The sequence below is a fragment of the Achromobacter sp. NFACC18-2 genome (assembly GCF_900108985.1).
Classification (GTDB): domain Bacteria; phylum Pseudomonadota; class Gammaproteobacteria; order Burkholderiales; family Burkholderiaceae_B; genus Achromobacter.
The window spans coordinates 1-203,520 of sequence record NZ_FNYM01000013.1; the positions used below are offsets into that span (position 1 = coordinate 1).

Below are 203,520 nucleotides of genomic sequence, written 5' to 3' on the forward strand. Positions count from 1 at the left end.
TGACCCTAACCCCGAATTAGTCCGGATCAGAAGTAGAGATTTCCGGCTCATTGAGGTTGGTACTATGGCCGCTGGCCAAGTGCTGGCGCGCGTATTCAGCAGGTGCCTGCCACTTCAGCGCGGAGTGGGGACGAACCTCGTTATAGTACGTCCGCCAGGCGTCGATTTTCTCCTTGGCGTCGGCAAATGACAAGAACCAGTGGCTGTTCAGGCATTCCTGACGGAAGCGGCCATTGAAGGATTCGCACTGCGCATTGTCCGTCGGCTTGCCGGGCCGGCTGAAGTCGATTTCCACCCCACTTTCGTATGCCCATTTGTCCATGGCTTTGGAGATAAACTCGCTGCCGTTATCGGTTTTGATGACGCGCGGCAGGCCGCGCAGTGCGCATACGCGACCGAGCGTCGCCACCACATCGTCACCCCGCAGGTTTTGCCCAATGTCGATGGCCAGACACTCTCTGGTGTAATTGTCGACCAGAGTCAAAGCACGCAGGCGGCGACCATCGAACAATTGGTCCATGACGAAGTCCATGCTCCAGATGTCATTGATGGCTTGCGCGACCGCTTTGGGTTGGCGACGTTGCGCCGACTTATTGCGCTTGGGGCGCTTGTGCCGCAACGACAAGCCTTGTTCTCGATACAAACGGTAGACCCGTTTGTGATTGTCTCGATAGCCTTCGCGGCGCAGCATCACGTGTACACGCCGGTATCCGTAGTGAACGCGCGTATGCGCTATCTCGTGGATTCGCATGACCAGCGCGCCACTGTCGCGTCGGCACGATTCGTAGCGATACAACGACCGGGAAATCATGACTGCGGCGCATGCCTTGGTCACGCCGACGCCGTAGCGCTTCATCAGATCATCCACGAGTACGCGGCGCAGCGAAGGCTTCAGAGCTTTTTTGCCAGAACGTCCTGCAACATTGCCTTGTCCAGCGACAGGTCCGCGACCAAGCGCTTAAGGCGATTGCACTCCTCTTCAAGCTGGCGCAGCCGTCGCAACTCCGAGGGACCAAGCCCGCCGAATTTCTTCTTCCAGTTGTAGAAGGTGGCTTCGCTCACGCCCATCTTGCGGCAGACCTCGGATACGGCCGTTCCCAGTTCGGCCTGCTTCAGCGCAAAGGCGATTTGCTCTTCGGTGTATTTCGATCTCTTCACGGCATGGCTCCTATTCCATATGGTGAAATAATGCCGGAATTCTCTAATTTAGATCGGTACTAAAAACTGGGTTAGGGTCACGTTACAGGGGGGTCTGACACCCACTTGGCGCCGGTTCAGGATGGCGTGTGGGTGTCAGACACCCGCACCAGGGGCGTCAAGCGGTCGCGATCGGCGTGACCGGCGATCCGATCGCGTGCGGCAGCCGCAGCGGCGGTGCGGTCAGCATGAAATGGTGGCGTCCGTTGGCGTGCAGGAACGCTGCCAGGTCCTTCAGATACCAGAGTTCGGCCAGCGGCAGACCCAGCTTGAAGAGGCAATGGTGGTGCAGCGGCAGCATGGGGCGCGCGCCGGCCTTTTCGCGGGCGGGATAGGCTTCCACCGCGTAGTTGTCGGCGCAGAGGGCGGCGATGCCGCTGTCCGTGATCCATTGCAGCAGCGCGTCGTCGGTGCCGTCCAGCGCGGCGCCATAGGTGTGCAGCACGTCAGGGTCCGGCGTGCCGTTCATGGCGACCACGGCTTCGGCGTAGCCGGTGCGCAGCACCAGCATGTCGCCGGGCTCGACGGTGATGCGGTCCGTTTCCAGGACGTGCATCAGTTCGGCGTGGCCGATCAGTGTGCGGCCCGGGCCGTAGTGGCGGAACAGGTCCACCAGCACGCCGCGGCCTTGCATGCCTTTCTGCGCCAGGTTCTCGATGCCGAGCTTGAGCGCGGCGGAGGGGCCGCCGCTGTTGCAGCCGCATCCGGTGTGGTCGCCATCGGCGGGGCCGACGACGTCCACGCCGGCCTGAAAGCCGTTGTAGTAGCGCAGCTCGGGCTTGCCGTCGCCATCGGCGTCGAACAGGGCGCCCACGTGCGCCAGCGCGTCCCACTGCGTCGAATACTGCATGGACAGCAGCACCTGGTCATCGCTCAGCACGTCCAGCGCGTCCGGGTTGACGTTCTTCAGCGGAAAGTTCAGGTACGGCGTGTCCTTGAGCGTCGTGGGGCTCAGGCGCGGGGGATGGCGGCGCGGGTTCAGGACGTTGCCGCCCGGCAGGTCCAGCGGCAGGGACAGGCAGAAGGTCTTGCCCGCGCGGATCTCGCGCGCGCCTTTCAGGACCTGTTCTTCGGTGATGAGATTCAGGCGGCCGAGTTGGTCGTCGGGCCCGAAGTCGCCCCAGTTGGAGCCTTCGGGCCGTTGCTTCCAGCGTTGCATGCGGCTCACTCCGACAGGAAGTCGACGACCGCGCGGGTGAAGGCTTCCGGCTGTTCCCAGTTCGAGATGTGGGAGGTGTCCAGTTCCACATAGCGCGCGCCGGGAATGGCGGCGGCCAGTTCGCGGCCTTGCGCGGGCGTGGCGGCCAGGTCGTGCGTGCTGGAGATGACCAGCGTGGGCGCGGTGATGGACGCCACCTGTTCGCGGAAGTCGGCATCGCGCAGCGCGGCGCAATTCGCGGAATAACCGGCGTCCGGCGTGCGGCGCAGCATGTCGATCAGGACTTGCGTGAGACCCGGTTGCGCGGCGCGGTAGCCATCGGTCAGCCAGCGCTCGACGAGCGTGGGCGCCATCTTTTCCAGCGTCTGCTCGGCGACCGCGGCGATGCGGGCGCTCCAGCCTTCGGCCGAGCCGATGCGCGCGGCGGTGTTGCACAGGATCAGCTTGCCGACGAGTTCGGGCCGCGCAAGCGCGAGCCACAGGCCGGTCGGGCCGCCCATGGACAGGCCGCAGAAATGCGCGCGCTTGATGTCCAGGTGGGCCAGCAGTTCCGCGACGTCGTTGCCCAGCTGTTCGAAGCTGTACTCGCCTTCGGGGATGGAGGACTTACCGTGGCCGCGGGTGTCGTAGCGCAGGACGCGGAAGTGCTTGGTGAGCTCGGGGATCTGGCGGGCCCACATGTCGGAGCAGGTGCCCAGCGAATTGGAGAGCACGAGCACCGGCGCGTCGGCGGGGCCATCGATGACGTAGAACAGCCGTGCCTGGCTGAGATCGGCATAAGACATGTGGGATTCCTCGGGGAAAGCCGCGGCCGCGCGTGGGGCGGCCGCGCGGGTATTACAGGTGGCAGACGCCGTCGACGTAGGCTTTGCGCCAGCGGGTGATGGTCACGCGGTCGAACAGGTTGGCTTGCGCGAACGGGTCGGCGTCGATGAACTGCTGCGCGGCGTCGCGCGTTTCCACGTCGACGATGTACAGGCCGCCGCCGGCATCCTTGCCGTCATCCTGCAGCTTGGCGCCGCACGCCAGCAGGAGCTGCTTGTTGGCGTCCAGGTATTCCAGGTGCTTGGCGCGGTGCTGCTGGCGCACTTCCTGGTGATTGGGCTTGTCGAAGGTTTCGATGATGTAGGGCATGCCAGGCTCCTGTCAGATCGCCGAGGGATGGCGCGCAAGCGCGGTGACTTCGATATCCATGTACGGAAAGAGCGGCAGCGACGACAGCAGCGTGTGCAGTTCGTCGTTGCTGTCGACGTCGAAGATGCTGACGTTGGCGTAGCGGCCGACGACGCGCCACAGGCTCTTCCATTTGCCGTCGCGCTGCAGTTGCTGCGCCAGGGCCTTTTCGTCGGCCTTGAGCTTGTCGGCGCGCTCGGCGGGCATGTCGACGGGCAGATTGACTTGCATTTGAACCATGAACAACATGATGGACTCTCCATGATGCCGCCCCGGCGCGCGGGGCGGTGTATCGGCAACATCGGCGGCTGGCGATCCAGCGCGCCGATTCAATCGGAAAACTTCAGCGGGAAAACGTCAGTTCGCAAATTTCAGCGGCAGGCCGGTCAGGCGCAGCAGGTCGTCGGCGGTGGTGTCGCCGAAGATGTCGGTGACCGTCACGCCATTGGCGTTGATGTCGAACACCGCCACGTCCGTGTAAACGCGCGACACGCAGCGCACGCCGGTCAGCGGGTAGGTGCAGGTCTCGACCAGCTTGCTCTGGCCTTCGCGGGTCTGCAGTTCCATCATCACGAAGACGTCCTTGGCGCCGATGGCCAGGTCCATCGCGCCGCCCACGGCGGGGATGGCGTCGGGCGCGCCGGTGTGCCAGTTGGCCAGGTCGCCGTGCTGCGACACCTGGAAGGCGCCCAGCACGCAGATGTCCAGGTGGCCGCCGCGCATCATCGCGAACGAATCGGCGTGATGGAAGAACGAGCAGCCGGGCAGCTCGGTGACGGGCTGCTTGCCGGCGTTGATGAGGTCATAGTCTTCCTCGCCCTTGGCGGGCGCGGGGCCCATGCCCAGCATGCCGTTCTCGGTGTGCAGGATGACTTCGCGGCCGGCCGGCAGGTGGTTGGCGACCAGGGTGGGCAGGCCGATGCCCAGGTTGACGTAGGCGCCTTCGGGGATGTCCTGCGCGACGCGGGCGGCGATCTGGTCGCGGGTCAGTTTGGTGCTCATTGCTGCTCCTTGGCGGCCGGCTGGCCTGCGATCTGCACGACGCGCTTGACGAAGATGCCGGGGGTGACGACGGTTTCGGGGTCCAGCTCGCCCAGTTCGACGATCTCACGCACCTGCGCCACGGCCACGCGCGCGGCGCTGGCCATGATGGGGCCGAAGTTGCGGGCGGTCTTGCGATAGACCAGGTTGCCCCAGCGGTCGCCGCGCTCGGCCTTGATCAGCGCGTAATCGGCGTGCAGCGGATATTCCAGCACGTACTGGCGGCCGTTGATCTCGCGGGTTTCCTTGCCGTCGGCCAGGGGCGTGCCGTAGCCGGTGGGCGTGAAGAACGCGCCGATGCCGGCGCCGGCGGCGCGGATGCGCTCGGCCAGGTTGCCTTGGGGCACCAGTTCCAGTTCCAGCTTGCCGCTGCGGTACAGGCCGTCGAAGATCTGCGAGTCCGCCTGGCGCGGGAACGAGCAGATGATCTTGCGTACCCGATTGGCGCCCAGCAGGGCGGCGAGGCCCGTGGTGCCGTTGCCGGCGTTGTTGTTGATGATGACCAGGTCCTTGGCGCCCTGTTCAAGCAGGGCGTCGATCAGTTCCATGGGCTGGCCGGCGGTGCCGAAGCCGCCGATCATGACGGTGGCGCCGTCAGGGACGTCCGCCAGGGCGGCGGCAGCGCTTGCAACAAGCTTAGAGATCATGATGTTCGCTCATAGGTGGCGTGTCATAATTTGTTCTTCATTAGAACTTTCGTTCTTCTGAAGAACATCGTTTCATGGGGAATGCGAAGGCGTCAAGGCATGCCGCACACCGCACTCTCCATCGTTCGGAGTCGTCCGCAAGGGGCGACGCAAGGCTCGCCGGGGCGGGCCTTTTACTCTTGGAACCAGACGGATGGCCGAGCAAGATCCCCAGCAACCCAGCGACAGCTACGTGCAATCCTTCGCGCGCGGGCTGTCGGTGATCCGCGCCTTCGGTCCGGAACGTTCGCAGATGACGCTGTCCGAGGTCGCCGCGGTGACGGGCCTGACCCGAGCCGGCGCGCGCCGCATCCTGCTGACGCTGGAGCACCTGGGCTACGTTACGGTCGATGACCGCAAGTTCGCGCTCACGCCGCGCATCCTGGAACTGGGCTACGCCTATCTGTCGGGCACGCCGCTGTGGAACCTGGCGCTGCCCTACATGGAAGAAGTTGCCGAGCTGACGCGCGAGTCCTGCTCCGTGTCGGTGCTGGAAGGCGCCGACATTGTCTACATCCTGCGCCTGTCCACGCATAAAGTCATGACGATCAACCTGGCCGTGGGCAGCCGCCTGCCGGCATGGGTGACGTCGATGGGCCGCGTGCTGCTGGCCGGCCTGCCGGAAGCGGAGCTGGACCGGGTGCTGGCGATGAGCCAGATCCGGGCCTACACCGAGCACACGGTGACCGACGTGGCCGAGCTCAAGCGCGTGCTGGCCGGCGTGCGCGCCGACGGCTACGCGTGCGTGGCGCAGGAACTGGAGCCGGGCCTGCAATCCGTGGCGGTGCCCATCCTGGATCGCAGCGGCCGCGTGATCGCGGCGATGAACGTCAGCGGCCACGCCAACCGGTTTTCGCGCGAGGCGATGCTGGAGGCCTTTCTGCCGCCGCTGCGCCGCGCGGCCGACCAGATCAACCACGCGCTGCTGCGCCGCTAGGCGGCGCCTGCGGGCGGCGGCGAGGTCGGGCCGGACGGACATGGCGGCCGCGCTCAGATGGGCGCGACGCCGAGCGTCGTGCCGCCGCAGACATACAGCATCTGGCCGGTGACGAAGCCGTTGTCGGGCGACAGGAAGAACATCGCGGCGCGCGCCACGTCTTCGGGCGTGCCCAGGCGCTTGACGACGATGCTGTTGATGATGCGCTCGGTCTGCGGCGCGCCGGCCGGGTTGCTCTTGGTGAAGAGGTCGGTGGCGATGGGGCCGGGGCCGATGGCGTTGACGGTGATGCCGTCGCCGCCCAGTTCCATGGCGAGCGTGCGCGTCATGCCGACGAGGCCGGCCTTGGTGGCCGAGTAGACGACGCGGTCCGGCTTGCCCAGCGCGGCGCGCGACGACATGTTGACGATGCGGCCAAAGCCGGCTTCGCGCATGGCGGGCAGCGCCGCCTGTACCAGGATGAGCGCGGTGCGCAGGTGCAGGTTCACCACATAGTCCAGGTCCGCCAGCGTGGCCGTGTCGGCCGTGCCGGGGCGGGTGGCGCCAGCGTTGTTGACCAGGCCCACGATGTTGTAGGCGCTGGTGACTTCGCGGGCGACTTCCTGGGTGCGCGCTTCATCGGTCAGATCGGCCTGATACGAGACCAGACCCGCCGGGGGATTCTCGGGCAGCTTGTAGTCGATGTTGACGACTTTGTGGCCGGCATCGAGCAGCATGCGGATGATGGCGGCGCCGATCCCGGCGCTGCCGCCGGTGACGAGATATGCGGTGGGTTTGGTCATATCGGTTTCCGTTCAGTGTTCAAGAATTCAATGGGTGAGGTAACCCCATGCCAGCACTGCGGTGATGTGGATCACGCCGACCCACAGCATCATGATGACGGTATAGCCCATGACGTCGCGCAGTTTCAGCTTGGACAGGGCCAGCGCCGGCAGGATCCAGAAGGGCTGCACCAGGTCGTTCCAGGCGTTGCCCAGCATGACGGCCATGGTGGTCTGGTTGAGCGCGCTGCCGATTTCCTTGGCGGCGTCGATCATGAACGGTCCCTGGATGACCCAGTGGCCGCCGGCGGACGGCGCGAAGAAGTTGATGACGAACGAGCTGATCAGGCCCCAGAACGGCAGGGTTTCGGGCGTGGCGACGTCGACGAAGACCTTGGAGATCGAGGTGACCAGGCCCGACGCGGCCATGATGGCCATGATGCCGGCGTAGAACGGATACTGCAGGATGATCCCGGAGATGGTCTTGATGCCCTCGGTCAGCTTGGCGACGTAGGCGGCCGGCGTGCCCAGCAGGATGATGCCCAGGAACAGGATGATGAAGTTGATGAGGTTCAGGTCCAGCGAGCCGCCGTCCATGAAGTGGAAGACGACATAGGCCACGCCCAGCGCGCCGATGAGCAGGCTGAGCAGGCGGCTGTTGTTGAGCTTGGAGGCGAGGGTGCCTTTTTCCAGCAGGTCGTCGGCGGCGCTGTTGGCGTTGGCGTCGCGGTCGATGTTGGGGTCGACCTCGACGATCTTTTCGCCCTTCTTGGGGTGCAGCCAGGCATTGAGCAGCGGCAGCGTGACGATGATGACCAGGCTGGTGATCAGCATGGGCACGGAGAAGATGGTTTCCGACAGCGGAATGGTGCCCATCTGCTTGGCGGTAGGATGGCCAGGCGTGGCGACGAGCACGGGGATGCTGGCCGACAGGCCCAGGCCGTACATGGTGAAGCCGCTATAGGCCGCGGCGATGATCAGGGGATAGTGCACGCCCTTGACCTTCAGGGCCAGTTTCTTGGCGACGATGCCGCCGATGACCAGGCCAAAGCCCCAGTTCAGGTAGCTGCCCACGCCGCCGACCAGGGTGGCGACGATGATGGCGGTGTGCGGCTTGTGGACGTGGCTGACGATGCGGTTGAGCAGGCGGTCGGTCAGCGGCGCGGTGGCCAGCACGTAGCCCATGGCGAGGATGACGGCCATTTGCGTGGTGAAGGCCAGCAGGCTCCAGAAGCCTTTGCCCCAGGCGCGGGTGACGTCGCCGATGCCCTGGCCTTCGATGCCCATGGCGAGCAGCACGGTGAGCAGGGTCAGCGCGATCGCAAAGACGAACGGATCGGGCAGATACTTGCGCATCAACTCGGTAAAGAATGAAGCCAATTTATTCATGGTGCCTCCAACAACTCCGTAAGGCGGTTCTCTGGTGTCCGGCGGCGCGCGTCATCGGGTGACGGTGCGGGCGCGCCGGACGATTGCTTTTCTTTGTGTGGCTGGGCTCGTGGCCCGGTGGCGCGGTCGGTCATGGCCGCCGCGCCTTGTATTTGGAATCGGGGCGTGCCGCTGCTCAGGAGTCGCCGGCCTTGCCGTTCAGCCAGGCGGCCAGTTCGCCCAGGGCGGCGCTTTTTTCGCGCAGGACGCGCTCGCGGCGTTCGGGGCTCCAGGTGTAGAAGCCCTGGCCGCTCTTGGCGCCGAGCTGGCCGCTGTCTACCTTGCTTTTGAGCAGGTCGGACGGTTCGGTACGGTTTTCGAGGTCTTTGTAGAGGTAGCTGGCGATGGCGTAGTGGACGTCGATGCCGTTCATGTCGCGCTGTTCGAGCGGGCCGGACAGGGCGAGGCGGATGCCGAGGCTCCACTTGACGACTTCGTCGATGTCCTCGGCGCTGGCGACCCCTTTTTCCAGCAGCGAGATCGCTTCGCGGGCGAGGGCGTGCTGGATGCGGTTGGCGATGAAGCCGGGGATGTCCTGGCGCACGAGGACCGGACGCTTGCCGGCAAAACGCAGGGTGGCCATGACTTTGGCGACGGTGTCTTCGGAGGTGTCGTCGTTGCGGACGACCTCGACGAGGGGGATGACGTCGGCGGGCGTGAAGAAGTGGGCGCCGACGAAGCGGTCGCGGCGCAGGACGGCGCTGGCGATGGCGTTGATGGACAGGCCGGAGGTGTTGGTGGCGAAGACGGTGTGCGCGGGGCACAGGGCGTCGAGCTTGGTGAAGATGCCGCGCTTGAGGTCCAGGTTTTCCGGGACGGCTTCGATGACGAGGTCGCTGGCGGCGGCGGCTTCAAGGCCGGGTTCCAGGCGGATGCGCTGGATGGCTTGCTGGACCTGGCCGGGGGCGTAGACGTTCAACTGGCGGTCGATGGTTTTCAAGGCCCGCTCGAGGGCGCCTTCCATCGGGTCGATGAGGACGACGTCGAGTCCCTTCGAGGCGAACAGCGCGGCGATGCCGCTGCCCATGGCGCCTGCGCCGATGATGGCGACGTTCTTGAGGGGAGTTTCCATGATGGCTCGCTGGATGCTTGCGGCGGGCGGCTTGCAGGCGGGCACGCGGGGGATCAGGGTGAACTCTGTCTCGTCCAGGGGTGCCTTTCTGTGCGCGCTCGGCCAGAAAAATCGTTTTGTTCTATATACGAACATTTGTGCGTATATAGAATTTCTGTCGGGGATAGTACTAAAAGTCGCCGGGGGTGGACAAATGGGGGATGGGGGGTGTTCGGTGGGTGGACGGTGAGGGAGGCGAGGTCGTTGCTGGCGTAGGGCGGGGTTCTTTTGATGCTGGGCTTTTGGCCGTTGTAGGGGAGCGTTCTTCTGACGCCCGGCGCGTCGGCGGCCTGGGGCGCGCGGGGCTACGATTGCGGTCCGGAGCCTTCGCTCCGGACTGCCCCTGCCTCATCCTCGTCATCGCCTTCGGCGATTCCTTCGGATTCCGTCGGGCGCATCTACACGCCCCGCGCACCCCAGGCCGCCGCCACGCCGGGCTCTGTGGTTTGAGCTTGCCGGCCGCTGGGGCGAGATGGGTTCTTTAGGTTCTTTGCTGCTGCGGCGTGGATTTGGAGCGTCTTGCGGGGCCCGCCCCACGGCGGCCGCGCGGGCGGCCTGGTGGGGCTTACGCGGTGTCTTGCGTCGGAGCGGGGACGCTGCGCGCTTGCGGCGGTGGGCGGAGGTTGTCGTGGGTTGCGCGGCGCTACGCTTCAGTGGCGCTATGACAGGCCACGCAAAGCTTGTTGCCATCCGGATCGCGGAAGTAGGCGCCGTAGTAATGCGCGTGATACTCGGGCCGAAGACCCGGCGGGCCCTCGCAGGTGCCGCCGTTTTCAAGGGCGGCTTGATGCGCCCGCCGCACCGCGTCCCGGGAATCGGCCATGAACGCGACCATCTGCCCATTGCCCGGTTCATGCGGCAAACCGTTGTGGGGCCTGCAAATCACGAAATACGGGCGCTGCTGGCCGCTGCTTTGCCACCCGGCCCACGGCCGGTCTCTATCGCAGAATCGCGATTCGACCCCAAGGGTTTCAAACATGGCGCTGTAGAAGCGCAGGGCGCGGTCGAAGTCGCTGACGCTGACGAAGATGTGCGAGAACATGGGTGGACACTTCCTGGAAGGGCGCTTCGATGCGCCGGGTGTCTGCTTCGTCCGTGATCCAGGTGGGACCCCGCGCGGATCAGGTGCAGCGCTTGACCAGCTGGTTGAGGAGTTCGGTCACTTCACCGGGCTGCTCCAGACCGGGCAGATGGGCGACGTCCCGCAGCGCGTGGGCTTGCGCATTCGGCAACAAGCGCGCCACCGTTTGAGCGCGCTGCTGGATGTGGGGAAAGTCCAGCTTTCCCCATATGACCGAGGCCGGGACGTCGATGTTTCCTAGCTGATCAAAGGGCTGGCCATCGTCGCGGTTCTTTCCCGAGGGGGCGGCGGCCAGCGCGATGGCGTTCATCTCCAGGAACAGGCGCCGTGTCTGGCCAGACACGCGCCCTTCGGGAGCCAATGGCCCGTCAAGGAACAACCGCGCCTTGATCTCGTTGAGCCGGGCGAGGTCCCGGCCGGATTCTGCCTGTTGTTGGTGCGCCATCATTTCCTGGATTTCGGAGGGATAGACCGGTGCGGGCGCGCCGTTCACGGTGGGCGATATCAGCATCAGGCCGCGTACCCGGGCGGAGTGCATCAGGGCTGCATTCAGGGCGATGTTGGCGCCTTGGGAGCAGCCGGCCAGGATCACCGGGACGGAGCCGGCTGTGGCGTCGATGACGGCAAGCAGGTCGGCGACGGCGGAGTGGTCTTCCGCCTTGGTCCGTGTCTGCCCGAAGCCGCGCCGGTCGTAGGCGATGGCCTGGTAGTTCGAGCCGCCGGCCTGCAACGGGGCGCGCCACATGCGCCGGTCGCAGACGTTGGCGTGGAGGAACACCACGGGCATGCCGCTGCCGGCCGTTTCGGCGGCGATCGTGGCGGCGCCGGAGACAACCTGCAAGGTGGTGTTCACGTGGCCGTCCCTTACCCCGAATTCCTCAACCCCGCCGCGATCCCGTTGATTGTCAGGTGGATGGCGCGTTGCACGCGCTTGTCGACCTCGGCGGCGGGGTTTTTCTGCGCGGCGCGGTGGCGGCGGATGAGGTCGATCTGCAGGTAGTTCAGCGGGTCGATGTAGGCGAAGCGTTCGCGCAGGGAGGCTTGCAGCGTGGGGTTGTCGGCCAGCAGTTCGCGCTGCGTCAGGAGCTTGAGCATGGCGAGCGTGCGGCCGTGTTCGGCGCTGATGGCGCCGAAGATGCGTTCGCGCAGGGCGCGTTGCGGCACGAGTTGGGCGTAGCGGGCGGCGATGGCGAGGTCGGATTTGGCCAGGACCATTTCCATGTTGGAGAGCAAGGTGCGGAACGCGGGCCAGTCGCGGGCCATTTCGCGCAGTTGCGCGAGGCGGCTGCGGCGGGAGCGGGGGGCGTCGGGCGCGCCGGTTTCCAGGTAGGCCTCGATGGCGGAACCCATGCCGTACCAGCCGGTGAGCATGAGGCGGCACTGGGCCCAGGAGAATCCCCAGGGAATGGCGCGCAGGTCTTCGATGCGCTGGCCTTTCTTGCGGGAGGCGGGGCGCGAGCCGATGTTCAGGCCGGCGATTTCGCTGATGGGCGTGGCGGCGAAGAAGTAGTCGGCGAAGCCGGGGGTGTCGTAGACGAGGCCACGGTAGGTGCGCTGCGCGGTGTCGGACATGAAGGACATGGCGGGGCCGTGGTGGGCCATGTGGGCGTCTTCGGCGCTGGTGGCTTCGGCGCGGGGCGCGAGGCTGGATTCCAGGGTGGCGGCGACCAGCAGTTCAAGGTGCCAGCGGCCGACTTCGGCGTCCTTGTATTTGCTCTGGATGACTTCGCCCTGTTCGGTCAGGCGGATCTGGCCGGCGACGGTGCCGGGGGGCTGGGCGAGGATGGCGTCGAAGCTGGAGCCGCCGCCGCGGCCGACGGAGCCGCCGCGTCCGTGGAAGAGGCGCAGGCGCACGTTGCGGCTGGAGAAGACGTCGACGAGCGCGCGTTCGGCCTGGTAGAGCGACCAGTTGGACGTGAGGAAGCCGCCGTCCTTGTTGCTGTCCGAGTAGCCCAGCATGACTTCCTGCGCGCCGTTCTGCGCGCGTTTCACGCGCTGGCGGATTTCGGGCAGGTCGAGCCAGGCGGCCATGATGTCGGCGCCGCGCTGAAGGTCGGGGATGGTTTCGAAGAGCGGCACGACCATGAGGCCGTCTTCGGGGAGGATGTCCTGGCCGGCGGGCGCGATGAGGCCGGCTTCTTTTTGCAGGACCATGACTTCGAGCAGGTCGCTCAGGGTCTCGGTGTGGGAGACGATGGTCTGACGCACGGCCTGCTTGCCGTAGCGCGCGCGGCCGGCCGCGGCGGCGCGCAGGACGGCGAGTTCGCGGGTGGTGTCTTCGCTGTAGGCGATCCAGGGCGAGGCGAGCGGGCGCGCCTGGGCGAGTTCGGCGCGCAGCAGCGCGACGCGTTCGTCTTCGGACAGCGCCAGGTAGTCCAGGGGCTTGCCGTCGTGCGTGACGCCGGCGCGGGAGAAGAGTTCGGCGAGGGCGTTTTCGTGGACGTCCGAGCTTTGGCGCAGGTCGACCGTGGCGAGGTGAAAGCCGAAGACTTCGACGGCCTGCTGCAGGCCGGACAGGCGCAGCTTGGCGACGGGGGCGCCGTGGTGGGCGGCAAGCGAGGCGGCGATGATGGCCAGGTCGGCCGCCAGCTCCTGGGGCGCGTCATAGGCGGGCGCGGCGACGGTGCTGCGGCGGGCGAGGTTCTGGCCGGTCAGGCGCTGCGCGGTGGCGGCAAGGCGGGCGTAGACGCCGACGAGGGCGCGGCGGTAGGGTTCGTCGCGGCGGTGCGGCGAGTCGTCGCCGCTGCGCTCGGCCAGCGCCAGCAGTTGCGGGTCGACGGCGATGAGCAGGGTGGTGATGGACAGTTCGGCGCCCAGCGCGTGGACTTCCTGCAGGTAGTGCTCGAAGAGGACGGTGGCTTGGCGCAGCAGGGCGCGTTCGAGGGTGGCGGCGTCGACGTTGGGGTTGCCGTCGCGGTCGCCGCCGATCCAGCTTCCCATGCGCAGGAAGGGCTCCAGGGGCGGGGCCGGCGCGGCGAAGGGCTTGGCGGATTCGCGGTTGAGCAGCTTGGACAGGTCGCCGTACAGGCGCGGGATGACCTGCAGGAAGGTGCTGCGGTAGTACGAGAGCGCGTTTTCGATTTCGTCGGCGACCGTCAGGCGCGTGTAGCGCAGCATGCGGGTCTGCCACAGGGTGGCGACGCGGCCGAGCAGGGCGGTGTCGAGCTCGGCCAGCTCGTCGGGCGTGAGCTGGGCTTCGCGCTGCGCGAGCGCGGTGGAGATCTCGCGGTGCACGTCCAGGGTGCTCTTGCGCTGCACTTCGGTGGGATGCGCGGTGAGCACGGGCATGACGCAGGCTTCGGCCAGCAGCCGGCGGATGCGCGCGACGCCGACGCCTTGTCCGCCCAGGATCTGGATGGCTTCGCGCAGGCTGCCGCGCGCGGGCGTGGCGTCGGTCAGGGCGCGTTCGCGCTGGCGGCGGTTCTGGTCGCGGTCTTCGGCAATGTTGGCCAGGTGCAGGAAGTAGCTGAAGGCGCGCGCGACGGAGTTGGGGTCGCTGCCCTGCAGCCGCTTGACGCGCTGTTCGAGCAGCTTGCTGTCGGCATCGTCGCCTTCGCGGCGGAACTTGACGGCGGTGCGGCGCAGGGTCTCGATGGTGTCGAAGACGCGCTTGCCTTCGCATTCTTCGATGACCTCTCCTAACAGTCGGCCTAACAGCCGGATATCGTGACGCAAGGGTGCTGCGGAATCGGACTGCGTGCGCTTGGCATTCATCGTGCGGAGATCCGTATGGAGGCCGTTGGAAAGGGAAAGGTCTAAGGGGACGTTGCGGGCAAACCTGGAAATCGATCGGTCGATTTTACGCAGCGTTCCTTACGGGCAAGCCCATTTGCTCGGTTAAAGTTCCAGTTGTCCCTTCGTCATTCCAGAAGCCCCCTTTATGCAAAATCATCAACGTCGCGCGCTCGTGCTGTTTTCGGGCGGCCAGGACTCCACCACTTGCCTGGCCTGGGCGCTGGATCGCTATGCCCATGTGGAAACGGTGGCGTTCGATTACGGCCAGCGCCATCACATCGAACTTTCCGCGCGCCTGAACGTGCTGCGCGAGATCCGCGCCAACTTCCCCGACTGGGCGCCGCGGCTGGGCGAGGACCATCTGCTGGACCTGAAGGTGCTGGGCCAGGTGGGCGATACCGCCATGACCAGCGACCGGGCAATCGAGATGCAGGCCAACGGACTGCCGAATACGTTCGTGCCGGGGCGCAACCTGCTGTTTTTGACGCTGGCGGCGGCGCTGGGCTATCGGCGTCAACTGGATGTGCTGGTGGGCGGCATGTGCGAGACGGACTTCTCCGGCTATCCGGATTGCCGCGACGACACGATCAAGGCGCAGCAAGTGGCGCTGGGTCTGGGGCTGGGATCGCGGGTGACGATCGAGACGCCGCTGATGTGGATCGACAAGTCCGAGACCTGGGCGCTGGCGCATGCGCTGGGCGGGGATGCGCTGGTCGAGACGATCGTCGAGGAAAGCCATACGTGCTACCTGGGCGAGCGCGGAGCCCGGCATGACTGGGGGTACGGCTGCGGGGAATGCCCAGCCTGCAAGCTGAGGAAGATCGGATGGGAGAAGTGGGTGGTGGCGTCTGCTGCCGAGGGGTGAGTCGCTGTCGGTTTGCGTTTCTTGGTTGTGAGCTATCTTGCGTCTGACGATGACGCTTCGCGTGTGGCTGCGGTGACGGTTCTTCAGGTGCCTGACTGCGTTGAGATTCGCCTGTTCATTTTGCGCCGGCGTGTCATGGGTGTCTGACACCGCGCCATGTGATCGTGCGCCTCACACTGTGTCTTGCGCAGCCGACGCGGCGCCGGGCGCTGCGGCTTCTGTTCTCGCTGCCTCATTCACCCGCCCAATGAACTTCCATCGCAACGCAATGGCCGCGGCCGCGATGAAGGCGGCGAGCGTGGCGGAAATCAGCAGGGCGGCGCGTGCGCCCTGCCATTCGATGATGAACGCGTAGGCGACGGGCGCGGCGGCCGTGAGCAGGAAGCTGGGGATCAGCAGGGAGCCGACCAGCGCCCCATAGCTGCGGAAGTCGAAGAGGGCCAAAGGCAGGGTGCCGCGCGTGATGGTCATGAGGCCGTTGCAGGCGCCGTAGAGCAGGGTGTAGGCGGCGGTGGCGTACAGGTGGCCGCCGGGAATCAAGGGCAGCAGAAAGCAGAGCGGCAGCGCAATGCCCACCGCCAGGTTGAGGGTCAAGGGGTGCAGGCGGGCGCCCACGAGGACATCCCCCAGGCGGGCGGCGAATTGGCCGATGCCCCACAGGGCGGCGACGCTCACGGCGGCCGCGGCGGCCAGCCCCAGGCCGGTGAGCAGGGAGAAAAGGTGGGCGGCGTTGCCGGCGGCCAGGAAGTTCGTCAGCATGGCCATGACGGCGTACAGGATGGCGGCGAGGCGGCGTTCGCGGGCGGTGCGCGTCAGGCCGGTGGCGGTTGTGCCGGGGACGGCGGTGGGGGCGGTGTAGCGGCGGCGCGGCAGGGCCAGGTAGAGGGGAAGGGTGGCGAGAGCGAGCGCGGCATAGCACAGGGCGGCGCCGCGCCAGCCCAGCCATTCGGCAAGGAAGTGGCCGACGGGCCACATGACGGTGGACGCCAGGCCGCCGAACAGGGTGATCTGCGACATGGGCCGGCGCGCGGCGGGGCCGGCCGCGCGGGCGAGGGCCGCGAAGGCGGCGTCGTACAGGCACAGGCGCATGCCGACGCCCAGCGCCGCCCAGGCCGCGAAGTAGAGGACGTGGGTGTGCGTGATGGCAAGCAGGGCGCAGCCCAAGGCGGACAGCACGGCGCCGGCGGGCATGACGCGGTGGCCGCCCCAACGGTCCACCGCAGCGCCCGCGGCGGGCGAGACCAGCGCCATCACGACGATGGCGGCCGAGAAGCCGCCGTAGACGGTGGCGGTGTTCCAGCCCAGGTCGGCGCTCATGGCCGGACCCAGGGCACCGATCAGGTAGAAGGTGACGCCCCAGCCGACGAGCTGGGTCAGGCCCAGGCAGACGACGGCGCGCGCTCGGATCATGGCCGCTGCGGCGGCGTGGTGTCGCCTTCGCCCAGGCTGCGCTGCATGAGGACGGTGTCGCGCCACTCGCCGTGCTTGTGACCCACGGACCGCAGCGTGCCAACCGGATGAAAGCCCTGGCTGGCGTGCAGGGCGAGCGAGGCGGCGTTGCGGCTGTCGCCGACCACGGCCAGCATCTGGCGCCACCCGGCGGCCGTGCAGCGCGCGATCAGCTCGGCGAGCAGCTTGCCGCCGATGCCCAGCCCGGCGCGGCCGGCCTTGACGTAGACGGAGTCTTCGACGGTGTGCCGGTAGGCCGGCCGAGGGCGGTAAGGCGTGACGTAGGCGTAGCCCACGACTTCGCCGTTGATTTCAGCGACAAGGTAGGGCATTTCCTTTTCCAGGACGCCGGCGCGGCGCTGGCGCATCTCGGCGATGGAGGGCGGCTCGAGTTCGAACGAGGCGGTGCCGTGCTCCACGTGGTGTGCGTAGATGGTCTTGATGGCGGGCAGATCGGCTTCCGCGCTGTCGCGGATGAGGACGGTGGGCGAATGGGGCGACATGGGCGGCCGGCGGGTCAGTGCGGATTGAGCGGTGAAAGGGGGTTCAGGATCGGTCCGTCTGGATTTCTTACGGACATGCGCCAGTGTGGGCCAAGCCGTTTCATTAATAAAGCTTTGGTCTATTATGATTTTCATAAGGAAAACTTTGGATTGAGTCATGCGTGGCCTGAACCTGGACCATTTGCGCACATTCGCGCAGGTCGTCGAACTGGGCAGTTTCTCCGCCGCCGCCGAGCGGGGCGGGGTGACGCAGCCGGCGGTCAGCCTGCAGATCCGGCAGCTTGAGCGGCGCTTCGGACTGAAGCTGGTGGAGCGGGTGGGAAGGCGCGCGGGACCGACGGCGGCGGGGCTGGAATTGCTGGCCCATATCCGCGTGATCGACGGCGCGCTGGCGCAGGCCGAACAGGCCATGACCGCGCATGCGTCGCAGGTGTCCGGGCGCATCCGGCTCGGCACGGGGGCCACGGCCTGCACCTATCTGCTGCCGCCGGTGCTGGCCGACCTGCGCCAGCGGTTTCCGGCGCTGGATATCGTGGCCAGCACGGGCAATACGGCGGACATGCTGCGCGGGCTGGAGGCCAACACGCTGGACATCGTCCTGATCACGCTGCCCGCGCCGGGCCGCATGTTCCAGGCGACGACCGTGATGGAAGACGAGTTCGTGGCGATCTTCCCGGCGCGCGACGCCGCCGCCATTCCCGAGGTCGTGACGCCGCAGTCGCTGGCGCGGCTGCCGCTCGTGCTGTTCGAGCCCGGCGCGCGCACGCGGCGGCTCGTGGATGACTGGTTCGAGGCCGCGGGCGTGGCGGCCAAGCCGATCATGGAGCTGGGCAGCACGGAAGCGATGAAGGAGATCGTCGGAGCGGGGCTGGGGTGCGCGGTGCTGCCTGGACTGGCCGTATCGGGCGCGGGCCGGCGCGAGGCGCTTGCGGTTCGGCCCCTGACGCCGCGCCTGTCGCGCGACCTGGCCATCGTCCTGCGCCGCGACAAGCCGCTCAGCCGCGGGTTGCGGCATCTGCAGGACGCGCTGCTGGCGCTGCGACTCCGCACCCCGTGATGCGGCAGCGCGCGGCGGCCAGCGCTTGCGCGGTGCGCGGCGTGGCGTCCGCCTGACGGCCAATCGTCCTTTTCAGGGCGGCCGCGAGGCGGCCGGCCCCGGATCCAGCGTATTATTTACCGTTTTGCCGCCCAAGCTAACAGCACCAGCCCGAGACAGATCATGCCGCACTACCGTTCCCGCACTTCGACCCACGGCCGCAACATGGCCGGCGCCCGCGCCCTCTGGCGCGCCACCGGCATGAAGGATGGCGACTTCGGCAAGCCGATCATCGCCGTGGTGAACTCGTTCACGCAGTTCGTCCCGGGCCACGTGCACCTGCGCGACCTGGGCGCGTTGGTGGCCAAGGAAATCGAGGCCGCCGGCGGCGTCGCCAAGGAATTCAACACCATCGCCGTGGACGACGGCATCGCCATGGGCCACGGCGGCATGCTGTATTCGCTGCCCTCGCGCGAACTGATCGCGGACTCGGTCGAGTACATGGTCAACGCGCACTGCGCCGACGCCATGGTCTGCATCTCCAACTGCGACAAGATCACCCCGGGGATGCTGATGGCCGCCATGCGCCTGAACATCCCGGTCGTCTTCGTGTCGGGCGGTCCGATGGAAGCGGGCAAGGTCAAGTCGCCCACCGACGGCAAGGTCATTGCCAAGATCGACCTCGTCGACGCCATGATCAAGGCCGCCGACCCCAACGTGTCGGACGCCGAGGTGGCCGAAGTCGAGCGCAGCGCGTGCCCGACCTGCGGCTCCTGTTCCGGCATGTTCACCGCGAACTCGATGAACTGCCTGACCGAAGCCATCGGCCTGGCGCTGCCGGGCAACGGCACCATCGTCGCCACGCACGCGTGGCGCAAGGGCCTGTTCGAGCAGGCCGGCCGCCTGGTCGTGGACCTGTGCCGCCGCTACTACGTCGAAGAAGACGAATCCGTCCTGCCGCGCAGCATCGCCACCAAGAGCGCGTTCCAGAACGCGATGGCGCTGGACGTGGCGATGGGCGGTTCCACCAACACCGTGCTGCATTTGTTGGCCGCCGCGCAGGAAGCCGGCGTGGACTTCACCATGGCCGACATCGACCGCATCTCGCGCAAGGTGCCGTGCCTGTGCAAGGCGGCGCCCGCCACCGACAAGTACCACATCGAAGACGTGCACCGCGCCGGCGGCATCCTGGGCATCCTGGGTGAACTGGCGCGCGCCGATCTGCTGGACCTGTCCTGCGGCAACGTGCACAGCGGCACGCTGGGCAACGCGATCCAGCAATGGGACGTGGCCGGCGGCGCCGGCGAAGCCGCGCAGAAGTTCTACCGCGCGGCCCCCGGCGGCATCCCGACCACGGTGGCGTTCAGCCAGGACGCCACGTTCCTGACGCTGGACACCGACCGCAAGACGGGTTGCATCCGCAGCAAGGAAAACGCCTATTCCAAGGACGGGGGCCTGGCCGTGCTGTACGGCAACCTGGCGGAAAAGGGTTGCATCGTGAAGACGGCCGGCGTGGACGAGTCGCAGTGGGTCTTCACGGGCCGCGCGCGCGTCTTCGAAAGCCAGGACGACGCCGTCGAAGGCATTCTGGGCGACAAGGTCGTCGCGGGCGACGTGGTGGTGATCCGCTATGAAGGCCCCAAGGGCGGCCCCGGCATGCAGGAAATGCTGTATCCCACGTCCTACCTGAAGTCCAAGGGCCTGGGCAAGACCTGCGCGCTCTTCACCGACGGCCGCTTCTCGGGCGGCTCGTCGGGCCTGGTGATCGGCCACGCCTCGCCGGAAGCGGCCGAAGGCGGCACGATCGGCCTGGTCGAAGAAGGCGACACGATCGAGATCGACATCCCCAACCGCAAGATCCACCTTGCCGTGTCTGATGACGAACTGGCCCGTCGCCGCGCCGCGATGGACGCGCGCGCCGACGGCTGGGAGCCGGTGGGCCGCGAACGCGTGGTGTCGCAGGCGCTGCAGGCCTATGCCGCGCTGGCCACGTCGGCGGATCGCGGCGCGGTGCGCGATCTGTCGCAGCTCAAGCTGAAGGGCAAGCGCTGATCGTTTGATGGCGGGTTGATGTGAAAGGCGGCGCACTTCGTGCGCCGCTTTTTTCTTTGGAAGGCATATTCCGCTTACAGGTTCCGGGCTGTAATGTAAAAATACAGCATATAGATTGTATTTATGAAATACAGCCTACGTTGCGTATCTCGGTTTTACAACCTAGAATCTGTAAATCCCCATCATCAAGGGTTGGCATGTCCGACTTCACCGTCCGCACGGCGGACCAGCTCCCCGCCTTGCTCCGAGCCTTCCGCAAACAGGCTGGCCTGACCCAGGCTGCGGCTGCCCTGCGTCTGGGCGTCACGCAGCAAACGCTTTCGGCGTTTGAGCGCAATGCCAGCAAGCTTGGCGCTGACAGGTTGCTGGAGATTCTCGGCATCCTGGGCGTGGAAGTCGTGTTGCGCCAACGTGCAAAGTCCTCCGCGTCCAAAGCATCGGCCACACCGGATTGGTAGCCATGGGCCGACGTTCGCTCCACCGCGCGCTGGATCTCTGGATGAACGGGGACTTCGTCGGCGTCTGGAGCGTCCAGCCCCAGATTGGCGAGAGCCTCCAATACGACCCGACATGGGTCGCCTCCGACCGGGGGCGGCCGCTCTCGCTGTCGCTCCCCTTCACGCCGGGCAACCCGCCGCATCGGGGGCAAGCCGTGCGCAGCTATTTCGAGAATCTGCTGCCCGACAGCCAGAACATCCGCGAACGTGTCGCGCGGCGGTTCCAGGTGGGTTCCACCGATGCGTTCTCGTTGTTGGCCGAAGTTGGCCGGGATTGTGTGGGCGCTGTTCAGGTCATGCCCGGCGGCGTCGCGCCTGGGCCCGTGACGCAGGTCGACGCCATTGCGCTCAGCGATGCGCAAGTGGCTCAGGCGCTGCGCGGCACCCTGACGCCCGGACCCTTGGCCGGCCGCAATGCGGACGACGATGACGGGTTCCGCATCTCGATCGCCGGGGCGCAGGAAAAGACGGCCATGCTGTGGCTCGACGGCCGCTGGTGCAGGCCTCACGGCGCCACGCCGACGACGCATATCTTCAAGATGCCGCTCGGCCTCGTCGGCAACTTGAAGTTCGACATGAGCCACTCGGTGGAGAACGAGTGGCTGTGTTCCGAGATCCTCCATGCTTATGGGCTGCCGGTGGCCCGCACCCAGCCTTTGATGTTCGAGGACATGAAGGTGCTGGCGGTTGAGCGGTTCGACCGGACGTGGTGGCGTGACGATGATGGCAAGCGCTGGCTGATCCGGTTGCCGCAGGAAGACATGTGCCAGGCCACGGGAACGCCGCCGCATCTGAAGTACGAATCCGACGGCGGGCCCGGCGTGCGCAGCATCATGAAACTGCTGGGCACCTCGCGCCAGCCCGATCGCGATCGGCGCATGTTTTTCCAGTCGCAGGTCCTGTTCTGGATGCTGCGCGCCACGGATGGCCACGCAAAAAACTTCAGCATTTTCCTGCGTCCCGGCGGCGCGTACGAGCTCACGCCGCTGTATGACGTACTGTCCGCCTATCCCGTCATCGGTACCGGCGCCAACCAGCTGTCGCCGTTCAAGGCACGCATGGCCATGGCCGTGCGAACCAAGAACGCCCACTGGGTCATGCGCGATATTCTCAGGCAGCACTGGCTGGCCGTGGGGGCCGAACACGGCGTCGTGACGCCCGACGGCCGCGGGGCGGAGGCGGTGGTCGACGATCTGGTGTCGCGCACGCCCGACGTCGTGCGCCGTGTCCGCGCGATATTGCCCCCGGAATTTCCCCAGCATGTGGCCGACAGTATCCTGGGCGGCTTGCAGACGGCGGCCGACAGCCTGGCGAATTAGCCGCAAGGAGCCCGAAACCATGTCCCTGAACTCCGAAGCCCTGCGCCTTTTCCTCGGCGTAGTCGACGCCGGTTCGCTGAGCGCCGCCGCCGAGATGCTGGGCCAGACCGCCTCCGGCGTCAGCCGTGGCCTGCATCGGCTGGAGGAAGACTTGGGCGTCACGCTGCTGAATCGGACCACGCGCCGCATGGAGCTGACCGAAGAGGGCCGGCATTTTCTGCCGAAGGCGCGCCAGATCGTGGCGGCGCTTGAAGAGGCCGAGGAGTGCATGCGCATGGTGCATCAACGCCCCGCCGGGAGGCTGCGCGTGGATGCGTCGGTGCCGGTGATGCTGCACTGCGTGGTGCCGCACGTTGCCGAGTTCCGGCAAGCCTATCCCGAGATCTCGCTGGAACTGACCAGCAACGACCGCATCGTGGATCTGATGGAGCATCGCACCGATGTCGCGTTGCGCATGGGGCCGTTGACGGATTCCACCCTGCATGCGCGTGTGTTTCGCCCATCTCCGCGCTGGCTGATGGCCAGTCCGGACTACCTGGCCCGGCGCGGCGTGCCCAGGACGGTGGAGGATCTGGCGAATCATGAGCTGCTGGGCTTCACCCAGCCGGAAAGCCTGAATGCGTGGCCGCTGCGCCATGCCGGCGGCACCAGCTACCAGGCGACGCCGACGCTCGCCACGTCCAGCGGCGAGACGCAGCGGCAGCTTGCGTTGCGCGGCGTGGGCATCGCCTGCCTGTCGGATTTCGTGGTGCGGGAGGACATCCAGGCTGGCCGCCTGGTGAAGGTGATGGAAAGCGAATACACCGATCAGCTGCAGCCCATGCACGCCGTCTATCACCGCAACACGCAGCTTTCGCGGCGCATTGCGTGCTTCCTGGATTTCTACGTGGAAAGGATTTGAGGCTTGCGCGAGGCGCGGCGGGGCAGCCGCCGCGCCGTCCCGCCACATCTTGGGCGCATCAATCCAGGCACATCCCAGGCGCATCACTCGTCGCGCGTGCAGCCTGCAAGATCCACGGGGAGTTCGCGGTGGTTGGGCAGGTAGCGCGTCGTCCAGTGATGGTGGGTCACGACGAACGGCCCGAAGTACGTCACGTTCCAGACCGGACACGTCCAGGATTGATGGGACGCGTGCTGCCAAGGGGTGTCTTCGGCTACCGGCATTCCGTGTGTGTCGACCGGAACCCTGCGCGTCTCCTGGGCGATGTAGTGTCCCCACACGAGCGCGCCCGCATGGTCCAGGTGCTGGCGGCGCGTGGCCCAACGCTTGATGGGCAGGTACTCGACGCTTTCGAGCACCCAGTAGTCGTAGACCTGGTCAGCGTCCGGCGTGGCGAATCGCTGCTGGAAGTACAGGGGCCAGCACAGCAGGGGCAACAGAAAGCCGACCCAGGCGGCTAGCCAGGGTCGGCGTCCCAGTCTGGAAAATGCCGCGTAACAGGCGGCGGGCGCGAACAGCAGCATGCCTGCCCACATGCCGACGTGCGCCCCGTGGAGGAAGTCTGCATACGGGTCGGCGGCCAGCGCCATTGCGCTGGCCGCCGTGATTGCCAGGCCCAGGTAGGCGGCCAGTCGGCCTGCCCATGCGCCCGGTCGGGAGGCGGGTCTTGCGGTGGCTTGATTCATTCAGGATCTCGGGGATCCTGAGAGAGGGACGTTCGCGTGCGCAGGATCGGAAACGCAGGAAAACCAGGTAATGGTGTCCCAGCGGTGGGTCCGATGGCATCGAAAAGTTTCGAATTCCGCCCTACGCGTGCAGCGCCCGCCCAAATGCCGACAGCACCGATTCGTGCAACGTTTCCGACAGCGTCGGATGCGCGAACACAGTGTGCATCAGGTCCTCCTCGGTGGCCTCCAGCGACGCCGCGACCCCGTAGCCCGTGATGAGTTCGGACGCTTCGGGATGGATGATGTGCGCGCCCAGCAGTTCGCCCGATGTCGCGTCGAACACCGTCTTGACCAGCCCCTGATCCTCGCCCATCGCGATGGCCTTGCCGTTGCCGGCGAAGGTGAACCTGCCCACGCGGATCTCGCCGCCCGTCTGCTTTGCGTGTTCGCGGGCGCGGCTTTCGGTCATGCCGATGCTGGCCACCTGCGGATAGGAATACGTGCAGGCCGGGATGCGCAGCGGGTCGATGGGATGCGCGGGCAGGCCGGCGATGGCGTCCACGCACACCACGGCCTCGTGGCTGGCCTTGTGGGCAAGCCAGGGCGCGCCGGCCACGTCGCCGATCGCATAGACGCCCGCCTCGCCCGTGCGGCACAGCCCATCGGTGACGATGTGCGTTTTCTCGACCTTGACGCGGGTCTGCTCCAGCCCCAGGTTCTCGACGTTGCCGACGATGCCGGCGGCGACGATGACGCGGTCGAACTCCAGGTCCGACGGTTTGCCGTCATGCTGCAGCGTCACCTTGACGCCCGTGGCGGTGTGCGACGACGCCGTGACCGCGCAGCGGGTCAGCACGCGGATGCCCTGTTTCTCGAAGGCCTTGCGCGCGAGCTGCGAGATTTCCGCGTCTTCCTGCGGCAGGATGTCGGCCGTCATGTCGATCAGCGTGACGTCGGCGCCGACCGCGCGGTAGAAGCTGGCGAACTCCGCGCCGATGGCGCCCGCGCCCACCACCAGCAGCGACGCCGGGATCTCGGCGGGCGCCAGCGCCTGCCGGTAGGCCCAGATGCGCTCGCCCACGGGCAGCGCCGGCAGCTCGCGGGCGCGCGCCCCGGTGGCCAGGATGATGTGGCGGGCCGACAGCGTGGCGCCGTTATCCAGCGCCAGTTTGCCGGACCCGGCAAGCCTGGCGCTGGCGGCGAACACGGTCACCCCGTTCTTCTTCATCAGGTGCGCCACGCCCTGGCCCAGGCGGCCGGCGACCTTGCGGGACCGGGCGACCATGGCGGCCAGATCGGGACGTGCCTCGCCCGCGCCCGCCACGCCATAGTGCGCGGCCTCGCGGCAGGCGCGCAGCACCGTGGCGCTGTGCAGCAGGGCCTTGGTGGGAATGCAGCCCCAGTTCAGGCAGATGCCGCCCAGTTCGGCGCGTTCCACCAGCGCCACCGACATGCCGAGCTGCGCGGCGCGGATGGCGGCGACGTAGCCGCCGGGGCCGCCGCCCACCACGGCCAGATCAAAATTCGTCTTCGTCATGGCCTGGCTCACAATAGGATGCGCACGGGGTTTTCGATCAGCGCGCGGAAGGCGGCCAGCCAGCGCGCGCCGACGGCGCCGTCCACCACGCGATGGTCGGCCGATAGCGTCACGGTCATCACGGTGGCGGCGGCGAGCTGCCCGTCCTCGTCCACGACCGGCCGGCGCTCGGCCGCACCGACGGCCAGGATCGCGGCCTGCGGCGGGTTGATGATGGCGGCGAACTGGCTGATGCCGTACATGCCCAGGTTGCTGACCGTCAGCGAGCCGCCGGTGAATTCCTCGGGTTTGAGGCGATTGACCTTGGCGCGCCCGGCCAGCTCGGCGATTTCGCCCGAGATGGCGGATAGCGGCTTGACGTCCGCGTCGCGCACGATGGGCGTGACCAGGCCGCCGTCGGTCGCCACCGCCACCGAGATGTCGGCGCCAGCGTGGAACTCGATGTCGTCGTCGTGCCAGGAGGCGTTCACTTCCGGCACCTCGCGCAAGGCCAGCGCGGCGGCGCGCACGATGAAGTCGTTGACCGACAGCTTGATGGCGCCGCCGTGATTGGCTTGCGCGCGCAGGGCTAGGAGCGCGTCCATGCGGCAATCGACCGTCAGGTAGAAGTGCGGCACGTGCTGCTTGCTTTCGGTGAGGCGGCGGGCGATGGCGCGGCGCATGCCGGTATGGGGCACGCGGCGCGCGGCGGGGCGGGCGGCGGTCGACGAGGCCGGCAGGGCCGCGGCGGGTGCGCGGTCGCGCGCGGCTTCCACGTCGCGGCGCACGATGCGGCCGTGCGGGCCGGTGCCGGTGACGCCCAGCAGGTCCACGTGCCATTGGGCGGCAAGGCGGCGGGCCAGGGGGCTGGCAAAGAGGCGGCCGCCGGGGATCGGCGCGCTGGCGGCCTTGGCCGGCGCCGCCGCAGACGATGGGGCTCCCGCCGGTTGCTGCGCCACGGCCGGCGCGGGGGCGCGGTCAGGCGATCTCCCGCCGGCCGGTGCCGCGACAGCCGGCGCTGCGGAAGCCGGTGCCCCGGCAGCCGAAGCCGCGACAGCCGCGCCGCCTTGCTCGGCCAGCGCGCGGTCAATGGCCGCCGCGTCCTCGCCGTCCGCGACCAGCACGCCGATCACGGTATTGATGGGCACCGTCGCCGGTCCGGCCTGGACCACGATGCGGCCCAGCACGCCCGCCTGCTCGGCGTTGATCTCGACGATGGCTTTTTCGGTTTCGATTTCCGCCAGCGCATCGCCCACGGCGACGCGGTCGCCTTCCTGCTTGAGCCACTGGTGCAGGACGCCGCCCGAGGCGTCGGCGGCAACGGAGGGGAGCTTGATGAGATATGCCACGATGTTCTTCCTATTCAGCGGCGCCGGCCAGGTCGGGCCGGTAGGCGGCGGGGTCGTCGTATTCGACCAGTTCGAGCACATTGCCTTCGGGGTCGCGGAAGAAGGCGAGCCAGGTTCCCGGCCGCACTTCCATCGGCGCGGGGGCGCTGTCGAAGACGACGCCCTTCGCTTGCAGGGCGCGCACCACGCCGGGCAGGTCGCGCACGATGAAGGTCAGGTAGGCGGCGCCCTGGCGGTCCAGGATGGCCGCGCCGCGCACGGCGGGCTCCGGAGGGACGGCCGGTTGCAGCAGCTTGATGCGCTCGCCATACGGCGTCTGCAGGCGCGCCACGTCGTAGCCATGCTGCGTGAGGCCCGTGGCGCGGGCCTTGTCGGCCGGCACGGTCACGCGGTTCACGAGCGCGAGGCCCATGACGCCGGTGTAGAACGCAAGCTGCGCGTCCAGGTCCGCGCAGCAGATGCCGACCTCCATCGGCACGGTCATCGAGAGGGCGCTCATGCCTGTTCTCCCAGGTCCGCCAGCACGTCGGCCAGGCCCGCGACCACTTCATCGGTGTCGGCGAATGCCGCGCGTTCCAGCACCTTGGAAATGCTGGGCGAGGCTTCGCCGCCCGTGACGCGCTTGACCGGCTGGTCCAGCCAGTCGAAGTAGCGGCGCTGGATCTCGTCGGCCAGCATGGCGCCGTAGGAGGTGCCGCGCGCGCCTTGCTCCACGATCAGCACGTTGTTGGTCTTCTGGATGCTGGCGCCGATGGTGTCCCAGTCCAGGCTGGCGCGGTCCAACGTGCGCAGGTCGATGACCTCCGCGTCCACGCCGGCCTGCTCCGCGGCCGCGAGCGCGCGGCTGACCATGGACAGGTAGGTCAGGATGGTGACCTTGCCGCCTTCGCGGCGCACGCGGGCCTTCCCGAACGGAATGGCGTAGTCCAGGTCGCCGTCGGGCACCTCGCCCGACGAGGCGTACAGGTCCACGTGCTCGATGACCAGCACCGGGTCCTTGGAGGCCAGCGCCGTGTTCATCAGGCCGACGTACTCGTAGGGCGTGGAGGGCGCGACGCTGCGCCAGCCGGGCGCGGTGGCGAAGATGCCGGCCGGGTCCATCGAATGCTGCGAGCCATAGCCCGTGCCCATCGCGACCTTGGTGCGCAGCACGAAGGGCACGTCGATGTCGCCGCCGAACATGTGGCGCGCCTTGCCGATCTGGTTGAAGATCTGGTCCGCCGCGACCCACATGAAGTCCGGGTACATGAATTCCACGACGGGCCGGTAGCGGCCGTCCATCGCCAGCCCGCCGCCCAGCCCGGCGAAGGCGTTCTCGGAAATCGGCGTGCCCAGCACGCGGTCGGGATACTTGTCTTTCAGGCCGCGCGTGGCGCCGTTGGTGCCGCCCTTCAGGCGGTGCACGTCCTCGCCCAGCACGACGACGCCCGGGTCCGTTTCCATGCGGCGGTCCAGCACGTCGGCGACCGCATCGACGAACTTGCGTTCGACCATTGCGCCGGTGTGGTCCGCGGCCTCCTGGTAGCGCAGGCCGTCCAGTTCCGCGCCGTCGCTGCGCAGGCCCACGTCGCGAAAGTCCGGGCTGGGCCACAGGTCGGCGCGCACGCGGCGCTTGCCGCCGTCCGCCGCTTCCGTCAGGCGGCCGGACACGTCTTTCATCACGTCCTTGCAACGCTGGCGCAGCGCGTCCACGTCGGCCTGCGTCACCAGTTTGCGGGCGATCATTTCCGAGGCGATGCGGTCCAGCGGGTCGCGCAGGCGCCACGCTGCCTCCTCGTCCTTGGTGCGATAGCCGAAGGCGCTGCCGGGGAAGGGGCCGTTCTGGTGAAAGAACCGGTAGACGTCCACTTCGACGATGGTCGGGCCCTTACCGGCGCGCATGTGCGCCACGGCTTCGGACATGGCCAGGTGCACGGCCAGCGGGTCCATGCCGTCGACCTTCCAGGACGGGATATTGAAGGCCAGGCCGCGCGCCGACAGGCGCGGTTCGGCGGTGGATTCCTCCACGGTGGTCGACACGGCGTAGCGGTTGTTCTCGATGAAAAAGCACAGCGGCGTCTTCCACGCGGCGGTGAGGTTCATGGTTTCGAGCACGGAGCCGATGTTCACCGCGCCGTCGCCGAAGTAGGTCACGGCCACGCGGTCGGTGCCGGCGTGCTTGTGCGCCCAGGCCGCGCCGGCGGCCAGCGGCACGCCGCCGCCGACGATGGCGTTGGTGCCCAGCGCGCCCGCTTCCAGCCAGCGCAGGTGCATGCTGCCGCCGCGGCCGCGGCAGTAGCCGTCCGCCAGGCCCATGATCTCGGCCAGGGTCTTGTGCAGGACCTCGTCGATGGCGGGCGTGAGCGGGTTGCGCGGGTCCAGGCCCTGCGGCGCGACATGCTGCAGCGCCTTGGCCAAAAACTGATGATGGCCGCGGTGCGAGCCGTTGATCTGGTCGCCGGCGCCCAGGGCCAGCACCGAACCGACGGCGCCGCCTTCCTGGCCCACCGACGAGTGCGCGGGGCCGTGCACCAGGCCTTCGGCGGCCAGTTCCAGCACGGCTTCTTCAAAAGCGCGGATCCAGTGCAGCTGCGTCAGCATCGTGCCGAGCAGCGCGGGGTCCGCCTGCTGCCAGTCCGAGGCCTCGGCCGTCAGTTGCCGCCAGGGCGCCTGGGGCTCGAGCGGTTGGTAGGTGGCCATGAGTGAATCTCCAGAGTGTTTTTGTGCGTCGGTGCGGTTAGCGTCAGAGGTAGCTGTAGCGGCTCCAGCCGCCGTCGGCCACCAGGGTGTGTCCGGTGATGTAGGCGGCCTGGCGCGAGGCCAGGAAAACCGCCAGGTCGGCCATTTCGGCCGGCTGCGCCAGACGGCGCAGGGGGGTGCGTTGCTTCAGGCGTTCGGGGTCCAGCCGGCCGCGCGCGGCCAGGTCGCGCACCAGGTCGGTTTCGACGTACCCGGGCGCCAGCGCGTTGACGCGCACGCCCATCGGGCCCCATTCCACGGCCAGTGTTTCGGTCAGCAGCACCACCGCGCCCTTGGTGGCGCAGTAGGCGGCGCGGTCGGGGGCCGCCACCACGCCGTACATGGAGGCCAGGTTGATGATGCAGCCCGCGCCCGCGGGCACCATGCGCCGGCCCGCGGCCTGCGCGCACAGGAAGACGCCGGTCAGGTTGATGTCCACGGCGCGGCGCCATTCGTCCACGGTGACGTCCAGCGTGGGCTTGTTGGCCGAGATGCCGGCGTTGTTGACCAGCACGTCGATGCCGCCCCAGGCCTGTTCGACCTGGGCGAAGGCGCGCTCGACGGCGTCGGCATCGGTGACGGACGCCTGCACGGCCATGGCCTGCGCGCCGGTGCCCGCGCCGTTGCCCGCGCTGCCCGCTGCAAGAAGACGCGCGACAGCCGCGTCCAGCGCGTCCGCGTCCGTGTCCAGCAGCGCGACGCGCGCGCCCTGGCGGGCAAACGCCTGCGCGGTGCTGTAGCCGATGCCTTTCGCGCCGCCGGTGATGACGACCGCCCGGCCGCGCAGCTCGGCATGGATGACTTCAGTGGTGTTGTCCACGATGTGTGCCTGTAGGGGATGAATACGGGGATGAGTACGTGACGCGGCTCACACCGCCAGCCATTCCTGGACGACGTCCTGGCGCTCATGCAGTTGCGCGGGCGGTCCTTCGAACACGATGCGGCCGTGGCCCATCACGCTGACGCGCGTGGACACCTTCAGCGCGATGGTGAGCTTCTGTTCCACCAGCACCACCGACACGCCCTGCTTGTGGATATCCCGGATGACATCGGCGATCACCTCGACGATCTTGGGCGCCAGCCCTTCGGTGGGTTCGTCGATCAGGATGACCTTGGGGTTGCCCAGCAGCGACCGGCACATGGTCAGCATCTGCTGCTCGCCGCCCGACAGGTTGCCGGCGCGGGTGTCGCGGCGTTCCTTCAGGCGCGGGAAGTAGTCGAACATCTGCGCCACCGTCCAGTACGGGGCGTCGTCGCGCCGGGGCTGTTCGCCCATGCGCAGGTTCTCGTCCACCGTCAGGTTGGCGAAGACCTCGCGTTCCTCGGGCACGAAGGCCAGTCCGGCGCGCGCGATCTCGAAGGGGCGCTTGTTGGTGATGTCGCGGCCTTCGATGGCGATGCGGCCGCCGGTCACGTCCACCAGGCCCATGACGCTCTTCATGGTGGTGGAGCGGCCCGCGCCGTTGCGGCCCAGCAGGCTGACGACTTCGCCGCGTCCGATCGACAGGTCGATGCCGTGCAGGATGTGGCTCTTGCCGTAATGGGCATGCACGCCTTGCAGCGACAAGAGGGGGGATTGCGTCGTCATACCGTTTCCTCTCCCAGGTAGGCTTCGCGCACGCGGGCGTCGCCGCGAATGGCGTCGGGCGTGCCGGTCGCCAGGATTTCGCCGTAGACCAGCACGCTGATGCGGTCCGCCAGCGAGAACACCACCTGCATGTCGTGCTCGACGATCAGCAGCGTGCAGTCGCGCGTCACGTCCTTGATGAGCTCGACCGTGTAGTCGACCTCGTGCTGCGACATGCCGGCCATGGGCTCGTCCAGCAGGATGACCTTGGGACGCGAGGCCAGCGTCATGCCGATTTCCAGCGAGCGCTGCTCGGAGTAGTTCAGGTCTCCGGCGGCAGTGTGTTGCCTGGCCGTCAGCCGCACCTTTTCCAGCAGGCGGTCCACGTCCTCGTTCACGGCGCGGTTGCGCGCGATGGGCCGCCAGAAGTTGTAGACCAGGCCATGCATGCGCTGCACCGCCAGCCGCAGGTTCTCGCGCACGGACAGGCGCGGGAACACGTTGGTGATCTGGAACGAGCGCGCCAGCCCCAGCCGGTTGATGGCTTCGGGGGCCAGGCCGCCGATGGAACGAGAGCGCAGATTGATGTCGCCCGACGTCGGCGCGAACGAGCCGGACATCAGGTGGAACAGCGTGGATTTGCCCGCGCCGTTGGGGCCGATGACGGCATGGCGTTCGCCGGCTTCGATGGCCAGGTTCACGCCGCGGATGATCTGCGCGTCGCCAAAGGACTTGCGCACGTCGGTCAGGGTCAGGATCTCGTGGCTCATTGGGCGGGCTCCAGCAGGGGGGCGGCTTCGCCGGCGTCGCGCCACAGGGCCAGCGCCCAGCGGCAGGCCGCAAGGCCGGCGGCGAACAGGGCCAGCGGCACCAGCCAGGTCGATACGGCAAGCGGCGCCCAGTCGTGGCCGAACAGCGGGATGGCGGGCCAGCCGGCCTCGGGGTTCATGGCGAGCAGGGCGCGGTAATCGCGCGCGAACATGCGTTGCAGCAGCTCCACGGTGAAGACCGTGGCGCCGGTCAGCAGCAGGCCGCCGGCCACCGACACCGCGGCGCGCGGCAGCCAGTTGGCCAGCCCGCGCTCGCGCAGCGACTTGGCGGCGCGCTGCACCAGCCCGACCAGGCCGTCCGGCACGAACAGCATCACCAGCACGAACAGGATGCCCTGGTACAGCAGCCAGGACCGCGTGATGTCGGCCAGCGTCTGCGACAGGAAGGTGAGGATCGAGGCGCCCAGCACGGGTCCGAGGAACGCGTTGACGCCGCCGATGTAGGCGAACAGCACCGCATCCGTGGACAGCTTGACCTCGAACAGCACGTAGTTGCCCGCTTCGATGTTCAGCGCCTGCAGGCCGCCCGCGATCCCGGCGAACATGGCCGACAGCGCGAACACCATGGTCTTGAGCGCATGCGGCCGGTAGCCCAGGTAACGCAGGCGGCTGGCGTTTTCGCGCAGCCCCAGCGTCAGCCGGCCCAGCGGCGTGCGCGTCAGCCCATACAGCGCTGCCAGCGACACCAGCACCCAGACCAGCACCAGGTAATACACCTCGATGTCGGACCCGAACGTGAAGCCCCAGGCCGGCATGCGCATGGCGGATACGCCGGCTTCGCCGCCGAACACGCTTTTCAGGTGCGGCGCAAGCGCGTGCAGCAGCTCGGCCAGCGCCAGCGTGATCATCGAAAAGTACACGCCCGACCGCATGGTGGCGAACCAGCCCGCGACCACGCCGAACAGCAGCCCGGCCACGCCGCCGACGAGCGGCATCAATGGCGTGGGCAGCAGGCCCGCGCCACCCAGCGCATTCATCGCATGGATGGTGGCGAAGGTGCCGACGCCAAAATACGCGGCATGGCCGAAGGACAGCATGCCGCCCTGGCCGGCCAGCAGGTTGAAGGCGCAGGCGAACAGCGCGGCGATCAGCATCTGCACGGCCGCCACAAGCTGGCCGGCAGGCAGCAGCCACGGCAGCGCACACAGCGCGGCCACGCACAGAATCAACAGCAGCGCGCCCGTGGCGCGGCGCGTGGAAGTCGCGGTATGGCTCATGCCTGCTCTCCCTTCAGGCCCGACGGCTTGACCAGCAGCACCACCAGCATCAAGAGGAACGGCAGCGTCGCGGCCAGGCTGGATACCTTCACGGTCATCAGGCCGCCCACGCTTTCGGCCCATTCCCCGGCGCCGAACAGGCCGAACAGGGTGGCCAGGCTGGCGTCGATGCCGACCGAGAACGAGCTGATCAGGCCGATCAGGAGCGATGCGATCATCGCGCCTTCCAGCGAACCCAGGCCGCCGACCACGACCACCACGAACACCAGCACGCCCAGCTCCAATGCCATGTTCGGGTTGGTGGTGTAGAACGCACCCGCCACCGCGCCGGCCAATCCGGCCATCGCGGCGCCCACGCCGAACACGCTCATGAAGACGAGCGGCACGTTATGGCCCAGCGCCTCGGCCATGCGCGGCCGGTAGATGGCCGATCGCACCACGATGCCCACGCGGGTGCGCGACAGCAGCAGGTAGATCACGGCGAACATCGCCAGCGACACGCCGCCCATCAAGAGGCGATAGAACGGATAGTCCGCATCGAACACGCGGAACGCCGCGAAGTTCAGGAACTGCGGCACCCGGTAGTCGACGGGAAAGTCGCCGTAGAACAGCTTGATGAGTTCGGCGACGATGAACGCCAGGCCGAAGGTCACCAGCAGTTCCTGCGCGTGGCCGAACTTGTGCACGCGGCGCAGGAAGAAGCGTTCGACGCCCATGCCCAGCACCCCGGCGATGACCGTGGCCAGCACCAGCGCCGTCCAGAAGCCCGTGACGGGTGTGAGGGTGTAGGCGGCATACGCGCCGATCATGTAGAACGAGGCGTGCGCGAAGTTCAGCACACCCATCATCCCGAAAATCAGTGTCAGGCCTGCCGACACCATGAATAGCAGCAGGCCGTAGATCACGCCGTTCAACAGCGAGACGGTAAAGTATTCCATGTCCGCTCCAGGATTCTTGCGCGGGACGCCGGGCGTCCCGCGATCTATTGCGCACGTTGTTTTTGCCCGGCCCGCGCCGGGAGTGCGCTTGTCATGTGCCGGCGGCGGTCCGCGCGCGGGTCAGCGCAGGGATCGCCGCGCGAGCATCACTTCGGGCGTTGCATCTTGCAGGTGGCCTGCACCGGCGAGGACACGTCCGCCGCGGCCAGCACCTTGACGGGCGCAAAGCCCATGTCGGTGCCGTCGGCCTTGTACTTGGCATCTTTGCTGACCTTGGACACCACCATCGGCAACTGCACCTGGTGGTCTTCGGCGCGCATGGTGTAGTCGCCCAGCGCCGACTTGTAGGTGACCTTCTCCAGCGCGGCGGCCAGTGCCGGCACCGGCAGCTTGCCGTCCTGCGGCTTGACCTGCTTCAACGCTTCGCCCAGGAAGCGCACGCCGATCACGGTCTGCGGTTCGGTGTAGCTGGGGTAGTGGCCGGTCTTGGACTTGTAGTCCTCGGCGAACGCCGCACCTTCCTCGCCGGCCGCCTCGATGTTGTACGGGTGCGCGATGTAGTGGCCCAGCGCGACCTCGCCGGCGTTGGCCAGGTTGCCCACCTGGTCCAGGAATACCGTGGCAAAGCGCACCTTCAGGCCGCCCGCCTGCGTGGCCTTCATGAGCAGCAGCAGGTCGTTGGACCAGTTGCCGGTGATCACCGTGTCGGGCGTGGCCGAGCGGATGCGCGCGACGTAGGGCGCGAAGTCCTGGATCTTGTTGACCTCGTGCAGCGTCTTGCCCACGACCTCATAGCCGTACTGCTTGGCAAAGCGCTCGGTCGCGCCTTCCATGTCCTGGCCCCAGGAGTAGTTCTGGTTGATGGCGTACACGCGCTTGCCCAGCGTGCCGTCGGCCGACATGACCGAGGCCAGCGACTTGACGCGCAGGTCGGCGTTCGTGGTGAAACGGAAATGGTAGAAGTGGCACTTCTGGCCGGTCAGCTCCAGCGCCTCGCCGCCCACGTTCAGGAACACGATCTCCTTGCCCGGGTTGCGCAGGTTGTGCTTGCGCACGTCTTCGGTGAGCTGGCCGGAAATCGCCGACGACGAGCCCTGCACCAGCACCTGCACGCCCTCGGCGGCCGCGGCGCGGAAGCGGTCCGAGGCGCCCACGGGGCCGCCCTGGTTGTCGAATTCCACCAGCTCCAGCGGCTGGCCATTCCAGCCGCCGGCCGCGTTGATGCGGTCCAGCTCGTATTTGACGGCGGCGCGGAACATCAGGCCGGTCGAGGCCTGCGGGCCCGACAGCGTTTCGATCAGGCCGATCTTGACGGGCGCGGCGTGGGCCGTTGCGGTAAGTCCTGCCAGGCACAGCAGGCCGGTGGTGAAAGCCAATTTCATGCGTGTCTCCTCCGTGGGACGGGAGTGTGTGATTGCGTTGATCAGGCAGGCGCGCAGGCCGCCACGCCCGCATGCCGCAGGGGCGTGGGGGTGTAGTTGCGCGTGGATGAGGGAACGGCGGGGACCGCGGGCGGCCGATGCGCCGGGCCGGCGTGCCGGCCGGACAGGGCATGGGGCCGCCGGAGCGTCTGGAGAGGCGCCGTCGGGCGTGCCGATGGCGCGGATGCGGTCGTGCTGCCGGTGAAGTTCACCTGGTTGTCCCCTGCCTGTTTATGCGGCGTGACGCCGTGTTTTTCTGACGGACTTGCCGGGAAGCGCGGGTTGATTTACGCTTTCCGAACAAGTTGTCAGGCAACTTTATAAAGTTGTCCGATAAATCATAGGTCAAGCGTTTTTCTCGTGTCAAGCAACGGATTCAGGCGTTCAATCTGATAACCGGGGCGGTGCGCGAAAAGCCCGCGGACCGCGTTTAGCGCAGACTCAAAACAGCTTCAGGAGACAGGATGATTTCGTTCGAAGGGCAGGTTGCCGCCATCACCGGCGCGGGCAATGGCATCGGGCTGGCCACGGCGCGCCTCATGGCCGCGCATGGCGCGCGGCTGGTGTTGACCGACATCGACAATGCGCGGCTGCAGGACGTTGCGGCGGAACTCGATCCCAGCGGGCAGCGCGTCTACACGCACGCGCTGGACGTGTCGGTCTCGCATGATTGCGAACGGGTCTTCGAGGCGGCGGCCCGGCATTTCGGCGGGCTGGACCACCTGGTCCACTGCGCGGGCATCTATCCCGAACAGCTCGTGAAGGACACCAGCGACGAGGCCTGGCGCACGCTGATGCGCATCAACCTGGACGGCACGTTCTACGCGTGCCGCGCGGCGCAGCGCCACCTGCGCCACGACGGCTCGATCGTCCTGCTGACGTCGCTGGCCGCGCAGCGCGGCAGCTATGCGCACGCCGCCTACGCTGCCTCCAAGGGCGCGGTGCAGAGCTTTACCCGCAGCCTGGCGCTGGAACTGGCGCCGCAGATCCGCGTGAACGCGGTCGCGCCCGGCATCATCGCCACGTCCATGACGCACGACCTGATCGGGCAAAAGGGCGCCCAATTGCTGGAAAGCACGCCGCTGCGCCGCTTTGGCACCGCCGAGGAAATCGCCGGGACGATCGCCTTCCTGTGTTCGCCGCTGGCGGCGTTCGTGACGGGCGAGGTCATGCAGGTCAATGGCGGGATCTACATCGCGTAAAGTGCCAAGACGCGACGCCCCGGGAAAACCGGCAAATCTATAATTTTCCGGGACGCCGCCGCGCACGAGCCTGTCGGGACCACCACGCGAGACATTCCTATAAACACGGCCGCCGCGTCCGCGCGCCGCCCTCACGCTCCAACGATTCCACATGCAGCCCAGTCAAGAACCCGATCCGACGCGCGCCGCGCCCCGCAGCTCGCTGTCCGCGGCGGTGGCGGAGGCCCTGGCCGAGCAGATACGCCAAGGCGTGCTGGCCCCCGGCGACCGCCTGCCGACCGAAAAGCAACTGACCGAAATGCACTCGGTCAGCCGCGCGGTCGTGCGCGAAGCCCTGGCCCGCCTCAAGTCCGAAGGGCTGATCACCTCGCAGCAGGGCAGCGGCGTGTTCGTCGACCCCAACTTCCAGAAAAACGCCTTTCGCATCGCCGCGCCCACGCCGGGCGACAACCAGGACCTGGAACACATCCTGGAGCTGATGCTGTCCATCGAGGTCACCGCCGCGCGCTATGCGGCGCAGCGGCGCACCGAGCCCGACTTGAAGAAGATGCGCCAGGCGCTGGTGGGCATGGAGTACGCGCTCATCAACGACAAGCTGGGCGACGAGGAAGACTACCAATTCCACCAGGCCATCGTGCAGGCCACGCACAACCCGCATCTGGTGGCGCTGAACGATTACCTGGAAGCCAACGTGCGCCGCGTCATCCGCAGCGCGCGCAACAACACGGCGCGGATGTATGCCGAGCGCATGGCCGCGGTGCAGAGCGAGCACCAGGCCATCTTCGCCGCCATCGAATCCGGCGATCCGGACGCGGCGGGCCGCGCGGCGGAACAACATCTGCGCAATGCGGCCGACCGGCTGCGGCTGTTCCAGGCGGAGCGGCCGGCGCCGGTCTGAGCAGGTCCGCCCGCGCCGTCGCCGCCTAGGCGAAGGTCTGTTCCATTTCGCGGCGGAACTGCACCGCGGTCGAGCGTTCGTCATATTCCACGTCGCGCCAGCGGATCGCCTGCGACTGGCGCACCGGATTCTTCAGCTTGACCTTGTGCGACAGCCCCAGCGGCAGATAGCCTTCCTCGACGGAATCGGGCGCGGGCATCAGGCGGCCGTACACCGTATAGCCGCCTTCTCCGTCCAGGATCTGGCCGGGCTGCAGGTCGCGTTTGGCGGTCGCCACGACGTCGCCGTGCCAGCCGGCCGGCGCGCCCGTGGGCTCGCGGCGCAGGCCCACGCTGGCCACGCTGATGCCCAGCTCCAGGCCGATCAGGTGGTAGGGCTTGTACATGGCGGTGAAGTTGCCGCTGGGATCGGTGACCAGGCCATATTCCTGGAAGCAGCGCCGCACGTAGTCGCTGTCGGCCGCCAGCGTGACATAGACGCCCCAGCGCAGGTCGCGGAACACCGGCCGGCCGTCGCGCTCCAGCGACGAGATCACTTCGACCTGTCCCCGATGATGCAGCATGCCGCCGTCCTCGCGCGGGCGCAGCACGCGCGCCAGATCGTCCACGCCGCAAGGGGGAAAATGCAGGCCGGACGGCGAGGGCAACAGGCCCGTGGCGTTGGAGACGGCCGCCATCTCGATGGCGCTCTTGGTGCCGTCCAGGAAGCTGTTGAACATCTGCGCGTTGAAGTCTCCCGCCGCCACCATTTCGGCGGTGAAGCCGTAGTAGGGCCAGACGGTGTCGGGCGTGGACGTATGGAATTCGGGCAGGTACTTGGTGCCCTTGCCGGCGGCCATGACTTCAAAGCCGCTGGCCCGCGCCCAGTCCACCATTTCGCAGATCAGGGCGGGTTGGTCGCCGTAGGCCAGCGAATAGACGATGCCTGCCTCGCGCGCGCGGCGCGCCAGCAGCGGGCCGGCCAGCGCGTCGGCTTCGACGTTGACCATGATGATGTGCTTGCCGTATTCGCAGCAGGTCAGCACATGGGTGATGCCGGCGGCGGCCTGGCCGGTGGCGTCGATGACGATGTCCACGTCGGGACTGGCGATGACGGCGCGCGCGTCGTCGCAGAAATAGACTTTGCCGTTCTTGTACGCCTCATTGATGCTGCCGGCGTTGAGCGCGCTGGCGGGCCAGCCTACGCGGGTCAGCGCGGCGCGGGCGCGGTCGGGCATCAGGTCCGCCACCGCCACCAGGCGTATTCCCGGCGTACGCGGGGCCTGGCTCATGAACATGGCGCCGAACTTTCCGGCGCCCAACAATGCAACTCGCAACGGCTTGTGGTCGGCCTCTCGCTGCTTGAGCAGACGGTACAGATTCATGGCGCGGGCTCCTCCTGGGTGGGGCGTACGACTCCACAGGATAGTCCCAAACGATGACGGTTGGACAGGACTCAGCCGGACTCAGGCATCTGCCGTATAGAGCTCGCCGGCCAGCACGTTGCGCCAGTTCTGCCAGTTGATGCGCGGGCGGTCCGTGACCCCGCGGTTGTAGGGCGCGTCGAACAGGATGTGCTTCCAGCGCGGGCGCGCCGCGCCTTCGATGTGGGGCTTGTCGTCGATCAGCAGGTGGCCCTGCACCAGGGTTTTGTCCTTGGTGAGGATCAGCCGGCTGGTGGCGTCGCGGCCCAGGTGTTTTTCCACCCACAGGTATTTTTCGGCGACGCAGTTCTCGAATTGCGACAGCGGCGACGAGCAGATGCGCACGTCCATGCCCAGCGCCAGCAGTTCCTTGACCGCGTCCAGCGCGCCCGGCACGGGCGGCAGGTTGCGGATGAAGCCCGGCGCCGTGTAGATGGCCTCGGCCATGCCGCGTAGTTCGGGGGCGTAATCCTCGCGGATGTAGAAGGATTTGCGGTCCTCGAAGGCCACGGGCGCGATGTCCGGATGGCGCTCGCGCCACGCATCGATGAAGGCGTGTTCGAAATCGGCCAGCACGCCGTCTTGATCCAGCAGGATGATCATGGTGAACCCAGGAGTTGGCAACCTTGGGATTGTGCCTTAGCCGTCCAGCGGGCGCGATTGCGCCACGATGCGGTAGCGGCTTCCTCCCGTCAGCGATTCGGACGCCACCAGCACCATGCGGTCATAGCGCCACGCCAGCGGCGCGGGGGGCTCCTCGGGCGGGTGGGCGTTAACGATGTTGCGCAGCAAGGTGACGTGCGGGCGGAACGGCTGCGGGGGCGGCGCCAGTCCGTAACCGGACAGCCATTGCCACAGTTCGTCATGCGCGGCCTGCAGGCCGGCAGGCGTTTGCGCCGGTCCCGCCCAGAGAATGCGCTGGCGGCCAAAGACGCCGTACCGTTCCAGCGGCGCCTCGCCCGGGGCGAGCCGATGTCCAGGCGTGGCGGCGGCCAGTTCGTCGGCCAGCGCGCTGTCGACCGGACCCAGGAAGGCCAGCGTCAGGTGCAGCGTCTCGGTGCGCATGGCGCGCCCGCCGCAGGTCAGGCGGGCCTGTTCCGCCCACCCGGCCAGCGACGCCGCCAGGGCGGGAGAGGGCCACAGCGCGAAAAAGAGGCGGATCGTGGACATGCGGTGATTGTAGGGGCCGGGCGGCGGGTCCGTCCGCCGTCGGCCAGAACCAGCCGCTGCGCGTTTACTTGCCCGCGGTTTCGGGCTTGGGCCGGCGGGTCAGGGCGGTATCGAAGCGCTCGACGCCAGGACGCGATACGGCGGGACGGGCCGGGGCGGCCTGGGCGGCGTCGGTCGCGGGCCGGTCGAAACGCTCCACGCCCGGGCGCGCCGACCGATCAAAGCGCTCGACGCCGGGACGGGCAGGGCGGTCGAAGCGTTCGACGCCCGGACGGTTCAGCCGTTCGACCCCCGGACGGCTGCTTTCCACACCCGGCCGGTTGAAGCGTTCCACGCCGGGCGCGGTGAAGCGTTCGACGCGCTGCGGCGTGGCCGTCTTGGCCGCCGCGCTCTGCGCCGCGGCCTGTTCGCGCTTGGCGATGATTTCTTCGGCGCGCTGGTGATGCGGCGCCATCTTGCGCACCATGACGCGCCCGTCGTGCGGGAAATAATTGATGCGGCGCGCATGCACGTCGCCCAGATCCTGCGCCTTGACGGGAATGCCTTCGAGCTTGAGATAGTTCAGGACGAACTCGCCGTTGCGTTCGCCGATGTTCATCTGCTGCATCGCCGCCAGCACCGCGCCGCCGCCGAACACCTTGGCTTCCAGGCGGTCGCGCGAGGCGCCCGCCTTGAGCAGTTCGTTGATCAGCACTTCCATCGCGAACGCGCCATAGCGCATGGTGGCCGAGGCGGGCGACTGCATGTCGCCCTCGGGCAGCATGAAGTGGTTCATGCCGCCCACGCGCGTCACCGGGTCGTGGATGCACGCCGCGACACAGGACCCGAGCACGGTCGAGATCATCAGGTTTTCATTCGTGACGTAGTACTCGTTGGGGAGCACCTTCACTGCCTGACATTGGAACGCGCTGTCGTAGTAGTGACGAGTTGCGCGGGCTTCAAGAGCGGCCATTGGACTGATATCTGGGCAAAAACGGCGATTGAGACACTGGAAATGCAGGAAGAAGCGGTGTTTGTATCAAAACATGTACAAAAATGTCGCTTTATTCTTGCATATCCCGGCAGTCCATGGGAGAAAACTATGTAAACAAGACCAAAGCGTCGTTTATTGGAACTTCCCTATGCCGCCCGCTCGCGCGACGCCTGCGAGAAGGGCTGGCAGCCATCCTACACAGGCTTTTTGCGGTCTTTCCCCGGATCACGGGGACGAAGGGGGTTCAAACGGAGCTTTAGACCCGCCGGTCCGTGGGCAAGCCCGGCGCAGGTCCGGGCAGGCCGCCCGGATTCCCGCGTCGGGCGGGGCCGGCCGGGCTAGAACCGCGTGCTGCGGGTGACCGACCAGCGCGCGGACAGGGCGCCCAGCGCGGCGGCGGCGATGACGGCGCCGATCAGGACCGGGGCGCCGGGCAGGTGCAGGGCGAACTCGGCGCCGTAACTGCGGGCCAGGCCCAGCAGGGCGTCATTCAGGGGGGACAGTGCGACCGCCGCCACCCCGATGGCCAGCACCGAGGCCAGGGCGCCGGACAGCGCGCCCAGGTAAAGGAAGGGGCGGCGCACGAACGATTCGGTGGCGCCGACCAGCCGCGCCACGCCGATTTCCTCGCGTTGCGACAGCGCCTGCATGCGCACGGTGTTGAACACCGTGGCCAGCACCACGACCGCCACGCAGGCCGCCAGAAAGCCCAGGCCGATACGGGCAAAGCGCAGGATGGCTTCCAGCCGCTGGACCCAGGCGCTGTCCAACTGCACCAGGTCGACGTGGTTCCATTGCTTCCAGGCCGAGGCCAGCGTGTCGGCCCGTCCGGCGAGGTTGTCGCCGTCGGCCAGGGTGACCACGACCGCGTCCGGCAGCGGATTGCCCGGCAGCACGGCCAGCGCCTCCTGCCAGGCCGGATTGGCGCGCAAATCGGCCAGGGCGCTGTCGCGGCCCACGACACGGACGGCGCGCACCTCCTGCGGGTAATCGTCCTTGATGCGCTTGGCCACGTCCGCGGCGGCGCCCGAGGGCGCGTCTACCCGCATGAAAACCGTGACCTCGGGGGTGACGGACATCTGCCGCGCCACCGGCTGCACGGAGACCAGGATGGCGCTGCCCAGCAATGGCAGCGCCAGCGCCAGGGCCATCACCAGCAGGTTGGCGAGCGAGGAGAAGGGCTGCTTGATCAGCCGGCGCAGGGTGACCAGCAGCGCGTAGCGGTGTTGCCGCAGCCAGGCGTTCATGCGGATTCTCCCGGATGGCCCAGGCCCGGCTCGGCGCGGCCGGGACGCGCGGGCGCCGCGTGGGGAGCGTGGGCGTCGGCAGGCGTGGCAGGACCGTGGGAATCGGCGAACCGGCCCGGATCGATGCGCAGGGTACGGGTGGCGTAGCGCGCCATGAGTTCCTGGTCGTGCGAAGCGATCAGCGTGGTGACGCCGACGCGGTTGAAGTCGCGGAACACGTTCATGATGCGCTGCGCGTTGTCGTGGTCGAGGTTGGCGGTGGGTTCGTCCGCGATCAGGATGGCGGGCCGGTTGACGATGGCCCGCGCGATTGCCAGGCGCTGCTGTTCGCCGCCCGAGAGTTCGATGGGGTTGAGGTCTTCCTTGCCCGACAGCCCGACCTTGTCCAGCGCCGCCCGCGCGCGCGACGCGGCGGATTCCCAGGGATGACCCTGGACGGCCAGCGGCAACATCACGTTTTCGAACGCGCTGCGATCGAACAGCAGGTGCGTGTCCTGCAGGATGACGCCCACCGCGCGGCGCAGGTAGGGCCGGGCGCGCGCGGGCAGCTTGTCCAGACGCTGGCCGTTCACCTGGATGGAGCCGCGGCTGGCGGGCTCAAGCCCGCCAATCAGCTTGAGCAGGGTGGACTTGCCGGCGCCGGACGGCCCCGATACGAAAACGAACTCTCCCGCGCTCACGCGGAAGTTGATGTCGGCCAGAATGTTGCGGCCGCGACCATATGATTTGAATACGTGCTGGAATTCGATCATGGCGGCTGTCAGATGAAGCCGCCATAGTAACTCGGGGACAGTAAGGTGGCCTACACCTCGTGGCGCGTCGTTCAGGCGATGGCCTCGTTCGACAGGCTGAATCGGATGCCCGCAAACCTGAAAACGCGTCCCTATTTTTCGTCAAAAACAGCGTTTCATTTCATCCAGTGTCCCTATATTTCAAGGGAATTCCCGGATGCGCCGCGTGCTTTACGGACGCTACCATCCGCCCAATGCGTGGGCCTAACCGGCCCTCGCTTTGGATTCGCTTCATCCCACACGGAGATCACGATGAAAGTACTGAAACTCGCTGCCATTGGCGCTGCGCTGCTCGCCGCATCCTCGGCTGCCAATGCGGGCGCAACCTTCGATAACGTCAAGAAGAAAGGGTTTGTCCAGTGTGGGGTTTCGACGGGTATCCCGGGGTTCTCCATCGCTGACAGCAAGGGTGAATACAAGGGCATCGACGTGGACATGTGCCGCGCCATCGCCTCGACCATGTTCGGCGACGCCACCAAGGTCAAGTTCACGCCCTTGAACACCCAGCAGCGCTTCACCGCGCTGCAATCCGGCGAAGTCGACGTGCTGACCCGCAACACCACCGTCACGCTGACCCGCGACACCACGCTGGGCCTGATCGGCGTGGGCGTGAACTACTACGACAGCCAGGGCGTCATGGTCTCCAAGGACCTGAACATCAAGAGCGCGAAGGAACTGAACGGCGCCACCGTCTGCGTGCAGCCGGGCACCACCACCGAACTGAACCTGGCCGACTGGTTCCGCAGCCAGAAGATCGAATTCAAGCCGGTCGTGATCGACAAGTACGACGAAATCATCCGCGCCTTCTCGGCCGGCCGCTGCGACGCCTTCACGACCGACAAGTCGCAACTGGCTTCGACCCGCACCACGCTCGAGAACCCGGACAAGTTCGTCATCCTGCCGGAAGACTTCTCCAAGGAGCCGCTGGGCCCCATGGTCCGCCAGGGCGATGAGCAGTGGTTCAACGTCGTGCGCTGGTCCCTGAACGCCATGCTGGAGGCCGAGGAATACGGCATCACCAAGGCCAACGTCGATGAGATGCTCAAGAGCTCCAATCCCAACATCCAGCGCATCCTGGGCGTGACCCCGGGCATGGGCAAGAACCTGGGCGTGGACGACAAGTGGGCCTACAACATCATCAAGAACGTGGGTAACTACGGCGAAAGCTTCGAAGCCACGCTGGGCAAGAACAGCGCGATGAAGTTGGAGCGCGGTTTGAACGCTTCGTACAAGCAAGGTGGCTTGATGTACGGCTGGCCGGTGCGCTGACGCGCGGCTGCCTGGCATGGCGGAGCACGGCTCTCCGTCATGCCTAGGGCCTGTCTGCACAGGACGTGTATTTCCTGACAGGCCCTAACCCGCCTTCGGGCGGGCGGCAGAAGTGGGTGGCGCGGCGATTGCGGCATGCCACCCGGTGTCCGACTTCTGTAGATTCATCATGACGACTCCCAACAAAAACGCCCCGATTTCGGCACCCCCACGGCGTCTGAACTGGAACGATCCCGGCGTGCGCTCCGTGGTCTACCAGGTGATTGCCCTGACCGCGGTAGCCTGGGCCGTGTGGTTCCTGGTATCGAACACGCTTCATAACCTGTCCGTGCGCAACATCGCCACGGGTTTCGGCTTCCTGGACCGCGAGGCCGGCTTCGCAATCGGCGAAACCGCCATTGCCTACTCTCCCTCAGACACCTATGGCCGCGCCATCGTGGTCGGCCTGCTCAACACGTTGCGCGTGGCTGTCCTCGGCATTGTGCTGGCGACCATCCTCGGCACGCTCATCGGCATCGGCCGCCTGTCCAAGAACTGGCTGGTGTCCAAGATCACCTCGGTCTACGTCGAGGTGATGCGCAACGTGCCGTTGCTGCTGCAGCTGTTCTTCTGGTACGCGATCATCACCGAGAACATGCCGGGTCCGCGCCAGGCGCACAATCCGCTGCCGGGCGTCTTCATCTCCAACCGCGGCCTGAAAGTGCCGGCGCTGGAAGGCAATTCGCTGGACTGGATGCTGGCCGGCCTGGGGCTGGCCATCGTGGCCATCATCCTGCTGGGCCACTGGGGCAAGAAGCGCCAGGAAGCCACCGGTCAGATTTTCCCGCTGGGCCGCGCAGCCATCGCCCTGCTGATCGCCTTTCCCGTCATCGGCTGGCTGGTGAGCGGCGCGTCGCTGAAGCTGGACATGCCGGAATTGAAGGGCTTCAACTTCGCGGGTGGCCTGACGCTGTCGCCGGAATTCGCCGCATTGCTGGCGGGCCTGGTGATCTACACGTCGGCGTTCATCGCTGAAGTCGTGCGCTCGGGCATCCAGGCGGTCAGCAGCGGCCAGTGGGAAGCCGCGGGCTCGCTGGGCCTGCCGCGCGCCAAGGTGCTGCGCCTGGTGATCCTGCCGCAGGCGCTGCGCGTGATCATTCCCCCGATGACCAGCCAGTACCTGAACCTGACCAAGAACAGCTCGCTGGCCGTTGCCATCGGTTATCCCGACATCGTGTCGGTGGTGAACACGACGCTGAACCAGACGGGCCAGGCCATCGAGGGGATTCTCATCATCATGGGCGCGTACCTCACGGTCAGCCTGTCGATCTCGATCTTCATGAACTGGTACAACAAGCGCATCGCGCTGGTGGAGCGTTGATATGAGCAGCACTACGCATACCCCCAGCGAGGCCCTGCCGCCGCCGAGCAACCAGACCGGGCCATGGGCCTGGCTCAAGACGCGGCTGTTTTCGTCGCCGCTGAACATCCTCATCACGGTGCTGCTGGCGTGGTTCCTTTTGATGTCGGTGCCGGCGCTGGTGGAGTGGGCCTTCATCAAGGCCAACTTCAGCGCGACCAACGCCCAGGAGTGCCGCGCCTCGGGCGGCGCCTGCTGGGCCTTCATCATCGAAAAGCACCGGCTGATCCTGTTCGGCACCTATCCGTATGACGAGCAATGGCGGCCGTTGATCGCCACCCTCATCCTGGTGGCGGTGATCGTCTGCAGCGGCATTCGCCGCTTCTGGAACTGGAAGCTCGCCGTCATCTGGACCGTGGGGCTGACGGCCGTGGCGGTCCTGATGTGGGGCGGCGTGTTCGGCCTGACCTACGTGGAAAACGCGCGCTGGGGCGGCCTGCCGCTCACGCTGATCCTGTCCACGTTCGGCATCGCCTTCGCGTTCCCGATCGGCGTGCTGCTGGCCCTGGGCCGGCGCTCGAAGATGCCCGCCATCAAGGCGTTGTGCGTCGTGTACATCGAGCTGATCCGCGGCGTGCCGCTGATCAGCCTGCTGTTCATGTCGTCGGTGATGCTGCCGCTCTTCCTGCCGGAAGGCTTTTCGATCGACAAGCTCTTGCGCGCGCAGATCGCGATCATCATGTTCGCCGCGGCCTATATCGCGGAAACGGTGCGCGGCGGCCTGCAGGCGATTCCCAAGGGGCAGTATGAGGGCGCGGATTCGCTGGGCCTGAATTACTGGCAGCAGATGCGCAAGATCATTCTGCCGCAGGCGCTCAAGATCGTGATTCCGCCGCTGGTCAGCATCTTCATCGCGCTGTTCAAGGACACGTCGCTGGTGGTGATCATCGGCATCTTCGACCTGACGCTGGCGGCCAAGGCAGCCTTGTCCGATGCGGCATGGCGCGGATTCGGGGTGGAGGCGTATCTGTTCATTTCGCTGATCTACTTCGTCTTCTGCTTCTCCATGTCCAAATACAGCCAGGCGCTGGAAAAACGCCTGGCCACGGGTCACGCACGCTAGCAATATGCCGCGCGTCCGCCGCCAGGCGGGCGCGCCCAGCGATACTTACGGGAGTACAGGCATGTCGGATGCCATTATTCGTTTGCAGGACGTGAACAAGTGGTACGGCCAGTTCCACGTGTTGCGCAACATCAACCTGGACGTCGCGCCAGGCGAGCGCATCGTGGTGTGCGGACCTTCGGGTTCGGGCAAGTCCACGATGATCCGCTGCATCAACCGGCTGGAAGAACACCAGAAGGGCCACATCATCGTGGACGGCACGGAGCTCACCAATGACCTGAAGCACATCGAGACGATCCGCAAGGACGTGGGCATGGTGTTCCAGCATTTCAATCTGTTCCCGCACCTGACGGTGTTGGAGAACCTGACGCTGGGCCCGATGTGGGTGCTGAAGAAGCCGCGCGCGGAAGCCGAGGCGACGGCGATGAAGTATCTGGAGCGCGTGCGGATTCCGGAGCAGGCCAAGAAGTTTCCCGGCCAGCTGTCGGGCGGGCAGCAGCAGCGCGTGGCGATCGCGCGGTCGCTGTGCATGAATCCCAAGATCATGCTGTTCGATGAGCCGACGTCGGCGCTGGATCCGGAAATGGTGAAGGAAGTGCTGGACGTGATGGTCAGCCTGGCCCAGGAAAGCGGCATGACGATGATCTGCGTGACGCACGAAATGGGCTTTGCGCGCAAGGTCGCGAACCGCGTGATCTTCATGGACCGCGGCGAGATCATCGAACAGAACACGCCGGACGAGTTCTTCGACAATCCGCAGAACGAACGGACGAAGCTTTTCTTGAGCCAGATTTTGCACTGAGCCGCCAAGCCGCTTTTGTGAACGGACCCCCGTGGGTGGACGTCAGTCCAACTACCGGGGGTCTGTTTCATTGGGGCGGTTTGGCGTCGGTGCGGCGGCCTGACCGGGCGTGCGCCGGTGCGGCCAATCCTTGGAAGTCCGGCCGATCTTCCCGGTATCCCTTTGTTACGGCGTTCACGTGCGTGGGGTATGCTACTGACCGCCAATGATCCAGAGTGAGGAGACCGAATCATGACGAATACCCCCCGCAGCGCCGCGCGCCGCGCCCTGTTGCAAGGCGCCGTGGCGCTGGCCGCGACCCTGCCGTTTGGCGCGCCCGCGCTGGCCCAGGCCACCGATTTCCCGACCAAGCCGATCCGCTTTGTCGTTCCCTACCCGCCCGGCGGTCCGCTGGACACGATGGCCCGCATGCTGGCCGAGAAGGTGCGCGGGTCGTTGGGCCAGCCGGTGATCGTGGAGAACCGTTCGGGCGCGGGCGGCAACATCGGCGCCGACCTGGTGGCCAAGGCGCAGCCGGACGGCTATACGCTGGTGATGGGCGCCGTGGCGACGCATGCGATCAATCCCTGGCTGTTCGCGAATCTGCCTTACGACCCGGTGAAGGATTTCGCGCCGGTGACGATCGTGGCGTCGGTGCCGAACGTGCTGGTCATCAACCTTGAGTTCGCCCAGAAGAACAAGATCGAGAAGCTGGCGGACCTGATCGACTATGCGAAGAAGAATCCGGGCAAGCTGAATTACGGCTCGGGCGGCAACGGCAGCGCGGGTCATCTGTCGGGCGAGTTGCTCAAGGCGCGGGCCGATATCAAGGTCGAGCACATTCCCTACCAGGGCGCGGCGCCGGCGCAGTTGGCGCTGCTGTCGGGCCAGTCGGATTTCATGTTCGACAATCTGGCGGCGTCGGCGCCGTTGATCAAGGACGGCAAGGTGAAGGCGCTGGCCGTGACGACGGCCAAGCGTTCGTCGCTGCTGGCGGATGTGCCTACCGTCGAGGAATCGGGCGTGAAGGGCTTTGACCTGGGCACGTGGTTCGGGGTGTTCACGACGGGCGGCACGCCGGCGCCGGTGGTGGCCAAGCTGAACAAGGCGTATGCCGAGGCGATGGCGCAGCCGGACATCAAGCAGCGTCTGCTGACCATGGGGTCCGAGGCGGGTCCGATGACGCCGGAGGCGTTTGCCGAATTCGTGAAGGCCGAGAAGGCGAAGTATCAGGAGATTGTGAAGATCTCGGGTGCTAGCTTGAATTGATGCTTTCTGGCGATGGGCGTCTTTGGTGGATGCCTGTTGCGATGTGGTTTTTGAACGCCTGTCGGAGTTGTTTCTGGCGGGCGTTTTGGTTTCTTCGGGCGGTTGCGGTGCGTTCTTCTGACGCCCGGCGCGTCGGCGGCCTGGGGCGCGCGGGGCTACGATTGCGGTCCGGAGCCTTCGCTCCGGACTGCCCCGTCGTCAACCTCGTCCGCCTTCGGCTCCCTACGGTTTCCCTCGGGCGCATCTACACGCCCCGCGCACCCCAGGCCGCCGCCACGCCGGGCTCTGTGGTTTGAGCTTGGCGGGCGCTGGGGCGGGTTGGGTTCTTTAGGTTCTATTGAGCAGCGGCGTGGGTTTGGAGCGTCTTGCGGGGCCCGCCCCACTGCGGCCGCGCGGGCGGCCTGGTGGGGCTTACGCAGTGACTTGCGGCGGGGTGGTTACGCTGCGCGGTTTTCGGGTGGTTGCCAAGGTGTCTGGCACCCACATGAGATGAACTTCAACTTGAACTGGTGGCTCATGGGTGCCAGACACCGCATTGCCCAGCGCCACAGCGGCCGTCGCGCGGGTATTCACGCTGGCGGTCCCTTGATCAGCCACTGCAGCATGGCTTGCAGCGATTTCCTGTCGTAGTCGCCGTCGGTGATCCGGTATTGCTCGGGATCGCGGTTCACCCAGGAATCCGTGACCGTCCAGTCGTCGCCGTCCTGTTCCAGCCGCAGCGCGTAGATCCAGTTGCCCGTCCAGCTCCGGTGCAGGCGCAGCCAGCCGTCATGCAGGTAGATGAACCATTTGTCCTCCATTTCCCGCGGGATGACGCCCTGTTGCAGGCGGGCGTATTCGGCGGCGGTGTAGCGTGCCTGGAAGTGCAGCGGTTCGCGTTGCACGGGGGCGGGCAGGTGTTTCCAGGAGTCGGGCGTGGCGATGGGCATGGATGGGCGAGTGGTCTATGCTGGATTTTCCGCATACTACCAAGGCACCGCCATGCACCTGCAAGCCGCCATACCGATCCTGCGCATTTTCTCGGTGGAGAAGGCGCGCGATTTCTATCTGGATTTTCTGGGCTTCACCTGGGACTGGGAGCATCGCTTCGAGGCCGGGTTTCCGCTCTATGCGCAGGTGCATCGCGATGACCTTGTGCTGCATTTGTCCGAGCACCACGGCGATGCGACGCCGGGCTCGGCGGTGTTTGTGCGGATGCAGGGCGTGGATGCGTATCACGCGGAGGTCAGCGCGAAGGGGTATGCCTACATGCGGCCCTGCGTGGAGGAGATGCCGTGGGGGCGCGTGATGGCGGTGATCGATCCGTTCGGGAATCGCTTGAGTTTCTGCGAATCGCAGGACCAGAGCTAGGACCAGGATCGGGCCGCATCCTCTACACCCCCAGATAGCGGTGCGCCAGTTCCGGCTGCGCGGCCAGTTCCGCGGGGCTGCCTTGCCAGACGACGCGGCCTTTTTCCAGGACGTGGTGGCGATCGACCAGGGTGGCCATTTCCTTGAGGTTCTTGTCGATCACGAGGATGGTCTGGCCTTCTTCCTTCAGGCGGCGCAGGCAGTTCCAGATTTCCTGGCGGATCAGGGGCGCGAGGCCTTCGGTGGCTTCGTCCAGGATGAGCAGGCGCGGGTTGATGAGGAGCGCGCGGCCGACGGCGAGCATCTGCTGTTCGCCGCCCGAAAGGGTGCGCGCCGATTGGGTGCGGCGCTCCTTCAGGCGGGGGAACAGGTCGAAGACCCGGCCGACGTGCCAGCCGGCTTGCGTGTTGCGGGCGGTGGCGACGAGGTTTTCTTCGACCGTCAGGGAGCCGAAGACGCGGCGCCCTTCGGGCACGAGGCCGATGCCCAGTTGCGCGATGCGATGCGGGGCCATGCCGGCAATCGGCTTGCCGTCCAGCAGGATGCTGCCGCCCTGCGCGGGCAGCATGCCCATGAGGGTCTTGACCGTGGTGGTCTTGCCCATGCCATTGCGGCCGATCAATGAGACGACCTGGCGCGGCGCGATGTCCAGGTCCACCCCGAAGAGCACTTTGCTGGCGCCATAGCCGCCCTGCAGTTGGTTGACTTGCAGCATCAGTCCTCCTCGCCCAGGTAGGCGGCGCGCACATCGGGATGGCGGCGCACCTCGTCGGGCGTGCCGGTGAAAATGGTTTTGCCGTAGACCAGCACGGTGACGCGGTCGGCCAGCGCGAAGACGGCGTCCATGTCGTGTTCGACGAGCAGGATGGCGTAGCGGCCCTTGAGCGTTTGCAGCAGGGCGGTCATGCGTTGCGATTCCTCGGCGCCCATGCCGGCCATGGGTTCGTCCAGCAGCAGTACCGAGGCGTCGAGCGACAGCGCCATGGCCAATTCGAGCTGGCGCTTTTCGCCATGCGCCAGGGCCGATACGCGCACGTCGGCGCGGCCCGCCAGGCCGACGCGATCCAGCGCCTGGCGCGCCGGCTCCCGCAGGCGCCCCAGGCGCCTGGCGTTCTTCCACAGGTTGAAGCCGCCGGGGCTGTGCGCCTGTACGGCCATGGCGACGTTGTCTTCGGCGGTGAAGTCGGGGTAGAGCTGGCTGATCTGGAAGGACCGCGCCAGCCCGGCGCCGGGCCGCTTGTGGGCGGGCATGCGCGTGATGTCGCCGCCGTCCAGCCAGATGCTGCCGGCGTCGGGCAGGATTTCGCCGCTGATCTGGGACAGCAGGGTGGTTTTGCCCGCGCCGTTGGGGCCGATGAGGGCGTGCAGTTCGCCGGGCCTGACTTCGAGGTTGACGCCTTGCGTGGCGTGCACCGCGCCGAACGATTTCCGCAGGTCGCGAATTTCCAGCTTGGGATGCGACGTCATGGTTTGCCTCCTGCCAGCCAGCCGTACACGCCGCGCTTGCCGAACAGCACCACCAGCACCAGCACCGGACCCAGGATCAGCATCCAGTGTTCGGTCCAGCCGGTGGCGACCTGTTCCAAGCCCAGGTACACGGCCACGCCCAGCACCGGGCCGAAGATCGTGCCCATGCCGCCCAGGATCACCATGGCCATGAGTTCGCCCGACTTTTGCCAGGCCGACATGTCGGGACTGACGAAGAGCGCGTAGTTGGCCCACAGCGCGCCCGCCAGTCCTGTGCCCGCGGCCGACAGGACGAAGGCGGTGAGGCGATAGCCCAGCGGCGCGAGGCCCAGCCCGACGCTGCGGCGCGGGTTCTGCTTGATGCTCTGCAGCGCCATGCCGAACGGCGAGTTCACGATGCGCCGGCAGACCACGATCCAGAGCGTCATCAGCGCCAGGCAGACGTAGTAGAAGGTGGCCGGATCGTTCAGGTTCAACCCCGGCAGGGTGTTGCGCGCGTCGATGGCCAGGCCGTCGTCGCCGCCATAGACCATCAGACCCACCAGGATGAAATAGAGCATCTGCCCGAAGGCCAGCGTGATCATGATGAACTGCACGCCAGAGGTGCGCAGCGACAGAAATCCAACCGCCAGTCCAGCCAGCGCCGCGACGGCGACGGCCAGCGGCCACATCACGAGCGCGGCGTTGCTGCCGCTCCAGCCGAACAGGGTGTCGCCCTGTCCGACGTGGAAGCCGACGATGCCGATCACGTAGCCGCCCAGGCCGAAGAATGCGGCGTGGCCGAAACTGACCATGGCGCCGTAGCCCAGGATCAGGTCCAGGCTCACGGCGGCGATGGAGTAGATGAGAAAGCGCGTCATGAGGTTGACGAGGAAGCTCTCGCCGGTGGCCGACGCGATGGCCGGCACCAGGACGAACAGCAGCAGGCCGATGGCGTTGACGAGGGCGCTTCGGGTGATGCGTGGGGGGCTGGCGAGGGCGGGGACGTAGGTGTCTGACACCGGAGACGATGGAATTTGTCTGGTCATGGATATCGTTCCTAGCGCTGGGCCGGCACCAGCCCGCGCGGCTTGAACAGCAGCACAATGGCCATCAGGATGTAGATGCTGGCGGACACGAGGCTGGAGCTGGCCGAGTCCGACAGTTCAGGGGGAAGCAGGCGCGACATCCAGAAGGGGATGTAGGCGCGCCCCAGCGCATCGGTCATGCCGATCATCAACGAGCCCGCCAGCGCGCCGCGCACCGAGCCCACGCCGCCCACCACGATGACGACGAAGGTGGTGATGAGGATGCGTTCGCCCATGCCGATCTCCACCGCCAGCAGGGGCGCGGCCATCACGCCCGCAAAACCGCAGAGCAGGGCGCCCAGCGTGAAGATCAGGGTGAAGAGGCGCTGGATGTTGACGCCCAGCGCATCGACCATCTCGCCGTCGTCGGCGCCGGCGCGCACCAGCATGCCCACACGGGTGCGCGAGATCAGCAGCCAGAGGCCCAGCGCGACCAGCGCGCCCGCGCCGATGAAGGCGAGCCGCATGACCGGGTAGTTCAGGCCGGGCAGCAGCGCCACGGACCCCGACAGGAACGGCGGGATGTCCATGAAGGGCGGACTGCGGCCGAACAGCACGGTCACCAGTTCATTGGTGAAGAGCGTCAGCCCCAGCGTGGCCAGCACCTGGTCCAGGTGGTCACGCCGGTACAGGTGGCGGATGACCAGCAGTTCGATCACCAGCCCGTAGAGCGCCGCGCCCGCCAGCGCCGCCAGCAAGGCGGCGGCGAAGGACCCGGTGGACGCGGCCGCGCTGGCGGCGCAGAACGCGCCCACCATGTAGAACGACCCGTGCGTCAGGTTGATGACGTTCATGATGCCGAACACCAGCGTCAATCCCGCCGACAACAGGAACAGCAGGGCGCTGTATTGCAGGCCATTGAGCACCTGCTCCAGGAACATCAGCATTGCGACTCCTTCTTGGGAGAGTCTGGGTGATGGCGGCCCCGCACGGCCGCCGATCGTGTGCTCACATCTTGCAGTCCACGGCGTGCACGTCGGTATGGTCGCGCGCAAGCACCTTCAGGTTCTTGTAGACCAGTTTGCCGTCGGGGCCCGCTTCGATGTGCAGCAGATACCAGTCCTGGACGGGATGCTGGTTGGGGCCGAACTTGAATTTGCCGCGCACGCTGGGGAAGTCCGCGCGGCGCAGCGCGTTGCGAAAGTCGTCCGGCTTGCCCGCGATGTCGCCGTCCACTGCTTTGAGCGCGGAGCCGATCAGGTTCGCGGTGTCGTAGGCCTGCGCCGCATAGGCCGTGGGCGCGCGGTTGTAGGCCTTGGTGAAGGCCTCGACGAAGTGCTTGCTTTGCGCGTTGTCCAGGTCGGCGCTCCAGAGCGAGCTCAGGTAAAAGCCCTTGCCCGCCGTGCCCGTGGCGGCCAGCATGCGGTCGTCCATCGAATAGATCGGCGTGATCATCTTTATCTTGTCCGCCAGCCCCGAGTTGGCGAACTGCTTGGTCAGGTTGATGCCCGCGCCGCCCGGATGGAACTGGAAGATGGCGTCGGGGTTGAGCGAACGGATGCGCGCCAGCTCCACCGAGAAGTCGGCCTGTTCGAGCTTGGTGTAGATCTCGTCGGCGATTTCGCCCTTGTACGTGCGCTTGAAGCCGGCGACGGCGTCGCGGCCCGCCTGGTAGTTCGGGGCCATGATGACGACGCGCTTGGCGCCCAGCTCGTTGGCCGCCATGCCCGCGGTGTCGGCGTACGAGTCGTTCTGGAACGCCACCGAGAAGTAGTTGGGATTGCAGGCCTTGCCGGCATAGTTGGAGGGGCCGGCGTTCAGGCTGACGTAGAAGGCGCCGGCGTTCAGCACCGTGGGGCCGACGGCGGCCATGACGTTCGAGAAATTGATGCCGGTGAACAGGCGCACGCCGCCCTGCACCATCTTGTCGGCGATCTGCTTGGCGTTGGCGGGCTTGAGCGCGTCGTCCTCGACGCGCACATTGACCGGCACGCCGCCCAGCTTGCCGCCGCCTTCCTTGACGGCCAGCATGAAGGCGTCGCGCTCGTCTTCGCCGATGTAGCCGGCGGGCGTGGACAGGGTGCCGATGAAGCCGATGTCCACGGGTTTCTGCTGCGCGCTGGCCGCGTACGAGGCCAATGACAGCAGGACGGCGGCGCCGCGGAGGGTGCTTTGGTGCATGGTTGTCTCCTCTTTTGCTTATGCTCTGTGCCGCATGGTCTTCGCCACGCGGCCTGTTCCCTGCAACGTCGATCACTGCATCACTGCATCACTGCATCACTGCATCACTGCGGCATGCCTTGCGCGAGGCAGTTTTCCACTTTCCAGCCGTACAGCCACTGCAATGCGTCGTAGAACTGGGACTGGCTGCGTCCCGTCCACAGCATGTTGCGCACCGTGCGCTCCACGCCGCGCGCGTGATAGAGCCTGCCCATCTCGCGCGTGGACCACACCACGCGCGCGCTGCGGGGGATGCGGACCGATTCGTACAACCGGAAGGCCGCGGGCAGGTCGTGCTCGCATTGCCGGATTGCCTCGCCCAGCGTCACGGCGTCTTCCAGCGCCATGCAGGCGCCCTGGGCCATGTACTGCGTCATGGGGTGGGCGGCATCGCCAAGTATCGTGACGCGGCCTTGGCCCCACCGCTCCACCGGCTCGCGGTCGGCGGTGGCCCAGCGTTTCCATGAGGTCGGACGATCCAGCATCTGGTGCGGCGTCGGGTGGATGCCCTGGAAGTAGGACAGCACCTCTTCCTTGCTGCCTTCGCGCACGCCCCATTCCTCCTGTTCCCGGCTATGGAACGTGACGACCAGGTTGTATTGCTGGCCGCCGCGCAGCGGATAGTGCACCAGGTGGCAGTGCGGACCCGCCCACAGCACGGGGGCGTTGATGCGCAGTTCCTGCGGCATGTTTTCCTGGTCGACCACGGCGCGGTAGACCACGTGGCCCGTCACGCGCGCGGGATCGCCCACCATGGCTTCGCGGATCACGGACTTGACGCCGTCTGCCCCCACCACGGCGTCGGCGCGGTAGCGGTTGCCCTGCGTGTCCACGACTTCTACCCCATTGGCGTCCTGCGACATGCTGGCGATCTGCGTGGAGGTGCGGAACTGGATCAGCGGATCTTTCTGCACCGCTTCCAGAATGGACAGGTGGATGTCGGCGCGGTGAATGACGGCGTAGGGGCCGCCGAAGCGCGCACGAAAGGCCTCGCCGGTGTCGATGCGCACCACCTCCCTGGCGTCCACGGCGTCCATCATGATGATGTGGTCGGTGAAGACGGCGCGGCCGCGGGCCGTCGTGCCCACGCCCAGCGCGTCGAGCGCGGCGAAGGCATTGGGGCCGAGCTGGATGCCCGCGCCGATTTCGCCGATCTGCGCGGCCTGTTCCAGAAGTTGCACGGCAATGCCTTGCCGCGTGAGCGCCAGCGCAGCGGCCAGGCCGCCGATGCCGCCGCCCACGACGATCACGGTCTGGGTCTGGGTCTGGGTCGGCACTTTCGGTTTTGCTGCCAGGATAGTCGTCATGTCGGGTCCTCGCTGTGGTTCAGTCCTGGCCGCCCAGGAAGGCGCCTTGTTGCGTCAATTGCGCCTGCAGCGCCGCAATGGAGACGTCGCCCGGCGCGATGCCCGCGCGCAGCGCCATGGCGGACGCGGTGCCGGCGGCCTCGCCCATGACGAAGCAGCTTCCGCTGACGCGCGCGGCGGACTGGCCCTCGTGCGTCATCGAGGCGCAGCGGCCGGCCACCAGCACGTTGTCCGCCACGCCCGGGCCGCGCCGGGGCACCATCATGCGAAACGGAAGCTGGTTGTAGCCGCGCGATTCGGGTATGGGCGGCCAGAGCCATTTGACGTCGCCCGCCGTGTGCATTTCCAGCGGCCAGCCGTTGACGCCGATGCTGTCCGGAAAATCCGCGCAGCCCAGCACGTCTTCCTGGGTGAGCACGGCCTCGCCCACGATGCGGCGGGTCTCGCGGATGCCCAGCTGCGGGGCGATGTCCAGCACATAGGCCTGCTCGAATCCGGGCACCTTGGCGCGCAGGAACGCCAGGTAATTCATGATCTGGCGGCGGCCTTCGAGTTCGCCCGCCGACAGCGAGTCGGCGTCGGTGCCGTCCGCCGCGCTACCGTCGGCGTTGGCAAGCTGCGTGACGTTGACCCGCCATTCGTAGTCGTGCTTTTGGGGACGCACGATGGCGCCCTTGCGCGGAAACGTGAATTCGCCGCTGGCCGCCGCTTCGTCCATCAGCACGGGGATGGTCTTCCAGGCCTCTTGCGCGCGCACGCCGTCCACATTGCCCACCTTGAACATCAGGGTGGGATAGAGCAGGTGGCCGTGCGCGTCGCCCTTCTCAAAGGGCAGGCCGCCCCACTGGGCGATGTCGGCATCGCCCGAGCAGTCGATGAAGATCTTGGCGCGCACCGCGCAGCGGCCGGACTTGGTTTCCAAAAAGAGCGCGTCCACACGGCCCTGATCGTCGCGCGTGAGGCCCGTGGCCAGCGCGTGAAACAGCACCTGCGCGCCGCTGTCCTGCACCAGGCCGTCGGCCGCGCACTTGAACGCCGAGATGTCATAGGCCTGCGCATGGATCTTGCCCAGGATCAGATGCGGATCGTTCAGCCCGTCCATGGCGCGCATGCGGTCGAGCAGGTCGTCGGTCATGCCGTGCACCACCTGCCGGATGTCGCCGTGGATGTTGGCGTGCAGTCCGCAGAAGTTGGACACGCCGGCGGCGGTGCCCATGCCGCCCAGGAAGCCGTAGCGTTCCACGAGCAGCACGCGCGCGCCATTGCGCGCCGCGCTGGCGGCCGCCAGCACGCCGGCCGGGCCGCCGCCCAGGACGACGACCTCGTATTCGCCATAAAGCGGCACCTGGCGGGCGGGTTCGTTGATGACCATCTGATTCTCCTTGCTTTGTTGCCGTCGGCGCGCGGCGCGGCCGCGCGTCGGTCTTACTGGCCCTTGATGCCCAGCTTCTTGATGAGGGGCTCCCAGCGCTTGAGCTCGTCGTCCATGTAGCTGCGGAATTCGGCCGGCGTGTCGCCCACCGGATCCATGTACTGCGCTTGCAGCCGCTTGGACACCTCGGGGTCATGGATGGCCTGGATGAGCGCGTCCGACAGCTTCTTCTGCACATCGGCCGGCGCCTTGGACGACACCACGAAGCCGATCCACGCGGATCCCTCGATGCCCTGCACGCCCACTTCGGCCAATGTCGGGATATCGGGCAGCAGCGCCGAGCGCTTGGAGGAGGTGACCGCCAACGCCTTCAGCCGGCCGTCCTTCACCATCGGCATGACCGCGATGGGCGGCAGCGCGGCGAACTGGGTGTCGCCCGACAGCAGCGAGGTCAGCGCCGCGGGCGAGGACGGATACGGGACGTGCGTGGCGCGCGCGCCGATCTGCTGCAAGAGCAGCTCGACCGCCAGGTGCGACACGGTGCCGGCCCCCGGCGACGGGAAGTTGTACTTGTCCGGGTTTTTCTTCAAGGCCTCCAGAAGCTGGCCGACGTTGTCGATGCCGGCAGTGGCGGGGACCACCAGCACGTTGGGCTGGTGCACGGCAAGGGTCAGCGGCGACAGGTCCTTGGCGGGGGCGTAGGGCAGCTTGTCGAACAGCAGCGTGTTGTTCACCAGCGGGCCGGTGATCGACACGCCGAAGGTGTAGCCGTCGGGCTTGGCGTTGGCGATGGCATAGGTGCCGATGTTGCCGCTGGCGCCGGGCTTGTTTTCGATGACGATGGCCTGGCCGAGGATCGCGCCGGCCTTCTCGCCGACGATGCGCGCGACCTGGTCGGGGCTGGAGCCCGGACCGAACGGCACGACCGCCTTGAGCGGTTGGGTGGGCCACGCGTCGGCGGCTTCGGCGGTGCCGGCGGCGGCCAGCGGCGCCAGCGCGGCCAGGCCCAGCGCGGCGGCGCGCACCGCAAGACGGCGCGCGAGCATGCGGCCCGGCGGCAGGATCGAAGAATCAGGCATGCGTGTCTCCCACGTCTTTCATGGTGTCGAAATAGGTCTGCTCATTGGCGATGAATGCGGCGACCATCGCGCGATAGGTCGCGTCCACCACCTGCTCCAGGTTGGCAAAGCCCCGGTTGTGGCGTTCCGCCAGCTTCCTGGCCTTCTCGAAGACCTGGGCCTGGCGCGCGGGGGCGCTCACCTGGAAAGCGTCGCGCTTGAAGCGCGCCGCGTCCTTTACGTACATGGCGCGCTCGGCGATGAGCCGAACGATGTCGTCGTCCAGCCGGTCGATGTTGGCGCGCACCTCGGCCAGGTTGGCGCACAGCGGCCGATAGCCGGGATCGGTGTACTCGCGCAGCGGCGCGCCGTGGGTGTCGGGCTCTTGCATGTTCACTTGGTGTAGTCCGGTTGCTGGGCCGGCGCGGCCGCCTGGAAGGCAGGCTGCGCGTTGCAATGTTCAAAAACGCGGAGGATGCGCGGATAGGCGGAGAGGTCGCAGCCCATGCGCTGGGCATTGGCCACCTGGGGCACCAGGCAGCAATCCGCCAGCGTGGGCGCGTCGCCCAAGCAGTACGCGCCGTGGCCGTGGCGTGCCAGCAGGGCCTCCACGGCGGTCAGGCCTTCGCGGATCCAGTGGTGGTACCAGGCGTTCTTCTGTTCGTCGCTGGCCCCCAGCACGTCCTGCAGGTAGCGCAGGATGCGCATGTTGTTGACGGGGTGGATATCGCAGGAGATGGCGTCGGACAGCTCCAGCACCCGGGCGCGCCCCTGCGTATCGGCGGGAATCAGGCGCGGCTCGGGATGCGTGGCGTCCAGGTAGTCGATGATGGCAAGCGACTGCGAGAGCTGCATGTCGCCGTCGATTAGCAGGGGCACGCCCGCGGAGGGATTCCTGGCCATATAGTCCGCGGTCCGCTGCTCTTGCTTGCGCAGATTTACCGGCAGGTACTCATAGGACAGGCCCTTGAGCGCCAGGGCGATGCGCACGCGGTAGGAGGTGGAGCTGTTGAAGAAACTGTGCAGTTGCATGCGGAACTCCCGGCCTCAAGCCATCTGGACGCTGATGGTGCCCAACCCGTCCACGCCGCCGACCATCTTGTCGCCGCGCACCACGGGGCCCACGCCTTCGGGCGTGCCCGTGTAGATGAGGTCGCCGGCTTCGAGGCGGAAGTATCTGGACAGGTAGGCGATGGTCTCGGCGACAGACCAGATCAGCTTGCCGATGTCGCTGCGCTGCTTGTCGGTGCCGTTGACCTGCAGCCAGATGCCGGCTTGTTCGATGCCGCTGACCGATTGCGCGGGATGGAGCGGTCCGATGGGCGCGCTCTGGTCGAAGGCCTTGCCCAGTTCCCACGGGCGGCCGGCTTCGCGCATTTTCATTTGCAGGTCGCGGCGCGTCATGTCCAGGCCGACGGCGTAGCCCCACACGTGCGCCAGCGCGTCGTCGACCGGGATGTTGGCGCCGCTCTTGCCGATGGCCGCGACCAGTTCGATCTCGTAATGCAGGTTCGACGTTTCAGGCGGGTAGGGCAGGGACAGCGTGGCGCCGTCGGCGACGGGGACCACGGCGTCGGCCGGCTTGCAGAAGAAGAACGGCGGTTCGCGGTCGGGGTCGAAGCCCATTTCGCGCGCGTGGGCGGCGTAATTGCGGCCGACGCAATAGACGCGGCGCACGGGAAAACGGTCCTGGCTGCCGGCGATGGGCACGGCGACGGGGGCGGCGGGAGCAAACACAAAAGACATGGATCACCCTTTGAAGGCGGGATAAGGATCAGGAAGGCGGGACTGCCGGCGATCAGCCGACGCGTTCTTCGCGCCACAGGCCCAGCGCGGCCTGCACCGGGCGGTCTGAATAGCTGAAGAGCGTGGCGTCCTCCAGCGCGGCCAGTTGGACGGGCATCCAGGACGGCGCCACGAAGACGTCGCGCGGACCGAAGAGGAATTCCTGGTCGCCGATGCGCGCCGAGCCCCGGCCTTCGACCACGCTGTAGACCGTGGAGTCGGTCGTGCGGAAGGTCTTGCCCTGAAAGCCCGCGGGCAGGAATTGCATGAACGTGGCCATCGTGGGCATGGGATAGCCGCCGTTGGCGGGGTTCAGGTAGCGCAGCTTGACGCCGTCCCAGGGATCGAGCTCGCCGTGGCGGTAGAGCGCGTCCAGCGCCTCGCGGCTGCGTTCGTAGGGGTAGTTGAAGATGGGCGACGTGCCGCTGGACACCTGGTGGCGCACGGGCGCCATGTTGTGGCCGAAGCGCGCCAGGCTGTCGCCTTCGGGGCGCGTGACCGGCTGGGTGGCCGAGGGGTAGTTTTCGGCAAACCCGGCGTCCAGGAAGCGCAGCAACGGGATGTCCAGGCCGTCGAGCCAGACCACGGGCTCGCCGCCTTCGACGGCTTCGGCGTTGCCGTGGTCGTGCCAGGTCCACGACGGCGTGATGATGAAATCGCCGGGGTGCATCGTGGTGCGCTCGCCATTGACGGCGGTGTAGGCCCCGCGGCCCTCGACGATGAAGCGCAGGGCCGATTGCGTGTGGCGATGGCTGGGCGCGATTTCGCCGGGCAGGATGAGCTGCAGGCCCGCGTACAGGCTTTGCGTGATACTGGCCTGGCCGGGCAGGCCGGGGTTTTCCAGGATCAGCACGCGTCGCACGGCTTCTTCCGCGGAAATCAGCGAGCCCGACGCCATGACGTCGTCGCGCACGTCGTCGTACTTCCAGATGGCAGGCACGCAGCGCGGCGCGGGCTGGCGCGGCACCAGGTTGTGCAGCGACTCCCACAGGGGCGACATGTGTTTCTTGGCGATGCGCGCGTAGTAGCGGGCGCGGTCCGAGGCAGCGCTGTCCGCGCTGGCGGGGTGGCCATCGTGCATGGTTGTCTCCGGTATGTCCGGCTATCGCCGGCTTCTACGGGCGGCCGCCGCGTGGGTTCGCGGCTGGTCCTGGTATGGAGACGATTATGCGCAAGCAGCTATGCGATTTGAAATGAATTTATCTTATTATCCATACGAATAAGAACATACCTACGAGACAACCTCCCCACCACGAGGGCCTGCATGGACTGGACCCACCGCTTGCGGCTGCGCAATCTGAAAATGCTGCTCAGCCTGGCCCAGACCCGCAACATCAGCCATTCCGCCGCCATGCTCAATACGACGCAGCCGGGCCTGTCGAAATGGCTGAAGGATCTGGAAGACGATATCGGACTGCCGCTCTTCGAGCGCCATGCGCGCGGCCTGCGCCCAACCCCGCACGGCGACGTGCTGATCGCGCATGCGCAGCGGGTGGAGTCGCAACTGGACCGCGCCAGCGCGGACATGGCGGCGCTGCGGGAGGGCGGCGGCGGCCGCGTGGTGATCGGCGCATCGGGCGCGTCCGCGTCCGACACGGTGCCGCTGGCGGTCATGAAGCTGTTGGAGCGCATGCCGCAGGCGCGGGTAAAGCTGGTGGAGGGCACCACGGACCGTCTGCTGGCGCAACTGGCGCAGGGCGACCTGGACATCGTGGTGGGGCGGTCCGCGCCCGAACACCATGACCCGGCCATCCGCTTCGAGGCCCTGTACCTGGAGCCCATCCATCTGGTCGCGCGGCCCCGGCATCCGCTCTTCGCCGTGGAGCGGCCAAGCTGGCAGGACCTGCTGTCTTATCGCTGGATCCTGTGGCCCAAGGGCACGCCCATCCGCAACGCCGTGGACGCGGCGCTGGCCGCGGCTGGCCAGGCGCCGCCGCCGGACCATGTGGAATCGAATTCGGTCACGGTCAATCTCACGCTCATCAACAACAGCGACATGATCGGCGTGGCCTCGCACCGCGCCGCGCTGCGCTTTTCGCAGATGCGCGCGATGCGCATCATCCCGGTGCGGCTGTCGGGATTCGGTTCGGTGGCCATGTACTGGCGCGAGGATGGGTTCCGGCCGTTGGCGGTGCAAGAGGCGATGGCGGCGTTGCGAAGCACGGTGGCCGAGCATGCGCCGGGAGTGACTCGCCCGTGACGCCCGCTCCCGCCCGCGGCCTGAACGCCCTGATCGCGCAGTGCCGCAGGCTGGAGGCTGCGCAGGCGCAGGGGCGGGATCCCGCCGCGTCGGCGGCGATGCACCGCTTCGTGGCGCAGATGGATGCGGGACGCACGCCGCCGGGGACGTGGTCTCCGCTGGTGCTGGCGGTGCTGGTGATGGGCGGCGGGCTCGGCGTCGGGATCGAGGTCTTGAGCCTGCTGATGCGCGGCGTGGGTCCGGCGCTGGCGGCATTCGCGCTGGTCGCGGTGTGCACCGGTACGGCGCTGGGTCTGGCGATCGGCGTGGTGATGATGATGGCCGGACAGGCCGCGGGCCTGGTGCTGCTGAAGCGGCTGTCGATCGGGCTGGTCATCGTCGGCGCGTTCGGCGTGATCGCCTGGACCCAGGGCGATGTGCAGGCCGTGGGACCGGTGGTGGCGTTGATGGGCGGCCTGGGCGCCTGGCTGGTGATGAACAGCGACGGGTTCTATGTGTACGCCGGGTACCGGATCGCTTTGCGGTATCTGGCGCGCAAGGCGTGAAGGCGGAGCAACGCCGGGGCGTTGCACCCCGGCGTTGCCCCGCTTTTCCGCTTACTTCGCCGCCACCTTCTCCGGCGGCACCGGGTTGTCCCAGCCGCCGCCGATGGCGCGGATGAGGCCGACGGTGGAGCGGGCCTGTTCGGCGCTGAGTTGGACGGCGACGCGCTGCTGCAGCAGGACGCTGCGGTCCGCTTCGATGACGTCGAGGTAGCTGATGGACCCCTCGCGGTACTGCGTGTGCGAGAGCTTCGCGGCGCGCGCGGCGGCTTCGACCGCGGCGTCCTGGGCCTTGGTCTGGTCCGCCAGGATGCGCAGGTTGGCGAGGTTGTCTTCGACTTCGCGGAACGCGTTCAGGACGGTCTGGCGATAGACGGCGACGTCTTCTTCGTAGACGGCGCGGGCGCGGTCCAGGCCGGCCTGGCGGCGGCCGCCGTCGAAGATGGGCATGGACAGCGCGGCGCCGACCAGGGGGCCCAAGAGGAACGTGCGGCTGGACCATTGGAACAAGTTGCCCAGTTCCGAAGATTCGTAGCCGAAGGCCCCGGTGATGTCCAGGCGCGGGAAGAACGCGGACTTGGCCGCGCCGACGCGGGCGTTGGCGGCGGCCATGGCGCGTTCGGCGGCGGCGATGTCGGGGCGGCGTTCGAGCAGGGTCGACGGCAGGCCGGCGGGGATGGACAGCGCGATCTTCTCGATGGGCTGCGGCGGCATGGTGAATTCCGACGGGGCGCGGCCCAGCAGCACGGCCAGCGCGTGTTCGGCGGTGGCGCGGCGGCGGTCGATGCCCAGGGCCTCGGATTGCGCGGAGGCCAGTTCAGCCTTGGCGCGCGCCAGGTCCAGTTCGCTGATGTCGCCGGCGTCGTAGCGGCGCTGGATGAGTTGCAGCGTTTCCGTGCGCAGCTTGACGGTCTGGTAGTACAAGCGGGACTCCGCGTCCTGCTCGCGCACCAGGAAGTAGGTGGTGGCGACGTCGGCCTGCAGGGCCAGCAGCACGGAGCGGTAGAGCGCCTCGCTTTGCTGGGCGTCGGCGGTGGCGGCGTCGACGGTGGACGCAACGCGGCCGAACAGGTCGGCCTCGTACGACACCGTGCCTTGCGCGCGCCAGGTGGTCACGGGCGAGGTCGACGTGCCGTCGGGCAGCCCTTGCGACACGGCCGAAGGGCGCTGGCGATTGGGGCCGAACCCGGCGTCCAGGCTGGGGAAGAAGCCGGACCGGGCTTCGCGCTGCAGGGCGCGGGCCTGGCTCAGCCGCGCGGCGGCGGCCTGCAGGTCCTGGTTGGCGCGCTGGGCTTCTTCTTCAAGCTGGTTCAGGCCTTCGTCGTTGAACACTTTCCACCACGCGCCGCGCAGCGCATCTTCGGACGGCTCGGCGGGCTTCCAGGAGCCGGCTTCGGACGCGGGCAGGGCGGCTTCCTTGAAGGCCGCGGGGGTGTCGGCCGAGGGCCGTTCGTAGGTCGGACCCACCGCGCAGCCGGCCAGCACGAGCAGCATGGCAAGCAGGGCGGATCCTCGGGTCAGTCTTTTGATCATGATGACGTTTCTCTTTGGCGCGCGTCCCGCCCGGCTGGACGGGACGCGCTGGCTTATCTTGTGCGTGCCGGCCTAGGCGTTGTGCTGCGTGGCGGGCGGCGCGTTCGGATCGACGTGGGGCACGCACACGGGCGCTTCATGCGGCGCGGCCGAGTGCAGCGTCTTGCCGCCGATGGAACGCAGCAGCACGTAGAAGACCGGCGTCAGGAACAGGCCGAACAGGGTCACGCCCAGCATGCCGAAGAACACGGCCACACCCATCGCATGGCGCATTTCAGACCCCGCGCCCGAGGACAGCACCAGCGGCACCACGCCCATGATGAACGCGATGGACGTCATCAGGATGGGACGCAGGCGCAGGCGGCTGGCTTCGATGGCGGCTTCCAGCGGTGTACGGCCATTCATCTCCAGTTCGCGGGCGAATTCCACGATCAGGATCGCGTTCTTCGCCGACAGGCCCACCAGCACCATCAGGCCGATCTGCGTGAAGATGTTGTTGTCGTTGCCGGTGAGATAAACGCCGGTCAGCGCCGCCAGGATGCTCATCGGCACGATCAGGATCACGGCGAGCGGCAGGGTCAGGCTTTCATACAGCGCGGCCAGCACCAGGAACACGAGCAGCACGCTGATCGGGAACACCCACAGGCCGGCGTTGCCCGCCAGGATCTGCTGGTACGTGAGGTCGGTCCATTCGAACTTGACGCCGCGCGGCAGCGTTTCCGCGGCGACGCGCTCGGCCGCGGCCTGCGCCTGGTCCGACGAATAGCCGGGGGCCGGACCGCCGTTGATGTCGGCGGCGGTGTAGCCGTTGTAGCGCACCACCATTTCCGGGCCGAACGTCTGCTTGACCGTGACCAGCGACGACAGCGGCACCATGTCGCCGGCGGCGTTGCGGGTCTTCAGTTGCAGGATGTCGTCGGCGTGGGCGCGGAACGGGGCATCGGCCTGCGCGCGGACCTGGAACACCCGGCCGAAGCGGTTGAAGTCGTTGACATACATGGAGCCCAGGTAGATCTGCATGGTGTCGAAGACTTCGGTCACCGGCACGCCCAGCTGCTTGGCCTTGACGCGGTCCAGGTCCACGTCGAGCTGCGGCACGTTGATCTCGTAGCTGGAGAACGTGGGGCCGAGTTCCGGCGTCTGGCGCGCTTTTTCCAGGAAGGCCTGTTTGGCCTTGTCGAGTTCGGCATAGCCGAGGGCCGAGCGGTCTTCGAGCTGGAGCTTGAAGCCGCCCAGCGTGCCCAGGCCCATCACGGGCGGGGGCGGGAACACGGCGATGAACGAGTCCTGGATGGCCGCGAACTTCTGGTTGAGCGACGCGGCGATGGCGTTGCCGGACAGGTTTGCGCTCTTGCGTTCGTCAAAGGGCTTCAACGTGACGAACACGATGCCCGCGCTGGAGCTGTTGGTGAAGCCGTTGATCGACAGGCCGGGGAAGGCGATGGCCGACTGCACGCCGGGTTCCTTCAGGGCGATGTCGCTCATGCGGCGGATCACGTCTTCGGTGCGGTCCAGCGAGGCGCCGTTGGGCAGTTGCGTGAAGCCGATCAGGTACTGCTTGTCCTGCGCGGGCACGAAGCCGCCGGGCACGAGATACGACACGCCGATGGTTGCGGCAACCAGCACGGCGTACACGCCCATGGCGCCCGCCTTGCGGCGGATGACGCTGGCCACGCCCGTGCCGTAGGACTCGGACGCGCGGCCGAACATGTTGTTGAACCAGTTGAAGAAGCGGCCGAAGACGCGGTTCATGCCGCGGGTCAGCCAGTCGGGCTTGTCGTGGTGGCTCTTGAGCAGCAGGGCCGACAGCGCGGGCGACAGGGTCAGCGAGTTGAACGCCGAGATCACCGTGGAGATGGCGATGGTCATGGCGAACTGCTTGTAGAACTGGCCCGTCAGGCCCGTCATGAAGGCGAGCGGCACGAACACGGCGCACAGGGTCAGCGCGATGGCGATGATGGGGCCGCTGACTTCGCGCATGGCGCGATACGTCGCGTCGCGTGGACTGAGCCCGGCCGCGATGTTGCGCTCGACGTTTTCGACCACCACGATGGCGTCGTCCACCACGATCCCGATGGCCAGCACCATGCCGAACAGCGACAGCGCGTTGATGGAGTAGCCGAACACCAGCAGCAGCGCGAACGTGCCGACGATGGAAACGGGCACCGCCAGCAGCGGGATGATGGACGCGCGCCAGGTCTGCAGGAACAGGATCACCACCAGCACGACCAGCGCGATGGCTTCGAGCAGCGTATGCACCACGGCTTCGATACTGGAGCGCACGAACTGCGTGGGGTCGTATTCGATGCGGTATTCCACGCCCGGCGGGAAGTCCTGGGCCAGCTCGGCCATGGCGGCGCGCACCTGGCTGGACACGTCCAGCGCGTTGGCGCCCGGCGACTGCATGATGCCCATGCCCACCGCCTGCTTGTTGTCCAGCAGCGAACGCAGGCCGTATTCCTGGGCATCGAGTTCCACGCGGGCCACGTCGGACAGGTACGTCACCGCGCCGTCCGGCGAGGTCTTCAGGATGATGTCGCGGAATTCCTCTTCGGTCTGCAGGCGGCCGCGCGCGTTCACGTTCAGTTGCAGCGGCACGTCGCCCGCCGTGGGCGAGGCGCCGATCACGCCCGCCGCCACCTGCACGTTCTGCTCGCGGATCGCGGCGACGACTTCGGACGCGGTCATGCCGCGCTGCGCGACCTTTTGCGGATCGAGCCACACGCGCATGGAGTAGTTGCCCGAGCCCCACACCGTCACTTCGCCCACGCCCGTGATGCGGGCCAGGCGGTCCTTCACGTTCAGGATCGCGTAGTTGCGCAGATAGGTGATGTCGTAGCGGTCATTGGGCGAGATCAGGTGGACCACCAGCGTCAGCGTGGGCGAGCTCTTGGCCGTGGTCACGCCCAGGCGCTGCACGTCCGGCGGCAGGCGCGGCAGCGCCTGCGACACGCGGTTCTGCACGAGCTGCTGGGCCTTGTCCGGGTCCACGCCCAGCTTGAAGTTCACCGTCAGCGTCAGGTTGCCGTCGCTGTTGGCCTGCGACTGCATGTACAGCATGTCTTCCACGCCGTTGATGGACTCTTCCAGCGGCGAGGCGACGGTTTCGGCGATGACCTTGGGGTTGGCGCCCGGATACTGCGCGCGCACCACCACCGACGGTGGCACCACTTCCGGGTATTCGGAGATGGGGAGCTGGAACATGGCCAGGAGGCCCGCCAGCAGCACCAGGATGGATAGCACGCCGGCGAAGATCGGCCGGTCGATGAAGAATTTCGAGATATTCATGGACGTTCTCGTTAGACGCGTCGGCTCAGTTCTGCGCCGAGGCGGTCTGGACCGGGTTGCCGGGGCCACGCTTGGCGGCAACCATGGGGACGACGGTCGGGGTCACGGCGTCGCCGGGACGGATGCGCTGCAGGCCGTTGACGACGATGCGTTCGCCGGCGGCCAGGCCCGAATCGACCACGCGCAGGCCTTCCTGGTTGGCGCCCAGCTTCACCTGGCGGTACACGGCGTGGTTCTTGTCGTCCAGCACCAGCACGAAGCGCTTGTCCTGGTCGGTGCCGATGGCGCGTTCGTCGATCAGCACGGCCGCGCGCGGTTCGCTGCCGCCCAGGCGGATGCGGGCGTAGAGGCCCGGCAGCAGCGTGCCGTCGGCGTTGTCGAACTCGGCGCGCACGCGAATGGTGCCGGACGTGGCGTCCAGCCGGTTGTCCACCGACTGCACGACGCCCGTGCGCGAGTAGCCGTCTTCATTGGCCAGGCCCAGTTCCACCGGCACCGAACCGGCGCGGCCGTTGCGGGCGGGGTTCACGTAGCGCAGGAACGTCTGTTCGTCCACGTCGAACGAGGCGTACATCTTGGACACCGACACCAGCGTGGTCAGCGGCACCGACGTGGCGCCGGCGGCGACCACGTTGCCGACCGTGACTTCGGCGCGCGACACGCGGCCATCGACCGGCGCCTCGATGCTGGTGTAGCCCAGGTTGAGCTTGGCGTAGTCCAGCGCGGCCTGCGCGCCCTGCAGGTTGGCGGCGGCTTCGCGCGCGGCGTTCTGCTTTTCCTCGAAGTCGCGGCGGGCGATGGCGTTGTCGGTCAGCAGGCGCTTGCCGCGGGCCAGTTCCGACGCCGTGTAGGCGGCGCGGGCCTTGGCGGCCGTCAGCGCGGCGGCGGCGCGATCCACCTCGGCCGCGTAGGGGCGCGGGTCGATGGTGAAGAGCACGTCGCCCTTCTTGACGATGCTGCCGTCCTGGAAGTGCACGGCGGTCAGCGTGCCGGACACGAGCGGGCGGATGTCGACGCGGTCGATCGCTTCCAGGCGGCCGGAGTAGCGCTGCCAGTCGACGATGGTCTTGTTGACGACTTCGGCGACCTCGACCGGGGGCGCGGCGGGGGCGCCCTGCGCCATGGCGACGTTGCCGCCCGCGGGGCCGCGGGTCAGGGCATAGCCGCCGCCGGCCGCCAGCACGGCTGCAAAGACGACGAGCACAGCAATACGATTACGCGAAACCATGATGTTTCCTTGAGTGGTTTTCAGGGTCGAAAGCGCGCTTGCCCGAAAAGCCTGGGGCGCAGGCGGCGGCGCGACGGGTATGCCAATCCTGAGAATCCGGGGCCGGTAGGGTATGTTGCGGTGCAACATCGGCCGGGGTCGGGTATCCGGCGGCGGCGGGCGCCTGATCAGGGCGGGTCGCTGCGGGGTCGGAGTCTGAGGGTTGACATGCCCTGTGATGGCGCCGGGCGGCAAGGGCACTTCAAGATGGGTTGCATTTTGAGTGTTTTGTCCGGACGGATAAACCTGTCTATCTCGGCAACACTATTCGTGGAGAATGACTAATCCGCGCCGGAATCGGGTTATGCTGCGTTCACCCCGACTTATTTGCCCAAAGGACACCCTTGCCATGGACCGTTTTCAGGCGATGCAGGTGTTTGTGCGCGTCGTGGACGCCAATAGCTTCACCCGGGCGGCCGACAGCCTATCGCTTCCGCGCACCACCGTCACGACCATCATCCAGAACCTCGAACGCCTGCTGGGCGTGCGTCTGCTGAACCGCACGACGCGCCGCATCGGCCTCACGCCCGACGGCGCGGGCTATTACCAGCACTGCGTGCGCATCCTGGCCGACGTGGAAGAAACCGAGGCGTGCTTCCAGGAAGCCGCCCTGCGCCTGAAAGGCCGGCTGCGCATCGATGTGTCGACCTCCATCGGCCGGCTGATCCTGATCCCCTCATTGTGTGATTTCCACGACAAATACCCGGACCTCGAACTGGTGCTCGGGCTGGGCGACCGCCCCGTCGACATGGTCCAGGAAGCCGTGGACTGCGTGATCCGCGCCGGCGACCTCGAAGATTCCAGCCTGGTCGCCCGCCGCATCGGCACCCTGCAGACGGTGACCTGCGCGTCGCCCTCCTACGTGGCCCGCCACGGCATGCCGCAGACGATCGAATCGCTGCGCGACCACCATGCGGTGCATTATTTCTCCAGCCGCACCGGCCGCAACTGCGCCTGGGACTTCAAGGTGGACGGCAAGCACCAGGAAGTGGACATGAAGGGGACGGTGGCCGTGAACGAAGCGGGCGCCTACCTGGATTGCGGGCTGAAAGGCTTTGGTCTCATCCAGACGGCGCGCTACATGGCGCTGCCCCACCTGCAGTCGGGCGAACTGATTGAAGTCCTGCCCCAATGGAAGCCCAGCCCCACGGCCATATCCGTGCTGTACCCGCAGAGCCGGCAGTTGTCGCCCAAGGTGCGCGCCTTCACCGACTGGGTGGCCGAGCTTTTCGCCGGTTGCCCGCTGCTCAGCGGCCGCGACGAAACCGATCCGGCCGCGGCGTCCTGCGCGGTGTATCAGCGCAACCAGGGGCTTCCCATGGCCGCCCAGCCGCACGTCCCCGCGATTCCTGCCGCGCCCGCCATGGCGCCGCGCCGCCGCACCGCGCGCGAAGAAGCCGCGGAGTACGTGCTGTAAATACGCCCCGACGCGATATCCCCATGGCGGGCCGGCGGTTTCGCCATGGGCAAAAAGCACGGGAAACCCCGTAGTAAATACAGCCCTTGCGTCCCTCGTATCGGGTGAAACGTCTGTATAGTCCGACAGTCAAAGCCTACAACGCCCTTAAACTGTCGATCGCGCTATGCAGCCTGTTCTACCCGCTTACCTGATCGCCCGTTGGCTGTTGCTGCTTGTGCTGTTGGCGGGGGTTTACTTTCTTAGCGGATTCCTGGTTCCGGCCCTGGCGGCGCTGATCATCGGTCTGGCCAGTTGGCCGCTCTACCAGCGCCTCGTCGTCCGATGCGGGGGCCGCACGGCGGTGGCGGCGTCGCTGGCGTTGCTGGTGGTCGTCGTCGTGTTGATCGTGCCGATGTCGCTGGCCCTGTCCTATGCCATCAAGGAAGCCAGTGCGTTCGTCGCGTGGGCCATAGCGGCCAACCGCCACGGGGTGGACGTGCCCGCGTGGATCTCGTCCTTGCCGGTGGTGGGCGATCGCCTGTCCCAATACTGGGAATCCTATATCGGCCAGCCCCACGCGCTGGGCGCGCTGGTCGAAGCCGTCAGCGGCGAACACCTGGGCAATATCTACCGCATGGCGCTGGCCGCCACGGGCAACGTCTTTCAGTTGCTGCTGACGGTCCTCTTCATGCTGATCACGCTGTTCTTCGTCTACAAGGACGGCATCCGCATGGTGGCCCAATTGGACGTCCTGGGCGAACGCATCCTGCCCGCGCGCTGGCAGCGCTTCTCGCGCGTGGTGCCGGCCACCATCAATTCCACCGTCACCGGCATGGGGCTGATCGCCCTGGGCGAGGGGCTGGTCCTGGGCGTCGCCTACTGGATCGCGGGGGTTCCGTCACCGGTCCTGCTGGGCGTGGTCACCGGCTTCATGGCCCTGATCCCGGGCGGCGCGCCGTTGTCCTTCACCCTGGTGTCGCTGTACCTGGTGGGCTCCGGCCACGTGGTGGCGGGCATCGCGCTGATGGTCTGGGGCAGCGTCGAACTCTTCATCGTCGACAAGACCCTGCGTCCGCGCCTGGTGGGCGGCCCCGTGAAGCTGCCGTTTTTGCCCACGTTCTTCGGGCTCGTGGGCGGCGTGAAGACCATGGGCATCGTCGGGCTCTTCGTCGGTCCCGTGCTGATGGCGCTGCTGGTGGCCGTGTGGCGTGAATGGGTGCACCATGAAGTCCAGGAGCGCGACGCCGCCCGCCTGAACCCGCCGGCCAGCCAGCCCGGGAAAACGCCCGCTGCCTGACCCGGCGTTTTGGTAATCTAGCCGTCCCGCGTCGACCGGCGCCTCGCCCGGTGCGCGCCTGCCCGCATGCAGACGCGTCGCATACGGCGCGGGCTGTGAGGATCGAGATGTCCGGGTTACTGCCTGATGAACAGATAGCCGTCCTGCGCGAGCAGGGGTTTGTGGTGGCGCGCCAATTCGCGAGCCAGGAGCAGGTCGCCGCGCTGCGCGCCCTCGCTGAACGCCACTTGCGCGACCACGTCGCGCCCATCGAATACGAAGCCGACCTGCGTTACCCCGGCGCGCCCGAATCGCGCGCTGCCGAGGGCGGGCTGACCGTGCGCCGTCTGCTGGGCGCCTACGCCCGGGACCCGCTGTTCGCGCAATGGGCCACCGATCCGCGCATCGCGCAGTGGCTGTCGCGGTATTTCCAGGAAACGCCGGTGCTGTCCACCGTGCACCACAACTGCGTGATGACCAAGCATCCGGCCTACGGCAGCCTGACGGGCTGGCATCAGGATATCCGCTACTGGTCGTTTTCCGATACCGACCTGGTGTCCTGTTGGCTTGCGCTGGGCAACGAAACGCGCGCCAATGGCGGCCTCTCGTTCATCCCGGGCTCGCACGCGGCGGCCTTCACGCCGGCGCAGTTCGACGAAAAGAAGTTCTTCCGCGAGGACGCGCCCCAAAACGCCGACTGGATCGCTCGCGCGGTCTGCCCGGAACTCCAGCCCGGCGACGTGGTGTTCTTCCATTGCCGCACGCTGCACGCCGCGCAGGGCAATGCCAGCGACCGCGTGAAGCTGTCGGTGGTGCATACCTATCACCCCGCCTCTTGCCATCCCCTGCCTGGCTCGCGCTCGGCCTCGCAGCCGGGGGTGCCGCTGGCGGATGCCTAGAGGGCGTGGCGATTAAAGTAATTGAAATCTGCTATTAGTGATTGAATTACAATTAATTCGAGCGCAGTACGCGACCGCAGTACGCGACCGCAGCACGTGACATGAGCCCGGCAAATCCCGTGTCGCGCTGATTCTTGCGCCGCCTCCCTATCATCACTCCATAGGCTGCCCCCGTGCGCACACCACCTTCAGACGACACGCAAACGCCGCAGGCGCCGACCGAGACCCGGTCGTCGCTGTTCGTAGGCTCCACCGAAAAAGCCTTCCAGGTGCTGCACGCGTTCGACGGCCCCAAGCGCCACATGACCCTGGCCGACATTGCCCGCGCGTCGGGCCTGGACCGCAGCGCGACGCAGCGCCTGGTCTACACGCTGGAAACCCTGGGCTACCTGCGCCGCATCCCCGACACGCGCAACTACGGGCTGACGCCGAAGGTGCTGCAGTTTTCGTACAACTACGTGCGCGCGAACGAACTGATCGACAAGGCGTCGCCCTATCTGCTGGACATCAGCCGCACGCTGGGCGAGACGACCAACCTGCAGGAACTGGACGGCCACGAGATTGTTTTTGTCGCACGCTTTCCCGGCCACCACCTGGTGAACGTGGACATCGCCGTGGGTAGCCGCCTGCCGGCGTATTTCACGGCATCGGGCACGGCGATCCTGTCCCGGCTGTCCGAGGAACATCGCCGCGAAATCCTGGCGCAGACCCGGCTGGAACCGATCACGCCGTACACCGAAGTGAACCCGGACAAGCTGCAGGAGCGGGTGCAGCGCGTGGCCGAAAAGGGCTACGCGGTCATCGTCAATGAGACGGTGCTGGGCGATATCTCCGTTGCCGCGCCGGTGATCGATCATCGGGGATGGGCGGTGGCGGCGATCAATATTTCCGTGCCGACGACGCGGTGGACGGTGGCACGCGTGGAAGCCGAACTGGCGCCGCACGTGCAGGTGGCGGCCACGTCGATATCGAAATCGAAGTTCTCGGGCTATTCGAGGTGACGGGGGCTTCCCGATCACCCCGATCATTCCATTCGTCCAGGCATCCGGGAAGCTGAATCCACGGGTGCCCGGTGAGGCACCTCAGACCCCCTCAAACTCCTTCAAACTCCCGGAGCAACGGCTTCAGCGCCTCACGCAAGGCCGCCTGCAACCCATCCGCCGGCGCCACCAGCGGATCCAGCACCTCCGGCGCATTCACGCCGATCAAATCCATGACCGACTTCATCGGCCCCGGATTCGTCTCCGCAAACGCCAGGTTCATCAGCGGAATCAGCCGCCGATGCAGTTCCATCGATTCGCGCGTGCGCCCCGAAGCTCCCAGCTCGTACACCTTGCGCCAGGCCGACGGCAGCAGGCTCGCCGTCACCACGATCCCGCCCCGCGCGCCGGCCGCCAGATGCACCGGCAGCAGGGTGTCCTCTCCGCTCAACACCGCAAACGACTCATCCACGCCCGCCACCGTGCGCAGGAAGTGGTACATGTCGGTATTGCAGGCCTTCATCCCGATGATGTTTTCGTGCCGCGACAGTTCATGCAGCACTTCCGGCGCGATCGCGATGCGCGTGCGGTAGGGGATCTCGTAGATCATCACCGGCAGCGGCGAGGCGTCCGCATAGCGCAGGAAGTACTCGCGGATGCCCGCCTGCGTGGGCGTCGTGTAATAGGGCGTCAGCACCATCAGCGCATCCGCGCCCGCGTCCGCGAACTCCTTGCCCGCCTGCAACGCATCGTGAAAGCCCGGGTCCAGCACGCCCGGAATCACCGGCACGCTGCCGGCCACGGCGTCGACCGTCAGCTTGCACATCCGGATGCGCTCCGCGCGGGCCAGCGCGCCATACTCGCCCGTGCCGCCCAGCGGCACGATGCCATTGATGCCCTGCTTGAGCAGATAGGCGATCAGCGCCTGCGCGGCCGGGATGTGGATCGTGTCGTCGGCGTGGACGGGGGTCGGGATGGCGGGGAAGACTCCGCGCAGTTGTGTTGCGTTCAGCATGTTGCAAATCCTAGAGGGTGAAACGAGCGCGGATCAGTGGGCCAGGCTGCGGCGGCGCAGCCGGTCGGCCAGCCAGATCAGCGCGGCAATGAAGATGAAAAGGCAGGTCGAGACCGCGGCGATCACCGGGGAGATCTGCAGCGTGACTTCGTCCCAGAACTGCTTGGGCAGCGTCGCGTTCAGCCCGCCCGAAGCGAACAGCGCGATCGTCAGTTCGTCGAACGAGGTCGCAAACGCGAACAGGAACGACGACAAGAGGCCGGCGCTCAGGATCGGGAAGGTCACGAAGCGCAGCGTCGACCACGGGCCCGCGCCCAGGCTCTGCGCCGCCAGATCCAGGCGCGTATCGTAATTGCGCAGCACCGCCATCATGGTGATCACCACGTAGGGCACCGCCACGACCGTGTGCGCCAGGATCAGCCCGATGGTCGAACCCACCAGCCCCACACGCGCAAAGAAATAGAACATGCCCACCGCGATGATCATGCGCGGCACCACGATCGGCGACAGCACGAAGGCCAGCATCGCCGACTTGCCCCGCATGTTCGCGCGCACCAGCAGGAACGCGGCCGGCGTGCCGATCAGCATCGCCAGCAGGCCCGTGCCCACGCCCACGATCAGCGACCGCGTGATCGCCTGCATCCAGACGGGCGAGGTGAACATCTGCTCGTACCACTGCAGCGAAAATCCCTTGGGCGGCCACGTCAGGCCGGAGCCCGAATCGAACGACAGCGGAATCATCAGGAAGGCGGGCGCGGCCAGGAACGCCAGCACCAGCAGGACGATCCACCACAGCGTGCGCGACTGGCCGGTGCCCGACACCGAGCGGCGCAGGCGTGCGGGCAGCAGGGCGAACAGCGCATCGGACACATTGGCCAGCACGGTCAGCACCGCCTCGCCCGCGCGCCGCGACAGGCTTTGCGTGCCCGACGCGCGCACCCGGGTCGACGCGCCGCCGGCCATCGTCGACAGGCCCAGCACCTTGTCGTAGATCGCGAACACCACCAGCACCACCACCAGCAGCAGCACCGACACGGCGCCCGCGAACTCCCAGTTCAGCGTCTGCTGGACCTGGTCGATGATGATCTGCGTGATCATCGTCTCCTTGCGTCCGCCCAGCAGCGCGGGCGTGATGAAAAAGCCGATGGCGGTCACGAACACCATGATCGCCGCGGCGGCCACGCCGGGCATCGACAGCGGGAAATAGATCTTCCAGAACGCCGTGCCGGGCCGCGCGCCCAGCGTGGACGCGGCGCGGGGCAGGTTGCGGTCGATGTTCTCCATCACGGACAGCATCGTCAGCACTGCCAGCGGCATCAGCGCGTGCACCATGCCCACCAGCACGCTGCCGAAGTTGTAGAGCAGGTTGGCGGGCGCATCCAGGATGCCCAGCGCCTGCAGCAACTGGTTCACCACGCCGTTCCTGCCCAGCAGCACGACCCACGCAAAGGTGCGCACCAGGAAGCTCGTCCAGAACGACAGCAGCACCCAGAACAGCAGGGACGTCTTGCGCCTGGCCGACAGGCTGGAGATCAGGTAGGCCACGGGATACCCCGCCACCACGGAAAAGAACGTCGTCCACAGCGAGATCTTCAACGTGATGAGCAGCACATTCACGTAGACCGACGACGCGAAGAGCTTCTGATACTGCGCCAGGCTGAAGCCCTGTTCGCCAAAGACGCTCAGCAGCAGCAACTGGCCCACGGGGTAGATCAGCAGCACCACCAGCAGCAGGACCAGGGGCGCGGCCATCAGGAAGTGGCGGCGGCCCGGGCTCATGCGTTGACGGGGTTTGGCAAGGGTTGTCATGGGATCACTCCGCGATGGCCACCGCATCCGCGGCCGCCCAGCTCACCGACAGCGGCTGCCCGATGTCGTAGTGCTCGGCCTGGCGCTGCGTGGGGTAGGCCACGACGACCGGCCCGGCATCGGCGGCGCCGGTGTCCAGGTAGAGCTTGGTCAGGCTGCCCGTCACCATCACGTCCAGCAGCTTGCCGGTCAGCGCGTCGCCCGCGGCGCCGGCCGCGCCGACGCGCAGGTTCTGCGGGCGCAGCATCACGGTGACCTTCTGGCCTGCCTGGATGGGCGCGCCGTTGGACAAGGCCTGTCCCGTCACGCCCTGATGGGCGAGCTTCACGGACAGAGTCTCGCCGTCGACCGCCGTCACCACGCCCTGCAGCAGGTTCGATTCGCCGAGGAAGTCGGCCACGAACAGCGTGCGCGGACGGAAATACAGGTCGGCCGGCGTGCCGAGCTGCTCGATGGCCCCGCCGTTCATCAGACAGATGCGGTCCGACATCGTCATTGCCTCTTCCTGGTCATGCGTCACGTAGACGATGGTCGTGCCCAGTTCGCGGTGGATGCGCTTGATCTCCAGCTGCATCTGGTCGCGCAGCTTCTTGTCCAGCGCGCCCAGCGGTTCGTCCATCAGGATGATCGCGGGGCGGTAGACCATGCAGCGGGCCAGCGCGATGCGCTGCTGCTGTCCGCCGGACAGTTCGCGCGGCAGGCGCGACGCCACATGGGGCAGCCGCACCATTTCCAGCGCCTCGAGCGCGCGGTGGCGGGCCTCGGCGGCGGGCACCTTGCGCATCTTGAGCGGAAACGCGATGTTCTCCTCGATCGTCATGTGCGGGAACAGCGCGTAGTTCTGGAACACCATGCCGATATCGCGTTCGTAGGGGGCGCCGTAGGTCACGTCGACGCCGTCGATCAGCACGCGGCCCTCGTCGGGCTGGGCCAGGCCGGCGATCAGGCTCAGGAGCGTGGTCTTGCCGGACCCGGAGGGACCGAGCAGGGTCAGGAACTCGCCGCGGGCGACGTCCAGGTGCGTGGGCGCCAGCGCGACGAATTCGCCATAGCGTTTGCCCAGGCCCGAGATTTGCAGATTGGAAGAAGACATGGTGTTCGACACAAAGAGAATTGGCCCCGCGCCGCCCAGCGTGCGCGCGCGGGTTGCAGGCTTACTTCAGCACCCAGCCGTTGAAGCGCTCGATCACGTCGCGCTGCTTGTCCAGCCAGTACGCCGCATTGATGTGCAGGCCGTTCTTGATGTTGTCCGGGTGCGTGGGGCAATTGCGCGCCACGTCGGCCTTGATGTAATCGAACGCGGCGGGCTGCGTGACGCCCGCGGCGAAAAACTCCACCAGCGCGGCCTGGCGCTTGGGATCGGAGGCAAATTTGATGAATTCGCGGCACGCGTCGGCGTTGGGCGAGCCCTTCAGGATCGCCCAGTTGTCGCAGCCCCAGATGTTCTGGTCCCACACGATCTGCACCGGCGCGCCATTGGCGGCGGCCGACTGCGCCCGCGACACCCACGTGGCGATCATGTCCACCTCGCCCGAGCCCAGCATCTGCTCGACCTGCGCGCCGGTGTTCCACCACACGTCGACGGACGGCTTGATCTTGTCCAGGCTGGCCAGCGCGCGGTCGATGTCGCACGGATAGACCTTGTCGGTCGGCACGCCGTCGGCCATCAGCGCCTGCTCGATGGTGTCGAACGGGTGCTTGCGCAGGCCGCGGCGCCCCGGAAAGTCCTTCACGTTCCAGAAGTCGGCCCACGAGGCCGGGGCCTTGCGGCCCTTGAAGGCGTCCGTGCGGTAGGCCAGCACCGTGGTGTAGACGTTGTTGCCCACGCCGTAGGGCGACATGTACTGCTTGGGGATGGTGGCCACGACCGGATCGGACTCCAGGCCGTGTTTTTCCAGGTACACCTTGCCGCCTTCGGTCAGCATCAGGATGGCGGGTTGGCTGATCTTGGCCATGTCCCAGGTGTAGTTGCCCGTATCCACCATGCTGCGGATCTGGGCGGTGGGTTCGGCATTGGCCTGCACGCCCACGACCTGGATGCCGGTGGCTTCCGAGAAGGGCTTGTAGAACACCGCGCCATACGCCTTGCTGTAGATCCCGCCGTCATCGCGCACGACGATGCGCTTGGAGGCGGCGCGCGAGGGCGTCCAGATCATGGGCATGGCCAGCGCGGCGGCGCCGGCGGCCACGGTCTTGAGCGCGTTGCGGCGCGAGGCGTTGTGGGAGGTCGATTTCATGGAAGACTCCTGCGGGTCAAAGACGACGGATCGGGAACGACGGCTCAGGGCAGCAAGCGGCCGGGATTGAAGAGGTTGGAGGGATCGAAGGTGGCTTTCAGCGCGCGCATCATGTCCAGTTCGACGGCAGACTTGTAGTGCGCCATCTCGGCCAGCGACGTGCGGCCCACGCCGTGTTCGGCGCTGAACGTGCCGCCCAGCGCATCGGCCACGTCGTTGACGGCGCGCCGGATGGCGGCGGCCATGGCGTCGCGGTCGGGCAGTGCATCCCAGGCGGCGAAGGTGAAGAAAGGAATGAAATGGACGTTGCCGTCGCCCAGGTGCGCCACGATCAGCACGGGCAGGTCTGGCACCAGGCGGCGCACGGCGAGGGTGGCTTCATCGATGAAGCGCGGGACGCTGGACACGGGCACCGCGCTGTCGGTGGTCAGGCCGACGCCCGCCTTCTTGTTGCCTTCCGACACGCTGTGGCGCACTTCCCAGAGCGCGGCGCGCTGCGTGTCGTTGCTGGCCACCACCGCGTCGTGCAGCAGGCCCTGCTCGGAAGCCTGTTCCAGGATCTGTTGCAGCAGGTCCTGCAGGCCGGCGCCGTCGCCGGTGTCGGACAGTTCGACCAGCACGTGCCAGGGATGCGCCCCGGCCAGCGGATTCTTGCGGCCGGGCACGTGTTCCATCACGACGTCGAGCTGGTTGCGGTCGATCATCTCGAAGGCCGACAGACGCGAACCGCAGGCATCCTGGAACCGGCCCAGGATGTCCAGCGCGGCCTGCGGACTGTCGGGCGCCAGCCACGCCACGGCGTGGGCGGTGGGCAGCGGATGCAGCTTGAGCACCGCGGCGGTGACGATGCCCATCGTGCCCTCGGCGCCGATAAACAGGTGCTTCAGGTCGAAACCCGTGTTGTTCTTGCGCAGGGCGGTCATGCCATTCCAGATGCGGCCGTCCGGCAGCACCACTTCCAGGCCCAGGATGTTGTCGCGCGTATTGCCGTAGCGCAGCACGCCCGTGCCGCCCGCATTGGTCGCGATGGTGCCGCCGATCTGGCACGAGCCTTCCGCGCCCAGGCTGATCGGATAGAGACGGCCGCTCGCGGCGGCGGCTTCCTGGATCGTGGCCAGCACGCAGCCGGCTTCGACCTGCATGGAGTTGTTCGCCGCGTCGATGCCGCGGATCCTGCGCATGCGGGACAGGTTCACGATGACGGGCGGGGTGCCGTCCGCCGCCGGGACCGCGCCGCCGCACAGGCTGGTGTTGCCGCCTTGCGGCAGCACCGGCGTGCCGTGCAGGTTGCACAGGCGCACGATGTCCGACACCTGCTGCGTATTGCCGGGCAGGGCCACGCACAGCGCCGGGCCCTTGTACCGGCCGCGCCAGTCCTCGGTGTAGCCGGCGGTGTCGACTTCGGAATGAAGAATGGCGTCCTGGCCCAGTGCCTGGGTCAACGCGTCTAGCAGGGTGATGCCGTTGGTCATGTCTGTGGTCCCGAATGGAGCTGGCGCGTCGGTGCACGCCCCAGCGCATTGAGGCACAGCATACGATTACTTAAATCGCTTTTCGATTTGATTAATCGTCATGCAATTGATTCTAGGGTATGTCCTAGGCGTTGAAACCGCAGGTCAACGCGGGGGCTGCACAAGAGGACTTGGACGCGGCCCGCGATTCTGGCAAGGTTGCGCGCGGATGTCCCGGCAGGGGGCCGCTGTCGTGAGGTCTAATGGGTGACCCGGATTGCTCCCGCCGGATCGAGCGAAATACAATTGGATCGCTCGAAATGAAATTTATATGGCATCCCCTGGGCGGACAGCCGGCGGTTCGGATCCGGGTACGGCCGCAACGGGTTATCCGCCGCGCCGGGACGCGGCCACGCGGCCCTGGCGATTCTGCGCGACGAACGGGACAATGCCGCTTAGACTCGGGGCCGCACCTGGCGGGCGCAGGACGCCCAGGCCGTGCGCAAGCGAGAGACCCGACCTGCAATCCCTATTCCGGAACTGAAAAGCATCATGCGTGAAAAGATCGTCTTCATCGGCGGCGGCAATATGGCCTCCGCCATCATCGACGGCCTGCTCGGCCAGGGCCGGGCGCTGACCGATTTCCTGGTGGTCGAGCCCTATGCGCCCACGCGCGAGGCGCTGACCGCGCGCGGCCTGCCGTGCCAGGAGACCGTCACCGCCGACATCGCCGGCGCCGCGCTGTGCGTGCTGGCCACCAAGCCGCAGGTGCTGCGCGAAGCCTGCGGCCAGGTGCGCCAGCATTTGCCCGCCGAAGCCACCGTGGTCAGCATCGCCGCGGGCGTCGAACTTGCCGCGCTGTCGGACTGGCTTGGCGGCCACGCGCGCATCGTGCGCGCCATGCCGAACACCCCGGCCAAGGTGGGCCTGGGCATGACCGGCCTGTACGCCACGCCGGCCTGCGGCCAAGTCGAGCGCGATCGGGTCGACGCGCTGTTTGCCGCTGTCGGCGAACGCATCTGGACCGAGACCGAAGCCATGATCGACGCCGTCACTGCGGTGACGGGCAGCGGTCCCGGCTACGTGTTCCACTTCATGGCGGCGCTGGAAAAGGGCGCCGTGGAGCTGGGCTTCGCGCCGGCCGACGCCCGCCGTCTGGCGGTCGCGACGTTCCGCGGCGCGGCCGGACTGGCAGTCAGCGAGGATGTGCCGCTGACCGAGTTGCAGGAGCGCGTCACCTCCAAGGGCGGCACCACCTATGCCGCGCTGTCGCACATGCAGGAAGCGGGCGTGGCCGTGGCCATCGCGCAGGCCGTGCACAAGGCCGAGCAACGCGCGCGCGAACTGTCGGCGGGGTAGGGCCCCAGGGCCCGGCCCGGCGGCGCGCCGGGCCATCAGCGTCGCCGGCCCAGCAGCCACAGCAAAGCGGCCGCCGCCAGGATGGCCGCGACGTTGAACTGCATGGCCGAGGCGAACGCGTGCGCATGGCGCTCGGCCGCGCTCGCGTGCGCGTACGCCTCCAGCGTGCCGCCATACAGCATGCCGGCGGCCGACACCCCCAGCGCGGCGCCCACCTGCTGCAAGGTCGAGACCACGCCTGCCGCCATGCCGGCCTGGCGGTCCTGGACCAGCCCCATCGCCAGATTCACCAGCGGCGTGTTGACGGCGCCCTGCGCCGCGCCCAGCCACACCAGCGCCGGCAGCAGCGACCAGGGCTCCAGATGGGCGCCGGCGCTGCCCGTCTGCAGCATCAGCGCGGCCGTGGCCCCGCCGTACAGCAGGGCGGCCAGCGCGATCGCCCGGGTTCCGTACCTGGCGACCAGCCGCGGCGCGGCCATCGACCCCGCCACGAACCCGACGCTGGCCGGCGCGAAGATCAGGCCGGCCGTCAGCGCGTCGCGTCCGAAGCCGGTCTGCACCAGCAAGGCATAGCAAAGAAACATGGCGCTGGCGGTGGAGAACACCAGCATCACGACGAGGCACCCCGCCGCAAAGCGGGGCTGCGCCAGCAAGGCCATGTCCACCAGCGGCGCGCCGCCCCGTGCGGCGATGCGGCGCTGCAGGCGCGCGAAGGCCGCCAGCGCGGCCGCCGATGCCGCGCCGCAGGCCAGTGTCCAGGCCGGCCATTGGCGCGCGGGGCCCTCGATCAGCGCGAGCAGCAGCAACGCCAGTCCCAGCCCCACCAGCGCCGCGCCGGGCCAGTCCATCGCCGCGCCCGAGGGCTCGACGGACTCGGGCATGTGGCGAGCCAGCCAGCAAGCCAGCAGCCCCAAGGGCAGGTTGACAAGGAAGATGGCGCGCCACGCCAGGCCGAACAGATCGGCATGGACGATCCATCCGCCGAGCACCTGTCCGGCGATGGCGGCCAGCCCCAGCGTCATGCCCAGCAACCCGAACGCCCGCCGCCGCGCGTGTCCGTCGTAGCTGACGCGGATCAGCGCATACACCTGCGGGAACAGCATCGCCGCGGCCGCGCCTTGCAGGATGCGCGCGGCGATCAATGTGCCGGGCGTGGGCGCCAGGCCGCACAGCGCGGACGCCAACGCAAAGCCCGCCATGCCCAGCATGGACAGCCGGCGCCTGCCGTGCCGGTCGCCCAGCCGGCTGCCCGCGATCAGCAGCACCCCGTACGCCAATTCGTAGGCGGCAATGATGAAGTTGATCTGCGCGAAGCTGGCCGACAGCGTGGCCTGCATGCTGGGTATCGCCACGTTCACGACGAAGAGGTCGAAGATCGTGATGAAGCCGCCGGAGAGCAGCACGGCCAGGCCGAGACGGCCCAGGGCCGGCGTGCCGGCGTGAGCTGCAGGGGCGGGTTCGCAGGCGGAGGGGAGGGTGGAGGTCGTCATGAAAGCGCCAGGAAAGTTCAGATCGGCGCTATTCTGGGCGGGCTTTTAGCCTTATACAATTTAGCTGCTTATGCTATTACTCCCTGCAATATGTCCATGACAGCACCTGCCCCCGCTCCCCGGTTGGCGCGTACGCGCGCCGACCTGTCCGAATTCCTGCGGCTGCGCCGCGAACGTCTCAGCCCCGCCGACCTCGGCCTGCCGCCCGGCCGGCGCCGCCGCACGCCCGGGCTGCGCCGGGAGGAGGTCGCGGCGCTGGCGGGTGTCGGACTGGCCTGGTACACGTGGTTCGAACAGGGCCGCAACATCAGCGTGTCGGCCGCCTTCCTGGAAAACCTGGCGCGCGTGCTGCGGCTGGACGATGCGGAGCGCCGCCACCTGTACCTGCTGGCGCACCAGCGTCCGCCCGCCGAGACCGGCCGCACGTGGTGCACGGTGCCCGCGCAGGTCCGCCGCCTGATGGATGACCTGCCCACGCGGCCGGCCTACATCCTGAACCTGCGCTGGGACGTGGTGCTGTGGAACGCCGCCGCGGACAAGGTGTTCGGTTTTTCGGCGCAGGCGCCTGGGCGCCGCAACCTGCTCTGGATGCTGTTCGTGGACCCTGCGATGCGCACCCGCTTCGTGGATTGGGCGGCGCAGGCGCCCCGCATGCTGTCCTCGTTCCGGCGCGATTTCGCCAGCGCCGCCGGTGTGTCCGACATTGCCGAACTGGTCGACGAGCTGGAGCGGGTCTCGCCCGATTTCCAGTCATGGTGGCGCGAGCACGACGTGCATGGCGCGTGCATGGGCCTGCGCAGCCTGCACGTGGAGCCGCTGGGCGATATCGCGTTCGAGCACGCCACGTTGAGTGTCGATGAAAGCCGCCATCTGCGGCTGGTCGTCTACGCGCCCGCGCCGGACGAGCCCAAGGCGGCGGACTTCGCCCGCTGGGTGCAAGCCAGCCCGGCCGCGTCAGGTGGCCCGGCGGGGTAGGCGGGTTGCGCGGGGTCTGGCGGGGTTGACGGCACCCAGTCTGTAGATATATCGTAAGAGCTATATCTTAAGATATATCGTCAGATACATCGTCAGATGCATCGCCGGAGCCCATCATGCGCCATTCCCATTTCATCGCCGCGTTCCAACGCGCCCTCGAGGGTCAGGGCCGCCACGGCCATTCCCACCCTCACGGCCCGCTTCCAAACGGGCTCGGGTGCCATCATCCTGCCGCTCCCCACGGCGCGCGTCCTCACCCCCGTCACGCCAGCGCGGGCGGCGACTGGTTCTCCGGGGCCCAAGACGGCCGCGGCGACGCCGATGGCTTCGGGGGCGACGGCCGGGGCTTCACCCGCAGCCGCAAGGTGTCCAGCGACGACCTGCAGCTCATGCTGTTGGGCCTGCTGGAACAGAACCCCAGCCACGGCTATGAACTCATCAAGGCGCTGGGCGCATTGAGCAACGGCTTCTACACGCCCAGCCCCGGCATGGTCTACCCCGCGCTGACCTATCTGGAAGAACTGGGCTACGCCACGGTCGAGCAGGAGGGGACCAAGAAGCGCTACCACCTGTCCGAGCCCGGCCGCGCGCACCTGGATGCCAACCGCGAGCGCCTGGAGCTGATGTTCAACAAGCTCAAGCACGTGGCCCGCAAGATGGACTGGATGCGCCAGGCCTGGAGCGGCCAGCCGCGCAGCACCGGTCCCGAGGGCGAGGATGCCCGCACCGGCTGGCTGCCCGAATTCGTGGCGGCGCGCCAGGCGCTCAAGCGCGCGCTGCTGGACCGCACCGACGCCACCCCCGCCGAACAACGACGCATCGCCGCCATCCTGGCGCGTGCGACCGACGCAATCACCGGCAAGACCGGCAACTGATCGCGTCCCCCACACTCTGGAGTTCCCATGACCCGTAGCGACCTGAACGTCGAGCGCGTTCGCCACCCCCTGAAGATGCGCCTGCTGACCGTGACGCGCGTGGAGCGCATTGCCGGCCTGCTGGCGCGCATCACCTTTACCGGCGAGGACCTGCAGGACTTCGTGTCCGCGTCCTTCGACGACCACGTGAAAGTCTTTTTCCCCGCCGATCCCGCGCTGGCGCCGGTGCTGCCCACCGCCGGGCCCGACGGCATCAAGTTCCCCGAGGGCGTGCCGCGGCCCGCCGCGCGCGACTACACGCCGCGCCGCTTCGACACCGAGCGGCAGGAGCTTGAGATCGAATTCGTGCTGCACGGCGACGGCCCCGCCTCGACCTGGGCCGAGCAGGCCCGGCCGGGCCAGCAGCTTGGCATCGGCGGCCCGCGCGGTTCGTTCGTGGTGCCCAAGGCGTTCGACTGGCATGTGCTGATCGGCGACGAGACCGCGCTGCCCGCCATCGCCCGCCGGCTTGAAGAACTGCCCGCCACGTCGCAGGCGCTGGTGCTGGTCGAAGTCCCCGCGCAGGCCAATGAAACCCCGCTGCCCACGTCCGCCAAGGCCTCGGTGCGCTGGCTGCACCGCAACGGCACCGCGCCGGGCTACAGCACGCTGTTGCTCGAAGCCGCGCGTGACCTGGCGCTGCCGCAGGGCGAGGGGTATGTGTGGGTCGCGGCGGAATCCTCCACCGCCAAGGCCGTGCGCGAGATCATGGTGGCGCAGCACGGCATCGACAAGGGCCGCATCCGCGCCGCCAGCTACTGGAAGCGCGGCGCGGTCGCCGTGCATGAATCGCACGACGACTGAGGGGCGTCACCGGCTGCGGGATTCGCGCGCCAGCGCAAGCAGGTTCGCCGCCCGCGCCCCGGGCGCGTGCTGGCGCAGCGCCAGCCCCAGCACCGCCCGGGGCCCATCCAGCGCGAAGGGGCGGTAGACCACGCCATCGGGCCGCAGGTGCCGCAGCGATGCCGGCACGATCGCCACGCCCATCCCCGCCGCCACCAGATTCACCGCCGATGACAACTGCGGCGCCTGCTGGCCGATGCGCGGACTCAGGCCCTGCTGCCTGCACGCCGCCATGATGTCCGCACTGAGCCCGTAGCCCGACTTGCGCGAATACAGGATGAAGTGCTCGCGCGCCAGGTCGGCGGGCGCGAGGCGCTTGCGGCGCGCCAGCGCGTGTCCCAGCGGCAGCGCCACCACCAGCGGTTCTTCGACCAGTTGCGTGAACGCCAGTCCGCCTTCCAGCGCGAACGGCGGCCGCACGAACGCGGCATCTATCGCGCCTTCGCGCAGCCGCGCCACCAGCGTTTCGCTGTCGCCTTGCGACAGCGTCATCTCGACTTCCGGGTAGCGCTCGCGGTATTGGCGGATCAGTTCGGTCACCACGCCGTTAAAGGACGCCGACTCGGTAAATCCCAATGTCAGTTCGCCGACCTCGCCGCGCGCCGCGCGACGGGCCGTGCGCATCGCGGCGTCCGCGCGTTGCAGGATGTCTTGCGCGCACACAAGAAACGCGCGGCCTGCGTCGTTGAGCGCGACGCCCCGCCCCGTGCGGTCAAAGAGCGGCGTGCCCACTTCCTGTTCAAGCTGGCGTATCTGCTGGCTGAGCGGCGGCTGCGCCATGCCCAGCAGCTCGGCCGCGCGCGTGAAATGCTGGGCCTCGGCCGTGACGACGAAATAGCGGAGATGGCGCAGTTCCATACAGATACCAAAAAAGTACTGATTAGCAAGTTTTCATATATTGGACATTCTAGACCGGCGCGCCGATCATGCCTGCATCGTCCATCGCATCGAAGGAAATCCATGACCGTCACCCCGAAACCCGGCGCGCTGCTGCGCCAGCGCCTGTCTGAAGACATCGTCGTCGCGCCCGGCGCCTACGACGGCCTGTCCGCGCGGCTGGTCGCCGCGGCGGGCTTTTCGGCCGTCTACGCCAGTGGCGGCGCCATCGCCCGCGCGGCGGGCTATCCCGACATCGGCCTGCTCAGCTTCTCGGAGGTGATGGACCGCGTGGAAAAAATCGTCGACGCCAGCGGCCTGCCCGTCGTGGCGGACGCGGACACGGGGTTTGGCGGATCGGCCAATGTAGAGCGCACCGTGCGCCTGATGGAACGCGCGGGCGTGGCCGCATTCCATATCGAAGACCAGTCCTTTCCCAAGCGTTGCGGCCACCTGGACGACAAGAGCCTGGTGGACGCCGACGAGATGTGCCGCAAGGTCCACATCGCGCGCCAGACGCTGGCCGACGCGGACACGCTGGTCATTGCGCGCACCGACGCGATCGCGGTGGAAGGCTTCGACGCGGCCATCGCCCGCGCCGAGCGCTATCTGAAGGCGGGCGCCGACATGATCTTCGTCGAGGCGCCCGAGACGCTGGCGCAGATCCGCGCCATCGCCGAGCGGCTGCCCGGCCTGAAGCTCATCAACATGTTCTACGGCGGCAAGACGCCGCTGGTGCCGCTGCCGGACCTGGCCGAGATGGGCTATCGCCTGGCGATCATTCCGTCGGACCTGCAGCGCGCGGCCATCCATGCGATGCAGGCCACGCTGCAAGCCATCCGGCAGACGGGCGACAGCAGCGCGCTGGCGGACCGCCTGACCGGCTTCAAGGAGCGTGAAGAAATCGTGCAGACCCGCCGTTATCTGGCGCTGGACACTCAGTAGGCGCTGGCCTGAGGACGGTCCTTGCAGCCGTGGGGCATGCGCAGCGGCCACAGGCGCTGCCCGGCGGCGCCGTACAGCGTGCGGATGCCGCACTGCATCTGCACGTAGGCGAGCCGATGGCCGGTGTCGTCGATGATCTGCGACGCGTCATCCGTGGAGACCACGGCGCGCTGTTGCGAGAAGCCCGACAACGCCTGGAAGTCTGCCGGGATGGCGAACGCGCCCTCGCGGTTCACGTAGCCATAGCTGCGGTCCTTGCGGGCAGGCGCCAGGCCTTCGCGCATCGCGCCCAGCGCGTCGAAGGCGGGCCCCACCAGCGCGCCCCGGGTGTCCACCCAGCGCACCCCGCCGCCGGACAGTTGCGTCACGGCGCGGCCTTCCGAGAACGCCGATGCCAGGCCGTCGACCGTGAGCCGGGGCTTGCCCGAGAGGTCGGTGTAGTCGGTCCGGGTCCCGCGGTCCGTCGAGTAATGGCGCAGCAGCATGTCGGAGCGGCGCGGCCAGACCCATTCGCCCTTGGGCAAGGTCGCGAGGGTCTTGCCGTTGGCGTCGATGATGCGCGTGCCGGCGGCGTCCATCGCCAGGGCTCGCGCGGGCGCGCCCCGGAAATCGGTTGCGGTCCAGGCCGCGGGTTCGATCTGCCAGGCTCCGCTGGCGTTCAGGTAGCCCTGGCGGTTCGGGCGGCGGATCTCCATCCAGTCGCCCAGGCGGATGTAGTCGGCGTCCTTCATGTCCAGCGCGTCCGAGCCGTCCGGCGAGATGATCCAGCGGCGTTCGCGATTGCCCGCGCTGAGCGAGCCATCTCCGAAGTCGCCGATCTGCAAGCCGGGCATGAAGGCGGTCAGCGCCTTGCCTTGCGCATTGAAGACGGCGGCGGGGCGGTCGGATTCGTACTCCTGCTTGCCGGGTTGCGAAACCCGCCACAGCATGTCGTTCACGCGTTCGACGTCGTGATGGCTGGCCGGCAGGATCCACCGGCCCTGCATGTCGATGACGCCGACGCGGCCCGCGCCCAGCGCGGCGACCGCCTGGCCGTTGCGGAAATCGCCGATGCGGCTGAACGCGGGCGCGGCCAGTTCCTTGTCGGCGACGACGTCGTACAGGCCCCACGGCGCGCCGTCGGCCGCCGTCTTCAGGAAGCGCACCACGCCGGGCGCCACGACCTGCGAATCAAAGTTCTCCGGCAGCGCGTAGGTCTTGCCCGCGCGATCGATCATCCGCACCACGCCGTCGCCATAGACCTGCGCGTAACCGTGGCGGAACATGCCGATGTGCTGCTGAACGGGCAGGTCCAGCGCCTTGCCGCGCGCATCCAGCAGCACCATGCCTTCGTCGGTCTCGGCGGCGTAGCGCAACTGGTCCGCCTTGATCGGGGCATCGGCCTGGCCGCCGGCATCGTCCAGCGGCGTGACCGCAGACCACGAGGCATCGGTCACGATGCTGCCGTCCGCCAGCAGCAGGCCCACCTCCACGTCATCGCACTGGCAATGGCTTTGCCCGAGCAGGCCCAGCGGACCGCCCGGCACGCCGCCCGGCAGCGGCGTCAGCGGCCGGTCCCGTAGCGCCGCCACGGTCTCGGGCTTGAGCAGCGCCTTGCCCTCGCGGTCCACCACGTTGAGCAGCTCGTCCTGCGCGCCGGACAGCCACAGATTGCCCTCGCGCACCGCGATGCGGCGGGCGTCTGCCAGCCAGGCAGGCGCGGTGGCGCCGTGCAGCCAGGCGCCCGAAGGCGTCAGCAGGCCGGCGGCCCGGCTGGAGCCATCCACGAACAGCACATAGCCCTCCATCTCGTCGGTGGCCGACAAGCCCTGGCCCAGCGTGACGGGGGTCTTGTGTCCCGGGACCAGCGCCACGAGCTGGTCGCCCGACGGGTACACAATGATGTCGGCATGGCGCTGCGAGGCGTGGCCTTCGTCCTGCGTCAGCGTGGCGACGACCGTGCCATCGCGGTCCAGCACCGCAAAGCCGGCCTGGCGCGGCAGCGCCGCGCTGAAGAACGCCGCGCCCACCGGATTCATGCTTTCGTACTGCTGGCCGGCGCCGATGAGCTTGCCGTCGGCGGTCACCATCATCGAGCCCTCGGCGCCGTAGCCGGTGGCCACGCCGGCGCCCTCCTGCACGTAGATGTCGTCCAGCACCGGCTCCACGACCCAGTTCCAGTCCTTGTCCACCACGCCGTACTTCGCCTGGCCATCGGAGGCGACGTACAGCCCCTTGTCGCCCAGCGGCCGCGTGATCACGACGCCGGCGCCGCCGTAGCGGCGTTCGCCGGAGGCCGAGCGGTACTCTTCCCGGTACTGGACCGTAGCCCGCGCGGGCACGCCGTCGGACAGGCGCACGTCGCGCACGACTTCCTCGAACGGCTGGCCGACCGGCTTGCCCTGGCGGTCGATCAGCATGGGCCTGCCGTCCAGGGTGGCCACCGCCAATCCGACTTCGACGAAGTCCTGCACCGCGTCATAGCGCGGCCGCACCGCCATGCGGCCCCTGGTGTCGATGAAGCCCCATTTTCCCTGCCATTGCACCGCGGCCAGTCCATGGCGGAAGTCGCGCACCGCCTCGAAGATGGGCTTGATCGCGACGCGGCCATCGGCGTCCAGAAAGCCCCAGGCATGGCGGCGCAGCGAGAAGTCGCGCGGCACGCGGTCGATGTTCTCGATGGCCGAAGGCAGCAGCACCGCGGCGCGCTCGTCGTGCAGGTCGCGGATGCAGCCGTTGCCGAACGGACTGCGCGAGGCGATGTCGTCGGCGGCGGGATAGGCCTCGTAGAAGACCTCGCCCAGGCAGTACACATGGGCGGAATACGCCTGCGCGGACAGGGACGCGCCCAGCGCGGCCAGGGCGCAGGCGATGCGGGTGGTGCGAAGCACACGTGACGTCATGATCATTCTGCGTTGGCTTGTTCGGTTGCGGGAGGGGTGATGCCAGCGGCCTCGGGGCAGTCGAGTTTGCGCGGCGGCCAGCTCTGCCTGTCCTGGGCGTCCACGATCACCATCGTGCCGCACAGCAGGCCGAACAGCGCGGTGGTCTTGCCCTTGGTGTCGATGTATTCGACCAGTCGGGTGCGGCGCACCAGCGCGCGCCCCTCGTGGAAGTCGTCGGCCCACGTGAACGCGGGCGCGATGGCGTAGCGTCCGGTCAGGTCGATGTAGCCGTACTGCTTGCCGGTGCGCGCCAGGCGGCGGGCCCGGGCGAGCCCGTCCTTCAAAGGGCCGAGATAGTCGAAGTGCGCGCCCACGACGCGCTTGCCGTCCGCGTCGATGAACCCGTACTTGTTCCGGGCATCGCTGTAGGGCACCACGCCTTCGCTGGCCTTGTCGGCGTCGACCGCGTAGCGGCCCGGCAGCCGCGCGATCTCGCGGCCCTGCAGGTCCACCATGATGCTGGACGAATCCTCGCTGTCATTGAAGACGACGCGCCGCATCGACGCCAGCGGCGTGCCGTCGCCCCACTTTTCCAGCACGGTCCTGCCGGTCTGGTCGATCACGCGGTAGCCCGGTCCGAGGTAGGCGCGCGCCAGGCCTTCGGGCTGCGCAAAGAACGGATTGAATTCGCCATAGCGCGCGGGCACCTTCAGGTTGCCGCGCGCGTCGATGGCGCCTTCGCGCTCGTCGTACTCGACGTGGATCCAGTCCCCGTATTGCTGCGTGCGCGCCGCGCGGCCGTTCGAGACGCGCAGGGCCGCGCCCTGCGCGTCGAACAGCACGGCGCTCTCGTCGGCCAGCTCGCCGAGGTAGCGTCCGTCCTGCAGTTTCTGCGGCTTGCCGATCACGGGTTCGCTCGCCTTGCCCGTGCGCAGGTTGATCACGCGGTAGGCGCTTTCGCGATAGCCGCCGCGCTCGCGCTTGGCGTCGGGCGCATCCACCAGCATGAGGCCGTTGCCCAGGTATTCCAGGTCGTACGCGCCGTCGTACCGGGCGGGCAGCACCCACTTGCCCTCCCGGTTGACCACGCCCCAGCGGCCCTGGTCCTGCACCTTGGCCCAGTCGTCCTCGAATTCCTCGATCTGGTCGTAGACCGGCTTTAGCATCGGCGCGCCCTTGCGCAGGTTCCAGATGCCCCAGCGGCGCTGGCGGTTTTCGTTCATGGCGCGGTAATGCAGCAGGTCGCCATCGATGCGCGACGCCTCTTGCAGCACCTCGGCCGGGACGGGCACCTTCTGGCCGCGGTCATCGATCAAGTCGGCTTCGCGGCGGTCCATGTCCTTCGTGCGGGCCCAGGTGTAGGCGCCCTTGAAAGGGCGCATCTCCGCGTACCGCGGCTTGACGGCCCACGCGCCGTCGGGACCGATTGCGCCGACTTGGTACTGCCGGGTGCGCGCGACGATCGGCAGCGCGACGTCGTAGGTGTCGATGCTGTCCCACTCGGGATTGGTCACGATGGCGCCCGCGGCGGTCAGCACCCCCAGCGGTTTGTCGTCGTCGAGGGGACGCAGCAGCGCCAGCGGCGCGTCGGCATTGCCGGCGGCTTTGCGTCGGTAATGGAACTCGCTGACCTCGTAGCCGCGCAGGCGGGAGAGGGTGGCCTCATCCAGCATGGCGCGGCCGTCGCGGGCGTAGATCTGGTAGAGCGATGGGTCATCGTCGGCGGCGAGGGCCGCGTCCTGCGCGGTGTCGTAGGCGGCCGTGGCCGCGTCGCTGGCAGCCGTGGCGGCGTCGCTGGCGGCTTGCGTCGCGGCATCGCCGGCCTGGGCCGCCACTGGCGGGTCCACGAAGGCGGCTGCGGTTTCGGCCGCTGACGCCTCCTGCATCGCGTCCGCAGCGGCCTCTGCCTCTGGGTTTGCCTCTGGGTCTGCCTCTGCCTCCTCGGCCGCAGCCGCGTCCCCACCGGCCTGCGCCGCATCGGCCGCATGCTTCGTATCGGCGGTGGAGTCCGCCGCCGGCCCCGCCGGCGCGCCGTACACCCACGCGCGCCCGTCGTGGACTTTCACCTCGCCGTTGCGCAGCGCCAGAAGCTGCACGCCGCCTGCGGGGTCGATCAGCAGCGTCATGCCGGGTTCGGAGGCGATGCGCCATCCCTCGCGCTGCGCCACGCCCAGGTAGTCGTCGCGAAACACGTGCAGGGGCTGGAGTTCTCCGTCCAGCAGCGACGTGCCGCCGTTAGCGCCCGCTTTGGCCAGCCATACGCCCGGCGCCAGCAGTTGGACGCTGGTGTAGCGCTGCGTCGACAGCGGCTCGCCGCGCAGGTCGACGAATTCCCAGGCGTGCTCGCGATTCACGGCCACCACGTCGCCGTCGCGCAGCGGCGGGGCGAAGGAACGCAAGGTTTGCGGGGCGACCGCCCATGCGCCGTGGCGGTCCAGCAGCCCCCACCAGCCGCCGTAGCGCGAGCCGCGCGCCTGGGCGGGCAGATAGCCGCCGCTGGGCGCGGCCAGCGCCATCACGTCCTCGGGCAGCGCGGCCGGCTTGCCGGTCGTGGTGTTGAACAGGCTGGGCGGTGTCGGGATCTCCATGGCCGCCAGCGTCTGGCCGGGTGCAAAGCCCGACGTGCGCGTGCCCAGCGCAAAGGTCTTGAGCACTTTGCCGTGGCGGTCGATCAGCACGTCCTGGCCGTTTTCCTCGGCCAGCGCCGTGCCCTGCGCGTTGAACCCCGTGGCCTCCGAGAACCGCGGCTCGATGGCCCAGCGTCCCTGTCTGTCGATGTAGCCCCAGAGGTCGTCCCGGCTGACCGCGGCCAGTCCGTTCTGGAAGGGCCGGGCGTCCGAGTACGCGGGCGCGATGGCCATGGCGCCTTGCTTGTCGATATAGCCCCAGGCGGCCGATTCGCCATCGGCGGTGCCCACCAGCACGGCGGCCAGGCCTTCCTGGTAGGGCTGATTGCACGGCGTGCCGGCGCCTTCGCCGACGTAGTTCAGGCCGCATTGCTGCGTCCAATCGGGCTGCGCGTGCGCGCCGGCGGGCGCCAGCAGCGCCAATCCGGCCAGCGCCGCGGCGAGCGCCAGGGGCCTGAAGAACGGCGCCGCCGTCATGGTTTGCGGGCGCGGCCAGGAACCGCGGAAGTGAAAGTGCCAGACCGGGCGTGCCACATGAGTCGATGCCTGCCGAGGTGAATGGAGAAGGCAGCACTGTAACCAGCGTTACCAGGGACGGATCGCCTTAGATGTAACCATAGAAAACGAAGCGTTAACGTTCGCGGCCGCCGTCCGGTTTTAGGGGGGCGCCCGGATCGCATTCCGCCCGCGCATGCAGCCGGCAAAAATTAATCGGTTGAAGCGCCAGGGCGGCGCCCCTGTAATAGAGCCGGCGCCCGCCTGCTGCGGGGCGACGTTCCCTGCGAGAGGTCCACCATGTCCATCCCTCAAAAATCTTCCCTGGATGCATCGCAGCTCTGGCTGCTGGTGCTGGCCGGCGGCGTCATCATGGGCCTGGCCCTGGGCGTGCGGCACGTCCAGGGCCTGTTCCTCTTGCCCGTCACCATGGACCGGGGCTGGAGCCGCGAGACCTTTGCCATCGCGCTGGCCGTGCAGAACCTGACCTGGGGTGTCGCGCAGCCTTTCACCGGCATGATCGCGGACCGCTTTGGATCGGCCAAGGTGATCGCCGGCGGCCTGGTGTTCTATGCGGCAGGCCTGGCGGGCATGGCTTACGCCACCACGCCCGCGGGCTTCATGTGGACCGCCGGCGTCTGTGTCGGCATTGCGCTGTCCGGCACCGCGTTTGCCGCCATCTACGGCGCGCTCAGCCGGCTGGTGCCGCCGGAGCGGCGCGGCTGGGCGCTGGGTGTGGCCGGGGCGGTGGGCGGACTGGGCCAATTCACGATGGTGCCGGCCGCGCAGTGGCTGATAGGCGGTTGGGGCTGGGTCGCGGCGCTGCTGGGATTCGCCGTTGCGCTGCTGATCTTGCTGCCCCTGGCGTTCCCGCTGCGCGAGCCGGCCGGCCGGCTGCGCGACGCAAGCGCGCCCGACGCAAACCTGTCGCTGACCGACGCCATGCGCGAGGCGTTCACGCGGCCCGGCTTCTGGCTGCTGAACCTGGGCTTTCTCGCCTGCGGCTTCCAGCTTGCCTTCATCGGCACGCACCTGCCCGCCTATCTGATGGACAAGGGCCTGCGCGCGTCGGACGCCGTGGCCGCGCTCGCCATCATCGCCCTGACCAACGTCATGGGCACCTATGTCTGCGGCATCCTGGGGGCGCACCATCGGCGCAAATACCTGCTGGCCGGCCTCTACCTCGTGCGCACCGCGGCCATCGCGCTATTCGTGCTGCTGCCGCTGTCGACCTGGTCGGTGTATGTGTTCGCGGCGGTCATGGGCTTTGTGTGGCTGGGCACGGTGCCGCTCACCAATGGCCTGATCTCGCAGGTGTTCGGCGTGCGCTACATCACGACGCTGTTCGGCTTCGTGTTCTTCGGCCATCAGCTGGGTTCGTTCATGGGCGTGTGGCTGGGCGGCGTCGTGTTCGAGGCCACGGGATCCTACGACTTGATCTGGCTGGGCGCGATGGCGCTGGGCGTGCTGTCGGCCGCCTTGCACTGGCCCATCGACGACCGCGAGATCCAGCGCGTGCGCCCCGCTGGCGCGGCGGGGTAGCGCGCGGCGCGGCGCTAGGCGGGCCGGTGCTGCGTGCCCGCGCCCATGGTGATGTGCAGCATGCGGCAGGGCTCGATGACCTTGACGGTGTGCCATGCGCCCTTGGGGATGACGTAGGCGTCCCCGGCCAGCATCTTCACGCGCTGAATGCCGGTAGGCCATTCCAGGTGCAGCTCCGCGGCGCCGGCCATGAGCCACACGATTTCGTCGGCGCCCGGATGCATCTCCCATTGCGGCCAGTCCGACGTGAATTCGTATTCGGACACCAGCCAGCCGCGCCCGTACTTCTCCAGGTCTTCGCCGGACTGCGACCAGAATGCGTCGCCGCCCGTCACGACGGCGGCGGCGCCGCTGGCGTCCAGATACACGTAGTGCGACGTCAGGTCAGTAGCCATTTGCGCGTCCTCGGAAAGGGGATTCGGGCAGTGTATGCCAGCGCCGCCGTCATATCGATGCGTTTATCATGTGGGCCATCGGCAACAGGGGAGCACGCGATGAGCAAGGGATTCGAAGGGGTGCGCCCCGCGTCCGAGTCGTCCATCGAGATCGGTTTCTTCTTTGACGGCCGGCATTGTGTCGAGCGTATCCGGGTCAAGCCCACCGCCGCCAACCTCAAGCGCGCCGCGGACCGTCGCGCCGCCATCCTGGAGGCCATCGCGCGGGGCGACTTCGACTACGACGCCGAATTTCCCAAACGCGGCGGCAAGCCATCACAGGATTCTGCATGACGAGCAACACGCAGATTGAAATCAACGACCTCACGCCGGAGGCCTTCAGTGCCTTTGGCTGGATGCTGGGCAAGCCCATGCCGGACGGCAACGGCGTGCCGCTGTACACAAACCCCGCCACTGACTTCTGGCATGAGCACCTGTTCAACACCGGGGCGGGTGGCGACGCCGAGGTGCTGTGGGTCAACTACCGCAGCCAGTCCACGGAGATCGCCAGCCTGGAAAAGCACCTGCTGACGCAGCAGGCCATCGTCCCGCTGACGGGCAGCATCATCCAGGTGGTGGCCCGCAGCGCCGCCGACGGCAGCCCCGACCTGTCCACCCTGGCCGCCTTTCGGGTGGCGCAAGGGCAGGGGGTGTGCATGCGGCCGGGCTGCTGGCATGCCACCCGCGTGACGGACGCCGAGGTCACCTGCCTGATGCTGACCCGCCGCTCCACCACGATCGACCTGATCCAGCACCTGACCACCGACGCCAGCGCCACGGAAAGCGCCATCGTGGCCATCCCCGCGCATCGGCTCGACGTGCCGCAGGATCTGCCGCAGAGCGCCTGAGCCCCTGCACGAGGGGGAAATATGCCAGAATCCCCCGGATTCGAGCCGGGCGCACCCCCCGTCGTCATCCGGGCGCCTGAGCCATCCCGCCATGCCGGAGCCCTGAATGCGCCACCGCCAGAGTAGCAACGGAATTTGCCGCACCGCCTGCCGCCCCGTTGCGGGGCGGGTCACAGGACGACTCACAGCCCGGCTCGCAAGCCTGGCCGCAACCATGGCATTGGCGGCTTTCCTGCCAGGATGCAGCGTCACGTCGCCTGATGCCGCGGGCGCGCAATCGGTCGGCATCGAGGGCATCACCGGGCAACAGGCGCGCGGCATTGCCCGCGAGGCCTATCTTTACGGCGCGCCCATGGTCGCTAGCTACCAGGCCATGTACGCCTACAGCCTCGACAAGACCGGCGCGCAATACAAAGGCCCGCCCAACACGATCAACCCGGTCGGCACCGCAGCCGCAGCCGCGGCGAACCTGGATCCGGGGTACCTGTACTCGTATGCCGCCCTGGACCTGCGTGCCGAGCCCGTGGTCATCACCGTGCCGCGCATCGGAAAGCGGCGCGAGGCCTCATTGCAGTTGATGGACCTGTACACGTACCGCCTCGCCCGACTTGGTTCGTCCGGCATCGGCGGCGGCACCTTCCTCATCGCTGGCCCCTCCTGGAAGGGCAAGACACCCGCCGGCATCACCAAGGTGTTCCGGTCCGAGACCGAACTTGCCACGCTGGTGGGCCGCACGCAGCGCTTCAGCCCGGCGGACCAGGACAACGCGCGGCGCATCCAGATGCGCTACAAGGTCCAGCCCCTGTCGGCATTCCAGAAGCGGGCCGCGCCCGCGCCGGCGCCGGTGGATTGGGCGGCGCCGGTCCCGCGCGCCCAGATGTACGCCTCGCTCGCGTTCTATGACGAACTGGCGTTCCTGCTGCAATTCGCGCCTGCCCATGCGTCCGACAAGGGGCTGCGCGAGCGCATGGCCAGCCTCGGCATGCGTCCCGGCGAACCCTACGAGACCGCCACGCTCAACCCCGCGCTGCGTCGCGCCCTGCAAGAGGGCATGCACGACGCGCAGAACGACATCGACAAGAACCGCGCGGCGAAAGGCACGGATACCGACGGGCTCTTTGGCAACCGCGACGCGCTCAAGAATGACTACCTGTCGCGCGCCACCGGCGCGCAGATGGGGCTGTTCGCATTCGGCGGCGGCAGCGCGCCGCCCGCGCCGGCCAGGAAGAAGTAGGCACGCGCCGCATGAAGCGCAACTTCAACATCCACGACCTGCGCATCTTCTACGCCGTCGTCATGACCGGCTCGACGCGGCAGGCGGCGCATGCCATGCACCTGACCCAGCCCGCGATCAGCCACGCGATCTCGCGGCTGGAAAGCGCCACGGGCGTGCAGTTGTTCGACCGCTCCCACAAGACCTTGCGTCCCACCGAGGCCGGCCAATACCTGTACAGCGAGGCCAAGTTCGTGCTGGACGAGCTGGTGCGCATCGACGAAGCCCTGCACAGCATCGAACAGTTCGGCGGGCGCGGCCTGCGCATCGCGTCGTCGCCCGCGCTGGCGCTGGGCTACGCGCCCGACGCCGTGCGCCGCTACCTGGACGCCAACGGCACGCGGCCGTTTTCCATCGACGTCGAGTCGTCCATGCAGGTGATCAGCGCGGTGGAAACCATGCGCGCGGATTTCGGGCTGGGCGCGGTGGGGCGCGACAGCACGCGGCTGAGCTTCACCCCTTTCCTGCGCGCGGACGTCATGGCGATCGCGCATCGCGAGCATCCGCTGGCCGGCCGCGATACGGTTGCCGTGGCGGACATCCCGCCCGACACCTACGTCAAGCCGCTGTGGTCCGACTACGTCGTGGCGCAGGGCGACATCGCGGACTCGCTGCTGCTGCGCTCCGGCATGCAGGCCCACATGTCGCTGGTGCCGGGCACGGTGCGCGCGGTCAAGGGCATCAGCCTGGTCAATGCGCTGTCGGCGTCGGACATCGTGGCGTCCTTCCCCGACCTGGTCGCGCTGCCGCTGGCGTCGCGGCAGTGGTTCGACTTCCTGCTCATCACCCGCACGGAATCGCGCAACCAGGATCTGACGGCACGGCTGCTGGACGCCCTGCGCGCCACCGCCCAGGCGCGCCGCCAGGGCGTCTACGCGCAAACCATCGAACTGCTGGCGTAGACGCCTGGCCTGCAAGCGCTGTCACAAGCGCTGTCATTGCGCCGGCGGCTGCCAGGGCAGGGACTGCAGGTCGCCATCGATGCTGATGGCCTGCCCGCTGACCATCGCCCCGAAAGGGCTGGCCAGGAACAGCGCCATGTTGGCGATGTCCGCCGCGCGCACGAACTGCCGCAGGCTGACGCCGGACAGTTCCAGCCGGGTCTGTTCCTCAACGGACAGTCCCATGTTCTTCGCCCGCGCCGCAATCACCCGTTCGATGCGCGGTCCGGCCACCAGCCCGGGCAGCAGCGCATTGACCCGGATGCCCAGCGGCCCCAGCTCGACCGCAAGCGATCGGGTCAGTCCAACCACGCCCCATTTGGTGGCGGCATAGGGCGTGCGCATGGGCAGCCCCATGCGGCCGGCCACCGAACTGATGTTGATGATGCTGCCCCCGCCCGCCTGGCGCAGCGCGGGCAGCGCGTGGCGCACGGTATGAAATTGCGAGGCCAGGTTGATGTCCAGCGTCGCCGCCAGCTCCTCTTCCGTGATGTCGGCGATGCCCGCTGTCGGACCCGCGATGCCGGCGTTGTTCACCAGCACGTCCAGGCCGCCGAGGTGCGACAGCGCGGTCTGCATATAGCGGTCGATCTCGTCGCGGCTGCCCACGTCCGCGCGCGCCCACGCGTGACGGCAGCCGGCCAGGGCCTGGTCGTCCACGTCGCACACGTGCACGCGCGCGCCGCGCTCGGCAAAGGCGTCGGCCAGCGCCGCGCCGATGCCGGCCGCGCCCGCGGTGACGATGACCCGCTTGCCGGACAGGTCCACGGGCAGGGCGCCAGGGTTCATGAGGGTTTCCGTTTTTTTCATGGCGTCATTGCTTCAGCGTCATTGCTTCATCAGGCGGCAGGTCGATTCCGCGGGCGACGTATACACCTGATCGCCCGGCACGCGCGCCACCAGCTTGTAGTAGTCCCACGGCGCCTTCGATTCGGCGGGCGCCTTGACCTGCATCAGGAACATGTCGTGCACCATCAGGCCGTCGGCGCGGATCTTGCCGTCCTTGACGAAGAAGTCGTTGACCGGGTTTGCCTTCAGCCACTTCATGATGGTCTCGCCGTCGGTGCTCTGGGTGGCCGCCACTGCCTTCAGGTAGGTGGTGGCGGCGGAATAATCGCCCGCCTGCAGCATGGACGGCTTTTTCTTCATCACGGATTCAAAGCGCGACGCCCACTTGCGCGAGGCGTCGTCCTGGTCCCAGTACCATGCCGTGGTCAGGTACATGTTCTGCGCCGCCTGCAGCCCCAGCGCGTGCACGTCCGTGATCAGCACCAGCAAACCCGCGATCTTCATCTTGGGCGTGAGGCCGAATTCATTGGCGGCCTTCACGGCGTTGCTGGTGTCGCTGGCCGAATTGGCCAGGCCCAGCACTTGCGCGCCCGACGCCTGCGCCTGCAGGATGAACGACGAGAAATCCGCCGTGTTCAGCGGATGCCGCACCCTGCCCTTGGCGGTGCCGCCGTCTTCCTGCACCACCTTGGAGGCGTCGCGTTCCAGCGCGTGGCCGAAGGCATGGTCCACCGTCAGGAAGAACCAGTCCTTGTTGCCTTCCTTCATCATGGCGCGCGCCGTGCCGCGCGCCAGCGACACCGTGTCATACACGTAATGCACCGTGTAGGGCGTGCATTGCGAATTCGTCAACTCGGAGGCGCCCGCGCTCACCACGAAGAAGGGCGTCTTCTTTTCCTCGGCCACCTTGGCCATCGCCAGCGCCGCCGCGGAATTCGCGCCGGCGATCAGCATGTTCACGCCGCGCTGGTCCAGCCATTCCCGCGCCCGCGACGACGCGATGTCGGCGCGGTTCTGATGGTCCGCCACCAGTACCTCCACCTTCTTGCCCGCCACCGTGCCGCCCAGGTCCGCAATCGCCATCTTGATGGCCTCGGCGCCGCCGGGTCCGTCGGCGTCCGCCGACAGGCCGGACATGTCGGTGATGAAGCCGATGCGGATCACGCCCTCGTCGGCCTGCGCCGCGCCCGCCATTCCAAACAGCGCGGCCAAGGCCGCCGCGCACAATGTCTTTTTCATGGTTGTCTCCCCACTGGGTTGGATTTTTCAGAACGCGACGTTGCCACGTCCTTTCAGCTGCAGCGTCTCGCGCGCATCGTCGGGCGTGGCGATCTGCAGGGACAGGTCCTCCAGGATCCGCCGGATGCGGCGCACCTGGTCCGCGTTCGACCTGGCCAGCTCGCCCGGCCCGTCCCACAACGAATCTTCCAGGCCCACGCGCACGTTCCCGCCCATCGTCGCCGCCATCGTGGCCAGCGGTGTCTGCTTGCGGCCGGCGGCCAGCACGGACCAGATGTAGTCGTCGCCGAACAATCGGTCGGCCGTGCGCTGCATCATCATCACGTCTTCCGGATGCGTGCCGATCCCGCCGCGGATGCCGAATACCGACTGGATCAGGAAGGGCGGCTTGAGCAGCTTGCGGTCCACGAAGTGCGCCGCCGTGTACAGGTGCCCGATGTCATAGCATTCGATCTCGAACCGCGTGCCGTTGTCGCCGCAGGACGACAAGATGTGCTCGATATCCTTGAACGTGTTCCGGAAGATCAGGTCGTTGCTGCCTTCCAGGTAAGGCCTTTCCCACGCGTGCTTGAACTCCTTGAAGCGCTCCAGCAGTTCATACATGCCGAAGTTCATCGACCCCATGTTCAGCGATGCGACCTCCGGCTTGAACTGCAGCGCCGGCGCCATGCGTTCGGCGATCGGCAGCACGGGGGAGCCGCCCGTCGTGACGTTGACCACCACATCGGATTCCTGGCGGATGCGCGGCAGGAATTGCGCATACAGCGCCGGATCCTGCGTCGGCTGGCCGGTATCCGGCTTGCGCGCGTGCAGATGGACGATGGCCGCGCCCGCCTGGGCGGCGTCCAGCGCGGACTGCGCGATGTCGGCGGGGGTAACGGGCAGGTAAGGCGACATCGATGGCGTATGGACCGAGCCGGTGATGGCGCAGGTAATGATGACCTTTCTGGACTTTTTCATGGGCCTCTGGGGTGCGCGTTGGAATCGCGTTGGATTCGCGTTGGATTCGCGTTGGATATTTATGGCCCCGGCTGTCTCCTCCGGGTGTGGGCCATTCTGTCGCACGCTTCCGGTGCCTGTCACCTGAACAGAAATTATCAATTGATAGGGAATCCGGTGCTGCGGTGCAGCGTTGAAAAGGGCGCGCCGGCCCGACGAAAGCGCGCCGCTGGCCAGGCGCTGAAATACAATATCGGCATGCCGAAATACCTGTTTCGGCCTCAAACAGGCTTACGCCAGAAGCTGCGCTCCATGTCCAACATCCTGCCTTCCCGCCCCGCGCGGCGCATGTGTTCCGCGCGCGTCCGGATCCGTCATCCGGAGGTTCGGCCATGAGCTGTGTGCTTGCGCTCGACCTCGGCGGCACGCGCTTTCGCGCCGCGCTGGTGAACGGCGCGGGGCATGTTGCCCATGCCTGCCACATCGACAGCCCCGCCGGCGCCAGCGCGCGTCCCGGCTGGGACGATATCGACGCCGATGCCTGGTGGCGCGGCCTGCAGGCGCTGGCCGACACCCTGGCCGCGCAGGCGGGCCCGGCCTTCGACGCCGTGCAGGCGGTGGCGGTCTGCGGCGTCACGCGCACGCAGATCTTCGTGGACGGTCAGGGCGAGCCCATCCGTCCCGCCATCACCTGGCGCGACGCGCGGGCGGCGGAAGACGTCTCGCAGTGGCTCGCATCCATGCCGACGTCCCACCCCGAGTCCAGACAGATCAACGCCTTTCACCCCTGGGCCCGGGTGGCATGGCTGCTGCATGCGGAACCCGCCCACGCGGCCCGCGTGAAGGCAGTGTTGGAACCCAAGGACTACCTGAACTTCCGGCTGACCGACCGCATGGCCAGCGACACGGTGTCCATGGCCCGCCTGCACGCGGCGGCCCAGCCCCACGCATCCGGCCCCGACCTGCTGACCGCGGTGGGCGCCAGCCCGGCATGGGTGCCCGAGCTGCTGGATCCCCTGCAGATTGTCGGGCCGGTCCAGGCCGGCCTGCCCGGCGCCCTGGCCCGGCTGGCCGGACGTCCGGTGGTCGCCTGCTCCAACGACACCTGGGCCGCCGTCGCCGGCCTGGGCGCGCTGCGTCCTGGCTACGCCTACAACATCTCCGGCACCACGGAAGTGTTTGGCGCCGTGGGCGCCGAGCCCGTGCAGGCGCAGGGCCTCATGACCGTGGACTGGGGCGGGGGCCACCACCAGATCGGCGGCCCGGGCCAGAACGGCGCGGACACCGTCGCGTGGCTGCTGCCCTTGCTGGGCCGCCTGGGCGAAGACGGCATGGCGGGGGTGGGCGAGGCGATGAACGAACTCCTGGACGCGCCGCGCGACCGTCAGCCGGCGCTCTTCCTGCCCTACCTGCAAGGCGAGCGCGTGCCGTACTGGGATCCGCACCTGCGCGGCGCCTTTCTGGGCCTGAACCGCCGCCATGGTCCGGGAGACCTCGCCTGGGCGGTGCTGGAAGGGGTGGCCTTCCTGAACCGCATCGTGCTCGAGCGCGCCGAGGCCGCCCTGGGCGCGCCCGTTTCCGAAATCCGCTTTGGCGGCGGCGCGGCGTCCAGCGCGCAGTGGTGCCAGGTGAAAGCCGACATTTGCGAACGGCCCGTCGTCGTCGGCCACGCCGACCAGCCCGGCATCCTGGGCGCCGCCGTCGCCGCCTGGACCGCGCTGGGCCAGCACGGCAGCTTTGCGGACGGGCAGGACGCGCTGGCGCGCCCCGCGCAGCGTTATGAACCCCAGCCCGAGCGCGCCCACGCCTACCGCCGCATGTACGCCCAGTTTCGCGCCGCCGAGGCCGCGCTGGCGCCGGTGTCGCATGTGCTGGCAGGCATCCGGGTCTGATGCGGCAGGGCGAGAAAACCCTGTCGCGGCGCCTCCACGTGGCGGCCCTGCCGCACCGCGTCGGGGTATACACTCCTACGCCATCAAGGCGTGGTCGCGCGGCAGGCGGTGGATCACCCTGGCACACACAAGAACTCGAACGCAGCAAGGGTTGATTCGATGCGCGGCATCCTGGAAAAGTACGGCACGGCAATCGCGGGACTCATCCTCCTGGCCTTCTTCGCCATCGGCGCCCCGAACTTCGCGGCCCCGACCAACCTCTTGAACATCGCCAAGGAAACCAGCTTCCTGGCCATCATCGCCATCGGCTTCACGCTGGCGCTGGTCACTGCCGAACTCGACCTGTCCGTCGCCGACGTCACCAGCCTCGCGGCCGTCGTGACCGGCGCCCTGGTGCACACCGGCCAGCCCATTGCCATGGCCATCGCCGCCGGCCTGGGCGTGGGGCTGCTGTGCGGCCTGGTGAACGGCGTGGCCGTCACCCGCCTGCGCGTGCCCTCGCTGATCGCCACGCTGGGCATGGCCGCCATGGCGCGGGGCTTTGCCTTCATGCTGACCGACGGCGTGTCCTATGTGGGCCGCTGGCCCGCCAGCTTCACCGACCTTGCGCGCGCCAAGCCCTTCGGCATTCCCGCGCTGGTGCTCTGGATGCTGGCCGCCGTGCTCCTGGCCTGGTTCCTGATCAAATGGACCCGCACCGGCGCCCGCATGACCGCCACCGGCGAGGCCGGAGAGTCCGCGCGCCTGGCCGGCATCAACATCCGCGCCATGAAGAGCATCGGCCTGGCGTTGTCCGGCCTGTGCGCGGGCCTGGCCGCGATCCTGCTCACCTCCAGCCTGTCGTCCGCCGCGCCCAACATGGCCGGGGACTACTTCCTGTATGCCATCGCCGCCGTCCTGCTGGGCATGACCATGTTCAATCCCGGCCATGCCAACATCCCCGGCACCCTTGTCGCCGCGCTGATCCTCAAGGTGCTGGGCAACGGCCTGGTCCTGATGGGCGCGCCATACTACGTGCAGGACATCGTGCTGGGCTTCATCATGATCGCGTCCGTCGCGGTGTCATCGGCCGTGCTGAAGAAAGCGGCCTTCAAATTCTGACCGGAAGGGGAAAACACATGAACAAGCTCGTCAAGCGTTCGCTGCTGGCCGGCGCATTCGCCATCCAGGCGCTGGCCGCCAGCGCGGCCCACGCCTTCGACGTCGGCATCGTCGCATTCCAGATGTCGTCCGAAACCCACGCCCGCGTCGCCAACGCCGCGGCCGAGGCCGCCCGCGCCAAGGGCTGGACCGTCACCCAGCTCAACGCCGAAGGCTCGCTGCCCAAGCTGGCCGAACAGCTCGACACGCTGGTCAACAAAAAGGTCGACGCCATCGTCGTGGCCATGGGCAAACCGGTGGAAACCGACGCCCAGCTCCAGACCGCCAAGGAAAAAGGCATCCCCGTCGTCGGCGTCATGTCCGGCGCCAGCCCGCACATGCTGTTCGACGTCGAAGTCAACGAATACGCCACCGGCGCGCAGTCCGTGCTGTACCTGCTGGGCAAGATGGGCTACCAGGGCAACATCCTGTCCGCGCGCTTTGACGGCAACTCCGGCACCCGCATCCGCGGCAAAATGCTCGACGCCGTCCTGACCGAGAACACCGCCGTCAAGGACCTCGCCAAGTTCAGCATGGCCCGCACCCAAAGCTGGCGCGACGACGTGCGCAACGGCATGCAGGCCCTGTTCCTGCGCCATCAGGGCCAGTTCAAGGGCGTCTGGGCATCGTTTGACGGCCAGGCCTACGTCATCGACGACCTGCTGCAGGCCCAGGGCATGAAGAAGGGCGACATCACCTTGGTGTCGGTCGACGGCGGCCCCGAAACCTATCGCCGCATCGCCGACCCCAACAGCCTCATCACCGCCACCATGATGATTCCGTTCGAACAATTGGGCGTCAGCGCCGTCGACGCCATCGACCGCATCGTCGTCAAGAAGGAACCCAAGGACAAGGTCGTCGCCGGCCCGTACCTGTTCATGGACTCGGTGCTGGTCGACCAGACCAACGTCCAGAAATTCCTGCAACCCGCCAAGTAAGAGTGAGTCCTGCCGCCATGACCGCCGCATTGTCGCTACGCCAGATCCGCAAGTCCTACGGGGCGGTCGAGGCCCTCAAGGGCGTCGACCTGGACGTGCCCGAAGGCAAGGTCATGGCCATCTGCGGCGACAACGGCGCTGGCAAATCCACGCTCATCCGCATCATCTCCGGCGCGCAGGAACCCAGCGGCGGCGACCTGAGCCTGAACGGCAAGCCCGTCGTGTTCGCGTCGCCGCACGATGCCCTGGTGCAAGGCATCGCCACCATCTACCAGGACCTCGCCCTGGCCCCGCGCCTGTCCATCTGGGAAAACGTCTTCATGGGCGCCGAGCTGACGCGCCGCGTGGGCTTTCTCAGCGTCCTGGACAAGCGCCGCATGGCGCAGGACGCGCGCGGCTACCTGCAGCGCCTGTCCGTGCCCATCGAAGACATGGACCGCCCGGTCGAACGCATGTCCGGCGGCCAACGCCAGGCCGTGGCCATCGCCCGCGCCCTGCGCTGGAACGCCCGCGTCGTCATCATGGACGAACCCACCGCGGCATTGGGCGTCAAGGAAACGGCCCTGGTGCTGAACCTGGTGCGCAAGCTGCGCGAGGAAGGGCGCACCGTCATCCTGATCAGCCACAACATGGCTGATGTGGTCGCGCTGGCGGACCGCGTTGCGATATTGAAGAGCGGCACGAAAGTCATCGAGCGCGACGTGGCGGGATTGGACGCGGATGCGCTGGCGCATATGGTGATGACCGGGAAGGAGTGATTCGCTCGTCTCCAGGTGTCAGGCAGCGACGCAGAAAGCACGTCAGGCGGGCAGCAACAGCAACCGCACGCCAAAAAAAGGCCGCCGCCGGGTAACCCCGGCGGCGGCCTTCTTGCAAACCGCAGTGGAACTTAGTCCTTGCGGCTGGTCACTTCAACCAGGTGATAGCCGAACTGGGTCTTCACCGGACCCTGGACCACGCCGACCGGGGCGCTGAACACCACGGTGTCGAATTCCTTGACCATCTGGCCCGGGCCGAACGTGCCCAGGTTGCCACCGTCGCGGCTCGACGGGCAGCTGGAGTTTTCCTTCGCGAGCTGGGCGAAGTCGCCGCCGTTCTCGATGGCGGTCTTGAGTTCGTTGGCCTTCGCTTCGGTGGAAACGAGGATGTGACGGGCGGAAGCTTGTGCCATGTGGGGGCTCCTTGCGGACTGATTTGGGGGAGGGGAGAGTAACGCATTTGGGCGTACTCACACCCTTGCCATCATAAACGGGCCATGCTGCCGGCATGTAACCAAGTCAGACCACGGGGCCGCCTCTGCACTGATGCGCTGCTGCGTCCCCGCATGCCGCGGTGATTCCGGCTAACCCTAGGCCCGGTCCGCGAACCACTCCCTGAACGGTTCAGGATCCAGATTGGCGGGCACATACCAGACCTTTCGCGTCCGGTCCCATTGAGCCCCCAACGCCTTCACCACGTCCCGGTTTGCGTAGGCCACCTTCAGGTCGCGGTGGCCCACGGCCTTTGCGGGGGCGGCCTGATTGCGGCGCAGCGTGTTGTCGGCCCGCGCCTGGATGCTGCCTAACTGCAGTTGCGCCAGGAAGGGGCTGCGCCGCTCGGGCGCTTCGGGGGCAATCAAGGTCAGGCGCGATTTCGTGCGAGTCGCTGCCACGTAGAACAGGTTTCTTTCTTCTTCGAGTTCCCGAAGTGGATGGGGAAATTCGCCGGCTTCCATGAACGGCAGGATGACGTGATCGAATTCCTTGCCTTTGGCGTTGGCGATGCAGTCGATCAACACCGTGTTCTTGCCGGGGCGCGCGCCGGCAAAGGCTTCGGCGGCGCCGATCCACTCGGAGAACTGGCGCAGGGTTTTTCCGGAATCCCCGGCCGTCGTAATGAAGCCCTGCACGGACCTGGTGACGACCGACGCGTCGTAGGGGTTGATGTACAGCCGCCGGGCCAGGTTTTCCATGTCCATGATGCGGCAGACTGCTTCCAACGCACCCTGGGCGGGCGCGTCGGCCGACAGGGCGCGCAGATGCGACACGGCGTCGGCGATGCGCGTGCGCGCCGCCACGCTGCCCACGCGCTGGATCTGCCCGTCGAAAAAATGCTTCAGCGCCGACGGCTCCTTCGACAGCGTGGCCTGGGCTTCGCGCAGTTCCGGCGGCGTCAGCGGCACCTGTGCAAAGGTCGCCAGCGCCCCGACAATCGCCTCGCGCGTGGCGGGCGCAGCGACGTGGTGGAAATCGTCCAGCGCGATGGCGATCATGCCCCGCAGAAACAGGATCTCTTCGCGCAGCAGGTAGCTGTGCATCGTGAGCGTGCGGTACTGCACGCCCGCGTTCATCAGCGCGTTCTCGATTTCGATGGATTGGTGCGCGTCGCGCAGCAGGATGGCGCAGCCGTCCAGCGGCTTCTTGTCCTGCTTCCATTGCTGCACCGCCCGGACGACCTCGGCACCGCATGCGCCCGGGGCCGCTGCGTAGGTCGGTTCGCGGATTTCCGTGCGCAGGGGCAGATTGGAGTCCACGGGTTTGTGCTTGAACGCTTCCATGGCGTACGCCAGGTGCGGACCGTGGCGGTACGTCATCGTCAGGGGGAGCCTGATGCAGTCCGGAAAGCTCGACGCAATGCGGTGCTGCAGGAACGATTCGTCCGCGCCCAGGTGCGAATAGATGACCTGGTCCTTGTCCCCGACCCCGACAACATAGCTCGCGCCCTGGCCCGACAACGCCTCAAGAATGCAGAACGATGCTTCGTTGAGGTCGTGCAATTCATCGCACACCATCAGCTTGAAAGGCGGCAGTTGGTGGCGCGCGTCCGGGTCTGCCCGGAGCCTGCAGGCCAGGTCATAGCTGGCATCGAAGAAGCCGCGGGCGGCGACCTGGCCGAACACGTCGACGCGCTGCCGTTCGTATTCGACGGCCCACAGGTAGTCGGTCAGGGGAACGCCCGCGCTGGTCGCCGCGTATTCCGGATCGTCGGCGCCATCGGCGGACACCGCCATGGTGGCTTTCAGCCGCAGCAGGTTGTCCAGGAACTGGCTGACGGCCGTGTTGTGGGTCCGGATGTCGAGCGCGTCCGCGTACTGCGGGTTGTTGAGCGCCACGCTTTCCAGCGCCGCCAGCGCAAGTTCCTGCTGTTCGCGCCGTGAATGCAGGATCTCCGGCGTGCCGTCCTCAAGGGTCGCCAGGACGCGCTGCGCGTAGCCTTCCAGCGTCTGGACCTTGACGCGCCGGGCGGTGTTGTAGGCGATCCCCACTTCCTGCAGGCGGGTCTGCAGCACCTGCCTGGCTTCGTCGGTGAACGTCAGCGCCAGGATCTCTTCGGGCGGCAGTCCCCGGGTCAGCGCCTCGCCGATACGCAGGGCCAAAGTGGTGGTTTTTGCGGCGCCCGCATTGGCGATGACCAGGGTGGTCCGGTTCCGCGAGGTCTGGATCTTGCGTTGTTCTTCGGTGGGGACGAATCCCGCCGGAATGAACTGGGGGGAAGCGGAAGGTGTGGTCATGGGCAGGCAACAGGCGGACAGCGAAGGCCGCTGGGACCAGCGGCGGCTTCAGTGTAAGCGGACGGCGCCCTGCCCAGGCGGGCAGGGGCCGGAATCCGCCGGGGCGCCCGCCCGGGGCGTTACCGTACCGGCCAGCCGTACATCAGGCCGCCGTTGCGGTAGGACGCGTTCAAGCCGCGTTCCAGCTTGAGCGGGCTGTTCGGGCCAAGGTTCTTCTCGAAGCTCTCGCCGTAGTTACCGATGTGCTTGATGATGTTGTAGGCCCACTTGTCATCCACGCCCAGGTTCTTGCCCATGCCGGGCGTCACGCCCAGGAGGCGCTGGACGTTGGGGTTGGTGCTTTTCAGCATCTCGTCCACGTTCTTGGACGTGACGCCGTATTCCTCGGCTTCCATCATGGCGAACATGGTCCAGCGGACCAGGTTGAACCATTGCTCGTCGCCCTGGCGCACCATGGGGCCCAGCGGCTCCTTGGAGAAATTCTCGGGCAGGATGTCGTATTTTTCGGGGCTTTCCAGGTTGCTGCGCGCGGCGGCGAGCTGCGACTTGTCGCCGGTGAAGGCATCGCAACGGCCCAGGGCGAAGGCGCGGATGATCTCGTCCAGGCGCTCGACCACGACCGGCTTGAAGGTGACATTCTGCGACCGGAACCAGTCGGCCAGGTTCAGCTCGGTGGTGGTGCCCGGCTGCACGCAGACGGTGGCGCCCTCCAGTTCCTTGGCGCTCTTCACGCCCAGGGACTTGTTCACCATGATGCCCTGGCTGTCGTAGTAGTTCACGCCGACGCCGATCAGGCCCAGCGTGGTGTCGCGCGTCAGCGTCAGCGTGGTGTTGCGGGTCAGCACGTCGACTTCGCCGGATTGCAGGGCGGTGAAGCGCTGGACGGCGCTGATCGCCTGGATCTTGGATTTGGAGGCGTCGCCGAACATGGCGATGGCCAGCGCGCGGCACAGATCCACGTCCAGGCCGATCCAGCCGCCCTTGCTGTCGTTCACGGAAAAGCCCGCGACGCCGGTCGATACGCCGCAGTGCACGAAGCCTTTGCTCTTGACCGCGTCGAAGGTCGCGCCGGCGTGGGCGGTCCAGGACGAGATGAACAAGGCGGTTCCTGCCGCAGCCAGTTTGAGTGCTTTCATGGTGTCTCCGCGCGGAATTGCGCATGTTATGGATCAGCCGAAGGCTGAAGTGCGGCGAATGGTAGCCAGCGGGTCTGGGGGGGAGAATCAGGGAATTCCCGTTAAATCCGGGGGGCGGAATTTGGACCGCTCGCCCGGCCGCGCCGGTTTGCCGTCTTGCGACCGATCGCCCATACTGGGCGCTTCCCCATCCAAGCTCCTATGAAACGACGTGACCCACCCGCAGGACGGGACGACAAGCCAAGGCGCCCCTACGCCTTCGTCAAGCACCAGTTGCTCGGCACGTGGTCCGAGCTGACCCGGGTCAACGCCAGCGACCGTCCCTGGGAAATGCCCCTGGCCGCGGCGCTCTCGTCCGGTCTGCCCCTGATGGTGGGCGCGTATTTCGGGCGCATGGACTACGGGCTGATGTCCAGCCTGGGTGGCATGGTGTTTCTCAGCCTGCCCAACGCCTCGCTCCAGATCCGCATGATGATGCTGCTGGCCGCGTCCTTCGGCATGGTGGCTTGCTACGCGCTGGGCGCGCTGACCCAGTTCTGGCCGACCGCGACGATCGCGGCGCTGACCCTGATCGCGATGGTCGTGAACATGGTGTGCCGCTGCTATCGCCTGGGACCGCCCGGCAGCCTGTTCTTCATCATGGCCACGGCAATTGCCGCCTATACGCCCGGCACCGTCCAGGACGTGCCGACGCGGGTGGGCATGGTGGCGCTGGGATGCCTGGTCGCCTGCCTGGTGGCCTTTGCGTATTCGCTGCACATGACGCGCGTCGCCCCGCCGCCCGCGCCCATCGAATTGCCCAAGCCCACCTTCGACTTTGTAGTCTATGACTCCGTCATCATCGGCCTCTTCGTGGGCATCTCGCTGCTGGTGGCCGAATTGCTGCAGCTGCAGCGGCCCTACTGGGTGCCGGTGAGCTGCCTGGCGATCATCCAGGGCGCCAGCCTGCGCGCGGCCTGGAGCCGCCAGTTGCACCGCATCCTGGGCACGGCGGTGGGCTTGTGCGTGGCCTGGGCGCTGCTCAGCCTGCCGCTGAACGTCTGGACGCTGAGCCTGATCATGATGGCGCTGTCGTTCGGCATCGAAACCCTGGTCGTGCGCCACTACGCCAGCGCGGTGGTGCTGATCACCCCGCTGACGATCTTCCTGGCCGAAGCGCCGCACCTGGGGCAGGGCTATCCCATCGACGTCATCGAGGCGCGTTTCGTGGATACGGCGATCGGCGCCTTCATCGGCGTATTGGGCGCCGTGCTGCTGCACAACCAGCGCATCCGCCCGCTGCTGTCGCGCTGGATGCGGGCGGTGCTGCCCCGGCGCGTGAACTGAAAGGCGGCGCCGGGCGCGGGCGTCATGCGCGCGTCGCGGCAATACGCCGGCCGGCTAGGCATCCCGCCGCGCCTTCCTGTCCCTGCGGCCCAGCACCTTCACCCCCGCCGGCACGGGTTTGTCGCGGATGACGTCCCGCATGTATTGCAGGAACAGCTCGGAGCTTGCCGACAGCGACCGCAGGCGCCGCGTAATGAGGCAGACCTCTCGCGCCAGCCGCGGCGAACCCAGCTCGCGGAACACGAACGGACCCGGTGCTGCGCCAGGCGCCAGCGGCGGCACGATGGAACTGGCCGCCAGCGCCGGCAGGATCGAATAGCGACCGCCGCCGCGCAGGACGGCATGCAATGACGACGTCCGGGATACCTCGTCGTGCTGTTGCTCGAAAAATCCCGCCTTGCCGGCATGCTCGCGCAGATGTGCGAGCATGCCGGTGTCCTCGGTAAAGCCCACGTACTCGGCCGGATCCAAGTCTGCCCACTTCAGCGGACGCGCACCGTGCGCGTAGGCGTGCTGTGCATCGCAGATCACGCCATAACGGTCCGCGAAAAGCGGCGTGTAGACCAGTTCGTCGTACCCGTGATGCGGCGTAGAAATCGCAAAGTCGATGTCGCCGTTGACGATCATCTTCTCGACGAGCGCCGAGCCCGCATCATGCAGCGAGAAAGTGATTCGGGGATAGGCCTGCCGGAACGCGGCGATGGCGTCGCCCAGGAAGTAATTGGTGACCGAGGCCACCACCGCGATCCTGACATGCCCTTGCCGGCCTTGAGACAGCGATTCAAGGTCGCTCAGCGCGCCATCGAATTGGCTGAGGATGCGTTCGGCCTCTGCCTTGAAGCGGGCGGCTTCCGGGGTCATCGCCACGCGCCGCGTATTGCGGTCAAAGAGCTTGACGCCCACGGCGTCCTCGAATTGCCGGATCGTGGCGGTGAGCGATGACTGGGTCAGGAACAGCTGCGAGGCGGCCAGGGTGAACGAGCCCGTGTTGGCCACCGCCACGAAACAGCGGAAGTGGCGCAGGGTGATGTTGCGCTTCATCGTCACGCTCCAAAACGGCCTTGCGTTGATTTATTGGCGAAAACGAATAATAGGCGAAAACTAATAATTTGTAGCGCACAAACCGCGCTTCTAGAATTTCGTTCGGACCGGCGGGTCGGGGCGGCGGGTCATGCCGGCGACATCGCCCGCGACATCGCCCGCACCCATCGCGTTCCCAAGGAGCAAACCGAAATGAGCCGTGCAGGTCTGGCGCCGCTGCGCATCCTGATGTCCGAACAAGCGCTGGGCCGGATAGGCCACGCCATTGCCCACGCGCTGGGACGGCGAGCCTTCGAACCCGTCGTCGCGGCGCAGACGCGCGGCCATGAGCCCCGTGATGTGGACGTCGCGTTCATCTCACGCGACGTGACGGGGCTGTCGACCAAGCATCGCGTGCTCGAACCGCTGGAGGCCTTTTACGGCTCGTTGCGCCAGTCCCCGCGGCTGGCGTGGGTGCATGTCCATTCGGCGGGCGCCGACCGTCCCATCTTCGGCGAGCTCAAGGAACGGGGCGTGCGCGTGACCACCTCGTCTGGCGCCAATGCGCGGGTCGTGGCGCAGACCGCGCTGGCTGGCATCCTGGCGCTGGCGCGCGAGTTTCCGACCCTTTTCGAGGCGCAGCGCGCGCGGACCTGGACGCCCTTGATCGGCAGCCTGCTGCCGCGCGACCTGGCGGGGCAGACCGCCGTGATCGTGGGCTGGGGACCGATAGGCCGCGAGCTGGCGACCTATCTCCAGATGCTGGGCCTGACGGTCATTGCCGTGCGCAGCACGGCCGAGCCCGCGGCGGAAGGCGTGGAAACCCACGCCTTCGAAGACCTGGCCCAGATCGCCGGCCGCGCTGACTGGCTGGTGCTGGCCTGCCCGCTCAGCGACCGCACGCGCGGCCTGCTGAATGCCCATGTGCTGTCGCGCATGGCGCCGCATGCCCGCCTGGTCAATGTGGCGCGCGGCGAGGTCGCGGACGAATCCGATCTGATCGACGCCTTGCGCGCCAAGACCCTGGCCGGCGCCTACCTGGACGTCTTCGCGCACGAACCCCTGGATGCCGCGTCGCCGCTGTGGGACCTGCCGAACGTCATCGTCACCCCGCATTCCGCCGGCCATTCGGACGGCAACGAAGCGCGCGTGGATCGCATCTTTCTGGATTACTTGCGCGAGTGGCGGCTGTGACCGGCTACTTGTGAGGGCCGGACGTGGCGCAATACGGGCAATCGGTGGCGCACGCCTTGACTGACGTCGTGGCGCTGGCTTCCGGGCCATGAAAGCACTCGTGCGCCAGCCATTGGCTCAGGCGCTCGTAGCTTTCCATGTTGCTGCGCCAGTTCGGGGCGCACAGATAATAGCCAAGCGGGCTTTCAAAGGTGCGGTCGAATATGTCCACCAGTTGTCCGGTGGCCAGTTCCTTTTCGATCAGGCAGTGCGGCATCAGCGCCACGCCAAAGCCGGACGATGCCGCCTGGATAATCATCGAAAACAGATTGAAGCCGGGGCCGAAGCGCGCCCGGTCATAATCGCCCAGGTACGTCGAAAACCAGTATTCCCACGACAGCGGAATCTCGATGTGCTGCAGCAGCGTGCATTGCTTGATGTCTTCGAGGCTGCCGATGGGATGCTGTTCCAGGTATTCCCGCGAGCAGACCAGCCGGGTTTCGCGTCCGGTCAGGTATTTGGCGTCCCCGTCGTGCCAATCGCCGTAGCCATACTGGATAGAGGCATCGAAATCGAGTTCGGTGCTTTTGTAATCGGCGACGCTATAGCGCACGAAGTTGATCGAGATATCCGGGTTGACCTCGCGGAAGGTCTTCAGGCGCGGAAACAGCCACTGCGCGGCAAAGGTGGGCGCCGCCGATACGTTCAGGGATTTTGCCGACTGCTGCGTCGCCATGACCTGCGAGGTGGCGCTTTCCAGCGTATGCAGGGCCGGGCGGATCAGGCTGAGGTACGTGGCGCCCATGCGCGTCAATTGCAGCCCATTGGTGCCCCGGATGAACAGCGCATGCCCCAGATAGCTTTCCAGCGTGGCGATGTGCCGGCTGATGGCGCTTTGCGTGACGAACAGCTCCTTGCCCGCCCTCGAGAACGACAGATGCCGGGCCGCCGCGGAGAACGCATTCAACTCGGAAAGGGTGGGGCAGCGGCGTCTCATGAGAGGTATCAGGCGGAGGTATCAGGAGGGGGTATGAGTAATGCTCATAAGGCTGTTCGAATTTGTGTCGAACGCATAGGGGGAGACCCGGTATCGGACCCCCGAATTGTACCGGTAGAGTTCGGCATGCCGTCATTTCCAGGCGTTTTGAACTGTTTACGTGGTTGATTATGAAGCCGGTTGTCATCAAGAATTGCAGGATCCTCAATACCCGAACCTTGGCCCTCGAAAGCGCCGCGACCGTGCTGGTCGAGGACGGTCTGATCACCCGGATCGGCGGCGATGAGCCCGCCCCGGCGGATGCGCAGGTCGTGGACGCCAAGGGCATGACCTTGATGCCCGGCATGATCGACTGCCACGTGCACGTGGTGGCGTCGTCGTTCAACCTGGGCCGCGTCGCGGCCCTGCCCAACGCCCTGGCGCTGTTGCGCGCGCTGCCCATCATGCAGGGCATGCTGGACCGCGGCTTCACGTCGGTGCGCGATGCGGGCGGCGCGGACTGGGCGCTGGCCCAGGCCGTGCTGGACGGCACGGTCGACGGCCCGCGCCTCTTCTGCTCGGGCAAGGCCCTGTCCCAGACGGGCGGCCATGGCGACTTCCGCCAGCGCAACGACGAGCTCGACCCGTGCCCCTGCTCGGTCAAGATCGGCAACATCGGCCGTGTGGTCGACGGCGTGGACAATTGCCGCCTGGCCGTGCGCGAGGAAATCCTCAAGGGCGCCACGCAGATCAAGGTCATGGCCTCGGGCGGCGTGGCCTCGCCCAACGATCCGATCCAGAACCTGGGCTTCTCCGAGGCCGAGCTGATCGCCATCGTGGAAGAAGCCAGCAACGCCAGCACCTACGTCATGGCCCATGCATACACGCCCCGCGCCATCACGCGCGCCGTGCGTTGCGGCGTGCGCACCATCGAGCACGGCAACCTGGTCGACCGCGAGGCCGCGCAGGTGATGAAGGAACACGGCGCCTACATGGTGCCCACGCTGATCACTTACGAAGGCCTGGCCAACGACGGCGAGCGCTATGGCCTGCCGCTGGACTCCGTGAAAAAGATCGCCACCGTGCGCACGCAGGGCCTGACCGCGCTGGAGATCCTGGACGACGTCGGCGTGAAGATGGGCTACGGCAGCGACCTGCTGGGCGAAACCCACTACATGCAGTCCGACGAACTGGTGCTGCGCAGCCGCGTGCTGGGCAACGCCAAGGTCATCCAGCAGGCGACCCTGATCGGCGCCGAGATCCTCAACCAGCAGGGCCTCTTGGGCGAAGTGTGCGAAGGCGCCTACGCCGATCTGCTGCTGATCGACGGCAATCCGCTGGATGACATCGCGCTGCTCACCCAACCCGATTCGATCAAGCTGATCATGAATCGCGGCCTGCTGCACAAGAACGCCTGCTGACGTTCACTTTCTTCTTTACTCCGGAAATTCCCATCATGTATTCCGTATCCGACCGCCTGGAGCGGCTGCCCTTCAGCAGCTTCCACTTCCGGCTGCTGTTGATCGGCGGCCTCGGGCTTGCCTTTGAAGCCCTGGACGCCGGCATCATTGCCTTCATCATCCCCTCGCTGCGCACGCAGTGGGGCCTGACCACCGGCCAGATCGGCTGGATCGCCAGCAGCACCTACGTCGGCTTCCTCGTCGGCGCGCTGTTCTCCGGCATCCTGGGCGACCGCTACGGCCGCAAGAAGATCATGATGTGGGCCCTGCTGCTGTTCTGCGTGGCCACGTTCTTCAATGCGTTTGCGCGCAACTATCACGAGTTCTACATCCTGCGCATGATCGCCGGCATCGGCATGGGCGCCGAAGGCGCCATCATCGCGCCCTACCTGGCCGAATTCGTCAGCAGCAAGTACCGCGGCCGTTTCACGGGCGCGCTGGCGGGCTTTTTCTCGTTCGGCTTCGTGCTGTCGGCGCTGCTGGGCTACTTCATCGTCCCGATGAGCGATGACGGCTGGCGCTGGATCATGATCATCGCGTCGGTGCCCGTCATCTTCCTGCTGTGGTGGCGCAAGTCGCTGTTCGAATCGCCGCGCTGGCTCGAACACACCGGCCAGACCGCCGAAGCCAACCGCATCTGCGAAGTTATCGAAGCCGAAGTGCAGCAGAGCACTGGCCGTCCGCTGCCCAAGCCGGTCGCGACGCGCAAGGCCGCGCCGACGCCCGCCGACCAGCAGACCGCGATGGCCAAGCTGGCGTCGCTGTTCTCCCAGCAATACCTGGGCACGACCGTGCTGGTGTGGGTGTTCTGGATCACCGTGCTGTTCTGCTACTACGCCTTCCTGGTGTGGATCCCCAGCCTGCTGGTCGAACGCGGCTTCACGATCACCAAGAGCTTCTCGTACACCATCCTGATCTATCTGTCGCAGATTCCCGGCTACTTCTCGGCCGCCTACTTCAACGACCGGATCGGACGCAAGTACACCATCCTGGCCTACATGCTGCTGTCGTGCCTGTCCGCGCTGGGCCTGGCCCTGGCCAGCGGCGAGCACCAGATCATCATGCTGAGCATGCTGCTGTCCTTCGGCATGAACGGCGTCATCGCCGGCCAGTACACGTACACCGCCGAAATCTATCCCACGTCGATCCGCGCGACCGGCATGGGCGCGGCCTCGGCCTTCGCCCGCATCGGTTCGATCGCGTCGCCGACCATCGTGGGCGTGGCGTATCCGGTGCTGGGCTTTGCCGGCGTGTTCGCCATGATGACCGCCATCCTGCTGGTCGGCGGGCTGGGCATCCTGTTCTACGGCAAGAACACGCGCGGCGTCGTGCTCGAGGAGATCAACGCATGACGGCGGCATCGGTCCTGGCGCTGGGCCCGCTGGCGGCCCATGCCCGCAAGCTGGGCCTGGCCGCAGATCGCCAGGCGCAGTGGAGCGCGATCTCGGCCTTGCTTGAAGCAGCCTTCGGCCACAAGCTCTTCACCGCGCTGGTCCACCTGGAAGCGCACCGCCTGATGAAGCGGCTGCATACGTCCGACGAAAGCATCAGTCCGCTGGGCGGCTTCAAGGCCACCGGCAACGGCCCGTGGTCGCGGCTGGTGTTGCAGGAAGGACGGATCTACGTGGCCAGCAACGAAGACGACGTGCGCACGGTGTTTTCCGAGGCCTCGATGCTGATCGAACGCGGGCTGCATTCGGCGCTCAATATCCCCGTGCGGCATGAGGGGCGGGTGATCGGCTCGCTCAACATGCTGGGCGCCCGCCATGCGTATGACAACGCCGACCACGACCTGGCCGCCGTGATCGGCGGACTGTGCGCCCCGGTCTTCATCGAAGAGATGCGGGCCGCGCAGGCAGCCGCCGAGGCCGTGGACCGGTCGGCGCTGGACAGCGTGTGATTGACTGAAAAGTGGTGCGCGGTCACAAGGCCGTGACGGCGTCTTGGGGGCCGCTCGATCGAGTGGCCCTTTTTTTTGCGCAGCCGGGGCTTATGCCGGGCGGGGGTTGCGGATTACCAGCGCCACGCCCGCCAGCACCAGCGTCGACGCGATCACCAGCACGCCCGTCAACGGCTCGTCCAGAAACAGCGTTCCGCCAAATGCCGCCAGCACCGGCACGCTGAGCTGCACGGTGGCGGCGCGCGTCACGCTCAACTGTTTCAGGGCCGCATACCAGAGGATGTATCCCAGGCCCGACGTCACCGCGCCGGACGCGACGGCGTACGCGGCGCCTGTCGCGTCGAAGCGGGTTTGCGACGCCGCCAACTGCGCGGCGAATAGCGCCAGCGCCACCGGCGTGGCGCGGATGAAGTTGCCGGCGGTTGCCGCTGCCGGATGCTTCGTGCCGCGCCCGAGCAGCGAATACATGCTCCACGCGACGCCCGACACGATCATCAGGAACCCGTAGAACAATGGCGGCGCGCCCATGCCGGGCAGCATCAGGGCCACCAGGCCGGCGATTGCGAGGGTGATGCCCATGCCTTGCAACGGGGACAGCCTCTCGCCGATCAAGAAGCCATACAGGACCATGCTGATCTGGATCGCGCCGAACAGCAGCAGCGCGCCGGTCCCGGCAGGAATATGCGTATAGGCAAAAGAGAACGCCAGCGCATACGCAAACAGGGCCAGCGCGCCCGCCCAGGTGCCTTCGAGGCGCGAGCGGTCGCGGCGGGCGCGCAGCACCAGCCACAGCATCAAGGCGCCGGACCCGATGCGCAGGGCGACAAAGGTCGTGGGATCGATGGCCGTCTGCGTAAGCGCAACCCGGCACAGCAGGGAATTGCCGGCAAAGGCCAGCATGGCGAAGAGGGTCAGGGCGAAAAGGCGCAATGTCATGGCGCGGGCCTTCCAATGACCGCTGCGAGGCGCCAGCCGGCGCCGGTTACCGTACGGCCACGGCGGCGTCGCGGAACCGCTGCACCAGCGGGGAACCGTCTTCGGAACGATACGCCAGCAGGACCTGGCTTTGGGCGTCCGGCGTGTCCAGTTCCCGATAGGCCACGCCGGGGATGCCCGTCTTCATGTAGGTATCCGGCAGGATGGAAATGCCCATGCCCGCCGCCACCAGGCCGATGATGGTCGCACCTTCGCGCGCCTCCTGGCCCACCTGCGGCGCAAAGCCCGCGCGGCTGGCCAGCACGCCCACGTGATCGAACAGGCCGCAGCCCAGCCCGCGTGGAAACAGGATGAAGGACTCGTCCGCCAGGTCCGTCATGGACAGCGGCGCGCTGCGCCGCGCCAGCGGATGCGATTGCGGCAGGGCGGCCATCAGGCGGTCGGTCCAGAGCGGCACCGTTGCGATGTTGGGCGGCGCAACGAACAGGATCGACGGCCGCAGAAAACCCACGTCGATGTCCTTGGCCGCCAGCGCGCGCAATTGCTGGCCGGTGGACTGGTGGCTCAGGTCCACGCCCACGCCGGGAAAGTCCGTGCGGAACGCGTGAACGATGCGGGGAAAGGCCTCGAACATCGGCACCGACGCGGTGAATGCCACGCGGATTTCGCCGGTTTCGCCCAGCGCCGATTGCCGCACGACTTCGCCGGCCCGTTCCAGGTGGGCCAGCGCCCGGCGCGCCTGCTCCAGGAACAGCGCGCCGGCCTGTGTCAGTTCCACGCTGCGGCTGGTGCGCGTCAGCAGGGGCGACCCCAGTTCTTCCTCCAGGGCCTTGATCTGCAGGCTGAGCGGCGGCTGGCTGACGTGCAGCCGGCGGGCGGCCTGGCTGAAGCTCAGTTCCTCGGCGACGGCGACGAAGTAGCGCAGTTGGCGGAAATCCATATCGATTTGGAAAGCAAATAGATCGTCATGAAAAACGGTATTGGACGATATGAGTGTACTCCGCGCATCATGCCGCCATACCAACACCGATAACTAGACAGACAGGAGACATTCATGAAGGCTTTCGTCCCGTCGCGGCCCCGCCGCGCCCTGGTCACCGCCGCGGGTCTGGGCGCGTTGCTCGCCGCCGCCACGCTGGCGCCGCTGCCGGCCGCCGCCCAGGCCGCCTTTCCCGACAAGCCGATCCGCATCGTCGTGCCGTACGCCGCGGGCGGCGGCGTGGACATCGTCACCCGCCTCGTCAGCCAGAAAATGGGCGAGGCCCTGAAGCAGACCATCATCGTCGACAACCGCCCCGGCGCGGCCACCAACATCGGCATGGACATGGTTGCCCGGGCCCAGGCCGACGGCTACACACTGCTGACGGCCTCCAACACGCTGGCCGCCAACGGCGCCCTGTTCTCCAAGCTGACGTTCGATCCCGCCCACGATTTCACGCCGGTCGGCGCGATCGGTTACGCGCCGCTGGCCGTGGTGGTGCCCATCCAATCGCCATTCAAGACCTTGAAGGACCTGACCGACTACGGCCGCGCGAATCCCGACAAGCTGACCTATGCGTCGGCGGGCAACGGCAGCTCGGGCCACCTGGCCAGCGAACTGCTCAAGCGCGAAAGCGGCATGAAGGCGCTGCACGTGCCCTACAAGGGCGGCTCGCCGGCGGTCACGGACCTGTTGGGACAGCGCATCTCCTTCATGTCGATCAACCCGCTCGAAGTCGTCTCGCACGTCAAGGCGGGCAAGCTGCGCGCGTTGGCCGTGCTGGACGACGAACCGGCCGCCATGCTGCCCGAGGTGCCCACGGTGGTCTCGCAGGGCTTGCCGGGCGCGATGGCGACGGTGTGGTGGGGCCTGATCGGTCCCAAGGATCTGCCGCCCGAGGTCACGGCCAAGCTCAACGCCGCGCTGCAGGCCGCACTGAAGGACCCCGACGTCAAAAAGCGTTTTGGCGAAATGGGCGCCGTCGTCACGCCGGGCACCGACAAGCAGTTCGGCGCGTTCGTCGCGGCGGAAACCACCAAATGGACCAAGGTCATCCAGGACGCGGGCATCAAGGCGGACTAGACGCGCCCGCGCCGGCACGGCGCCGCGCGGCGGCGCGTGCCGGCTTTCATGCATAGAGGAATTGAGATGGAACGGCAAAAGAACGGGCTGGTCGTCAGCGCACACTCCGCGGATTTCGTCTGGCGCGCGGGGGGCGCCATCGCCCTGTACGCCAAGCGCGGCTGGAAAATGACCGTGGTGTGCCTGTCGTTCGGCGAGCGCGGCGAATCCGCCAAGCTGTGGAAGCAGCCCAGCATGACGCTGGAAAAAGTGAAGGCAGACCGCCGCGACGAAGCGCGCCTTGCGGCCGACATCCTGGGCGCGGACATCCGCTTCATGGATTGCGGCGACTATCCGCTGCGCGTGTCGGACGAGGCGCTCTTTGAACTGGTCGACGTCTATCGCGAGCTGCAGCCGGAATTCGTGCTGACCCACTCGCAAAAAGACCCCTACAACTTCGACCACCCGCTGGCCACGCACGTCGCGCAGGAAGCCCGCGTGATCGCGCAGGCGCACGGCCACCATCCCGAACAGGCGGTATTGGGCGCGCCGCCCGTGTTCCTGTTCGAGCCGCATCAGCCCGAACAATGCGAATGGAAGCCCGAGGTCCTGCTGGACATTTCCGAGGTCTGGGACCAGAAGCGCCGCGCCTTCGAAACCATGGCCGCGCAAGAACACCTGTGGGAGTACTACACGCGCGTCGCCCTGCAACGCGGCGTCCAGGCCTCGCGCAACTCGAACTTGAAGATCCAGTACGCCGAAGGCTACCAGCGCGTGTTTCCCCAAGTCACCGGGGAACTGGCATGAGCGTCGCCGTCAGGAACATCGCGCGCGCCGACAGCGCGGTCATCGCGCGCCTGGCGTCGGCCGGCGTTGCGACCGCGCACGAAGCCCAGCAGCGCACGGGGCTGTTGCAGCCCTACCTGCGCCCCATCTACGCCGGCGCGGCCATCGCGGGCAGCGCCGTCACCGTCCTGGCCCAGCCGGGCGACAACTGGATGCTGCACGTCGCCATCGAACTCTGCCGGCCTGGGGATATCGTGGTGGTGGCCTGCGCGTCTTCCAGCGAAGACGGCATGTTCGGCGAGCTGCTAGCCACCTCGATGCGCGCGCGCGGCGTGCAGGGGCTGGTCATCGACGCCGGCTGCCGCGACGTCGCGGCGCTGAAGGACTTGCCGTTTCCCGTGTGGTCCAAGTGCGTATCGGCCAAGGGCACGGTCAAGGCCACGCCGGGGTCGGTGAACGTGCCGGTGGTGTGCGCGGGCGCGCTGGTGCAGCCGGGCGACGTCGTGATCGCCGACGACGACGGTGTGTGCATCGTGCCGCGTGCCCGGGCGGCGGAAGTTGCCGACGCGTGCGACGCGCGGCTGGTCAACGAGGCGGCCAAGCGCAAGCGGCTGGCGGCTGGGGAATTGGGGTTGGATATCTACGGGATGCGCGAGAAGCTGGCGGCGGCGGGGCTGGTTTATGTGGACAGCTCCGGCGCCTAGACCGCAGCCGCTTCTTACTCAGTATCGGACGGCGCCTATTTCCTTATGGGGGCTTTCAGGCATTCTGTTTCGAGACAACTCGATGCGGAGCCATGTATGGTCGAATTGGACTTTTTGCTCAATAACCAACCCATGAGCAAGCTCAAGGGAATGGGCTTATCCATGGATGCGTTCTCCGGTATGGATAAACACGTCAATCATTGCGCAGCCGCCTGCTTGCGCAACGTAGGACCCATTCCGCCCGGGGCGTACTATATCGTTGATCGGCCCACAGGCGGGTTATTGGGAAGCGTCAACACCTGGATCAAGAAACGTTCCGGCTGGTTTGGCCTGTTCGGGATCGACAGCAAGATTGACGATTTCGTATTCTGTAGTGACGTTGAGCGGGGCAATTTTCGACTGCATCCCAAGGGTCCGCTTGGCATAAGCGAAGGCTGCATCACTGTGGAACGCGAGAATGACTTCTTGTACTTGCGTCAACAATTGCTAAGAAATCCTGCCCAGCCAATTCCGGGAACCCGGCTCATGGCGTATGGAAAAGTCGTTGTCCGGTGTGGGAGGCAGGGAGCGTAATGCGTCGTTGGCGATACGTAGCGCTGTTCTTATGGCTGATCCTGGGCAGCCTATTGCTCGGGCGCCATTGGGCCGGTCATCCTTCTGCGTGGAATCCGGTGCCAGATTGGTTCTGGAAGGCGCTGGCGGCGCGCTTGACCGTTGGCTGTTGCGAAGGCGCGGCTGACGTCGAATTTTATGTTCTGTGGGGTGCTGCATTCATCTTGATTGCCCTGTTCACGACAGTGGTCTGGATCGCGGCAGTTAGTCTGCGTAGACGTATGTATCAGTAGCGCTCTGGGGCTGTTTGCCGTCAGCGCTGCCCCTGCGCATCCACCGGCCCCGTCACCGTGATGATCAACGGCACACCGTTGATTTCCCGGGGCAGGTGCGCTGCGACGTTGGCGTCCGTTACGCCCACGGCGAGCGCTTCTTCACCCGGGCGCCCCGTGGTGACGCCCACCGAGACCACGCCCGGCGTGGCGAGCAGCCTCGCCTCTGCACTGGCCAGTGTCTGCCCTGCCGCGCTGCGCGATTGCGCTTCGGGGGGGGCGTATTCGACAGGGCCGGCGCCGGAGAAATCAGGTCCTGGTTTTGGTATGTCGCTCATGGCTCCAACTCCTCGTGTTTCGATAAAGCGGTAAATCGGCCGCCCCGTTGAGGGGCAGGGCGGCCGGAACCTCGATCAGGGCAGCAGCCTGATGTTCAGTGCGGAAAACACGGACGCGATCGGGTTGGCGAACGTCGTGCCGCCGCCGCCCGCGAACAGCAGCGCGACGGGCCGCACGCCGGAAGCCCAATGCCAGATCAGCGATCCGGAATCGCCGCCCGCCGAGAACGGATTGGCGTTCACCGACTGGATGGCGATCTGGTTGCGGAACAGCGCCACGCGGCCGCCGCCGTAGTTCACGTTAACCGACACGCCGATCTGTGTCACGCGGCCCTGAGTGAGCCCCGTGGTGCGGCCGCTCTTGCCGACGATCATGCCGAGCGAGGCGGCCAACGCCGCCGTGCCGGTGCGGTAATACGCGGCGCTGCCGCCCGACAGGTAGTACTGCTCGCCGCGGATGCGCTCGTGCCAGGCCCAGCCGAAGGCCGCGTCCACGAAATTCGCGGCGCCGCCGAAGTTGATCGGCACCCAGCGCGCCAGCACGGCAATCTGGTCCCCCGGATGGCGCCCGCCATCCGCCGTGCCTGGCTGGATGATGCTGTCGTTCACGCTGGCAACGTTGGAATTGGCCAGCACGTGGTTGTTACTGAGGATCAGGTGCCGATTGGTCCACGGCGCCGTCAGGCCGATCGCCCGGCTTCCGAGCGTACCTGCCGTGACATTCACGTGTCCCACCGACACCCCGCCCGGCGCCGGACGATGCCGCGCGCGGTGCGAATAAGCGTCCACGACGCCCACCGGCACCTGCTGCACCGGCACGCTCGATAGCGAGCGCGTGCCGGCCGCCTGCGCCACCTGGCCAAGCACCGCCTCCTGCGGCATGGCGCTTTCGGTAAAGATAGTCAGCACAGGCTCACCGGGGCCGCCCGCGCCGAACGTGACGTTGGTCGGGTCCGGCAAGCCTATCCCGACACCGACGATGCCTTCGGACGAAGGGGTTTCGGAGAAGGTCCGGAATTCGCCGGACGCGGTCAGCAACTGCGCTTCGATCGCATCTCGCAACGCCAGCAGGTCGTCCGACACGCCTGCCTCGGCAAAAACGGCTTGTTGTTCCGCCTCTTGGCTCAGCGCTTCGAGTCCGGCGGCGTCAGAGTCCGGGTTCTCGGGCGCCCCGGAAGCGGACTTGCCGGTGGCCGGCCCGCCTTCGTCTTCTTCGCCCGGGTTGTCCACCCGTGGGGTGTTGTTGTTCTTTCCTGACATGACAGTGTCCTCCAACTATATGAGTAAGCGTTAGATAGAACCGTGCAGAACTTCCATTAGGTCATTAGTCGCCCCGCGGCTTTTCGAGCCGCGCCTGGCGCTTGAAGCCCGGTTTGCACTGCCACTGCGGCGGGCGGCCAATTGGGTGCAGGGGACCTTTCGTTTGCTCCTTGAGGTTGATGGCCGATCTGGCCAGATAAAAGCAGCCCCTCTCCGCAAGCGAACCTTGCGGTTGGCAGTCTGCGGATCGGGGCTGGAGAGGAATGTCGCGGGGGCGCCCGGAGGGTGATGACAGGCTGGGTGCGGCGCTGCCGGAGCGTCCTGCCGACGTGTCCCCAGTCAAGCGCGGGGTGGCCGGCAGGGCAGGTAACCACGCCCGGCAGCCCGCACGAGGGGCGGCTTGCCTGGCATGGGAAGCGACTGGATTTCGAAGCGGATTAGGCCTTTTGGGCGTTGATGCGAGCCATTATTTGGCTACGTTCACCGCTTGGGTATGGGCAACTTTCGGTATGGACAAGCGAAGGTTGAATGAGGTGGATGAGATCCGGATGAGGGCCGGCGTTTTGTGCAAGCCGCCGGCTGTATCCGTGCCGACGGCGCAAGCTCACCCCGTCAACCGCACCTGCATAGGCGCAAACCCCGCACGCCGCTTCCAGGTGAGCAGGCCTTCTCCGCCATGCTCCAGCGCCCCATACCAAATGGCGCGTGCGCCGCGCGCCGGCGGCGTGTCGGCGTCCAGCAGCCATTGCGCGATGTGCGCGTGCATCAGCAGCATGACGCCGTCAGCCAGAAAATCGCGGTGTCCCATCAGGTCCAGGTAGTGGACCAGTTCGCCCGCGCGCGCGAGCTTGGTGTAGGCCACCAGCCGCTCGGGCGTCTCAAGGTTGCCATTGCGATGACCGGGCGTGTCGATGAAGACGCCCCACCAGATAGTCCAATGGGTATCGCAGGCGGGCGGTTTCCAAGGTTGGAGCTCTTCCGTTTGCCGTCCGATATGTTCGGGCCGCAATAGCCAGCGCGCCAGCACCGGACCGCCACTGCGCACCGCCATCGATGTCTTGATGGCGTGCACGTCATGGACGTGGTTGGCCAGCGCGAAAGGGCGCACGCGATATCCCATGCGCCCGGCGCGGCGGATCTTGGTCATGTTGCGCGAAGACAGGCCTCGCAACTGTTGTTCCAGTCCCTTTGCATCACCGCAGGCCTGCAGGTCCAGCATCATCGGCGTGGCGCCGCGGCCAAGCGCGTGCATGTCATAGCGCTGCGCCACGCGCCGCATGCGCGTCAGCGCCTGGGCGGAACCCGATCCCGACGCCCGGCCTGCCTCCAGGTCGAGCGTCATCGACGCCGGAGTGCCTCCCCACAAGTGCAAGCGCGCCGATTTACGGCGCCGCACCAGGATGGGATCCAGCACCCCATAGTAAATACGCATCAAAAAGGCGATCGCGTTCATTCGGGTCCGCGTTGAGAGGGCAAAACCCGAGGAGTGTAAGTGAATATGGGGTTGGGGAGCTACGCCGCCACGAAACGCGCCGGTTGTGGCCATGGCGTCGCTGTAAATCCTGGCGATAACTGCCGGTATCGCTGCGGATTGCGACTAGCCCTGACCCCAACCGGCACGTGCACCCATCAACGCTTGCGCGCGGTCAGCCAATCGATGGGCTGGAGCGCCCGGTCGACGATACGCACTTCACCGATGCTGCCAAAGAAGCCATCGGCACGTGCGCCATCCCACGAACCCGCGCCGATGATCCACGGCATGTTTGCCGCAAGCGTCGCCAGTCCGGGGGCGTCGGAGGTGTTGCGCAGCACGGGCGCGCCTTCCACGTAGAGAATGGTCTCGTGCGTGGTGTCGTCGTTCACGACGGCAACGTGCATCCACTTGTCAGGGATGATCTCGCCAGACCAGTTGGCCTTGGCGCCGCGCGTTCCAGCGGTATCGGGCACCACTTCCCACTGGATCTCGCGCAGGCTCGACACCGCGAACAGCAACGGCGGCGACTCCGGGTCTCCCCCGGAAAAGCCCGGCAGGTCGCCGCGCTTGCCGTCGCGCGTCATGATGTTCATCCACGCATGCTTGGACGCGACCCAATCGCGGTCGATCTTGATGAACGCTTCCACCGTGTAGCCGTTGGGCGCGGTCTGAGCATTGATGACGGCCGCGGCGTCCGTGGCGAAGTAGCTCATCCGCGCCGTGTTCTTGTCGGTGTTCAGAAAGCGCACCGAGCCGGGAGCGGCCGAAAGGTAATGGTGATCGTCGGACCACACGACGTCGCCCAACTGCGCACCGGCCACGCCATCGATGTTCAAGGGCACGCGGCGCATGGGGTTCATGCCGGTGCGGTCGGCGATCAACTCGCCCACGGGGACAGGCTGACCATCGGCGCCGCCAAAGAAGCGCCAGTGCGCCAGCGTGCCCGAGACCTGCGGGTAGTCTTCACTATCGGCGGCAGGCTTTTGCTCCGCGGCAACCGGATCCGTGTAGTTCGCAAGAATCAACGCGCGCGCCTGGTCGATCAGCGAGGTATGCGACGGCGTGGCCGCCTTGAATTCCTTGTTGAAGCCGCCAAAGCGCTTGGCGAAATCCATCTTGATGGTGAACTGTTCATTGGCGGCCGTCAGGATGGCCTGGTCGAACGTGTTCAGCGTTCCCTTCGGCTTCTGAGGCACCCAGGGCGAAAACGACAGCACCCGGATCTCATTGTTGGTGAGGTCGAATTCGTAAAGGCGCATCAGGCCGTTGCCGCCCTGGTAAGCCATCTGGTAGTCCACCACCATTTCTTCAACGGCGTTGCCGAACGCATTCGTCTTGGTCAGGTGCGCGGCGCCGTGATAGTGCCCGTTGAGCGTCATGAAGATCTGATCGTTGTCGCGGATCAGCTTGTCCCACAGCATCAGTCCGTAAGGCACTTCAAGCGGCGTGACGCCGTCTTTATCGATGTTCAGCAGTTGGTGGTTGACCAGGATGACCGGCAACGAGGGGTTCGCGCGGATGACCTGATTGGCCCACGTCAGCGCGTCATCGGAAATGCGCCACGACAACGACAACACCATGAACTTCTGGCCTTCGGCTTCGAACACGTGGTATTCGTGAAAACCACTGGGATCGCGGCCGCCAAAAGTGGCTTGCTGCTTGGCGCGATCGGCGCTGAAGGTCTGCAGGTACGGCTCGGCGGCCAGATTGCGCTGGGCATCCGTGGCGCTGGCCTGACTGCTGGCGTCGACGTAGTCGCGGTCCAGGATCACGTCGTGGTTGCCGGCCAGGATCGAGTAAGGCACCTTGGCGTCTTCCAGAATCGCCATCGCCGCGTCGGCCACCTTCCACTGATCGGGCTTGCCCTGCTGGTCGACCACATCGCCCAGGTGGACCAGGAACGGAATGCTGAGCGACTTGGCATGGTCCGCCACCCACTGCGTCTGCGCCTTGTACGGCTCGCTGCCGTACTTGCGCATGAACTGCTGGTTCTCGGCGTCCGTCGCGTAGCGGGAGTAGAACTGCGTGTCGGGCAGTACGGCGACGGCGAAGCTGGAAACGTTGACGGGCTGCGGTTGCGGTTCGGGCTGGGGTTGGGGTTGCTGTCCGGGCGTCTCGGGCGTCGAGGTGTCATCGTCGTCGTCGCTGGAGCAGGCCGACAGCAGGAGGGAACCTCCTACAGGCAGCAGCGTGGCGCCGAAGCCGGCCTTGAGCAGGCTGCGCCGCCGCGGATCTGTGGCGGCCGGCAGTGTCGAAGGGGTGTTGGCAATATCGAGCTTGCCGTCTTGCTTGTCTTGCTTGTCGTGCGCCATCTGTGTCGCCCTGTGGGAAAAGCGGGAAGCTTAGGAAGGGCGGGTGACGGGATGATGAATGTTTAGGTGTTGGGAAGATGACCATTCAAATACGGTCATGGCCGCGAGCGAACATTGCCGCCCTGCAGCCGATGCCGTGCGTGGCCGTGACGGCGGGCGCGGTCTTCATGTCTTCGGCAATAGCGGGTGCGCGAAGCACTCGGCTCAGACGCCGCTGATAGGCTGGGGGCGATAGTCCTTGAATGATGGGTGATTCTGCTTTCGGTCCCGGACTCTACGAGTTGGAGGTCCTGCTTTATGAACTTGAGCACAAGCATTGCGATCTTTGTACGAGCAAATAAAAGATGAGCCCTCTCGCTGTCACCTGCCGCCCGACTATTTCGCCTCCTCGCGTGGAGGTCATCTGGGAAGCCCCCAGCCAGAATCTATGCTGCACGATTGAGTATCCAGAGAAGGCGCCCGTCGGCCAAGAATCGAGCGCACTACGCGATTTTGTGAATGCGAAATGGCCGCTCCCACGCCCTCGCCGCATGATTGTCGGTGGTGAGTTTTCTATGGTCCTCGATTCAGAGGGGCGTCTGCACGACTTCGATATCCGCACTGACTTGATACAGCGGTTTCTTCACCCCATCGCCCCAGGCGATGCCGATTACGTGGAGCCATATATTCAGGCGAGCTTTGACGAGGGCGGCGACGCGGAATGCTGCCCGATTGAAGAAGCGCTGTATGACCCAGCCCAAGGCATTGTCTGTCTCAGTTGGGGGGCGGCTGACCGCTGGTGCAACATCGCGCCGACGTTGGCGCTAGGACTCGCAGCAGATGGAAAGCTCATGAAGATTCAACTAAGCGAGTTTTGGCCGCGAGTGCCGGAGGCCCGGTCGTAAAGCGGATAGCGGCGGCTGAAGTTCAACATCTATCCAAAAACGAAATGAGAGTCCTGTCGGCCAGTCTGGTAATTGTGGTGGCCCTCTGTGGCTGTTCGGATGAGCCCAAAGGGCGATGGAGGGCTAGTGCGCCAGTTGACGTCTACGCTGAAGATAGTGACGGCGCTTCGGTAGCTTTTGTCCTTCAACCAGGAGACATTTGTGCGCTAGGCGATAAGTGAAGCGTCGATAAGGCATTCGGGTTCAAGCGCGTTTCATGCAATAGAGGGGATGGACGGATATCTATTGACAGCGATTTTGAGCAGATATCCGACGCGCCCTGAAGATATGCAAGAAAAGGCGGGTTGCCTCTCTGGATTGTCTCTACTCGCAACGTAGACACTGATCGTATGAGCAGGCTGATCTGCGGTCCCGTATAAGACAGCGCCTATAGTCAACAAAAGCTGTTGCAACTAGCCTTGGTCGGGAACCGCGCCCCACCCGCATATGCACAAACTAGCTCTTATTGTCTTTCTCGTGACTGCTTTCCCTCCATTGGCTTCGATGGCTGCCGCCGATGCCGATGTTCAGAGTGAACGTGAGCTGCGCAACGAATGTTCGGGTGAAATAACCGGGGTTAGGGAATGTCTTCAGAAAAAGGCGGAGGAAAGTGAGGTCGAGTTAAAAGACGCAGAAAAGAAGGCGGTAGACGTTCTGACCAAATGGGATGAAGACGCCAAGTACGTGAACCAAGCCAAGGCCAAGCTCAAAGCAGCAAACAAGGACTTTGTGAAGTACCGCGAGTCCCAGTGCTCATTCGCTTCATCTTTGGGCGGTGGGGCAATTGGAAATGCTTTGGCTATGCGGCGTTTCGCTTGCATTGCAGAACTCAACAGTAGACGAGCGTTTCAGCTACGCGATTTGGTGTCGGATCGGCCACTGAAGTAGCTTTTATGGGCCGTTAGCTCAAAGAGGCGTGGTGCTGAACTCTGATTGCAATTCGATGGTGAGGACAATGCGTAAAGCAACGATATTTGCTGGAGATTTTGACGAGTCTCCATCAAAAGATGCCGCTTGGGTTCGGCAGTGGCTAGAAAAATGGAGCGCAGATGTTGTCGTGGTCCATTATTCAACCGGTGGCTGGGAACACATTTGGGATGTGTTGGGGCCGGAAGCCGCAATTGACGAAATACCCGCCCATCTACTTTGCACGAGTGAATGGGCTTCAGAGGGATAGCGCTTCCTGGCCCCACCGCAGCCGGTGTCAAGGTTGGCCGCCAGTAATCCGGAATGAAAAAAGCCGTTGACGGCAAACGTCAACGGCTTTTCGAAATCTGGTGCCCGGGGCCGGAATCGAACCGGCACGCCTTGCGGCGGGGGATTTTGAGTCCCCTGCGTCTACCAATTTCACCACCCGGGCTAGGAGGTCGCGAACACGTCCAGATGACGGCTGCGGGAGATGCGAAGACCGCGATTATATGCGGTCTTTTCCATCTTGTCAGGCGACGGCCGGGCGAGCAGGCCGTATCCAGCGCGATCTCGGGACAGGCCACGCAGCGCATCCCGGACGCTATGCGCCCAAAACCTACTTCTTCTCAGGCAAGAACCAGTTCATCACCAGCGCGCAAATCCCGCCGGTCGCAACGCCCGATTCCAGGACGCTCTTCACGGAATGCGGCAGATGCGACAGGATTTCCGGCACCTGCGACACGCCCAGGCCCAAGGCCAGGGACACGGCGATGATCAGCAATGCCCGGCGATCCAACTGGATGCCCGCCAGGATATTGATCCCCGACGCAGCCACCGCGCCGAACATGACCATGGCGGCGCCGCCCAGTACGGGTTCGGGCACGGCTTGCAGGACGCCGGCCACGACGGGGAACAGGCCCAGCAGGATCAGCATGCCGGCGATCCACACGCCGACGTGGCGGCTGGCGATGCCGGTCAATTGGATGACGCCGTTGTTCTGCGCGAAGACGGAGCTGGGGAAGGTGTTGAACACGCCGGCCAGGAGCGAGTTCGCGCCGTTGACCAGCACGCCACCCTTGATGCGCTGCATCCACAGCGGGCCTTCGACGGGCTGCTTGGAGACCTTGCTGGTGGCGGTGACGTCGCCGATGGCTTCCAGGGACGTGACCAGGTAGATGATCAGCATGGGCACGAACAGGGCCCAGGAGAAGCCCAGGCCGAAGTGCAGGGGCACGGGCACCTGGAACAGGGCGGCTTCGCGGGCGCCGGTGAAGTCCAGTCGTCCCATCCAGGCGGCGGCGATGTAGCCGACGGCCAGGGCCAGCACCAGCGCAGTGCTGCGGATCCAGACGACCGGCACGCGGTTGAGCAGGATGATGGTGCCAAGGACGAGGCCGGACAGGGTGAGGTTTTCGGCGCTGGCGAAGGTGCCGTTGGCCATGGCGCCGAAGCCGCCGCCCATGCTGATGAGGCCGACTTTGATCAGCGTCAGGCCAATGAGCAGCACGACGATGCCGGTGACGAGGGGGGTGATGAGGCGCTTGACGAAGGGCAGGATGCGGCTGATGCCCATTTCGACGAAGGAGCCGGCGATGACGACGCCGAAGATGGCGGCCATGACGGCTTCGACCGGGGTGCCTTGCTTGACCATGACCGAGCCGCCGGCAATCAGCGGGCCGACGAAGTTGAAGCTGGTGCCCTGCACGATGAGCAGCCCGGCGCCCAGGGGGCCGAAGCGCTTGCACTGCACGTAGGTGGCGATGCCGGAGATGACCAGCGACATGGAGACGATCAGGGTGGTGTCGCGGCTGCTGACGCCCAGGGCCTGGCAGATGAGCAGGCCGGGGGTGACGATGGGGACCAGGATGGCCAGCAGGTGCTGCAGGGCGGCGACGAAGGCGACGGGGCGCGCGGGGCGGTCGTCGGGGCCGTAGACCAGGTCGTGGCTGGGTTCGGCGTCGTGGGGCGCGCTGCTGGGGGCGGGATGGGCGAGGGAGGCGGGTTGCATGGCGGAGTGCCGGCCGGGGAGGGGTAGAAAAGTGCGGGATTTTACCGGGGACAGCCCGGCGTCAGGTTGCTCTCACGCGACCCGGCCTTGAAAAGTTCCGATAGGCCCCCACATCAGTAGGGTTTCCCGGAGACCGCGCGGGCGCGCTGCCCCCGCCGCCGGATATTTGTCCCTAATTAATTTTCTAGCCACGTAGAACTATGAGCCAAACCGCCACGACTTCCGCGTCCGAAACCCTGGGGTTCCAGGCCGAGGTGAAGCAACTGCTTCATCTGATGATCCATTCGCTGTACAGCAACAAGGAAATCTTCCTGCGCGAGCTGGTGTCGAACGCGTCGGACGCCTGCGACAAGCTGCGCTTCGAGGCCATCGACCAGCCCGAGCTGCTGGAAGGCAACGGTGAACTGGCCATCACGGTCAGCTACGACAAGGCGGCCCGCACGATCACGATCTCGGACAATGGGATTGGCCTGTCGCGCGAGGAAGCGGTCGCGAACCTGGGCACGATCGCCCGGTCGGGCACGCGCGAGTTTTTCTCGCAGCTCACGGGCGACAAGCAGAAGGATGCGCAGCTCATCGGCCAGTTCGGCGTGGGCTTTTATTCGTCGTTCATCGTGGCGGACAAGGTGACGGTGGTGAGCCGCCGCGCCGGGTCCTCGGAAGCGATCCAGTGGGAATCGGACGGCCAGGGCGAATTCACGATTGCCGCCGCCGAAAAGGCCGGCCGCGGCACGGACGTGACGCTGCACCTGCGCGCCGACGAGGACGAACTGCTCAATGGCTGGAAGCTGCGCGAGATCCTGCGCCGCTACTCGGACCACATTTCGCTGCCGATCCGCATGGCCAAGGAAGAGTGGGATCAAGAGAAGGGCGAGCAGGTCAAGACCGAGGAACTGGAAACGGTGAACCAGGCGAACGCGCTGTGGGCCCGCAACAAGTCCGACGTGACGGAAGAGCAGTACCGCGAGTTCTACAAGACGGTGTCGCACGACTACGACGACCCGCTGGCCTGGACGCACAACCGCGTCGAAGGCCGTAGCGAGTACACGCAGCTGCTGTATGTGCCCAAGCATGCGCCGATGGACATGTGGGACCGCGATGGCCGCCATGGCGTGAAGCTGTATGTGAAGCGCGTCTTCATCATGGACGATGCCGACCAGCTGCTGCCGTCGTACCTGCGCTTCGTGCGCGGGGTGATCGATTCGGCGGACCTGCCGCTGAACGTGTCGCGCGAGATCCTGCAGGAAAGCCGCGACGTGCGCGCCATCCGCGAGGGCTCGGCCAAGCGCATCCTGTCGCTCTTGGAAGACATGGCCGAGAACAAGCCGGAAGACTACGCGACATTCTGGTCGGAGTTCGGCCAGGTGCTGAAGGAAGGCGCGGGCGAGGACACGGCCAACCTGGAGCGCATCGCCAAGCTGATGCGTTTTGCATCGACGGACTCGGGCGACCAGGCGCAGACGGTGTCGTTCGCCGATTACGTGTCGCGCATGAAGGAAGGCCAGGACAAGATCTACTACGTGACGGCCGACACGTTTGCCGCGGCCAGCAACAGCCCGCACCTGGAGATCTTCCGCAAGAAGGGCATCGAGGTCCTGCTGCTGTCGGATCGCGTGGACGAGTGGATGCTGTCGTACCTGCGCGAGTTCGACGGCAAGTCGCTGGTGTCCGTGGCCAAGGGCGGTCTGGATCTGGCGGAGCTGGCCGACGAGGAAGAAAAGAAGCACCAGGCCGAAGTGGCCGAGGACTTCAAGCCGCTGGTCGAGCGCCTGCAAAAGACGCTGGAAGACCAGGTCAAGGAAGTGCGCGTGACGCTGCGCCTGGTGGACTCGCCGGCGTGCGTGGTGGTGGGCCAGAATGAACTCAGCCCGCACCTGTTGCGCATGCTGAAGGCTGCGGGGCAGGAAGCGCCGAACGTGAAGCCGGTGTTGGAGATCAACCCCGAGCATCCGCTGCTGGCGCGCATCCGCGCGGCCGAGGATGGCGAGTTCGATCAGTGGGCGCGGTTGCTGCTGGATCAGGCGCTGCTGGCCGAAGGGGCGCAGATTGCGGACCCGGCGGCGTTCGTGAAGCGGTTGAATGCGTTGCTGCTGAAGTAAGCGGCGGTCAGGGCTGATGAGAGGGGCGTCCGGGAGGACGCCCTTTTTTCTTTATGTTGAATACCCGGCGGGCAAGGTCGAAGAGGTGTCGGGCCGGCGAGTGTCTGATTTTCTGTTGTGAATTACCGCTCGGTAATTCTTGACCGCGCAAGCCGCCAAAACCGCCTTAGGATTACCGATCGGTAACTCTGGTGGTGATGCCATGTCGACGACGCGTGATCATGATGTGGTTCCGGCGGTTGCGCGCACGTCGATCGAATTGGGCGCGCTGGTCAAGTCCGTGCGTCGATCCCAGGGATTGCTGCAAGCGGATCTGGCAGGCTTGGGAAATTCGGGAAACCGGTTTGTGGTCGACCTGGAGCGCGGTAAACCCACTCTGCAGTTGCAGAAGGTGCTGGACATGTTGGACCTCCTCGGCCTTGAGGTCGAAGTGCGTAGGAAGCGCGCCCGACTTGACGGATGGCAAGCCGATTAATGACCTGAAGTCAAAAGTGTTTGCCCGCCAGACGGCTTTTTCTGCAAGGATCGGGCCGTCATACTGCAGCCCTGTCTATCCGATGCGCTGGCCGATTCAGGCCGGCCCCGCCCCAGGTACCGCCTGCCGGCGCCGTCGAACCCAAGGAACTTGCATGAATCCCCAAGAAACCCAGCCGGTGAAGGCCGGCCCGCCGTTGTTGGCGCTTGCCGTCGGTGCGTTTGGCATCGGCGTGACCGAGTTTTCTCCCATGGGCCTGCTGCCCGTTATCGCCGATGGCGTGAACGTGTCCATTCCCAGCGCGGGCATGCTGGTTAGCGCCTACGCCATCGGCGTGATGATCGGCGCGCCGCTGATGACGCTGGCGTTTTCGCGCTGGTCGCGGCGCAAGGCGCTGATTCTGCTGATGGCGATCTTCACCATCGGCAATATCCTGTCCGCGCTGTCGCCCAACTACACGACGCTGCTGCTGGCGCGCCTTGTGACCAGCCTGAACCACGGCGCGTTCTTCGGGCTGGGCTCGCTGGTGGCCGCCAGCGTGGTGCCGCGCCACAAGCAGGCCAGCGCGGTGGCGACGATGTTCATGGGGCTGACCATCGCCAACGTGGGCGGCGTGCCGGCCGCGACGTGGCTGGGGCAGGTGATTGGGTGGCGCATGTCGTTCGCGGCGACGGCCGTGCTGGGCCTGATCGCGATGCTGTCGCTGTGGCTGGCGCTGCCGGCCGGCGAGGCGGGCCGCCGTCCCAACGTGCGTCACGAACTGGCGGTGCTCAAGAGTCCCGCGGTGCTGCTGGCGCTATTGACCACGGTGCTGGGCGCGGGCGCGATGTTCACGCTGTACACGTATATCGCGCCGACGCTGGCTGACATCACCGGCGCGTCGCCGGCCTTCGTAACGGGGATGCTGGTGCTGATCGGCCTGGGCTTCACGTTGGGCAACGGCGTGGGCGGACGCATGGCGGACCGCTCGCTGGATGGCACGCTGATTTTCTTCCTGGTGCTGGTCATCGTGGACCTGCTGGCGTTTCCGTGGCTGGCGTCCACGCCGGTTGGCGCGGCGGTTTCGCTGCTGATCTTCGGCATCGCGACATTCGCGGTGGTGCCGCCCCTGCAAATGGGCGTGATGCGCGCCGCGACCGATGCGCCGGGCCTGGCGTCGTCAATGAACGTGGGCGCGTTCAACCTGGGCAATGCCGTGGGCGCGGCCGCCGGGGGCGCGGTGATTTCGGCGGGGATGGGCTATGCGGCGGTGCCGATCGCCGGTGCGGTGATCGCGACGGCCGGGTTGGGGCTGGTGCTGGTGCAGCGTGCCACGAATCAGCGTCGGCGCAGGCTGGCGATGCAGGGCTGCTGATCCCCGATCTTTGTTCTCCGGTCCTCGGGCCGCGCAGTGTCCCACCCCGGCCCAATGCCATTGCGCCGGGGTTTTTGTTCCCGTATCGGCGGGTCTTCCAGCTTAGGCCGCTCGCGGCGCATCGCCCCGCTGGCGGCATTCGATCGGGTCGTAGAAGCGATACCCCAGTCCCCGAAGCGTCGCTACCGGCAGCTTGCGGTCGCAGGCCTGCTCCACCTTCCGTCGCAGGCGGCGCATCTGCGTGTCCAGGCTGCGGCGGTCGTAGGTCCAATAGTCCTTGCCCAGCGCCTCCACGATCGCCTTGCGGCTGGCGCCCTTGTCGTGCGCGGCCAGCGTGGCCAGGACGGTGTAGTCCTGGTGAGACAGGGGGATGGGGGGCGAGCCGGGCGGCACCAGGCACGGCGGCGAATTGCAGAGCTGCCACGTCGATGCCAGGGCGACTTCCGCGTCGGCCTGCGCGCGCCGCTCGGTGACGTCCCGCGCCACGGCAACGCGGATCTGCTTGTCGGGGTACCAGCGCGCCGACCACATGATGTGCACGACACGCCCGTCCTTGCGCACATAGCGGTTCTCGAAGTCGTATTGCAGTTTGCCGCGCATCAACCGGTCGACGGCGGCCAGGGTGGCAGCGCGGTCGGGTTCGTAAATCAGATCCATCATGGGGCGCCCCACCATCTCTTGCGGCGTGTAGCCGAAGATCTGTTCGCAGGCGCCAGTCACGCTGAGAAAGGTGCCGGATTCGTTCACAACGCAGACAGCGTCCAACAGCATGGGCATCAAGTCGGCAGGGGGCGGAGCGACCATGAGGTTTCCTGGTTGGTAGCGGGACACCGGTAGAACCGTACCTGGTTCGGGCGCGGAAAGTTTAAACACACTTGGCCGCGCGCAGCGGTTTTTTTTCTGTGGCGAGGCTGAAAACAGCCGCCCGTGCGCGCATTTTTCCTCAGCACTTGCGCTCATCTTTGCTCAGCTTCAGATGCCGGCAAATCCATATACTGCCGTCGCCATGGGTTGCGGATTTGACGACAGGCAGCCCCTCGAACTGGATGCCAGGAATGAACCTCATGCGCTTGTCCAACACGTTTTCCGACTTTCCCCTGCGCCCGCTATCGGCGGCGATCGCCATCGCGGCTGCCGGTCTGGGGGCGCCAGCGGCCGCCGCGACGCTGACCTGGGTCGGCGGCGCAGGCGGCGATTTCTGGGGCGTTCCGGCCAATTGGGGCGGAGCCACGCCCAGCATCCTGGACGATGCCCGTGTCGAGGCGGGGACTGTTCAACTGGATGGCATGCGTGAAGCGGGAACGCTGCTCGTGGGCGACTCCGCGGCCGGCGCTTTGGTGTTTCAGCCGGCCGGCAGCCTGACGACCAGCAGCTTCGTGTTGGGCAACGGCGCAGGCTCGAACGGGTCGGCCGTATTGACGGGGCTTGGCTCCAGCAATGTCTGGAACACGATGAATGGAACGATCGCCAAAGGCGTCGACAGCATGGGGACCGTCACCGTGTCGGGCGCGAGCAACCGGCTCGAAGCGTTGTCGACGTTGATCGTGGGAGAGTACGGAACCGGGGCGCTGACGATCAAGGATGGGGGAGTGGTCCAGGCGGGCTTTCTGGCCGCAGGCCGCAGCGGGGATGCATGGGGGGATGTCCTGGTGACCGACGCGGGCTCCATGTTGCAGGCCGGCACGTTGCTGGTGGGCGGCGATGAGTTCGGGCCTGCCAGCACGAGCGCCCGCGGTACCCTGCGTGTCCTGGCGCAGGCGTCTCTCATGGCCACTGAGATCAGTGTCGGGGACGCGGCGCTTTCCACCGGGTCCGTTCAGGTCAGCGGAGTGGGAACGGTGCTGGACTCGGCGTTGCCCGTGCGCGTGGGGAACCTCGGCGTCGGTGTGTTCGATGTCAGCGACGCCGGGCGGGTGCAGAGCGGCGGCCTGGTTGCGGGAGACAAGGCGGGATCGACCGGGAGCGTCATGCTGACGGGCGCGGGCTCGTCGTGGACCAGTTCGGGACCCGTGCAGATCGGCAACGAGGGCAGCGGCACGCTGTTCATCGATGGTGGCGCGACGCTCAGCGGCACGTCAGGCTTCGTCGGCGTGGGGGCGGGCAGCGTCAGTACGGTTTCGCTTGGCGGGGCGGGATCTTCCTGGAACAGCAGTGGAATTTTTGTGGTCGGCGATGCCGACGGCGCACGGGGCGGCGTCGGCATCACGGGCGGCAGCCAACTGTCCAGCCTGGACGGCACGGTGGGCCGGCGTGCCGGCTCCTATGGCAACGTGACGATCACCGACGACGGTTCCAACTGGACGTCCACCGGCCCGGTGACCGTGGGCGATGGCGGCGAAGGCCGCCTGCTGCTGATGTTCGGCGGCGCGCTGAACGCGAGCGAAGTCGTGGTCGCGAACGCCGCCGGTTCCAAGGGCACGTTGGTCATCGGCACACCCGCGGACTTCGGCGCGGCGCCCGCCGGCGTGCTGAATGCCCCGGTGGTCCGGTTTGGGGCGGGCGATGGCGAACTGCTGTTCAACTTTGTCGGCCCGGCCCTGACCTATGGCGGAAGCCTTCAAGGCAATGGCCGCGTCACCATCCTGTCGGGCGACGTGATCCTGACCGGCAACAGCAGCAATACCGGCCTGACGTCGGTGTTGGGCAACTCCCTGACGGTCAATGGCGCATTGGCCGGACCGGTGAGCGTGGGCGCGGGCGTCGTGCTGGCCGGCTCGGGCGCCGTGGGTTCGACGACGCTGGCCAGCGGCTCGACCCTGAGCCCCGGCAATTCCATCGGCACGCTGACGGTCAATGGCGACCTGACCTTCGCGCCTGGCTCGACCTACCGCGTCGAAGCCGCGCCGGCGTCCGCCGACAGCGACCGCGTCGTGGTCAACGGCATCGCGCGCCTGGCCGGGTCGGTGCTGCACGTGGGACCGGACGGCAATTTCACGCCCAATCTGCGCTACACGATCCTCAGCGCCAATGCGATAGAGGGTCGGTTCGACAGCGTGGCGTCGAACTATGCCTTCCTGGATCCGCAGCTTTCCTACGGCGCCACGGACGTGACGCTGGGCCTGCTCCAGACGCGCGCGTTTCCCACCGGCGCCAGCACGCCCAACCAGCGCGCCGTGGCGGGCGCCCTGGACAGCATGAGCGCCGACAGCGCGCTGCGCCAGTACGTGGCGACGCTGCCGCTAGGCCAGACGGAAGAAGCCTTCGACAGTCTGTCGGGCGAAGTGCACGCCAGCGTCTCCAATACGCTGCTTCAATCTGCCGCCCAGACGCGCGCCACGCCGTTGGCCAAGCTGCGCGCAAACCTGCAGGCGAGTGCGCGGGCAGGCAGCCCCACGGCGGCCGCGGGGGTCTCGGACGCGCCGGTGTCGACCACGCAAATGCCGCTGTCCGGCGCGCTGCCGGCCTGGGCCGAAGTCGTGGGCAATTGGCAGACCATCGATGGCGACGGCAACGCGGCGCAGATCCGCCAGCACGTGGGCGGGCTGTTCGTGGGCGCCGATCATTCCGTGGGCGCCGGCTGGCGGGTCGGCGGCGCGTTGGGCTACACCGACAGCAAGGCCCGTGTCGACGAGCGGTCCTCGCAGGCGGATGTGTCCAGCTACAGCGCGCTGGTCTATGGCGGCAAGTCCTTTGCCGCCGGCCCCGGCGCCTGGCAGTTCCTGGCCGGTGCGGGCTATACCTGGCACGACATTTCGACGCGGCGCTATGCCGACAGCCAGACGGCGGCGCTGACGGCCGACTACGGCGCCAGCACCGGGCAGGTCTTCACCGAATTGTCCTATGCCTGGAAGCTGGCCGAACGCACCACGCTGGAACCGTTTGCGGGCCTGGCCTGGAGCGACCTGCGCACGAGGGGCTTTTCGGAGTCCGGCGGCGATGCCGCGCTGTCGGGCGAGTCCGGGAATACGCAGCAGACGCACGCCACTCTGGGCCTGCGCGCGGCGCAGGGGTTCGATGCCGCCGGCCGCCAGGGCAGGGTGTTCGGCACCGTGGGCTGGCGCCACGTGTTCGGGGACGTGAAGCCCGAGTCGGTCCTGGCATTCGATGCCGGCCAGCCGTTCACGGTTGCGGGCGCGCCCATCGGCCGCGACGCGGCGCTGGTGGAGGTGGGAGCGGAAATTGCGATCGCCCGGACGGCCACGCTGGGGCTGGGCTATTCCGGCCAGTACGCGAGCGGCAGCCGGGAGCACTCGGCCAATGTGAACGTGCGCTGGCAGTTCTGAGTCGCGTGCCGACGGCGCGCCCGATGCCGGGCGTTGCCGTCCTCAAGGCTCGCGTTCTAGCGGGTATGACGCTGCGCCAGCGGCTGCACCGCCAGCCGCAATCCCATCGCTTTCAGGATGGCTGTCAGGCTGCTGAGGGCGGGGTTTCCGCTTGGGGACAGCGTGCGGTAGAGTTGCGTCGGATTCAACTTGGCCTGTGTGGCCACGGACGGTACGCCGCCAAAGGCCAGCGCAAGCTGGCGCAGCGCGATCAGCAGTTCGGCCTGATCGCCGTCTGCAAGAACGTCGTTGATAAGGTCGGCAGCGAGCGCGGGGTCCTTGCGGTACAACTCGGCCATCGCCTCGTCGTGGGATCTGCTTTTCATGGTCTCTGTTCCCAGTCTTTCAGGTAACTGACGGCGTTGGCGATGTCCGTCGCTTGGCTATGCTTGTCGCCGCCGCATAGAAGCAGCACGACCCGGCGTCCGGCCAGTGTGTAGTAAACGCGGTAACCGGGCCCAGCGTCGATGCGCAGTTCCCAGATGCCGTCGCGGCAAAATCGGTGGTCGCCAAAGTTGCCCAGTTCTAGCCTTGCAATCCGCCGTATGGCGGCGACCTTGATGCGGTTATCTCGTAGGCCGCTCAGCCAATCGAGATAGGGACTCGTCCGGCCATCAGGGGCCAGGTAATGTTCGATTTCGTACATACGGATATTCGTTTATTGACGAATTCAGGTCAAGCCCCCCGAGCAAGGGCTGTGGCTTCAGTAGGTTTGTCACGTCACGCCCGTAGAGCGTGTCGCGTCAGATGATCCGGGGAACGAAACGCGGCGCAATTGGCGGCGTGATCGTTTCATCACGCCAGTGCCTTTGCATTCCGGAGGGGGCGATGTTGTCGGTGCCCGGCTTGGGCAGCGCCGTGGGCTTACTGAAACCAACGAAAAAGGGCGTCCCGCAGGACGCCCCTTCAATCAACGCCGAAGCGCAAGCTCCGGGCTGATCCCTCAAGCCTCGATCCGCTCCACCTTCCCCACCAGCAGGATGTACGACAGCGCGCCCAGCAACGCCAGCGACGAGACATACACGATCGCCGGAGCGAAGTTGTCCTTGGACACCAAAAGGCCGATCACGATGGGCGTGCAGATCGACGACAGGTTGCCGACGAAGTTGAACACGCCGCCGGTCAGGCCCAAGAGGCGCACCGGCGCCAGCGCCGACACGAGCGACCAGGTGATCGATGCGAGCCCGTTGCCGAAGAACGCCACCGCCAGGAAGAAGATGACCCAGGGCGTGGAATCGGTGAAGTTCGCGCCGATCATGGACGTGGAGATCAGGAGGCCCAGGATGATGGGCAGCTTGCGCGCCATGCCGACGGTGGCGCCGCGGCGGATGAGGAAGTCGGACAGCACGCCCGAGCACAGCACACCGACGAAGGCCGCCAGGAACGGTACGGAGGCCAGGAAGCCCGACTTGATGAAGTCCATGCCGCGGTACTTGACCAGGTAGGTCGGGAACCAGGTCAGGAAGAACCACAGCGTGGACGTCAGGCAGAACTGGCCCAGGTACACGCCCCACAGCTTGCGCTGGCTCATGACCAGGCCCAGGTCATTCCAGTTGAACGGGGCCTTCTTTTCCCGGACGCGCGTGTCCAGATCGACGACGCCGCCGCCTTGCTGGATCAGGTCGATCTCCGCCGCGTTGGCGCCTTTGAACTGGCGCGGCTCGCGGTAGATCATGAACCACAGCACGCCCCAGACGATGCCCAGGAGGCCCGTGCTGACGAACACCATGTGCCAGCCGTAGTGGTGCTGCAGCCACGCCAGCACCGGGGTCAGGAACGCCAGGCCGACGAACTGGCCTGACGTGTAGAAGCCGATGGCGGTGGCGCGTTCGCGCTCCGGGAACCAGGTGGTGACGACGCGGTTGTTGATGGGGTAGGCCGGGGCTTCCAGCGCGCCCACGGCCAGGCGCAGGACGAACAGGATGACGAAGCTGCCGGCGAATCCCATGAAGAAGGTGGCCGCCGACCAGAGGATCAGCGCGGCGGCGTACAGCACGCGGGGGGACACGCGGTCCACCAGCCAGCCGCCGGGGATCTGCATGGCGGCGTAGGTCCAGCCGAAGGCCGACAGGATCAGGCCTTCATGCACGGTGTCCAGGCCGAACTCGTCCTTGAGGGCGGGCGCGGCGATGGACAGGTTGCTGCGGTCCAGGTAGTTGATGACGACGGTGATGAACAGCATCACCATGATGAGATAGCGGCTGCGCGTGGGCCGCTGGCCGCTTTGCAGGGCGGCGTGGGTGGCGGTGGACAATGGCGTCTCCTCTCTGTTTTATCGGCTTACCATTCGGCGAAGCTGCCGTCGGCGTGGCGCCAGATGGGGTTGCGCCAGCGATGGCCCACTGCGGCGCGTTCCTTGACGTATTCCTCGTTCACCTCGATGCCCAGGCCCGGCCCCTGCGGGATCGCGACCATGCCGTCCTGATAGGCGAAGACCTCGCGGTTGCTGACGTAGTCGAGCAGGTCGTTGGCGGCGTTGTAGTGAATGCCCAGGCTCTGTTCCTGGATGAAGGCGTTGTAGCAGCCGGCGTCGATCTGCAGGCAGGTGGCCAGCGCGATGGGGCCGAGCGGGCAGTGCAGCGCGAGCGCCACGTCGTAGGCTTCGGCCATCGCGGCGATCTTGCGGGTTTCGGTGATGCCGCCGGCGTGCGACGGGTCGGGCTGGATGATGTCGACGTAGCCTTCGGACAGCACGCGCTTGAAGTCCCAGCGCGAGAAGAGGCGCTCGCCCAGCGCGATGGGCGTGGACGTGAGCGGGGCCAGTTCCTTCAGGGCTTCGTAGTGTTCGCTCAGGACGGGTTCTTCGATGAACATGAGCTTGAAAGGGTCCAGCTCCTTCATCAGCACCTTGGCCATGGGCTTGTGGACGCGGCCATGGAAGTCCACGCCGATGCCCACGTTCGGGCCGACGGCGTCGCGCACGGCGGCGACGTTCTCCAGGCACTTTTCGACCTTGTCGAACGAGTCGATGTATTGCAGCTCTTCGGTGCCGTTCATCTTGACGGCGGTGAAGCCGCGCTCGACGGCGCTCTTGGCGGCCGCGGCGGTGTCGGCGGGACGGTCGCCGCCGATCCACGAGTACACGCGGATGCGGTCGCGCACATTGCCGCCCAACAGTTGCGAGACGGGCACGCCCAGGTGCTTACCCTTGATGTCCCACAGGGCCTGGTCGATACCGGCCAGCGCGCTCATGTGGATGGCGCCGCCGCGGTAGAAGCCGCCGCGGTACAGGACCGTCCAGTGGTCTTCGATGTTGCGCGGATCCTTGCCGATCAGGTAGTCGGACAGTTCCTCGACAGCCGCGGCCACCGAATGGGCGCGGCCTTCGACGACGGGCTCGCCCCAGCCGACGATGCCTTCGTCCGTCTCGATCTTCAAAAAGCACCACCGGGGCGGCACGATGTAGGTGGTGAGCTTGGTGATCTTCATGCTTGTGTCTCCTGGGCAGGATAGGCGCGTTGCCAGGCCGCGATGAAAGCGCGCGCGTTCTGGCCGGTTGCTTCGGCCGACAGGCCGGGTTTGTACAAGGCGGAGCCCAGGCCGAAGCCGCTGGCGCCCGCCTGGGCGTAACTGGAAAGGTTGTCGGGCGTGATGCCGCCCACGGGCACCAGCGCAATGGGCGGGCGCATCACGGCGCGCCAGGCCTTGAGCACGGCCGGGCCAAGCTGTTCGGCGGGAAACATCTTCAGCACGTCGGCGCCGGCGGCCAGCGCCGCGAAGGCTTCGGTGGGGGTCGCCACGCCGGGGCAGGAGGCCATGCCCAGTTTCTTGGCTTCGCGGATCACGGCCGGATCGCTGTGGGGCATGACGATGAGCTCGCCGCCGGCCTGCTGGATGCGGGCGCAGTCCTTGGGATCGAGGACGGTGCCGGCGCCGATGAGGCAGTCGGTGGGCAGCGCGGCGCGCATGGCGCGGATGCTGTCCAGCGGATCGGGCGAGTTCAGGGGGACTTCGATCAGGCGAAAGCCCGCGTCGTACAGGGCCTGGCCGACGGGTTCGGCTTCGGCTGGGGTGATGCCGCGCAGGATGGCGATCAGGCCGCAGTGGGCCAGGGCGGTTTGCAGGCCGGGATGGTTCATCGGGGCTCCTAGGCTGAGATCGGGGTGGACGCGCGGACCAGGCCGGCGCTGACGGCCAGGTGCCACAGGCCGCGTTCGGTGGCGTTCTGCGCCTGGGCGGGCGTGCCCAGGCCGTAATGCTGCATGGCCAGGATGTAGCGGCGGCACAGCGCGGGATCGCCGCAGAGCACGATGCGGGGCAGTTCGCCCTGCTGGCGCAGCATCTCGGCCAGGGCCGCGATTTCGTGGCCGATCAGCAGGCCCGACAGGTAGTCGGCCTGCGACTCGGGCGCGAGTTCGCCGGTCAGGCCCAGCGCGCGCGTGCTGAAGATGGTGGACATGACCCCGGCGCGGCCCGCGGGGGCGCCGGCGACTTTCAGGCCGCGTTCGAAGGCCGCCATGTCGGGACTGGCGGCGTCCGCCATGGTGCGGCCCAGGATGGTGTGGCCGCGCAGCGCCGCGTAGACCTCGCCGGTCATGAAGGTGTCGAAGTGGGTGACGCGGCCGCGCCGCGCGTTGACCCATTTGGAGTGGGTGCCGGGCAGGCCGATGAGCACGCTGTCCGCGTCCGCGCTGGCCTGTTCGGACATCACGCCGAAGACCTGGGTCTCTTCGCCGCGCATCACGTTGGGCAGGCCGTGGCGCTGGATGAGGCCGGGCACGATGTGCAGCGGCGTGCCGCCCGGGCGCTCCACCACGGTCAGGCGCGTGCCGATGCGGTCCAGGTCGACGGGCACGTCCAGGTAGGCAGCTTCCTTCCAGCCCTGGGCGCTGCCGACCATGCCGCAGGCGATCACGGGCAAGGCGGGCTCGGCCCGCAGCCAGTCGCCGCAGGCCTGTTCAAAGGCCAGTTCAAAACCGGACAACGCGGTGGTGGCGGCGCCGTCCTGCAGCGGCTGGGGCAGGCGCATGATGCCCCAGGGCAGATGGCGCGTATCGAGCGTGCGGCCCGTGGCGTCCAGGCGGTAGGCGCGCAGCGAAGAGGTGCCCCAGTCCAGCGCGATGAGCGCCGCACGGGCGGGCGATCCGGTAATCATCAGAGTCTGTCTCGTCTCTGGCCGTGCATCTGGCTGCTGTCGCGGCGCCGGGTTGGCGCGCGAGGCGGGGATGCGCGGACCTTGTTGTCTGAAATCTGCCGTGCGCGTGCGCGGGCGCGCGGCGAACGGTGGCAAAAATTCTAGATCAGTGCTTGAAAAATCTCAAAATATAGAATTAAATCCCATATACAGGGAATTTGTGAGGGTCTCCGTGCCGAGTTTTAGGCCGGGTATCCTTGCCATTCCTGTCCGCCCACTTCCACCCGCATCGCTTCATGACCGTCACCCCCCAGATTCCCGAGCAGCCGTCCCTGCTGGACCCCGATGCCGCCGCGCCCGCCGGCACCCAGACGCTGATGCGCGGCCTGGCCGTGGTGCAGGCCGTGGCCGACGGCGCGCGCGACCTGAAAGAGATCTGCGCGCGTATCGGCGTGGCGCGCAGCACCACGCACCGGCTGGCCAGTTGCCTGGTGCAAGAGCGCTATCTGCGCGCCTTGCCGGGCGTGGGCTACGTGCTGGGCCCCAAGCTGATCGAGCTGGGGTTCCAGGCGCGCGAAGCCTTCCCGATGGCGACGCTGGCCCGCCCGTATCTGGACCGTCTGGCGGAACTGACGGGCGACACGATTCACCTTGCCGTGCGCGACAGCAACGAAGTCCTCTATCTGGAAAAAATCCCGGGCAAGAAGGGGCTGGAAATGCGCTCGCGGGTCGGGCACCGCATGCCGCTTGCCGCCACCGGCGTGGGCAAGGCGCTGTTGCTGGACGCGGACGAGCCGCAATGGAAGGCGCTGCATCGCGTCGGCGCGCCGGTGTCCTCGCGCGCGCCCGGCGGACAGCAGGGATGGGAGGCGTTCCGTGACCGCATGCGCGACTACGCGTCGCAGGGCTATGCGTTCGACCTGGAAGACAACGAGCCGTCGATCCGCTGCGTGGCCGCGCCGGTGCGCGATGCGACCAGCGGCATCGTGGCCGCGATCAGCGTGTCGAGCACCGTGCCCTACATGTCGCTGGAGCGCATGCGAGAGATGGTGCCCGTGGTGCAGGGCGCGGCGGCGGCGATCTCCGCCGAGCTCGGCTGGAAGGTGGAGCGCGGCTGAACCCTGGCGCTAGCGCCTGCCGTCGCGGCGTCCGGTATCGGACAGCACCTCCAGCAGGACATCCATATCGACCGGCTTTACCAGATGCGCATCGAAGCCGGCTTCCAATGAGGCCCGGCGGTCCTCTTCCTGCCCCCAGCCGCTGAGCGCGAGGATCGTCGCGTCCTTGCCCCAGTCGAGCGTCCGGATGCGCCGGCAGGCCTCATGGCCGCCCATGCCGGGCATGCCGATGTCCATCAGGATCACCTGCGGGCGTATCTGTTCGCCCACGGCGATGGCCTCTTCGCCGTCGTATGCGGCGTTCACGTCATGGCCTTCCAGGGCGAGCACGGCGGCCAGGGATTCCACGGCATCCCGGTTGTCGTCGACCACGAGCACTTTGCGCGCGACGGTCGAGAAGTCCGCGGCCTGCGCCTGCGGCGCCCGCTGCTGAATGTCGGTGACGGGCAGCCGGACCACGAACTCGCTGCCCTGGCCCAGGCCGTCGCTGTGCGCGTGGACCGTTCCACCATGCATTTCCACCAGGCGCTTGACGAGCATCAGCCCGATGCCCAGGCCGCCCTGGGCGCGCTCCAGCGTCCGGTCGACCTGGGTGAACATGTCGAAAATCCGGTCGAGCTGGTCGGGCGGAATGCCCGCGCCGTTGTCCCTGATGGCGATCTGGACGGCATCGTCGCCCGGTTCCACGAAGAATTCGATGTCGCCGCCGGGCGGCGTGTACTTGGCCGCGTTGGACAGCAGATTGCCGAAGACCTGCGACAGGCGCTCGGCATCGCCGCGCAAGGAGATCTGGGCGTCGGGCTGCACCAGCCGGAGCCGATGGCCGTGTTGCTCCAGCGCGGGCCGGCACGTCTCGATGGCATGCTGCAGGACGGTGTCGAGCGTCAGGACGTCGAGCCGAAGCTCGAGCTTGCCGCGATTGATGCGGTTCACATCCAGCAGGTCGTCGACCAGCCGCACGAGCTGCCGGAGCTGGCGGTCCATCACCTCGCGGGCGCGCACGGTCATGGCGGGGTCGCGCTCGGCGCGTTTCAGGACTTCCAGCATGTTGCGCAACGCGGCCAGGGGGTTGCGAAGTTCGTGAGCCAGCACCGCCAGGAACTCGTCCTTGCGCCGCCGCTCGCGCGCCAGTTCGGATTCCGCCAGGTGGCGCTCCAGCAGTTCAGCGGCCTGACGCGCGAGCAGATCGATGTAGCGCAGGGCCTCGGGCGAGGGGCCGCCGGGCCAGCGATAGTGGTTGTTGAGCATGCCCAGGAGCTGGCCGCTGCGGCTCAGGAGCGGCGTGCATTGGATCGACCGGATGTCGTCTTCAAGGACGATCTCAAGTCCCTGGGTGCCCTGCAGATCCGTCAACTGTTCCACGTCGGGCACGACCAGCCGTTGCAGATCCTGGGCCGCTTGTGCGCAGCTTGCGACCCACCCGTCTTCCGCGAAGTGCTCGACCAGGCGCGCGCTCAGGCCCTGATGCACGGCGATGCGCAGCGTGCGCTTCGCGGGATCGTAGATCTGGATATTGCCTTTCTCGGTCCCGGAAATGTCGGCGGCGGCGGCCAGAATCTTCTTGAGCAGGGGCTCGAACTCGCCCGGGCCGACGAGTTCGGCGCTCAGCGCCTGCAGTCTGGCAAGCGCGTGCACTTCGTTCTTCAGGTCCGCGGCGGCGCGATCGCGCTCGACGACGATGCTGGTGGCCAGCGCGCCGAATTCCGCGACGCGTTGTTCCCACGGCGTGGGCGTGCGCGCCTGCGTCAGGCAGACGAAGAACCACCCCACCGGCGTGCCATCGGGCGTCAGCGCGGGGCGCGCATGGCAGGCGCGCAGGCCGTGGTCGCGGCAGATGGCGCGCCAGGGCGCGGCCCATATCGGCGATTGTTCGATGTCGGCGCAACCCACGGGGTTGTCGTGCGCCACGGGCTGGCCGCCGGCGGCAAACAGGGCTTGCTCTATCGGCAGCCCGCGCAGGGGGCATGCGAACGAGGCGGGAAGATGGGTCGAGTAGGCGTCGCCCACTTTGCTGCGGTCGGCGCCCGCCAGGAGCACGCATGCCCGCGTGCCCGGCGCAAGGCGGCCGACGGCATCGGAGAGCGCTTCCAGGCACGACCCGCTAGGCGCACCCGATGCGATGAGAAGCAGGATTTTTCGCTGCTCTTCGTCCAAGGCGGTTTGGATTGCGGATTCTGGCGGCTCGTGAGTCAAGCGGATTTCCTCCAGGTGCGTCGCCAAGGCGGCGATCGTTCCCCGGGCCGTGGCCCGGGAAATGAAAAGGCGCCCAAGGCATGAACCAGGGCGCCCCAGAGGTTGTCAATAATTGCACGAATCGAGCACGATGAATGTTGCAATTTGTCCCGACCGTGTACGGAAGGAACGGACCGCGCGGCGGCCCCGGCCGCGTGCCTAGCCCAGCGGCAGCGTCAGTACGCCTTGCGTGGCGGGGCGCATCATGACGCGGCGATACCAGGCCGACAGCGCGGGCGTGTCGGGCCGCTGGATCGGCATGCCCAGCCAGCGGTGCGCAGCCGCGACGAGCGCGATGTCGCCCATGGTGAGATGGCGGCCCGCGATGAACTCGCGGCCCTGCAGCGCCTGATCCAGGATCAGGGCGCGCGCATTCGCGCTTTTGACGGAGCTCTCGATTGCGGCCGCGTCGCGCTTGTCTTCGGGCGTACGGATCAGGCCCTTGAAGGCGGGCACCATGGCCGGCTGCCATTCGGTGGCCTGCCAGTCCATCCAGCGGTCGGCGTCGGCGCGCAGGCAGACGTCTTCGGGCCACAGCGACCCTTCGCCGTAGCGCGCGGCCAGGTAGCGCACGATGGCATTGGACTCCCACAGCACGAAGCCGCCGTCGTCGATGACGGGCACCAGCCGGTTGGGGTTGAGCTTGGCCGCGTAGTCGGCCGTGTCGACCACGCCGAACGGGCCGCCCGCCTGGACGAACTCGTGCGGCAGGGCCAGCTCGCGCACGGTCAGCATCACTTTCTGGACGTTGACGGAAGTCAGGCGTCCCCAGATCTTCAACATAGCCAATCCTTGTAAGGGTCAGGCGGGCGGCAGGTGCCGTCGCGCAAAGCCGCTGTCGCGCAAAAAGCGCGTCCAGTCGAAAGCCGGCCCGGGGTCGGTCTTGCGGCCCGGGGCGATGTGTTCGTGTCCCCGGACGGCGGCCAGGGGATAACGCGTGCGCAGCGTCCTGGTCAGCCTGCGCAGCGCCGCGTACTGGTCGTCAGTGTAGGCCAGCGTGTCCGTGCCTTCCAGTTCGATGCCGATGGAAAAGTCGTTGCAGCGCTCGCGCCCCGCAAAACGCGACACGCCGGCATGCCAGGCGCGGCGGTCGGTGGAGACGAACTGAATGATGCGGCCGTTGCGGCGGATGAAAAAGTGCGCCGATACGCGCAGCCCGCGCAGGCGTTCCAGCCAGGGGTGCGAACGGTAATCCAGCGTGTTCAGGAACAGGCCCGCGACTTCAGGGCCGCCGAACTTGCCGGGCGGCAGGCTGATGTTGTGCAGGACCAGAAGCGAAACCTGCGCGTCCGCGGGCCGCGCGTCGCAATTCGGAGAGGGCAGAAGGGAAACGCCCGCAGCCGGCGCCAGCCAGCCATGTCGATCCAGGAGCAAAGGCATAGGGAGGGAGCATGTGAGGATTCCGACATGCATTATGCCGTGCGTGCGTGGGATGCTCCATCCGGCGGGCCTGCGGGGCATCGCCCGCGGCGGCCAGGGTCAGCGTTTGGCCGGACCCAGGCGGGCGTGGTCGGCGCTGCACCAGGTCTGGCCGTTCTGCAGCAGGGCTTCGGAACGGGGCAGGTGGATGCCGCAATGGGCGCAGCGCACCATGGATTCCAGGGGCTTGGGCTGCGGCGGCTCCTTGCGCGACGTTTTCTTCTGGCCGGGCTTGGCGCCGGCCTGGCGCTGCGCGGCCATGCGGCCGGCGATGCGGGCGACGAACAGGACCAGGATGATCAGTACGATCCAGAACAGCAACTTACCCACGTCAGCCTCGATGCAGAATCATTTCCAGCACGAACCGGCTGCCGGTGTAGGCCAGAATCAGGAAACCAAAACCCGTCAGGGTCCAGCGCAGGGCGACGCGGCCGCGCCAGCCCCAGATGTGGCGGCCGGCCAGCAGCACGCCGAAGGTCAGCCAGGACAGCAGGGTGAAGACGGTCTTGTGGTCGAACGGCAGGACCTTGCCGGTCAGCTTCATGGAGGCCACCGAGCCCGAGCCCACGGCCAGCGTCAGCACGACAAAGCCGATCCAGATGATGCGAAAAAGCAGTTGTTCCTGCACCAGCAGCGGCGGCTGCGAATCCAGCACGCGCCCGACGATGCTGCGCTGCGCGGGGGCGTCCAGCGGGCGGTGCAGGTGGCGGTCCAGCAGGGCCATCATCATGGCGTGCAGGGCGGCGATGGTGATGAGGCCATAGGCGGCCAGAGCAATCAGCAGGTGCGCGCGCAGCCAGGGATCGTCGGCGTGGGGCACGAACTGCCCTTGCGGGAAGAGGGCGGCCAGGCCGCTGGCCAGGGCGGCGGCGGGCAGCAGCAGCAATTGCAGGCCGTCGATGCGCACCAGCAGGCTTTCCAGCCAGAACACGACCATGCCAAGCCAGATGGCGGCGGACAGGGCAAGGGCCCATCCCATGAAAAGATGGCGGGACTCCAGCATCGATTGTTGCAGCCCGATTCCATGGAGAACCAGGGCTCCCAGCAGGCACAGACGGGCGATTCTGCCGGTCTGTTCGACTTCCCCGGCGCCAGCCAGGCGGATCCAGAGCGACCCCCCGAGCACTGCGTACGCCAAGGCAGCCGCTGTGTGAAATACAATGCCTAGTGACATAGAAACCGTTGTCTGGATGGGGCCTTGGGGTGCGCGTCACCCGAAAGCGCAGAATCCGCGCCTGCGGCCACCGTTCAATCAATTAGTTTAAGCGGAAACGCCTCTCATGCTCGATAACCTAACTCAACGCCTGTCGCGCGTCGTCAAGACGCTGCGAGGGGAAGCCCGCCTGACCGAGGCCAATACCCAGGAGATGCTGCGCGAAGTGCGCATGGCGCTGCTGGAAGCCGACGTGGCGCTGCCCGTCGTGCGCGAATTCGTCGCGCGGGTGAAGGACAAGGCGCTGGGCGAAGAAGTCGCCGGCAGTCTCAGCCCCGGGCAGGCGCTGGTCGGCGTCGTCCACAAGGAGCTGACCGCGCTCATGGGCGGCGACCTGGGCGCCGATTCCAACGAGCTGTCGCTGGCCGTGCAGCCGCCCGCCGTCATCCTCATGGCGGGCCTGCAGGGCGCCGGCAAGACCACCACCACCGGCAAGCTGGCGCGCTGGCTGTCCGAAGGCCAGCATACGCAGCACGGCCGCAAGACCGGCAAGAAGAAAGTCCTGGTCGTGTCCGCCGACGTGTACCGTCCGGCCGCCATCGACCAGTTGAAGAGCGTGGCGGCGCAGGTCGGCGTGGACTTCCTGCCGTCCGATCCCAGCCAGAAGCCGGAAGACATCGCGCGCGGCGCGGTCGATCATGCCCGCCGCCATCATTACGACGTGCTGATCCTGGACACGGCGGGCCGCCTGGGCATCGACGAAGCCATGATGCGCGAAATCCGCGCGCTGCATGACCTGGTCAAGCCGGTGGAAACGCTGTTCGTGGTGGACGCCATGCAGGGCCAGGACGCGGTCAACACCGCGCGCGCGTTTGCCGAGGCGCTGCCGCTCACGGGCGTGGTGCTGACCAAGCTGGACGGCGACGCCCGCGGCGGCGCGGCCCTGTCGGTGCGCCACGTCACGGGCAAGCCGCTCAAGTTCGTCGGCGTGTCGGAAAAGCTGGACGGGCTTGAGCCTTTCTATCCCGACCGCATGGCGCAGCGCGTGCTGGGCATGGGCGACATCGTCTCGCTCGTGGAGCAGGCGCAAAAGAACATCGACATCGCCGAGGCGCAGAAGCTTGCGTCCAAGATCAAGTCGGGCAACAAGTTCGACCTGAACGACTTCCGCGATCAGCTCGGCCAGGTGAAGAAGCTGGGCGACATGGGTTCGCTGCTTGAAAAGCTGCCGGCGCAGTTCCAGCAGGCTGCCGGGCAGTTGCAGGGCGGCCAGGCCGAAAAGCAGCTTCGCCGCACCGAAGGCATCTTGAATTCCATGACCGCGGCCGAACGCGCCAAGCCCGAACTGATCAAGGCCTCGCGCAAGCGCCGCATCGCGGCCGGCTCCGGGGTTCCGGTGCAGGAGGTCAACCGCCTGCTGGCCCAGTTCGAGCAGATGCAGGGCATGATGAAGCAGATGAAAAAGGGCGGCATGGCGAAGATGATGCGCGCCATGGGCGGCATGAAGGGGCTGGGCCGCTTCGGGATGAAGTAGTCAGGGCCCCCACGCCGCGCTCGCTTCGCTCGCTTGCTGCCCCTTGAGGGGGCAGCCCCCGCCTTCGGGCGGCCGGGCGGCGGGGCGCGGCCCCCACGCCGCGCTCGCTTCGCTCGCTTGCTGCCCCCCAAGGGGGCAGCCCCGCCGCCGCAGGTGTCTGGCACCTCCACACCCACCCAAAAAAATGGCCAGACATTGCGTCTGGCCAAGCAATCGCGGCAGGCAGGGGGCGCCGCGCCGCGACACAAGCCGGAGAACGCATGGGTGTCCCCCGGATTGTCGGAATACGGGCCGCTTACGACAGCGGCGGAATGCGCAGCACCTGGCCCGGGTAGATCTTGTCGGGGCTGGTGAGCATGGGCTTGTTGGCCTCGAAGATCAGTGAGTTCTTGGCGCCCTGGCCCTTGCCGTATTGCGCCTCGGCGATCTTCCACAGGTTGTCGCCCTTTTGCACCGTGTACATCTTGGCTTCGGGCGTGGCCTGCTTGACCTTCAACTGGTTGTCCACCGCCGCGACGCCCACGGTGTTGCCCAACGCCAGCGAAATCTTCTCGGCGTCTTCGGTGCTGAGGGCCTCGCCCGCGACCGTGACCTTGTCGCCGTCCACCGAGATTTGCAGGCCATCCGCGTTCAGGCCGTGCTTATCAAGCTCTTTCTTCAACTCTTCTGCCGTCGCGGCCTTCGCCTCGCTGGCGCCGAAGAGTTTTTCTCCAACGTCCTTGATGAAATTGAGCAGACCCATAGTGTTTCCTTTATCGATGTTGCGGTGAGAAAACCTGCGCGCCGTAACGGCGCTGGCGTCGTTCAAGGCGGCGCGGCAGAAACGATTATGACTCGCTCATTTGCCCTACGACGAGGGGTTGTGGTGTAACAGGTTGCTAGCCTTTTGCCAGACTACGCAACAATGCTGGCATCTTCGTCGGACGATGGTATCTGCGGGTGTAAGCCCTCTCGTGCGAGGGGCTGCATGCAAAAAGGCCGCTGAGCATCAGCGGCCTTTCGGGGGGGCTCAAAACAGCGACATGCGCTGCGATCGGACGCGTCAGCCGCCGCCCACCGCGACCACGATTTCGATCTGGTCGCCGTCCGACAGCGCGGTCTGCGCGTGCTGGCTCTTGGGCACGATTTCGCCGTTGCGCTCGACGGCCACGCGCTTGCCGGCGTAGCCCAGCGTTTCGAGCAATTCATTGACCGTCGTGTCCAGGGGGAACTCGCGGGCGTCTCCGTTCAGGGTGATGTGCATGACAGGGTTCCTCACTGTTTTGCGTAGGCGTCGGTGGCGGCGATCAGGCGCGCCAGGGTGCCGGGTTCGTCGAAGGCATGGCCGGCGTCGGGCACCAGGTGAAAGTGCGCTTCGGGCCAGGCGCGATGCAGGTCCCACGCGGTGCGCGCGGGCGTGCAGACGTCGTAGCGGCCCTGCACGATGGTGCCGGGAATGCCGCGCAGCTTGTGCGCGTCGCGGATGAGCTGGCCTTCTTCCATGAAGCCGGCATTGAAGAAGTAATGGTTTTCGATGCGCGCGAAGGCCAGCGCGGCGCGGTCCGCGGCATGGCTTTGCTGATGGCGCGGGCTGGGCAGCAGCGTGATGGTGCTGTCTTCCCATTTGCTCCAGGCCTTGGCGGCGCGCAGTTGTTCGGCGGGGTCTTTGCCGGTCAGACGCTTGTGGTACGCGCCGACCATGTCGCCGCGTTCGGCTTCGGGAATGGGCGCCAGGTAGTCTTCCCAGCGGTCGGGGAACAGCCACGACGCGCCTTCCTGGTAGAACCACTGGATCTCGGCGCGCCGCAGGCCGAAGATGCCGCGCAGCACCAGTTCGCTGGTGTGCATGGGATGCGTTTCCGAATAGGCCAGCGCCAGCGTCGATCCCCAGGATCCGCCGAACACCAGCCATTGCTCGGCGCCCATCACTTCGGTGCGCAGGCGCTCGATGTCGGCGACCAGGTGCCAGGTGGTGTTGTTCTCCAGGCTGGCGTGGGGCAGGGAACGGCCGCACCCCCGCTGGTCGAAGAGCAGGACGTTGTAGCGTTGCGGATCGAAGAGCTGCCGGTGCACGGGCGAGCAGCCGCTGCCCGGCCCGCCATGCAGGAAGACGGCGGGCTTGCCCTTGGGGTTGCCACACATTTCCCAATAGATCTGGTGGCCGTCTCCGGTTTCCAGCATGCCTTGGCGGTAGGGTTCGATCGGCGGATAGAGCATCAGGCGACTCGCTTGAAGATCAGGTCCCAGACGCCGTGGCCCAGGCGCAGGCCGCGTGTCTCGAATTTGGTGAGGGGGCGGTAGTCGGGACGCGGCGCGTAGCCGTCCGCGGTGTTTTTCAAGAGCGGTTCGCCGCTCAGCACGTCCAGCATCTGCACCGCGTAGTCTTCCCAGTCGGTGGCGCAGTGGATGTAGCCGCCGGGAGCGATGCGGCTGGCGAGCAGCGAGATGAACGCGGGCTGGATCAGGCGGCGCTTGTGATGGCGCTTCTTGGGCCACGGATCCGGAAAGTAGATGTGCACGCCGGCCAGCGAATCCGGGGCGATCATGTCACGCACCACTTCGACGGCATCGTGCTGGATGATGCGCAGGTTCTGGATGCTGGAGTCTTCGATGCGGCGCAGCAGCGATCCCACGCCCGCGTTGAACACTTCCACGCCCAGGAAGTTGTCGCCGGGACGGGCCAGCGCGATCTTCTCGGTGGTTTCGCCCATGCCGAAGCCGATCTCCAGCACCGTCGGGGCCTGCCGTCCGAAGGCGGCGGCCGGATCCAGGCGGCGCGGGGCGTAGGGGATGGACCACTGGCCCATCAGGCGCTCCAGCGCGGCGAGCTGGCCTTGCGTGATGTGGCCGCGGCGGTGCACGAAGCTGCGGATGTGGGTGGCGCCGGGGCTGTTGGGCGCGTGCGCGGTGCTGGCCAGCGCGGCCTGGGTTTCCGGGGAAACGGGGGCGGGCGCGGCGTCGGAAGCGGGGGTTGCGGCAGGGCTCACGCCCGGGTCCGCGGGGGTGTTCGTGGGGCTGTTCGTGGGGTTGTTCGTATTCATAGGCGGGATTGTAGTGGCAGCCTTGCCCGCGCGGCGTCGGCCATCGGCACTAAAATAGGGACGCATTTGTCCCGGATCCCTGCGGCTATAGTTCCAGCCCGGTTCCCCTTGTGCCGTAGGCCATTTTCATGAACGTTGCCCGCATCGACCTCGTCACGCTCGCCCTGTTTGTTTCCGTGGCGCGCCAGGGAAGCATCTCGGCCGGCGCGCGCCAGTCGCACCTGGCGGTCGGGGCGGCGAGCAAGCGCATCTCGGACCTGGAGGCTGCGCTGGGCTCCCCCTTGTTGTACCGGAACGCCGCCGGAGTGGAACTCACCGACGCCGGCCAGACTTGCCTGGTGCACGCGCTGCGGGTGTTGCAGGAAGTGGAGCAAATGGCGGGCGCGCTGTCGGACTTCGCGCAGGGCGTGCGCGGACAGGTGCGCATCGCCGCCAACACGTCGTCGCTGACGCAGTTCCTGCCCGAGGACCTGGCCGCCTTCATGGACGAACACCCCGCGGTGCGCATCGACCTCGAGGAGCAGAACAGCAGCGACATCGTCACCGCCGTGCTGGAGAACCGGGCGGACATTGGCGTCTTCGCCGACCGCACGCCCGCAGACGGTCTCGCGACCTTCCCGTACCGCCTGGACGAACTGGTGCTGATCGTGCCGCAGCGTCATCCGCTGGCCGCCGAGCCGCAGGTCGCCTTTGCCGACACGCTGGCGTACGACTACGTCGGCCTGCCCCCCGCGACCTCGCTGGCGACCCGACTGTCCGAGGAGAGCGGGCGGATGGGCCGGGCGATGCGCCTGCGCATCCAGGTCCGCAGCTTCGACGCCATCTGCCGCATGGTGGCGGCCACGCGCGGCGTGGGCGTCCTGCCGCGCATCGCCGCCGAACCGCATGCGCGCTCCATGCCCATCCGGCTGATTCCGCTGACCGACGAGTGGGCGCGCCGCTGGCTGCTGCTGGGGGTGCGCGACGCCGAGACCCTCACCGTGGCCGCGCGCCTCTTGCTGGCGCACCTGCGCGGCGAGGGCTGAGCCCCGGGTTTGCCCGGGGTTTCTCGTTCCGGGAATGCCCCTTTCCCCGATTGTCCATTCCGCCGGGCGGCGCTTTGCGCGCACACTGCCGTCCATCATTACGGTTGGACGCGCCTGGGAGGCGATATGGCAGGGCAGATTCTTGCGGGCATTCGGGTGCTGGAACTGGGGCAACTCATCGCGGGGCCTTTCGCGGCCAAGACCCTGGCGGACTTCGGCGCGCAGGTCATCAAGATCGAGCCGCCGGGCCAGGGCGATCCGCTGCGCAAATGGCGCCTGCTGCACGAGGGCACCTCGGTGTGGTGGGAGGCGCAGTCGCGCAACAAGCAGTCGGTCTGCGTGGACCTGCGCCAGCAGGAAGGCCAGGACATCGTGCGCCTGCTGGCGCGCGAGGCCGATGTGCTGATCGAGAACTTCCGTCCCGGCACGCTGGAGAAATGGGGCCTGTCGTGGGAAGCCCTGCACGAACTGAATCCCCGCCTCATCATGCTGCGCATCTCGGGCTATGGCCAGACCGGCCCCAAGGCGCGCGAGCCGGGCTTTGCCGCCATTGGCGAGGCCATGGCGGGCCTGCGCTACCTGAACGGCGAGCCGGGCCGCGCGCCGGTGCGCGCCGGCCTGTCGCTGGGCGACACCATCGCCGGCCTGCACGGCGCGCTGGGCGTGATGCTGGCGCTGTACCAGCGCGATGCGCGCGGCGGCGTGGGACAGGTGATCGACACCGCGCTCTACGAAAGCCTGTTCAACCTCAGCGAAAGCCTGCTGCCGGAATACTCCGTGTTCGGCGCGGTGCGCGAACCCGCGGGCGCGTCGCTGCCCGGCATCGCGCCGTCCAACGCCTATCCGTGCCAGGACGGCTACGTGCTCATCGCCGGCAACGGCGACGCCATCTACACCCGCCTGATGGCGCGCATCGGCCGCGAAGACCTGGGACAGGACCCGGCGCTCGCGCACAACGACGGTCGCGCGCGGCGCGTCGACGAGATCGACGCCGCCATCGGCGCCTGGACGCAGCAACGCCGCATCGACGACGTGCTGGCCGCGATGCTGGAAGCGGGCGTGCCCGCCGGCCGCATCTACTCGGTCGCCGACATCGCCAAGGATCCGCACTACCGCGCCCGCAACGCCATCACCTCGGTGGAATCGGCGGCGGGCGTGCAGGTCGAAATGCCCGCCGTGTTCCCCTACCTGTCGTCCAATCCGGGCGCGGTGCGCGAACGCGCGCCCACGCTGGGCGAACACACCGACACGGTGCTGGCCTCAGCCGGCCTGACCGAAGAACAACGCGCCGCGTTGCGCGCCAAGGGAGTGATTGCATGAACCACGGTCCCGCCCGCATCGAGATCAACGAAGTCGGCCCGCGTGACGGGCTGCAGATCGAGAAGGCCCTGGTGTCCACCGACGACAAGGTCGCCTTCGTGGACGCCTTGTCCGACTGCGGCTTTGCCCGCATCGAGGTCACCAGCTTCACTTCGCCCAAGGCGATCCCGGCCCTGGCCGACGCGGTCGACGTCATGCGCCGCATCCGCCGCCAGCCGGGCGTGATCTACACCGCGCTGGTGCCCAACGTCCGCGGGCTGGAACGCGCGCTGGAAGCGGGCACCGACGAAATGAACCTCGTCATGTCGTGCAGCGAGACGCACAACCGCGCCAACCTGCGCATGACGCGCGACCAGTCGTTCGCCGAACTGTCGCAGGTGCTCGCCGCCGCCGCCAAGGCCGGTGCGCCCTGCAACGTGTCCCTGTCGACCGCCTTCGGCTGTCCGTTCGACGGCGACGTGCCCGCCGACACGGTGCTGGACCTGGCCGCCCGGCTGGTCGACGCCGGCGCCGCCGGCATCACGTTGTGCGACACCACCGGCATGGCGTTTCCGACGCAGGTGGCCAGCCTGTGCGAGCAGGCGGCGGCCCGCCTGCCCGGCGTTGCGCTGACCGTGCACCTGCACAACACGCGCGGCATGGCGCTGGCCAACGCCATCGCGGCCTGGCAGACCGGCATCACGCGCTTTGACGCGGCGGCCGGCGGGCTTGGCGGCTGTCCCTACGCGCCGGGCGCGAGCGGCAACGTCAACACCGAAGAACTGGTCCACATGTTCGCCTGCATGGGCGTGGAGACGGGCGTGTCGCTGGAACCGTTGCTGGCCATCGTGCGGGGCCTGCCCGGACTGGTGCAGCGGACCTTGTCCAACGCGCTGCTGCAGGCCGGGCCGAGGTTGGCCCTGCATGCGCCGCCGGCGTGGCTGGCCGAACGGTTTCCGGCTGACTGATCCATGGGCGTGGCTTGAACGCTTACGTTGAAACCCGTAACCGAATCATCCGCAGCGCTTGCAGCACCTGCTGCATCCGCTGCATACGAAGCACCTGCAGTACCCGCAGCACCCGCAGCACCTGATCATCACCCACCGATAACAAGATCCAGGAGACAACTCATGGCCTTCACCCGCCTGCCCAACACCCTGCGCGCCAGCGCTGCCTTCGCCCTGACCGTCGCCGCCGGCGTCGCCAGCGCCCAGGCCGATTTCCCCAACCGCCCGGTGACGCTGATCGTGTCCGCCGCGCCCGGCGGCACCACCGACATCGCCGCCCGCCTCATCGCCCAGCCCCTGGGCGCGGCGCTGGGCCAGAGCGTCGTGGTCGAGAACAAGCCCGGCGCATCGGGCGGCATCGCCGCGCAGACCGTGGCCCGCGCCAAGCCGGACGGCTACACGCTGCTGCTTCAGTATTCGGGCTTCCAGGTCATCACCCCGCACGTCACGCCCGCCGCCGGCTGGGACCCCATCAAGGACTTCGCGCCGGTCGCCAACGTGCTGTCGGCGCCGCAAGTGGTGGTCGTGCGTCCGGACCTGCCCATCAAGTCGCTGAAGGAACTGGTCGAGTACGCCAAGGCCAACCCGGGCAAGCTGAACTACGCCTCGTCCGGCAACGGCTCGCTGCAACAGGTCGCCACGGAACTCCTGAACCAGATGGCCGGCACGCAGATCACGCACATCCCGTACAAGGGCACCGGCCCCGCGCTGAACGATCTCTTGGGCGGCGCCGTCGACATGACCATCACCACCCCGCCGCCGCTCTTGGGCCAGATCGCCGCAGGCAAGCTGCGCGCGCTGGCCGTCACCGGCAACACCCGCCTGCCGTCGCTGCCCGACGTGCCCACCGCCGCCGAAGCGGGCTACCCCGACCTGATCGTGTCGTCCTGGTTCGCGATGTACGCGCCCAAGGACACGCCCGCGCCCGTGGTCGACAAGATCGCCGGCGAAATCCAGAAGATCATGAAGACCGACGAGTTCCGCAAGAAGGCGGGCGAGCAGGGCGCCGAAGCGACCTTCATGGGACCGAAGGAACTGGGCGCCTACACGCAGGCCGAGCTGGACCGCTGGGGCAAGGTGGTGAAGGCGGCGAATATCACGGCGAATTGATGGCGGCGGCTTTTCCAGGGGGCGGGCTTTTCGAGCCGCCCCGGCCGAAAAAAGCCGCGCTATAATCGCGGCTCTGCCCGGCCCACGGCCGCGGCACGACACCCGAGCGGGTGTAGTTCAATGGTAGAACGGCAGCTTCCCAAGCTTCATACGAGGGTTCGATTCCCTTCACCCGCTCCACTCCTTAAATCCAGTGTGTTCCTGCCTGGAACTTAAATCCCACGATGAAGTTTCGGGCATTGCGCCCGCCGGTCTGCGCGGCGGGCGCTGGTCCGCTAGCAGTCAATATCCCAAATCGCCTTAAAAGCTCGGCTTGCGGGACTGGCTCTGCTCTACATATTTGATCCGCGCGTTCGTCCATGCCGGGTCATACATCTGGATGCTGACGCCGGTGTATTTCAATACCGCTTGCGTCATGTCCGTCGAGCAGCCCATGCCGGGGTTCGTGCTCGGCTTCTGGCACCACTCCAGGCTCAAAGCGTTGGGATAGTTGGACTGACGGCCGTATTTTTCCAGCACCGCTTTGCCCATCGCTTCCTTGTTGGCGGGAGTCCAGGGCAGCTCATACCGGATCTGCGACACCACCAGTGGCCGTTGCTTATCGACGGGCACGCGCGGCTCGAAATGAACGATGAAGTCGACGCCGTCCTTTTCGTAGCTGAAGTTCATCGGCATTTTGGTGTTCGTGACGGGGTTGTTAGTCGCGTAGCCAATCCGGATGTCTTCTTTGCCAACCTGAAAGTTCTTGGCGGCAGCGGCGAGCGCTTCGTCGAAGTCCATGCCTGTTTTGACGCCGGCGACGTCAAATGTGCGGGGGTCGACCGAACGCTGGGACGCGGCATTCGCGGGAGCAAAGACGACAGCGGTCAGCGCAGAGATGAGGAGTGCAGCTTTCAACTTCAAAATAAAGATCCTTTTCGAATGGCGCGGCGATTATCCGATCGGACCGTTATTGTGTCCCTAATAAAGTGCAACCAAACCTGTCATGGGAATTGGGACTGCTCCTTAGCGTGCAATGGCCGGGCGCGGGCCCGGCCCCGATATCAAACCGGCTGGCTCGGGTCCTCGGCCAGAAACCCCCCACTCTGATGCCGCCACAGCCGCGCATACACCCCATTCAAGGCCAGCAGTTCCGCGTGGCTGCCCTGCTCGATGATGCGCCCCTGGTCCATCACGATCAGCCGGTCCATCGCCGCGATGGTCGACAGCCGGTGCGCAATCGCAATGACCGTCTTGCCTTGCATGACCTCGTCCAGGCTTTCCTGGATGGCGGCTTCGACTTCGGAATCGAGCGCGCTGGTGGCTTCGTCCAGCAGCAGGATGGGCGCGTTCTTGAGCATGACGCGGGCGATGGCGATGCGTTGGCGCTGGCCGCCGGAAAGCTTGACGCCGCGTTCGCCGACCAGCGTGTCGTAGCCCTTGTTGCCGTGGGAGTCGCTGAGCTGCTCGATGAATTCGTCGGCCTGTGCGCGGGCCGCGGCGGCGCGGACCTCCGACGGGTCCGCGTCGGGACGGCCATAGGCGATGTTGTCGCAGATGGACCGGTGCAGCAGCGAGGTGTCCTGCGTCACCATGCCGATGGCGCTGCGCAGGCTGTCCTGGGTGACCCGGGAGATGTCCTGGCCGTCGATGCGGATCACGCCGCGGTCGACGTCGTAAAAGCGCAGCAGCAGGTTGATCAGCGTGGATTTGCCCGCGCCGGAGCGGCCGACCAGGCCGATTTTCTCGCCGGGCCGCACCGTGAGGCTCAGGCCGTCCAGGACCTGGCGTTCGTTGTTGTAGTTGAAGAAGACATTGTCGAACTCGACTTCGCCGCGGGTGACGCGCAGCGCAACCGCGTCGGGCGCGTCCTGCACTTTCGGCGGGTGGGTCAGGGTGCCGATGCCGTCCTGCACGGTGCCGATGTTCTCGAAGAGCGACGTCATCTGCCACATGATCCAGTGCGACATGCCGTTGACCCGCAGCGCCATGGCGGCGACGGCGGCGACGGCCCCGGTGCCGATCTCGTTGCCGTGCCACAGCCAGAGCGCGTAGCCGCCGGCCGAGGCGATCAGCGCGGTGGCCAGGATCTGGTTGAAGATCTCGAACTGGCTGACCAGGCGCATCTGCCGGTAGCCCGTCTCCTTGAAGTCCTCCATGGCCGCGCGCGCGAAGCGGGCTTCGCGGTTGGTGTGCGAGAACAGTTTGACGGTGGTGATGTTGGTGTAGGCGTCGGTGACGCGCCCGGTCATGGATGAACGCGCGTGCGCCTGGTCCTTGCCGACCTTGCCCAGGCGCGGCACGAAATACATCATGGTCAGCCCGTAGAGGGCCATCCAGGCGATGAACGGCAGCATCAGGCGCAGATCGAATCCGCCCGCCAGCGCCACGATGGCAAAGAAGTAGACGGCGATGCCCAGCACGATTTCGCAGAAGGTGAGCAGCACTTCGCGCACGGCCAGCGCGGTCTGCATGACCTTGGTGGTGACGCGGCCCGCGAATTCGTCGGAGAAGAAGGACAGGCTCTGCCGCAGCATCATGCGGTGAAAGTCCCAGCGCAGGCGCAGCGGCAGGTTGATGGCGAGGACCTGGTGCTGGACCAGGGTGCGCAGCGCGACCACGCCGACGCTGGCGCACAGCACGAGGGCGATGCCCCACAGGACGCGCCGCTCGTGCGCCGACGCGGGCTCTCCGGCGTGCCAGGCGGTCAGCATGTCGACGACCTGGCCCAGGAAGGCGAACAGCCACGCTTCATAGATGGAGACCGCCGCGCTCAGGACCGCCAGCGCGGCGATGTAGCGGCGCGATCCGTGCGTGCAGAACCAGAGGAACGCGAAGAAGCCCTTGGGGGGCGGCGGCACGTTCTCGGAGGGGAACGGGTTGAGCTGGCTTTCAAATCTGCGGAACAAGGCAGAGACTCCAAAATCTGGGGTAGTGCGGGGCAGCTGGACGGCGCCGGGGCCGAGGGCGAGCGCCGGGGGCGCGGTGCGTCAGCGATACCGCGTCGCGTCGACAAAAGCCGAAAAGGCGGGCGTCACGAAGATTACACCCCTCGTCAGGCGGGTCGCGGCGCGCCCGCGCTAACCCCGCAGCGCCCCGCGCGCGACGTGCCGCCGGAAAATGTCCGCCATGGTGGCCGCCGCCAGCGACAGCGGGGTGCCTTGCAGGGTCATGATGCCGATGCTGGCCACCGGCATGGGCACGTCCGCGCGGATGCGCCGGGCTTCGTCGCCATAGGGCTTGACGTTGAGCATGCCCGACGGACAGACGATCAGCGCGTCGCTGCGGGTCATCAGGTTCCACATGACGCCAAACGTGTCGCAGTCGATGACGCGTTCGGGTTCCGGCAGTCCGTGGGCGCGCAGGCCGTGCAGGAAGGCCTCGGTGTGGCTGCCGCCCGACACGTTGAGCAGCCATTCGCAGCCCCGGATGTCTTCCCAGCGCCGCGCCCGCGCCAGCGGATGGCCCTTGCGGCAGGCGATCATGAATTCCAGCGGCCGCAGTTCCTCGAAGTCGAATTCGTGCCCGCCGCCGCCGTCTTTCATGCGCGAGGCCAGCGCGAAATCCATCGTGCCGTTGCGCAGCGCGGGTTGCACGGCGGCCAGCAGGCCCTCCGAGACCTTGACCCGCGCGGCCGGCATGCGGGTCCTGAACTCGGTCAGCACATCCGGCAGCACGCTCAGCATGACCATGGGCGTCACGCCCACCGCCACCCGCGCCTGCGCGCCGCTGAGCAACTGGCGGATGTCCTGGCGCGCCAGCGCAAGCTGCGCCTGCGCCAGGCGCGCGCGCACCGTGAGATGTTCGCCGCATTCCGTCACGGCGATGCCCTTGGGGCTGCGCGTCAGGAGCGGGGCAGCCAGTTCGATCTCCAGCTCCTTGATGGCCTTGGTCACCGCGGCCTGGCTCAGGTGCAGGCTGCGCGCGGCGGCGCGGATGCTGCGCAGTTCGGCCACCTTTAGCCACGCCCGCAGATGATGGTCTTTCATGCGGGCTCCCGCCCTGACAACCTGGGGTGGTCACCTTAACAAAAATATAGCCTTCCGCGCAGCGGGGACGATCCCTAATCTTGAGGCGACAAGGAACCGGGCGCGATCCGCAGCCCGGTCCGACCGCCCTCAAGGAGAAAGCCATGCAAGTCTTCCCCAGCCGTATCCGCCGCGCCTTGTCGCTGCTGCTGGTCCTGTGCGCCGCGACCGGCGCGGGCGCCGCCCGGGCCGACTGGCCGGCGCGCCCGATCAAGCTCATCGTGCCGTATGCCGCGGGTTCCGGTCCCGACGTGGTGCTGCGTCCCATCGCCGACGCCCTGGGGCGCGAACTGGGCCAGCCGGTGATCGTGGACAACCGGGGCGGGGCCGGCGGCATCGTCGGCACGCAGGCGCTGGCGGCGGCGCAACCGGATGGCTACACGATCGGCTTCGGCAACATCGTCACGCTGGCGATCAACAAGAGCATGTATGCGAAGCTGCCCTATGACCCGCAGCGCAGCCTGGCGCCCGTCAGCCTGGCCATCAGCAATGCGCTGGTGCTGATCGCGCGCAATGACCTGCCGGCAGCCAATGTGCAGGAACTGGTCGCGTATGCGAAGCAGCACCCGGGCAAGGTCAGCGTGGGGTCGCTGGGGGTCGGGTCCAGCGCGCATCTGGCCGGCGAAATGCTCAAGAGCGAGACGGGCACCACCATGCTGCACGTGCCTTACAAGAGCGGCCAGCAGGCGGTGGTGGACATCGCGGGCGGACAGCTCGACGTGATGATCGACAACGTCGCGGGTGTGCTGCCGTTCATACGCGCCGGCCAGGTCAAGGTCCTGGGGGCGACCAGCCTCAAGCGCGTGCCGGTGCTGCCGGACGTGCCGACGCTGGACGAGTCGGGCCTCAAGGGCTTCGAGGTGGTGTCGTGGGGCGGCATCGTCACGCCCGCGGGCGTGCCCCAGCCGGTCATCGACAGGCTCAACGCCGCCATCGCCAAGGCGCTGCAGGACCCCGCCGTGCTCAAGCAGAACGAGACCCTGTCCGTGGATGCGACGCCCTCCACGCCCGCGCAGTTCGCCAGCCTCATCGCCGCCGAGATCCCGCGCTGGGCCGTGATGGTCAGGCAATCGGGCGCGTCGGCCGACTGAATACGCTTAGAACAGGAAGGAGACACCATGTCGAATGCACTCTGGCGCTGGAACGCGCTTGACCTTGCCCGCGCCATCCGCAGCGGCGAGATATCCAGCCGCGAAGCGGTCCAAAGCTGCCTGGACCGCGCCGGCGAGGTCAATCCGGTCTTCAATCCGCTGACCGAGCTTTACGCCGGACAGGCGCTGCGCGCCGCGGACGCGGCCGACGCCGCCGTGCGCGCCGGGCGCGGCCTGGGCATCCTGCATGGGGTGCCGGTGACGATCAAGGCCAACGCGGACCTGGCGGGCACCGCCACGACCAACGGCGTGACGGCCTACCGGGACCTCATCGCGCACGAGAACAATCCGGCCGTGGACAACTGGATCCGCGCGGGCGCGGTCGTCATCGGCCGCACGAACGTGCCCGCGTTCTCGTGGCGCTGGTTCAGCGACAACGACCTGCATGGCCGCACCCTCAATCCCTTCGATGCCGCGCGCACGCCGGGCGGATCGAGCGGCGGGGCGGCCGTGGCCGCCGCGCTGGGGATCGGCCCGCTTGCCCATGGCAGCGACCAGGGCGGCTCGATCCGGTATCCGGCCTATGCGTGCGGGGTGGCGGGACTGCGGCCGTCGCAGGGGCGGGTGCCGGGCTACAACGCCAGCCAGTTGTCGGAGCGGCCGGTGGCCTCGCAACTGGCCGCGACGCAGGGACCGCTGGCGCGCAGCGTCGCCGATCTGCGGCTGGGCCTGGCGGCGATGTCGGCCGGCGATTCGCGGGACCCGTGGTGGGTGCCGGCGCCGCTGGCGTTTGCGTCCGCGGCCGCTGAGCGGCGCGTGGCGCTCTTTACCGGCACGGCGCAATGGCGCGCCGACCCCGCGGTCGCCGACGCGCTGCAACGCGCCGCCGGCTGGCTGCAGGACGCAGGCTATATCGTCGAGGCCGCGGAACCGCCGCAGTTCGACGCCGCGGCCCGGCTGTGGCTGGACGTGTTGATGAACGAGGCCGCCGGTTCCATGCGGCGCGAGATCGAGCGCGCCGGAGACCGTGCGATCCAGAACGCCTACCAGAGCATGGTGGCGCACACGCCGCAGCGGGACAAGGACGGCTTCATCCAGGCGATGGCGATGCGCACGACGATCCTGCGCGAATGGGGCCGCTTCTTCGACCGCTATCCCGTGCTGCTGATGCCCGTGTCCTTCGCGCTGCCGTTTCCGGTGGATCTGGACCAGCAGGGGCCGGATGCGATGGCGGATATCCTGCGGGCCCAGAGTCCGCTGGTCTCGACGGCGATCCTGGGACTGCCGGGCTTGTCGGTGCCGGTGGGGATGGCGGACGGCGTGCCCGTCGGCGTGCAGGTCGTGGCGGGGCGTTTCCGCGAAGACCTGTGCCTGGCCGTGGGAGAGGACATCGAGGCGCGGGCGGGCTGGTCGGTGCTGGACCGGCTGACCGTTTGAGCCCGGCCTGCCAGTCTCAGCCCGACGCGCCGGCTGCCTGCACGCGCGCATGGACGGTCGCGCCCAGCGCCGCGCCATGCACCGCCAGATGGCCGCCCAGCTGGATGGCCTGCAGGATTTCCGGGCGCGACACGCCCTGCGCGAGCGCGTCGCCGATCAGCGCGCGCGTGGCGGCCATGTCGCCGTGCGTGAAGCAGGCGTGCAGGGCAATGCGCACCAGCATGCGTTCCGCCGCCGCCAGTCCGCCGGCCGGCGCGCCGCCTTCCAGGAAGTCGAGCAGGACGGCGACGTAGCCCCGGTCCTGCGCCGCCAGCCGCAACAGGCTGGGCGCCTGCGCCGGCCACAGCGCGGCGATGCGCGCCCGCATGGGGTCGTGCGCGTCCATCGCCGGTAGCGGCGCGGCCTCGTGCAGCAGGTCGGCGGCTTGCAGGACCGCGCTCAGTCCCTGCATCGTCACCAGGTGCAGCACGTCGAACACGTCGGCGTCGCTGGCGCCCGCCTCGCGCGCCATCCGCAGATGGGTCGCCAGTCCGGCTTCATACAGATGCGTCGCCGATGCGTCCAGCGCCACGTAGATGAGTTCGACCATGCGCGGCGTCAGCGGTCCGGTCCTGGCCGGATGGCCCGCGTATTCGGCATAGTGGGCGAGAAATCCCGGGTTGGCCCGCAGCATCGCGTCGGTCCACGGGCGCCAGTAGCCGCGCGCGGCGATGAAGCGCGCCTTGATGCCGTCCAGGTCGTTCAGCGGCTGCATAGCACTTGTCCGGTGAGGTACTGCGCCCGCGCGCCGGCGACAAAGCGCAGCAGCGGCGCCAACGCTGCGGGGTCCATGCCCGGCGCGACTTCCACCGCATTGATGCGACGCGCCGCCGGTCCCCACTCGCAGGCCAGCGAGGCCACGAGCATGCGCGCCGCGGCGTGGTCGCCGGCATGGTCCCAGGAAAGGTCCTCGTCGGCGGGCAGCAGCAGGGTCAGGCTGGCCGGTCCCTCAAGATCGAAGCGGCGCGCGGCCTGCAGCGCGGCCGCCAGGCGCCGGCCCGGCGGGCTGGACAGCACGGTCGCATCCAGGACCGCCGGATAGCCGTCGGGCGCGCCTTCGTCCGGCACAGGCGGCCAATCGCCGCGCACGGTCAGGGACAGGGGCGTATCCAGGGAAACGCAGGCGCCGCTGGCAGCCGGCCCATAGACCTGGCTGCCGCCATACACCGACGAGCCGCCGTCCACGCACAACAAGCCGCCCGCCAGGGGCGCGGCGTGCGTGCCGGCCAGAAAGGCCAGGGCGCACGCGATCTCGTCGGGGTCGGCCAGCCGGCCGAGCGGAATCTTGGCGACCGCGCGGGCCGTGTCCAGGCGGCCAGAGGCGATCAGGCCCGCCACCAGCTCCGTGCGCACATAGCCGGGACACAGCACGGTGACGCGCAGGTCGGCGTCGGCCTGCGCCAGCGCGCGGCTCTGCGCGATCAGGCCGGCCTTGCTTGGGCTGTAGCCGCCGCGCCAGGGGATGGCGCGCAGGCCCGCGCCGGACGCCACGTTGACTACGCGCGCGCCGGGCGCGAGCCGGTCGCGCAGCGCGGCCACCATGCGGGCAGGCGCCCGCAGGTTCAGGTCCAGCAGACGTTGCCAGTCTTCGTTCGATTGTTCGACGGTGGGGCGGTTGCTGCTGTCGGTCATGCCGGCGTTGTTGATCAGCGCGTCCAGGCGCGGCATGCCGTCGGCCAGCGCCGCGATCTGATCGGCGTCGGTCAGGTCCGCGATGCGCGCCACGTGCGCCTGCCCGGCCGGGGCAGGCAGGGCCGCGCACAGCGCCTGCAGCGCGGACGCGTTGCGATCCACCAGGATGCAGCGATGGCCCGCGGCTGCGAGCCGCCCGGCCGTCGCCCGGCCGATGCCGCTGGCCGCGCCGGTGAGCAGGACGGTATCCATCAGAGCGTGGTGAACGTGATGCCGCCGTCGACCACCAGCGCCTGCGCCGTGATGAAGCGGGCGTCGTCGCTGGCCAGAAAGGCGATGGCGTCGGCCACGTCGTCCACCGTGCCCAGGCGTCCCATCGGCGTGCTGGCGATGCGGCGCGCGTCGCGCTCGGCGTTGCGGTTGCGCTGCGTGCCTTCGGTCGGCACCGCCGACGGGCACACGGCGTTCACCCGGATGCGGCGCGCGCCCAGCTCGGCGGCGGCGGCGCGGGTAACGCCCAGCACCCCGGCCTTGATGCCGGAATACACCATCGAACTGGGGGCGGACTTGAGCGCCGCCGTGGAGGCCACGTTGACGATGGCGCCGCCGCGATCGGGGTCCATGACCTCGGCCGCCGCCTGGATGCCCCAGATGACGGCCTTGAAGCCGATGTCCAGCATGCGTTCCAGCGTGTCCGGCTGGATCTCGGCCACGCTCTGGTAGCGGACCCAGGCCGCGTTGTTGACCAGGATGTCCAGGCGCGAGGCGTGTTCGGCCGCCAGCCGCACGGCCTGGCCGATGCCCTCGCGCGTGGCGACGTTCTGCACCACGGGAAAGGCCTTGCCGCCTTCGGCGGCGATGGCCGCGACGGTGTCGTCCACCAGTTCCTGCTTGAGGTCGTTGACGCCGACCGTGGCGCCGCGCGCGGCCAGCAGGCGGGCCGTGGCCCGGCCGATGCCGGCGCCCGCGCCGGTGACGAGCGCGACGCGCCCGGCGAGATCATGTGCCATGGTGTTTTTTCCTATACCGATTGAATGAAGGCGCGCCCTGCGTCGCGCGACAGGCCCGCGAAGGCGGCGTCCAGCCTGCGCACGGCGCGCAGCGCCCGGTGCAGCGGCAATTCCCAGGTGAAGCCCATGCCGCCGTGCAGGTGGATGGCCTTCTCGATGACGAAGGCCGCGTTGGCGAGCGCCCCGGCCAGCGCGGGCCGCGTGTCGCGCGGCGCGCCGTACTCGTCGGCGTGCGAGGCGCGCCGGATCGCGGCGCTGGAAACGTCCTGCAGCAGCCGCATGCGGGCCAGCAGGTGGCGCACCGCCTGCTTGGCCGACAGCGGCCGGCCGAACTGCACGCGCGTGGCCATGTAGTCCGCCGCGGCCTGCAGCGCGCCTTCGGCCGCGCCGTTGGCGAACTCGGCCAGCAGCAGGTGGGCCTGGCGCCGCAGCGCGTCCCAGGCCTGTTCGTCCAGCCGCGCCAGCACGGGCGCGCCTGCCAGCGCGATCCAGGTTTGCGGATGCTCGGGGTCCAGCGCGGCCTGCGGTTCGTGCGGCAGCGCGCTGGCATCGATGAGGGCCGCGCCCGCGCCGTCCGCCACCAGCACCCAGTCCGCGAGGCCATTGTCGACGCGGGCATGGCCGGTCTGCAGGCTGCCGTGCCAGGCGATGCTGGCCAGGCGCTCGCCGGCGGCCAGGGCCGTGGCCTGCGGGGTGCCGGCCAGCGCGCGGGCGAGCAGGATCTGTTCGGGCAGCGGCAAGGGCAGGCGCAGGCGGCCGGCGGCGTGGGCGATAGGCAGCGCGAAGGCGAGGTCCAGGCCCAGCCCGCCGTCGTCCTCGGCCGCCATCACACCGCACAGGCCGGCCTGCGCCAGCACCTCGGCCATGGCGCGCGGATCGGCACGGGTCAGGGCGTCGGCGATGGCCGCGTCGGCGGCCTGCGCGAATTCCTCGGGACGCAGTTCTTCATGGCTCATGTCAGGTCCTTGGGCAGATTCATGACGCGCTGCGCGATGACGTCGAGCTGCACTTCGGTGGTGCCGGCGTAGATCGTCTCGGCGCGCGAGAAGAGGTAGGCGGTGGTAAAGGCTTGCTGGGCGCGGCGCGCGAGCGGACTGGAGTGGGGGCCGACCTGCGACAGCAGCGAGAGCGCGAGGCCGGCGAAGGCCTGGTGGCATTCCGACCAGTAGAGCTTGGTCAGCGAGCCGCGCGCGCCGATCGTTTCGCCGCGCAGCATGCGCGCGACGGTAAGTTCGACCAGGCCCTTGAGGCCATCGATCTCGCAGACCAGGTCGCCCACGCGGCGCTGCACGTAGCCGTCGTCCAGGGCGGGCGCGAGCTGCGCATCGGATTTGCAGGCGGCGATAAGCTGGCGCAGCTCGCATTCGAAGCGCCACGGGCGGTACATGCGGTTGGTGGCGCGTTCGATGGACAGGACGCGGATGGCGGCGTTCCAGCCTTCGTCGGGGGCGCCCAGCCGTGCGCTGTCGGGCACGACCACATCGTCGAAGAACACTTCGGCAAACGATTCCTTGCCGTCGATCGACTTGATGGGCACGACGCGGATGCCCGGCGTGTCCATCGGAACGGCGAACATCAGCAGGCCGCGATGCTTGTCGGCCACGGTGCCGGTGCGCGTCAGCAGCAGGCAGTAGTGGGCCTTGGCCGCGCCGCTGGTCCAGATTTTCTGGCCGTTGATGCGCCAGTGGCCGCCCTCCTGGACGGCCTTGGTGCGCAGCCGCGCCAGGTCCGAGCCGGCGTCGGGCTCGGAAAAGCCCTGGCACCAGAACTGACGCATCGCCAGGATCGCGGGCAGGAACGCCTGCTTCTGGTCTTCGGTGCCCACGGCCATGATGATGGGGCCGGCCAGTTCCTTGCCGATGGAGCTGACGCTTTCGGGCATGGGCAGCGCGCCGATCTCCTTGTTCACCGCCAGGTGCTCGCGCAGCGTCAGGCCGTGGCCGCCATAGGCCTTTGGCCAGGTCATGCCGGCCAGGCCCGCCTGGTACATGGCCGCTTCCCAGGCGCTGCTTTCGGCGAGGGTGGGGGCGCGCCAGTCCAGGCTGTCGGCGCGCATGGAGTCCGGCAGGTTGGCGCGCAGCCAGGTGCGCGCATGCTGGCGGTAGATATCGGGTCCGGCGGCCGGATCGGGCACCGCGACGTGGTGTTCAACTTGCATGGCTGTCCTCAGTGTGCGGGCGCGGCGCGCGGGATCATCAGCGCGTCCAGGACGACCACGCCTTGGCCCTGCGGCCGGACCAGGATGGGATTCATGTCGATTTCGGCGACGTCGTCGCGATGCCGGGACGCGAACTCCGACAATCGCGCCACGGCGCGCGCCGCGGCGGCGACGTCGGCCTTGGCCTGGCCGCGCGCGCCGTCCAGGATGGGGAACATCCTGAGCGAGCGGATCATCTCGGCGGCTTCGTCCTCGGTCACGGGCGCGGCCTGCACGGCGACGTCCTTCAATACCTCGGCATGGATGCCGCCCATGCCGACCATGACGATGGGGCCGAAAACGGGGTCCTGCGAGACGCCGGCGATCATCTCGGTGCCGCCGCCGACCATCGGCGCGACCAGCACGCCGTCGATGCGCGCGGCGGGGGCGTGGCGGGCGACGCTGGCCAGGATCTGGGCGTGGCCGCGGCGCACGGCCTGGGCGTCGGCCACGTTGAGCAGCACGCCGCCCGCTTCCGTCTTGTGCGCGACGTCCTCGGAGGCGATCTTCAGCACGACGGGATAGCCGATGGCCTCGGCCGCGCGGACGGCGTCGTCCGCGTCGCGGGCGATGCATTCCTGCGGCACGTCGATGCCGGCTTTGCCCAGCGCCTGCTTGGCGTGGAATTCGTTGCGGAATACGGCCGGGTCCACGGGCGCCACGGCGGGCGGCGCGAGGGGGGCGGCGGTTGCCGCGCGCAACCGGCCCAGCCGGACCAGGCCCGCCAGCCCGGTGGCCGCCGCGTCGATGCTGGAAAACACCGGAATGCCCAGCGCGTTGATCTGCGCGACGGCGTCGGCCGGGCCCTGGCTGATGACCATCAGCAGGCGGTCCGGATGGCTGGCGCGCACCTGCGCCAGGGCTTCGAGGTAGATGCCGCGCAGCCGGGTGTTGTAGAGCGACAGCGACATGAAGAGCGCGAGCGAACTGGCCGAGGGATCGTCCAGCAGGGCGCTCAGCATCTTCAGGAGAATGTCGGGGCGGCTGGACATCTGCGCGGACGCGTCCACCGGATTGCCGGTGCTGGCGGTGGGCACGGCGTCGAGGATGCGCCGCTGCGTGTCGGGCGCGAGCGCGGGCAGCGCGAGGCCGGCCTCGCTCATGGCGTCGGCCATCATGATGCCGAAACCGCCGGACGCGGCGACCAGCGTCACCGCGTCGTTGCGGGGCAGGCGGTCGGGCATCAGCAGCGAGGCCGCGTGGCCGATGTCGATCAGGGCCTCGACCGACCGCACGCGCAGCACGCCGTGACGGCGGAACACCGCGTCGATCACCGCGTCCGAGCCGGTGAGCGCGCCGGTATGCGAGGCGGCCGCGGCCTGGCCTTTTTCGGTGGAGCCGATCTTCAGGATGATGACGGGCTTGCCCTGCTCACGCGCCAGGCGCAGGGCCTCGATCAGCTTGCCGGCGTCGCGGCAGGTTTCCATGCAGCACAGGATGATGCGCGTGGCCGGGTCGTCGGCCAGCGCGGCGATGCCGTCGGCGGCGTCCACGTCGGCCTCGTTGCCGGTCGCGATGAAGCGGCTTACGCCCATGCCGCGCCGGGCCACGCTCTGCATGGTGTGGCTGCCCACGTTGCCGGACTGGGACACGATGCCCACGTGCCCGGCGGGCGGCATGTTTTCCTCCAGGGCGATGGAGAACGAGCCGATCAGGCGGTCGGCCACGTTGACGGTGCCCAGGCAGTTCGGGCCCAGCACACGCATGCCGTGGGCGCGGGCGATGGCGACCAGTTCGGCCTGCAGCGCGGCGCCTTCAGGGCCGGCCTCGGTGAAGCCGGCCGACAGCACGATGGCCGCCTTCACGCCGCGCGCGGCGCAGTCGCGCAGCGCGGCGGGCGTGGCGGCCGCGGGCACGGCCAGGATCGCGAGCCCGGGCGCCTCGGGCGTGTCCCGCACCGAGGCGTAGGCCGGCAATCCCTGGATGGCGCCGCCCTTGGGGTTGATGGGATACACGGCCCCGCGGTAGCCGTGCTTGATCAGCATGTGCACGGGGCGGCCGCCGATCTTGGTGATGTCGTCGGAGGCGCCGATCACGGCGATGCCCGTTGCCTCAAAAAAGGGGGTAAGCCCCGCGCCGGGGCGTTGCTGCTGCGTGCCCATGCTCAGCGCCCCTTGAACTGGGGCTGGCGCTTTTCCAGGAACGCCATGCGGGCCTCGCGCGCATCCTCGGTCTTGGCGAGCGCCATGGTGAAGTCCTGTTCGAAGCGATAGGCATCGCGCTGCGGCATCAGGTCCACCATGTTGGCCGCGCGCTTGGCGTACAACACGGCGAGCGGGGCCTTGGACGCGATTTCGTGGGCCAGCGCCAGCGCGGCGGGAACCAGCTGATCGGGCGGCAGCACGTCTTCCAGCACGTTGCGGCGCAGCAGGTCATGCGCGGTAAGCCTTTGGCCGGTGTAGAACATGCGGCGCAGCGTCGAGCGTCCGAACAGGGTGCGCAGCATCGAGGCGCCGCCGGCCAGCCCGACATTGATCTCGGGCATGCCGAACGTGGCGTTGTCGGACGCATACATGATGTCGCAGGCGGCCATGAGGCCCAGGCCGGCGCCCAGCGCCGCGCCGTTGACGGCGGCGATGACCGGCTTGGCGCATTCGCGGATGGCGTTGCCGGTTTCGCGGGTGATGCGGTTGTGTTCCAGGAAGTCGCCCGCGACATCGGCATCGGGACGGTCCTTCAGGTCCGCGCCGGCGCAGAAGACCTTGCCGCTGCCGGTCAGGACCGCGCAGCGGATGTCGTCGCGCTCGGAGATCTCGTCGAAGATCGCCACGATGCGGCGGCGCATGTCGCGGTTCAGCGCGTTGACCGGTGCGTGGTTCAGCGTGACCAGGGCGACGCCCTCGCTGACCTCGAATTTGACGGGGGTATCGCTCATGCCCGCACCTCGTTCGACAGGGTGGGGGGTGAGAGGCGCCGGGCGCCGCGGGCGTGCTGCATCGTAAGTCTCCTCGGGTCGGATTGACCGGTCTTGTCCGCTGTCCGCGCCCTGCGGCGCTGGACTTTTTTTTGATTTTAGGGAGGGGGTATGCGTCGATCTACGCCAAAAACGTTGGTTGTGTTCTGCAGGAATGCCGCATATTCCGCCGCGCCGCCAGCCGATACCATGACGCAGAAGCCTCGTCTGAAAGACCCATGGGACGAGAGGCCAGGAGACAAATCGGCAGATGCAGATCGAACGTATCGGAAGCCTGCGCGCGGCCCTGGGCGAATGCCCGGCATGGGACGCGGCGAGCGGGCGGTTGTGGATGGCGGATTGCCGCAAGGGCCTGATCCTGGCCGTGGCGCCGGACTCGGGCAGCGTGCAAAGCTGGCAGTTGCCCGCGCCGCTGGGATCCTTCGCATTCAATGGCGAGGACGAGCTGGTGGTCGCGCTGAAGGAGTCGTTTGCGCTTTTCCGGCCGGCCGATGGCAGCCTGCGCACGCTGGCCCGTATCGAGGACAGCCACCCCAACCTGCGCTTGAACGACGGCGCGCCGTTGCCCGATGGCAGCTTTGTGGCGGGCACCATGCACATTTACCGGGAGGCCGGCGAAGCCCCGCTGGGCGGGCTGTATCGCCTGGATACCGGCGGCCGGCTCACGCGGATCGCGCAGGGGCTGGGCGTGGTCAACGGTCCTGCCCTGCATCCGGACGGCGGGCACCTGCACGTCTGCGACAGCGCCGCGCGCAAGATCTACCGCTACCGGATGGACGCAGCGGGCGGGCTGTCCGCGCGCGAGGTCTTCGTCGACACGGACGCGCTGGGATCGGCGCCGGACGGCTGTTGCTTTGACCGCGACGGCGGGCTATGGACCGCGCTGGTCCACGCCGGCGCCATCGCGCGGTTCGACCGGGAGGGCAGGCTGGATGTGCGCATCGACCTGCCGGTCGCGCATCCGGCGTCGTTGTGCTTTGGCGGCGACGGCCTGACCGACCTTTACGTCACGTCGATCAGCGACAGCGGCCGCCTGTCGGCCCACGGCCCCCTGGACGGCGCGCTGCTGCGCCTGCGCGGGACCGGGTATGCAGGCGCGCCGCGTCCGCGCTGCCTGATCCGGCCCTGAGCCGCGCGGCCCGGCGTCATTCGCCGCTGGCGCCCGCCGGCTTGCCGTAGGCCGCAAAGCGCAGCTCGGCGCCCGACACGTGCGACGCCACGAAATCCAGGAACAGCCGTATCTTCACCGGAATCATGGCCGTGTCCAGGATGGTGGCGTACATGCCTTCTTCGAAGGTCGTGTTGGTGACGCGGTAATCCGGGCACAGCCGCACCAGCGTGCCGCGCTCGATGTCGTGGTGCACGGTGTAGTCATCCAGCAGCGCGATTCCTTCGCCCAGCCGCGCCAGTTCCAGCAGGGCCACGCCATTGTTGCTGACGTGCCGCGGCTTGATCAGGATTTCGTCGATGGCCTCGCCCTGCTTGAAGCGCCAGCAGTATTGGTCGCCGGGCAGCAGGTACGCCAGGCAGGCATGCTGGGCGATATCGGCCGGCTGCGTGGGCAGTTCCCGCTGCGCCAGGTACGCGGGCGAGGCCACCAGATAGCGCTCGCTCTTGAACAGGATGCGCCGCTTCAAGCCGGCCTCGACGGGCGGCGAAATGCGGAAATCGATGTCGAAGTTGTTGCGCCGCAGATCGGTCTTGGCTTCCGACAGCACCAGTTCAATGTGGATCTCGGGGTAGGCTTCGCGGAACGCGGCCACCAACTGCGGCAGCACGCCCAGTCCGAACATCATGCGCGAATGCACGCGCAGAATGCCCTTGGGCGCGGCGCGGATTTCGGTGATGTTGCGGTGCGCCTCGTTGATGTTCCAGAGGATGGTTTCCAACTGGCGGGCGTATTCCTGGCCGGCTTCGGTCAGCACGACCTGCCGCGTGGAACGCAGCAGGAGCTTCACGTTGAGCTCGCTTTCGAAGTCGGTGATCATGCGCGACACCGAGGTGGCGGAGATGCCGAACTGGCGCGCGGTTTCCGAGAAGCTCTCGGTCTTCGAGATCGACAGAAAGAGCTCCATTGCGCGCAGTCTGTCCATCATTCCTCCACTTTATGCAGCACAGAACGCCGCTTTTCTTGTATTCCAGCCCATGACTACCGGCCTCTAGAATTTCCTCAAGGATTCATGCATCAACGAGGAGACAATATGGAATTCGGCGTATTCATTCTGGCGCAGCAACGAGGTTACCACCAGTCCTCCACGCAAGTCATCAACAACTCCATCGAGCAGACGGTGGCGGCGGAGCAGGCAGGATTCGACGCGGCCTGGTACGCCGAGCATCACTTCAACAACTATTCGCTGTCGCCCTCGCCCCTAATGACGGTGGCCCATGCGGCGGCCAAGACCCGTCGCATCCGGCTGGGCACGGCGGTGTGCATCCTGCCGCTCTACCATCCGGCGCGCTTCCTGGCCGAGGTCGGGTTCGTGGACACGGTGTCCAACGGCCGCCTGGATCTGGGCGTGGGATCGGGCTACCAGCAATTCGAGTTCGAGCGCTTCGGCGTCCAGATCGAGGACTCGGGCGCGATCTTCAACGAGTTCCTCGACGTGATCCCTAAGGGGCTGACGCAGAAGATCTTCGAGCATGACGGCAAGTTCCTGAAGATTCCGCCCAGTTCGATCGCGGTGCGCTGCGTGCAGGACCCCATGCCGCCGCTGTGGATCACGTCGGGCAATCCGGTGACGCTGGGCCGCGGCGTGCGCGAGAATCACAACCTGTTCGTCACGGCGCTGCTCAAGGGCAACGACGCCATCGCGGAACTGCGCGGCCGGCTGGAGAAGGTGGCCGAGGACAACGGCAAGGACCTGGACCGCGACGTGAAGTTCGGCTTCCTGCGCTGCGGCTACGCCTCGGACAACAAGGCCGAGATCGATGCCTATCTGGATTGCGCGCGCTTCCAGCGCCGCATTTCCGAAAGCCTCAAGTTCCGCCGCGCGCAGAGCGACGATGGCTACATGGTCAAGGAAGTGCCTTCGGATACCGACCCGACCTTCGAGCAGCTTCGCAAGAACCTGCCGGTGGGCTCGGTCAACGAAGTCATCGACAAGATGCTGGAAGAAATCAGCATCCTGCGGCCCAAGCACATCGCGCTGCAGACGCAGCTTGGCGACTTCGACCAGAAGACGATGCTCAAGCAGATCGAACTCTGGGGCGACAAGATCATTCCCGCGATCCGCAAGGAAATCGGCAGTACGGCAGTGCTTGCCTGAAGGAGGGCGACATGCGTATCTACTTGAGCAATGCCGGCGCCATCGCGCTGCGCGACCCGGCGGATTTCGGCCGTCTCGATGTCATGGCGGACCCGCAGCCCGCCGACCGGCTGGAGCGCGCCATCGCCCGGATCGGCCGGCGCGAGGACGAGCGGCACGTGCGCCTGTCGCCGTCGGTGCTGCGCTTTCTGTCGCAGCACGCCGGCGATCCGGCCTGGGAGGCCGGCTTCTCGAAGATGGTGGATTACGCGGCGCGCCACGGATGGGTCGATGAACGTGGCGACATCCGCGCGCACATGGTCTTCAACGAGCGCGACGAGGTGGTGTCGGTCGACGATTTCAAGGCGGCCATGCGGTCGCTGCCGGCGGGCATCAGCGCCGTCAGCACCGGCGACGGCGAGGAGATGGCGGGCATGATCGTGTCCAGCCTCACGTCGATCTCCGCCGATCCTCCCATGGTGGGGTTCTTCGTGCAGCAGACCTCGTCGGCGCGCGAGCCGCTGCTGCGCAATGGGCGCTTCGTCGCCAACATCCTGGGCGAAGGCCACGGCGAAGTGATCGAAGCCTTTCTGAAACAGCCGCAGGGCCAGGCGCGCTTCGCGCAGGGCGGCTGGGTGCTGAACGAGCATGGCGCGCCCGTGCTGCCCGATGCGCTGGCCAGCATCGAATGCGACATCGTCTGCACCGAAAAGCTGGGCACGCACGATCTCATCGTGGGCAAGATCCGCAAGACCGCCTGCCGCGAGGCGCGGCCGGTGATCAACTTCAACGCGGCCACCCACTGCATCGCGCCGGCCCGGCTTCAGTAACGGACCGGGCAGGACGCCGCAAAACGCCACAGCCCGCCGAACGGCGGGCTGTGTTTTTTTTCTCTGCGCGATCAATCAAGGACGATGTGGTTTTCCTGGATGACCTTGCCCCAGTACTGGCGGTCGGATTCCAGTTGCGCCTCCAGGGCCAGCGGGCCGCCGGCTTTTTCGGTCTGCCCGTTGGCGACGAGCACCTTGCGGAAGCGCTCGGATTGGACCGTCTTGATGGCGGCCGCGGCGTAGGCCTGGACGATGGCGTCCGGCGTGCCCTTGGGCGCGTGCAGCGCCGTCCAGTAGCTGGCCTTGAGCTGTGGATAACCCAGTTCGGTGACGGCGGGCACGTCCGGCAGCGCGGGGTCGCGCTGGTCGGTGGTCAGCGCCAGGATTTTCACCGCGCCGGCCTTTTGATGGTCGGCCAGCGCGATGGGCGTCATGTACGAGAGGTCGTTGCGGCCCGTGATGAGGTCGATCAGGCTGGTCGGCGTGCTCTTGTAGGGCACGGCGGTCAGCGGGATGCCCAGCGTCCTGGACAGGATTAGGCCGTACAGGTCGGTGACGCTGCCCGGTCCCAGCGACCCGTAGGTCAGCGCGCGGTTTTCCTGCTTCGCGTAGGCGACCAGGTCGGCAATGGAGTTCACGCCCAACTTGGACGGCACGGTGATGGTCAGCGGGCCGTCGAACATCATGGCCACCGACTTGAAGCTGTCAAAGCCGTAGTTCAGGCGGGGGCGCAGCAGGATGTTCAGTGACACCGGCCCGGACCCGCCCATCAGCAGCGTGCTGCCGTCGGCCGGGGCGCGCGCGACCTGGGTCGCGCCGATGATGCCGTTGGCGCCGGGCTTGTTCTCGACGATGAAGTTGATGCCCAGTTCGGCGCTCATGCCCTCGGCCAGCAGGCGCGCGAAGTTGTCGTTGGGGCCGCCCGGCGCGTAGGGCACGATCAGGGTCACGGGCTTGGCCGCGGCGCGCAGCGGCCGGGCGAGCATCATGAGTGTGCCGGCCGCGATGAAGCCGCGGCGCGTGAGCTTGAACATTGTCTCTCTCCTGGTTCCCGCCGCCATGCGTGGCCGTGCCTTGCGCGGGCCGGCTCTTATGGTTGTGCGCTGGTGGCTGGGTCGGCCGGCAGCGGGCCGCCGGCCATGGGTTGTCTCAGTAGCCGATCATAATTTTTATCGGCCTGATCGATTACCCCGTCGATATGCAGAACTGTTCTGCGCGGCGAGCATGACTGCGGCCCGCCATGGGCGGCCGTGGCGGATTATGCCGCATCGGCGCGGACATCGCCGGCGCCGCGCGCGTGCCTGGCCGCCTCCCGGCTGATCTTCGCGCACCGGTACAGCGCGTCCTTGTCCAGCACCGTCAATCCGCCGTAGTGCGTTTGCAGGACCCCCGCCCGCGCAAGGCGGGTCAGCGCGGTGTTGCAGCGCTGGCGCGAGACGCCGCACAGGCCGGCGATCTCTTCCTGCGAGATGCGCAGACGCCCCTGCGTCCCCGAATGGACCTCGGCGTCCAGTTGCGCCGCCACGGCGCGCGCCACGGTGGTGTCCACGTCCAGCAGCACGTTGCCGGTGTAGCAGCCCATCAGCCAGTTCACCCGCTGCGCCAGGTGCGTCATCAGCGCCTTGGTGAATTCGATGTTGTGGTTCCACAGGCGCTCGCAGGTGTCGCGCGGCAGGATCACGATGCGGCTGGGCCGCAGGGCCACCACTTCGTACTCGAAGCGTTCGCGGCGGATCATGGTGGCCTCGCCGAACCAGCTTCCGGTGCTGAAGCCGGCCAGCGACAGCGTGCGGCCGTCGGTCCCCGGTGACGACCACTTCACCAGGCCTTCGACCACGCCATACCAGCCGAGCGACCGCGAGCCCGCGCGAAACAGGTATTCGCCCGCCGCCAGCGACACCGTGCGCAGTTCCGAGCGCACCACGCCGCGCTCCAGCGCCGGCAGGCCCTTGTACCAGGGCACCACGTCCAGCATCTTGTCCACGGGGCAGCGCGCGGGCCGGCGGTTCGCGGTGGACGATTCGTTGCCCATCAGGGCAGGCGGTTCGCGCATGGTCGTTCCCTGTATGGAGATGAATGCGGCCCAGGTAAACCCTAGGGTTCTTTGTCAACATGATGACTGTCCGAGGGGGCAGCCGGGCCGCAGAATGGTTGACGCCCCATGGGCCAAAAACCATAAGAGGAGACCGGTATGTTGTCAATGCCACGCCTGTTGTCCACCACCGCCATCGCCTGCGCGGCGTCCGCCGCGCTCCTGCCCATCCAGGCCGCCCAGGCGCAGATTTCCGACGACGTCATCCGCATCGGGTTCATCACCGACATGTCCGGCGTCTATTCGGGCCCGGACGGCCCCGGGGGCGCGGAAGCCATCAAGATGGCGATCGAGGAAATGGGCGGCGAGATCAACGGCAAGAAGATCGAGCTGCTGACGGCGGACCACCAGAACAAGGCCGACGTGGCCTCGGCCAAGGCGCGCGAATGGTTCGACCAGCGCGGGCTGGACATGCTGATCGGCGGCACCAATTCCAGCACGGCGCTGGCCATGTCCAAGGTGGCCGCGGACAAGAAGCGGCCCATCATCGTGGTGGGCGCTGGGGCGCCCGCGCTGACCAACGAGCAGTGCACGCCCTATACGCTGAACTACGCCTACGACACCGTCGCGCAGGCGCGCGGCACGGGCGCGGCGGTGGTCAAGGCCGGCGGCAAAAGCTGGTACTTCCTGACGGCCGACTATGCCTTCGGCCATGCGCTGCAGGCCGACACCACCACCGTGGTGAAGTCGGGCGGCGGCACGGTGGTGGGCAGCGTCAAGCATCCGCTCTCCGCCAGCGATTTCTCGTCGTTCCTGCTGCAGGCGCAAGCCAGCAAGGCCGAGATCCTGGCGCTGGCCAACGCGGGCGCGGACGCGACGAACTCGATCAAGGCCGCCAACGAGTTCGGCATCACCAAGTCCATGAAGCTGGCGGGGATGATCATGTTCATCAACGACATCCACGCCATGGGGCTGCCCGCGGCGCAGGGCATGTACCTGACCGACAGCTGGTACTGGAACGCATCGGACGAGACGCGCGCCTGGGGCCGCAAGTTCTTCGAGCGGCGCCAAGCCATGCCGTCGTCGCTGCAGGCGGCGGACTATTCGGCGGCGCTGCAGTACCTGCGCGCCGTCAAGGCCACGGGCACCGACGACGCGGACCGCGTGCTGGACTACCTGCGCGGGAACAAGCTGAACGACATGTACATCAAGGACGGCGTGGTGCGGCCCGATGGCCGCGTGGTGCACGACATGTACCTGCTGCAGGTCAAGAGCCCCGAGCAGTCCAAGGCACCTTGGGATTACTTCACGGTCGTGCAGACCATCGACGGCAACCAGGCCTTCACCAAGCAGTCCGAAAGCCGCTGCGCCCTCTGGAAATCGTAGGAGACTGGGCATGTCCAAACGCAAAGTGATCGTGACCATCGCTCCGACCGGGGGCATGGCGCTCAAAAGCCAGAATCCGCACCTGCCGACGCAGCCCGCCGAGATCGCCGAGGACGTCTACCGCTGCTACAACGCGGGCGCCAGCGTCGTCGCGCTGCATGCGCGGCGGCCGGACGATCTTGCAACCTGCGACGCGGCGGTCTACCGGAAGATGAACCAGCTCATCCGGGAGCGCTGCGACATCGTGCTGAACAATTCCACGGGCGGCGGGGTGCACGGCGACATGGTCGCGGAAACCTCGCCGGGCACGTGGGAGATCCTGTGGGACGAGCGCGTCAAGGGCATGGATGCGGGCGCGGAAATGTGCACGCTGGATGCCACCACGCTGAACCTGGCGTTCGGCGACCGCGAATACCTGATGAACACGCCGCTCAGCAAGGGGCGCGAGCTGGCCGCCGGCATGAAGGCGCGCGGCATCAAGCCCGAGTGGGAGGTGTTCAGCCCCACGCACATCCTGCAGGACGTGACCACGCTCATCGGCGAGGGCCTGGACGAAGGGCCGCACTTCATCAACCTGGTCATGAACGTGCACCGCAACTTCCAGAACGCCATGCCGTTTTCGCCGCGGCACCTGCAGATGATGGTGGACCTGCTGCCGCGCAACAGCATCTTCTGCGTCAGCGGCATCGGACCCGCGCAGCTCGAGGCCAACATCAGCGCGTTGCTGCTGGGCGGCCATGCGCGGGTCGGGCTGGAGGACAACCTGTATTACCGGCACGGCGAGCTGGCCACCAATGTGCAGCTCACCGAGCGCATCGTGCGCATCATCCGCGAGATGGACATGGAACCCGCCACGCCCGCCGAGGCGCGCGAGATCCTGGGCCTGCCCCTGAAAAGCGGCGTCCGGCCCGAGTTCGCGCGCTGACGAACAAGCCGGCAGGCGCGGCATGGGGCCGCGCCGCCGGTCACCCATCCATCGGGGAAGGACATGATCGAATCGTTGAAGGGGGCCCGCGTCCTGATCACTGCGGGCGCACAGGGCATCGGGCTTGCGATGGCGCGCAAGTTCGTGGAATCGGGCGCGGACGTGCACATCTGCGACGTGGACGCGCAGGCGCTGGAGGCGGCCCGTGCCAGCCTTCCGGCCTTGGGCGCGAGCCTGACGGATGTCTCCGACGAGGCGCAGGTGCTGAAGATGTTCGACGCGCTGGCGCGGCGGTGGGGCGCGCTCGATGTCCTGGTCAATAACGCGGGCGTGTCCGGCCCGACCAGCCGTCTCGAAGACACGGACCTCGCTTCCTGGCGGAACACGCTGGAGGTCAACCTGACCGGCACGTTCCTGTGCGCGCGCAGCGCGGTGCCGCTGCTGCGGGCCGCGGGCGGCGGTTCCATCGTCAATATCTCTTCCGTCGCGGGACGCCTGGGGTTTTCCCTGCGCACGCCCTACAGCGCCAGCAAGTTCGGGCTGGCCGGCCTGACCCAGACCTGGGCCATGGAGCTGGGGCCGTCGAACATCCGCGTCAATTCGGTGCTGCCGGGCGTCGTGTCGGGCGACCGGGTGGAGCGCATCATCGCCGCCCGTGCGGCGGCCGGCGGGGTGAGCAACGACGCCATGCGCGAGCAACTGGTGGAAAAGGTGTCGCTGCGCCGCATGACGCGCCCGGAAGACGTGGCGAACCAGGTGGCGTTCCTGTGTTCGGCCGAGGGGGCGATGATCAGCGGGCAGAGCATCTCGGTGTGCGGCAACGTGGAGTATCTGGGCTGACGCCGGGCGGGGCGGGTTGCCCCCCCGTTGCCAAATCCCGTGACCCCGGTCCATAATCTGCGCTTTGTTAATTGATAACCGTTCGCATTATTAATGATGCGGACGGGTGTCGCGTGCGGGCGGGATCGTGAGCGGATCGGAAGGGGTGTCCCAGGACTTCGAAAGCCTATACGGCAATCATCACGGCTGGCTGGTGGCCTGGGTGAACTGGCGGCTGGGCAACGCGGCCGATGCTGCCGACCTGGCGCATGACGCATTCGTGCGCCTGCTGACCCGTCCGTGCAAGTTCGACAACGCCCGGCATGCCAGAACCTACCTGCGCCGGATGGCCAACGGCATGTGCATCGACCTGTGGCGCCGCCGGGACCTGGAGCAGGCCTGGCTGGACGCCCTGGCCGCGCAGCCGGAGCCCACGGTGTCGTCCGCCGAAGACCAGGCCATGGTGCTGCAGGCGCTGGGCGAGATCGACGCCATGCTGCGGGGCCTGCCGCCCCGGACCGCCCACGCCTTCGTCATGGCGGTGGCCTGCGAAATGACCGACCAGGAAGTGGCCGACGTGCTCGGCGTGTCATCGCGCATGGTCCGCAAATACGTCGCCCAGGCCATGCTTTGCTGCATGAAGCTGGAGGCCCGCCTGGCGGGCGGGCTCGCGGGCGAGCCGCAGCCGGGCGCGGCATGAGCGCCGCGCAGGGGCGCGAGCCCTCGCATCGCGTCATGCAGCAGGCCGCCGAATGGTATGCGTTGCTGCGCTCGGGCGAAGCCTCGGCCGCCGAGCGCCAGCAATGGCAGCAGTGGGTGGAGCGCAAGGCGGAACATCGCGAGGCCTGGGGTTACGTGGAGCGCATCGGCCGCCGTTTTTCGCCTTTGCAATCCAGTCCGGACCGGGATGCCGCCGTGACCGCGTTCGGCCAGGCCGCGTCGGCTGGGCGGCCCGGGCGCCGGCAACTGCTGCTGGGGCTGGCGGGTGCGCTGGGCATCGCCGGCCTGGGATGGACCGCGTGGCGGCAGACGCCGCTGCCCATCGTGGCCTCGACCTGGGGCGCGGATCAGCGCGCGGGCATCGGCGAGACCCGACGGGTCGCCCTGGCCGACGGCACCGAGGTCTGGCTCAAGGCCCTGAGCGCCTTCGACGTCGACTATGGCGCCACGCTGCGCCGCCTGCAGCTTGTCGCGGGCGAGTTGCTGATCGCCACCGCCCCGGACCCCGCGCGTCCGTTCGTGGTCGACACCGCGCAGGGCCGGCTGCAGGCCCTGGGCACGCGCTTTACCGTGCGGGGCGAGGAAGACGGCGTGGTGGTCGCCGTGCATGAGGGGGCCGTGCGGATCGACACGGCGGTCAGCCGCGCCAGCGGCATCGTGCCGGCGGGGCGCCAGGCCCGGTTCACCGCGGACACGCTGGACGCGATCCTCCCGGTGAACCCGGCGCGCGAGGCCTGGACGCGCGGCGTGCTCGTGGCCGACGACACGCCGCTGGCGGACGTGGTGGCGGAATTGCGCCGCTACCACTTCGGCCACCTGGCGGTGGCGCCGGAGGTGGCGCGCCTGCACGTCTTCGGCAGCTATCCGCTCCAGGACACCGGCCGCGCGCTGGACATGCTGGCCTCGGTGCTGCCGGTCCGGGTGCGCCGCACCCTGCCCTGGTGGATCAGCATCGAACCGCGCGCCTGAAAAAAATGCGCCGGGCGGTTCCGGGTTTGGCGGGCTCGTTCGAATAAGGACAGTAAGAGCCGCTCGCGCCCGGCACCCCGCCGGGCTGGCGCGCCGCTCTCCTTTCCCGAACCCCACGCACGAGAGCACAGGTCCCGTCATGTCCCACCGTCTTCCCCCCGTCGCCGCGGCTTTTCCCGTGACCCGCGCGCGCCCCTTGGCTTCCCGTCGCGCCCGCCTGCCGTCGTGGGGCCTGCCGCTGGCGCTGGCCCTGGCGGTTTCCACGGTCTGGGGGCCGCCCGCGCATTCACAGGCGGCGCCGGCGGCGACCGGCGTGGCCGACCTGATCACCTTCGACATCCCGCCCGCGCCGCTGAATCAGGTGCTGACGCGGCTGGCCAACGAATCCGGCATCCTGCTGGCCGCGCAGCCGTCGCTGGTGGCCGACCGCCAGAGCAACGGCGTGCGCGGCCGCTATTCCAGCCACGACGCGTTGCAGCAGGCCCTGGCCGGCACGGGCCTGCGCGCCACCCGCGAGGCGCCGAACCAGTACCGCCTCAGTGCGCTGCCCGCGTCCGACGCGGCGACGCTGGAGGCCGTGACGGTGACCGCCTCCGGGCTGTCCAGCGGACTGCCCCCCGTCTACGCGGGCGGCCAGGTGGCGCGGGGCGGGCGCCTGGGCCTGTTGGGCAACCGCGACGACATGAGCACGCCGTTCAGCGCGACGCAGTACACCGCCAAGCTGATCGAGGACCAGCAGGCGCAGAACATCGGCGACGTCCTGGTCAATGACCCCACCGTGCGCAATACCTATTCGCGCGGGGCGGGCCGGGATGAATTCAACATCCGCGGGTTCACGCTGTTCAACTACGACGTGTCGTTCAACGGGCTGTACGGCGTGTCGCCGCGCAATTCCAGTTCGCTGATCGGCGTGGAGCGGGTTGAAGTGCTGCGCGGCCCCAACGCGCTGCTGAACGGCATGGCGCCCTACGGCTCGGTGGGCGGTTCGATCAACCTGGTGCCCAAGCGCGCGGGCGCCGACCCGCTGAATCGCTTTACCGTGTCCTACATCGGCGATAGCCAGTTCGGCGCGCATGCCGACCTGTCGCGCCGCTATGGCGACAGCCAGGAGTGGGGCGTGCGCCTGAACGTGGCAGGCAGCGGCGGCGACCTGCCGATGGACGGGGCCAGCGAGGACCTGGGCGCGGTGGCGCTGGGGCTGGATTACCAGGGCGAGCGCTTTCGCGTCGAAGGCGACATCAACTACCAGAACCGCACCACGGATGCGCGCAGCGGCCTGCTGTTCCCGCCGCCCTCGGGCGTGGACATCGGCCGGGCGCCGGACGCGCGCCGCAATTTCTTCCCGTCGTGGACCTACTGGAAGACCGAGGAATGGTCGGGCGCGCTGCGCGCCGAGTATGACCTGTCGCCGGACTGGACCGTCTACGGCGCGCTCGGCGCACGCAAGCACGACTTTGAAAGCATGCAGACGAGCTGGCTCATGCTGAACGAGGCGGGCGATATCGGCGCGGTGCCGTCCCGCCTGAACGAGTCGCTCACCAGCAAGACGGGCGAGGTCGGCGTGCGCGGCCGCTTCCAGACCGGCGCGCTCAAGCATGAGCCCGCGCTGAGCGCCAGCATCCTGGACATCGATTATTCGGCGGCCCGGATCCGGTCCAGCACGGTGTTCTCGAACATCTACAACCCCGCGGACCTGCCCAAGCCGAACATCGCGCGTCCGTCGGATCTGCCGCGGGCGAGCGATTCGCGGCTGGTCAGCATTGCGCTCGCCGACACGATCTCGATGGCGCAGGACCGCGTGCAATTCATTGCGGGCGTACGGCACCAGCGCGTGGAATCCACCAACTTCGACGCGATGACCGGCCGCCAGACGTCCAACTACGACAAGTCCGCCGTCACCCCCGCGTTTGCGCTGACGGTCAAGCCCACCGAGCGCCTGTCGCTCTATGGCAATTACATCGAAGGCCTGAGCCAGGGCGGCACCGCGCCCGAGGGCGCCATCAACGCCGGCGAGGTGTTCGCTCCGGCCATTTCCAAGCAGTTCGAGCTGGGCGCCAAGTACGACTTCGGCCAGTTCGAAACCACGCTCAGCGCATTCCAGATTGAACGCCCGAGCAGCTATCTGGACCCCGCCTCGCTGCGCTACGTGTCCAACGGCGAGCAACGCAATCGCGGGCTGGAGTTCCTGGTGCAGGGCGAGCCGGCCCACGGGGTGCGCCTGCTGGGCGGCGTGGCCTATACCGACGCGCGGCTGATCCGCACCGCGGGCGGCGTCAACGACGGCAACCGCGCGCCCGCGGTGCCGCGCCTGCAGTTCAACGCGGCGGCCGAATGGGACACGCCTTTCGTCCCGGGCCTTACCCTGACCGCGCGGATGCTGAGCACCAGCTCGCAGATCGTCGACGTGAGCAACACGCAGGAGATCCCGGGCTGGACGCGCTTTGACGTGGGCGCCCGCTATGCCTTCAACGCCAATGGCAAGCCCGTGGTCATCCGCGCGATGGTCGAGAACGTCCTGAACAGGAACTACTGGCAGTCCGCGGCGCGCGAAGGCCTGACGGTGGGCGCGCCGCTGACGGTGCTGCTGTCGGTGACGACGGAGTTCTGAAGGCGGGTGGGCGGCTAGGCCAGCGCCCGCCGCAGCCGCAGCGACGCGACGCGGCCCAGCACGACAGGCTGGACGCCGTTGTTGAAGCTCACTTCGGATTGCGCGCCGGGCCGCTGCTCGACATGGGACACATGTTCCAGGTTGATGATGACGGACCGGGACAGGGCGCAGAACGGGGGAAAGGGCAACTGCGCGGCCAGGCGCTTGAGGGTGATGTGCATCAGCTCGTTCGCCTGGGCGGCGCTGCACAGGCGCACGTAGTCGCCCTGGGCCTGCAGCAGGGTCAGCTCCTGCACTTTGATGAGGCGCGTGCCCGTCTTGGTGCGCATCGACAGATGGCCGCTCGAACGCGGTCGCAACCGCGCCAGCGTCTGCGTGAGCCGGTCCGGAGACACGGGCATGAGCAGGTAGTCCACGGCTTCGACGTCGAAGGCGCGCGGCGCGTAGCTGTCATGCGCGGTGACGAACACGACGGATGACTGGCGCGCCTGCCCATCGAGCAGGTCGAACCCCGTGCCGCTGGCCAGTTCGACGTCCAGGAAGATGGCGTCCGGGCTGTGCTCCTGGATCAGACTGCGGGCCTGGTCGACGGTCGCTGCCTCGCCCGCGACGTGCACCGCGGGGGCGGCTTCGAGGAGGCGGCGCAGATAGCGGCGCGCCGGGGCTTCATCGTCGACGATCAGCACACGCAGCATGGTTTTTCTCGGGCAGCAGGGTCAGGCGAGTGTATTCTTTCGATCCAATCCGTGGGGTAACGATATATAAGGCGGCACGTCCATGATTGCGACATCGATCGGCCGGGAGTTGAGCCAGGGCGAGTCCGCGCCGGGATTCTGGCGCGCGCAGACCGTGGGCTGGGTATTCCTGGCGTTCGTCGGCTACTTCATCCGCCTGGCGGCGTTCGGCAACCCCATCGCGGCATTCTGGCTGACGCTGACGCTGGAGCCGCTGGCCTTCGCGCTGACCAGCCTGGCCGCCGTGCAGCACGGACGCCTGCCGGCCAGGGTGCGCGAGCCCCTGCCGGTGCTTGCCTGCGCGGTGGTGCTGTGCGTGGCCGCGTCGGCGCTGCTGGCCACGATCGCCTACGCCATCAACCACCTGTTTCTGTCGGGAATCCGCGATATTCCCGACAACCAGTACTGGCTGGGCTTCATCTATTACATGGGCATCCTGTCCATCTGGACGCTGGTCTATTTTGGCGTGTCCGCCGAACTCGCCGCCCGCACCGAGCGCCTGCAGAAGATCAATGCGCAGGCCCGGTCATTGAAGCTGGAGCTGGAGCATCTGCAGCTTCAGGTCGAGCCGCATTTCCTCTTCAACGCGCTGAACACCATCGTCGCGGAAATCGCCGAGCGGCCGTCCGTCGCCGAGGAAATGACGCGGCGCCTGGCGCAGTATCTGCGCTATTCGCTGGACCGGCGGGGGCGCGGCCTGTGCCGGCTGGAAGAGGACATCGAGGCGGCGCAGGCCTACGTGCGCATCCAGGCGCTGCGCTTCGAAAGAAAGCTGGAATGCCGATGCCAGATCGATCCCGCCACGCTGAAGATCAACATCCCGCACATGACGCTGCAGGGGCTGGCCGAGAACGCGATCAAGCACGGCATGCGCGCCGAGCACGAGCGCTTCGTGATCCACATCCGCACGCGCCTGCACGGCGGGGAACTGGTCATCGAGGTGAGCAACCCCGGTGCGTTGCAGACGCCGTTCGATCCGGCGCAAGGCAAGGGCGGCCTGGCCAATCTGTGCCGGCGCCTGGCGCTGCGGTATCCGGAGCGCTACGCGTTTTCGCTGGAACCGCGCGGGGAGATGACGGTGGCGCAGATCCGGCTGCGGGGCGAGCCGGCGCCGCTGTAGCGCGGCGGGCCTGGGGGTGGGCCCTGGGGTGGGCCTAGGGGGCACCCTGAACCCGGCCCGCGCCTGCGTGAAATTCAGGATGTCCGGGGGAAAACCGCTCCGATACACTGTCCGGCCATCCCTATAACGAGAACGCCATGAGACAGTTTCTACCCACCCTGGGCGCCGCCCTGGTGCTATCGCTGGCCGCGAACGCCGCCGCCGCGCAGCCGGCTCCCCCCCGCGATCCCTTCTTCTGGCTCGGGGAGATCAACAAGGCCACCACGGTGATCAACACCGACGAAGGGCTTCTGGACAAGGCCATGGCGCCCCGCCTGGCGGCCGGCGTGGCCAAGGTCATCAACGATGGCAACCAGCCCGGCGCCAAGCGCCCGGCCACGGTCATCACCTTCGAACCCCTCCTCATCAAGGCGGCGGGCGAGGACATCACCCTGCTGCACGCGGGCCGCTCCAGCCAGGACATGCACGCCACCTACCGCAGCGCGATCCTGCGCGACAAGCTGCTGGAACTGGCGGACCAGCTCAACGCCACCTCCACCACCCTGGTGGAACTGGCGGCGAAACACGCGGGCACCATCGTTCCCAACTACACGAACGGCGTGGCCGCGCAGCCCAACAGCTATGGACACTACCTGCTGGGCCAGGCGGCCGGCCTGGAGCGCGATGCGCAGCGCATCCGCGAGGCCTATGTCCGCATCGATCGCTCGCCCATGGGCACCACGGTGCTCAACGGCACGAGCTGGCCGCTGGACCGCAAGCGCATGGCCCAGTACCTCGGATTCGCGGCGCTGGTCGACAATGCCTACGACGCCTCCCAGATATCGTCCATGGACCAGCCGGTCGAGGTCGCGTCCATCGTGACCAGCATCGCGCTGCGCGCCGGCAACTTCGTCGAAGACGTCATGACGCAATATGCGCAGCCGCGCCCGTGGATCCTGCTGGAAGAGGGCGGCGGCAACACCTATGTGTCCAGCGCCATGCCGCAAAAGCGCAATCCGGGCCTGCTCAACAACACGCGCAGCGACGCGTCGACGGCCGTGACGCTGGCGATGGGGCCGGTCCTGCAGACGCACAACATCACGCCCGGCATGAGCGACCCCAAGGACGTGAAGCAGAACTCGGCGATGGTCGACAGCGGCATCTCCGCGCTCAAGCGCTGGGACCGCGTCCTCAAGGCCATGGTCATCAGCCCCGACCGGGCGCTCGAAGAACTGAACAGCGACTGGACGGCGTCGCAGGAACTGGCCGACGTGCTGATGCACAAGTACAAGCTGCCGTTCCGCGCGGGGCATCACTTCGCCTCGGAAGTGGTCTCGTACGCCAAGACCAACAACATCAAGCCGCTGGACTTTCCGTATGAGCAGGCGCGCCGCATCTACGCTGACGCGATGAAGGATTCCAAGTACGGCACCGACCTGCCGATGAGCGAGGCGGAGTTCCGCTCGACCCTGGACCCGGTGGCCATCGTGAAGAACCGCGCCACCAGCGGCGGCCCCCAGCCCAAGGAAATGGACCGCATGATCAAGGAGGCGCGCGAGCAGCTCGCCGCGCAGGACAAGTGGATCAAGGAGCGCCGTGCGCACATCGACGCGTCGCTGGCGGAGCTGGACAAGCAGTTCGACGCGCTGGTGGCCAGCGCGCCGAAGCCATAGCCTTGGTCCGCACGCGGGACGGCGCCTAGCCGGGGGCGCCTAGCCGGGGGCGCCCGTTCCGCACGCCGCCAGGACGCAGCCGCGCAGCCAGCGGTGCGCGGCGTCCCCGTCCATCCTGGGATGCCACAGCATGGACACGGTGAAGGGCGGCATGGCAAAGGGCAGCGCAAAGCTGCGCATGCCTTCCCGCAGCGTGGCGGTGTGCATCTCGGGAACCGTGGCGATCAGGTCCGTGCCCCGCGCCAGCGCCAGCGCCATCGAGAATCCGCCGGCAATGGCGGCGATGTCGCGCTCGCGTCCCAGCGCCTGCAGGGCTTCATCCATGGGCCCGGACTCAAGCCCGCGGCGTGACACCAGGACGTGGCGCGCCGCCAGGTAGCGCGCCAGCGTGACGTTGCGCCCGCCCAGCGGATGGTCTGCGCGCATGACGCCGATGTACCGGTCCTGGAACAGCGCGCGCGTGCGCAGCTCCGGGCTGGCCAACCGGCCCACCACGCCGGTCTCCAGATCGACGTCGCCTTCGCGCAGCGGTCCGCTGTCCTTGTCCGCCTTCTGCACGAAGCGCAGGCGCACGCCCGGCGCCTGCGCTGCGATCCGGGCGATCAGCGCGGCGCCGACGTTCTCCACGAAGCCGTCGCTGACGCGCAGCGTGAACGTGCGGACGAGCCCGGCAAGATCCAGTTCGTGCGCCCGGCCCAACACGGCCTGCGCGTCCCGGACCAGTCCGCCGACCTGGCCGCGCAGCGCCAGCGCGCGGGGGGTGGGAACCAGCCCGCGCCCGGCGCGCACCAGCAACGGATCTCCCGTGGTCTCGCGCAGGCGCGCCAGCGCGCGGCTCATGGCGGACGGGCTCAGGCGCAGGCGCCGGGCCGCGCCGGCCACGCTGCCTTCCGAGAGCAGCGCGTCCAGGGTGATCAGCAGGTTCAGGTCGGGCAGGGTCATGCGGCAACCGTAGCATGCCGGCCAGGCCGGCGGAACATCCTGGCATGGCGTCTCATGCAGGTATTTACTGCAAATGCTGCGTCTTCCGCCAGCCGTCATCGGGGCATACGCTGAGATACCGAGTTCCCTTGCTGGATGCCATCATGTCTCTTCCCGATCCTTCCTCCCCGCCTTCCCGGCCCGATCCCATGCTCGTGGCCTGCCTGGCCCTGTCGATGTTGCTGTCGTCGCTGGGCACCAGCATCGCCAATGTCGGCCTGCCGGCGATGGCGCTGGCCTTCGACGCCGCCTTTCCATCGGTGCAGTGGGTGGTGCTGGCCTATCTGCTGGCCGTCACCACCGCCGTCGCCAGCGCGGGGCGCCTGGCCGACCTGATCGGGCGGCGGCGCCTGATGCTGGCCGGGCTTGCGTGGTTTACCGCCGCCTCGGCGCTGTGCGGGGCGGCGCCCGGCCTGTGGAGCCTGGTGGCCGCGCGCGCCGCGCAAGGCGTGGGCGCGGCCGTGCTGATGACGCTGGCCATGGCCCTGGCCGGCGAGGCGGCGCCGAAGGGCCGCGCCGGCAGCGCCATGGGCCTGTTGGGCACGATGTCGGCGGTAGGCACCGCGCTGGGCCCGACGTTGGGCGGCGCGCTGATCGCCGGGCCGGGATGGCGCGCGATCTTTCTGGTCAATCTGCCGCTGGGCCTGCTGGCGTTCTGGCTGGCCTGGCGGCATCTGCCCCAGGACCAGCCGCGCGCCACGCAGGCGCCGGTACGCTTTGACCGCCTGGGCAGTGCGCTGTTGACGGTGTCCCTGGCCGCCTACGCGCTGTCCATGACCTTGGGAAAAGGCGCTTTCGGCCCGCTCAATGCCGCTCTGCTGGCGGCGGCGGCCGCCGCCGCGTGCCTGTTCTGGCGGGTGGAATCGCGCAGCGCGCATCCGTTGCTGCGGCCGGCCATGTTCAGCGACGCCGGGCGCTCGGCAGGCCTGGCCGCCAGCGCGCTGGTCGCCACGGTGATGATGGCGACCCTGGTGGTGGGGCCGTTCTATCTTGCGGGGGCGCTGGGGCTGGACGCCGCGCGCGTCGGCCTGGCGATGTCCTGCGGTCCGCTCGTGGCCGCGGTGGCGGGCGTGCCCGCGGGCCGCTGCGTGGATCGGTTCGGCGCGCGGCCCATGACGCTGGCCGCGCTGGGCGCCATGGCGGGCGCATCGGCCGCGCTGCCGTTCGCGTCCGACGCGTTCGGCGTGGCGGGCTACGTCATCGCGCTTGTCGTGATCACGGCGGGGTACGCCCTGTTCCAGGCGGCCAACAACACCGCGGTGATGGCGGGCGCGGGCGGCGAGCGCGGCGCCGTGTCGGGGCTGTTGAACCTGTCGCGCAACCTGGGTTTGATCACCGGGGCGTCGGCGATGGGGGCATTGTTCGCCTTGGGCGCCGGAACGGCGGACCTGGCTGGCGCGCCGCCGCAGGCGCTGGCGGCGGGACTGCGGGCTGTCTTCCTTGCGGCGGCTGCGCTGTGCGTCCTGGCCGGGGCGGCAGTGGCGGCGGCCGGCGTGACCCGGCCGCGCGCCGTCCAGCCTTAGCGCTACTCCGCCTTCAATCCCGCCTGCACGATCAACGGCTGCCACTTCAGCCGTTCGCTGCGCGCGAACGCCGCCAGTTCGTCTGGCGTGCCGCCGCCCGGCTCATGCCCCAGGTCCAGCAGTTTCTGCCGCACCTCCGGACGCGCGAGGATCTTCGCGAGATCGGCGTTCAGCCGTTTGATCGCGGCTGGCGGCGTGCCCTTGGGCGCGTACAGGCCATTCCACGCGACGACCTGAAAGCCCTCCAGCCCTTGCGCGGCCACGGTCGGCACGCCCGGAAGCAGGGCCGACTCCTTCAGCGACGTCACGGCCAGCGGGCGCAGTTTGCCGCTGGTGATGAACGAGCGCGCCGCGCTCACGGTGTCGATGCCTAGCTGCACCTGTCCGCCCAGCAGGTCTGTCGTGGCGGTGGCCGACCCCTTGTAGGGGATGCCGCGGAGGCTGTTCACGCCCTGCTGCTTGAGCAGTTCGTAGACCAGGCGCGCGGTGGTGCTGGGCATGCCGACGTTGATGCTGTCGGGCTTGGCCTTGGCCGGGTTGCGCAGGTCGGCCAGGCTGGCGTAGGGCGAGGATGGCGTGGTCAGCAGGACCATGGGAAACGAGCTGACCAGCATGACGGGCGAGAAGTCTTTCTCGGGATCGAAGTTGGTGGACGCATACATGTATTGGTTCAACACATGCGTGCCGTTGGTGCCCATCAGCAGCGTGTAGCCGTCCGGCGTTGCGCGTGCGGCCTCGGAGGCGCCGATGTTGCCGCCCGCGCCGGGGCGGTTCTCGACGATGACGGGCTGGCCCAGGTCGCGGGCCAGGTACTCGGCCAGGTAGCGCGCGGCAACGTCCGTGCCCTGGCCGGCCTGGTAGGGGACGATGATCTTGACGGGTTTGGAGGGATAGCTGTCGGCCGCCGCGGCGGGCTGCGCGAACAGCAGTGGCGCCGCGAGCGCGGCGATCAGGCGTAATGTCTTCATGGTGGTCTCCTGGATTTCTTATAGGTCTGCATCGGGTTGCGGTACGGATTGCGCCACGGACTGCGCTATGGCTTGGGCGGAGGCCAGCGCGGCAGGATGCCCAGCTCCTTCAATGCCGCGATCTGGGTATCGGCGAGGCCGGCCTCCCTGAGGACCTCGTCGGTATGCTGCGCATAGGCGGGCGGCAGGCGGTCCACGCGGGCGGGCGCGCGCGACAGCCGGACTGCGGGGCCGATGCCGTGATAGCCGTCGCGATCGACGCGCATGCCGCGATGGGCGGTGTGCGCCTGCGCGAAGGCTTCGGGCACGCTGTTGACCGGACCGGCCGGTACGCCGATCCGCATCAGCTCGGCGCACAGCGCCTCGCGCGGGCGCGCGGCCAGCGCCGCTTCGATGGCGCCGCGCAAGGCCTCGCGATGCGCCAGCCGCGAGCGGTTGGTGGCAAAGCGGGCATCGTCGGCCAATGCCGCAAGACCCGCGTAATCGCAGAACCGGCGGAATTGGCGGTCGTTGACGATGCCCAGGAAGATCTCGCCGTCGCGGCACGCAAAGCGGTCGTACGGCGCGATGTTGGGATGCGCGCTGCCCAGCAGGCCGGGGGCGAGCTGGGTGTGCATCCAGTTGGCGGCGTGGGGCACCAGCAGGCTGAGCGCCGTGTCGAACAGCGTGACCTCGACGCGCTGGCCCTGTCCGGTGCGCGCGCGCTGATACAGCGCCAGCAGGATGCCGGATTGCGCGGTGTAGCCGGTCAGGTGGTCCACGATGGGGATGCCGACGCGGGTGGGGCCGCTGGCGGGGTCCCCGTTCACGCTCATCAGGCCGCACATGGCCTGCAGGATGGCGTCGTAGCCGGGCAGGCCGCCCAGCGGGCCGTCCTCGCCAAAGCCCGTGATGGAGCAATGGATGAGCTGCGGAAAGCGGGGCTTGAGGTCCGCCTCGTAGTCCAGCCCCCATCGGGCCATCGTGCCCGGCACGAAATTCTCGACCAGGACGTCGGCCTCTTGCAGCAAGGCCAGCAGGACCTCGCGACCCTCGGGCCGCGACAGGTCCAGCCCGATGGCGCGCTTTCCGCGATTGACCGCCATGAAGTAGGCGGCATCGCCGTCCTCGTTGACCGGCGGCCCCAGCGTGCGGGTCTCGTCCCCGCCCGGGGGCTCGACCTTGATGACGTCCGCGCCCTGGTCCGCCAGCATCTGCGTGCAGAGCGGGCCGGCCAGGACGCGCGACAGGTCGATGACGCGCAGGCCCTCCAGCGCGCCCCGGGCGGGGGCGTCGGGGCCGGGTGCAGCATGTTCCGATGAATCAGACATCGCCCACCTCGTTTTGGGAGATTGCCGCGGGTCAGGCGCGGGTAGGCAATTCGACCACACCGGAACCCAGCACGGAAAGCTCGTCGTCCTGGTTTCTCGCCTCTTGTTCGATCTCGACCAGGTGGCGGCCGTCTTCCACGTACTTGCGAACGACCTTGCCCTTGAAGAACAGCATGTCGCCCTCGGGGTTGTGGCGGCGGATCTTGCAGGTGGACTTGCGCAGGAAACCCGCGTCGCCCATCCAGTTGGTCAGGTGGTGGGTCAGCCATGAGTTGCGCTCCGGACCGTAGTCATAGGCGCCGGGCGCGCCGACTTCCAGCGCGAAGTCCTCTTCCCAGTGGACGCGCTCGGGCACGTCGGGGATGCCGAAGCGGTTGGTGATGCCCACCCCCGGGTGGGCGTCGATGAGCTGCCACGCCAGCTTGTTGGCGCGGATATACAGCCCGCCCCAGCCCTGCGCGAAGGCGATGAAGCCGGTCACCGTCATCGGGCCCTTGAACATCACGGGCAGTTCGTCGCCTTCCTTCACGTCTTCCCAGTAGCGCGGCGTGGCGCCGCGCACTTCTTCCTGGGCGTACAGCTTGTAGGCTTCCTTGATTTCCTCGGGGCTGTAGTGGCGCGGCTCGCGGGCGCGCACTTCCTTGTACTTGCTGCCCTGTTCGCGCGCGTGGTCGCGTTCGGTTCGGAAGCACCAGCTGTCGGCCTCGGCGACCTTGTCGCCGTCCTGGTTGAAGAAGTCGACGTGGTAGATCTGCTGCACGGCGCGGCCGGCAAAGCGGGTCTGGTGTTCGATCAGGTTCTTCAGGTGCGCTTCGGTCGAGATGGTGTCGTTGCGCTTGACCGTCTTGTGCCAGGTCCAGTCCGCGCCCGACCACATGGCGTGCACGCCGGGCAGCCCGCCCACGTAGCCGGACACGATGCGGCTGGTGGCAAACAGAAAGCTGGGCAGGGCGATGATGCCGCCGTGCTGCGTCTTGGCCGCGTACTCCGGGTCGGACCACAGGGGGTTGTCGTCGCCGATGCCGTGGGCGTAGTGGCGGATGTTGTCGCGCGTGGCTTCGTAGCACCACGGCTCGGCCGTGGCGCCGATCTTGACGCCGATGCGCTCGCGCAGCTCGTCCAGCCCGCGTTCGGTGATCTTGGGGAAGCTGCGTTCGGTCTTGGTCTGGGTCAGCATGATGTCTCCTGGGTGTGGTGATGGCCGGGGCTGGCGCAGCCCTAGGCGTGGGCGGCGCCGGCGGGCGTCTGGGCGGCGGTCGCAAGTTCCTGCTCCCGCAATTTCCTGCGATGGATCTTTCCGGCGGGCGTCTTGGGCAGTTCGGCCACGAACACCACCTGGCGCGGATACTCGTGCTGCGCCAGGCGGCTGCGCACGGCGTCCTGGATTTCTTGCACGAAGGCGTCGTCGCCGGGCCGGGCCGACACGACGAAGGCCTTGACCACCTGGCCGCGCAGCGGATCGGGCACGCCGATCGCGGCGGCCTCCGCCACGTCGCGGTGCTTGAGGATGGCGTCTTCGATTTCGACGGCGCTCATGGTCCAGCCGGCCGAGATGATGACGTCGTCGGCACGGCCCCCGTGCCAGAAGTAGCCGTCCTCATCCACGCGCCCCAGATCTTTGGTGGCGACCCACGCATCGCGGCGCCACAGCTTGAGCTCCCCGGTTTCGCCGGGCGCGCAGGGCTGGCCGTTGGCGTCCTGCACTTCTACGCGCAGTCCGGGTACGGGCTTGCCCAGCGAGCCGGCCTTGACCGTGAAATCCGGCGCGCCGGGATAGTTGACCAGGCACACGCCGATTTCCGTCGTGCCGTACATGCTGCAGACCGGGCGGCCGAAGGTGGCCTCCACGAACGCGGCGGTCTCGCTGTCGATGGGCTCGCCGGTGAAGGACACCTTGTCGAGGTGATAGCGATACCGGTCGGCCGCGCCGCAGTTGCGCATCATGCGGTAGTGCGTGGCGGCGGCGGAGATGTTGTTGAAGCGGTGCTCCTGCAGCGCCTGCAGCAGCCGCTCGGCATTGAACTTGCCGGCGTAGGCGCCGATGGTGACGCCCAGCGCCAGCGGCGCCAGCGTGCCGTGCCACAGGCCGTGCCCCCAGGCGGGAGACGACGGGCACATGTAGCGGTCGCCGGGACGGATGCCCGTGCCGTACAGCGCGGCCAGCATCAGGGTGACCAGGGCGCGGTGCGTGTGCTTGACGGCGTCGGGCAGCTCGCGCGTCGTGCCGGACGTGTACTGGAAGATGGCCAGGTCATCGGCGCGCGTACGGCATGCATAGTGCGAGGGGTAGCCGGCCAGCGCGCCGACGAATGCGTCGTCCGCGATGACCACGCGCATGTCGTCGCCGCCCGCGGCGAGGGGCGCCTTTTCCGCGTTGGTCACCAGCATGCGCGGCTGGCAGTCCTGCACCCGCAGGCGGATGCCGTCCGGGCCGAACAGGGTGAAGAGCGGCACGGCGATGGCGCCCATCTTCATGGCGCCGAACATGGCCACGTAGAACGGCAGCGACGGCTCCAGCATCACGGCCACGCGGTCGCCGGGGCGTATGCCTTGTTCGACCAGGTAATGGGCAAAGCGCGAGGACTGCTCGGCAATCTGGCGGAAGGAGTAGGTCTCGTCGACACCCGCGGCGCGCACCAGGATGATCGCCGGCTCGGCCTTGCCGGCGTGCCGATCGATGCACTCGTGCGCGATGTTCATGTATTCGCGGTTGCCATCGAAAAGCTCCCAGAGCTTGTCGGCGGAGCAGAGCGCCTGGGCGTCCGCGTAGGAGAGGGTGTCGGTCAGCTTCGTCATTTCGTCGCACCTGTGTGGGTCGGCAACCTGTTGAAGCCACTATGCGCGCCGGAAAATAAATTGTCAATGGCGTTCGTTAATTGTATATATACAATCATGAAGGTGGGGAAAACGCTGCGGGAGGCGGCGCGCACGGTATGCTTGCCGCCATGCAAACGGAGAAACCGATGAGTGAAACCAGTACCCCGGAACTTGCGTCCGCGGCAGGCCCGCGCGTGCGTCCCGTGCCGGCCGTGACGCGGTCCATCGCGATCCTTCGCCTGTTGGGCCGGGGCGGGGAGCCCATGACCTTGAAGGCGATCTCGCAGGAACTGGGCATGGTGACCAGCACCTGCCTGCACATCCTTCGCGTCCTGGTGGAAGAAGGCCTGGTGAAGGTCGATCCCGGCGCCAAGCGCTACAGCCTGGGCGTGGGCATGCTGACGCTGGCGCGCAGCGTGATCGAGAGCAATCCGTTTCCCGCGCTGGCCCAGCCCGTGCTGGACCGCATCGCCAACGCGGCCAGCGTCACCGCGATCGGGGTCGAGGTCTCGGGCAGCGACCACATGGTGGTGCTGGCGCTATCGCGGTCGAACGCGCCGTTCCGCCTGCACGTCGATGTCGGCAGCCGCTTTCCCGCGCTGATCAGCGCCACGGGGCGGCTGGTCGCCGCGTTCTCGGACTTTTCGGACAAGGAACTGGAGCGCCGCTTCAAGGCGCTGCGCTGGGACCAGGCGCCGGCGTTCTCCGCCTGGAAGGCCGACGTGGACGCGGTGCGCCGCCAGGGCTATAGCGTGGATCGCAACAACTACATCAACGGCGTCGTCGTGATCGCCGTGCCTGTCCTGGACAGCCACACGCGCATGACGCACGCGCTGGTGGCGGCGGGCCTGGCCGAACAGCTCGATGCGGCGCGCGTCGAGTCCCTGGCCCATGAATTGCAGGGCGAGGCGCACGCGCTGTCGCAACTGCTGGCGGCAAGGAACTGAACGCATGAGCGATGACGCCGCTGTTGACGCCGCCGTCCCGCCGGGATGGCGCAAGAAGACCCTGCCGGGTTTCGCGGGCCGGATCGGTCCGCTGTGGGTGTGCAAGGAGGAAGCAAGCTGGGCCTATGGCCTGCTGGCCACCGCCGACCACCTCAATCCCGCGGGCGTGGTGCACGGCGGCCTGCTGACCGCGCTGCTGGACCACGGGATCAGCGCGGTCGCGTGGGAAGCGCTGGGCCGGCGGGCGTGCGTGACGGTGCAGCTGGACACGCACTTCCTGGCGGCGGCGCGCGCAGGCCAGTTCCTGGAGTTGCGCGCACGCGTGGTGAGGGCCACGTCCTCGCTCGTGTTCATGCAGGGCGAGATCAGCGCCGCCGGGCAGGCCATTGCCACGGCGGTCGCGGTGCTCAAGCAGGTGGGTGCGGCGCCTAAGGGCGCCGGAAAAGCGGCGGCGGGCGTTGCGCCCGCGCCTTAGGCCCGCATCTTAGGCCGGCAGCGCGATCAGCCTGCCGGGGCTGCCCATTTCCTCTTCGCGCAACTTGAAGCGGGCGACGGCCTCGGCCAGCACGCGCGCCTGGTCGCTCAGCATGCCGGACGCGGCCGTGGACTGCTCGACCAGCGCCGCATTCTGCTGCGTGGCCTGGTCCATGTCGGCGACCGTCCGGTCGATCTGACCCAGCCCCGTGCTCTGCTCGGCCATCGCGCCGTGGATCTCGCTCACCATCCGCTGCACGCGGTGGATGCCGTCGACGATTTCGGTCATGGTCGAACCCGCCGCCTGCACGCGCTCCGTGCCGCTCTTCACGTTCTGCACCGACGCCTCGATCAGCGTCTTGATCTCCTGCGCGGACGAGGCGCTGCGCTGCGCCAGCGTGCGCACTTCGCCCGCCACCACCGCGAAGCCGCGGCCCTGCTCGCCCGCGCGCGCCGCTTCAACGGCCGCATTCAGCGCAAGAATGTTGGTCTGGAACGCGATGCCGTCGATCACGCGGATGATCTCGGTGATGCGTTGCGACGACTGCGAGATCTCGCTCATGGTGCTGACGGCATCGCGCACCACCTGCCCGCCGCGCGCCGCGACGGCGCTGGCTTCGTCGGCCAGGCGGGTGGCATGTTCCGCCGTTTCCTCGGTCTGGCGCACGCTGGAAGTCAGTTGCGTCAGCGCCGACGAGGTCTCCTCCAGCGACGCGGCCGACGTTTCGGTGCGCTGCGACAGGTCGCGGTTGCCCATGTCGATCTCGCGCGTGGCGGCGCTCATCGAATGCACACCGCTGCGCACTTCGCGCATGACGTGGGTGATCTTGTCGACAAAGGCGTTGAACGACGATGAGATCTGCGCCACCTCATCGTGGCCGACCACCGCCAGGCGGTGGGTCATGTCGCCATCGCCCGAGCCGATGGTGTCCATCGCGTCGCGCACGGCGGACAGTCGCTTGAACGCGCGCGACGTGATCAGGCTGGCCAGCGCCACGGCCACCAGCGTCAGGACCACCAGCGAGATCAGCGTCGCGTGCAGCACCTGCGTCAGGCCGACGGTGGCTTCGGTCTTGTCCAGCGCCACCACCAGATACCAGTCCGTGCCGGGGATGCGGCGCGCCTTCAGCAGCTTCTGCGCGCCATCCAGCGCCAGTTCGACCGGCGCGGCGCCGTCGCGGGCCATGGCGGCCACGGCGTCCGGGGTCAATCCGGCGGCGATGTCGGTCGACGGCTTGAGCGCCAGCTTGTCATTCAGGTGCGAAATCACCTGCCCGTCCGTCCCCAGCACGAAGGCGCTGCTGGACGGGGTGGGGTGGATGGCCTTGATGATGTCCTTGACCCCATCCAGCGGCACCGCGCCGCTCAGCACGCCGACCGTCTGCCCGCTGCGCACGAGGGGCGCGGTGAACGCGACATACAGCACGCCCGTGGTGGAGTCGCCGTAGGGTTTGGTGATGGTCAGCTTGCCGGCGGCCACGGCGCTCTTGTACCAGGGCCGCGCCGTCGGATCGTAGTCGGCCGCGGTCTTCGTGGTGGAAAAGAAGGTCTTGTCGGACCAGCCGATCGTGGTGATGGGAAAGCCGTTGGTCTGGCCCATGAGCTGGGTCAGGCCCCGGGGATCGCCTTTTTCCACCACTTGCGCCGTGGCGTTGACGGCCTGCGCCTTGTCCGCCGACCAGCGCTCGATGGCGCTGGCATTGCCGGAGGCCACGGCGTCCAGGGTCGCGGCGATGGTTGTCATCATGTTGTCGCGCACGATCTGGTAGGTGATGAAGCCGGAGAGCGTAAGCGCCCCGACCACCGTAAAGCAGGTAATAAGCAAAATGCGGTTGCGCAGCGACGTGATCTTCATGCTCGTATTCAAAGTGCGCCAACGCTGCGGCTGGCGGGTTGCTAGTCGGCCAGGAAACCCCCGGTCGCAATCCGCTAACGGCATTTGCGTGCGGCGACTTTAGGGTGGGTCAGAACTTTGATGGGAGCGGTGGAGCCGTTTTCAGCGGGCTTTCAGCGCAGGCATGGGGCGGGCGCCATTCTGCGTCAGGGAGACGCGCTATTCGGGGTGGGCGCAGTGGCGAACGCACCGGATCGGTGCGCGGCAAATCCGCGCGGCCTCCGACAGCCGCCCTACGGGGCGACGGCGTCTGAGCGCCGGGCGCGGCCTTCACATTGCATTCGCAGATTGCGTTTTCGAATAAACCTTAGGGCAAAAAATTCGCATGTATCGGACACTCTTTCGCCGTCCATGCGAATAGGGGACGGCTACCGCCCGGTCCGCATGCGGCACCGACCTTTCCCCCAACAATCAACGCCCCGCCATGACCATCCGCTCCAAGCCGGGTCGCCCGGTCGACGAGGACTACACCGAAGCCGAATACCAGGAAGCCGAAGCCGAGAACGACGGCATCCAATGGAGCGACGAAGACCTGGACGGCCCGCAAGGCGTCGTCGCTCCGCTGAACACCATTGCCCC

Annotated in this window: 182 protein-coding genes and 2 tRNA genes; 74 read left to right on the forward strand and 110 right to left on the reverse strand. The window is 67.4% G+C overall.

The genetic code is table 11. The features are described 5' to 3' along the window. Positions 1 to 16 precede the first annotated feature (16 nt). The 7 genes from BMW75_RS19230 to BMW75_RS19260 form a co-directional block, all read right to left on the reverse strand. Positions 17 to 1,158 (reverse strand): IS3 family transposase gene (locus BMW75_RS19230; protein ID WP_254792069.1). Its coding sequence is split into 2 segments (ribosomal slippage): positions 17 to 906 and positions 906 to 1,158, totalling 1,143 coding nucleotides; the frame shifts between segments, so codons are not numbered across the junction. A 157-nt stretch (positions 1,159 to 1,315) separates the two neighbouring features. Continuing rightward, on the reverse strand, positions 1,316 to 2,356 hold the full coding sequence (locus BMW75_RS19235; RefSeq protein ID WP_076517375.1) for a cyclase family protein: 1,041 nt from the start codon (positions 2,354 to 2,356) through the stop codon (positions 1,316 to 1,318). A gap of 5 nt (positions 2,357 to 2,361) precedes the next feature. After that, the gene (gene pcaD / locus BMW75_RS19240; protein WP_092581460.1) at positions 2,362 to 3,141 is read right to left on the reverse strand and encodes a 3-oxoadipate enol-lactonase; all 780 of its coding nucleotides are present in this window, start codon (positions 3,139 to 3,141) and stop codon (positions 2,362 to 2,364) included. Positions 3,142 to 3,193: 52 nt separating this feature from the next. Then, positions 3,194 to 3,490: a YciI family protein gene (locus tag BMW75_RS19245; protein WP_092581461.1), complete on the reverse strand. Its 297-nt coding sequence runs from the start codon at positions 3,488 to 3,490 to the stop codon at positions 3,194 to 3,196. 12 nt (positions 3,491 to 3,502) lie between these two features. Then, positions 3,503 to 3,778 (reverse strand): muconolactone Delta-isomerase, encoded by a 276-nt coding sequence (gene catC / locus BMW75_RS19250; protein WP_076517370.1) that lies wholly within the window; start codon positions 3,776 to 3,778, stop codon positions 3,503 to 3,505. 108 nt (positions 3,779 to 3,886) lie between these two features. Next, entirely contained in the window at positions 3,887 to 4,531 is a 645-nt protein-coding gene (locus BMW75_RS19255) for a 3-oxoacid CoA-transferase subunit B (RefSeq protein ID WP_076517368.1), read from the reverse strand. Continuing rightward, positions 4,528 to 5,217, reverse strand: a complete 690-nt coding sequence (locus BMW75_RS19260) for a 3-oxoacid CoA-transferase subunit A (RefSeq protein WP_092581462.1) — start codon at positions 5,215 to 5,217, stop codon at positions 4,528 to 4,530. Before BMW75_RS19260 ends, BMW75_RS19255 begins: the two co-directional genes overlap by 4 nt. A 193-nt stretch (positions 5,218 to 5,410) precedes the next feature. On the opposite strand from BMW75_RS19260, the gene BMW75_RS19265 reads away from it, so the two are divergent. Continuing rightward, positions 5,411 to 6,193, forward strand: coding sequence for an IclR family transcriptional regulator (locus BMW75_RS19265; protein ID WP_076517367.1), 783 nt, complete (start codon positions 5,411 to 5,413; stop codon positions 6,191 to 6,193). A 53-nt stretch (positions 6,194 to 6,246) separates the two neighbouring features. On the opposite strand, the gene BMW75_RS19270 is transcribed toward BMW75_RS19265, so the two are convergent. The 6 genes from BMW75_RS19270 to ppc all read right to left on the reverse strand — a co-directional run bounded on the left by BMW75_RS19270 (position 6,247) and on the right by ppc (position 14,288). Further along, entirely contained in the window at positions 6,247 to 6,975 is a 729-nt protein-coding gene (locus BMW75_RS19270; protein WP_076517365.1) for an SDR family NAD(P)-dependent oxidoreductase, read from the reverse strand. 27 nt (positions 6,976 to 7,002) lie between these two features. After that, complete coding sequence (locus BMW75_RS19275) at positions 7,003 to 8,343, reverse strand: short-chain fatty acid transporter (RefSeq protein ID WP_092581463.1); 1,341 nt, start codon at positions 8,341 to 8,343, stop codon at positions 7,003 to 7,005. Positions 8,344 to 8,518: 175 nt separating this feature from the next. Then, positions 8,519 to 9,454: a 3-hydroxyacyl-CoA dehydrogenase family protein gene (locus tag BMW75_RS19280; protein ID WP_076521833.1), complete on the reverse strand. Its 936-nt coding sequence runs from the start codon at positions 9,452 to 9,454 to the stop codon at positions 8,519 to 8,521. A 682-nt stretch (positions 9,455 to 10,136) separates the two neighbouring features. Continuing rightward, positions 10,137 to 10,535: a VOC family protein gene (locus BMW75_RS19285; RefSeq protein ID WP_092581464.1), complete on the reverse strand. Its 399-nt coding sequence runs from the start codon at positions 10,533 to 10,535 to the stop codon at positions 10,137 to 10,139. Positions 10,536 to 10,614: 79 nt separating this feature from the next. Continuing rightward, positions 10,615 to 11,427 (reverse strand): alpha/beta fold hydrolase, encoded by an 813-nt coding sequence (locus BMW75_RS19290; protein WP_254792070.1) that lies wholly within the window; start codon positions 11,425 to 11,427, stop codon positions 10,615 to 10,617. An 11-nt stretch (positions 11,428 to 11,438) separates the two neighbouring features. After that, positions 11,439 to 14,288, reverse strand: a complete 2,850-nt coding sequence (gene ppc / locus BMW75_RS19295) for a phosphoenolpyruvate carboxylase (protein ID WP_092581465.1) — start codon at positions 14,286 to 14,288, stop codon at positions 11,439 to 11,441. 166 nt (positions 14,289 to 14,454) lie between these two features. Between ppc and queC the strand changes: the two genes are divergently transcribed. After that, positions 14,455 to 15,174: a 7-cyano-7-deazaguanine synthase QueC gene (queC, locus tag BMW75_RS19300; RefSeq protein WP_092581466.1), complete on the forward strand. Its 720-nt coding sequence runs from the start codon at positions 14,455 to 14,457 to the stop codon at positions 15,172 to 15,174. Positions 15,175 to 15,345: 171 nt separating this feature from the next. On the opposite strand, the gene BMW75_RS19305 is transcribed toward queC, so the two are convergent. After that, positions 15,346 to 16,584: an MFS transporter gene (locus BMW75_RS19305; RefSeq protein ID WP_092581467.1), complete on the reverse strand. Its 1,239-nt coding sequence runs from the start codon at positions 16,582 to 16,584 to the stop codon at positions 15,346 to 15,348. Next, the gene (locus BMW75_RS19310) at positions 16,581 to 17,126 is read right to left on the reverse strand and encodes a GNAT family N-acetyltransferase (RefSeq protein ID WP_076517349.1); all 546 of its coding nucleotides are present in this window, start codon (positions 17,124 to 17,126) and stop codon (positions 16,581 to 16,583) included. The genes BMW75_RS19305 and BMW75_RS19310 overlap by 4 nt, the downstream gene beginning before the upstream one ends. A gap of 157 nt (positions 17,127 to 17,283) precedes the next feature. Between BMW75_RS19310 and BMW75_RS19315 the strand changes: the two genes are divergently transcribed. The 5 genes from BMW75_RS19315 to BMW75_RS19335 all read left to right on the forward strand — a co-directional run bounded on the left by BMW75_RS19315 (position 17,284) and on the right by BMW75_RS19335 (position 22,931). After that, on the forward strand, positions 17,284 to 18,183 hold the full coding sequence (locus tag BMW75_RS19315) for a LysR family transcriptional regulator (protein WP_092581468.1): 900 nt from the start codon (positions 17,284 to 17,286) through the stop codon (positions 18,181 to 18,183). 162 nt (positions 18,184 to 18,345) lie between these two features. Beyond that, positions 18,346 to 20,214, forward strand: a complete 1,869-nt coding sequence (gene ilvD, locus BMW75_RS19320) for a dihydroxy-acid dehydratase (protein WP_076517345.1) — start codon at positions 18,346 to 18,348, stop codon at positions 20,212 to 20,214. Between the two features lie 197 nt (positions 20,215 to 20,411). After that, positions 20,412 to 20,672: a helix-turn-helix domain-containing protein gene (locus tag BMW75_RS19325; protein WP_092581469.1), complete on the forward strand. Its 261-nt coding sequence runs from the start codon at positions 20,412 to 20,414 to the stop codon at positions 20,670 to 20,672. 2 nt (positions 20,673 to 20,674) lie between these two features. Beyond that, positions 20,675 to 22,030, forward strand: coding sequence for a type II toxin-antitoxin system HipA family toxin (locus BMW75_RS19330; protein WP_092581470.1), 1,356 nt, complete (start codon positions 20,675 to 20,677; stop codon positions 22,028 to 22,030). 19 nt (positions 22,031 to 22,049) lie between these two features. Continuing rightward, a complete protein-coding gene (locus BMW75_RS19335) occupies positions 22,050 to 22,931 on the forward strand; it encodes a LysR family transcriptional regulator (RefSeq protein WP_092581471.1) in 882 nt (293 codons plus the stop codon). 83 nt (positions 22,932 to 23,014) lie between these two features. Here the strand turns inward: BMW75_RS19335 and BMW75_RS19340 are convergent, their stop codons facing one another. The 11 genes from BMW75_RS19340 to BMW75_RS19390 all read right to left on the reverse strand — a co-directional run bounded on the left by BMW75_RS19340 (position 23,015) and on the right by BMW75_RS19390 (position 35,155). Continuing rightward, the gene (locus BMW75_RS19340; RefSeq protein WP_139208568.1) at positions 23,015 to 23,656 is read right to left on the reverse strand and encodes a hypothetical protein; all 642 of its coding nucleotides are present in this window, start codon (positions 23,654 to 23,656) and stop codon (positions 23,015 to 23,017) included. 121 nt (positions 23,657 to 23,777) lie between these two features. Continuing rightward, a complete protein-coding gene (gene lpdA / locus BMW75_RS19345; protein WP_092581473.1) occupies positions 23,778 to 25,175 on the reverse strand; it encodes a dihydrolipoyl dehydrogenase in 1,398 nt (465 codons plus the stop codon). 8 nt (positions 25,176 to 25,183) lie between these two features. Beyond that, positions 25,184 to 26,503 (reverse strand): pyruvate dehydrogenase complex dihydrolipoamide acetyltransferase, encoded by a 1,320-nt coding sequence (locus BMW75_RS19350; RefSeq protein WP_092581474.1) that lies wholly within the window; start codon positions 26,501 to 26,503, stop codon positions 25,184 to 25,186. 10 nt (positions 26,504 to 26,513) lie between these two features. Beyond that, positions 26,514 to 27,002 carry a VOC family protein gene (locus BMW75_RS19355; protein WP_092581475.1) on the reverse strand — a complete coding sequence of 163 codons (489 nt, stop codon included), beginning with the start codon at positions 27,000 to 27,002 and terminating at the stop codon, positions 26,514 to 26,516. Continuing rightward, complete coding sequence (locus BMW75_RS19360) at positions 26,999 to 29,182, reverse strand: alpha-ketoacid dehydrogenase subunit alpha/beta (RefSeq protein ID WP_092581476.1); 2,184 nt, start codon at positions 29,180 to 29,182, stop codon at positions 26,999 to 27,001. Before BMW75_RS19360 ends, BMW75_RS19355 begins: the two co-directional genes overlap by 4 nt. A gap of 43 nt (positions 29,183 to 29,225) precedes the next feature. Further along, positions 29,226 to 30,041, reverse strand: coding sequence for an SDR family NAD(P)-dependent oxidoreductase (locus BMW75_RS19365; RefSeq protein ID WP_092581477.1), 816 nt, complete (start codon positions 30,039 to 30,041; stop codon positions 29,226 to 29,228). Positions 30,042 to 30,089: 48 nt separating this feature from the next. Beyond that, positions 30,090 to 30,809 carry an ABC transporter ATP-binding protein gene (locus BMW75_RS19370; RefSeq protein ID WP_076517323.1) on the reverse strand — a complete coding sequence of 240 codons (720 nt, stop codon included), beginning with the start codon at positions 30,807 to 30,809 and terminating at the stop codon, positions 30,090 to 30,092. Continuing rightward, a complete protein-coding gene (locus BMW75_RS19375) occupies positions 30,806 to 31,558 on the reverse strand; it encodes an ABC transporter ATP-binding protein (protein WP_092581478.1) in 753 nt (250 codons plus the stop codon). Before BMW75_RS19375 ends, BMW75_RS19370 begins: the two co-directional genes overlap by 4 nt. After that, the gene (locus tag BMW75_RS19380) at positions 31,555 to 32,835 is read right to left on the reverse strand and encodes a branched-chain amino acid ABC transporter permease (RefSeq protein ID WP_092581479.1); all 1,281 of its coding nucleotides are present in this window, start codon (positions 32,833 to 32,835) and stop codon (positions 31,555 to 31,557) included. Before BMW75_RS19380 ends, BMW75_RS19375 begins: the two co-directional genes overlap by 4 nt. Next, positions 32,832 to 33,773 carry a branched-chain amino acid ABC transporter permease gene (locus tag BMW75_RS19385; RefSeq protein WP_092581480.1) on the reverse strand — a complete coding sequence of 314 codons (942 nt, stop codon included), beginning with the start codon at positions 33,771 to 33,773 and terminating at the stop codon, positions 32,832 to 32,834. The genes BMW75_RS19380 and BMW75_RS19385 overlap by 4 nt, the downstream gene beginning before the upstream one ends. Before the next feature lie 146 nt (positions 33,774 to 33,919). Continuing rightward, positions 33,920 to 35,155 carry a branched-chain amino acid ABC transporter substrate-binding protein gene (locus BMW75_RS19390; RefSeq protein ID WP_092581481.1) on the reverse strand — a complete coding sequence of 412 codons (1,236 nt, stop codon included), beginning with the start codon at positions 35,153 to 35,155 and terminating at the stop codon, positions 33,920 to 33,922. 503 nt (positions 35,156 to 35,658) lie between these two features. On the opposite strand from BMW75_RS19390, the gene BMW75_RS19395 reads away from it, so the two are divergent. Then, positions 35,659 to 36,396, forward strand: coding sequence for an SDR family NAD(P)-dependent oxidoreductase (locus BMW75_RS19395; protein ID WP_076517310.1), 738 nt, complete (start codon positions 35,659 to 35,661; stop codon positions 36,394 to 36,396). A gap of 151 nt (positions 36,397 to 36,547) precedes the next feature. Further along, the gene (locus tag BMW75_RS19400; protein ID WP_076517307.1) at positions 36,548 to 37,294 is read left to right on the forward strand and encodes a FadR/GntR family transcriptional regulator; all 747 of its coding nucleotides are present in this window, start codon (positions 36,548 to 36,550) and stop codon (positions 37,292 to 37,294) included. Positions 37,295 to 37,319: 25 nt separating this feature from the next. Here BMW75_RS19400 and BMW75_RS19405 read toward each other — a convergent pair whose 3' ends face one another. The 6 genes from BMW75_RS19405 to BMW75_RS19430 form a co-directional block, all read right to left on the reverse strand. Then, the gene (locus BMW75_RS19405) at positions 37,320 to 38,657 is read right to left on the reverse strand and encodes an NAD(P)H-dependent oxidoreductase (RefSeq protein ID WP_092581482.1); all 1,338 of its coding nucleotides are present in this window, start codon (positions 38,655 to 38,657) and stop codon (positions 37,320 to 37,322) included. A gap of 81 nt (positions 38,658 to 38,738) precedes the next feature. Further along, positions 38,739 to 39,299: a 5'-3'-deoxyribonucleotidase gene (locus tag BMW75_RS19410; protein ID WP_092581483.1), complete on the reverse strand. Its 561-nt coding sequence runs from the start codon at positions 39,297 to 39,299 to the stop codon at positions 38,739 to 38,741. Between the two features lie 36 nt (positions 39,300 to 39,335). After that, the gene (gene thpR, locus BMW75_RS19415) at positions 39,336 to 39,866 is read right to left on the reverse strand and encodes an RNA 2',3'-cyclic phosphodiesterase (protein WP_092581484.1); all 531 of its coding nucleotides are present in this window, start codon (positions 39,864 to 39,866) and stop codon (positions 39,336 to 39,338) included. Between the two features lie 64 nt (positions 39,867 to 39,930). Continuing rightward, the gene (gene cheD, locus BMW75_RS19420; protein WP_092581485.1) at positions 39,931 to 40,818 is read right to left on the reverse strand and encodes a chemoreceptor glutamine deamidase CheD; all 888 of its coding nucleotides are present in this window, start codon (positions 40,816 to 40,818) and stop codon (positions 39,931 to 39,933) included. A 359-nt stretch (positions 40,819 to 41,177) separates the two neighbouring features. Beyond that, positions 41,178 to 42,086: a cell division protein FtsX gene (locus BMW75_RS19425; RefSeq protein ID WP_092581486.1), complete on the reverse strand. Its 909-nt coding sequence runs from the start codon at positions 42,084 to 42,086 to the stop codon at positions 41,178 to 41,180. Further along, positions 42,083 to 42,838 carry a cell division ATP-binding protein FtsE gene (locus tag BMW75_RS19430; RefSeq protein ID WP_076517296.1) on the reverse strand — a complete coding sequence of 252 codons (756 nt, stop codon included), beginning with the start codon at positions 42,836 to 42,838 and terminating at the stop codon, positions 42,083 to 42,085. Before BMW75_RS19430 ends, BMW75_RS19425 begins: the two co-directional genes overlap by 4 nt. Positions 42,839 to 43,129: 291 nt before the next feature. On the opposite strand from BMW75_RS19430, the gene BMW75_RS19435 reads away from it, so the two are divergent. The 5 genes from BMW75_RS19435 (at position 43,130) to BMW75_RS19455 (ending at position 48,658) form a co-directional block, all read left to right on the forward strand. Beyond that, positions 43,130 to 44,146, forward strand: coding sequence for an amino acid ABC transporter substrate-binding protein (locus BMW75_RS19435; protein WP_076521832.1), 1,017 nt, complete (start codon positions 43,130 to 43,132; stop codon positions 44,144 to 44,146). Positions 44,147 to 44,315: 169 nt separating this feature from the next. Next, on the forward strand, positions 44,316 to 45,506 hold the full coding sequence (locus BMW75_RS19440) for an amino acid ABC transporter permease (RefSeq protein ID WP_092581487.1): 1,191 nt from the start codon (positions 44,316 to 44,318) through the stop codon (positions 45,504 to 45,506). A gap of 1 nt (position 45,507) precedes the next feature. Then, on the forward strand, positions 45,508 to 46,608 hold the full coding sequence (locus BMW75_RS19445; RefSeq protein ID WP_092581488.1) for an amino acid ABC transporter permease: 1,101 nt from the start codon (positions 45,508 to 45,510) through the stop codon (positions 46,606 to 46,608). A 61-nt stretch (positions 46,609 to 46,669) separates the two neighbouring features. Next, positions 46,670 to 47,410 (forward strand): amino acid ABC transporter ATP-binding protein, encoded by a 741-nt coding sequence (locus BMW75_RS19450; RefSeq protein ID WP_056320495.1) that lies wholly within the window; start codon positions 46,670 to 46,672, stop codon positions 47,408 to 47,410. Between the two features lie 231 nt (positions 47,411 to 47,641). Continuing rightward, on the forward strand, positions 47,642 to 48,658 hold the full coding sequence (locus BMW75_RS19455; RefSeq protein WP_092581489.1) for a Bug family tripartite tricarboxylate transporter substrate binding protein: 1,017 nt from the start codon (positions 47,642 to 47,644) through the stop codon (positions 48,656 to 48,658). Between the two features lie 569 nt (positions 48,659 to 49,227). On the opposite strand, the gene BMW75_RS19460 is transcribed toward BMW75_RS19455, so the two are convergent. Continuing rightward, positions 49,228 to 49,587 carry a hypothetical protein gene (locus BMW75_RS19460; RefSeq protein ID WP_092581490.1) on the reverse strand — a complete coding sequence of 120 codons (360 nt, stop codon included), beginning with the start codon at positions 49,585 to 49,587 and terminating at the stop codon, positions 49,228 to 49,230. A 52-nt stretch (positions 49,588 to 49,639) separates the two neighbouring features. Here BMW75_RS19460 and BMW75_RS19465 point away from each other — a divergent pair, with 52 nt between their 5' ends. Next, a complete protein-coding gene (locus BMW75_RS19465; RefSeq protein ID WP_092581595.1) occupies positions 49,640 to 50,008 on the forward strand; it encodes a glyoxalase superfamily protein in 369 nt (122 codons plus the stop codon). A 22-nt stretch (positions 50,009 to 50,030) separates the two neighbouring features. Here the strand turns inward: BMW75_RS19465 and BMW75_RS19470 are convergent, their stop codons facing one another. The 12 genes from BMW75_RS19470 to gtdA form a co-directional block, all read right to left on the reverse strand. After that, positions 50,031 to 50,723, reverse strand: a complete 693-nt coding sequence (locus tag BMW75_RS19470) for an ABC transporter ATP-binding protein (protein ID WP_076517287.1) — start codon at positions 50,721 to 50,723, stop codon at positions 50,031 to 50,033. After that, a complete protein-coding gene (locus tag BMW75_RS19475; protein WP_092581491.1) occupies positions 50,723 to 51,475 on the reverse strand; it encodes an ABC transporter ATP-binding protein in 753 nt (250 codons plus the stop codon). Before BMW75_RS19475 ends, BMW75_RS19470 begins: the two co-directional genes overlap by 1 nt. Beyond that, the gene (locus tag BMW75_RS19480) at positions 51,472 to 52,434 is read right to left on the reverse strand and encodes a branched-chain amino acid ABC transporter permease (protein WP_092581596.1); all 963 of its coding nucleotides are present in this window, start codon (positions 52,432 to 52,434) and stop codon (positions 51,472 to 51,474) included. The genes BMW75_RS19475 and BMW75_RS19480 overlap by 4 nt, the downstream gene beginning before the upstream one ends. Before the next feature lie 80 nt (positions 52,435 to 52,514). Next, on the reverse strand, positions 52,515 to 53,429 hold the full coding sequence (locus BMW75_RS19485) for a branched-chain amino acid ABC transporter permease (RefSeq protein ID WP_083714200.1): 915 nt from the start codon (positions 53,427 to 53,429) through the stop codon (positions 52,515 to 52,517). 61 nt (positions 53,430 to 53,490) lie between these two features. Continuing rightward, positions 53,491 to 54,663, reverse strand: a complete 1,173-nt coding sequence (locus BMW75_RS19490; RefSeq protein ID WP_092581492.1) for an ABC transporter substrate-binding protein — start codon at positions 54,661 to 54,663, stop codon at positions 53,491 to 53,493. 104 nt (positions 54,664 to 54,767) lie between these two features. Next, the gene (locus BMW75_RS19495) at positions 54,768 to 56,009 is read right to left on the reverse strand and encodes a 3-hydroxybenzoate 6-monooxygenase (protein WP_092581493.1); all 1,242 of its coding nucleotides are present in this window, start codon (positions 56,007 to 56,009) and stop codon (positions 54,768 to 54,770) included. A gap of 19 nt (positions 56,010 to 56,028) precedes the next feature. Then, entirely contained in the window at positions 56,029 to 57,381 is a 1,353-nt protein-coding gene (locus tag BMW75_RS19500; protein ID WP_092581494.1) for an FAD-dependent oxidoreductase, read from the reverse strand. Between the two features lie 53 nt (positions 57,382 to 57,434). Continuing rightward, entirely contained in the window at positions 57,435 to 58,460 is a 1,026-nt protein-coding gene (locus BMW75_RS19505; protein ID WP_092581495.1) for a Bug family tripartite tricarboxylate transporter substrate binding protein, read from the reverse strand. Beyond that, entirely contained in the window at positions 58,453 to 58,830 is a 378-nt protein-coding gene (locus BMW75_RS19510; protein WP_092581496.1) for a chorismate mutase, read from the reverse strand. The genes BMW75_RS19505 and BMW75_RS19510 overlap by 8 nt, the downstream gene beginning before the upstream one ends. 2 nt (positions 58,831 to 58,832) lie before the next feature. Next, entirely contained in the window at positions 58,833 to 59,471 is a 639-nt protein-coding gene (maiA, locus tag BMW75_RS19515) for a maleylacetoacetate isomerase (protein ID WP_092581497.1), read from the reverse strand. A 15-nt stretch (positions 59,472 to 59,486) separates the two neighbouring features. Beyond that, on the reverse strand, positions 59,487 to 60,185 hold the full coding sequence (locus BMW75_RS19520) for a fumarylacetoacetate hydrolase family protein (protein WP_092581498.1): 699 nt from the start codon (positions 60,183 to 60,185) through the stop codon (positions 59,487 to 59,489). A gap of 52 nt (positions 60,186 to 60,237) precedes the next feature. After that, the gene (gene gtdA / locus BMW75_RS19525) at positions 60,238 to 61,305 is read right to left on the reverse strand and encodes a gentisate 1,2-dioxygenase (protein ID WP_092581499.1); all 1,068 of its coding nucleotides are present in this window, start codon (positions 61,303 to 61,305) and stop codon (positions 60,238 to 60,240) included. 183 nt (positions 61,306 to 61,488) lie between these two features. Between gtdA and BMW75_RS19530 the strand changes: the two genes are divergently transcribed. Then, entirely contained in the window at positions 61,489 to 62,424 is a 936-nt protein-coding gene (locus BMW75_RS19530; RefSeq protein WP_076517264.1) for a LysR family transcriptional regulator, read from the forward strand. Beyond that, the gene (locus BMW75_RS19535; RefSeq protein WP_076517261.1) at positions 62,421 to 62,969 is read left to right on the forward strand and encodes a hypothetical protein; all 549 of its coding nucleotides are present in this window, start codon (positions 62,421 to 62,423) and stop codon (positions 62,967 to 62,969) included. The genes BMW75_RS19530 and BMW75_RS19535 overlap by 4 nt, the downstream gene beginning before the upstream one ends. A 51-nt stretch (positions 62,970 to 63,020) precedes the next feature. On the opposite strand, the gene BMW75_RS19540 is transcribed toward BMW75_RS19535, so the two are convergent. The 3 genes from BMW75_RS19540 to BMW75_RS19550 form a co-directional block, all read right to left on the reverse strand. Further along, complete coding sequence (locus tag BMW75_RS19540) at positions 63,021 to 64,499, reverse strand: efflux transporter outer membrane subunit (RefSeq protein ID WP_076517258.1); 1,479 nt, start codon at positions 64,497 to 64,499, stop codon at positions 63,021 to 63,023. 72 nt (positions 64,500 to 64,571) lie between these two features. After that, on the reverse strand, positions 64,572 to 67,787 hold the full coding sequence (locus BMW75_RS19545) for an efflux RND transporter permease subunit (protein WP_092581500.1): 3,216 nt from the start codon (positions 67,785 to 67,787) through the stop codon (positions 64,572 to 64,574). 25 nt (positions 67,788 to 67,812) lie between these two features. Next, complete coding sequence (locus BMW75_RS19550) at positions 67,813 to 69,015, reverse strand: efflux RND transporter periplasmic adaptor subunit (RefSeq protein ID WP_175493226.1); 1,203 nt, start codon at positions 69,013 to 69,015, stop codon at positions 67,813 to 67,815. Positions 69,016 to 69,403: 388 nt separating this feature from the next. Between BMW75_RS19550 and BMW75_RS19555 the strand changes: the two genes are divergently transcribed. The 4 genes from BMW75_RS19555 to BMW75_RS19570 all read left to right on the forward strand — a co-directional run bounded on the left by BMW75_RS19555 (position 69,404) and on the right by BMW75_RS19570 (position 73,629). After that, the gene (locus BMW75_RS19555) at positions 69,404 to 70,471 is read left to right on the forward strand and encodes a LysR family transcriptional regulator (RefSeq protein WP_092581501.1); all 1,068 of its coding nucleotides are present in this window, start codon (positions 69,404 to 69,406) and stop codon (positions 70,469 to 70,471) included. A gap of 166 nt (positions 70,472 to 70,637) precedes the next feature. Beyond that, a complete protein-coding gene (locus tag BMW75_RS19560; protein WP_092581502.1) occupies positions 70,638 to 71,750 on the forward strand; it encodes an AI-2E family transporter in 1,113 nt (370 codons plus the stop codon). Positions 71,751 to 71,857: 107 nt separating this feature from the next. Then, positions 71,858 to 72,628, forward strand: a complete 771-nt coding sequence (locus tag BMW75_RS19565) for a phytanoyl-CoA dioxygenase family protein (protein WP_092581503.1) — start codon at positions 71,858 to 71,860, stop codon at positions 72,626 to 72,628. A gap of 173 nt (positions 72,629 to 72,801) precedes the next feature. Beyond that, positions 72,802 to 73,629 carry an IclR family transcriptional regulator gene (locus tag BMW75_RS19570; protein ID WP_076517249.1) on the forward strand — a complete coding sequence of 276 codons (828 nt, stop codon included), beginning with the start codon at positions 72,802 to 72,804 and terminating at the stop codon, positions 73,627 to 73,629. Positions 73,630 to 73,720: 91 nt separating this feature from the next. Here the strand turns inward: BMW75_RS19570 and dapA are convergent, their stop codons facing one another. From dapA to BMW75_RS19595, 5 genes are all read right to left on the reverse strand, one after another. Continuing rightward, positions 73,721 to 74,623 (reverse strand): 4-hydroxy-tetrahydrodipicolinate synthase, encoded by a 903-nt coding sequence (dapA, locus tag BMW75_RS19575; protein ID WP_092581504.1) that lies wholly within the window; start codon positions 74,621 to 74,623, stop codon positions 73,721 to 73,723. A gap of 33 nt (positions 74,624 to 74,656) precedes the next feature. Further along, positions 74,657 to 76,432: an ABC transporter permease subunit gene (locus BMW75_RS19580; protein ID WP_092581505.1), complete on the reverse strand. Its 1,776-nt coding sequence runs from the start codon at positions 76,430 to 76,432 to the stop codon at positions 74,657 to 74,659. 4 nt (positions 76,433 to 76,436) lie between these two features. Then, the gene (locus tag BMW75_RS19585) at positions 76,437 to 77,525 is read right to left on the reverse strand and encodes an ABC transporter ATP-binding protein (protein ID WP_092581506.1); all 1,089 of its coding nucleotides are present in this window, start codon (positions 77,523 to 77,525) and stop codon (positions 76,437 to 76,439) included. A 61-nt stretch (positions 77,526 to 77,586) separates the two neighbouring features. Beyond that, complete coding sequence (locus BMW75_RS19590) at positions 77,587 to 78,669, reverse strand: ABC transporter substrate-binding protein (RefSeq protein ID WP_076517242.1); 1,083 nt, start codon at positions 78,667 to 78,669, stop codon at positions 77,587 to 77,589. Between the two features lie 44 nt (positions 78,670 to 78,713). Then, entirely contained in the window at positions 78,714 to 80,141 is a 1,428-nt protein-coding gene (locus tag BMW75_RS19595; RefSeq protein ID WP_092581507.1) for an FAD-binding oxidoreductase, read from the reverse strand. 531 nt (positions 80,142 to 80,672) lie between these two features. Here BMW75_RS19595 and proC point away from each other — a divergent pair. Further along, positions 80,673 to 81,479: a pyrroline-5-carboxylate reductase gene (gene proC, locus BMW75_RS19600; RefSeq protein WP_092581508.1), complete on the forward strand. Its 807-nt coding sequence runs from the start codon at positions 80,673 to 80,675 to the stop codon at positions 81,477 to 81,479. A 35-nt stretch (positions 81,480 to 81,514) separates the two neighbouring features. On the opposite strand, the gene BMW75_RS19605 is transcribed toward proC, so the two are convergent. After that, on the reverse strand, positions 81,515 to 82,969 hold the full coding sequence (locus BMW75_RS19605; protein WP_092581509.1) for an MFS transporter: 1,455 nt from the start codon (positions 82,967 to 82,969) through the stop codon (positions 81,515 to 81,517). A gap of 96 nt (positions 82,970 to 83,065) precedes the next feature. Here BMW75_RS19605 and BMW75_RS19610 point away from each other — a divergent pair, with 96 nt between their 5' ends. The 3 genes from BMW75_RS19610 (at position 83,066) to BMW75_RS19620 (ending at position 85,662) form a co-directional block, all read left to right on the forward strand. Further along, positions 83,066 to 83,944 carry a helix-turn-helix transcriptional regulator gene (locus tag BMW75_RS19610; protein ID WP_092581510.1) on the forward strand — a complete coding sequence of 293 codons (879 nt, stop codon included), beginning with the start codon at positions 83,066 to 83,068 and terminating at the stop codon, positions 83,942 to 83,944. Positions 83,945 to 84,060: 116 nt separating this feature from the next. Beyond that, on the forward strand, positions 84,061 to 84,819 hold the full coding sequence (locus BMW75_RS19615) for a PadR family transcriptional regulator (protein WP_254792071.1): 759 nt from the start codon (positions 84,061 to 84,063) through the stop codon (positions 84,817 to 84,819). Positions 84,820 to 84,846: 27 nt separating this feature from the next. Then, the gene (locus BMW75_RS19620; protein WP_092581511.1) at positions 84,847 to 85,662 is read left to right on the forward strand and encodes a siderophore-interacting protein; all 816 of its coding nucleotides are present in this window, start codon (positions 84,847 to 84,849) and stop codon (positions 85,660 to 85,662) included. A gap of 6 nt (positions 85,663 to 85,668) precedes the next feature. On the opposite strand, the gene BMW75_RS19625 is transcribed toward BMW75_RS19620, so the two are convergent. Continuing rightward, a complete protein-coding gene (locus BMW75_RS19625) occupies positions 85,669 to 86,559 on the reverse strand; it encodes a LysR family transcriptional regulator (RefSeq protein ID WP_092581512.1) in 891 nt (296 codons plus the stop codon). A 102-nt stretch (positions 86,560 to 86,661) separates the two neighbouring features. On the opposite strand from BMW75_RS19625, the gene BMW75_RS19630 reads away from it, so the two are divergent. Continuing rightward, the gene (locus BMW75_RS19630; protein WP_092581513.1) at positions 86,662 to 87,522 is read left to right on the forward strand and encodes an isocitrate lyase/PEP mutase family protein; all 861 of its coding nucleotides are present in this window, start codon (positions 86,662 to 86,664) and stop codon (positions 87,520 to 87,522) included. On the opposite strand, the gene BMW75_RS19635 is transcribed toward BMW75_RS19630, so the two are convergent. Together BMW75_RS19635 and BMW75_RS19640 are read right to left on the reverse strand one after the other, a co-directional pair. Continuing rightward, complete coding sequence (locus BMW75_RS19635) at positions 87,516 to 90,404, reverse strand: WG repeat-containing protein (protein ID WP_092581599.1); 2,889 nt, start codon at positions 90,402 to 90,404, stop codon at positions 87,516 to 87,518. The genes BMW75_RS19630 and BMW75_RS19635 overlap by 7 nt on opposite strands. A 2-nt stretch (positions 90,405 to 90,406) precedes the next feature. After that, positions 90,407 to 93,547: a WG repeat-containing protein gene (locus BMW75_RS19640; protein ID WP_254792072.1), complete on the reverse strand. Its 3,141-nt coding sequence runs from the start codon at positions 93,545 to 93,547 to the stop codon at positions 90,407 to 90,409. Positions 93,548 to 93,808: 261 nt separating this feature from the next. Here BMW75_RS19640 and BMW75_RS19645 point away from each other — a divergent pair, with 261 nt between their 5' ends. Then, a complete protein-coding gene (locus tag BMW75_RS19645; RefSeq protein ID WP_076517226.1) occupies positions 93,809 to 95,050 on the forward strand; it encodes an MFS transporter in 1,242 nt (413 codons plus the stop codon). A gap of 14 nt (positions 95,051 to 95,064) precedes the next feature. Here BMW75_RS19645 and BMW75_RS19650 read toward each other — a convergent pair whose 3' ends face one another. Next, a complete protein-coding gene (locus tag BMW75_RS19650; protein ID WP_092581515.1) occupies positions 95,065 to 95,445 on the reverse strand; it encodes a cupin domain-containing protein in 381 nt (126 codons plus the stop codon). 99 nt (positions 95,446 to 95,544) lie between these two features. Between BMW75_RS19650 and BMW75_RS19655 the strand changes: the two genes are divergently transcribed. The 4 genes from BMW75_RS19655 to BMW75_RS19670 all read left to right on the forward strand — a co-directional run bounded on the left by BMW75_RS19655 (position 95,545) and on the right by BMW75_RS19670 (position 98,507). Next, complete coding sequence (locus BMW75_RS19655; protein WP_092581516.1) at positions 95,545 to 95,778, forward strand: Arm DNA-binding domain-containing protein; 234 nt, start codon at positions 95,545 to 95,547, stop codon at positions 95,776 to 95,778. Continuing rightward, positions 95,775 to 96,332, forward strand: a complete 558-nt coding sequence (locus BMW75_RS19660) for an ureidoglycolate lyase (protein WP_092581517.1) — start codon at positions 95,775 to 95,777, stop codon at positions 96,330 to 96,332. Before BMW75_RS19655 ends, BMW75_RS19660 begins: the two co-directional genes overlap by 4 nt. Before the next feature lie 214 nt (positions 96,333 to 96,546). Continuing rightward, the gene (locus BMW75_RS19665; RefSeq protein WP_092581518.1) at positions 96,547 to 97,566 is read left to right on the forward strand and encodes a DUF1254 domain-containing protein; all 1,020 of its coding nucleotides are present in this window, start codon (positions 96,547 to 96,549) and stop codon (positions 97,564 to 97,566) included. An 11-nt stretch (positions 97,567 to 97,577) separates the two neighbouring features. After that, positions 97,578 to 98,507 (forward strand): LysR family transcriptional regulator, encoded by a 930-nt coding sequence (locus BMW75_RS19670; protein WP_092581519.1) that lies wholly within the window; start codon positions 97,578 to 97,580, stop codon positions 98,505 to 98,507. Positions 98,508 to 98,540: 33 nt separating this feature from the next. Here the strand turns inward: BMW75_RS19670 and BMW75_RS19675 are convergent, their stop codons facing one another. Genes BMW75_RS19675 through BMW75_RS19685 form a run of 3 tightly spaced genes read right to left on the reverse strand, consistent with a single transcriptional unit; the run spans position 98,541 to position 101,534 of the window. Next, positions 98,541 to 99,335 carry an SDR family oxidoreductase gene (locus tag BMW75_RS19675; protein WP_076517213.1) on the reverse strand — a complete coding sequence of 265 codons (795 nt, stop codon included), beginning with the start codon at positions 99,333 to 99,335 and terminating at the stop codon, positions 98,541 to 98,543. Between the two features lie 39 nt (positions 99,336 to 99,374). Continuing rightward, complete coding sequence (locus BMW75_RS19680; protein ID WP_092581520.1) at positions 99,375 to 100,574, reverse strand: ABC transporter substrate-binding protein; 1,200 nt, start codon at positions 100,572 to 100,574, stop codon at positions 99,375 to 99,377. Between the two features lie 27 nt (positions 100,575 to 100,601). Next, a complete protein-coding gene (locus BMW75_RS19685; RefSeq protein WP_092581521.1) occupies positions 100,602 to 101,534 on the reverse strand; it encodes a 3,5-dioxohexanoate:acetyl-CoA acetone transferase in 933 nt (310 codons plus the stop codon). Between the two features lie 371 nt (positions 101,535 to 101,905). On the opposite strand from BMW75_RS19685, the gene BMW75_RS19690 reads away from it, so the two are divergent. The 4 genes from BMW75_RS19690 (at position 101,906) to BMW75_RS19705 (ending at position 106,241) form a co-directional block, all read left to right on the forward strand. Continuing rightward, positions 101,906 to 103,405 (forward strand): xylulokinase, encoded by a 1,500-nt coding sequence (locus BMW75_RS19690; protein WP_092581522.1) that lies wholly within the window; start codon positions 101,906 to 101,908, stop codon positions 103,403 to 103,405. 159 nt (positions 103,406 to 103,564) lie between these two features. Beyond that, entirely contained in the window at positions 103,565 to 104,506 is a 942-nt protein-coding gene (locus tag BMW75_RS19695) for an ABC transporter permease (protein ID WP_092581523.1), read from the forward strand. Positions 104,507 to 104,523: 17 nt separating this feature from the next. Continuing rightward, positions 104,524 to 105,483: a sugar ABC transporter substrate-binding protein gene (locus BMW75_RS19700; protein ID WP_092581524.1), complete on the forward strand. Its 960-nt coding sequence runs from the start codon at positions 104,524 to 104,526 to the stop codon at positions 105,481 to 105,483. A 17-nt stretch (positions 105,484 to 105,500) separates the two neighbouring features. After that, the gene (locus BMW75_RS19705; RefSeq protein WP_092581525.1) at positions 105,501 to 106,241 is read left to right on the forward strand and encodes an ATP-binding cassette domain-containing protein; all 741 of its coding nucleotides are present in this window, start codon (positions 105,501 to 105,503) and stop codon (positions 106,239 to 106,241) included. A gap of 131 nt (positions 106,242 to 106,372) precedes the next feature. Here BMW75_RS19705 and BMW75_RS19710 read toward each other — a convergent pair whose 3' ends face one another. The 3 genes from BMW75_RS19710 to BMW75_RS19720 form a co-directional block, all read right to left on the reverse strand. Beyond that, on the reverse strand, positions 106,373 to 106,654 hold the full coding sequence (locus tag BMW75_RS19710) for a peptidylprolyl isomerase (protein ID WP_059373949.1): 282 nt from the start codon (positions 106,652 to 106,654) through the stop codon (positions 106,373 to 106,375). 177 nt (positions 106,655 to 106,831) lie between these two features. Then, a complete protein-coding gene (locus BMW75_RS19715) occupies positions 106,832 to 108,973 on the reverse strand; it encodes an ATP-dependent helicase (RefSeq protein ID WP_092581526.1) in 2,142 nt (713 codons plus the stop codon). A 119-nt stretch (positions 108,974 to 109,092) separates the two neighbouring features. Continuing rightward, positions 109,093 to 110,109, reverse strand: a complete 1,017-nt coding sequence (locus BMW75_RS19720; protein ID WP_092581527.1) for an amino acid ABC transporter substrate-binding protein — start codon at positions 110,107 to 110,109, stop codon at positions 109,093 to 109,095. Between the two features lie 201 nt (positions 110,110 to 110,310). Between BMW75_RS19720 and BMW75_RS19725 the strand changes: the two genes are divergently transcribed. Next, positions 110,311 to 111,435, forward strand: coding sequence for an FUSC family protein (locus tag BMW75_RS19725; protein ID WP_092581528.1), 1,125 nt, complete (start codon positions 110,311 to 110,313; stop codon positions 111,433 to 111,435). Positions 111,436 to 111,489: 54 nt separating this feature from the next. Here BMW75_RS19725 and BMW75_RS19730 read toward each other — a convergent pair whose 3' ends face one another. After that, positions 111,490 to 112,476 (reverse strand): LysR family transcriptional regulator, encoded by a 987-nt coding sequence (locus BMW75_RS19730; RefSeq protein WP_092581529.1) that lies wholly within the window; start codon positions 112,474 to 112,476, stop codon positions 111,490 to 111,492. Between the two features lie 192 nt (positions 112,477 to 112,668). Here BMW75_RS19730 and BMW75_RS19735 point away from each other — a divergent pair, with 192 nt between their 5' ends. Continuing rightward, a complete protein-coding gene (locus tag BMW75_RS19735) occupies positions 112,669 to 113,649 on the forward strand; it encodes a D-2-hydroxyacid dehydrogenase (protein ID WP_092581530.1) in 981 nt (326 codons plus the stop codon). Positions 113,650 to 113,653: 4 nt separating this feature from the next. Here BMW75_RS19735 and BMW75_RS19740 read toward each other — a convergent pair whose 3' ends face one another. Then, complete coding sequence (locus BMW75_RS19740) at positions 113,654 to 114,595, reverse strand: LysR substrate-binding domain-containing protein (protein ID WP_092581531.1); 942 nt, start codon at positions 114,593 to 114,595, stop codon at positions 113,654 to 113,656. Between the two features lie 200 nt (positions 114,596 to 114,795). Between BMW75_RS19740 and BMW75_RS19745 the strand changes: the two genes are divergently transcribed. From BMW75_RS19745 to BMW75_RS19755, 3 genes are read left to right on the forward strand one after another with little or no spacing between them, the layout of a single operon-like run. Continuing rightward, a complete protein-coding gene (locus BMW75_RS19745; protein ID WP_092581532.1) occupies positions 114,796 to 116,025 on the forward strand; it encodes a metal-dependent hydrolase family protein in 1,230 nt (409 codons plus the stop codon). Between the two features lie 35 nt (positions 116,026 to 116,060). Further along, entirely contained in the window at positions 116,061 to 117,416 is a 1,356-nt protein-coding gene (locus BMW75_RS19750) for an MFS transporter (RefSeq protein ID WP_076517188.1), read from the forward strand. Then, on the forward strand, positions 117,413 to 117,964 hold the full coding sequence (locus BMW75_RS19755) for a GAF domain-containing protein (protein WP_092581533.1): 552 nt from the start codon (positions 117,413 to 117,415) through the stop codon (positions 117,962 to 117,964). Before BMW75_RS19750 ends, BMW75_RS19755 begins: the two co-directional genes overlap by 4 nt. A gap of 90 nt (positions 117,965 to 118,054) precedes the next feature. On the opposite strand, the gene BMW75_RS19760 is transcribed toward BMW75_RS19755, so the two are convergent. Together BMW75_RS19760 and BMW75_RS19765 are read right to left on the reverse strand one after the other, a co-directional pair. Continuing rightward, positions 118,055 to 118,900, reverse strand: coding sequence for a DMT family transporter (locus tag BMW75_RS19760; RefSeq protein ID WP_092581534.1), 846 nt, complete (start codon positions 118,898 to 118,900; stop codon positions 118,055 to 118,057). Between the two features lie 46 nt (positions 118,901 to 118,946). Further along, on the reverse strand, positions 118,947 to 119,840 hold the full coding sequence (locus tag BMW75_RS19765) for a LysR family transcriptional regulator (RefSeq protein ID WP_092581535.1): 894 nt from the start codon (positions 119,838 to 119,840) through the stop codon (positions 118,947 to 118,949). A 114-nt stretch (positions 119,841 to 119,954) separates the two neighbouring features. Between BMW75_RS19765 and BMW75_RS19770 the strand changes: the two genes are divergently transcribed. The 4 genes from BMW75_RS19770 to BMW75_RS19785 all read left to right on the forward strand — a co-directional run bounded on the left by BMW75_RS19770 (position 119,955) and on the right by BMW75_RS19785 (position 123,004). Continuing rightward, on the forward strand, positions 119,955 to 120,962 hold the full coding sequence (locus BMW75_RS19770; RefSeq protein WP_092581536.1) for a tripartite tricarboxylate transporter substrate binding protein: 1,008 nt from the start codon (positions 119,955 to 119,957) through the stop codon (positions 120,960 to 120,962). Positions 120,963 to 121,028: 66 nt separating this feature from the next. Then, the gene (locus tag BMW75_RS19775) at positions 121,029 to 121,748 is read left to right on the forward strand and encodes a PIG-L deacetylase family protein (RefSeq protein WP_092581537.1); all 720 of its coding nucleotides are present in this window, start codon (positions 121,029 to 121,031) and stop codon (positions 121,746 to 121,748) included. Further along, entirely contained in the window at positions 121,745 to 122,431 is a 687-nt protein-coding gene (locus tag BMW75_RS19780) for a 4-carboxy-4-hydroxy-2-oxoadipate aldolase/oxaloacetate decarboxylase (RefSeq protein ID WP_092581538.1), read from the forward strand. The genes BMW75_RS19775 and BMW75_RS19780 overlap by 4 nt, the downstream gene beginning before the upstream one ends. A 96-nt stretch (positions 122,432 to 122,527) precedes the next feature. Continuing rightward, positions 122,528 to 123,004 carry a DUF2778 domain-containing protein gene (locus BMW75_RS19785; RefSeq protein WP_092581539.1) on the forward strand — a complete coding sequence of 159 codons (477 nt, stop codon included), beginning with the start codon at positions 122,528 to 122,530 and terminating at the stop codon, positions 123,002 to 123,004. A gap of 292 nt (positions 123,005 to 123,296) precedes the next feature. On the opposite strand, the gene BMW75_RS19790 is transcribed toward BMW75_RS19785, so the two are convergent. The 4 genes from BMW75_RS19790 to BMW75_RS19805 all read right to left on the reverse strand — a co-directional run bounded on the left by BMW75_RS19790 (position 123,297) and on the right by BMW75_RS19805 (position 128,639). Then, the gene (locus BMW75_RS19790) at positions 123,297 to 123,593 is read right to left on the reverse strand and encodes a hypothetical protein (protein WP_092581540.1); all 297 of its coding nucleotides are present in this window, start codon (positions 123,591 to 123,593) and stop codon (positions 123,297 to 123,299) included. Between the two features lie 75 nt (positions 123,594 to 123,668). Further along, positions 123,669 to 124,853: a S1 family peptidase gene (locus BMW75_RS19795; RefSeq protein WP_254792073.1), complete on the reverse strand. Its 1,185-nt coding sequence runs from the start codon at positions 124,851 to 124,853 to the stop codon at positions 123,669 to 123,671. 604 nt (positions 124,854 to 125,457) lie between these two features. Next, positions 125,458 to 126,285, reverse strand: a complete 828-nt coding sequence (locus tag BMW75_RS19800) for a hypothetical protein (RefSeq protein WP_139208569.1) — start codon at positions 126,283 to 126,285, stop codon at positions 125,458 to 125,460. 197 nt (positions 126,286 to 126,482) lie between these two features. Further along, entirely contained in the window at positions 126,483 to 128,639 is a 2,157-nt protein-coding gene (locus tag BMW75_RS19805; RefSeq protein ID WP_092581543.1) for a laminin G domain-containing metallophosphoesterase family protein, read from the reverse strand. Positions 128,640 to 128,983: 344 nt separating this feature from the next. On the opposite strand from BMW75_RS19805, the gene BMW75_RS19810 reads away from it, so the two are divergent. The 3 genes from BMW75_RS19810 (at position 128,984) to BMW75_RS29215 (ending at position 130,739) form a co-directional block, all read left to right on the forward strand. Further along, positions 128,984 to 129,523, forward strand: coding sequence for a hypothetical protein (locus tag BMW75_RS19810; RefSeq protein WP_139208570.1), 540 nt, complete (start codon positions 128,984 to 128,986; stop codon positions 129,521 to 129,523). 486 nt (positions 129,524 to 130,009) lie between these two features. Continuing rightward, positions 130,010 to 130,450: a lysozyme inhibitor LprI family protein gene (locus BMW75_RS19815; RefSeq protein ID WP_092581545.1), complete on the forward strand. Its 441-nt coding sequence runs from the start codon at positions 130,010 to 130,012 to the stop codon at positions 130,448 to 130,450. A gap of 67 nt (positions 130,451 to 130,517) precedes the next feature. Further along, complete coding sequence (locus BMW75_RS29215) at positions 130,518 to 130,739, forward strand: hypothetical protein (RefSeq protein ID WP_139208571.1); 222 nt, start codon at positions 130,518 to 130,520, stop codon at positions 130,737 to 130,739. A 98-nt stretch (positions 130,740 to 130,837) separates the two neighbouring features. On the opposite strand, the gene BMW75_RS19820 is transcribed toward BMW75_RS29215, so the two are convergent. Together BMW75_RS19820 and BMW75_RS19825 are read right to left on the reverse strand one after the other, a co-directional pair. Continuing rightward, a tRNA-Leu gene (locus tag BMW75_RS19820) sits at positions 130,838 to 130,922 on the reverse strand. Positions 130,923 to 131,087: 165 nt separating this feature from the next. Beyond that, positions 131,088 to 132,479 (reverse strand): uracil-xanthine permease family protein, encoded by a 1,392-nt coding sequence (locus BMW75_RS19825; protein ID WP_092581546.1) that lies wholly within the window; start codon positions 132,477 to 132,479, stop codon positions 131,088 to 131,090. 200 nt (positions 132,480 to 132,679) lie between these two features. Between BMW75_RS19825 and htpG the strand changes: the two genes are divergently transcribed. The 3 genes from htpG to BMW75_RS19840 all read left to right on the forward strand — a co-directional run bounded on the left by htpG (position 132,680) and on the right by BMW75_RS19840 (position 136,407). Next, a complete protein-coding gene (htpG, locus tag BMW75_RS19830) occupies positions 132,680 to 134,578 on the forward strand; it encodes a molecular chaperone HtpG (RefSeq protein WP_092581547.1) in 1,899 nt (632 codons plus the stop codon). Between the two features lie 139 nt (positions 134,579 to 134,717). Beyond that, positions 134,718 to 135,053 (forward strand): helix-turn-helix domain-containing protein, encoded by a 336-nt coding sequence (locus tag BMW75_RS19835; RefSeq protein WP_371467421.1) that lies wholly within the window; start codon positions 134,718 to 134,720, stop codon positions 135,051 to 135,053. 154 nt (positions 135,054 to 135,207) lie between these two features. Beyond that, positions 135,208 to 136,407 carry an MFS transporter gene (locus BMW75_RS19840; RefSeq protein WP_076517156.1) on the forward strand — a complete coding sequence of 400 codons (1,200 nt, stop codon included), beginning with the start codon at positions 135,208 to 135,210 and terminating at the stop codon, positions 136,405 to 136,407. Positions 136,408 to 136,509: 102 nt separating this feature from the next. Here the strand turns inward: BMW75_RS19840 and BMW75_RS19845 are convergent, their stop codons facing one another. Beyond that, positions 136,510 to 137,211, reverse strand: a complete 702-nt coding sequence (locus BMW75_RS19845) for a PAS domain S-box protein (RefSeq protein WP_092581548.1) — start codon at positions 137,209 to 137,211, stop codon at positions 136,510 to 136,512. Between the two features lie 260 nt (positions 137,212 to 137,471). On the opposite strand from BMW75_RS19845, the gene BMW75_RS19850 reads away from it, so the two are divergent. Further along, the gene (locus BMW75_RS19850) at positions 137,472 to 140,630 is read left to right on the forward strand and encodes an autotransporter outer membrane beta-barrel domain-containing protein (RefSeq protein ID WP_175493227.1); all 3,159 of its coding nucleotides are present in this window, start codon (positions 137,472 to 137,474) and stop codon (positions 140,628 to 140,630) included. Between the two features lie 56 nt (positions 140,631 to 140,686). Here the strand turns inward: BMW75_RS19850 and BMW75_RS19855 are convergent, their stop codons facing one another. The 6 genes from BMW75_RS19855 to BMW75_RS19880 all read right to left on the reverse strand — a co-directional run bounded on the left by BMW75_RS19855 (position 140,687) and on the right by BMW75_RS19880 (position 145,764). After that, positions 140,687 to 140,995, reverse strand: a complete 309-nt coding sequence (locus tag BMW75_RS19855) for a helix-turn-helix domain-containing transcriptional regulator (protein ID WP_092581550.1) — start codon at positions 140,993 to 140,995, stop codon at positions 140,687 to 140,689. Further along, positions 140,992 to 141,315 (reverse strand): type II toxin-antitoxin system RelE/ParE family toxin, encoded by a 324-nt coding sequence (locus BMW75_RS19860; protein WP_175493228.1) that lies wholly within the window; start codon positions 141,313 to 141,315, stop codon positions 140,992 to 140,994. Before BMW75_RS19860 ends, BMW75_RS19855 begins: the two co-directional genes overlap by 4 nt. Before the next feature lie 297 nt (positions 141,316 to 141,612). Next, positions 141,613 to 142,923 carry an MFS transporter gene (locus tag BMW75_RS19865; protein WP_092581552.1) on the reverse strand — a complete coding sequence of 437 codons (1,311 nt, stop codon included), beginning with the start codon at positions 142,921 to 142,923 and terminating at the stop codon, positions 141,613 to 141,615. A 26-nt stretch (positions 142,924 to 142,949) separates the two neighbouring features. Next, complete coding sequence (gene dgoD, locus BMW75_RS19870) at positions 142,950 to 144,098, reverse strand: galactonate dehydratase (RefSeq protein ID WP_092581553.1); 1,149 nt, start codon at positions 144,096 to 144,098, stop codon at positions 142,950 to 142,952. Further along, positions 144,095 to 144,748 carry a 2-dehydro-3-deoxy-6-phosphogalactonate aldolase gene (locus BMW75_RS19875; RefSeq protein ID WP_076517147.1) on the reverse strand — a complete coding sequence of 218 codons (654 nt, stop codon included), beginning with the start codon at positions 144,746 to 144,748 and terminating at the stop codon, positions 144,095 to 144,097. Before BMW75_RS19875 ends, dgoD begins: the two co-directional genes overlap by 4 nt. 8 nt (positions 144,749 to 144,756) lie before the next feature. Further along, the gene (locus tag BMW75_RS19880) at positions 144,757 to 145,764 is read right to left on the reverse strand and encodes a 2-dehydro-3-deoxygalactonokinase (protein ID WP_092581554.1); all 1,008 of its coding nucleotides are present in this window, start codon (positions 145,762 to 145,764) and stop codon (positions 144,757 to 144,759) included. A 275-nt stretch (positions 145,765 to 146,039) separates the two neighbouring features. Between BMW75_RS19880 and BMW75_RS19885 the strand changes: the two genes are divergently transcribed. Continuing rightward, on the forward strand, positions 146,040 to 146,861 hold the full coding sequence (locus BMW75_RS19885; RefSeq protein ID WP_092581555.1) for an IclR family transcriptional regulator: 822 nt from the start codon (positions 146,040 to 146,042) through the stop codon (positions 146,859 to 146,861). Between the two features lie 9 nt (positions 146,862 to 146,870). Here BMW75_RS19885 and BMW75_RS19890 read toward each other — a convergent pair whose 3' ends face one another. From BMW75_RS19890 to BMW75_RS19910, 5 genes are all read right to left on the reverse strand, one after another. Beyond that, complete coding sequence (locus BMW75_RS19890) at positions 146,871 to 149,015, reverse strand: hybrid sensor histidine kinase/response regulator (RefSeq protein WP_254792074.1); 2,145 nt, start codon at positions 149,013 to 149,015, stop codon at positions 146,871 to 146,873. Between the two features lie 237 nt (positions 149,016 to 149,252). Continuing rightward, on the reverse strand, positions 149,253 to 149,876 hold the full coding sequence (locus tag BMW75_RS19895) for a glutathione S-transferase family protein (RefSeq protein WP_076517141.1): 624 nt from the start codon (positions 149,874 to 149,876) through the stop codon (positions 149,253 to 149,255). An 18-nt stretch (positions 149,877 to 149,894) separates the two neighbouring features. Beyond that, entirely contained in the window at positions 149,895 to 150,473 is a 579-nt protein-coding gene (ampD, locus tag BMW75_RS19900; protein ID WP_092581557.1) for a 1,6-anhydro-N-acetylmuramyl-L-alanine amidase AmpD, read from the reverse strand. Between the two features lie 99 nt (positions 150,474 to 150,572). Then, the gene (locus tag BMW75_RS29520) at positions 150,573 to 150,842 is read right to left on the reverse strand and encodes a PP0621 family protein (protein WP_175493229.1); all 270 of its coding nucleotides are present in this window, start codon (positions 150,840 to 150,842) and stop codon (positions 150,573 to 150,575) included. 1 nt (position 150,843) lies between these two features. Next, the gene (locus tag BMW75_RS19910) at positions 150,844 to 151,686 is read right to left on the reverse strand and encodes a cytochrome C assembly family protein (RefSeq protein WP_092581558.1); all 843 of its coding nucleotides are present in this window, start codon (positions 151,684 to 151,686) and stop codon (positions 150,844 to 150,846) included. 106 nt (positions 151,687 to 151,792) lie between these two features. Here BMW75_RS19910 and ffh point away from each other — a divergent pair, with 106 nt between their 5' ends. Then, on the forward strand, positions 151,793 to 153,199 hold the full coding sequence (gene ffh / locus BMW75_RS19915) for a signal recognition particle protein (protein WP_092581559.1): 1,407 nt from the start codon (positions 151,793 to 151,795) through the stop codon (positions 153,197 to 153,199). Between the two features lie 295 nt (positions 153,200 to 153,494). Here the strand turns inward: ffh and lysM are convergent, their stop codons facing one another. The 4 genes from lysM to trmB all read right to left on the reverse strand — a co-directional run bounded on the left by lysM (position 153,495) and on the right by trmB (position 156,219). After that, entirely contained in the window at positions 153,495 to 153,941 is a 447-nt protein-coding gene (gene lysM / locus BMW75_RS19925; protein ID WP_076517132.1) for a peptidoglycan-binding protein LysM, read from the reverse strand. 300 nt (positions 153,942 to 154,241) lie between these two features. Beyond that, positions 154,242 to 154,442 (reverse strand): sulfur carrier protein ThiS, encoded by a 201-nt coding sequence (thiS, locus tag BMW75_RS19930; protein WP_056559414.1) that lies wholly within the window; start codon positions 154,440 to 154,442, stop codon positions 154,242 to 154,244. A gap of 11 nt (positions 154,443 to 154,453) precedes the next feature. Further along, positions 154,454 to 155,395, reverse strand: coding sequence for a prolyl aminopeptidase (gene pip, locus BMW75_RS19935; protein WP_092581561.1), 942 nt, complete (start codon positions 155,393 to 155,395; stop codon positions 154,454 to 154,456). Next, positions 155,395 to 156,219 carry a tRNA (guanosine(46)-N7)-methyltransferase TrmB gene (gene trmB / locus BMW75_RS19940; RefSeq protein ID WP_254792075.1) on the reverse strand — a complete coding sequence of 275 codons (825 nt, stop codon included), beginning with the start codon at positions 156,217 to 156,219 and terminating at the stop codon, positions 155,395 to 155,397. Before trmB ends, pip begins: the two co-directional genes overlap by 1 nt. A 128-nt stretch (positions 156,220 to 156,347) precedes the next feature. Between trmB and BMW75_RS19945 the strand changes: the two genes are divergently transcribed. From BMW75_RS19945 to BMW75_RS19965, 5 genes are all read left to right on the forward strand, one after another. Further along, positions 156,348 to 157,244, forward strand: coding sequence for a LysR substrate-binding domain-containing protein (locus BMW75_RS19945; RefSeq protein WP_092581563.1), 897 nt, complete (start codon positions 156,348 to 156,350; stop codon positions 157,242 to 157,244). A gap of 126 nt (positions 157,245 to 157,370) precedes the next feature. Continuing rightward, positions 157,371 to 158,564, forward strand: coding sequence for a CaiB/BaiF CoA transferase family protein (locus BMW75_RS19950; RefSeq protein WP_092581564.1), 1,194 nt, complete (start codon positions 157,371 to 157,373; stop codon positions 158,562 to 158,564). Continuing rightward, positions 158,561 to 159,511, forward strand: a complete 951-nt coding sequence (locus BMW75_RS19955; protein WP_092581565.1) for a hydroxymethylglutaryl-CoA lyase — start codon at positions 158,561 to 158,563, stop codon at positions 159,509 to 159,511. The genes BMW75_RS19950 and BMW75_RS19955 overlap by 4 nt, the downstream gene beginning before the upstream one ends. A gap of 162 nt (positions 159,512 to 159,673) precedes the next feature. Then, positions 159,674 to 160,660, forward strand: a complete 987-nt coding sequence (locus BMW75_RS19960) for a Bug family tripartite tricarboxylate transporter substrate binding protein (RefSeq protein ID WP_092581566.1) — start codon at positions 159,674 to 159,676, stop codon at positions 160,658 to 160,660. Positions 160,661 to 160,766: 106 nt separating this feature from the next. After that, a tRNA-Gly gene (locus tag BMW75_RS19965) sits at positions 160,767 to 160,840 on the forward strand. Positions 160,841 to 160,960: 120 nt separating this feature from the next. On the opposite strand, the gene BMW75_RS19970 is transcribed toward BMW75_RS19965, so the two are convergent. The 3 genes from BMW75_RS19970 to BMW75_RS19980 all read right to left on the reverse strand — a co-directional run bounded on the left by BMW75_RS19970 (position 160,961) and on the right by BMW75_RS19980 (position 164,628). Then, on the reverse strand, positions 160,961 to 161,563 hold the full coding sequence (locus BMW75_RS19970) for a hypothetical protein (RefSeq protein ID WP_092581567.1): 603 nt from the start codon (positions 161,561 to 161,563) through the stop codon (positions 160,961 to 160,963). A 140-nt stretch (positions 161,564 to 161,703) separates the two neighbouring features. Further along, a complete protein-coding gene (locus BMW75_RS19975) occupies positions 161,704 to 163,548 on the reverse strand; it encodes an ABC transporter ATP-binding protein (RefSeq protein WP_092581568.1) in 1,845 nt (614 codons plus the stop codon). A gap of 171 nt (positions 163,549 to 163,719) precedes the next feature. Further along, positions 163,720 to 164,628, reverse strand: a complete 909-nt coding sequence (locus BMW75_RS19980) for a LysR substrate-binding domain-containing protein (RefSeq protein ID WP_092581569.1) — start codon at positions 164,626 to 164,628, stop codon at positions 163,720 to 163,722. Positions 164,629 to 164,771: 143 nt separating this feature from the next. Here BMW75_RS19980 and BMW75_RS19985 point away from each other — a divergent pair, with 143 nt between their 5' ends. Both BMW75_RS19985 and BMW75_RS19990 read left to right on the forward strand, forming a co-directional pair. Continuing rightward, positions 164,772 to 165,758 carry a Bug family tripartite tricarboxylate transporter substrate binding protein gene (locus BMW75_RS19985; protein WP_092581570.1) on the forward strand — a complete coding sequence of 329 codons (987 nt, stop codon included), beginning with the start codon at positions 164,772 to 164,774 and terminating at the stop codon, positions 165,756 to 165,758. A gap of 27 nt (positions 165,759 to 165,785) precedes the next feature. Beyond that, positions 165,786 to 167,195, forward strand: a complete 1,410-nt coding sequence (locus tag BMW75_RS19990; RefSeq protein WP_092581571.1) for an amidase family protein — start codon at positions 165,786 to 165,788, stop codon at positions 167,193 to 167,195. Between the two features lie 16 nt (positions 167,196 to 167,211). Here the strand turns inward: BMW75_RS19990 and BMW75_RS19995 are convergent, their stop codons facing one another. The 7 genes from BMW75_RS19995 to BMW75_RS20025 are packed head-to-tail and all read right to left on the reverse strand — an operon-like array spanning position 167,212 to position 174,948. Continuing rightward, positions 167,212 to 167,949, reverse strand: coding sequence for a carboxymuconolactone decarboxylase family protein (locus BMW75_RS19995; protein WP_092581572.1), 738 nt, complete (start codon positions 167,947 to 167,949; stop codon positions 167,212 to 167,214). Further along, complete coding sequence (locus BMW75_RS20000) at positions 167,937 to 169,118, reverse strand: SDR family NAD(P)-dependent oxidoreductase (RefSeq protein ID WP_092581573.1); 1,182 nt, start codon at positions 169,116 to 169,118, stop codon at positions 167,937 to 167,939. The genes BMW75_RS19995 and BMW75_RS20000 overlap by 13 nt, the downstream gene beginning before the upstream one ends. Further along, the gene (locus BMW75_RS20005) at positions 169,118 to 169,876 is read right to left on the reverse strand and encodes an SDR family NAD(P)-dependent oxidoreductase (protein ID WP_076517098.1); all 759 of its coding nucleotides are present in this window, start codon (positions 169,874 to 169,876) and stop codon (positions 169,118 to 169,120) included. Before BMW75_RS20005 ends, BMW75_RS20000 begins: the two co-directional genes overlap by 1 nt. A gap of 11 nt (positions 169,877 to 169,887) precedes the next feature. Further along, a complete protein-coding gene (locus BMW75_RS20010) occupies positions 169,888 to 170,832 on the reverse strand; it encodes an acyl-CoA dehydrogenase family protein (protein WP_092581574.1) in 945 nt (314 codons plus the stop codon). After that, positions 170,829 to 172,034: an acyl-CoA dehydrogenase family protein gene (locus BMW75_RS20015; RefSeq protein ID WP_092581575.1), complete on the reverse strand. Its 1,206-nt coding sequence runs from the start codon at positions 172,032 to 172,034 to the stop codon at positions 170,829 to 170,831. Before BMW75_RS20015 ends, BMW75_RS20010 begins: the two co-directional genes overlap by 4 nt. Before the next feature lie 8 nt (positions 172,035 to 172,042). Further along, on the reverse strand, positions 172,043 to 174,175 hold the full coding sequence (locus BMW75_RS20020; RefSeq protein ID WP_092581576.1) for an acetate--CoA ligase family protein: 2,133 nt from the start codon (positions 174,173 to 174,175) through the stop codon (positions 172,043 to 172,045). Positions 174,176 to 174,177: 2 nt separating this feature from the next. Next, the gene (locus BMW75_RS20025; protein WP_092581577.1) at positions 174,178 to 174,948 is read right to left on the reverse strand and encodes an enoyl-CoA hydratase/isomerase family protein; all 771 of its coding nucleotides are present in this window, start codon (positions 174,946 to 174,948) and stop codon (positions 174,178 to 174,180) included. Positions 174,949 to 175,237: 289 nt separating this feature from the next. On the opposite strand from BMW75_RS20025, the gene BMW75_RS20030 reads away from it, so the two are divergent. Further along, positions 175,238 to 176,116 carry an SMP-30/gluconolactonase/LRE family protein gene (locus tag BMW75_RS20030; protein WP_092581578.1) on the forward strand — a complete coding sequence of 293 codons (879 nt, stop codon included), beginning with the start codon at positions 175,238 to 175,240 and terminating at the stop codon, positions 176,114 to 176,116. 16 nt (positions 176,117 to 176,132) lie between these two features. On the opposite strand, the gene BMW75_RS20035 is transcribed toward BMW75_RS20030, so the two are convergent. After that, positions 176,133 to 177,080 carry a LysR family transcriptional regulator gene (locus BMW75_RS20035; protein ID WP_092581579.1) on the reverse strand — a complete coding sequence of 316 codons (948 nt, stop codon included), beginning with the start codon at positions 177,078 to 177,080 and terminating at the stop codon, positions 176,133 to 176,135. Between the two features lie 108 nt (positions 177,081 to 177,188). Here BMW75_RS20035 and BMW75_RS20040 point away from each other — a divergent pair, with 108 nt between their 5' ends. Both BMW75_RS20040 and BMW75_RS20045 read left to right on the forward strand, forming a co-directional pair. After that, complete coding sequence (locus BMW75_RS20040; protein ID WP_076517086.1) at positions 177,189 to 178,253, forward strand: LLM class flavin-dependent oxidoreductase; 1,065 nt, start codon at positions 177,189 to 177,191, stop codon at positions 178,251 to 178,253. Between the two features lie 11 nt (positions 178,254 to 178,264). Then, entirely contained in the window at positions 178,265 to 179,062 is a 798-nt protein-coding gene (locus BMW75_RS20045; RefSeq protein ID WP_092581580.1) for a flavin reductase family protein, read from the forward strand. 71 nt (positions 179,063 to 179,133) lie between these two features. Here the strand turns inward: BMW75_RS20045 and BMW75_RS20050 are convergent, their stop codons facing one another. After that, positions 179,134 to 180,096 (reverse strand): tripartite tricarboxylate transporter substrate binding protein, encoded by a 963-nt coding sequence (locus BMW75_RS20050; protein ID WP_092581581.1) that lies wholly within the window; start codon positions 180,094 to 180,096, stop codon positions 179,134 to 179,136. 224 nt (positions 180,097 to 180,320) lie between these two features. Beyond that, the gene (locus BMW75_RS20055) at positions 180,321 to 181,115 is read right to left on the reverse strand and encodes a Crp/Fnr family transcriptional regulator (protein ID WP_254792077.1); all 795 of its coding nucleotides are present in this window, start codon (positions 181,113 to 181,115) and stop codon (positions 180,321 to 180,323) included. A 147-nt stretch (positions 181,116 to 181,262) separates the two neighbouring features. On the opposite strand from BMW75_RS20055, the gene BMW75_RS20060 reads away from it, so the two are divergent. From BMW75_RS20060 to BMW75_RS20085, 6 genes are all read left to right on the forward strand, one after another. Further along, entirely contained in the window at positions 181,263 to 182,480 is a 1,218-nt protein-coding gene (locus BMW75_RS20060; RefSeq protein ID WP_092581601.1) for an ABC transporter substrate-binding protein, read from the forward strand. 10 nt (positions 182,481 to 182,490) lie between these two features. Continuing rightward, on the forward strand, positions 182,491 to 183,405 hold the full coding sequence (locus BMW75_RS20065) for a beta-keto acid cleavage family enzyme (protein ID WP_092581582.1): 915 nt from the start codon (positions 182,491 to 182,493) through the stop codon (positions 183,403 to 183,405). Positions 183,406 to 183,468: 63 nt separating this feature from the next. Beyond that, complete coding sequence (locus BMW75_RS20070; RefSeq protein ID WP_092581583.1) at positions 183,469 to 184,245, forward strand: SDR family oxidoreductase; 777 nt, start codon at positions 183,469 to 183,471, stop codon at positions 184,243 to 184,245. A 145-nt stretch (positions 184,246 to 184,390) separates the two neighbouring features. Further along, complete coding sequence (locus BMW75_RS20075) at positions 184,391 to 184,924, forward strand: sigma-70 family RNA polymerase sigma factor (RefSeq protein WP_083714193.1); 534 nt, start codon at positions 184,391 to 184,393, stop codon at positions 184,922 to 184,924. Further along, positions 184,921 to 185,913, forward strand: a complete 993-nt coding sequence (locus BMW75_RS20080) for a FecR family protein (protein ID WP_092581584.1) — start codon at positions 184,921 to 184,923, stop codon at positions 185,911 to 185,913. Before BMW75_RS20075 ends, BMW75_RS20080 begins: the two co-directional genes overlap by 4 nt. 139 nt (positions 185,914 to 186,052) lie before the next feature. Continuing rightward, positions 186,053 to 188,521 carry a TonB-dependent receptor gene (locus BMW75_RS20085; RefSeq protein ID WP_254792078.1) on the forward strand — a complete coding sequence of 823 codons (2,469 nt, stop codon included), beginning with the start codon at positions 186,053 to 186,055 and terminating at the stop codon, positions 188,519 to 188,521. 14 nt (positions 188,522 to 188,535) lie between these two features. On the opposite strand, the gene BMW75_RS20090 is transcribed toward BMW75_RS20085, so the two are convergent. After that, positions 188,536 to 189,216, reverse strand: coding sequence for a LytR/AlgR family response regulator transcription factor (locus tag BMW75_RS20090; protein ID WP_092581585.1), 681 nt, complete (start codon positions 189,214 to 189,216; stop codon positions 188,536 to 188,538). 82 nt (positions 189,217 to 189,298) lie between these two features. On the opposite strand from BMW75_RS20090, the gene BMW75_RS20095 reads away from it, so the two are divergent. Together BMW75_RS20095 and BMW75_RS20100 are read left to right on the forward strand one after the other, a co-directional pair. Further along, positions 189,299 to 190,375: a sensor histidine kinase gene (locus tag BMW75_RS20095; protein WP_092581586.1), complete on the forward strand. Its 1,077-nt coding sequence runs from the start codon at positions 189,299 to 189,301 to the stop codon at positions 190,373 to 190,375. A gap of 137 nt (positions 190,376 to 190,512) precedes the next feature. Then, the gene (locus tag BMW75_RS20100; RefSeq protein ID WP_092581587.1) at positions 190,513 to 192,027 is read left to right on the forward strand and encodes an argininosuccinate lyase; all 1,515 of its coding nucleotides are present in this window, start codon (positions 190,513 to 190,515) and stop codon (positions 192,025 to 192,027) included. 39 nt (positions 192,028 to 192,066) lie between these two features. Here BMW75_RS20100 and BMW75_RS20105 read toward each other — a convergent pair whose 3' ends face one another. Continuing rightward, on the reverse strand, positions 192,067 to 192,969 hold the full coding sequence (locus BMW75_RS20105; protein ID WP_092581588.1) for a LysR family transcriptional regulator: 903 nt from the start codon (positions 192,967 to 192,969) through the stop codon (positions 192,067 to 192,069). Positions 192,970 to 193,112: 143 nt separating this feature from the next. Here BMW75_RS20105 and BMW75_RS20110 point away from each other — a divergent pair, with 143 nt between their 5' ends. Then, positions 193,113 to 194,531, forward strand: coding sequence for an MFS transporter (locus BMW75_RS20110; protein WP_254792079.1), 1,419 nt, complete (start codon positions 193,113 to 193,115; stop codon positions 194,529 to 194,531). 2 nt (positions 194,532 to 194,533) lie between these two features. On the opposite strand, the gene BMW75_RS20115 is transcribed toward BMW75_RS20110, so the two are convergent. The 4 genes from BMW75_RS20115 to BMW75_RS20130 form a co-directional block, all read right to left on the reverse strand. Beyond that, entirely contained in the window at positions 194,534 to 195,499 is a 966-nt protein-coding gene (locus BMW75_RS20115; protein WP_076517067.1) for a Bug family tripartite tricarboxylate transporter substrate binding protein, read from the reverse strand. A gap of 65 nt (positions 195,500 to 195,564) precedes the next feature. After that, positions 195,565 to 196,809 carry a CaiB/BaiF CoA transferase family protein gene (locus BMW75_RS20120; RefSeq protein WP_092581589.1) on the reverse strand — a complete coding sequence of 415 codons (1,245 nt, stop codon included), beginning with the start codon at positions 196,807 to 196,809 and terminating at the stop codon, positions 195,565 to 195,567. A gap of 31 nt (positions 196,810 to 196,840) precedes the next feature. Next, positions 196,841 to 197,986: an FAS1-like dehydratase domain-containing protein gene (locus tag BMW75_RS20125; protein ID WP_092581590.1), complete on the reverse strand. Its 1,146-nt coding sequence runs from the start codon at positions 197,984 to 197,986 to the stop codon at positions 196,841 to 196,843. 41 nt (positions 197,987 to 198,027) lie between these two features. Next, positions 198,028 to 199,605, reverse strand: a complete 1,578-nt coding sequence (locus tag BMW75_RS20130) for an acyl-CoA synthetase (protein ID WP_092581591.1) — start codon at positions 199,603 to 199,605, stop codon at positions 198,028 to 198,030. 167 nt (positions 199,606 to 199,772) lie between these two features. Between BMW75_RS20130 and BMW75_RS20135 the strand changes: the two genes are divergently transcribed. Both BMW75_RS20135 and BMW75_RS20140 read left to right on the forward strand, forming a co-directional pair. Continuing rightward, a complete protein-coding gene (locus tag BMW75_RS20135) occupies positions 199,773 to 200,573 on the forward strand; it encodes an IclR family transcriptional regulator (RefSeq protein WP_083714192.1) in 801 nt (266 codons plus the stop codon). 4 nt (positions 200,574 to 200,577) lie between these two features. Further along, on the forward strand, positions 200,578 to 201,048 hold the full coding sequence (locus tag BMW75_RS20140) for a PaaI family thioesterase (RefSeq protein WP_092581592.1): 471 nt from the start codon (positions 200,578 to 200,580) through the stop codon (positions 201,046 to 201,048). A gap of 9 nt (positions 201,049 to 201,057) precedes the next feature. Here BMW75_RS20140 and BMW75_RS20145 read toward each other — a convergent pair whose 3' ends face one another. After that, positions 201,058 to 202,902 carry a methyl-accepting chemotaxis protein gene (locus tag BMW75_RS20145; protein WP_092581593.1) on the reverse strand — a complete coding sequence of 615 codons (1,845 nt, stop codon included), beginning with the start codon at positions 202,900 to 202,902 and terminating at the stop codon, positions 201,058 to 201,060. Positions 202,903 to 203,520: the final 618 nt, after the last annotated feature.

Coding starts and splice junctions, on each gene's coding strand:
- BMW75_RS20045 (WP_092581580.1), top strand. CDS start 178,265: ATGCGTATCTACTTGAGCAATGCCGGCGCCATCGCGCTGCGCGACCCG.
- BMW75_RS19555 (WP_092581501.1), top strand. CDS start 69,404: ATGGACCGTTTTCAGGCGATGCAGGTGTTTGTGCGCGTCGTGGACGCC.
- BMW75_RS19450 (WP_056320495.1), top strand. CDS start 46,670: ATGTCGGATGCCATTATTCGTTTGCAGGACGTGAACAAGTGGTACGGC.
- BMW75_RS19685 (WP_092581521.1), bottom strand. CDS start 101,534: ATGAAAAAGTCCAGAAAGGTCATCATTACCTGCGCCATCACCGGCTCG.
- BMW75_RS20145 (WP_092581593.1), bottom strand. CDS start 202,902: ATGAAGATCACGTCGCTGCGCAACCGCATTTTGCTTATTACCTGCTTT.
- BMW75_RS19645 (WP_076517226.1), top strand. CDS start 93,809: ATGTCCATCCCTCAAAAATCTTCCCTGGATGCATCGCAGCTCTGGCTG.
- BMW75_RS19720 (WP_092581527.1), bottom strand. CDS start 110,109: ATGAAAGCACTCAAACTGGCTGCGGCAGGAACCGCCTTGTTCATCTCG.
- ilvD (WP_076517345.1), top strand. CDS start 18,346: ATGCCGCACTACCGTTCCCGCACTTCGACCCACGGCCGCAACATGGCC.
- BMW75_RS19995 (WP_092581572.1), bottom strand. CDS start 167,949: ATGCAGCCGCTGAACGACCTGGACGGCATCAAGGCGCGCTTCATCGCC.
- BMW75_RS19255 (WP_076517368.1), bottom strand. CDS start 4,531: ATGAGCACCAAACTGACCCGCGACCAGATCGCCGCCCGCGTCGCGCAG.
- BMW75_RS19530 (WP_076517264.1), top strand. CDS start 61,489: ATGGACTGGACCCACCGCTTGCGGCTGCGCAATCTGAAAATGCTGCTC.
- BMW75_RS19710 (WP_059373949.1), bottom strand. CDS start 106,654: ATGGCACAAGCTTCCGCCCGTCACATCCTCGTTTCCACCGAAGCGAAG.
- BMW75_RS19355 (WP_092581475.1), bottom strand. CDS start 27,002: ATGAGCGCCCTCTCGATGACCGTGCCGATGGAGGTCGGCATCTGCTGC.
- BMW75_RS20120 (WP_092581589.1), bottom strand. CDS start 196,809: ATGTCTGATTCATCGGAACATGCTGCACCCGGCCCCGACGCCCCCGCC.
- thpR (WP_092581484.1), bottom strand. CDS start 39,866: ATGTCCACGATCCGCCTCTTTTTCGCGCTGTGGCCCTCTCCCGCCCTG.
- BMW75_RS19580 (WP_092581505.1), bottom strand. CDS start 76,432: ATGACAACCCTTGCCAAACCCCGTCAACGCATGAGCCCGGGCCGCCGC.
- BMW75_RS19805 (WP_092581543.1), bottom strand. CDS start 128,639: ATGGCGCACGACAAGCAAGACAAGCAAGACGGCAAGCTCGATATTGCC.
- BMW75_RS19395 (WP_076517310.1), top strand. CDS start 35,659: ATGATTTCGTTCGAAGGGCAGGTTGCCGCCATCACCGGCGCGGGCAAT.
- BMW75_RS20060 (WP_092581601.1), top strand. CDS start 181,263: ATGCCACGCCTGTTGTCCACCACCGCCATCGCCTGCGCGGCGTCCGCC.
- BMW75_RS19510 (WP_092581496.1), bottom strand. CDS start 58,830: ATGCAAGAGCCCGACACCCACGGCGCGCCGCTGCGCGAGTACACCGAT.
- BMW75_RS19540 (WP_076517258.1), bottom strand. CDS start 64,499: ATGATCAAAAGACTGACCCGAGGATCCGCCCTGCTTGCCATGCTGCTC.
- BMW75_RS19595 (WP_092581507.1), bottom strand. CDS start 80,141: ATGACCAACGGCATCACCCTGCTAGACGCGTTGACCCAGGCACTGGGC.
- BMW75_RS19285 (WP_092581464.1), bottom strand. CDS start 10,535: ATGTTCTCGCACATCTTCGTCAGCGTCAGCGACTTCGACCGCGCCCTG.
- BMW75_RS19855 (WP_092581550.1), bottom strand. CDS start 140,995: ATGAAAAGCAGATCCCACGACGAGGCGATGGCCGAGTTGTACCGCAAG.
- BMW75_RS19680 (WP_092581520.1), bottom strand. CDS start 100,574: ATGAAAAAGACATTGTGCGCGGCGGCCTTGGCCGCGCTGTTTGGAATG.
- BMW75_RS19780 (WP_092581538.1), top strand. CDS start 121,745: ATGAGCGTCGCCGTCAGGAACATCGCGCGCGCCGACAGCGCGGTCATC.
- BMW75_RS19405 (WP_092581482.1), bottom strand. CDS start 38,657: ATGAATCTGTACCGTCTGCTCAAGCAGCGAGAGGCCGACCACAAGCCG.
- BMW75_RS19815 (WP_092581545.1), top strand. CDS start 130,010: ATGCACAAACTAGCTCTTATTGTCTTTCTCGTGACTGCTTTCCCTCCA.
- BMW75_RS19895 (WP_076517141.1), bottom strand. CDS start 149,876: ATGTTGAAGATCTGGGGACGCCTGACTTCCGTCAACGTCCAGAAAGTG.
- gtdA (WP_092581499.1), bottom strand. CDS start 61,305: ATGCACGATGGCCACCCCGCCAGCGCGGACAGCGCTGCCTCGGACCGC.
- BMW75_RS19550 (WP_175493226.1), bottom strand. CDS start 69,015: ATGGTTTCGCGTAATCGTATTGCTGTGCTCGTCGTCTTTGCAGCCGTG.
- BMW75_RS20110 (WP_254792079.1), top strand. CDS start 193,113: ATGTCTCTTCCCGATCCTTCCTCCCCGCCTTCCCGGCCCGATCCCATG.
- BMW75_RS20070 (WP_092581583.1), top strand. CDS start 183,469: ATGATCGAATCGTTGAAGGGGGCCCGCGTCCTGATCACTGCGGGCGCA.
- BMW75_RS19790 (WP_092581540.1), bottom strand. CDS start 123,593: ATGAGCGACATACCAAAACCAGGACCTGATTTCTCCGGCGCCGGCCCT.
- BMW75_RS19960 (WP_092581566.1), top strand. CDS start 159,674: ATGGCCTTCACCCGCCTGCCCAACACCCTGCGCGCCAGCGCTGCCTTC.
- cheD (WP_092581485.1), bottom strand. CDS start 40,818: ATGGCCGCTCTTGAAGCCCGCGCAACTCGTCACTACTACGACAGCGCG.
- BMW75_RS20140 (WP_092581592.1), top strand. CDS start 200,578: ATGAGCGATGACGCCGCTGTTGACGCCGCCGTCCCGCCGGGATGGCGC.
- BMW75_RS19440 (WP_092581487.1), top strand. CDS start 44,316: ATGACGACTCCCAACAAAAACGCCCCGATTTCGGCACCCCCACGGCGT.
- BMW75_RS19810 (WP_139208570.1), top strand. CDS start 128,984: ATGAGCCCTCTCGCTGTCACCTGCCGCCCGACTATTTCGCCTCCTCGC.
- maiA (WP_092581497.1), bottom strand. CDS start 59,471: ATGCAACTGCACAGTTTCTTCAACAGCTCCACCTCCTACCGCGTGCGC.
- BMW75_RS20040 (WP_076517086.1), top strand. CDS start 177,189: ATGGAATTCGGCGTATTCATTCTGGCGCAGCAACGAGGTTACCACCAG.
- BMW75_RS19840 (WP_076517156.1), top strand. CDS start 135,208: ATGAATCCCCAAGAAACCCAGCCGGTGAAGGCCGGCCCGCCGTTGTTG.
- BMW75_RS19385 (WP_092581480.1), bottom strand. CDS start 33,773: ATGGAATACTTTACCGTCTCGCTGTTGAACGGCGTGATCTACGGCCTG.
- BMW75_RS20015 (WP_092581575.1), bottom strand. CDS start 172,034: ATGCAAGTTGAACACCACGTCGCGGTGCCCGATCCGGCCGCCGGACCC.
- BMW75_RS19775 (WP_092581537.1), top strand. CDS start 121,029: ATGGAACGGCAAAAGAACGGGCTGGTCGTCAGCGCACACTCCGCGGAT.
- BMW75_RS19335 (WP_092581471.1), top strand. CDS start 22,050: ATGTCCCTGAACTCCGAAGCCCTGCGCCTTTTCCTCGGCGTAGTCGAC.
- BMW75_RS20125 (WP_092581590.1), bottom strand. CDS start 197,986: ATGCTGACCCAGACCAAGACCGAACGCAGCTTCCCCAAGATCACCGAA.
- ppc (WP_092581465.1), bottom strand. CDS start 14,288: ATGAATGCCAAGCGCACGCAGTCCGATTCCGCAGCACCCTTGCGTCAC.
- BMW75_RS19760 (WP_092581534.1), bottom strand. CDS start 118,900: ATGACATTGCGCCTTTTCGCCCTGACCCTCTTCGCCATGCTGGCCTTT.
- BMW75_RS19435 (WP_076521832.1), top strand. CDS start 43,130: ATGAAAGTACTGAAACTCGCTGCCATTGGCGCTGCGCTGCTCGCCGCA.
- trmB (WP_254792075.1), bottom strand. CDS start 156,219: ATGAATACGAACAACCCCACGAACAGCCCCACGAACACCCCCGCGGAC.
- BMW75_RS19670 (WP_092581519.1), top strand. CDS start 97,578: ATGAAGCGCAACTTCAACATCCACGACCTGCGCATCTTCTACGCCGTC.
- BMW75_RS19280 (WP_076521833.1), bottom strand. CDS start 9,454: ATGGAAACTCCCCTCAAGAACGTCGCCATCATCGGCGCAGGCGCCATG.
- BMW75_RS19700 (WP_092581524.1), top strand. CDS start 104,524: ATGAACAAGCTCGTCAAGCGTTCGCTGCTGGCCGGCGCATTCGCCATC.
- BMW75_RS20010 (WP_092581574.1), bottom strand. CDS start 170,832: ATGAGCCATGAAGAACTGCGTCCCGAGGAATTCGCGCAGGCCGCCGAC.
- BMW75_RS19375 (WP_092581478.1), bottom strand. CDS start 31,558: ATGAGCCACGAGATCCTGACCCTGACCGACGTGCGCAAGTCCTTTGGC.
- queC (WP_092581466.1), top strand. CDS start 14,455: ATGCAAAATCATCAACGTCGCGCGCTCGTGCTGTTTTCGGGCGGCCAG.
- BMW75_RS20130 (WP_092581591.1), bottom strand. CDS start 199,605: ATGACGAAGCTGACCGACACCCTCTCCTACGCGGACGCCCAGGCGCTC.
- BMW75_RS20020 (WP_092581576.1), bottom strand. CDS start 174,175: ATGGGCACGCAGCAGCAACGCCCCGGCGCGGGGCTTACCCCCTTTTTT.
- BMW75_RS19615 (WP_254792071.1), top strand. CDS start 84,061: ATGCGCCATTCCCATTTCATCGCCGCGTTCCAACGCGCCCTCGAGGGT.
- BMW75_RS19605 (WP_092581509.1), bottom strand. CDS start 82,969: ATGACGACCTCCACCCTCCCCTCCGCCTGCGAACCCGCCCCTGCAGCT.
- BMW75_RS19950 (WP_092581564.1), top strand. CDS start 157,371: ATGGCAGGGCAGATTCTTGCGGGCATTCGGGTGCTGGAACTGGGGCAA.
- BMW75_RS19850 (WP_175493227.1), top strand. CDS start 137,472: ATGCGCTTGTCCAACACGTTTTCCGACTTTCCCCTGCGCCCGCTATCG.
- BMW75_RS19705 (WP_092581525.1), top strand. CDS start 105,501: ATGACCGCCGCATTGTCGCTACGCCAGATCCGCAAGTCCTACGGGGCG.
- BMW75_RS19625 (WP_092581512.1), bottom strand. CDS start 86,559: ATGGAACTGCGCCATCTCCGCTATTTCGTCGTCACGGCCGAGGCCCAG.
- BMW75_RS19310 (WP_076517349.1), bottom strand. CDS start 17,126: ATGTCGCCCCATTCGCCCACCGTCCTCATCCGCGACAGCGCGGAAGCC.
- BMW75_RS20055 (WP_254792077.1), bottom strand. CDS start 181,115: ATGCGCGAACCGCCTGCCCTGATGGGCAACGAATCGTCCACCGCGAAC.
- BMW75_RS19275 (WP_092581463.1), bottom strand. CDS start 8,343: ATGAATAAATTGGCTTCATTCTTTACCGAGTTGATGCGCAAGTATCTG.
- lpdA (WP_092581473.1), bottom strand. CDS start 25,175: ATGACGAAGACGAATTTTGATCTGGCCGTGGTGGGCGGCGGCCCCGGC.
- pip (WP_092581561.1), bottom strand. CDS start 155,395: ATGCTCTATCCGCCGATCGAACCCTACCGCCAAGGCATGCTGGAAACC.
- BMW75_RS19800 (WP_139208569.1), bottom strand. CDS start 126,285: ATGCGTATTTACTATGGGGTGCTGGATCCCATCCTGGTGCGGCGCCGT.
- BMW75_RS19390 (WP_092581481.1), bottom strand. CDS start 35,155: ATGAAATTGGCTTTCACCACCGGCCTGCTGTGCCTGGCAGGACTTACC.
- BMW75_RS19620 (WP_092581511.1), top strand. CDS start 84,847: ATGACCCGTAGCGACCTGAACGTCGAGCGCGTTCGCCACCCCCTGAAG.
- BMW75_RS20025 (WP_092581577.1), bottom strand. CDS start 174,948: ATGAGCGATACCCCCGTCAAATTCGAGGTCAGCGAGGGCGTCGCCCTG.
- BMW75_RS19730 (WP_092581529.1), bottom strand. CDS start 112,476: ATGAAGCGCAACATCACCCTGCGCCACTTCCGCTGTTTCGTGGCGGTG.
- lysM (WP_076517132.1), bottom strand. CDS start 153,941: ATGGGTCTGCTCAATTTCATCAAGGACGTTGGAGAAAAACTCTTCGGC.
- BMW75_RS19425 (WP_092581486.1), bottom strand. CDS start 42,086: ATGAACGCCTGGCTGCGGCAACACCGCTACGCGCTGCTGGTCACCCTG.
- BMW75_RS19465 (WP_092581595.1), top strand. CDS start 49,640: ATGCACCTGCAAGCCGCCATACCGATCCTGCGCATTTTCTCGGTGGAG.
- BMW75_RS19880 (WP_092581554.1), bottom strand. CDS start 145,764: ATGATTACCGGATCGCCCGCCCGTGCGGCGCTCATCGCGCTGGACTGG.
- BMW75_RS19495 (WP_092581493.1), bottom strand. CDS start 56,009: ATGACGACTATCCTGGCAGCAAAACCGAAAGTGCCGACCCAGACCCAG.
- BMW75_RS19410 (WP_092581483.1), bottom strand. CDS start 39,299: ATGATCATCCTGCTGGATCAAGACGGCGTGCTGGCCGATTTCGAACAC.
- ampD (WP_092581557.1), bottom strand. CDS start 150,473: ATGCCTTTGCTCCTGGATCGACATGGCTGGCTGGCGCCGGCTGCGGGC.
- BMW75_RS19795 (WP_254792073.1), bottom strand. CDS start 124,853: ATGTCAGGAAAGAACAACAACACCCCACGGGTGGACAACCCGGGCGAA.
- BMW75_RS19650 (WP_092581515.1), bottom strand. CDS start 95,445: ATGGCTACTGACCTGACGTCGCACTACGTGTATCTGGACGCCAGCGGC.
- BMW75_RS19455 (WP_092581489.1), top strand. CDS start 47,642: ATGACGAATACCCCCCGCAGCGCCGCGCGCCGCGCCCTGTTGCAAGGC.
- BMW75_RS19980 (WP_092581569.1), bottom strand. CDS start 164,628: ATGAAAGACCATCATCTGCGGGCGTGGCTAAAGGTGGCCGAACTGCGC.
- BMW75_RS19305 (WP_092581467.1), bottom strand. CDS start 16,584: ATGATCCGAGCGCGCGCCGTCGTCTGCCTGGGCCTGACCCAGCTCGTC.
- BMW75_RS19460 (WP_092581490.1), bottom strand. CDS start 49,587: ATGCCCATCGCCACGCCCGACTCCTGGAAACACCTGCCCGCCCCCGTG.
- thiS (WP_056559414.1), bottom strand. CDS start 154,442: ATGCACATCACCCTGAACGGAGACGCCCGCGAGTTCCCCCTGGACACG.
- BMW75_RS20035 (WP_092581579.1), bottom strand. CDS start 177,080: ATGGACAGACTGCGCGCAATGGAGCTCTTTCTGTCGATCTCGAAGACC.
- BMW75_RS19770 (WP_092581536.1), top strand. CDS start 119,955: ATGAAGGCTTTCGTCCCGTCGCGGCCCCGCCGCGCCCTGGTCACCGCC.
- pcaD (WP_092581460.1), bottom strand. CDS start 3,141: ATGTCTTATGCCGATCTCAGCCAGGCACGGCTGTTCTACGTCATCGAT.
- htpG (WP_092581547.1), top strand. CDS start 132,680: ATGAGCCAAACCGCCACGACTTCCGCGTCCGAAACCCTGGGGTTCCAG.
- BMW75_RS19315 (WP_092581468.1), top strand. CDS start 17,284: ATGCGTGGCCTGAACCTGGACCATTTGCGCACATTCGCGCAGGTCGTC.
- BMW75_RS20080 (WP_092581584.1), top strand. CDS start 184,921: ATGAGCGCCGCGCAGGGGCGCGAGCCCTCGCATCGCGTCATGCAGCAG.
- BMW75_RS19360 (WP_092581476.1), bottom strand. CDS start 29,182: ATGGCCACCTACCAACCGCTCGAGCCCCAGGCGCCCTGGCGGCAACTG.
- BMW75_RS19745 (WP_092581532.1), top strand. CDS start 114,796: ATGAAGCCGGTTGTCATCAAGAATTGCAGGATCCTCAATACCCGAACC.
- BMW75_RS19825 (WP_092581546.1), bottom strand. CDS start 132,479: ATGCAACCCGCCTCCCTCGCCCATCCCGCCCCCAGCAGCGCGCCCCAC.
- BMW75_RS19260 (WP_092581462.1), bottom strand. CDS start 5,217: ATGATCTCTAAGCTTGTTGCAAGCGCTGCCGCCGCCCTGGCGGACGTC.
- BMW75_RS19470 (WP_076517287.1), bottom strand. CDS start 50,723: ATGCTGCAAGTCAACCAACTGCAGGGCGGCTATGGCGCCAGCAAAGTG.
- BMW75_RS19955 (WP_092581565.1), top strand. CDS start 158,561: ATGAACCACGGTCCCGCCCGCATCGAGATCAACGAAGTCGGCCCGCGT.
- BMW75_RS20090 (WP_092581585.1), bottom strand. CDS start 189,216: ATGCTGCGTGTGCTGATCGTCGACGATGAAGCCCCGGCGCGCCGCTAT.
- BMW75_RS19380 (WP_092581479.1), bottom strand. CDS start 32,835: ATGAGCCATACCGCGACTTCCACGCGCCGCGCCACGGGCGCGCTGCTG.
- BMW75_RS19475 (WP_092581491.1), bottom strand. CDS start 51,475: ATGACGTCGCATCCCAAGCTGGAAATTCGCGACCTGCGGAAATCGTTC.
- BMW75_RS19665 (WP_092581518.1), top strand. CDS start 96,547: ATGGCATTGGCGGCTTTCCTGCCAGGATGCAGCGTCACGTCGCCTGAT.
- BMW75_RS19245 (WP_092581461.1), bottom strand. CDS start 3,490: ATGCCCTACATCATCGAAACCTTCGACAAGCCCAATCACCAGGAAGTG.
- BMW75_RS19560 (WP_092581502.1), top strand. CDS start 70,638: ATGCAGCCTGTTCTACCCGCTTACCTGATCGCCCGTTGGCTGTTGCTG.
- BMW75_RS19585 (WP_092581506.1), bottom strand. CDS start 77,525: ATGTCTTCTTCCAATCTGCAAATCTCGGGCCTGGGCAAACGCTATGGC.
- BMW75_RS19325 (WP_092581469.1), top strand. CDS start 20,412: ATGTCCGACTTCACCGTCCGCACGGCGGACCAGCTCCCCGCCTTGCTC.
- catC (WP_076517370.1), bottom strand. CDS start 3,778: ATGTTGTTCATGGTTCAAATGCAAGTCAATCTGCCCGTCGACATGCCC.
- BMW75_RS19485 (WP_083714200.1), bottom strand. CDS start 53,429: ATGCTGATGTTCCTGGAGCAGGTGCTCAATGGCCTGCAATACAGCGCC.
- BMW75_RS19490 (WP_092581492.1), bottom strand. CDS start 54,663: ATGCACCAAAGCACCCTCCGCGGCGCCGCCGTCCTGCTGTCATTGGCC.
- BMW75_RS19370 (WP_076517323.1), bottom strand. CDS start 30,809: ATGACGACGCAATCCCCCCTCTTGTCGCTGCAAGGCGTGCATGCCCAT.
- BMW75_RS19400 (WP_076517307.1), top strand. CDS start 36,548: ATGCAGCCCAGTCAAGAACCCGATCCGACGCGCGCCGCGCCCCGCAGC.
- BMW75_RS19235 (WP_076517375.1), bottom strand. CDS start 2,356: ATGCAACGCTGGAAGCAACGGCCCGAAGGCTCCAACTGGGGCGACTTC.
- BMW75_RS20095 (WP_092581586.1), top strand. CDS start 189,299: ATGATTGCGACATCGATCGGCCGGGAGTTGAGCCAGGGCGAGTCCGCG.
- BMW75_RS19885 (WP_092581555.1), top strand. CDS start 146,040: ATGACCGTCACCCCCCAGATTCCCGAGCAGCCGTCCCTGCTGGACCCC.
- BMW75_RS19520 (WP_092581498.1), bottom strand. CDS start 60,185: ATGTCTTTTGTGTTTGCTCCCGCCGCCCCCGTCGCCGTGCCCATCGCC.
- BMW75_RS19590 (WP_076517242.1), bottom strand. CDS start 78,669: ATGAAATCGACCTCCCACAACGCCTCGCGCCGCAACGCGCTCAAGACC.
- BMW75_RS19990 (WP_092581571.1), top strand. CDS start 165,786: ATGTCGAATGCACTCTGGCGCTGGAACGCGCTTGACCTTGCCCGCGCC.
- BMW75_RS19565 (WP_092581503.1), top strand. CDS start 71,858: ATGTCCGGGTTACTGCCTGATGAACAGATAGCCGTCCTGCGCGAGCAG.
- BMW75_RS19725 (WP_092581528.1), top strand. CDS start 110,311: ATGAAACGACGTGACCCACCCGCAGGACGGGACGACAAGCCAAGGCGC.
- BMW75_RS19750 (WP_076517188.1), top strand. CDS start 116,061: ATGTATTCCGTATCCGACCGCCTGGAGCGGCTGCCCTTCAGCAGCTTC.
- BMW75_RS20030 (WP_092581578.1), top strand. CDS start 175,238: ATGCAGATCGAACGTATCGGAAGCCTGCGCGCGGCCCTGGGCGAATGC.
- BMW75_RS19635 (WP_092581599.1), bottom strand. CDS start 90,404: ATGACGTCACGTGTGCTTCGCACCACCCGCATCGCCTGCGCCCTGGCC.
- BMW75_RS20000 (WP_092581573.1), bottom strand. CDS start 169,118: ATGGATACCGTCCTGCTCACCGGCGCGGCCAGCGGCATCGGCCGGGCG.
- BMW75_RS19755 (WP_092581533.1), top strand. CDS start 117,413: ATGACGGCGGCATCGGTCCTGGCGCTGGGCCCGCTGGCGGCCCATGCC.
- BMW75_RS19860 (WP_175493228.1), bottom strand. CDS start 141,315: ATGTACGAAATCGAACATTACCTGGCCCCTGATGGCCGGACGAGTCCC.
- BMW75_RS19265 (WP_076517367.1), top strand. CDS start 5,411: ATGGCCGAGCAAGATCCCCAGCAACCCAGCGACAGCTACGTGCAATCC.
- BMW75_RS19340 (WP_139208568.1), bottom strand. CDS start 23,656: ATGAATCAAGCCACCGCAAGACCCGCCTCCCGACCGGGCGCATGGGCA.
- BMW75_RS20105 (WP_092581588.1), bottom strand. CDS start 192,969: ATGACCCTGCCCGACCTGAACCTGCTGATCACCCTGGACGCGCTGCTC.
- BMW75_RS19610 (WP_092581510.1), top strand. CDS start 83,066: ATGACAGCACCTGCCCCCGCTCCCCGGTTGGCGCGTACGCGCGCCGAC.
- BMW75_RS19765 (WP_092581535.1), bottom strand. CDS start 119,840: ATGGATTTCCGCCAACTGCGCTACTTCGTCGCCGTCGCCGAGGAACTG.
- BMW75_RS19675 (WP_076517213.1), bottom strand. CDS start 99,335: ATGAACCCTGGCGCCCTGCCCGTGGACCTGTCCGGCAAGCGGGTCATC.
- BMW75_RS19735 (WP_092581530.1), top strand. CDS start 112,669: ATGAGCCGTGCAGGTCTGGCGCCGCTGCGCATCCTGATGTCCGAACAA.
- BMW75_RS20135 (WP_083714192.1), top strand. CDS start 199,773: ATGAGTGAAACCAGTACCCCGGAACTTGCGTCCGCGGCAGGCCCGCGC.
- proC (WP_092581508.1), top strand. CDS start 80,673: ATGCGTGAAAAGATCGTCTTCATCGGCGGCGGCAATATGGCCTCCGCC.
- BMW75_RS19500 (WP_092581494.1), bottom strand. CDS start 57,381: ATGGTCATCAACGAACCCGCCCGCCAGGTGCCGCTTTATGGCGAATAC.
- BMW75_RS19445 (WP_092581488.1), top strand. CDS start 45,508: ATGAGCAGCACTACGCATACCCCCAGCGAGGCCCTGCCGCCGCCGAGC.
- BMW75_RS19785 (WP_092581539.1), top strand. CDS start 122,528: ATGGTCGAATTGGACTTTTTGCTCAATAACCAACCCATGAGCAAGCTC.
- BMW75_RS19505 (WP_092581495.1), bottom strand. CDS start 58,460: ATGCCTGATTCTTCGATCCTGCCGCCGGGCCGCATGCTCGCGCGCCGT.
- BMW75_RS19330 (WP_092581470.1), top strand. CDS start 20,675: ATGGGCCGACGTTCGCTCCACCGCGCGCTGGATCTCTGGATGAACGGG.
- BMW75_RS19270 (WP_076517365.1), bottom strand. CDS start 6,975: ATGACCAAACCCACCGCATATCTCGTCACCGGCGGCAGCGCCGGGATC.
- BMW75_RS20100 (WP_092581587.1), top strand. CDS start 190,513: ATGAGACAGTTTCTACCCACCCTGGGCGCCGCCCTGGTGCTATCGCTG.
- dgoD (WP_092581553.1), bottom strand. CDS start 144,098: ATGAAGATCACCAAGCTCACCACCTACATCGTGCCGCCCCGGTGGTGC.
- BMW75_RS20065 (WP_092581582.1), top strand. CDS start 182,491: ATGTCCAAACGCAAAGTGATCGTGACCATCGCTCCGACCGGGGGCATG.
- BMW75_RS29215 (WP_139208571.1), top strand. CDS start 130,518: ATGCGTAAAGCAACGATATTTGCTGGAGATTTTGACGAGTCTCCATCA.
- BMW75_RS20050 (WP_092581581.1), bottom strand. CDS start 180,096: ATGTTCAAGCTCACGCGCCGCGGCTTCATCGCGGCCGGCACACTCATG.
- BMW75_RS19655 (WP_092581516.1), top strand. CDS start 95,545: ATGAGCAAGGGATTCGAAGGGGTGCGCCCCGCGTCCGAGTCGTCCATC.
- dapA (WP_092581504.1), bottom strand. CDS start 74,623: ATGCTGAACGCAACACAACTGCGCGGAGTCTTCCCCGCCATCCCGACC.
- BMW75_RS20085 (WP_254792078.1), top strand. CDS start 186,053: ATGTCCCACCGTCTTCCCCCCGTCGCCGCGGCTTTTCCCGTGACCCGC.
- BMW75_RS19945 (WP_092581563.1), top strand. CDS start 156,348: ATGAACGTTGCCCGCATCGACCTCGTCACGCTCGCCCTGTTTGTTTCC.
- BMW75_RS19715 (WP_092581526.1), bottom strand. CDS start 108,973: ATGACCACACCTTCCGCTTCCCCCCAGTTCATTCCGGCGGGATTCGTC.
- BMW75_RS19545 (WP_092581500.1), bottom strand. CDS start 67,787: ATGAATATCTCGAAATTCTTCATCGACCGGCCGATCTTCGCCGGCGTG.
- BMW75_RS20005 (WP_076517098.1), bottom strand. CDS start 169,876: ATGGCACATGATCTCGCCGGGCGCGTCGCGCTCGTCACCGGCGCGGGC.
- BMW75_RS19695 (WP_092581523.1), top strand. CDS start 103,565: ATGCGCGGCATCCTGGAAAAGTACGGCACGGCAATCGCGGGACTCATC.
- BMW75_RS19875 (WP_076517147.1), bottom strand. CDS start 144,748: ATGAACCATCCCGGCCTGCAAACCGCCCTGGCCCACTGCGGCCTGATC.
- BMW75_RS19630 (WP_092581513.1), top strand. CDS start 86,662: ATGACCGTCACCCCGAAACCCGGCGCGCTGCTGCGCCAGCGCCTGTCT.
- BMW75_RS20115 (WP_076517067.1), bottom strand. CDS start 195,499: ATGAAGACATTACGCCTGATCGCCGCGCTCGCGGCGCCACTGCTGTTC.
- BMW75_RS19660 (WP_092581517.1), top strand. CDS start 95,775: ATGACGAGCAACACGCAGATTGAAATCAACGACCTCACGCCGGAGGCC.
- BMW75_RS19430 (WP_076517296.1), bottom strand. CDS start 42,838: ATGATCGAATTCCAGCACGTATTCAAATCATATGGTCGCGGCCGCAAC.
- BMW75_RS19690 (WP_092581522.1), top strand. CDS start 101,906: ATGAGCTGTGTGCTTGCGCTCGACCTCGGCGGCACGCGCTTTCGCGCC.
- BMW75_RS19985 (WP_092581570.1), top strand. CDS start 164,772: ATGCAAGTCTTCCCCAGCCGTATCCGCCGCGCCTTGTCGCTGCTGCTG.
- ffh (WP_092581559.1), top strand. CDS start 151,793: ATGCTCGATAACCTAACTCAACGCCTGTCGCGCGTCGTCAAGACGCTG.
- BMW75_RS19910 (WP_092581558.1), bottom strand. CDS start 151,686: ATGTCACTAGGCATTGTATTTCACACAGCGGCTGCCTTGGCGTACGCA.
- BMW75_RS19845 (WP_092581548.1), bottom strand. CDS start 137,211: ATGGTCGCTCCGCCCCCTGCCGACTTGATGCCCATGCTGTTGGACGCT.